Annotated in this window: 169 protein-coding genes, 1 tRNA gene and 1 pseudogene (1 of these 171 cut by a window edge); 97 read left to right on the top strand and 74 right to left on the bottom strand. The window is 40.5% G+C overall.

What is annotated here, in order from left to right; genetic code table 11:
• The 25 genes from B4A24_RS00850 to B4A24_RS00730 all read left to right on the top strand — a co-directional run.
• On the top strand, positions 1-386 hold the end of the coding sequence (locus B4A24_RS00850; protein ID WP_293941408.1) for a fasciclin domain-containing protein. 1,405 nt of this gene lie to the left of the window's left edge; the window shows 386 of its 1,791 coding nt (coding positions 1,406-1,791); its start codon lies beyond the left edge, outside the window; the stop codon is at positions 384-386.
• Between the two features lie 6 nt (positions 387-392).
• Positions 393-1,856 (top strand): fasciclin domain-containing protein, encoded by a 1,464-nt coding sequence (locus B4A24_RS00845; protein ID WP_293941405.1) that lies wholly within the window; start codon positions 393-395, stop codon positions 1,854-1,856.
• Positions 1,857-1,872: 16 nt separating this feature from the next.
• On the top strand, positions 1,873-5,055 hold the full coding sequence (locus B4A24_RS00840) for a SusC/RagA family TonB-linked outer membrane protein (RefSeq protein WP_293941402.1): 3,183 nt from the start codon (positions 1,873-1,875) through the stop codon (positions 5,053-5,055).
• Positions 5,056-5,066: 11 nt separating this feature from the next.
• Positions 5,067-6,893: a RagB/SusD family nutrient uptake outer membrane protein gene (locus B4A24_RS00835; protein ID WP_293941400.1), complete on the top strand. Its 1,827-nt coding sequence runs from the start codon at positions 5,067-5,069 to the stop codon at positions 6,891-6,893.
• A gap of 2 nt (positions 6,894-6,895) precedes the next feature.
• Positions 6,896-7,633 carry a hypothetical protein gene (locus B4A24_RS00830; RefSeq protein ID WP_293941397.1) on the top strand — a complete coding sequence of 246 codons (738 nt, stop codon included), beginning with the start codon at positions 6,896-6,898 and terminating at the stop codon, positions 7,631-7,633.
• A complete protein-coding gene (locus tag B4A24_RS00825; protein ID WP_293941394.1) occupies positions 7,630-8,628 on the top strand; it encodes a polysaccharide deacetylase family protein in 999 nt (332 codons plus the stop codon). The genes B4A24_RS00830 and B4A24_RS00825 overlap by 4 nt, the downstream gene beginning before the upstream one ends.
• A gap of 194 nt (positions 8,629-8,822) precedes the next feature.
• Positions 8,823-11,996 carry a SusC/RagA family TonB-linked outer membrane protein gene (locus B4A24_RS00820; RefSeq protein WP_293941391.1) on the top strand — a complete coding sequence of 1,058 codons (3,174 nt, stop codon included), beginning with the start codon at positions 8,823-8,825 and terminating at the stop codon, positions 11,994-11,996.
• A 4-nt stretch (positions 11,997-12,000) separates the two neighbouring features.
• On the top strand, positions 12,001-13,506 hold the full coding sequence (locus B4A24_RS00815) for a RagB/SusD family nutrient uptake outer membrane protein (protein WP_293941388.1): 1,506 nt from the start codon (positions 12,001-12,003) through the stop codon (positions 13,504-13,506).
• 289 nt (positions 13,507-13,795) lie between these two features.
• Positions 13,796-16,927 carry a SusC/RagA family TonB-linked outer membrane protein gene (locus B4A24_RS00810; RefSeq protein WP_293941385.1) on the top strand — a complete coding sequence of 1,044 codons (3,132 nt, stop codon included), beginning with the start codon at positions 13,796-13,798 and terminating at the stop codon, positions 16,925-16,927.
• A 33-nt stretch (positions 16,928-16,960) separates the two neighbouring features.
• Positions 16,961-19,039, top strand: coding sequence for a RagB/SusD family nutrient uptake outer membrane protein (locus B4A24_RS00805; protein WP_293941381.1), 2,079 nt, complete (start codon positions 16,961-16,963; stop codon positions 19,037-19,039).
• Between the two features lie 219 nt (positions 19,040-19,258).
• A complete protein-coding gene (locus B4A24_RS00800; RefSeq protein WP_293941378.1) occupies positions 19,259-20,320 on the top strand; it encodes a glycoside hydrolase family protein in 1,062 nt (353 codons plus the stop codon).
• A gap of 131 nt (positions 20,321-20,451) precedes the next feature.
• Positions 20,452-21,852 (top strand): glycoside hydrolase family 28 protein, encoded by a 1,401-nt coding sequence (locus B4A24_RS00795; protein WP_293941375.1) that lies wholly within the window; start codon positions 20,452-20,454, stop codon positions 21,850-21,852.
• A gap of 158 nt (positions 21,853-22,010) precedes the next feature.
• Positions 22,011-25,598, top strand: coding sequence for a DUF4450 domain-containing protein (locus B4A24_RS00790; RefSeq protein WP_293941372.1), 3,588 nt, complete (start codon positions 22,011-22,013; stop codon positions 25,596-25,598).
• A 178-nt stretch (positions 25,599-25,776) separates the two neighbouring features.
• Positions 25,777-27,933, top strand: coding sequence for a hypothetical protein (locus B4A24_RS00785; RefSeq protein WP_293941369.1), 2,157 nt, complete (start codon positions 25,777-25,779; stop codon positions 27,931-27,933).
• A gap of 3 nt (positions 27,934-27,936) precedes the next feature.
• On the top strand, positions 27,937-29,067 hold the full coding sequence (locus tag B4A24_RS00780) for a glycoside hydrolase family 88 protein (protein ID WP_293941366.1): 1,131 nt from the start codon (positions 27,937-27,939) through the stop codon (positions 29,065-29,067).
• A gap of 385 nt (positions 29,068-29,452) precedes the next feature.
• Positions 29,453-32,689, top strand: coding sequence for a SusC/RagA family TonB-linked outer membrane protein (locus tag B4A24_RS00775; protein ID WP_293941363.1), 3,237 nt, complete (start codon positions 29,453-29,455; stop codon positions 32,687-32,689).
• A gap of 7 nt (positions 32,690-32,696) precedes the next feature.
• Positions 32,697-34,535, top strand: a complete 1,839-nt coding sequence (locus B4A24_RS00770) for a RagB/SusD family nutrient uptake outer membrane protein (protein WP_293941360.1) — start codon at positions 32,697-32,699, stop codon at positions 34,533-34,535.
• A gap of 47 nt (positions 34,536-34,582) precedes the next feature.
• The gene (locus tag B4A24_RS00765) at positions 34,583-36,217 is read left to right on the top strand and encodes a DUF4957 domain-containing protein (protein ID WP_293941357.1); all 1,635 of its coding nucleotides are present in this window, start codon (positions 34,583-34,585) and stop codon (positions 36,215-36,217) included.
• Positions 36,218-36,291: 74 nt separating this feature from the next.
• Positions 36,292-38,025 (top strand): fibronectin type III domain-containing protein, encoded by a 1,734-nt coding sequence (locus B4A24_RS00760; RefSeq protein WP_293941354.1) that lies wholly within the window; start codon positions 36,292-36,294, stop codon positions 38,023-38,025.
• A gap of 10 nt (positions 38,026-38,035) precedes the next feature.
• Positions 38,036-39,373 carry a pectinesterase family protein gene (locus tag B4A24_RS00755; RefSeq protein WP_293941351.1) on the top strand — a complete coding sequence of 446 codons (1,338 nt, stop codon included), beginning with the start codon at positions 38,036-38,038 and terminating at the stop codon, positions 39,371-39,373.
• Positions 39,374-39,527: 154 nt separating this feature from the next.
• On the top strand, positions 39,528-40,982 hold the full coding sequence (locus B4A24_RS00750; RefSeq protein WP_293941348.1) for a pectate lyase family protein: 1,455 nt from the start codon (positions 39,528-39,530) through the stop codon (positions 40,980-40,982).
• 141 nt (positions 40,983-41,123) lie between these two features.
• Complete coding sequence (locus tag B4A24_RS00745) at positions 41,124-44,384, top strand: SusC/RagA family TonB-linked outer membrane protein (RefSeq protein ID WP_293941346.1); 3,261 nt, start codon at positions 41,124-41,126, stop codon at positions 44,382-44,384.
• A 157-nt stretch (positions 44,385-44,541) separates the two neighbouring features.
• Positions 44,542-46,350 (top strand): RagB/SusD family nutrient uptake outer membrane protein, encoded by a 1,809-nt coding sequence (locus B4A24_RS00740; protein ID WP_293941343.1) that lies wholly within the window; start codon positions 44,542-44,544, stop codon positions 46,348-46,350.
• Positions 46,351-47,001: 651 nt separating this feature from the next.
• Positions 47,002-48,159, top strand: a complete 1,158-nt coding sequence (locus B4A24_RS00735; protein ID WP_293941340.1) for a glycoside hydrolase family 88/105 protein — start codon at positions 47,002-47,004, stop codon at positions 48,157-48,159.
• Positions 48,160-48,234: 75 nt separating this feature from the next.
• Positions 48,235-49,272 carry a GntR family transcriptional regulator gene (locus B4A24_RS00730; RefSeq protein ID WP_172396306.1) on the top strand — a complete coding sequence of 346 codons (1,038 nt, stop codon included), beginning with the start codon at positions 48,235-48,237 and terminating at the stop codon, positions 49,270-49,272.
• Between the two features lie 125 nt (positions 49,273-49,397).
• Here B4A24_RS00730 and B4A24_RS00725 read toward each other — a convergent pair whose 3' ends face one another.
• From B4A24_RS00725 to panC, 9 genes are all read right to left on the bottom strand, one after another.
• On the bottom strand, positions 49,398-49,970 hold the full coding sequence (locus tag B4A24_RS00725) for a DUF4136 domain-containing protein (RefSeq protein WP_104383843.1): 573 nt from the start codon (positions 49,968-49,970) through the stop codon (positions 49,398-49,400).
• A 260-nt stretch (positions 49,971-50,230) separates the two neighbouring features.
• Complete coding sequence (locus tag B4A24_RS00720) at positions 50,231-51,874, bottom strand: NAD+ synthase (RefSeq protein WP_293941332.1); 1,644 nt, start codon at positions 51,872-51,874, stop codon at positions 50,231-50,233.
• 725 nt (positions 51,875-52,599) lie between these two features.
• On the bottom strand, positions 52,600-53,199 hold the full coding sequence (locus tag B4A24_RS00715) for an FKBP-type peptidyl-prolyl cis-trans isomerase (protein ID WP_293941329.1): 600 nt from the start codon (positions 53,197-53,199) through the stop codon (positions 52,600-52,602).
• Between the two features lie 280 nt (positions 53,200-53,479).
• Complete coding sequence (locus B4A24_RS00710; RefSeq protein WP_293941326.1) at positions 53,480-54,169, bottom strand: FKBP-type peptidyl-prolyl cis-trans isomerase; 690 nt, start codon at positions 54,167-54,169, stop codon at positions 53,480-53,482.
• A gap of 75 nt (positions 54,170-54,244) precedes the next feature.
• Positions 54,245-54,712 (bottom strand): thioredoxin family protein, encoded by a 468-nt coding sequence (locus tag B4A24_RS00705; protein WP_293941323.1) that lies wholly within the window; start codon positions 54,710-54,712, stop codon positions 54,245-54,247.
• Positions 54,713-54,755: 43 nt separating this feature from the next.
• Positions 54,756-57,092 carry a TonB-dependent receptor gene (locus B4A24_RS00700; RefSeq protein WP_293941320.1) on the bottom strand — a complete coding sequence of 779 codons (2,337 nt, stop codon included), beginning with the start codon at positions 57,090-57,092 and terminating at the stop codon, positions 54,756-54,758.
• A 350-nt stretch (positions 57,093-57,442) separates the two neighbouring features.
• Positions 57,443-57,805, bottom strand: a complete 363-nt coding sequence (locus tag B4A24_RS00695; RefSeq protein ID WP_293941318.1) for a hypothetical protein — start codon at positions 57,803-57,805, stop codon at positions 57,443-57,445.
• A gap of 95 nt (positions 57,806-57,900) precedes the next feature.
• Positions 57,901-58,251, bottom strand: coding sequence for an aspartate 1-decarboxylase (gene panD, locus B4A24_RS00690; RefSeq protein WP_172396314.1), 351 nt, complete (start codon positions 58,249-58,251; stop codon positions 57,901-57,903).
• A 154-nt stretch (positions 58,252-58,405) separates the two neighbouring features.
• The gene (gene panC / locus B4A24_RS00685; RefSeq protein WP_293941313.1) at positions 58,406-59,254 is read right to left on the bottom strand and encodes a pantoate--beta-alanine ligase; all 849 of its coding nucleotides are present in this window, start codon (positions 59,252-59,254) and stop codon (positions 58,406-58,408) included.
• A 148-nt stretch (positions 59,255-59,402) separates the two neighbouring features.
• Here panC and B4A24_RS00680 point away from each other — a divergent pair, with 148 nt between their 5' ends.
• The 4 genes from B4A24_RS00680 (at position 59,403) to uvrC (ending at position 65,535) form a co-directional block, all read left to right on the top strand.
• The gene (locus tag B4A24_RS00680; protein ID WP_172396316.1) at positions 59,403-60,221 is read left to right on the top strand and encodes a glycogen/starch synthase; all 819 of its coding nucleotides are present in this window, start codon (positions 59,403-59,405) and stop codon (positions 60,219-60,221) included.
• A 323-nt stretch (positions 60,222-60,544) separates the two neighbouring features.
• Entirely contained in the window at positions 60,545-61,024 is a 480-nt protein-coding gene (gene ispF, locus B4A24_RS00675) for a 2-C-methyl-D-erythritol 2,4-cyclodiphosphate synthase (RefSeq protein ID WP_288808904.1), read from the top strand.
• Between the two features lie 275 nt (positions 61,025-61,299).
• Entirely contained in the window at positions 61,300-63,570 is a 2,271-nt protein-coding gene (locus B4A24_RS00670) for a transglycosylase domain-containing protein (protein ID WP_293941310.1), read from the top strand.
• 153 nt (positions 63,571-63,723) lie between these two features.
• A complete protein-coding gene (gene uvrC / locus B4A24_RS00665) occupies positions 63,724-65,535 on the top strand; it encodes an excinuclease ABC subunit UvrC (protein WP_293941307.1) in 1,812 nt (603 codons plus the stop codon).
• Positions 65,536-65,701: 166 nt separating this feature from the next.
• Here uvrC and era read toward each other — a convergent pair whose 3' ends face one another.
• Positions 65,702-66,580 carry a GTPase Era gene (era, locus tag B4A24_RS00660; RefSeq protein WP_288808897.1) on the bottom strand — a complete coding sequence of 293 codons (879 nt, stop codon included), beginning with the start codon at positions 66,578-66,580 and terminating at the stop codon, positions 65,702-65,704.
• Positions 66,581-66,694: 114 nt separating this feature from the next.
• On the opposite strand from era, the gene B4A24_RS00655 reads away from it, so the two are divergent.
• The 6 genes from B4A24_RS00655 (at position 66,695) to B4A24_RS00630 (ending at position 75,961) form a co-directional block, all read left to right on the top strand.
• Positions 66,695-66,767: transfer RNA gene (locus B4A24_RS00655), tRNA-Met, on the top strand.
• A 343-nt stretch (positions 66,768-67,110) separates the two neighbouring features.
• Positions 67,111-70,200 carry a SusC/RagA family TonB-linked outer membrane protein gene (locus tag B4A24_RS00650; RefSeq protein ID WP_293941302.1) on the top strand — a complete coding sequence of 1,030 codons (3,090 nt, stop codon included), beginning with the start codon at positions 67,111-67,113 and terminating at the stop codon, positions 70,198-70,200.
• Positions 70,201-70,223: 23 nt separating this feature from the next.
• On the top strand, positions 70,224-71,945 hold the full coding sequence (locus B4A24_RS00645) for a RagB/SusD family nutrient uptake outer membrane protein (protein WP_293941299.1): 1,722 nt from the start codon (positions 70,224-70,226) through the stop codon (positions 71,943-71,945).
• Positions 71,946-72,114: 169 nt separating this feature from the next.
• The gene (gene der / locus B4A24_RS00640) at positions 72,115-73,416 is read left to right on the top strand and encodes a ribosome biogenesis GTPase Der (protein ID WP_172396323.1); all 1,302 of its coding nucleotides are present in this window, start codon (positions 72,115-72,117) and stop codon (positions 73,414-73,416) included.
• Between the two features lie 21 nt (positions 73,417-73,437).
• Positions 73,438-74,904 carry a cysteine--tRNA ligase gene (cysS, locus tag B4A24_RS00635; protein ID WP_293941293.1) on the top strand — a complete coding sequence of 489 codons (1,467 nt, stop codon included), beginning with the start codon at positions 73,438-73,440 and terminating at the stop codon, positions 74,902-74,904.
• A gap of 172 nt (positions 74,905-75,076) precedes the next feature.
• Positions 75,077-75,961: a DUF4440 domain-containing protein gene (locus tag B4A24_RS00630; protein WP_293941290.1), complete on the top strand. Its 885-nt coding sequence runs from the start codon at positions 75,077-75,079 to the stop codon at positions 75,959-75,961.
• Positions 75,962-76,025: 64 nt separating this feature from the next.
• Here the strand turns inward: B4A24_RS00630 and B4A24_RS00625 are convergent, their stop codons facing one another.
• Positions 76,026-77,375 (bottom strand): peptidylprolyl isomerase, encoded by a 1,350-nt coding sequence (locus tag B4A24_RS00625; protein ID WP_172396326.1) that lies wholly within the window; start codon positions 77,373-77,375, stop codon positions 76,026-76,028.
• Between the two features lie 621 nt (positions 77,376-77,996).
• Between B4A24_RS00625 and B4A24_RS00620 the strand changes: the two genes are divergently transcribed.
• On the top strand, positions 77,997-79,088 hold the full coding sequence (locus B4A24_RS00620; RefSeq protein WP_293941284.1) for a lactonase family protein: 1,092 nt from the start codon (positions 77,997-77,999) through the stop codon (positions 79,086-79,088).
• Between the two features lie 133 nt (positions 79,089-79,221).
• Here B4A24_RS00620 and mnhG read toward each other — a convergent pair whose 3' ends face one another.
• From mnhG to B4A24_RS00585, 7 genes are all read right to left on the bottom strand, one after another.
• On the bottom strand, positions 79,222-79,575 hold the full coding sequence (gene mnhG, locus B4A24_RS00615) for a monovalent cation/H(+) antiporter subunit G (RefSeq protein ID WP_246250972.1): 354 nt from the start codon (positions 79,573-79,575) through the stop codon (positions 79,222-79,224).
• Complete coding sequence (locus tag B4A24_RS00610; protein ID WP_172396328.1) at positions 79,565-79,840, bottom strand: monovalent cation/H+ antiporter complex subunit F; 276 nt, start codon at positions 79,838-79,840, stop codon at positions 79,565-79,567. The genes mnhG and B4A24_RS00610 overlap by 11 nt, the downstream gene beginning before the upstream one ends.
• On the bottom strand, positions 79,837-80,313 hold the full coding sequence (locus tag B4A24_RS00605) for a Na+/H+ antiporter subunit E (protein ID WP_108634981.1): 477 nt from the start codon (positions 80,311-80,313) through the stop codon (positions 79,837-79,839). The genes B4A24_RS00610 and B4A24_RS00605 overlap by 4 nt, the downstream gene beginning before the upstream one ends.
• 1 nt (position 80,314) lies before the next feature.
• Positions 80,315-81,823 carry a proton-conducting transporter membrane subunit gene (locus B4A24_RS00600; RefSeq protein ID WP_293941275.1) on the bottom strand — a complete coding sequence of 503 codons (1,509 nt, stop codon included), beginning with the start codon at positions 81,821-81,823 and terminating at the stop codon, positions 80,315-80,317.
• Positions 81,820-82,176, bottom strand: coding sequence for a Na+/H+ antiporter subunit C (locus B4A24_RS00595; RefSeq protein WP_104383872.1), 357 nt, complete (start codon positions 82,174-82,176; stop codon positions 81,820-81,822). The genes B4A24_RS00600 and B4A24_RS00595 overlap by 4 nt, the downstream gene beginning before the upstream one ends.
• Complete coding sequence (locus B4A24_RS00590; RefSeq protein WP_172396330.1) at positions 82,176-82,595, bottom strand: Na+/H+ antiporter subunit B; 420 nt, start codon at positions 82,593-82,595, stop codon at positions 82,176-82,178. The genes B4A24_RS00595 and B4A24_RS00590 overlap by 1 nt, the downstream gene beginning before the upstream one ends.
• Positions 82,596-82,699: 104 nt before the next feature.
• Positions 82,700-85,009 carry a putative monovalent cation/H+ antiporter subunit A gene (locus tag B4A24_RS00585; RefSeq protein ID WP_293941268.1) on the bottom strand — a complete coding sequence of 770 codons (2,310 nt, stop codon included), beginning with the start codon at positions 85,007-85,009 and terminating at the stop codon, positions 82,700-82,702.
• 429 nt (positions 85,010-85,438) lie between these two features.
• Between B4A24_RS00585 and B4A24_RS00580 the strand changes: the two genes are divergently transcribed.
• The 13 genes from B4A24_RS00580 to B4A24_RS00520 all read left to right on the top strand — a co-directional run bounded on the left by B4A24_RS00580 (position 85,439) and on the right by B4A24_RS00520 (position 106,045).
• Complete coding sequence (locus B4A24_RS00580; protein ID WP_293941266.1) at positions 85,439-85,960, top strand: RNA polymerase sigma-70 factor; 522 nt, start codon at positions 85,439-85,441, stop codon at positions 85,958-85,960.
• 52 nt (positions 85,961-86,012) lie between these two features.
• Positions 86,013-87,164 carry a FecR family protein gene (locus B4A24_RS00575; protein WP_293941263.1) on the top strand — a complete coding sequence of 384 codons (1,152 nt, stop codon included), beginning with the start codon at positions 86,013-86,015 and terminating at the stop codon, positions 87,162-87,164.
• Positions 87,165-87,394: 230 nt separating this feature from the next.
• A complete protein-coding gene (locus B4A24_RS00570) occupies positions 87,395-90,946 on the top strand; it encodes a SusC/RagA family TonB-linked outer membrane protein (protein ID WP_293941260.1) in 3,552 nt (1,183 codons plus the stop codon).
• A gap of 11 nt (positions 90,947-90,957) precedes the next feature.
• Positions 90,958-92,574 (top strand): RagB/SusD family nutrient uptake outer membrane protein, encoded by a 1,617-nt coding sequence (locus B4A24_RS00565; protein ID WP_293941258.1) that lies wholly within the window; start codon positions 90,958-90,960, stop codon positions 92,572-92,574.
• 1 nt (position 92,575) lies between these two features.
• Positions 92,576-93,481 (top strand): zinc-binding metallopeptidase, encoded by a 906-nt coding sequence (locus tag B4A24_RS00560; RefSeq protein WP_293941255.1) that lies wholly within the window; start codon positions 92,576-92,578, stop codon positions 93,479-93,481.
• Between the two features lie 10 nt (positions 93,482-93,491).
• Positions 93,492-94,337 (top strand): DUF4302 domain-containing protein, encoded by an 846-nt coding sequence (locus tag B4A24_RS00555; RefSeq protein ID WP_293941252.1) that lies wholly within the window; start codon positions 93,492-93,494, stop codon positions 94,335-94,337.
• Positions 94,338-94,768: 431 nt separating this feature from the next.
• Positions 94,769-94,978 carry a hypothetical protein gene (locus tag B4A24_RS00550; protein WP_293941249.1) on the top strand — a complete coding sequence of 70 codons (210 nt, stop codon included), beginning with the start codon at positions 94,769-94,771 and terminating at the stop codon, positions 94,976-94,978.
• A gap of 1,163 nt (positions 94,979-96,141) precedes the next feature.
• On the top strand, positions 96,142-96,669 hold the full coding sequence (locus B4A24_RS00545) for an RNA polymerase sigma factor (RefSeq protein ID WP_293941246.1): 528 nt from the start codon (positions 96,142-96,144) through the stop codon (positions 96,667-96,669).
• Between the two features lie 46 nt (positions 96,670-96,715).
• Positions 96,716-97,873, top strand: a complete 1,158-nt coding sequence (locus tag B4A24_RS00540) for a FecR family protein (RefSeq protein ID WP_293941243.1) — start codon at positions 96,716-96,718, stop codon at positions 97,871-97,873.
• A 249-nt stretch (positions 97,874-98,122) separates the two neighbouring features.
• The gene (locus B4A24_RS00535) at positions 98,123-101,752 is read left to right on the top strand and encodes a SusC/RagA family TonB-linked outer membrane protein (protein ID WP_293941240.1); all 3,630 of its coding nucleotides are present in this window, start codon (positions 98,123-98,125) and stop codon (positions 101,750-101,752) included.
• Positions 101,753-101,764: 12 nt separating this feature from the next.
• Positions 101,765-103,264 carry a RagB/SusD family nutrient uptake outer membrane protein gene (locus B4A24_RS00530; protein WP_293941237.1) on the top strand — a complete coding sequence of 500 codons (1,500 nt, stop codon included), beginning with the start codon at positions 101,765-101,767 and terminating at the stop codon, positions 103,262-103,264.
• A gap of 11 nt (positions 103,265-103,275) precedes the next feature.
• Positions 103,276-104,706 carry a substrate import-associated zinc metallohydrolase lipoprotein gene (locus B4A24_RS00525; protein WP_293941234.1) on the top strand — a complete coding sequence of 477 codons (1,431 nt, stop codon included), beginning with the start codon at positions 103,276-103,278 and terminating at the stop codon, positions 104,704-104,706.
• Position 104,707: 1 nt separating this feature from the next.
• Entirely contained in the window at positions 104,708-106,045 is a 1,338-nt protein-coding gene (locus tag B4A24_RS00520) for a DUF4302 domain-containing protein (protein WP_293941231.1), read from the top strand.
• A 148-nt stretch (positions 106,046-106,193) separates the two neighbouring features.
• Here the strand turns inward: B4A24_RS00520 and B4A24_RS00515 are convergent, their stop codons facing one another.
• Complete coding sequence (locus B4A24_RS00515) at positions 106,194-107,426, bottom strand: IS256 family transposase (RefSeq protein ID WP_293941228.1); 1,233 nt, start codon at positions 107,424-107,426, stop codon at positions 106,194-106,196.
• A gap of 681 nt (positions 107,427-108,107) precedes the next feature.
• Between B4A24_RS00515 and B4A24_RS00510 the strand changes: the two genes are divergently transcribed.
• The 8 genes from B4A24_RS00510 (at position 108,108) to B4A24_RS00475 (ending at position 117,848) form a co-directional block, all read left to right on the top strand.
• On the top strand, positions 108,108-108,362 hold the full coding sequence (locus B4A24_RS00510; RefSeq protein ID WP_293941225.1) for a type II toxin-antitoxin system Phd/YefM family antitoxin: 255 nt from the start codon (positions 108,108-108,110) through the stop codon (positions 108,360-108,362).
• Positions 108,265-108,522 carry a Txe/YoeB family addiction module toxin gene (locus tag B4A24_RS23780; RefSeq protein WP_312400042.1) on the top strand — a complete coding sequence of 86 codons (258 nt, stop codon included), beginning with the start codon at positions 108,265-108,267 and terminating at the stop codon, positions 108,520-108,522. The genes B4A24_RS00510 and B4A24_RS23780 overlap by 98 nt, the downstream gene beginning before the upstream one ends.
• 695 nt (positions 108,523-109,217) lie before the next feature.
• Positions 109,218-109,952: a hypothetical protein gene (locus tag B4A24_RS00500; RefSeq protein ID WP_293941222.1), complete on the top strand. Its 735-nt coding sequence runs from the start codon at positions 109,218-109,220 to the stop codon at positions 109,950-109,952.
• A 347-nt stretch (positions 109,953-110,299) separates the two neighbouring features.
• Positions 110,300-110,731 carry a nuclear transport factor 2 family protein gene (locus B4A24_RS00495; protein ID WP_293941219.1) on the top strand — a complete coding sequence of 144 codons (432 nt, stop codon included), beginning with the start codon at positions 110,300-110,302 and terminating at the stop codon, positions 110,729-110,731.
• A gap of 455 nt (positions 110,732-111,186) precedes the next feature.
• The gene (locus tag B4A24_RS00490) at positions 111,187-114,708 is read left to right on the top strand and encodes a SusC/RagA family TonB-linked outer membrane protein (protein WP_293941216.1); all 3,522 of its coding nucleotides are present in this window, start codon (positions 111,187-111,189) and stop codon (positions 114,706-114,708) included.
• 12 nt (positions 114,709-114,720) lie between these two features.
• The gene (locus B4A24_RS00485) at positions 114,721-114,846 is read left to right on the top strand and encodes a hypothetical protein (RefSeq protein WP_293941213.1); all 126 of its coding nucleotides are present in this window, start codon (positions 114,721-114,723) and stop codon (positions 114,844-114,846) included.
• Between the two features lie 174 nt (positions 114,847-115,020).
• A complete protein-coding gene (locus tag B4A24_RS00480; RefSeq protein ID WP_293941210.1) occupies positions 115,021-116,394 on the top strand; it encodes a RagB/SusD family nutrient uptake outer membrane protein in 1,374 nt (457 codons plus the stop codon).
• Between the two features lie 455 nt (positions 116,395-116,849).
• The gene (locus B4A24_RS00475; protein ID WP_293941207.1) at positions 116,850-117,848 is read left to right on the top strand and encodes an energy transducer TonB; all 999 of its coding nucleotides are present in this window, start codon (positions 116,850-116,852) and stop codon (positions 117,846-117,848) included.
• Positions 117,849-117,913: 65 nt separating this feature from the next.
• Here B4A24_RS00475 and acs read toward each other — a convergent pair whose 3' ends face one another.
• Positions 117,914-119,830 (bottom strand): acetate--CoA ligase, encoded by a 1,917-nt coding sequence (gene acs, locus B4A24_RS00470; RefSeq protein WP_293941204.1) that lies wholly within the window; start codon positions 119,828-119,830, stop codon positions 117,914-117,916.
• A gap of 186 nt (positions 119,831-120,016) precedes the next feature.
• On the opposite strand from acs, the gene B4A24_RS00465 reads away from it, so the two are divergent.
• Positions 120,017-120,883, top strand: a complete 867-nt coding sequence (locus tag B4A24_RS00465) for a hypothetical protein (RefSeq protein ID WP_293941202.1) — start codon at positions 120,017-120,019, stop codon at positions 120,881-120,883.
• Between the two features lie 111 nt (positions 120,884-120,994).
• Here B4A24_RS00465 and B4A24_RS00460 read toward each other — a convergent pair whose 3' ends face one another.
• Genes B4A24_RS00460 through rsmA form a run of 3 tightly spaced genes read right to left on the bottom strand, consistent with a single transcriptional unit; the run spans position 120,995 to position 123,931 of the window.
• A complete protein-coding gene (locus B4A24_RS00460; protein WP_293941199.1) occupies positions 120,995-121,927 on the bottom strand; it encodes an NAD(P)-dependent oxidoreductase in 933 nt (310 codons plus the stop codon).
• 38 nt (positions 121,928-121,965) lie between these two features.
• A complete protein-coding gene (locus tag B4A24_RS00455; protein WP_293941196.1) occupies positions 121,966-123,150 on the bottom strand; it encodes an FAD-dependent monooxygenase in 1,185 nt (394 codons plus the stop codon).
• A gap of 1 nt (position 123,151) precedes the next feature.
• Positions 123,152-123,931 (bottom strand): 16S rRNA (adenine(1518)-N(6)/adenine(1519)-N(6))-dimethyltransferase RsmA, encoded by a 780-nt coding sequence (gene rsmA, locus B4A24_RS00450; RefSeq protein WP_293941193.1) that lies wholly within the window; start codon positions 123,929-123,931, stop codon positions 123,152-123,154.
• 175 nt (positions 123,932-124,106) lie between these two features.
• Between rsmA and pdxA the strand changes: the two genes are divergently transcribed.
• From pdxA to miaA, 4 genes are all read left to right on the top strand, one after another.
• Complete coding sequence (pdxA, locus tag B4A24_RS00445; RefSeq protein ID WP_172396359.1) at positions 124,107-125,162, top strand: 4-hydroxythreonine-4-phosphate dehydrogenase PdxA; 1,056 nt, start codon at positions 124,107-124,109, stop codon at positions 125,160-125,162.
• A gap of 188 nt (positions 125,163-125,350) precedes the next feature.
• The gene (locus B4A24_RS00440) at positions 125,351-126,784 is read left to right on the top strand and encodes a CCA tRNA nucleotidyltransferase (RefSeq protein WP_293941189.1); all 1,434 of its coding nucleotides are present in this window, start codon (positions 125,351-125,353) and stop codon (positions 126,782-126,784) included.
• A gap of 46 nt (positions 126,785-126,830) precedes the next feature.
• On the top strand, positions 126,831-127,421 hold the full coding sequence (locus tag B4A24_RS00435) for an IS1096 element passenger TnpR family protein (protein WP_293941186.1): 591 nt from the start codon (positions 126,831-126,833) through the stop codon (positions 127,419-127,421).
• A 46-nt stretch (positions 127,422-127,467) separates the two neighbouring features.
• Positions 127,468-128,394, top strand: coding sequence for a tRNA (adenosine(37)-N6)-dimethylallyltransferase MiaA (miaA, locus tag B4A24_RS00430; RefSeq protein WP_293941183.1), 927 nt, complete (start codon positions 127,468-127,470; stop codon positions 128,392-128,394).
• A gap of 205 nt (positions 128,395-128,599) precedes the next feature.
• Here the strand turns inward: miaA and B4A24_RS00425 are convergent, their stop codons facing one another.
• Entirely contained in the window at positions 128,600-129,670 is a 1,071-nt protein-coding gene (locus tag B4A24_RS00425) for a branched-chain amino acid aminotransferase (RefSeq protein WP_293941180.1), read from the bottom strand.
• A 321-nt stretch (positions 129,671-129,991) separates the two neighbouring features.
• On the opposite strand from B4A24_RS00425, the gene B4A24_RS00420 reads away from it, so the two are divergent.
• Positions 129,992-130,150, top strand: coding sequence for a hypothetical protein (locus tag B4A24_RS00420; protein WP_167457296.1), 159 nt, complete (start codon positions 129,992-129,994; stop codon positions 130,148-130,150).
• Positions 130,151-130,217: 67 nt separating this feature from the next.
• Here the strand turns inward: B4A24_RS00420 and B4A24_RS00415 are convergent, their stop codons facing one another.
• From B4A24_RS00415 to recJ, 3 genes are all read right to left on the bottom strand, one after another.
• Positions 130,218-131,732 (bottom strand): GH3 auxin-responsive promoter family protein, encoded by a 1,515-nt coding sequence (locus tag B4A24_RS00415; protein ID WP_293941174.1) that lies wholly within the window; start codon positions 131,730-131,732, stop codon positions 130,218-130,220.
• 18 nt (positions 131,733-131,750) lie between these two features.
• Positions 131,751-132,485, bottom strand: a complete 735-nt coding sequence (gene lptB / locus B4A24_RS00410) for an LPS export ABC transporter ATP-binding protein (RefSeq protein WP_172396366.1) — start codon at positions 132,483-132,485, stop codon at positions 131,751-131,753.
• Between the two features lie 281 nt (positions 132,486-132,766).
• Positions 132,767-134,467: a single-stranded-DNA-specific exonuclease RecJ gene (gene recJ / locus B4A24_RS00405; RefSeq protein WP_293941169.1), complete on the bottom strand. Its 1,701-nt coding sequence runs from the start codon at positions 134,465-134,467 to the stop codon at positions 132,767-132,769.
• 114 nt (positions 134,468-134,581) lie between these two features.
• Here recJ and B4A24_RS00400 point away from each other — a divergent pair, with 114 nt between their 5' ends.
• On the top strand, positions 134,582-135,361 hold the full coding sequence (locus B4A24_RS00400; protein ID WP_293941166.1) for an MBL fold metallo-hydrolase: 780 nt from the start codon (positions 134,582-134,584) through the stop codon (positions 135,359-135,361).
• 75 nt (positions 135,362-135,436) lie between these two features.
• Here the strand turns inward: B4A24_RS00400 and B4A24_RS00395 are convergent, their stop codons facing one another.
• Positions 135,437-137,059, bottom strand: coding sequence for a RagB/SusD family nutrient uptake outer membrane protein (locus tag B4A24_RS00395; protein WP_293941163.1), 1,623 nt, complete (start codon positions 137,057-137,059; stop codon positions 135,437-135,439).
• Positions 137,060-137,073: 14 nt separating this feature from the next.
• The gene (locus tag B4A24_RS00390; protein ID WP_293941159.1) at positions 137,074-140,103 is read right to left on the bottom strand and encodes a SusC/RagA family TonB-linked outer membrane protein; all 3,030 of its coding nucleotides are present in this window, start codon (positions 140,101-140,103) and stop codon (positions 137,074-137,076) included.
• Between the two features lie 357 nt (positions 140,104-140,460).
• On the opposite strand from B4A24_RS00390, the gene B4A24_RS00385 reads away from it, so the two are divergent.
• A complete protein-coding gene (locus tag B4A24_RS00385; protein WP_077438826.1) occupies positions 140,461-140,940 on the top strand; it encodes a cation:proton antiporter regulatory subunit in 480 nt (159 codons plus the stop codon).
• 3 nt (positions 140,941-140,943) lie between these two features.
• A complete protein-coding gene (locus B4A24_RS00380; protein WP_293941153.1) occupies positions 140,944-142,176 on the top strand; it encodes a cation:proton antiporter in 1,233 nt (410 codons plus the stop codon).
• Between the two features lie 78 nt (positions 142,177-142,254).
• Here the strand turns inward: B4A24_RS00380 and B4A24_RS00375 are convergent, their stop codons facing one another.
• Both B4A24_RS00375 and B4A24_RS00370 read right to left on the bottom strand, forming a co-directional pair.
• Positions 142,255-142,569, bottom strand: a complete 315-nt coding sequence (locus B4A24_RS00375) for an iron-sulfur cluster assembly protein (RefSeq protein ID WP_409456480.1) — start codon at positions 142,567-142,569, stop codon at positions 142,255-142,257.
• 11 nt (positions 142,570-142,580) lie between these two features.
• Positions 142,581-143,750, bottom strand: a complete 1,170-nt coding sequence (locus B4A24_RS00370; protein WP_293941148.1) for a glycosyltransferase family 4 protein — start codon at positions 143,748-143,750, stop codon at positions 142,581-142,583.
• 111 nt (positions 143,751-143,861) lie between these two features.
• On the opposite strand from B4A24_RS00370, the gene B4A24_RS00365 reads away from it, so the two are divergent.
• The 3 genes from B4A24_RS00365 (at position 143,862) to B4A24_RS00355 (ending at position 146,419) form a co-directional block, all read left to right on the top strand.
• Positions 143,862-144,830, top strand: coding sequence for a polyprenyl synthetase family protein (locus B4A24_RS00365; protein WP_172396374.1), 969 nt, complete (start codon positions 143,862-143,864; stop codon positions 144,828-144,830).
• Positions 144,831-144,913: 83 nt separating this feature from the next.
• A complete protein-coding gene (locus B4A24_RS00360) occupies positions 144,914-145,690 on the top strand; it encodes an amidohydrolase (protein WP_293941145.1) in 777 nt (258 codons plus the stop codon).
• Positions 145,691-145,975: 285 nt separating this feature from the next.
• The gene (locus B4A24_RS00355) at positions 145,976-146,419 is read left to right on the top strand and encodes a MarR family winged helix-turn-helix transcriptional regulator (protein WP_172396376.1); all 444 of its coding nucleotides are present in this window, start codon (positions 145,976-145,978) and stop codon (positions 146,417-146,419) included.
• Between the two features lie 144 nt (positions 146,420-146,563).
• Here the strand turns inward: B4A24_RS00355 and B4A24_RS00350 are convergent, their stop codons facing one another.
• The 4 genes from B4A24_RS00350 to B4A24_RS00335 all read right to left on the bottom strand — a co-directional run bounded on the left by B4A24_RS00350 (position 146,564) and on the right by B4A24_RS00335 (position 151,955).
• Positions 146,564-148,120, bottom strand: coding sequence for an FMN-binding glutamate synthase family protein (locus B4A24_RS00350; RefSeq protein ID WP_172396377.1), 1,557 nt, complete (start codon positions 148,118-148,120; stop codon positions 146,564-146,566).
• 186 nt (positions 148,121-148,306) lie between these two features.
• Positions 148,307-149,068: a Rossmann-like and DUF2520 domain-containing protein gene (locus B4A24_RS00345; protein ID WP_172396378.1), complete on the bottom strand. Its 762-nt coding sequence runs from the start codon at positions 149,066-149,068 to the stop codon at positions 148,307-148,309.
• Positions 149,068-151,527 carry a heme lyase CcmF/NrfE family subunit gene (locus tag B4A24_RS00340; RefSeq protein ID WP_293941140.1) on the bottom strand — a complete coding sequence of 820 codons (2,460 nt, stop codon included), beginning with the start codon at positions 151,525-151,527 and terminating at the stop codon, positions 149,068-149,070. The genes B4A24_RS00345 and B4A24_RS00340 overlap by 1 nt, the downstream gene beginning before the upstream one ends.
• 20 nt (positions 151,528-151,547) lie before the next feature.
• Positions 151,548-151,955: a cytochrome c maturation protein CcmE gene (locus B4A24_RS00335; protein WP_172396380.1), complete on the bottom strand. Its 408-nt coding sequence runs from the start codon at positions 151,953-151,955 to the stop codon at positions 151,548-151,550.
• A gap of 445 nt (positions 151,956-152,400) precedes the next feature.
• Here B4A24_RS00335 and B4A24_RS00330 point away from each other — a divergent pair, with 445 nt between their 5' ends.
• Complete coding sequence (locus B4A24_RS00330) at positions 152,401-153,360, top strand: lipid A deacylase LpxR family protein (protein WP_293941137.1); 960 nt, start codon at positions 152,401-152,403, stop codon at positions 153,358-153,360.
• On the opposite strand, the gene B4A24_RS00325 is transcribed toward B4A24_RS00330, so the two are convergent.
• Positions 153,357-154,616 carry a dicarboxylate/amino acid:cation symporter gene (locus tag B4A24_RS00325; protein WP_293941134.1) on the bottom strand — a complete coding sequence of 420 codons (1,260 nt, stop codon included), beginning with the start codon at positions 154,614-154,616 and terminating at the stop codon, positions 153,357-153,359. The genes B4A24_RS00330 and B4A24_RS00325 overlap by 4 nt on opposite strands.
• Positions 154,617-155,041: 425 nt before the next feature.
• On the opposite strand from B4A24_RS00325, the gene mnmD reads away from it, so the two are divergent.
• Complete coding sequence (gene mnmD, locus B4A24_RS00320; protein ID WP_293941131.1) at positions 155,042-155,707, top strand: tRNA (5-methylaminomethyl-2-thiouridine)(34)-methyltransferase MnmD; 666 nt, start codon at positions 155,042-155,044, stop codon at positions 155,705-155,707.
• Positions 155,708-156,101: 394 nt separating this feature from the next.
• Here the strand turns inward: mnmD and B4A24_RS00315 are convergent, their stop codons facing one another.
• The 6 genes from B4A24_RS00315 to B4A24_RS00290 all read right to left on the bottom strand — a co-directional run bounded on the left by B4A24_RS00315 (position 156,102) and on the right by B4A24_RS00290 (position 162,413).
• Positions 156,102-156,836, bottom strand: a complete 735-nt coding sequence (locus tag B4A24_RS00315; RefSeq protein ID WP_293941128.1) for a hypothetical protein — start codon at positions 156,834-156,836, stop codon at positions 156,102-156,104.
• Positions 156,837-157,375: 539 nt separating this feature from the next.
• Positions 157,376-158,065, bottom strand: coding sequence for an SMUG2 DNA glycosylase family protein (locus B4A24_RS00310; protein ID WP_293941125.1), 690 nt, complete (start codon positions 158,063-158,065; stop codon positions 157,376-157,378).
• 97 nt (positions 158,066-158,162) lie between these two features.
• Positions 158,163-158,660: an FKBP-type peptidyl-prolyl cis-trans isomerase gene (locus tag B4A24_RS00305; RefSeq protein WP_293941123.1), complete on the bottom strand. Its 498-nt coding sequence runs from the start codon at positions 158,658-158,660 to the stop codon at positions 158,163-158,165.
• Between the two features lie 37 nt (positions 158,661-158,697).
• Positions 158,698-160,698 carry a thioredoxin domain-containing protein gene (locus B4A24_RS00300; RefSeq protein WP_293941120.1) on the bottom strand — a complete coding sequence of 667 codons (2,001 nt, stop codon included), beginning with the start codon at positions 160,696-160,698 and terminating at the stop codon, positions 158,698-158,700.
• 50 nt (positions 160,699-160,748) lie between these two features.
• Positions 160,749-161,591, bottom strand: coding sequence for a hypothetical protein (locus tag B4A24_RS00295; RefSeq protein ID WP_293941118.1), 843 nt, complete (start codon positions 161,589-161,591; stop codon positions 160,749-160,751).
• Positions 161,592-161,921: 330 nt separating this feature from the next.
• Positions 161,922-162,413: a SixA phosphatase family protein gene (locus tag B4A24_RS00290; protein WP_288810193.1), complete on the bottom strand. Its 492-nt coding sequence runs from the start codon at positions 162,411-162,413 to the stop codon at positions 161,922-161,924.
• A 318-nt stretch (positions 162,414-162,731) separates the two neighbouring features.
• Here B4A24_RS00290 and B4A24_RS00285 point away from each other — a divergent pair, with 318 nt between their 5' ends.
• The gene (locus B4A24_RS00285) at positions 162,732-163,724 is read left to right on the top strand and encodes a hypothetical protein (RefSeq protein WP_293941112.1); all 993 of its coding nucleotides are present in this window, start codon (positions 162,732-162,734) and stop codon (positions 163,722-163,724) included.
• A 32-nt stretch (positions 163,725-163,756) separates the two neighbouring features.
• Here B4A24_RS00285 and B4A24_RS00280 read toward each other — a convergent pair whose 3' ends face one another.
• The 6 genes from B4A24_RS00280 to B4A24_RS00255 all read right to left on the bottom strand — a co-directional run bounded on the left by B4A24_RS00280 (position 163,757) and on the right by B4A24_RS00255 (position 169,849).
• Positions 163,757-164,770, bottom strand: coding sequence for a hypothetical protein (locus tag B4A24_RS00280; RefSeq protein WP_293941108.1), 1,014 nt, complete (start codon positions 164,768-164,770; stop codon positions 163,757-163,759).
• Between the two features lie 245 nt (positions 164,771-165,015).
• Positions 165,016-166,128 (bottom strand): hypothetical protein, encoded by a 1,113-nt coding sequence (locus tag B4A24_RS00275; RefSeq protein ID WP_293941106.1) that lies wholly within the window; start codon positions 166,126-166,128, stop codon positions 165,016-165,018.
• Positions 166,091-167,155: a glycosyltransferase gene (locus B4A24_RS00270; RefSeq protein WP_172396394.1), complete on the bottom strand. Its 1,065-nt coding sequence runs from the start codon at positions 167,153-167,155 to the stop codon at positions 166,091-166,093. The genes B4A24_RS00275 and B4A24_RS00270 overlap by 38 nt, the downstream gene beginning before the upstream one ends.
• Complete coding sequence (locus B4A24_RS00265) at positions 167,155-168,108, bottom strand: lipopolysaccharide core biosynthesis protein rfaS (RefSeq protein WP_172396395.1); 954 nt, start codon at positions 168,106-168,108, stop codon at positions 167,155-167,157. The genes B4A24_RS00270 and B4A24_RS00265 overlap by 1 nt, the downstream gene beginning before the upstream one ends.
• Positions 168,108-169,097, bottom strand: coding sequence for a hypothetical protein (locus B4A24_RS00260; protein WP_293941102.1), 990 nt, complete (start codon positions 169,095-169,097; stop codon positions 168,108-168,110). The genes B4A24_RS00265 and B4A24_RS00260 overlap by 1 nt, the downstream gene beginning before the upstream one ends.
• Positions 169,094-169,849, bottom strand: a complete 756-nt coding sequence (locus tag B4A24_RS00255) for a glycosyltransferase family 2 protein (RefSeq protein WP_293941099.1) — start codon at positions 169,847-169,849, stop codon at positions 169,094-169,096. The genes B4A24_RS00260 and B4A24_RS00255 overlap by 4 nt, the downstream gene beginning before the upstream one ends.
• Before the next feature lie 405 nt (positions 169,850-170,254).
• On the opposite strand from B4A24_RS00255, the gene B4A24_RS00250 reads away from it, so the two are divergent.
• On the top strand, positions 170,255-170,866 hold the full coding sequence (locus B4A24_RS00250) for a glycosyltransferase family 32 protein (protein ID WP_293941096.1): 612 nt from the start codon (positions 170,255-170,257) through the stop codon (positions 170,864-170,866).
• Here the strand turns inward: B4A24_RS00250 and B4A24_RS00245 are convergent.
• The 15 genes and pseudogenes from B4A24_RS00245 to B4A24_RS00180 all read right to left on the bottom strand — a co-directional run bounded on the left by B4A24_RS00245 (position 170,863) and on the right by B4A24_RS00180 (position 185,933).
• Positions 170,863-171,972 carry a glycosyltransferase family 4 protein gene (locus B4A24_RS00245; protein WP_293941093.1) on the bottom strand — a complete coding sequence of 370 codons (1,110 nt, stop codon included), beginning with the start codon at positions 171,970-171,972 and terminating at the stop codon, positions 170,863-170,865. The genes B4A24_RS00250 and B4A24_RS00245 overlap by 4 nt on opposite strands.
• Positions 171,969-172,994: a glycosyltransferase family 9 protein gene (locus B4A24_RS00240; RefSeq protein ID WP_293941090.1), complete on the bottom strand. Its 1,026-nt coding sequence runs from the start codon at positions 172,992-172,994 to the stop codon at positions 171,969-171,971. The genes B4A24_RS00245 and B4A24_RS00240 overlap by 4 nt, the downstream gene beginning before the upstream one ends.
• Positions 172,995-172,998: 4 nt before the next feature.
• The gene (locus tag B4A24_RS00235; protein ID WP_293941087.1) at positions 172,999-173,604 is read right to left on the bottom strand and encodes a DUF4254 domain-containing protein; all 606 of its coding nucleotides are present in this window, start codon (positions 173,602-173,604) and stop codon (positions 172,999-173,001) included.
• A 254-nt stretch (positions 173,605-173,858) separates the two neighbouring features.
• The gene (locus B4A24_RS00230) at positions 173,859-175,340 is read right to left on the bottom strand and encodes an NADH-quinone oxidoreductase subunit N (RefSeq protein WP_293941084.1); all 1,482 of its coding nucleotides are present in this window, start codon (positions 175,338-175,340) and stop codon (positions 173,859-173,861) included.
• A 6-nt stretch (positions 175,341-175,346) separates the two neighbouring features.
• Positions 175,347-176,948, bottom strand: coding sequence for a complex I subunit 4 family protein (locus B4A24_RS00225; protein WP_293941081.1), 1,602 nt, complete (start codon positions 176,946-176,948; stop codon positions 175,347-175,349).
• A gap of 3 nt (positions 176,949-176,951) precedes the next feature.
• Complete coding sequence (locus B4A24_RS00220; RefSeq protein WP_293941078.1) at positions 176,952-179,006, bottom strand: NADH-quinone oxidoreductase subunit L; 2,055 nt, start codon at positions 179,004-179,006, stop codon at positions 176,952-176,954.
• 3 nt (positions 179,007-179,009) lie between these two features.
• Positions 179,010-179,318 (bottom strand): NADH-quinone oxidoreductase subunit NuoK, encoded by a 309-nt coding sequence (gene nuoK / locus B4A24_RS00215; protein WP_293941076.1) that lies wholly within the window; start codon positions 179,316-179,318, stop codon positions 179,010-179,012.
• Positions 179,315-179,857, bottom strand: coding sequence for an NADH-quinone oxidoreductase subunit J (locus tag B4A24_RS00210; protein ID WP_293941075.1), 543 nt, complete (start codon positions 179,855-179,857; stop codon positions 179,315-179,317). The genes nuoK and B4A24_RS00210 overlap by 4 nt, the downstream gene beginning before the upstream one ends.
• 4 nt (positions 179,858-179,861) lie before the next feature.
• Positions 179,862-180,005 carry a hypothetical protein gene (locus B4A24_RS23775; RefSeq protein ID WP_422663673.1) on the bottom strand — a complete coding sequence of 48 codons (144 nt, stop codon included), beginning with the start codon at positions 180,003-180,005 and terminating at the stop codon, positions 179,862-179,864.
• A gap of 170 nt (positions 180,006-180,175) precedes the next feature.
• A pseudogene (locus B4A24_RS23960) lies at positions 180,176-180,247 on the bottom strand (4Fe-4S ferredoxin); the annotation flags it as partial.
• A gap of 174 nt (positions 180,248-180,421) precedes the next feature.
• Positions 180,422-181,495, bottom strand: coding sequence for an NADH-quinone oxidoreductase subunit NuoH (gene nuoH, locus B4A24_RS00200; RefSeq protein WP_293941072.1), 1,074 nt, complete (start codon positions 181,493-181,495; stop codon positions 180,422-180,424).
• A gap of 324 nt (positions 181,496-181,819) precedes the next feature.
• Complete coding sequence (locus tag B4A24_RS00195; protein WP_075994228.1) at positions 181,820-183,106, bottom strand: citrate synthase; 1,287 nt, start codon at positions 183,104-183,106, stop codon at positions 181,820-181,822.
• A 191-nt stretch (positions 183,107-183,297) separates the two neighbouring features.
• Positions 183,298-183,543 carry a hypothetical protein gene (locus tag B4A24_RS00190; protein ID WP_172396408.1) on the bottom strand — a complete coding sequence of 82 codons (246 nt, stop codon included), beginning with the start codon at positions 183,541-183,543 and terminating at the stop codon, positions 183,298-183,300.
• Positions 183,544-183,549: 6 nt separating this feature from the next.
• The gene (locus tag B4A24_RS00185; RefSeq protein WP_293941069.1) at positions 183,550-184,557 is read right to left on the bottom strand and encodes an SPFH domain-containing protein; all 1,008 of its coding nucleotides are present in this window, start codon (positions 184,555-184,557) and stop codon (positions 183,550-183,552) included.
• A gap of 5 nt (positions 184,558-184,562) precedes the next feature.
• A complete protein-coding gene (locus B4A24_RS00180; protein WP_293941066.1) occupies positions 184,563-185,933 on the bottom strand; it encodes a hypothetical protein in 1,371 nt (456 codons plus the stop codon).
• Between the two features lie 347 nt (positions 185,934-186,280).
• Here B4A24_RS00180 and B4A24_RS00175 point away from each other — a divergent pair, with 347 nt between their 5' ends.
• Positions 186,281-186,643, top strand: coding sequence for a BlaI/MecI/CopY family transcriptional regulator (locus tag B4A24_RS00175; protein ID WP_172396411.1), 363 nt, complete (start codon positions 186,281-186,283; stop codon positions 186,641-186,643).
• Positions 186,644-186,647: 4 nt separating this feature from the next.
• Positions 186,648-188,720 carry a M56 family metallopeptidase gene (locus B4A24_RS00170; RefSeq protein WP_293941064.1) on the top strand — a complete coding sequence of 691 codons (2,073 nt, stop codon included), beginning with the start codon at positions 186,648-186,650 and terminating at the stop codon, positions 188,718-188,720.
• A 48-nt stretch (positions 188,721-188,768) separates the two neighbouring features.
• Here B4A24_RS00170 and pth read toward each other — a convergent pair whose 3' ends face one another.
• The 3 genes from pth to B4A24_RS00155 all read right to left on the bottom strand — a co-directional run bounded on the left by pth (position 188,769) and on the right by B4A24_RS00155 (position 191,401).
• Entirely contained in the window at positions 188,769-189,332 is a 564-nt protein-coding gene (gene pth / locus B4A24_RS00165; RefSeq protein WP_104383967.1) for an aminoacyl-tRNA hydrolase, read from the bottom strand.
• Between the two features lie 168 nt (positions 189,333-189,500).
• Positions 189,501-190,097 (bottom strand): 50S ribosomal protein L25, encoded by a 597-nt coding sequence (locus tag B4A24_RS00160; RefSeq protein WP_121120480.1) that lies wholly within the window; start codon positions 190,095-190,097, stop codon positions 189,501-189,503.
• A 347-nt stretch (positions 190,098-190,444) separates the two neighbouring features.
• A complete protein-coding gene (locus B4A24_RS00155) occupies positions 190,445-191,401 on the bottom strand; it encodes a ribose-phosphate pyrophosphokinase (protein ID WP_108635065.1) in 957 nt (318 codons plus the stop codon).
• An 801-nt stretch (positions 191,402-192,202) separates the two neighbouring features.
• Here B4A24_RS00155 and B4A24_RS00150 point away from each other — a divergent pair.
• The 11 genes from B4A24_RS00150 (at position 192,203) to B4A24_RS00100 (ending at position 208,480) form a co-directional block, all read left to right on the top strand.
• A complete protein-coding gene (locus B4A24_RS00150; protein ID WP_293941052.1) occupies positions 192,203-195,217 on the top strand; it encodes a DUF2723 domain-containing protein in 3,015 nt (1,004 codons plus the stop codon).
• Between the two features lie 142 nt (positions 195,218-195,359).
• Positions 195,360-196,751, top strand: coding sequence for an APC family permease (locus B4A24_RS00145; protein WP_293941049.1), 1,392 nt, complete (start codon positions 195,360-195,362; stop codon positions 196,749-196,751).
• Between the two features lie 135 nt (positions 196,752-196,886).
• Positions 196,887-197,450, top strand: coding sequence for a bifunctional pyr operon transcriptional regulator/uracil phosphoribosyltransferase PyrR (pyrR, locus tag B4A24_RS00140; protein WP_293941046.1), 564 nt, complete (start codon positions 196,887-196,889; stop codon positions 197,448-197,450).
• A 100-nt stretch (positions 197,451-197,550) separates the two neighbouring features.
• The gene (locus B4A24_RS00135; protein WP_172396416.1) at positions 197,551-198,489 is read left to right on the top strand and encodes an aspartate carbamoyltransferase catalytic subunit; all 939 of its coding nucleotides are present in this window, start codon (positions 197,551-197,553) and stop codon (positions 198,487-198,489) included.
• Positions 198,490-198,870: 381 nt separating this feature from the next.
• Positions 198,871-201,909: a tetratricopeptide repeat protein gene (locus B4A24_RS00130; RefSeq protein WP_172396417.1), complete on the top strand. Its 3,039-nt coding sequence runs from the start codon at positions 198,871-198,873 to the stop codon at positions 201,907-201,909.
• Between the two features lie 6 nt (positions 201,910-201,915).
• The gene (locus B4A24_RS00125) at positions 201,916-203,667 is read left to right on the top strand and encodes a TonB-dependent receptor (RefSeq protein WP_293941039.1); all 1,752 of its coding nucleotides are present in this window, start codon (positions 201,916-201,918) and stop codon (positions 203,665-203,667) included.
• A gap of 40 nt (positions 203,668-203,707) precedes the next feature.
• A complete protein-coding gene (locus B4A24_RS00120; protein ID WP_293941037.1) occupies positions 203,708-205,132 on the top strand; it encodes an SPOR domain-containing protein in 1,425 nt (474 codons plus the stop codon).
• 25 nt (positions 205,133-205,157) lie between these two features.
• A complete protein-coding gene (locus B4A24_RS00115) occupies positions 205,158-205,865 on the top strand; it encodes a MotA/TolQ/ExbB proton channel family protein (protein WP_172396420.1) in 708 nt (235 codons plus the stop codon).
• On the top strand, positions 205,865-206,275 hold the full coding sequence (locus B4A24_RS00110; RefSeq protein ID WP_293941034.1) for an ExbD/TolR family protein: 411 nt from the start codon (positions 205,865-205,867) through the stop codon (positions 206,273-206,275). Before B4A24_RS00115 ends, B4A24_RS00110 begins: the two co-directional genes overlap by 1 nt.
• A 58-nt stretch (positions 206,276-206,333) precedes the next feature.
• Complete coding sequence (locus B4A24_RS00105; protein WP_172396422.1) at positions 206,334-207,161, top strand: energy transducer TonB; 828 nt, start codon at positions 206,334-206,336, stop codon at positions 207,159-207,161.
• 11 nt (positions 207,162-207,172) lie between these two features.
• Complete coding sequence (locus tag B4A24_RS00100; protein ID WP_293941030.1) at positions 207,173-208,480, top strand: bifunctional folylpolyglutamate synthase/dihydrofolate synthase; 1,308 nt, start codon at positions 207,173-207,175, stop codon at positions 208,478-208,480.
• A gap of 106 nt (positions 208,481-208,586) precedes the next feature.
• Here the strand turns inward: B4A24_RS00100 and B4A24_RS00095 are convergent, their stop codons facing one another.
• The 5 genes from B4A24_RS00095 to B4A24_RS00075 form a co-directional block, all read right to left on the bottom strand.
• The gene (locus tag B4A24_RS00095) at positions 208,587-209,606 is read right to left on the bottom strand and encodes an asparaginase (RefSeq protein WP_172396424.1); all 1,020 of its coding nucleotides are present in this window, start codon (positions 209,604-209,606) and stop codon (positions 208,587-208,589) included.
• Between the two features lie 13 nt (positions 209,607-209,619).
• Positions 209,620-210,387 carry a TatD family hydrolase gene (locus B4A24_RS00090; protein ID WP_293941025.1) on the bottom strand — a complete coding sequence of 256 codons (768 nt, stop codon included), beginning with the start codon at positions 210,385-210,387 and terminating at the stop codon, positions 209,620-209,622.
• A gap of 250 nt (positions 210,388-210,637) precedes the next feature.
• Positions 210,638-211,642 (bottom strand): FKBP-type peptidyl-prolyl cis-trans isomerase, encoded by a 1,005-nt coding sequence (locus B4A24_RS00085; RefSeq protein ID WP_172396426.1) that lies wholly within the window; start codon positions 211,640-211,642, stop codon positions 210,638-210,640.
• Between the two features lie 23 nt (positions 211,643-211,665).
• Positions 211,666-212,676 (bottom strand): DHH family phosphoesterase, encoded by a 1,011-nt coding sequence (locus B4A24_RS00080; protein WP_293942212.1) that lies wholly within the window; start codon positions 212,674-212,676, stop codon positions 211,666-211,668.
• Positions 212,677-212,793: 117 nt separating this feature from the next.
• The gene (locus B4A24_RS00075; protein ID WP_293941020.1) at positions 212,794-215,433 is read right to left on the bottom strand and encodes a hypothetical protein; all 2,640 of its coding nucleotides are present in this window, start codon (positions 215,431-215,433) and stop codon (positions 212,794-212,796) included.
• Positions 215,434-215,704: 271 nt separating this feature from the next.
• On the opposite strand from B4A24_RS00075, the gene B4A24_RS00070 reads away from it, so the two are divergent.
• The 5 genes from B4A24_RS00070 to B4A24_RS00050 all read left to right on the top strand — a co-directional run bounded on the left by B4A24_RS00070 (position 215,705) and on the right by B4A24_RS00050 (position 221,964).
• Positions 215,705-216,094, top strand: coding sequence for a DUF423 domain-containing protein (locus tag B4A24_RS00070; protein ID WP_293941017.1), 390 nt, complete (start codon positions 215,705-215,707; stop codon positions 216,092-216,094).
• A 149-nt stretch (positions 216,095-216,243) separates the two neighbouring features.
• Positions 216,244-218,727 (top strand): replication restart helicase PriA, encoded by a 2,484-nt coding sequence (priA, locus tag B4A24_RS00065; RefSeq protein WP_293941012.1) that lies wholly within the window; start codon positions 216,244-216,246, stop codon positions 218,725-218,727.
• A gap of 220 nt (positions 218,728-218,947) precedes the next feature.
• Positions 218,948-219,604: a protein-L-isoaspartate(D-aspartate) O-methyltransferase gene (locus B4A24_RS00060; RefSeq protein ID WP_293941010.1), complete on the top strand. Its 657-nt coding sequence runs from the start codon at positions 218,948-218,950 to the stop codon at positions 219,602-219,604.
• Between the two features lie 45 nt (positions 219,605-219,649).
• On the top strand, positions 219,650-221,494 hold the full coding sequence (locus B4A24_RS00055; protein ID WP_293941005.1) for a MutS-related protein: 1,845 nt from the start codon (positions 219,650-219,652) through the stop codon (positions 221,492-221,494).
• Positions 221,495-221,562: 68 nt separating this feature from the next.
• Positions 221,563-221,964 (top strand): acyl-CoA thioesterase, encoded by a 402-nt coding sequence (locus B4A24_RS00050; RefSeq protein ID WP_104383990.1) that lies wholly within the window; start codon positions 221,563-221,565, stop codon positions 221,962-221,964.
• 86 nt (positions 221,965-222,050) lie between these two features.
• On the opposite strand, the gene B4A24_RS00045 is transcribed toward B4A24_RS00050, so the two are convergent.
• Positions 222,051-222,425, bottom strand: a complete 375-nt coding sequence (locus B4A24_RS00045) for a DUF779 domain-containing protein (protein ID WP_293940998.1) — start codon at positions 222,423-222,425, stop codon at positions 222,051-222,053.
• A 2-nt stretch (positions 222,426-222,427) separates the two neighbouring features.
• Positions 222,428-223,930 (bottom strand): aldehyde dehydrogenase family protein, encoded by a 1,503-nt coding sequence (locus tag B4A24_RS00040; RefSeq protein WP_293940995.1) that lies wholly within the window; start codon positions 223,928-223,930, stop codon positions 222,428-222,430.
• A gap of 271 nt (positions 223,931-224,201) precedes the next feature.
• Here B4A24_RS00040 and B4A24_RS00035 point away from each other — a divergent pair, with 271 nt between their 5' ends.
• Positions 224,202-225,104 carry an AraC family transcriptional regulator gene (locus B4A24_RS00035; protein ID WP_293940993.1) on the top strand — a complete coding sequence of 301 codons (903 nt, stop codon included), beginning with the start codon at positions 224,202-224,204 and terminating at the stop codon, positions 225,102-225,104.
• A 5-nt stretch (positions 225,105-225,109) separates the two neighbouring features.
• Here the strand turns inward: B4A24_RS00035 and smpB are convergent, their stop codons facing one another.
• Entirely contained in the window at positions 225,110-225,565 is a 456-nt protein-coding gene (gene smpB, locus B4A24_RS00030; RefSeq protein WP_293940990.1) for an SsrA-binding protein SmpB, read from the bottom strand.
• Positions 225,566-225,976: 411 nt separating this feature from the next.
• On the opposite strand from smpB, the gene spt reads away from it, so the two are divergent.
• Genes spt through B4A24_RS00005 form a run of 5 tightly spaced genes read left to right on the top strand, consistent with a single transcriptional unit; the run spans position 225,977 to position 230,400 of the window.
• Complete coding sequence (spt, locus tag B4A24_RS00025; protein ID WP_172396436.1) at positions 225,977-227,176, top strand: serine palmitoyltransferase; 1,200 nt, start codon at positions 225,977-225,979, stop codon at positions 227,174-227,176.
• A 13-nt stretch (positions 227,177-227,189) separates the two neighbouring features.
• Positions 227,190-228,311, top strand: a complete 1,122-nt coding sequence (locus B4A24_RS00020; RefSeq protein WP_293940986.1) for a hypothetical protein — start codon at positions 227,190-227,192, stop codon at positions 228,309-228,311.
• Positions 228,308-229,300 (top strand): NAD-dependent epimerase/dehydratase family protein, encoded by a 993-nt coding sequence (locus B4A24_RS00015; protein WP_293940983.1) that lies wholly within the window; start codon positions 228,308-228,310, stop codon positions 229,298-229,300. The genes B4A24_RS00020 and B4A24_RS00015 overlap by 4 nt, the downstream gene beginning before the upstream one ends.
• Before the next feature lie 9 nt (positions 229,301-229,309).
• Positions 229,310-230,002, top strand: coding sequence for a CDP-alcohol phosphatidyltransferase family protein (locus tag B4A24_RS00010; protein ID WP_172396439.1), 693 nt, complete (start codon positions 229,310-229,312; stop codon positions 230,000-230,002).
• A 2-nt stretch (positions 230,003-230,004) separates the two neighbouring features.
• Positions 230,005-230,400: a GtrA family protein gene (locus tag B4A24_RS00005; protein WP_293940978.1), complete on the top strand. Its 396-nt coding sequence runs from the start codon at positions 230,005-230,007 to the stop codon at positions 230,398-230,400.
• Positions 230,401-230,686 lie beyond the last annotated feature (286 nt).

The following is a 230,686-nucleotide window of genomic DNA, read 5'->3' as shown; positions in this document are numbered from 1 at the left end:
CGAATATTATCGTATTGAATCAAACTTTGACAGCTTCCGGCGTCAGTGATTTGGGCAATCCGAATGCAGACAATCTCATGTTGGCCCAAGGCTACAAACGTTATATGGCCACTGTAGGTGATTATAATGCAAACAATGTTACCGGTGGATTGAAGGCGAAGACCGGTAGTGAGGCTTCGTTGAATGTAGGTCGGTTGGCTGGAATCATTAACGTGGAAACCACGGACCGTCATGTTATTCGATTTGAAGCAGTAAAGGATAAAAAATGTGGTAGCAATACGGTTTATCTGGATATGATCCAATTTATCCCAGCAGATGATCTGGAGCAAAACTATCCACGTTTCCACCAGTTAACAGGCGAACTGTTTTATAGACCACAACAATAACAGATTATGATGAAAGATACCTTAAAATATATGGGGGTGATGATGGTCTTGTTACTGTCACTCGCCTCCTGTACAAAAAAATGGGAAGATCATTTTGGGAATACCAGTACACAAAAAAACTTGTATGAGTTGATTTCCGAAAATCAGGATTTCTCGGCCTTTACGGAATTGTTGAATAAATCGGGCTATGCAGAATCATTGAAGGCCTCGAAAAACTATACATTGATTATTCCGACTAACGCGGCAATGGCAGCAGTTAAGGCGGACTATAACTTTACAGATACAGCGGTGGTCAAAAGTTTTGTTGGCTATCATATCATCAATTCGATCTACAATGTGAATACGGGTGTTGATACCGTAAAAGCCCTGAATATGCGCAACAAATATGTAGAGTTTACCCATGGTGAATTTGATGGCGTTGTACCGACAAAGAGCAATGTGATCGCCAGTAATGGGATCTATCATGTGGTAGGCCAACCGCTTAAACCTCTACAGAATATCTTTAACTTATTGCTATCAAAGTTTGCCGACACTAAACAGGTGGAAGCTATTGCTTCTTTTGATACCGTGTATCGTGAAGGTGAGACAATCACGTATCATACGAGTCCTGTTTGGATCAGTGAAGTGCGACGGAATATGACCACTGAAAACCGTAAGTATACTTATTTTGTAGTGGATGACGAGAGCTATGAGGTAGAGTATGCCAAGTTAAAGCCATATTACACGACTGCTTATGAAGAAGGAAATACGACTCGGCCAGATAGTACAACGACTTTCTTTACAAAGAAAGCCGTTTTACGAGATTTTATGGTAGAGGGAGATCTGAGCGCTGAAGCTCTTGCGGCTGGTGTAGTCTCCATTACAGGAACGGCCTTTCAACTTAATCCAGCTGATATTATCTCGCGGACGAAGACCAGTAACGGAGCGGTATATCGTGTCAAACACCTGACGTATAAACTAAGTGATCAAATCAAAGAAATCAAGGTTTTAGGTGTTGAGCCCCGCGGTTACAAGCAGAATGATAAACGAGGTAATATTTTCTTTAGGGATAAACGCGACATGAATGGGGCGTTATATCAAGATATTGAGATTTACAATCATGGTGTAACATCATTCTATGCCAAGTACCGCGCATTGAGCATGAATGTGGGCAAATATAAAGTCTATGGTCGTGCGATTATGGGATTGGCAGGGGATCCACAGACAGCTGCATTCACGCAATACATCCATTTTTTAGATCCCAGTATCGTCGCAATCAATGAGCCTGATCAGTATAAGCGACAAGTGCTTAACAGTGCGGGCAATGTAGACACAAGAATGGTCTTTGAAGTACAACCTTTAAACCCCAATGAGGTCTATTTAGGCGAAGTAACCCAAGATGTATATGGCAATATGCAACTATTGGTCATGTCCAATGGTACTGGGCCAATTATCTTGGAATACCTCAGATTTGTACCTATTATCCAATAACCAAATGACGACAAAGATGATTTTTAATAAAGTGAATAGTAAGTTAGGATTAATCTTGTTGCTCACGACTTTAGGGGGACAAGCCACATGGGCGCAAGAGAATGATTCTACTGTAAAAAAGGCGACAACGATCTCGCGACCACAATATAAGGTAACGGGTACGGTTTATGACAGTAAAACCAATAAGGTAATTGCTGGAGCACGGGTAACCTATGGGAAAAATGTGGCTAAATTGACTAATTCCAAAGGTGAATTTTCGATGGACATTCCAGTAAAGACTGCGGTTGTAGAAGTCTCTATGGATGGCTACATCCCAAAACAGGTTCCGATCCTGAAAGATGGAAAACTACGCGTGACGCTGTATCCCTCAGATTATCGATCGCTTTATAAGACAACAGCAACTGTTTTTGGCGATAATGATGTATTGTCTAGTGGCGGTGCTGTGGATAAATTGGAGTTCAATGCTTGGGAAGAAAATTCTGAAACAGTAGGCAGTTACTTGCAGGGGAAGATGGCAGGAGTCAATGTCGTACGCCGCTCAGGGACACCGGGTATCGGAGCCAACGTTAATATACGCGGATTATCATCGCTCTATACCAACAACCAACCCTTGTATATCGTAGATGGAGTAGTATACAATGCTGAGCATTTGTCTCCCTCCATTACGACAGGGCACCTGAACAATGCTTTGCAACATATCGATGTACGTGATATTGAGAATGTAACTGTGTTGAAAGATGCGGTAGTGGCGTCGATTTATGGTGCAAAGGCGGCCAACGGTATCGTGGTGATAAATACTAATCACGCAAGGGAGGTTGCTACGCAGATCGATTTGCAAGCCAATACGGGCTATAATTTCCGCCCGAAAAGCTTGCCGGTAATGGGAGCCTATGCCTATCGTAGTTACCTCAATGATGTACTGGCAACGAGTAAATATACCGGAACTGAAATTGCAGCCTTGCCCTTTAATAACGATAATCCAAAATTTGAAGATTATGCCGTGTACCACAATGAGACCAATTGGCAAGAAGAAGTGCTCAAAAGCAGTATTGATCAAAACTATTACCTGCGAGTAACGGGTGGGGATGATATTGCGAAATATGCGCTTTCGGTTGGGTATAATGACGAAAAAGGGATTATAGACCAAACATCGCAGACCCGCTATACGGCACGTTTCAATGGGGATATGGTATTGACAAAAAAATTTACGGCACAAAGTAATATTTCGATTGGTTATGGACAGCAAAATCTCAAAGATCAGGGATTTTCACCAAAGACAAATCCTTTGTTTTTATCAATGATCAAAGCACCGATCTTAAATACCAATGAAGTGTCTTCGGATGGAACTGTCTCGCCAAACTATGCCGATGCAGATTATTTTGGTTATTCCAATCCGATGCAGATTATTCATAATGGTATTAATAATAAAAAAGCGTACCGTCTACTAGGGTCTTTGGTTTTTAATTATGAGTTTAATGACAAGTTTAAATTAAGTAACCTAACCACCGTAACCTATGATAAAGCACAGGAGAATTTTTTTATTCCCAAGAAGGGCGTAGCAAAGGACACGATCAACAACATCGAAGTATTCAGTCGATTGGGGACGCAAGTAGCGCGGTATTATTCCATTTCCAATGATTTACGTTTGCAGTATAAGCAAGACTTTGGATATTCAGGTAAACTACAAGCCATTGGCGGGATCCGGTACCACAAACATGATTCGGAACAGGACTATGCATTGGGGTATAACTCAGCCACCGACCAGTTGGTAAGTATCGGTAACTCGACAGCAGTATCGCGTACTTATGGTGGTAATATCGGCAAATGGGCGAATATGACAGGATATGGATTGGCCAACTTTACATGGAAAGATCGTTATATTTTTAATGGATCTATCGCCATGGATGGCTCTTCCCGTTTTGGCGATCAGGTCAGTGCGGGTGTTCGGATTGCGGATAAAACCTATGGGTTATTTCCGGCAGTGGCTGGTGCCTGGGTATTATCCAATGAGGATTTCTTAAAGAATAGCAGCAAAGTTAATTTGGCGAAGTTGCGTTTGAGTTATGGTTTGGTAGGTAATGATGATATCGGTAACTATGATGCACGGCAAAACTATGTGTCACAGAACTTTTTGGGCGTGCAGGGATTAGTCCGCGATGGAGTCGCCAACCCCTATTTAAAATGGGAAAAAGTGGAGAAAATAAATGCAGGATTTGATTTGGCCTTGTTTCAGGAGCGCCTGAATCTAACGGTGGATATCTACCAAAACACCACACGGGATATGTTGGCCTATAATCCGGGCAATACGGTATCTGGGATCAGCTACTATTTATACAATAATGGTTCAATGCGAACCAAGGGGATTGACCTGAGTGTATTCGGTCGTATTATCAACGGTCCTGTTAAATGGGATGCGGGTATCAATTTGGGACATTATAAAAGCCGTATGCTGAGTATGCCGGAAACGAGTTTTAGCCAATATGCGGGTGCTACCTATATTACCGAAACCGGTGGTGCGCCGAATGCGTTTTATGGCTACCAGTTCGAAGGTGTGTACAGTACTGACGCAGAAGCTTCGACAGCAGGTTTGTCAGTTGTGGATGCCGCAGGCAATAAGGTTGCTTTTACAGCGGGAGATGCCAAGTTTGCGGATCGCAATGGCGACAAACTCATTGACGCTAAAGACCGCGTCGTGATTGGTGATCCCAATCCTGACTTGATTGGAGGGCTGAGCAATACCGTCACGTATAAAAATTGGAAATTTGGGGCTTTGTTTACTTTTAGCGTGGGCAATGATATTTATAATTATACCCGTGCACAACTTGAATCGGGCAGTACCTTTTACAATCAGACGGAGCTTTTGCAGAATAGGTGGCGGGTGGAAGGACAAGTGACGGATGTGCCTAAAGCGACATATAATGATCCAATGGGCAATAGTCGTTTTTCAAATCGTTGGATCGAGGATGGATCGTACCTGCGTCTACGTCAAATTTCGGTTGAATACGGTATTCCAGTCAATAAAAAGATCATCAAATATGTGCGTCTGTATGGAACGGCCAATAATTTGTTTACCATCAGTAAGTACTTGGGGTATGATCCCGAATTCGCACAATCTGCTGATGTCTATCATCAAGGTATTGATGTGACATTGGAACCATTGGTTAGATCTGTCCAATTAGGACTTCGTTTAGGTTTGTAATAAGCAGCAGCATGTTGAAAGTATATAAAAAACAATTAATATGGGCGACAATGGCCTGTATTGTATCAATCTCATCGTGTAAAAAGGCCTTGGACTTTTTACCTGAGGATAAATTAGACAGTTCGAAAACGTATAATACGCTGGCAGATGCCGATGCCGCGGTATTGGGCATCTATGGGCAAGTGGCGACTTTGGGTGATCGCTATGTCATTCTGAATGAATTACGGGCCGATTTGATCGATGTCACGGCGAATGCGAATCCCTATTTGCAGCAGATCTCCAACCATGAAGCCGGAACGGATAATCCCTATGCCGATCCGACAGCTTTCTACCAGATTATTTTCAATTGCAACGATGCATTGAAAAATTTCAAGATTATGGAGAGCAGCGGTAAATTGAGTAATGCGGATTTCAATCAGCGCTATTCGGACATCGCAGTTTTACGCGCTTGGTTGTATTTGCAATTGGGGATGCATTTTGGAAATGTACCCTATGTGAAAACAACGATTGATGATGTCAAGCAGATCAAAGCGTTGGAAAGTTATCCAAAAACCAATTTTGACAATTTGATCGACTCCTTGATTCAGGATACCAAAGACTTACCTTATATGGAAGCCTATGCTTATCCGACAGGATCGAGCTTGGTGTTTACAACAGATGGGGCCAATACCCAACGGGTATTTGTCAATAAGTCGCATGTATTGGGGGAACTCTACTTGTGGAAAGGTGACTATTATCAGGCCGCCTACTGGTATAAAAAGATTCTTTCGGCCGAAGATAACAATACGGATATTGAGTATTTGTACAATGGAAATCGGATTGGTCCCTACAATTTTACCGTAAATTTTGCTCGGGCGCAAGAGGGTTCGTCGCTTGTTAACTCGGTCTCAGAAGGCTGGCGCAGTATGTTTGCGCTACCCAATACCAACAAAATTTGGAATTCGGAGTGGAACTGGTCGATACCGTATAGTAATTCTTTCGCGCCGGGTAATCCTTTTATCGCGTTGTTTTCCAAAACGGGGAAATACGAGTTACGACCATCCCAAAAAATTATGGATGAATGGAATTCGCAGACGAATAGCAACGGTATTCCTTGGGATCCCAGGGGGAAGTTATCGTACGAAATTGCCGCTGATGGTGAGCCTGTAATCACAAAGTTTACCGATAATTCGACTGACGTCTTAAACCTGCTCAACAAAGGCGGCCGATGGAATATCAATCGTGCAGCAGGCGCACATCTAAGATTTGCCGAAGCTGCCAATCAAGATGGCCAGGGGCGATTGGCATTTGCATTAGCCAATAGGGGATTGATCAGAACCTTCTATTATGGTGCATTTACAAGTTTGGGTACCGTAGCGGCAAGTAGTTTCTTTGAGTTGGAATCGCAGATTACCCATCAAGGTTTTGGTTTGGATCGGGTGACCTACCCCAAATCTTCACCATATTATTTTGATGCACGTGATAATGCCAGTCTTGCCCGCGGTGTCTGGTACCGGAGTATTGGCGTCAGGGGAAGAGCAACAATGCCAGAATGGAAATTTCCCGGTGTCGTTTACACACCGGGGACGGTGAATGGTTATGGTCAAATGATGATGGAGTTTGATGTTCCGAAGCTGGATCTGGAGGATAAACTCATTGAAGAATCCTCGTACGAATTAGCATTCGAAGGCGAGCGTTGGTCTGACTTAACCCGTATTGCACGCCGCCGTAACGATCCAGCATTTTTAGCAGATAAAGTCTACGAAAAACTCTTGAAAGCCAATAACCCGAAGGCGGGAGCTGTGCGCAGCAAATTGATGGATCCCAAAAATTGGTATTTACCATTTAAAATTAAATAGAATTGTTTATCCGTTCTTTCATATCGCCAGCGGTCAAAAGATCAGTTTCGTTACTGCTATTGATCGCTGGCTTTTTTGTGTCGGGAAAGGCACAAGAGACTGGTGATTTTTTTAAGCGGGTACAACAGGCGCAGGGAGTACGTTTGCAGGAAAAACTGTACCTGCATTTGGATAAAAATAGCTATGTCGCCGGCGAGATGATCTGGTTTAAGATCTATTGTACCGTTGGTCTGGAAAACCTATTGTCCAACGGAAGTAAGGTCGCCTATGTCGAATTGATTGGCGCCGATCAGCGAAGAGCAAAACTGATTAAAATACCTTTGTATAATGGCTTAGGTGTGGGTGACATCGCATTACCGGATACCCTGACCGAGGGTAGTTACCGATTACGGGCATATACCAATTGGATGCGGAATGATGAAGCTATTTATTTCTTTGACCGGACTTTGGCAATCGGTAATGGCCGATCTGACCAGGTCTTTACGCAGACGACTTGGCAACCGAATGAACAAGGTGGCCGCTACCAGCTCGAACTGAGGGCCTTTGCGCAAGTGCCGATCGTCAATACGGATGTGAATGTGACATTTACGCAACCGAGTATCGTGGTCAATAAGTCAGGTAGGACAAGTTTTCAGTTCTTTACTTCCGATGAACCGGGAACCTATCGCATTATTGTTGAAGGTTTGGATATGTATGGTAATTTATTTCGGCAGCAAAAAGATATTACAGTAAAACGATGATCCTACATACAAATAGAAAAGAGATGAAGCAATTGGTTCGAAGTCTTGAATTATATATACCATTGGTAATCGCATTATGTTCGGTAAAGATAGGAAAAGCACAGGAGCTGAAATTTGAGATCGCTAAATACCAAGGGAATCGGCAATGTGCCATCAGTTATACCTTTGATGATGGATTACGGGAACATGCGACGATAGTGGTGCCACGCCTAAACCAGCTTGGGCTGACAGCCACCTTCTGGATCAATGGATCTAAAGTGAATACCGATCATGCAGATATAAAAGATACCACTCGGGTGACTTGGGCCGAATTGAAAGCTATGGGAGCGGTGGGGCATGAGATATCGAATCACGGTTGGGCGCATCGCAATATAGCTAAACTTTCGGTCTCCGAAGCAGAATACGAACTGTTGAAAAATGACAGTGCGATTTATGAAAATCTAGGCATATGGCCGAAAACATTTTGTTATCCGGGCAACTCCAAGAACGAGCAGGCGATTGTTTTAGCTTCAAAAAATCGAGTGGCAACGCGCTTATCACAATTTTCGGTTGGGAGCAAGAGTACCGATTTGAATTTGGATAAGCGGGTAGAAAATTTATTGACAACAGGAGAATGGGGGGTGACGATGACACATGGCATTACGTACGGTTATGATCATTTTCTGGATGCGGGGATCTTATGGCGACATTTGGAAAAGGTCGCTCAGATGAAGGATCGAATCTGGATAGCACCTTTTGTACAGGTTGCCGCCTATGTCAAGGAAAGGGATAGCACCACCTTGACTATTGAAAAATTGAAAAAAGGCTATCGTATCGTACCGCATCTGCCGTTAGACAGGAACTTATTTCAGGAAGATTTGACCATGGTGATTCAGGGTGAATCGGCGAAAAGGCCGATCGTCAAACAAGGTGACAAGCTGCTGTATGTGTGGACGGTCAATCGGACTTGGCTGGTCAATTTTTCGCCATGGCAAGAAGTTTATATTGAACTTTAACTGGATTGAAAAGAAAATGAACCTGTTACATTGAAAAAAAATAATGATTACGAAAAGCTCCATTATGGGGCTTTTTAGTTTCTGTAACAGACTGGATACATAGGAGCCTGTAAGTTCAGGATAGTTAGTTTAAAGGGATATCATAACTTCCAGTTACCGATATAAATCACAAATAACAATTTAAACTTCAACCCATGAAAAATATCTTACGATATGGTACCGTAGTAATGGCCCAGTTGGCTTTGACTCAGGTATTATATGCTCAAGAACTGCTGAAGGGAAAAGTTGTTGACGATAAAAGTCAACCTATCAGCGGAGTGACTATCCTTGTCAACGGCAAAGGTAGTGGAACAACGAATCAAAATGGTGAATTTGGTATCGTTGCCAAGCCAGGGGATAAAATTACCTTCACTTCGATAGAATACCTCACTAAAACCCTAAATGTAGCTAACCTCTCGTTTTTACAAGTGAACTTGACACCTAAACAAGAATCGCTTGATGAGGTCGTTGTCATTGGTTATGGTACGCAAAAACAGAAAAATCTGACGGCTCCGGTTTCTAAATTTAAAGCTGAAAATTTGGATGAACGTCCAATAGCCCGTGTTGACCAAGCCTTGATTGGACAAATTGCGGGGGTACGGGTCAAACAATCGACGGGTGTCCCTGGCAAAGGTCTCAGTGTGCAAGTCCGGGGTTCGGGGTCGATCTCCGCAGGTACAGAACCGCTATATGTGGTGGACGGTTTTCCTTTGCAAAATGCGAAAACAAATACATCTGGAGGTTATTCCTCCGGGAATCCATTGGATAATATGAATCCAAATGATATTGAATCGGTCGAAGTATTGAAAGATGCCGCGGCCGCGGCAATTTACGGATCGCGTGCAGGCAATGGTGTTGTGTTGATTACCACCAAACGTGGACGTACCGGCGAAGCAAAACTAAGTTTAAACTCTTACGTGGGTATTTCGTCGCCGTACCGCAAACTGGATATGCTCAATGGAGAAGAATGGATCGATCGCCAAATTGAAATGATCAATGCCCAATGGGTAGCGTCGGGTACAGGCAGATTGGCCAGCCAGAGTAATGAAGAGCGTCGCAAGATATTAGGACTGAAGGAGGGCACCTATAATACTTCATTTATGTATGATGATCGATGGCTGGAGCCGGGACATCCGGGACTTTATATGATTGATTGGCAAGACGAGGCCTATCGTAAGGGAATAACACAGAATTATCAAGTCACCGGTTCGGGTGGGACAGAATATGTCAATTATTATGTTTCGGGGAATTATATGAATCAGCAGGGGATTGTGCATGGCCTGAATTATAAAAATTATACAGCGCGTGCCAATGTGGAGGTGAAGGCCAATAAAAAGCTAAGTTTTGGCTTGAATTTAGCGCCTTCTTATTCCATTGGTAATGATCCAGGTGTCGAGGGAAAAGATAATATCATGCATCAGATTTACTCGATGTCGCCTGTGCAAGATAATCCTGCCGGGACGGTGAATGTACTTGACAATGATAAGTATCCTTGGAGTGTGTCAACTAACGATCCGATTGCTAAATTGAAAAACTATCTGGGCGAAAATAAAATCTCGCGTTTGCTGGGGACTATCTATGGGCAATATCATATCCTGGATCAGTTGACTTTTAAAACAACCGTCAATTTGGATCAAACCGATAGTCGGAGCAATAGGTTTGAACCGTATACGATTGGGGGATCCTTAGCAAATAGGCTTACAAATCCAAATCAGGCAACCTATGGTTCCAACAGTGTATACCGTAGACAGACCTTTGTCAACGAAAATACACTGAACTACACTATCAATGTCGGGAAACATGATATTACGGCTTTGGTAGGGCAGGCCTATAATTTCGACAAATTAGAAACCTCATCGATTACTTCGAAAGACGGGTATATCAATAGTTCCATTAAAACTTTGAATGGTGCTGTGGCTACTGTTGCTTCAACAGGGGCAACACAAAGTGTTTTATTGTCCTATTTCGGTCGTGTCCAATACGCCTTTGATGGAAAGTATCTATTTTCGGCAAGTCTTCGGCGAGACGGCTCTTCCCGCTTTGGTGCCAATACCAAGTGGGGTTTATTCCCTTCTCTTTCATTGGGTTGGCGTCTGTCGGACGAAAATTTTATGAAATCGTTGAGTTTTATCAACGATTTAAAACTGCGGGGTAGTTTTGGTACGGCTGGTAACAATAATATTGACGATTATAAAAGTATTCCCTTGCTGGGAATCTATAACTATGCTGGAAATGATAAGTCTGTTCCGGGGCAAGCACCTAAGAATATTGCGAATCCGGATCTAAAATGGGAAAAATCACGTACTTACGATGTTGGATTGGACTTCGGGCTTTTCGGTTCTCGAGTTGCCGGATCTTTTGATTGGTATACTCGGAAAAGTAGTGACCTTTTGCTGAATGTTCCCGCAATGTATGTAACCGGATTTGGATCTTACTTAAACAATGCGGGCGAACTAAAAAGCAATGGCTGGGATTTGGAAATTACATCGCATAACATGAAAAAAGCGGATTTCTCATGGTCGACATCGTTCAACATCAGTCATAGTGCCAATAAGATAACTAGATTGGATGGCGGTCAGACTGATTTATTGATTCCATCTTCTTTCGATATACAGCATAGTCTCTTACGCGTTGGTGAGCCGCTATATAGTATCTATGTAGTCCAACAGAATGGCGTATTGAGTCAGCAAGATATTGACAATGGAGCTGCATTATTTGGTAATGAGAAAGCCGGAGATCCACGTTATGTCGATGCCAATGGTGATGGTGTGATTGATGCCAATGACCGTGTTATTGTCGGGCACCCCAATCCAGATTATGTTTGGGGTATTACCAATAATTTTAAATACAAAAACTTTGATTTGAGCTTTATGTTCCAAGGGCAAAATGGTGGGCACATTTATTCTTTGTTGGGTAGAGCACTGGGACGTACGGGACAAGGAGCTTCGGACAATGCACTCGGATTCTATCGGGATCGTTGGCGCTCAGCAGAAGATCCGGGCGATGGACGAGTTGGGAAGGCCTATTCGACGTTCGGACGTATTAAAAATACCGATTGGTTGTATTCTTCGGACTATTGGAGACTGCGTAATATAACCTTAGGATATAATATCAAAGATATGAAGTTGGGCAGCCAATCTAAACTCAGTATGGTTCGCCTGTTTATGACTTTGGAGAACTTTTGGGGGAAAGACAAATATGATGGTGGTGTCAATCCTGAGTCGTCCAACACCAATCTGAGCGGAAGCGATACCTATCCAGAAGCTGGAGATTATGGCGGTTTAGCGATTCCGAAGACAATCACCTTTGGTTTAAACGTAAATTTTTAAAATCATGAAAAAACTAACTATATTTTTGTTGCTATTCGGATTGTTTGGGTCCTGTAAAATGGATCTGGATCAACAACCCATTTCAGATGCAACCTCTGAAACTTTTTTTCAGACAACAAATGATTTTGTGCAGGGCGTAAATGCCTTATACAATGGCCTCCAAAAGTACCCGGATCGCTTGATGAATCTTTCCGAAACCCGCTCGGACAATTTATATGCCATCTCGGATGGTGGAGTACGTGATTGGGAAGGGATCAATAGTTTTCATAAGACGATTGCGAGTAATCCCTATGTGCAAGAAGCTTGGTATACGAATTATAATGTGCTTTTTCGCGTAAATAATTTTTTGGAGCAGCTGCAATCCAAAGGTGGGTCTGTGATTACAGATGAGGGATTGCGCAATCGGATGGAGGGTGAAGCCAAGTTTTTGCGTGCTTTTCTATATTTTGATCTGCTGCGTTACTTCGGGAAGGTTCCTTTGATTGATCATGTCGTTTCGGCGCAGGAAGCCAAAACAATTCCGCGCAGTAAAGTCGAAGATATTTATGCGTTAATTATCAGCGATCTCAATAAAGCAGTGGAAACTTTACCGGTGCCAGGTGGGTATGCTGAGGCCGACCGAGGTCATGCCAATAAATATGCCGCAAAGATGTTGTTGGGATTGGTTTATATGACGCGATCAGGACCTACTTTAGGTGTAGAAGGAGCTGGATTGAACAGTAACGAGTGGGGAAAGGCAGTCGAACAATTCAATGACATTATTGCCAGTAACGAGTTTCTCCTATTGGACAAGTATACCGACATATTCGATTATAATAAAGAACGCAACAAGGAAGTTATATTTAATATTGAATATGCTAGTGGAGCGAATCCGATTGTTGGTTCTACTTTTCCTTGGGTATTAGTACCTGACAATTGGTTCAATTCGCTTGGATTGGGCACGCAAGGTGGGCTGACGATTCGACCAGTATCAAATGATTTTATGAGTACTTATGTCGCCGATGATATGCGGAGATCTTTTTGTATCCAAGAGGGATTTGTATACAATAAAGTTGCCGAAAATAGACCTTTCGTTAAAAAATTTGTTGATGTGACGAAAGTACCAGCGAGCCGAACCGATTGGCCCATCAATTACATTGTGTTTCGTTATACAGATCTATTGCTATTAAAAGCGGAATGTGTATTGAATGGTGCTTCTGGTTCTACAACGACGGATGTGGATGCGGTTGTTAATCAAATTCGAAAACGCGCTGGATTGACAACAGAGTTAGCGAATGTAACTAAATCTCAGCTGATGGACGAACGGAGACGGGAGTTTATTGGTGAGGGACTGCGTTGGTTTGATCTTATCCGTAATGGTACGGTAGAATCTGTCATGAAGGCTTGGATTACGAAAGAGGACGTGGCAAAGCAGATGTCAGATTTTCACGTAAATTATGTGTTATACCCCGTGCCACAGTCCGAACTCGACAATAGCCCGGGCTTGTATACACAGAATCCCGGATATTAATATTTGAATGAATTGCATCGCCCTTAGTATTTAAGGGCGATTTTTTTATTTTTGGCGCCAGCTAATTACAGGATTGAACAGGATGGTTATTATAAATCATCCTGTTATTTTTAGCCATCATTATAAACCTAAGAGGAATCCTGATTACCATTTTTTTAAGTCAGTCCGATTAAGGAATTAACGAAAAAAAACGTAAAGCTTTTTCGTTAATTCAGTACGATGAAAAAGGATTTTCACTACCGAAGATCAACAAGAGGAAAAAATAAAATAATACCTAAATAATACTTTAATGATAAACTATTTAACAATTGGGTTTGATCATCATGTAAAGAAGTACACTTTTTTGCTGTTAATGGCGATGCTGTGCACCTTGAATTTATTTGCTCAAACAACAAGGACTGGAAAGGTTAGCGATGAAAAAGGTTCACCTGTTCCAGGTGTGACCGTACAGGTGAAAGGAAAAGCCATGACGGCAAAGACCAATGCCGACGGTTCATTTACGATCAATGCAGCTTCATCTGATGCATTGACATTCAGAAGTCTTGGTTATGAAGCCAAAGAGGTTTCCGTTGGTGGTCAAAATGCCTTCAATGTGGTTCTAGTGCAAAGGGTTGATGTGATGGATGAAGTGGTTGTGGTTGGTTATGGCACCATGAAAAAGAAAGATGTGACGGGCTCGATTGCTAGTGTGGGGGAAAAAGAGCTCAAAGCAATGCCAGTAAAAGATGCGTTGCAGGCGATGCAAGGCAAGGTTGCGGGTGTGGATATTACATCGAATCAACGGCCAGGTACAACCGGTAATATAAGAATTAGGGGGGTACGGTCCATCAATGCAGATCAGGGACCACTCTATGTGGTTGATGGGATGGTATTGCAGGCCGGCGGAATTGACAATATCAATCCGAGCGACATAGAAACCATCGATGTTCTAAAAGATGCTTCTGCAACAGCCGTATACGGATCTAGAGGAGCCAATGGTGTGGTATTGGTTACGACCAAACAAGGGAAAAAAGGTCGTTTATTGTTAAATTATGCTGGTACAGCGACATTCGAAAAGATGTATGATGTAACGGAGTATATGGATGCCGCTGAGTGGTTAGATTATGCCCGTCTGGCAAATTTCGGTACTACAACACCTGACTACAAGAAAGATTATGATAAATGGTCTAAAGTCCCAGCCTCTTGGGTTAATATTGCTAAAGGTTGGACCAACAATAATACGGTTTGGGATCCGAGTCTTGTCGGGAATTACGATTGGGCTGATGCTGGACGTAAAAATGCCTTATCGACAGAACATACGTTAAGTGTCTCTGGTGGCGGAGAGAATTCGAAAGGCTATGGTTCATTTGGCTATCTCAAGCAGGATGCAACGCAACCAGGACAAAAATTTAATCGATATACCTCAAAAGTAAGTTTTGAAGCGACTCCGACGAAGTGGTTTACCATGGGCGCTTCACTAAATACCTTTTTCTCCGATCAAGACTATGGATATAATTTTTCTAAGTCCGTAACCGGTGCTGGTGATTATTATTCAGCCTTGCGTAGTATGTTGCCATGGTCGGTACCTTACGATGAAAACGGGAACTACCTTCGTAATCCCGCGGCAGGAGAAGTAAATATTATTAACCCGATTAATGAACTGACAAATAATACCAATCAACGTCAGACGTTCGGGGCCAATGGTAGCTTCTTTAGCCAATTGGATTTTGGCCAAATCTATGCGCCATTGAAAGGGTTGAGATATCGGATACAGTTCGGACCCGAGTTTAGATATTACCGTTTGGGTTTAGCCAATGCAGCCGAAGGAATTAATGGTGACGGCAATAATGCGGTGACCTACTCGACTAATCGGAATCTCTCTTGGACCTTGGATAATTTAATTTACTACGATCGTGACTTCGGAACAGATCATCATTTGGGCGTTACCTTATTACAGAGTTCGTCCAAGTATAATTCTGAATCAAGCAATATGAAAGCGACGGATGTTTACAGTGCAAGAGAATTATGGTATAATATTAACTCTGGTGGCTTGGTCGGCACTTGGGGGACTGGACTAGAGGAAAGACAGATGGAATCCTATATGGTCCGTGCTAATTATAGCTATAAAGACCGTTATATGTTAACTGCCTTTGTGCGTTGGGATGGATCTTCGGTATTGGCACCTGGTCACCAATGGAGCTCATTTCCATCTGTTGCTGCATCATGGCGAATTGACCAAGAAGATTTTATGCAAGATGCTCGATTTATTAATGCATTAAAATTACGGGTAGGCGCAGGGGTTGTTGGCAACGCTGCAATTGGTGCCTATGGTACAAAGGGCGGATTGACGCAAAATTTTTACAATTGGAGTGCAAACAATTCGAGTTCCGGTTATGTCGCATCAGATCCTTCTGCTGCGAACCCTCAAAAAATGGCAAATCCTGAATTGGGTTGGGAACGTACAACCCAATACAATATTGGGGTCGATTATGGATTTTTTAATAATCGTATCAATGGTGCATTGGATTTCTATAAAACGAAAACGAACGATTTATTGTTCGCAATGACTTTAAATCCTGTAACAGGCTATCCGAGTACTTGGGCCAATGTCGGGAAAACCTCCGGTTGGGGGATTGACTTTCAATTGAATACAGTCAATATTAAAAATGACAACTTTCAGTGGAATACGACCTTAACCTGGTCAATGGATAGAAATAAAATTTTGCAATTGAATAATGGACGGACAGAAGATGTTAATAATAAGTTGTTTGTTGGCCAGCAAATATCTGTTCCCTACGATCTGGTTTATGATGGTATTTGGAAGACTTCCGAAGCAGAAGAAGCTAAACAGTACGGTGCTAATCCAGGACAAATTCGTGTAAAGGATATTAGTGGCCCAGACGGTGTTCCTGATGGTAAAATAGATCCAACCTATGACCGACAAATTTTGGGATCTTATCGTCCAAAATGGTCCGGTGGTATTATGAATACATTTACGTACAAAAACTTTGATTTATCGTTCTTTATTTTTTCACGCTGGGGACAGACGATCAATGCCGGAGCAGAAACCTTAGGCGGACGCTTTATGATGCGTAAATTGGATTATTTTATCCCTGGAATCAACGAAGATGCAGAATATTATCAACCGGGATCGAATGGTATTGATGTTGCAGATCCTAAGAATTCTTCCATGAATTACCGTGATGGATCATTTATCAAGTTGCGGAACGTGAGTTTGGGTTATAATTTTCCAAAAGCAAAGTTAGAGCGATTGGGTATCAGTAATTTTAAAGTTTATGCACAGCTAATGAATCCTGCGATGTTGTATTCAAAAGTAGATTTCTTGGATCCGGATCTATCAAGCTACAATAATAATACGACACAAGCAGGCTCGTCTGTTACCATAAGAGGAGCAGTAATCGGAGTCAATATCAGTTTTTAGAGAACGTAAAGTTTAACGTATAAATTCATTTTAATGAAAAATTATAAAATATTAATTGCTTCCATCTTTGGTGCCGCTGGATTGCTGGTATTGAATGGATGTAGCAAAGACTTTTTAAAAGAGGATCAGATTACCATACCAGATACAGAATACTTTAAAACTCAAGCTGGATTGGATGATTTGGCAACAGGAGTTTACTCTAAACTGAAATTTAAGTATAATTATACCTGGGGCATGGCTTTGTTCAATTTGGGTGTGGACGAGTTTACAGACGCAAATAATCCCTCCCCCAGCTTTAATAGTTATAGTATGGACTTAAATCCGACCGAGTCAACCTATGGAGGCGGAAATATCCAACCCGTGTTTGATAATATGTATAGTGGGATCGAATCGGCTAATACCTTGATTCAAAATGTACCCTTATATTATGATAAATCAAATGCCAATTATAACACCCGTCTCGGCGAAGGTTATTTTATGAGGGGCTATTTCTACTTGCAATTGATTGTACAGTTTGGTGGAGTTCCACTCAAATTGACACCAACAACAAAAGTAGAATCCTATTTCACGCGGGCTTCGGAAGATGCCTGTTTTGCACAGGCTATTGCCGATCTTGAGCAGGCCTACACGCTGTTGCCTGCGTCGGCTACCGAATTTGGACGGGTCACCAAATCCGCTGCGGCACATTACATTGCCAAAGCAAGATTGACCCGTGCGAGTGAGTTATACGCGTCCTGGAATGCAAAGTACACTGCAGAAGATTTGGACGCGGTCATTAAATACGGAACTGAAGTTGTTGCAGCGCATCCTTTGGTTGATGATTATGTCAAATTATGGGATTACCAAAAAGCCAATAGTGCCAATGAAAAGGTGTCGGAGGTTGTTCTGTCGGCACAATTCTCGGACGACCAGGCGACCTGGGGACGTTACGGAAATCAGATCCACCTTTATTATCCTGCAGTTTATCAAGATTTAGGTGGAACAAGCCGCGATATCTCCGGTGATCGCGAATTCTCGTACGCGCGTACGACAAATTATACCTTGGATGTCTTTGATCGGGTCAACGACTCCCGTTTTTGGAAGTCCTTTATTACGATGTATGGAGCCAATAATACCGCTAATGCGCCAACATGGACAGCAACAAATGCACTGCTGGGCCCAGAAGGAACCGTTGTGGGGACAAAACGTTTTAAAGGTGGTGAACTAGGGATTAAGTATATTGTGAATAATGCTGGCGATACGCGTTATAAAGCAGTGGCCAGTGATGCGACTGGAGTGCTTAAAAATGGTGTGATGCAAAATACACATACTTTTGTGCGTTATTTCCAGGGAGAACAACAAGCTTGGGTGGGCCAGCATGGAAATAATGGCTACTATGGCGTACAATCACGTTATGTGGCGCTCTCAAAGTTCAGAGACGGTTATCGGGTGAGTATAGCATCTGCCAATGGTACGCGTGATGTTATTATGGCACGTTCGGCCGAAGATGTATTGATGGTGGCCGAAGCGTATATCCGTAAGGGGGAAGGTCAGTACGCCAATGCAATACAATGGATTAATAAATTACGTAATCGGGCCGGTTATAAAAATGGTGAAGACCGTGCGAAGCATGTCGACGGCGGACAAGCTTACAAGAATAATTCGTATGCCGTCGGCAAAGGAGGTGGCTTTTCGGCTGAGGGTGCAATTTATTGGGAAGGAAACTCCTACTATGAATCCAATAACGATATGGCCAAGACAACAGCTTCATCCGAATCACAAATGCTGATTAATTCGGTCGCTGATATTTATAATTCGAAAGTCGATGCTCCGATCTATGAGAAATTGGGTGCGGCAAGCAATGCGCAGAAAATGATGGCTTTCCTATTGAATGAACGTACACGGGAATTATGTGGTGAACTCTACCGATGGGAAGATTTGGCACGTACCAAAACATTGGAGGCCAGGTGGAAAGCGTTTAATGATGGTTATGTACGAGGAAATACAGCCTTCAGTCCGAATACACATTACTATCGACCGATTCCGCAGTCTTTCTTGGATGCAACGACCAGTGAAAGTGGTGCTGCATTGACACCAGCAGAAAAACAAGCTATGCAAAATCCAGGCTATTAATTTAGTGAATATAATAAACGTGAATCTACCTGTTCTGTACTAGAATGGGTAGTTTTTTTTTACATACCTATGTAACCTTTATAAATATTGGCTTGCAATCGGTTGCAGGATAGCGCAGGATAGGTGGCTTGACTCGTTTTATTATCTTACGGCTTGATTCGTGTAAACATTTCGGATCTATTTAAACCAAATTGTAAATCAACGGAAGGGAATGTTCAAATGGATAGAAGAGTCTTCTTAAAGTCAAATGCATTTTTGTGGATGACAACCTTGCTCCCCTTAGGTACATGGGGTCAAAAAGGTAGGATAGAGTCGCCCTATTTCAAATTGAAACCGATTGGTCGGTCATTACAATTAAAGGATTATTTTATTTGGTGTTCATCACCGATTTGGGGCGAGGATGGGAAAGTCCATCTTTTTTATTCGCGTTGGCGAAAGGAAAAAGGAATGGGGGGCTGGATCAAAGGTTCTGAAATAGCCCATGCTATTGCCGATTCTCCCTACGAAGCATTCAAACATAAGGATATTGTTCTACAACCTCGGGAGGGTTTTTGGGATAGTACGACTTGCCACAATCCGCTTATAAAGAAAATAGCGGATACCTATTATCTCTTTTATATGGGAAATTCCAATGGAAAGACAGATACGAAAAGGATAGGAGTGGCAACATCGAAAAGCTTGGATGGGCCTTGGAAACGGAGTGATCATCCGATCTTATTGCCCGGACCAGAAGGAGCGTGGGATGACCACTGCACCACAAATCCAGCATTCTTAAAAGGCGATGATGGTAAATTTTGGCTGTATTATAAATCTTGGAATACAGCTGAATACTTACGTGATAAAGGTCCTGTCAGGGGAAATCGAAAATATGGGTTGGCCAAAGCAGATCACCCTTTGGGACCATATCTAAAAGTATCGGAATCTCCAGTGATTGATTTTTCGGATCGGCCCAATAATGCCCAGCTTGAAGACGCGTTCGTCTGGAAACGAGACGGAAAGTATTGCTTAATCGCAAGGGATATGGGGTTTTATAATCATGAATATGGCCTAATCTTAACATCATCAGATGGGTTGAAATGGTCCGGACCGAAAGTAGCGTATTTAAATTTAGCTGAATATGTTCAGGAACCGCCACCACCGGCAAATTTGAAACGGTTTGGTCGACTGGAACGGCCCATGATTTTAATGGATAAAATAACAGATAAACCTCGTTTCCTATTTGGAGCAACCCAAGGTGGTGTAGCTGGGACCTCGACAACTTTTGTTTTTGAGATCGTGTGAGGAATATGCCATCGTCATGCTTAGTTTGAGAAACGAACTGCAAATTTGTGCTCTGTATGCTGAAGACGGATGCTTGTGCACTAAACCTGTAAGCTGATATAACAATGATAACAAGAAACAATTATATACCCATGAAAAAGATTTTTAGTATGCTGCTCGCACTTTTTGCATGCGTCGCAAGTCAAGCACAACAGAAAACCTGGACGAGTGCCCAGCAACCGTTAAAGGAAATTGAACAGCTCAAAAAGATCATTGTGGCTCCTAAATTCAAAAATAAAGATTATTCCATCGCTGATTTCGGTGCAATTGGAGATGGCAGGACAAAAAATACCATAGCCTTTAAAAAAGCGATTGAAGCTTGTAATAAGCAGGGGGGAGGACGGGTGGTTGTTCCTAAAGGAGTATACCTGACTGGTGCCATTTATTTGAAAAGTAATGTCAACCTTCATATCAGCGAGGGTGCAACGGTGCTCTTTAGTAGAGATAGTGCAGATTATCCGATGGTATTCACTCGTTGGGAAGGAATGGAGTGTATCAATTTTTCTCCCTTTATCTATGCGTATAAAGAAGAAAATATTGCGATTACGGGAAAAGGATTACTGGATGGAAATGCTGACAATGATCATTGGTGGTATTGGTGCGGTGCCCGTAAATATGGCTGGCACGAAGGCCGTCCTGGCGAACAAAAGCCGGCCCGGGCAATCTTACACCAACAGATGGCTCAGGAAATGGATCCGAATAAAAGAGTATTCGGGGACGGAAATTTCCTTCGGCCTAATTTTGTTCAACCTTATTTATGCAAGAATGTTTGGATTGCTGATGTCAAGCTGATTAATTCCCCCATGTGGAATCTGAATCCTGTCTTGTGTGAGAATGTATTGATCGAAGGTGTAAAGGTGGTTAGCCATGGACCTAATAATGATGGTTGTGACCCTGAGGCAAGTAAAAATGTATGGATCAGAAATTGTTATTTCGATACGGGCGACGACTGCATCGCCATTAAGTCGGGGCGAGATGAAGATGGGCGTAATATTGGCCGGCCCGCAGAAAATCACATCATCGAAAATTGTGAAATGAAGGATGGTCATGGCGGTGTCGTTATCGGTAGCGAAATTGCAGGCGGAGCCAGAAATATCTATGCACTTAACAATGTGATGGATAGTCCCAATCTGGATCGTGCCTTGAGGATAAAAACCAGTTCCAGTAGAGGTGGTATCATCGAAAACGTATTCTTTTATAACACGCAGGTGGGACAGTATAAGGAAGCGGCGGTACGTTTCAATATGTTTTATGAAAAACCCGGGAAACATATTCCGACAATCCGTAACATCTGGGTCGAAAATCTTCAAGTCAAAGGCGGAGGGAAATACGCTGTGTTATCAACGGCATATGAGACTTCGCCTGTGACTGATTTTACAATGGTCAATTGTAAAATTGACGGCGTAAAAGAAGCATTCAAAGTGGATTACCTAAAGAATGTTTCATTAAAGAATGTCATTGTCAATGGAAAAGAGCTAAAGTCTTTTGATTGATGTGGAATAATCTGTGTTTAGTATGGAGAATCGCGGATGATCACGCAGGAGCATGAGCGCCATTAAAACTGCAGAGGACCGCAATAAATGCCTGAAAGGGATAATAAACTCATGGATAAACAAATTGAGCCCAGCGAGCTCATGAAACAATTATTTATATGAAACGAAGGAGCTTGATTCTTTTCTGTTTTTTAGCAGGTATTGTACTACAGGAGACTGCTGCCCAATCTAAACATTGGCAACATAATGATCGTGTATTGCATTATACCGAAGATCAAGGTGACTTTTTGCTGGTGAATGGACGATATCGATTCAATCGGGCACTTTATGGTAATAATTTGGCATCAAGGGTCGAAGCCGGAGATTTACCGGAGTTTGCATTATATATGCCCGGGATGGGTGGAAATCTGCAATTTATCCTAGGCAATAAACAGGCGCGTAAGAAAATGATAGATGCCGACCATATCGAGACAAGATATCGGCCGGGGGCGATGTGCTATCGCATCAAAGATGCTTTATTGGGAAACGGGTTTTTAGATATCATTGTGATGGCGCAGGCCAATGCCGAAGGAATGATTGTAAAACTCCAGGGCACAGACATCGGACCCGAAGCACAGCTCTATGCTGTTTATGGTGGTGCCAGCGGAAAAACCTTTAGCAGAAATGGAGACATCGGAGCAGATCCAGAATCCGGATTTTACCTTCTTCCTGCCTATTGTGAAAATAACCGCTATACACTGGAGAAAAATCGTTTTGGATTGAGTTATCAAAATAAGAAAAATGAACCGCAGTTTATTCAGGGAAGTTTTTCAGGGCTATCCAAACTACACGTCTCGGATGCTTCAGCATTGGAGAACCTGTCGAACTTAACCAAAACGAAGCATCTGGACAAACCCATGCTTGTCGGGGAGTATAATTTGGACAGTAAGCCGTTCTATATCGAGATCTCAAAAGGTAAACTTTCTGCCGAAAAACCCGCTGTACATGCATTGGAAATAATTTACGAAGAGGCGGAGCAGGCCAGGCTTTCTTTGACGAGCCGGGTTAAATTAAACACGCCTGATCGTTACATCAATAATTTTGCGACAGCGCTAGCCATCGCTTCCGATGGTATTTGGGAATCGCCGACCTTTTTGCATGGTGCTGTGGCCTGGCGAATGCGCTTGAATGCCTGGCGAGGAGCTTATACCGCTGACGCGTTGGGATGGCATGACAGAGCGAAAGAACATTTTTCGAGTTATGCCAATTCGCAGGTGATTGAACCTAGTACGGGTCCAGTTGTGATGGATACGGCCCTGCATTTGGTACGGCATCTGGAAAAGATGGGAACATCGATGTTTTCCAGTGGCTATATTGCTAGAAATCCCAATAATAACAAAGTACCCCATCATTACGACATGAATCTGGTCTTTATCGACCAACTGCTGTCGCATTTTAATTATACAGGAGATATTGCCTATCTCAAACAAATGTGGCCCACACTGACCCGGCATCTCCATTGGGAAAAGCGCAATTTTGATCGGGACAATGATGGTTTATATGATGCTTATTGTGCGATCTGGGCCAGTGACGGACTACAATATTCTGGAGGAGGTGTCACGCATACGACTTCCTATATGTATAGGGCTAATCAAATGATGGCCAAGCTAGCGCAGGTAATAGGCGAAGACGCTACGCCTTATCAGCGGGAGGCAGATAAGATCAAAAAAGCCTTAAAAGATCGACTTTGGTTAAAAGAAAAAGGTTATTTTGCAGAGTTCCAAGATGCGTTGGGAAATAAACTGGTACACGAAAACGCCGGTCTCTGGACGATTTATCATGCCGCGGACGCTGCTATATTGGATGATTTTGAAAATTATCAAAATCTCCAATATGTAGATAATCACATACCTAAAATTCCTATTCAGGTAAAAGGACAGGAACAGGATAATCTTTACACACTGGCAACGACCTCCTGGCAACCCTATACCTGGTCTACCAATAATGTTGCTTTGGCAGAAAATCTACAGACGGCGCTCGCCTATTGGCAAGCGGGTCGGGCAGATGATGCGTATCAGCTATGGAAGAGTAATATTATGGAAAGCATGTACCATGGGATTAGTCCGGGCAATTTTCAGCAACTGTCACATTATGATGCCTTCCGTGGTGAATTATATCGGGATTTTGCAGACCCCATTGGGGTTGCATCACGTACATTAGTTGAAGGGTTATTTGGTGTACATCCACGTTTGTTGGATCAGCAATTATTCATTAAACCTGGATTTCCAGCGTCGTGGAATTTCGCGGAGATCGAATTGCCGGAATGGAGTTGCAAGTATAAAAAAGATGAAACAGCGATTACATTCCAGCTTAAGACAAATTATGCAATACCTTTAAAGCTCTCGTTGGAAATCCCCGTTGAGTTTGCACAGGTGAATGCTGTTGAAGTCAATGGGAAAAGGGTAAAGTGGTCATTGAAGTCTTCTGCCATTAACAAAGCATTTATTGTTATTGAGTCTGAGCCTGCCGAAAATTTTGACATCAGGATAACAGGAGCAGGAAAGCTCGAAAAAATAGATACGAAAAACGTAGAACGCGTATTTACCGACCAATGGTCATTTCCCCTAACTAAGAATATAAAGTTGTTGGATTGTTATGATCCACAGGGGATGATCCAAAATAGGATAGGTCATAAATTTTCGTTTGTTCAGCAGGAGCGTGTAGGAACTTTCTTTGTGAAGCTCCAGCAGGATGATATGGTTTGGTGGCAAGCTGTTGATATTCGTCTATTGCCGCCATTAAAATCGACTATTGTACACAAAGAGGCAAACTATTACCTCGCCATAGAAAATCGTTCGGATCAGCCGCAACAACTGGCGATTGCTCATAACGATTTTCAAGCGGCCTTAAATGTGCGCTCGGGAGAAACAGGAGAATTGATGCTTCCCGCCAGCATCTTTTCAAAAGGAACAAACAGTTTTTACGTGACTACGGGAGCTTATCGTCAAAAAGTAGATTATTGCGATTGGAGTATCCACGATAAACCAAATTTTTTGGAAGAAAATTTATCAAACTATTACAATGCACGTTTGACGGACATCTTTCAACAGAAATATCTTTCGCCGAGGCCAGAAGGTCCTACCCTGCAACTCCCTTGGCAAGGGATAGGCAACTGGTGCTATCCATTGACTACCGCGAATATCGATGATGTAGGAATCATGGAACGAAACAAGCAGGATAGTTTAAAATACTTAGGTATCCCGTTCAAGATAAACAGTGATACCAAAAACGTGGTCTTTGTCAGCCAATGGGACAACTATCCAACAAGTGTCACGATACCTTTGGAAGGTCATGCCCGAAAAATGTATCTCCTGATGTCTGGTTCCACAAATCCGATGCAATCACAATTTGTAAACGCGAAGATTAAGGTCAATTACAAAGATGGAACTTCCGATACGCTTGATTTGGTTAACCCCATCAATTGGTGGCCGATAGAACAAGACTATCTGGATGATAACTATGCCTTTGAAATCCCGGACGAGCGAGTTCCTTATCGAATCAGCTTGCAATCAGGAGCGCTTTATAAAGGCGGGACCTGGAAACATTATACGGAAATCAAGGGATATAGTAATCGTGCCATTGATGGCGGAGCTGCGACCTTATTGGACCTACCATTGAATAGAAAAAAAACGTTGCAATCGTTGGAGCTGATAGCCGTGGCAAATGATGCGGTCATTGGTCTGATAAGCCTCACTTTGATGCGGTAGATGAATTGTCATATTGAGAATAAAATATGTTTAAAAAATCGAATAGATGAAACCATTATGATTTGTTCAAGCCGAGTGCAGCAAACGAAGTGAGTTCACGAACTTTAAAATACTAATTTAATGCGTAAACAAGCTCATTTATACTGATGAGTCCAACACATATAAATAATTTATACGGATGAAAAAGAAATTTTGCGTTATTTTCATAGGCCTTGCAAGCGTATTTTTTCCGATGTTGATCAAAGCACAACAAGGAACAAAAATTAATCGTGAAAGCGTCGTCAAAAGACATAATGTATTTAACCAAACCATGGATACATTAGCCTCGCTTACTGTAGGTAATGGTACCTTCGCCTACACCGTTGATGCTACGGGTATGCAGACATTCCCTGTATACTATAAAAATGGGGTATCATTAGGAACACAATCTGAATGGGGCTGGGACTCATTTCCCAATACAGATAATTATACATTCGAAGAAACATTGAAGTCCTATGATTTTAACAATGAAGGACGAGATGCGAAGTATAGTATTCAGTTGAAAGAGCCCGAGCGCAACGTCCGGGCGGTAAATTATTTTAGAGAGAATAAGCATCGTTTGCAGCTGGGCAATGTTGGTTTGGAGCTTTATCTGAAAAATGGGCAACGCGTGACTGTAAATGATATTCAGCAAATCAAGCAGCAGTTAGATCTTTGGACGGGGATTATTACGAGTGAGTTTCGTGTTGAAGGTGAGCCAGTTGTTGTGAAAACAGCATCGCACCAAGGAAGTGATCGGATAGCTGTCCATGTCGTTTCCCCATTGATCGCAGCGCAAAGACTTAAGGTATTTGTACACTATCCTTATCCAAGTGGGAAATTTTTGGATGAAGGTACCCATTATGGTCAGGTAGATAGCCATAGCACGTCGATTGTAGCTGAATCGACCAGATCTGCGGTTATCAATCATCAGCTGCAGGGAACAGATTATTTTACGAAACTGGATTATTCCCAAGGAACGATAAAAAATACAGATCCGCACTATTTCGTGTACCAACCAGCAGCGGGACTCCAGGAATTTGATTTTTCATTTGCATTCGCTGCCACAGATAAATTTGATCATGATGGCCATAGCTATACGGATGCAGCACGTGAAAGTACAGCATCCTGGAAGCATTTTTGGGAAAGTGGGGCTGCCGTCGATTTTGCCGGAAGTAAAGATCCGAGAGCCAATGAATTAGAAAGGCGGGTAGTGCTTTCCCAATATCTGACAAAAGTCCAATGTGGTGGAAGTAACCCACCACAAGAGACAGGACTCACCTTTAATAGTTGGTATGGTAAGCCGCACACAGAAATGCATTGGTGGCATGCCGTCCATTTCGCACTCTGGGGGCGCCTTGAGATTATGGAAAAAACACTGGACTATTATTTTCGGACTTTTGAAAAAGCCAGAGAACTAGCGAAAAGGCAAGGATATCAAGGGGTCAGATGGATCAAAATGTCCGATAATGAAGGGAATGAAAGCCCTTCATCAGTTGCTGCATTTTTAGTTTGGCAGCAGCCACATATTATCTATATGACAGAATTGGCCTATCGGGATAAAAAGAGTTCGGCTGTCTTAAAGAAATACAAGGATCTGGTTTTCGCAACAGCAGATTTTATGGCTGATTTTGCACATTACGATAAGACCACTGGTCGATATAATGTCGGTAAAGGTGTCATCCCGGCTCAAGAAGTTTTTAAAGCTTCCGAAACAATGAATCCTACTTACGAGGTCGCTTATTGGGATTGGGCACTTCGCGTCGCCCAAGAATGGAAGGAACGTCTGGGGGAACCTAGGGTCGCCAAATGGGATGAAGTTATTGAAAAGCTGGCTCCACTACCAATAAAAGATAAGGTATACCTGGCGACTGAAACTACTCCTGACTCCTATACTTTTGATCGGTGGATGACTGACCATCCTGCGGTATTGGGTGCTTTGGGAATGGTACCTGAATCCCCTAAATTAAATAAAAGCGTGATGAAAAATACATTGGATATCGTTTTAAAGAAATGGCATTGGGAAAAAACCTGGGGTTGGGACTTTCCAATGACAGCAATGAATGCTGCGCGTCTGGATCTGCCTCATCAGGCCTTGGATGCCCTATTTATGAATGTTCAAACCAATACATATCTCAAGAACGGTCATAATTATCAAGATGGACGCTTACGGATCTATCTGCCGGGTAATGGTGGCGTTTTAACGACCGTAGCGATGATGCTTGAAGGGTGGGATGCTTCCACAGGTGATTTGCCAGGATTCCCAAAAGACGGCTCATGGGTTATAAAAAAAGAAGGATTTAAAAAAATGCCTTAAAATATGAAGAAATTTATATTAGTAGTGTTGTTGGCTTATACTACGCTGGAGGCCCTGGCTCAAAATATACCTGCGAAGTCGACGATTGTCGAACAGTTGCGATCCGCCAACGATTATTTTATGAAGAAATGGCCAGATCCGGTCAAAACCATCATTACAAATAAAGAAAGACCAGCCAATATTTGGACCCGCGGTGTGTATTATGAAGGACTTATGGCATTTTATAAAATCGATAATCAAAAACGCTATTATGATTATTCGGTAGAATGGGGTGAAAAGCATCATTGGAAACCTGTCCGCGGTGAAGTGTATACGCGACATGCAGATAATCAGAACTGTGGGATGACCTATATTGATTTATATCGTATTGATCCCAAACCTGAACGCCTGGCAGCGATTAAAGCAAATATAGATGCTGTCATTAACAGTGGACGATATAATGATTGGACCTGGATAGATGCCATCCAAATGGCGATGCCGATCTTTGTCAAACTGGGCGTAACGTTAAATGATACCAAATATTTTGACTATATGTATAAGATGTACAGTCATATTAAATATCAGGAAGGAGGACATGGTCTCTTTAATCCGAAAGATAACCTGTGGTGGCGCGATAAGGATTTTATACCGCCCTATGCCGAACCTAATGGTGAAGATTGTTATTGGGCGCGCGGAAATGGCTGGGTCCTCGCTGCCTTGGCTTTGGTGCTTCAGGAATTACCGAAGACAGATGCACATTACATGGAATATCTGGATGATTTCCAAAAATTAGCGAAAGCATTGCTCCCCTTGCAAAGAACTGATGGTTTTTGGAATGTAAGTTTGCATGATCCAAATCATTTTGGCGGAAAAGAAACTTCAGGTACGGCGTTATTTGTGTATGGAATGTCCTGGGGGATAAATAATGGGCATCTATCGAAAACGGACTTTTTGCCAGCAGTAGCAAAAGGTTGGAAGGCAATCTCAAAGGAATCATTACAACCAAATGGTTTCTTAGGATACGTGCAATCTACAGGAAAAGAGCCGAAGGATGGACAACCGGTCACTGCTGACAAAGTACCGGATTTTGAGGATTATGGGCTTGGTTGCTTCCTCTTGGCGGGAACTGAAATATATAAACTTGCGAAAAAATAAGCTGTCTTATTACGCCGAGTGCAGCAGATTTAGGGTAGTCTAATCGCAGGAGGCAACTTTCATTCCGCTTATTTGAGCTAAAAAGGCGCACTTCATTTTGAGGTGCGCCTTTTTTATGCAACCGGTTGTTACCATCAACTGTCCTGAACTGTCCTGCAAACGTTGCCGGCATCGTTTGCGTAATTTTAATCGTACAATTCTATGGTATCAAGCCTGTTTTCATTTAATATTGTTTAAACGAATTACAAGAATAACCAATTGAAATTTGCTGTAAATTTTATTAAAAGAATTACCAAGCGGTATTAAAACGAAGCGATAACAGCTAACACGGCTGTGAAGTAATTCACGAATAAAATAATAACCAATTTAATATAGTAACTTAATTATGAGAAAAATCAAAACCTTGTTGTTTCTGATTTCTGTGGCACAAGTCGCCTTGGCTCAGGAGAAGAAAATTGTGGGGACAGTCTATGGCCCTGATGCAAAACCGATGTCGGGGGTAACGGTCAGCATAAAAGGCAAAAGCAAGCAGGCAAGTACCAACAAAGATGGACAATACACTATTGCCGTTGGCTCTCTCCAGGATACCCTAGTTTTTTCTTCTGTAGGATTTATTCGAGCAGAAAAGCCAGCTGCCTCCGGAAATAATATTATTGTAACCCTACAGGAAGATGCGCGTGGACTTGATGAGGTTGTTGTCATTGGCTATGGTACTGTCTCGCGTAAGGATCTTGCGGGTGCAGTGAGTTCGATCAAAGGAAAGGAATTGGAGAAAGCGCCTGTGGTCAATGTTGCCGAAGCATTGACCGGTCGGCTGCCAGGGGTACAGGTCACCACTGTGGATGGTGCTCCGGGGGCGGAGATCGTTATTCGGGTACGCGGAGGTGGTTCAATTACGCAGGATAATGCCCCCCTTTACATAGTCGATGGGTTTATTGTCAATAACCTCAATGATATCTCTGCTTCGGATATCGAATCCATTGATGTACTAAAAGATGCCTCATCAACAGCAATTTATGGTTCCAAAGGAGCAAATGGTGTTGTTATTGTGACCACCAAGACACCTAAGGCCGGCAAGACTAGCATCAATTATAATAACTTTTTTCAAAGTAAGTATATGCCCAAGGAATTGGGGGTACTCTCGCCCTATGAATTTGCCCTCCTGCATTATGAATATGGAATGATTCGCGGAACAACGTCGAGCGAGTATACCAACTTTAAAAAATTCTTTGGCGAATACGATGACTTAGAATTATATAAATATCAGGCCGGTACCAATTGGCAAGATCAGCTTTTTGGGGGAGCCGTACGCTCAAGTCAGCACAATCTCTCCATATCTGGTGGTACCGAGAAAACAAAATGGGGGTTTAACAATACCTATAATAAGGACGAAGGATTGATGCTGAATTCCGGACAGAAACGCTATTACTTCAACTTTAAATTGAATCATGAGCTTTATAAAAACCTCAAATTGGATCTTTCCGCCCGGTATACCAATAATGTGATCGATGGTGCCGGAACATCGGGAACGTCAAGCGTCCGTATTTCAGATGGTATCCAGACCAGGCCGATCAATGGTTTGGTAGATCACATGGTTATCGATCCTACCACCATCGTCGATGGAGAAGACGATTACGATAACTTTCTTCGTAGCCTGATCAATCCTGTTGAACTCGCCAAACAAGATTACCGACAACGGAAAACCCGTGATTTTAGTTTCGGGGCGGCCGTTACCTATAACCCGTTGAAAAATCTGACCTTGCGTTCCGAGTCTGCAATCACCCTGCGTGGAGGTGACAGTAAACGCTACTGGGGCCCGCTGACAGGAGAATCCCGGAATGTGGGTTTGAATTTACCTTTAGGTCAAATTGATTTATCCAATGCGAGCATCTATCGTTTTGTTAATACCGCTAACTATACAACCATCAAGAATAAAAAACATAATTTAAATCTCCTGCTGGGACATGAATTGAGTTTTACCACTGGTAATACCAGCTTAAACCGAGCTAAATATTTCGATGAAAATGTAGCTCCAGAGGCTTTATTCGCGAATATGGCCTTGGGCACACCCGAACGAATGGAAACTTATGAGGTCCGTGGCGAAGATTTCGTGTCCTTTTTTGGCCGTGCAAATTATTCCTATTTAGATCGTTATATTCTCTATGCAACATTACGCGCCGACGGCAGTAGCAAATTTGCTCCGGGTAAGCGTTGGGGTTACTTCCCTTCAGCGTCTTTCGCCTGGAAGGTAAAAGAAGAAGATTTTTTGAAGGATGTGAATTTTATCAATGACCTAAAGCTACGCTTGAGCTATGGCCAGGCAGGAAATAACCGGATCGCCAACGATTCATGGAGAATGCTGTATGGACCTAGTCAAAATCGCCCGTATGGCGCCGGGGATATTAATCAGACATATTATAATATCTTAAACTCGTCTTTGCCTAATCCCAATTTAAAATGGGAAACAACAGTCTCGCGTAATTTAGGGTTAGATTTCAGTCTTTTTAACAATAAACTTTCGGCCATCATTGACATATACAAAAACACAACAAAAGATTTGATTATCGACAATGAAATTCCAGCTTATAATGGTTTTACAAAGCAATTGATCAATCTTGGAGAAACGAGTAACAAGGGTATTGAAATAGGACTGACAGCACCACTGATCGAAAAGCAGGACTATGGCCTGTCGCTATCCTTTAACATAGGTCGCAATATTCCGAAAATTGAAAAACTGGATGGTAACAACAAACGGATTCTCCAGTCCAACTGGGCGGGTACGGACCTCAAATCGCAAGATGATTACCTTTTTAATGTGGGTGAAACCATCGGGCAGATTTATGGGTATGTTGCCGATGGTTTCTATACATCGAATGATTTTGAATCTTACAATGGTGGTAGCTCCTATACCCTTAAGGATGGAATTGCTTCGTCTCAGGGTATACTTGGCGGTACCTTGGGCATCAGGCCCGGTACAATGAAGCTCAAGGACCTAGACGGTGACGGAAAGATCACGGCAGAAGGAGACCGACAGGTGATCGGAAACGCCCTCGCCAAACATTCAGGGGGAATAGGACTTAACGGAAGGTATAAGAATTTTGATTTAAGCACTTTCTTCAACTGGGTATATGGCAATGATATTTATAACACGGGACGCATACAATATAATATGCTCTACCGGACGACATTCGGTAATATATCGGATCGGATGAATTCCCATGACCGCTTTAAGTATATTAACGACGCTGGGGAGTTGGTAACAGGCTTGGATGAGCTTTCAGCACTGAATAAAGATGCCAAAGTATGGTCACCATTTTCGATGGGGACAGCGTCTCCGGTATTAACTTCCGATGCCATTGAGGATGGGTCATTCTTGCGGCTTTCCTACGTAACGTTAGGCTATACCTTGCCCAAGCAATTGACCTCACGCGTTGGAATAGCTTCTTTGCGTCTCTTTGCTACTGTTTACAATGCTTTTGTATGGACCAAGTATTCCGGATATGACCCTGAAGTATCAACGACCCGAAGCAGCGCATATGCAGCGCTTACACCAGGTGTGGATTATTCTGCCTATCCAAAAAGTAGAACCTTTACTTTCGGTTTGAATGTCAATTTTAAATAAGAACAACATGAGAAAATATTTTAGAAAATCAAGATATATTGCTTTGATTATTTCACTGGGACTGATCTCCTGTGAGAAGTTTTTAGATACGGATTCACCATCAAATTTTACACAAGAGACAATCTATGCAAATGTGAGTGATGCAACCAAAGGAGTGAGCAGCATCTATGCTTTATTTAATCAAGATGCTTTTACCTCCAGGCTTTCCAACGCGTTTATTCCAAATACAGACATTGAAGTTGGCGGGGTGGGAGCTGCGCCTGAAAACTCGAGAAGGGATATCTGGTCGATGGAAGCCACGGATGGTAACGGCGATCTCCGGACGGTTTGGAACAACGCATATAATGCGATTAACCGCGCTAATTTGGCTGTCGAAGGAATTGAACAGTCTCCTCTTGCCCATCATGCCGACATGAAGCAGCTACTAGGTGAAGCTAAGACACTCCGGGCGCTATGGTACTATTGGTTGGTAAATTACTGGGGGGATATTCCATTCAAATTAAAACCTACACAAGGGGGAGATAATTTATACCTGTCGCGAACTGGGCGTGATACGATATTAAGTACCCTGATACAAGATCTCATCAGTATTGAGCCGAGTATGAAACCGGCTTCACAGTTGACCTATGGTGTAGAGACCGTGAACCGTGAATTTACGCAAGGACTCATCGCACGGCTTGCACTATGTCGGGGTGGGTATTGGCTATATCCTGATATGACCATGAAACGTAAGGATGATTATTTGACGTATTATCAAATTGCAAAGGACTACAGTAAAAAAGTGATTGATGAATCAGGCCATACATTGGATCCAAACTTTGCAGATGTTTTTGATAATCAGAGTAAATGGATTGTTGAGAATAAAACCGACATCTTATATGAGGTTGCTTTTGCACCCGGATTTGGCGATGTTGGATGGAATATTGGTGTAGCTGTAGACGCGGGAGATCATCCTTATGGATCTGGTTCAAGTTATATGCCCTATAACCCTGCATATGTCTATAGTTTTGATACCTTGGATACCCGATTAGCTAAGACAGCAGCTTTCGTCAAATATAATTCGAAATTAGAACAGGCCACGATCAGTGCTACGGGGATAGGTATAGGGAAATGGAATAGAATGCTTATGCCGACACCATCGGGTTCAAATTCGGCTAAAGGAACAGGTATTAACTGGCCCATCATGCGCTTATCCGATGTCATCCTGATGTACGCAGAAAGTGAGAATGAGCTGAATGGCCCTACGTCCCAGGCCCAAGAGGCATTGAAAAAAGTACGGCAACGTGCCTTTTCAGCAGAGACATGGGCGAATAAGGTCGACCAATACCTGGCTCAGGTTTCAGGGAGTAAAGCGACCTTTTTCAATGCGATAGTTAATGAACGCGCTTGGGAGCTAGGCGGTGAATGCATTCGTCATTATGATTTAATCCGATGGAATCTATTTGGTAAAAAAATTGCCGAAAATCGCAAAAAACTAATGGAGATAGGAGAAAATACGTTTAATGGAGCAGGCCCATATGCGAGTTTACCGGGTAATCTTTACTATCGTTTGAAAGCAGACAAAACAATCGAATGGTATGGTGGGATATTCAAGCAGGTACTTGTGCCTCCTAAATTAAAAGACAGTCCTTCAAAGGGGGATAACCCGGACGGATATACTAGTCTGACTTGGCTTAAGGCGCTGTACAACGATAAAGAAAAGCGTGCCGCGGATTACATCTTGCGCTCATGGCGGGGATATAAAGACGATACAGGAATGGCCCCTGCGCCCTATATATTGCCCCTGCATAGTTCTACTGTGACCAGCAGTTTGGGGACATTAAAAAATGAAGGCTATAATTTTTAATCAGGTTATTTTCCATGGGATTGATGGAAAACAAAAACGTATTTAAGATGAAACGTATATCATATTTAATGCATTCGATTATGCTTTTAGGCATAGTGGCACTGCTCCTGTCGGGCTGTAAAAAAGAATGGACAGCGGAGTTGGACGGTGATGCTCCACGCTTGTTTAGACCTTCTATGAAGGGGCCACTCGTAGCCACCGGTAATTATATTGATGTTGCCTGGCAGGAAAGTGAGGGCGCTGGCGGTTATAAAGTTGAAGTTAGCGTAGATACTTTTAAAACAGTAGCAAAATCAATTGACGTCGTAGACACAACAGGGGGGACGGTGGACGACCTGCTTTGGGAGCAACTGTATCAAGTTCGTGTAACAACGCTACACCCCACGGATGCTGCTAAAAATTCGAGACCGGCGGATTTCGGTGAAATAAAGACTCCGCGGTTTCCTACGATCGTCATTAATCCGGTTTCATCGGATGTCGGGGTGAACCGCATTCTGTTTAAATGGAATAGTGAAGGTGACGCGGTGACCACGGTCAAGGTTTTTCAGGCAGCTGCCGAATCTACTCCCGAAACGCTCGTGCAGACAATTGCATTAACACCGCAAAATATCAGCGATACCTGGATCCTGATCGAAAATCTAAAAGCAGCAACGGCTTATCGTGTGGCGCTTTATAGCGGTGAGAAATTTAGGGGTGAAAATAATTACACGACAAAAGATCCTTTGAGCGGTGAAATCATCGATTTGAGCAAGGAAAACCCAGCGAGTGTTAATTTGGGGGATGTGATCTCAAGTGCCAATACTGGGGCGACCATCTTATTGAAAAAGGGAGCCACATATGAAATATCGTCCGCTGTTAATTTCAGTAAATCAGTGACAGTAATGTCTGAAGATAATCCATTAATCAAGCTCAAAGCACAATTGTCCATCAGCGGAGTATCTAATTTTGGTATTACAGCCAATAGTACGATTGCCAAGCTTGCCTTTGTTGACCTCGAAATATTTAGTAATGATGCAGCTGGTAAATATATCTTCAACCCAAATACAATGGCAACTATCGATCTGTTTTCTTTTGAAAACTGTATCATACACGATGTGCGCGGAGTGACCAGGTATAGAGGCGGCATCACTGTCGGGCAACAGACTTTTTCCAATTGTATCATTTATAATATTGGAGGCTATGCTGTATTAACAGTCGATGACAATAAATCGGCAGTCAATAATTTTACATTGGAAAATTCGACGGTCTATAATGCAGATGCATTCCTAACCAGTAAAAACAATGCTGGTGGAACCTACAAAGTGGAGAATGTAACATTTTATCGTGCTCCGCTTTCTGGTCGTAACTTTATAGATTTTGATGGAACAAAGAATACAATTACTGGAGGGCTTGAGATCAAAGGTGTGATATTCGGTGATCCAAAGACGACCGATGTAAATGCGACAAATAAGACCCTTGGGGGAATAAGAATCAACCCAAGCACACAGGTTACCGTTAGTGGAAATTATCGCACGGTCGATTTTACATGGAAGGAAGCCTCTGATTTAATTCCGCTGCCCACACTTGATTATTCCAAGAAAAGTACGGATTTGTTTACAGATCCCGATGCTGGCAACTTCAAGATCAAAGATAACGGCTTTGCCGGAAAGGACAGTGCCGGCGATCCACGCTGGAGACCATAAGAATAACCGATTCCTATATAGCTGAGTGATCGGCTATATAGGAATATCTATACCTCATTTAAACCTTACTTAACATGATGAAATTATCAACAGTACTACTGTTAACTACGGTTAGCATGTATGCCGCATGTTCGAAATCCATTGTACAGCAGCCTGACAACGGGGGAGTATTGGCGGATCCTTCGAATCTAAATGTGCAAATCGAAGGGACAAAGGTAAATTTTAGCTGGACGAAAGACCCATTAGCAGATGGCCATCTCCTGCAATTAGCGGAAGGAACCTCCTTCGGTAAGGTGCTTTACTCCAGCGATACCATTCAAAATGAACAATATGTCTTTGCTGATTTAAAACCCAAGACAGATTATACGTTGCGGATTCGGGCAATTGATCGTGACAATCCGGCATTTACATCGCGAAGCATATACAAGTCTTTTCAGACAGAAGCTGTTGCTACGGAGCAGGTATATGCTTTTCCCGGGGCTGAAGGCTTTGCACGTCAGATTACTGGTGGCCGAGGCGGGCATGTCATCAAAGTGACCAATTTGAATGATTCGGGAGCAGGGAGCCTGCGCGAAGCGCTAAACCAAACTGGGGCACGTATTATCGTCTTTGAAGTATCCGGCAATATCGTATTAAAGAGTAACCTGGATATTAAGAATGGCGACCTGACTATCGCCGGACAATCCGCTCCCGGAGACGGAATCTGCCTACAAGATTATCCTGTCACTGTCAAAGCCGATAACGTCGTCATCCGATTTATACGATTCCGGATGGGGGACCGACAGCAGGCTGAGGGGGATGCGGTAGGTGGTTTTGAACGCAAAAATATACTGGTTGACCATTGTTCGATGAGTTGGTCTACAGATGAATGTGCGTCATTTTATAATAACGATAACTTCACCATGCAATGGTGTATAATAGCCGAAAGTTTACGTTTGTCAGCACATTTAAAAGGAGCCCATGGTTACGGGGCTATTTGGGGTGGAAAGAAAGCAACATTTCATCACAATCTGGTAGCGCATCATGACAGCCGAAATCCACGTTTAGGGGAGCGCGAAGGATCGGAGTATGCATTGACGGATCTCGTTGATATCCGAAATAACGTTTTCTACAATTGGGCAAGCAATAGCGGTTATGGTGGTGAAGCGATGCATGTCAATATGGTTAATAATTATTATAAACCTGGTCCTGCTACGCGGTCTGGTGTTCGTGGTCGAATAGTATCCATCGATAAATATCTGAAAAACGAGGCTTCACCCATTTACAACAAATGGGGCGAATTTTATGTTCAGGGAAATAGCATTGAAGGAAATGATCTGGCTAATTCCGATAACTGGACAAATGCCGTTGCGAATCAATTCAATGCAAAATATGGCGTATTGGACGCGGCTACGCTAAGTGCCATCCGGTTGACAGCAGCTTTGCCGATTGAAGATAATGTGAAAACCGAATCAGCTGAACAAGCTTATCAAGCCGTTCTGGAGAAAGTGGGTGCCTCACTCGTACGGGATGATGCTGACATCCGGATTATAAATACAGTTAAGAATGGAAATTTTACGGCGAACGGATCTAGTGGCGATGAGCGGAGCCGGAATGGCATCATTGACTCACAAGACGATGTTGGTGGATGGCCTCAACTCAAACAAGGGACAGTACTAAAAGACAGCGATGGGGACGGCATGCCGGATGAATGGGAGATCGCCAATAAATTGGATCCGAGCAAAGCAAATGCAAATGATAGGGATTTGAGTGAGGGCTATGATAACGTTGAGGTATATTTAAATAGTTTGGTAAAACATTTATATTAACAGTAGTTCGATGAAAAATCAAATCTTACATTGGATCAATAGTGCAGTTTATTTCAATTGCATCCTATTTCTTCTTTCCTGCAAAAATGAAATGTTGTATAATCAACATGTGCTGTCTGAATTAGAAGGTCCCCAAGAGGTACATATTGAAAGCCAGCATAATCAAGCAGCCGTCAGCTGGAATCCCATTGCTGGTGCAGACGGATATTTTGCGGAACTTTCAAAAGGACCTTCTTTTGTCTCAACTTTGAGGCAGTCAGATACGATAAAGAATACCAAATATACCTTTGAGGGTTTGGACGCAAATACGGCTTATACAGTCAGATTGCGGAGCATAAGCCTTACATCGCCATCCCTTACCTCCAAAAAACAAATGAAGACGTTTACAACTGCAGCGATGCCCAAAGAGGATTTCGTACCGGATATTGTTGTGGCAAAAGATGGTACCGGAGATTATGTTTCTGTACAGGAAGCCATTCATGCAGCTCCCGTTAATGGAGCACAACCCTTTTATATCTATATCAAATCCGGAACCTATAAAGAAGTCGTTGAAATACCGCAAAATAAACCCCTTATTCACCTGATAGGTGAAGATAAAGAAACGACTATTTTGACATTTGACAATTACAGTGGTAAAACTAAGCCTGGCGGTGGTACATATGGAACCGCAGATTCCCGCTCTGTATATATAAAAGGAGATCAATTTGTTGGTGAAAGACTTACCTTCGCCAATTCTGCCGGCATGGATGCCGGACAAGCGGTCGCTTTATATATTGACGCGCCTAGGTCAGCCTTTAATGATTGTAAAATGTTGGGATATCAGGATACCTGGTACGGACACAATGGAACAAAGTCCCTGTTGGAAAATTGTTATATAGAAGGCTCTGTGGATTTTATGTTCGGCGGTTCCTCGACCTTGTTTTCCAAATGCCAGGTTCATAGCAACCGTACCGGTGGTTATATTACCGCTGCCTCTACTCCGGCTGAGCAGCAATATGGTTATGTCTTTGTCGACTGTAAACTAACCGCTGCAAGCAATGTCTCAGAGGTGTGGTTGGGTCGACCTTGGCGACCTTACGCAAAAGTTGTCTTTATGAATACTGAAATGGGAAAACATATTCGACCGCAGGGCTGGCATAATTGGGGAAATCCTGAGAATGAAAAGACGGCATATTATGCGGAATATAAGAGCAGTGGTGAAGGAGCTCATATAAACAGCCGAGTTAGCTGGTCACATCAGCTGACCGATGCCGAAGCGCAGCAATTTACAAAAGAGAAGGTGTTGGATGGCTGGGAACCGACTTTCTTACCGGAAAACGCGCGAATAGTAACAAAACACAAAAAATAAGAGAAAACAGGCTGCGATACCGTGGTGTCTTTTTGACATACAACAGTACAGTGCAGGATGATGAAACCGGTTGCATTGTGTAATATTGTGTAAACCAATATATAACAATTATAAACCCTAAAGCCAGCACTGTTGGCTTGAAAATCTCATCATTATGAAAAGACAGTGTCTATTTTCTTTTGGCGCTTTGGCTATGATTCTTCTTTCTTGTTCCAAAGATGCACTTGTTTCTAGATTGGAATGGATTGAATGGGCTGAAAGTAATGCTACAACTGACGGCGGAAGGTTACTTGCTTTTCCTGGAGCAGAAGGCTTTGGCCGTTTTGCTACCGGAGCCAGGGGAGCAACTACACCAAGTGTCTATTTTGTAACAAATCTGGATGACAGCGGTCCAGGCTCGTTTCGCGATGCGGTGAGCAAGCCTGGACGTTTTGTATTGTTTAATGTATCCGGTATTATTAAATTAAAATCTAATCTAGCCGTTGCCGCAAACACCACCATCGCCGGACATACGGCGCCAGGCGATGGTGTGGTCCTATATGGAAGGAAAGTTTCTTTTTCTGGCTCAAATGGGACGATTGCACGCTTCGTTAGGATCAGGCTCGGCGCAAATGCCGGGGCCGGGAAAAGTGATGATGCATCCGGTATTGCCAACGGAAAAAATATCATGCTCGACCATATGTCTTTTACCTGGGGACTGGATGAGGTGTTCTCCATAAACTGGGATAACAAAGGTAACGAGCCAGATAGTATTACCATCCAGAATTCAATCATTGGGCAGGGGCTACATCGTCATAATCACTCTGCCGGCGGCTTGATACAGACCGGAGGGAAGATATCTATCATCAAATCACTTTATCATAGCAATAAGACTAGAAATCCGAAAGTGAAAGGCATTAACGAATTTGTCAATAATGTTGTTTATAACTTTGGCAATGCCAATACAACCTATCCCGATCATGCCATATCTGCAGATGCTTACATTCTTGGTGGTGAATCCTCCGGAGAGTCTAATGTGACCATCTTAAATAATTATTTTGTGGGCGGTCCGTCAACCCCAAAGACAAAAGAAACCCCATTTTCTAGAGGAAACGGTAACTTTAATCTCTATCAGTCGGGGAATTATTTTGATAATAATCAGAACGGCAAGCTGGACGGAGAACTAATCGAAGCTACAGCCGCCTGGTATCCAGGGCTAGCTGCAGACAATTTTAAAACAGCCGACTTCTACGAGACCTACCCCACCTTGAGGCCCAAAATGAGCGCTAAAAAAACGTATGCCTACCTCATTGATCATGTCGGTGCCACCTTGCCCCAAAGAGATCAGGTTGATGCTTTTTTAATTCAGGAATTACAGAGCAAAGGCACACTCGGATTTTATACCTATCGCGAATCGGATCTTCCTTTGGACAATGGTGGGTTGGGACGACTGGAAAGCGCTAATCTTCTACTCGATTCAGATAATGATGGCATACCTGATATATGGGAAGAAAAATTGAAATTGAATAAGAACGATAATCTGGATGCCCTAAGGCCGAGTGAACATCCCTTGTTCAAGGGCTATTTAAATATTGAAGCTTATTTGATCTTGTTAGCGCAGCAGAAATAAGAGGGCGAAATAAAGAAATGGTTTCCTAGGAAAGGAAGCTGTCCCTTGCAAGTCGCCCATTTTTATGTGCTGCAAGCAAGTCCTATGTTGCATAAAATGCGATTTAATAACCCGATGAAAACGTCAATATACTAAATTATAATGCGAATATTAAAAAAATCACCCAAGGGTAAATCTGTGTTGTTTAATTCAAAGCTTAAGTTAGCGTTGGCGACCTTAGCCTTGCCGTTCCATCTCTGGGCACAGTCAAATAAAATTGCCGGAGTGGTGGTCGATGACGCAAATGTGCCTCTTACTGGAGTAAGTATCCGTATAAAAGGAACAGATCGAACGCTACAAACTGATTCCAAAGGATTATTCCAATATGTAGCGAAAGAAGGCGATATCTTGCAGTTATCAAGCGTCGGTTATGAAACGACAACGTTTGTTGTCAAAGAAAATGTACCAATTAGAGTGCAATTGAAAAAATCCAATCGTGATCTTGATGAAGTTGTTGTTATTGGATATGGTACAGCCAGAAAGCGAGATTTGACTGGCGCCGTGGGCTCGGTCAAAGGAAGTGAAATCAAGGATATACCGGTGACAACTGCAGCGCAAGCATTGACTGGAAAGATTGCCGGAGTCAACATTGTTACGCAAAGTGGTGCCCCGGGGTCGGCAGTCAATGTTACTGTTCGTGGTGGGACAAGTTTCTCAGGATCGAGCAATCCATTGGTCATTGTTGATGGTTTTGTTATGGATGGAGGATTGAGTAGTGTGGATGCTAGTGATATCGAAAGTATCGATGTATTGAAAGATGCTTCAGCTTCTGCTATTTACGGTTCTAGAGGTGCTAATGGTGTTATATTAGTCACCACAAAGTCTGCAAAATCTGGTCGGACCAATATAGATTACAATACCTATTTCAGTTTTGAAAAACTAAGCAAGAAATTGGATTTGTTGAGGGTAGAAGATTATGTGAAATATCAATATGAATACCAGACCTTAGGTGGCCGGCAGCAGCAATTCGCAAATATGTTTGGCGGGGATACCTCAGCTCCGGGTTTTGCGAGCAATGCATATGCACGGATACAGCAGGAGTATGGCAATCGTACTGCGATTGATTGGCAACAGGAAGTTTTTGGTGGTTCAGCCATTTTACAGAACCATAATGTCAATATAAACGGGGGAAATGAAAAGACGAAGTTAATGCTGAGTTACAATAATATGAGTCAAGATGGTATATTGGCTAAATCCGGCTACAATCGCAATAGCTTAAGGGCGAAAATCAATCACAACCTTTTTAAAGGCGTTGATTTGGATTTTAACACCTTACTGCAAGATGCGAATACACAAGGCGGAGGTTCATTAGGTGGGATGCTTAAGATGTCCATCTTGCAACCGGTTACCGGGGGAGTCCGATTCACCAACGATCAATTGCTGCATGCCGATATTGCTGAAGAGCTTCAGGCAGTAGATTCGCAATATGATATTTACAACCCTATTATCATGAACGATGCGATTACGAAGACCAGGGCCAGCCGTTTGGCTGTGGCCAATTTGAGTCTAAACGTCAAATTCCTTAATGATTTTACCTTTCGAACCGCGGGGTCCTACCAGTGGAAGCAAACGAGAAATGACATGTGGGATGATGGCCGTACAGTAAATGCCCGTAATAATGGTGGTCCATACGGATCAAGAGGTAATGCAGAAGGGTATCAATGGCAGCTCACCAATACACTGTCTTGGATGAAACAGCTTGAAAAGCACCATCTAAATCTAATGATGGGACATGAGATCCTGTATTCCAAAGATCAAAGCTTGGGACATACATATTATGGGTTTCCGCAGAGTAATTTTGGATTGAACGATGTGTCCTTGGCAACTCGAATAGATCGTGCTGATGTTGACGAAGGCCGGTATGGACTTGTCTCTGGATTTGCGCGAGCGATCTATAATTATGATGATCGTTATCTTTTTACGGCTACATTGCGTGCAGATGGCAACTCTAAATTCAAGGAAGGGCATCAATGGGGTTATTTCCCCTCAGCCTCAGCAGCCTGGAATATCCATAAGGAGCATTTTATGGTAGGCCAGAACTTTTTTGATCAGTTAAAAGTACGCGCTGGTTACGGATCTACCGGAAACGATAATATTGGAAACGTGACATATACTACCTTATATGGGTCGACAATCGCTGCAATCAATAATACAGAGGTAATAGGTTTGAAACCAAGTGATTTGCTGGGGAATCCTGAGTTGCAATGGGAGAAGACCCAAACGTCTAATATTGCGTTAGATATTGCTATTTTAAAGAATCGTATTAGCTTGACAACCGATTTTTATTCCAACAAATCGAGTAATCTTTTATTGAAACAGACAATTCCGACCTCAACAGGATATAGCTATCAAAATCAAAATGTGGCGGCCCTACGAAATCGGGGAGTAGAGTTTACGTTACGCACATTGAATATCAAAAAACAGAATTTTCAATGGCAGACTAATTTCAATATCACATTTAATAGGTCAAAAACGCTTGGCCTATACGGATCTAGTAGTGAAAATAGCGATTTTATGTTGAATAATCTCAGCTCAAGAATTGACTTCATAACAAGAGTTGGCGAGACTGTGGGGCAATTTTATGGTTACAAATACGACGGTGTATATACTACAGATGATTTTATTCAGAATGGGGATGGTAGCTACATGTTGAAAGATGGGGTAGCATCATTAAAAGGGAAAAACAGAACGAGTATTAAACCAGGCGATGTCAAATATTTACCAACAGCAGGCGAGACCGATAGCAATGGTAATCCCGTATGGTCAACCAATGATCGTACGGTAATAGGAAATCCTGAACCGAAGTTTTTTGGTGGAATTGGGAATAATTTTTCCTATAAAAATTTTGATTTAAATGTGTTTCTAAATTTCGCATACGGTAATAAGGCATTTAATATGAATACACAACGTTTTATGGGACCTTATTTACCGAATCAGAATTCATTGGAGAGAATGGCGGATCGATTTACGTTAATTGATCCTATTACTGGAGCAGAGACCAAAGATCTCAACCGTTTGGCCGAACTGAACCCTGATCAGCATCAGAAAGAGCAAGTATGGAGTCTAAATTCGACCAATAATATTGCGATAAGTGATGCATTGGACTATTATCTGGAAGACGCATCTTTTTTACGTATTAACAATATAACCTTGGGCTATACTATGCCTCAAGAATTGTCCAAACATGCTTATTTGCGAAAAATGCGGGTTTTCTTGACGCTCAACAACATTCATACATTTACCAAATTCTCGGGTTATGACCCTGAAGTAGCATCAACATCGTCTATTTTAACGAGAGGAGTGGATAACTCTGCCTATCCAAGAACAAAAAGTTTTGTTGTAGGCTTTAATTTGACGTTTTGAGTGATTGATTCGATTGAAATATAGCAGGACTACAAACAAAATAATTTAATGCGATTTAACGAATCGTTATGACAAAAAATAGTTTTTAATGAATCGAGGCGACAAGATTAGTAAAGAGATTGCTAAAGATTTATAAAGGCTAAAACACTTTATTCCAATGAAAAGAATTGTAACAATATTGAGCATAGCCTGTCTATTGGTAACAGGATCATGTAAGAAATTTTTGGAACTTCCTTCCCAAAGTGATTACGATAGCAGTAATATCTTTGAAAATGCCGATCGTGTAGAAATGGCTTTACTAGGTGCTTATACGAGTGTTTTTAATTCAGAACTGTATTACCAATTTGGTATGGGTACCGACGAATGCTTTTCCACCGAGGGGGAGACCAACTCAAAAAATCAAGTTTCTAACTATGTGTACACCCCAGCAACAAGCCCATCTTCGACCTACACAGCAATGTATTCTGGTGTTGAACAGGTTAATGTATTGATTAAGAATATTCCGCTAATGCAGCCTAAGACTGATTCAGAAAAGAAAAAACTTGATATGCTCCTTGGCGAGGCACTGGCTATACGAGCCAAAAATATGTTGAATGTAGTACGTTATTTTGGAGATGTTCCTTTTCCGCGTATTCCCGTAGTCGACGCGGGGAGCTTCTCTTCTTCCCGTGTGAGCCGTGATACGATCATGGATGCCTGTGTCGAAGATTTACAAAACGCTATTGCGTTACTCCCTTGGAAAGGAGAATCTGGTTTATCCGTAGAACGTATTTCAAAGAATGCAGCTTATGGACTATTGGCTAGGACGGCCTTATACGCGGCAGGATATTCGCTGCGTTGGGATCTAAACTCTTATTCGGCAAGTAGTGTGAAGTTGAGTAAACGTCCGGATCAGGCCAGGATTCAAGAGTTATATCAAATCGCTAGAGATGCTTGCAAAGCGGTTGTAGACCGGGGTGAAAATAGTTTGATTGATTACGAAATGATCTTCAGAAACGTGATCAATGGAAAATACGATAATGAGTCTATGTTGGAGTATGGGCAAAAGGGTGCAGATCGCAATGATGGAAGGATTGGTTATACAAATGGATTTTTTTCGCACACAAATTCCTTCTATGGCAAAGCACAGCCAGCAATGGCAGCCTTTCCAACCTATTATTTTGAATTTGAAGAGGGAGATAGCCGCCGTGATGTCACGATTGCATCTTATTCCATCACAGCAGATAGTAAGCACCAGATGAATACCTATGCAAGTAATACCATCGGTAAATTTAGAGTCAATTGGAAATCAGAAAAAGGCATTGCTGTCAATCAAAGGGATATTAATTGGATCGAATTACGGTATGCTGATATTCTGCTGATGTACGCTGAAGCTGAAAATGAAATCAATCAGGGACCAACTACAATCGCAAAAGATCTGTACGAGCAAGTGCGTCTACGTGCATTTAAAAATGATAAAGCTAAAATTGGGACAACAGCAACATCTTATCAAGGGTTTCGGGATGCCATTATCCAGGAACGTAAACTGGAACTGGGGTTTGAGGGATGGCGGCGGACCGATCTGATTCGTTGGGGAATATTGTTCGAAAAGCTGACCCAGACCAAGCAGGAGTTATTGGATCTGGCAGGACATACAGGAAAGTACGCAAACGTGGATTTATTCCGTGCGTACAAAATGACGCCGGCCAATATGTTTAATGATCCGCTTATTGCACAAGAATTTATATCATTTAAAGAGGCGCCGGATGTAACAAAAAAAGCCGAATTAACTGCGCAAGGATACACCTTATTGGATATGTATAGCAATCAATCGATTTTCTTTTCAAACGCCTTGACCCCTACAGCGACTTGGGTAAGTAATATTTATAGAGGTCTGGAAAAAAACAAAGTGGAGATAGTCCCGTTAAGTACGACGACCATTGATAATAATCCAGGACTGACCGGTCAGCAGCATCCACTCTATTAGGATGTATTGTGTCCCTCCGATCGATTTTGCGCTCTGTCTATGGGAAATTGCGCTGTATTTGCGCAATTTTTCCACTTGGCGAAATGAGTTCGACAGGTGAACGTTTCATTTCCCCTTAGGGCAAAATATCACTGACGCCTGTCGAAATGAAAAAGTCCCCCGACTTCTTTGTTTAGCTAAAGGACTTTTTCGTTTTGTCACTCGGCGAAATGAAAAAGTCGGGTGTCTGAACGATTTTTCCATAGGGGGAAATGAAAATTCCACGTGGGAAAACAAACGAAACACTGGTCGGAGTGACTTTTCTATGTGACGAAGTCAATATTTTGCTGCGCGAAATCGTTCAGACAGCATGCAAAATCAAGATAGCTCAGGACGGTTATTGTTTCTTTTTGTGATATTTTTAGCATTACTGGCTGATGTACATATTTATTACCTCCTCGTAAGGTAAGTTCATAATATAATTATATGCCGCTATGTAAAAGAAAAACGAATGACATTGACGACATAACTCCAGAAGTCTTAGCGATTTGGATACGATAATATTTATAAAGTACCTTAAAGTGAAATATCGACAATGAGTCATGGTTAACAATATTCTTGATAAGTAGTATAATAATGTAAAATATTTATTTTAATCATACAAGACAACATATGATCTTTAAAAAAATAATTCTTCTCCTATGCTTACTGGGCATAGTATCTACGCTGACAGCACAATCGATGTATCAACAGTTTGCAGATTCGGAAATGAAACGTTTCCCTGAAGCTTGGCAATTGGATCACGGCAAACGGCTTTATTTCGGTTATTCACAGGGCTTAGGCTGTCTTGCCATGTTAAAAGTTGCCGAAAAGACAGGAGAAGCAAAATACTTCAACTACGTAGAAAAGTGGGCGGATACACTCATCAATGAAAAGGGAGAAATTCATCTATATGAGCTTAGTTCGTATAATGTGGATTTTATCAATTCCGGAAAAATACTCTTTGAACTTTATGGAAAAACTAAGAAAGAAAAATATCGTCTCGCTATTGAAACATTGGTTCACCAACTAACATACCAACCTACAACACTCGAAGGTGGCTATTGGCACAAACTGATTTATCCCCATCAGATCTGGTTGGATGGCGTTTATATGACCGGACCTTTTCTCGCAAAATATGCTAAACTTAGTAAGGAAGACCAATACTATGACAAGGCTATCGATGAGATTTTAATTACTGCTAAACATACATTGGACCCTAGGACAGGATTGTATTATCACGCTTGGGACGAAAGTAAAAAGCAAGCTTGGGCAAATCCCCAAACGGGGCAGTCGCCCAATTTTTGGGGCAGAAGTATTGGCTGGTATTTTATGGCCGTCATCGATGTATTGGACGAGTTGCCTTTAGATTATCCCAGAAGAGACAAATTGATTCAATTGGCTCAATCGTTAGCTAAGACTCTTGCTAACTATCAAGATGATGAAGGCCTGTGGTGGCAAGTAATTGACCAGCCAAAAAGAAAAGGTAATTATCAGGAAGCTTCGGTCAATAGTATGTTTCTATATGCTTATTCAAAAGGGATCAATAAAAAATACCTTTCTGAAAGCTACATGGCCTTGGTACACAAGTTATATCAGGGGATCCAAAAGAGATTGCTAAAACGAGAAAATGAACTTTTGACATTGTTGCAATGTAATGCTGTTGCTGGTTTGGGTGGAAAGCCTTATCGAGACGGTAGTTATGACTATTATGTGAATGAACGTATTCGTGAAAATGATACGAAAGCCACTGGACCTTTTATTATGGGATGCATGGAGGCGGGTTTCTGAGGCAAATTGTTTTTGGGTGTTTTATTTAAATATTTATAAACAAATCGTTAATTTTATAATTATTAAAATCTAACAATGACCAGTTCCGTAAATCAGTTTTTAAAAACCTTAGAAATCAGTGATTTTTCTGCTACTCCCAAGTATTTGCAATTAGCAAATACCATTATCGATGCTGTGAAAAATGAAACATTGGTCAGAAACGATATGTTGCCGTCTATCAATGAATTAAGTGCATATCTGGAAATATCGCGTGATACTGTTGAAAAAGCATATCGTTATTTGAAGAAAAATGATATTATTGCGTCCAATCCAGGTAAGGGATATTATGTCAACAAGACCGATGTACAGTCGAAACTTAAGATTGCCCTTTTTCTCAATAAATTGAGTGCACATAAAAAAATTGTTTATGATTCTTTTGCTAGGGAACTCGGAGATTTCGCCAACCTCGACTTATTTGTTTATAATTCGGATTTATCTTACCTGAATAACCTACTGGGAAGCTTGACCAAAACATATGATTACTACGTCTTATTTCCCCATTTTAAAGAGGGGAGAGACAAAGCGCCCGACATCATCCGTAAGATCCCTACAGATAAACTGATGTTGTTGGGTAAGTTCATTGAGGACGTTCCTGGGGATTTTCCTGCGGTATACGAAAATTATGAACACGATATTTATTCCGCATTGGAAGAAGCCAATGAGGTGCTTAGTAAGTACAAAAATTTGAAACTGGTATTTCCGGACTATAGTGATTTTCCTAAAGCCATCATCAAGGGATTTTACAAATTTTGTCAGCAATATGCTTTTGAGCACGAATTAGTGTCCGATATTGATGAAGAGAACGTAGAGAAGGGAACATGCTACATCAATATTATTGAAGACGATCTCGTGAAATTGTTGAACAAGGTTATTCAGAATAAATTGGTCATAGGAAAAGATGTTGGAGTCATTTCCTATAATGAAACCCCATTGAAGAAATTTATCCTGAATGGTATTACGACAATATCCACTGATTTTGAAATGATGGGGCGGCTTGCTGCTGAACTGATTATGAACAAGTCGAAGGAACGCGTCGAGGTACCATTTTATTTAAAATTGCGGCCATCGGTTTAAGGATGACCCGCTCATTAAACAAAACGAGGTGATTGCTCGGAACAGATCAATACAAGATGCTTATAAATCAAAAGGCTGGTCTACTAGACCAGCCTTTTGATTTATGGGAGTTGTAAAAACTCCGTTTATTTCTTTAATGTTTTTACAGGAAACAAATCAATAACTCCGGTTGCGACTTTACTGATATTATTGATTGCTTTTTCTGGGTTATCGACATCACCTGACCCCCGTGCTTGCCAGATCACCGCATTTGTTTTACGGTCGATAGCTTCGATAATCAAGTGGCCATAACGATAGCGTTCTTTTGCAACGGGATAATATCCACCACCGTAATAGTAAGGTGAAAACCAGGGTCTGTACCAGCCCCAAGGACCGCCCCAGCCATAATATCCGCCGCCGCCATATACCAATCGGCTTTTGTTATTGACTATTGTAATATAACGGAATAATAGATCCGGATTATCTTTTGAATACTGGAGCCCCTTTGCTTCCAAGGCCGCATTTGCTGCATCCAAAATATTAGTTTTGGCAATATCATTATCAAAATAAGACTTTGAAAGCGAGTCTACCGGTGGTAACCAAGCATACGTCTTGAAAGGAGTAAAATCCATCTTCTCTACCCGAGTGGTATTGTATTGATAAGACGAACATGATGCGAGCGCGACGCAAAGCACCAAAAATAATAGAATCTTTTTCATCGTAGTAATTTATTTATTAACTGTGATGAATCTACCACGTGTATGATTTTGTTTTTTAAGCCTCATACCCGTGATGGTTTCATGGCCTATATGGAACTTTAATTTATTAAATCTGTTTTTAAATCCTCACTATCCGCTTTCATCGCTTTTACGCAGTATCAAGCGTTTATTTGCAATTTGTTGTTGTACTAAATAGTACAGGATTTTATTTTTAATGTTAGACAAAAAACTACAGATATGGTTTAATCCTAATTGTAAAATTAATAGGAATATTTTGCTACCAACGGAATCTGTCTTCCTGAACCAAAAGCTTTGGGGCTGATCCGTAAAATCGGTGGTGCCTGAAAACGTTTAAATTCAGCATTATTGACCAACTTATTGACTCTCTCTACTAACGCTTTTTCGAATCCCATCGCTACAATTTCGGAGCCGCTCTTTTCATTTTCGATCAATTCAAATAAGATCTTGTCCAGTAAATCATATTCAGGAAGGGAATCTGAATCTTTTTGATCGGGGCGTAATTCTGCGGAAGGAGCTTTTTCAATCGTGTTAACCGGGATAATCTCCCGCTCTCGATTGATATAACGCGCCAGGTCATAGGCTCTGGATTTATAAACATCGCCAATGACCGAGATGGAGCCCGCCATGTCCCCATATAAGGTGCCGTAACCTACAGCAGCCTCGCTTTTGTTAGACGTGTTCAATAGAATGTTGCCAAACTTGTTTGATATCGCCATTAGGATGACAGCCCGTGCACGCGCTTGAATATTTTCTTCGGTGGTATCTGGTTTCAAGCCTTCAAAAATAGGAGCAAGTGTATTTTCGTATGCTGACGCGATATCCTTTATCGGTACAATATGGTGTTTGCAGCCTGTGTTGTTCACCAGGTCCATAGCATCTTTAATCGAATGGTCTGAGGAATAGACTGAAGGCATCAGAATGGATAGTACATTGTCCGCTCCCAATGCTTCGCAGGCAAGGGCGGCTACCAATGCCGAATCCAATCCGCCAGAAAGGCCTAAAACTGCTCTTTTGAAACCTGATTTTTGAAAATAATCCCGTAGTCCCAAGATCAGAGCATCATGGATCAAGGCGATCTCTGTTGCGGGATCTTTTGTCGTTGCGGTGGTTGAGGTGATATTCCTTTGATGATAAGTAACATATTGTAAGTCTTCTTCAAACCGTTTTAATTCCGCGATTTTTGTTCCTTCATTATTAAGTGCAAGTGACCTTCCATCGAAGATAATATCCATATGAGCACCTACTTGATTCACATAGATCAGCGGGCGACTGTAGGTCTTGACCTGGCGGGAAAGTACCTTAACCCGTTCGTCAAAATGTGTGTATGAGAATGGTGACGCTGCGATATTGATCAACAGATCAGGATTTTCTTTCCTGAGTTCGGCCATTGGGTCACCGACATAGGAGTTTCCACCCTCGTCGTCATCCCATAGGTCCTCACATACAGTCAGGGCTATTTTTACACCATTTAATGTAATGCAATTGAAGCGTTTGTTGGGTTCGAAGTAACGGTATTCATCAAATACATCGTAGTCTGGCAGCAGGCCCTTTTTTACAATGTTTCGAACAGCACCCTTTTCGATAAACACAGCGCTATTGTAAAGTTCTTTGCCTTCGGGATCGCTGTTTCTGACAGGGGCACCGATAATACAAGCAATATCCTGACAATGGGTGGCGATTTGGTGAATAGCTTCATCACACTGTTTTTTAAATATGCTATTCCGTAAAAGGTCTTTGGCGGGATAGCCTCCGATAGCGAGCTCGGCAAAGATGATAAGGTCTGCCGACGCTTCTTTGGCTTGGTTGATGGTTTGAATTATTTTCTCTGTATTTGCTTCAAAATTACCGATATGGTAATTCAATTGGGCTAAAGCTATTTTCATCCTTTTAATTTTTCTTTGTTAAACCCGCTATGTGGTTAAAAACATGACGATTGACGATTTAAGTTTTGTATCAATAGTACACAGCCCTAAGACGCGGTACCTTCATTACAAATTTATTCCTTTTTATTGAAAGTGTTTCTTTATTGGCTACTGTTTTTTAAGATTCTACGAGTGACTAGCTTATTTACTTACCCACGAATTGATCGTAGCATTTTTTGTTTGGACTATTGACCGCATAGGCCATGAATTTAATCCTCGCCTAAAGCCCAAATCTGTTATTATTCATAGATTGGTTGAAAAATTATCGTCAAAATAGCGGTGTTCAATTGTTGTAATTTGCTAAATTGTTTTAACATAATTTTAACAACGTTAAATGCTGTTAAATTTCTTGACATGAAACGGAATCTATAGTACCTTTGATATATCAAAACAGAAAGATATATACAAAATAATATATAAAGAACTTTTCATAATTTAGGTTAATAATTGGTTAGGTAAAGCTCGGAGTTCCCCACTTCGAGCTTTTGTTGTTTTAACAGTCCATCTATTTAAGCTTAAGCTTTTAAGGGTTAGGTTTATTTTTTCTAGAAAGGCTTAACGATTGTTAGCGATACTTTTAGATTCTTACAGAAACGAATACGTTTGAATACTTACAAATAATAGGGGGTATAAATAAAAAACCTCCTAAAGCTTTTTTAGGAGGTTTTTTAACATAATCTTTGTTATTATTTTAAATCCACGACTTCGATAACAAAATCTAAAGGAGAATTGGCTGGTATGGTTCCCACAGCTTGATTTTGGTATCCATATAACGACGGAGCCATAATATGAATTTTTGTTCCTTTTTGTAGTCCATTTTCGGTCAAACCGCCCAATTTGACGTCACCTACTTTCTTAGGAGCGAATGCGAATGTCCAAGCTGGAATAATGGAGCTAACAAAAGGGTACTGATATCCTGTATTGGTCAATATTTCAAAAGTAGTTGTTTTATCGGTTTCAGTCTGGTCAAAAATACTTCCGCTCAATAACCTACCTGTGTACTTTACAGTTGGTTTAAATTTAAGGAACTTAGCATTTAAAGTATCCACTATTTTATATTGGTAATTGCCTTCGCCTTCGGTCAGAATTTCATACCAAATTCCAGTTTCTGAATCATATTGTGCATCTGGAAACTTGTTGTCAACATAATTTTTGAGCGTGACAGAATCAGTTTTGAATTGTGCAGCAGCATCATAAATAGGTGTGTCGTCACTTTTAGCACAACTAACGGTAAATAAAGCAATAGCTGCGATTCCCAAGAACAGTGGTGATAATATTTTTTTCATATTAAATGTGATGTTTTCAAAAGGGGCATTTAGACTTTAAAATGATCTCTAGCAAAAGTATATTATTTTTTATTGACATGTGCTGTTGCGTCAATAATTAACATTTTGATACAGTAATTAACACTTATTGGATGATTGAAGTGTATTGTGGAGGGGTGTTTCTAATATTTTTTAGTGTGATCAAGTATATTCTAATTGAGACAGCCATTGTCTAGTGTCATGGATGTATTTAGAAAAAGCCATTTTCGATAAGAAAATGGCTTTTTCAAATAGAATGTTTTTAGTTTGAAGTGGCTGCAGCAATTGCGGTAACTTCAATTTCATATGCAACAGGTGTATTTACAGGAACAGTTACTTTTTCACTTCCATCTTTAAATTCTTTTTGATCAAAACCCAAATAAGATGGTGCCACAAAACGAATTTTGGATCCTTTCACTAAGCCTGTGGCTGTTAGCCCGTTGAATTTTAACTCTCGACCATCTTGACTAATTACTTTAGGGATAAAGGCATAGTACCACGAACCGCCATACTTATTGATCGCAGGACTTAAGTTGCTATAATTAGTCGGCGTACCCTCTTTACTTTGATCGAATACAGTTCCGTTCAACAATTGTCCTTTGAAGTTGATTGTTAACGATGGTGACGTAATTACATAGCCTCCATTTCCAACCTGAGCTTTATAAGTATAGGACGTTTTGTCACCAGGGCTTAAAATCTGATAGACAATCTTAGTTGAGTCGTCTACAACATAGTTTGGCTCCCCAGCATCATTCTTGAAGTTCTGTTTAGCATATTCTAACAACAAAGGAGCTTGATCTTTATATAAAGAATCTTGTCTTGCTTTCTCTTTTTTCATAGCTTCTTCTTGTTGTCTGTAATATTCATCCCAGTCAAAGTTATCTTTATTACATGCTGTAAAAAGAACTCCCAGACACAAAAATGCCATTAAAAATTTCGTGATATTTTTCATAATTTCTTAAAGTGTGTATTAATTATAAAACTCAAAACGCACTTCCGTTTGGTTTCGCTACACAAATATGTTAAATTATTCTAAAAAAACACCTAACTCTTTTGAATTCAGGTATTTTTGCTGTATATTTTTTAAGCGAAACTCCCTGTCAAATCGAAGGATGCTAGGAAAAACCATTTGTTTCCCATTCAATAACGTTAGCGCCAAAGGATGGTACTGGCCAGTTCTTTTCTTATCCGATTTTGCTTTCCAAATGCTCTGGTCAAAGGTAATTTTCTGTACAGATTCCGCATCCAGTCGGACCGCATAATAACTTTTATCGATCACTGTAACAATATCCGGCTTTGTAAATATCTCCTGTTCCATCTTTCGACAATAGGTACACCAATCGGTATGGATAAAAATAATGGTCTCCCTTGGTTCTACTGCAAGTAAGGAATCGAGCTGATCAAAACTGACCCAATTTATCCGCTCCTGTCCAAAATGTAGGAGCGGATAAAGGAAAGCGATCAATAGTATGCTTATTCTCCGACAATATTTCATTGTTATATTTTTATTCGGTGTTAGCTATCCCAACACCAATCTTCTAATGAAAATGGCCAACGCGGAGTCCGAACGTATAGGTCCTCGGACGTGTTGGCCCATAAATATAATCTGAATCCCGTAACGCTCCTTTGTCAAAATCCTTTTGGAAGGCGTTGAACATATTCTGTACACCACCAAAGAACTCGATGCTAAAATCCTTATGTACAGGCAGTGTATACCCCAAGCGTAGGTTTAACTCAACAAAATCATTAGCATTCTTTAATGTCATGATATCTTGCTGGATATGTGGCACAATCATTTTACCTGTATATACTCCTGTCAGGTCAACTGCAAATCGTTTTGTCGCTTTCAGGTTGGTGTTCATATAGCCATAGATATTGGGTGTACGGACATATTTTTTTGTCCAGATATCATGGGCATCCTCTTTCCCTTCATAGATCAGCTGATCCTTCTTGTAACGAGAGCGTTGGATGGTTCCACCTGTCTGAAAGGATAGCCAGGATGAAGGTGCAATATTGATTTCGATGTTAAAGCCATACACGCGTGCGCCTTCTCCATTTTGCATCTCCTGAATAATCAACCCATCCTTTTCTGAGGCCATAATGTTGACAAACTGATTGTTGAGATCTGTATAGAAACCTTCGACAAGCAAGCTTGTCTGTACATTTCCAAAGTTTTTATTGTAACTGAATGATCCCGTATAGGCATTGGAATATTCGGTTTTTAAGTTTTCACCAATAAGGACAAAAACCTGGTTGCCGCCGATCGAGGTTACGTGCATGTCTTCATTAAATGCCTGCGGCGCCCTGAAACCACGTGCATATCCACCTCTGAACTGCAGGTCTTTCGTGATATCATAAAGAACAGTTAATCGTGGGCTGAAAGTACCAAAGCGTTGATCCGAATTCCGATTTATACCTGCAAGACTGTATTTACCATCTACAAACGTGTAATCGTAGCGGGCGCCAATCAGTGTTTTCAATGTTGAAAAGGGTTTCCATTCGTATTGTGCGTAAGTACCCAATCCCTTATTCTGCTGGTCAATCGTCCGCTTATAGCCGGGAATCTCATCCTGGGTGTCGTTATAGGAAAACTCTACACCTGCTGTAAATACATCTTTTTCAAAATTGTAGGTGTACTGACTTCCTAAAACAAGTGCAATATCATCTGTTTTTCCATACGAATTGGATGCAAGGGTACTATCTGCTAAGGTTGTTCCTCCTCCAAGTCCACCATAATAACTGTCGCGCACTGTTTTCTGGACCGAGCCATAGGCTGAGAGCTTATGTTTGTAATCTTCGGAATAATGGTCGTAGGTAATTCCACCGACAATGGAACTGGTTTGCAACTGTTCTGTGATCTGGGTCAAGTGAGGTGCTTTGTCAAGTTGATCTCCCCCCCGGCGGAATTCATTGACCGTACTAAAATCTACCGTGATTTTATCCAAGTCACTTGGTTTATAAAATAGTTTGGTGCCAAAAGTCGTATTACGAAGCTTGGTGATCTCTGAAAAGCCGTCACCGTTTGCGTCATAAGATTCTCTATTGCGATGCATCCCATAAAATGTTGCGCCAGTTTTTAAGTCCTCTGCGACAAGCGAAGTATTGAAGTCGACGGTGTTGTCCCAGCTTTTTCCACCGATCAGTGAATTGGTAGATTTTACCTGCCAGTCGTTCTCGACAGGATCTTTCGTAATGATATTGATTGTTCCGGCGATGGCATTGGCTCCGAACAATGCTGAGCCACCACTGCGCACGACTTCGATTCGGTCAATCATGCTGGTTGGGATCTGGTCCAATCCGTAGACACTATTTAATGCCGAAAAGACGGCCCTGCTATTAATTAATATCTGTGAGTATGGGCCTTCGAGGCCGTTGAGTCTGACCTGTGAAAAACCGCAATTTTGACAATTGTTTTCCACCCGGACTCCGGGCTGATAATTCAATGTTTCGGACATCGCTACAGATTGCGTCGCATTGAATAGCTTTGGTCCGATCACATTGACCACAACAGGCGCATCCTTGCGTTTTACGCCGTATCGGGTAGCCGAGACAACTACCTCATCCAGATTAAGATTATCTTCTTCAAGCTGGATCTGGAGCGGGGATGCTACCGTGTCCAGACTGATCACCCTGGTCATCGAACGATAGCCCACAGCCGAAATATTTAAGGTCACCTTGGGTGTAGCAAGGGCATTGAATTTAAAATGACCTTCGGCATCAGATGAGGTAGCTGATTTGCCATTCTTAATGGTCAATGTGCCCGAAGCAATAGCCTCACGGTTTTTGTTGAATAAATAACCCTCCAATGATGATTGCGCGTATATAGTGGATGTGCTGGCCAATAGTGTAGCCAGTAAAGTGTATTGTTTTAGCATTTTTATTGTATTGCGTATTGAGATGCCCGTACGTACTTATAGCTTTTATACAGCAAGCTTTTTCTTCTTGCAGAGGATACTAAATAAGGAACCTTACCTGAAGCTTGTGTGCATACTACATGCATAGTCTTTGGACGAACAATCGCTATGATGTAAACATAAGGGTATCATCTATCTACTTTGTAAAATTAAATATGGAGACATTGGTTTTGTCCCTAAGGAGTACCAAACCAAGGCTCTGATCATTATTTTTTCCATGGCGAAAAATAAATGTACTTACCAATGCCGATGGCATTATGATACAATGTTTTCACAGGATGTAGTCAGATTTGAAAAAATATGAACTGTATTTATACAAAGTAGGGAGGCCCCCGGAGGTAGTAGGGACTGTTTGTGATGGTGGTAACTTCTGGGCAGGCCGAACAATAAACGGTTAACTGAATTTCCTTTGGTATGGGAAGCTCGAGGACGGTAAACTCGGTCTGAACATAGGTGTTTTGATAGATGACATTCAGGTAATCGATCTGGTCATCGGTTTCTTGTGGTTTTTCTTTTTTTGTAAAATCGTAAGGGTGCGTGTGCATCACGATTTCCCCGGTCGATTTTACTTCTTTGTGCATGAAAACAACACCAGAAATAATAATCAACGACATCAGGACCAATTGGACTGATGCGATAAGCTGACGTAGATTTCTTGTTGTTTTTGATTGCATAAAAAAGCGCTACCCGATAAGGTAACGCTTCAAAAATACGATATAAAGTTAAGATTAAAAATTAAAACTAAAATCTCAATTCTAATATCTCAATACTATTTTATCAAGTGATTGTTGTCATCTGGGAAAACCAAAGAGGGTTGAAACTGTTTAGCTTCCTCAAAATCCATGGTTGCATATGAAATAATAATGATGATATCACCGACTTGGACCAAACGTGCCGCAGCTCCATTCAGACAGATGGTACCTGATCCACGTTGTCCTGGAATGACATAAGTTTCCAGGCGGGCTCCATTGTTATTATTTACGATTTGAACTTTTTCGTTAGCGATGATATTTGCAGCATCCATCAAATCTTCATCTATCGTGATACTACCCACGTAATTCAATTCCGCCTGTGTGACTTTCACGCGGTGAATCTTGGATTTCATTACTTCTATTACCATGGCGCAAAGGTAAAGCTTTTTTTAGTATTTAAATATTCGTAGCCTGATTTGAACCGCGGCTTATGACACGCTGTGGCATTATTGCTGTTTTTTTTACCTCATAACTACAAATCAGCAACGTCGATGCCCCCAATTATCCGATCATTCCTCTTGCTTAAGTTAGCACCATATTGTCAATAAGTCGGACACCTTCTACCCATGCTGTTACGAGCGCTACATGTGGCTTGCTGAAATCAATCTGTTCAACCTCTTTTAACGAAGTACTTTCGCAGATAGCGAAATATTCGACAGTCACCCCCTCTGTACCTGTTAATATTGCTAAGGCATTATTTTTAACCTCTTGTAATCCAGTGTTATCGGTAATGTGGTCTTTCAGATATTGCAACGAATGGGAGAGCGCCAGGGCCTTTGTTTTACCTTCTTCACTTAGGCGCATATTCCGGGAACTTAAAGCCAGACCATGTTCATCCCTGATTATTGGGCAGATCGCCAATTGAATTGGAAGATCTTTGATTTCGATCATACGTTTGATGACCATGACTTGCTGAAAGTCTTTTTGACCAAAACAGGCGATATCGGGTTGTACTAATGTAAATAATTTATAGACGACTTGTGTTACACCCTGAAAATGCCCGGGCCGTTTTTCACCCTCCCAAATTTGATCCAATTCGCCAAGGTCAATATGCCAATGCTCCTCTTTGTCCGGATACATTTCTTCTACACTTGGCATAAATAAAATATCACAATCCACGGATTCCAATAGCTTGATATCAGCTTCAATTGGACGCGGGTATTTTTCAAGATCTTTGGGGTCGTTGAACTGCGTAGGGTTGACAAAAATGCTGCAAACACGGATATCGCTGATGGGTTTGGCATAATCCAATAAGGATAAATGCCCTTCATGCAGTGCACCCATCGTCGGAATCAAGGCGATTTTTTTACCTGCGGAACGTGCTTTTTGGAGATGCGCTTGGAGAGCGGCTTTCGTTTTGAAAATTTCCACTTTACTGAATAATTTTTTGTTGGCAAAGTTGCATATTATTTTGGGAATATAAAACGATGATTGATAGTAAATTGCATGGTAAGTATTTTTTTTGTACCTTTGTAGACCGATTTTACTGTTCGAAAATAATAAATAAAAATAACTGGAGATGGCAAAAACGAAGATATTGTTTATTACTCACGAGATGTCGCCTTTCCTCGAATTAACCAAAATTTCTGAAATTACACGTCAACTGCCTCAAGCGATGCAAGAGAAGGGTTTTGAAATCCGTATCTTGATGCCTCGTTTTGGGAATATCAACGAGCGTAGAAATAGATTGCATGAGGTGATTCGTCTTTCAGGCTTGAACATTGTTGTGGATAATAATGATAATCCGCTAATTATTAAAGTAGCTTCACTGCCTGCAGCTCGGATGCAGGTGTATTTCTTGGATAACGAGGACTACTTTCAGCGTAAAAAAGTTTTTAGTGATGAGCATGGCGAATTCTTTGCAGACAATAATGAGCGTTCGGTGTTCTTCTGTAAAGGAGCGTTGGAAACTGTTAAGAAATTAGGCTGGTCGCCGGATGTAGTACACTGTCATGGATGGTTTTCTGCTTTGGTACCTGCTTATGTAAAAACAACGTATAAGGACGATCCTACATTTAAGGATGCAAAAGTGATGTACTCGCTGTTTAACGAGGAGTTTAAAGGTACATTAGGATCGAAATATGCCGAAATGGCTCCGGAAGGCGCTTTTAAAACCGCGGATGCGCAAGTGTACGGGGACGGTAGTTATGAAGCAATCTATAAAGGTGCTTTACATTTCACTGATATGGTTGTCGTAGCAGACGAAAATGTGAATACGGCAATTGTTGATTTCGCTAGATCCAAAGACATTCAGGTTTTTGAGCCTAATGGCGATCAGGACTACGATGCTTTTGGAGAAGTATACGATCAGTTTGCTCCTGAAGAAGTAGAGGTATAGCACGATGTCCTGAAGATTTGAGTAAAAAAAGCAGACAATAAATTAGTAAAAAGGGCTATTTCCAACGAAATAGCCCTTTTGTTTTTTACGGAATATACGTTTAGCGGAGGTAATTTGAAAACGATAGAAATCTAGGATAGCAAAGTCCTTTTCAGGATATCAGTGGTAAAATGTTATCTTCGTAGCAATGGAAGCCAGGTGATCAAAATAATGCTGGAAAAGTAAATAATGGTCAAGGGTAGATCATCCTATTACAGAACGAACTGCGTATAACGAGCTTATTTATGACGTTGCAAAACGTGAGCTCATAATATATTAATATAATGAAAATTAAGGTAGGATTTGGGTTTGATGTTCATCAAATAAAAGAAGGACACCCATTTATTGTAGGAGGTGTACAGCTGGAACATCACGCTGGAGCATTTGGGCATTCGGATGCGGATGTCTTGGTACATGCCATTTGTGACGCTATTTTAGGAGCTGCAAACTTAGAAGATATCGGTTATCACTTTCCCAATACAGATATGCGTTGGAAGGGGATTAGTAGCTTGTTGCTATTAAAAGAATGTATGGGATTGATTCAGGCAAAAGGATACCAACTTGGTAATATTGATGCGATGCTTTGTCTTGAAGCGCCCAAAATCAAACCTTATATTCCACAGATGAAGATTAAATTGGCAGAGGTGACAGGCCTGGATATAGATGATATTTCGATCAAGGCAACGACTAATGAGACAATGGGTTTCATCGGTAGGCAAGAAGGCGTTGTTGCCTATGCAGTCTGTTTAATTGAACGACTTTAGAGGCGGATGTGCAAACATTTTGATCCTTTAATGTTTACTTTTGGATGAATTAGTAATACCTTTGCCATGGCAACATTCTTTGGCACACTATCTGATAGAGTGGACATTAAAATCTATAAGAGCAAGTAACTGAATATCCATGTTTGAAAAATACGCATACGGATAAGAAGACAGGATATTCAATAGCTTTTAACAATAAAATGCTTTTGCATTCATGAATATTACTGCAAACAAGCACAAATGAATAATATTTACATCTGAAATTTCGTAAATAGATGAAGCGAGTATCAAAAAAAAATCAACTTACTGAAAGCGATATAAAGCGATATACATTCAATTTTTGGAAGATCGTCATCGGCATTGTCGCGCTGGGATTTTTATTTATATTGAGTATACGTATGGGGTTGTTCGGGAAGTTACCTTCGTTCAGCGATCTGGAAAATCCCAAAAGTAACTTGGCATCCGAGGTCATTACGGAGGACCGTAAAGTCTTGGGGACCTATTATGTGCAGAACCGTTCCAACGTCAAATACAGTGAATTGTCGCCCTATTTGGTCAAAGCATTGGTTTCCACTGAAGACAAACGCTTTTATGACCATTCTGGGATAGATTATTCCCGTACCTTTACTGTGATCTTTCATACCTTGACCGGCAATAAACAGGGGGGGAGTACCATTACGCAACAGCTGGCGCTTAACCTCTTTTCTGATGGCCGCCAAAAGAATTTTTTAAAACGGATTATCCAAAAATTTCAAGAATGGGTGACAGCTGTTCGTCTGGAAAGAAATTATACCAAGGATGAGATTATTACCATGTATTTCAATACCGTGGATTTTGGGGCGTACAATACATATGGGATTAAATCTGCTGCACGTACTTATTTCAATACTACGCCAGATAAATTAACTGCTGAGCAAGCGGCGCTCTTAGTGGGTATGTTGAAAGGTCCCGGAGCCTATTCACCCGTAAGATATCCTGAAAAGTCAAAAATTCGGCGTAACACTGTATTAAATAATATGGTGGCTGCCAATTTTATTTCAGCGGAAGAGGCAGCTAATGCAAAAGAGAAACCACTCGGACTAGAATTAAAGATCGCAAACTACGGTGAGGGCTTAGCTCCATATTTTAGAGCAGTATTAAAGGATCAGATTAAGAAAGAATTTGCTAATCTAAAGATCGTTAAAGCTGACGGTACACCTTATGATTTAGATCGTGATGGACTAAAGATCTACACGACCATTAATATGTCCATGCAGCAATATGCCGAAGATTCGCAGAAAGAATGGATGAAGCAGCTGCAATCGAAATTTTCTGCGCAGTGGAAAAATAGGGACCCATTCAAAGGCGAAAAAGCGAAGTTGTTGATCAGTGGAATGAAACGATCCGATCGGTATCGCATACTGCGCGAAGAGGGATTGAATGAAGATGAGATCAAAAAAGCTTTTAATGTAAAGGTTCCGATGAATATTTTTACATGGAAAGGCAGTAAAGATACCATGATGACACCAATGGATTCCATTAAGTACAATAAGTTAATGCTGCGAAATGCCATGATGTCCATGGAACCAAAAACAGGACATATTAAGGCATGGGTTGGCGGTATTGATTTTGGCCACTTTAAATATGATCAAGTAAAAATGGGGACACGGCAAGTGGGGTCTACGGCCAAGCCATTTACCTACGCTGTGGCCGTTGACAATGGCTATTCACCTTGTTATAGTATCCCAAATTATCAACAGACTTACAACGGTTGGACGCCAAGGGGAAATGCACAAGGCGGCAACCCGATTACTTTGGCCAAGGCTCTAGCGTATTCACAAAACTTTGCGACAGCTTATCTGGTGCATGAAGTGGGCGCAGCGGAAGTCGCTGCATTGACCAAGCGTATGGGCATAACGAGCGAGGTACCCAATTACCCTTCCATCTCCCTAGGAGCGTACGAAGCATCAGTCTTTGATATGGTTGGTGCTTATTCAGCCTTCGTTAATCAGGGTACTTGGATCGAACCGACAGCAATCTTACGGATAGAAGACAAAAATGGTACGCCTATCTATGATAAGGCACCGAAAGTCGTTAAAGCGCTGAATAGCGAATCCGCTTATATCATTGTGGATATGCTGAAAAAAGTTGTATCGCAGGGTACTGCACGACGTATTCAGTGGAAATATAACCTGACTAATCCGATTGGGGGTAAAACGGGTACAACCAATGATAACTCGGATGCCTGGTTTATCGGTATCACACCCGAACTGGTCACGGGTGTCTGGACGGGAGCCGAAGATCGGGGAATCAGTTTTGACCGGATGGAATATGGACAGGGGGCAGCGGCTGCAATGCCAGTTTTTGCTTTCTTTATGCAAAAGGTCTATAAAGATTCAAACTTAAAATATACAAAAGGTGATTTCGAACAACCTCAGGGTGGGCTCACCCGTGTCATTGACTGTAACCAGTACTGGGGCGGTGGTGGCTCTGATGTCGAAGACGGATCTACAGATTCAAGCAGCAAAGATGAACCCAAACTAAAAGATGACCGTTTAGGATTTTAGTGTTAAGTAGTTAGATAGGAGTATTGAGATTCTGGTTGCACAGGCCTGCGGCGTACAAAGTGTTTTTTCAAAGATTAAGGAATAAGGACTTTGGTTTGACAAGACTATGGCTTATAAGCTGTCTCCGTTTTTTACTTTTTAATTTTTAAAGTTTTGACATTTGACTATAGAGAAGAATTAAAGAAAATACCTCATCGACCAGGGGTCTATCAGTATTTTGATAAACATGATGAATTGATCTATATCGGCAAGGCGAAAGACCTTCGTAACCGGGTAGGTTCATATTTTGTCAATGAAAATCAATTGAATGGTAAGACACGCGTTTTGGTGCGTAAGATCAACCGAATTTCTTTTACTATCGTAGATACCGAAATTGATGCCTGGTTGCTTGAAAACTCTTTAATCAAGAAACATAAGCCAAAATACAATGTCATGCTCAAGGATGACAAGACCTATCCATGGATTGTTATCAAGAATGAACCTTTTCCCCGGGTGTTTTGGACCAGGCAATTTATTAAAGATGGCTCCCGCTATTATGGGCCATACCCTTCTGTGGGTATGATGCACATCGTACTTGATCTGATCCGCGAATTATTTCCGCTTCGTACCTGTAACCTGGCATTGACACAGGAGAATATCCGAAAGGGCAAGTTCAAGATTTGCCTCGAATATCAGATCGGAAACTGTAAGGGACCTTGTGAGGGATATCAATCTGAGGAAGATTATGATCAAAATCTGAGCGACATCAAGGATATTCTGAATGGTAAAATTGCCGTTGTCACCAATAGACTAAAAGAAAGCATCGCTTCAGCGGCCGCTTCGCTGGATTTTGAACGTGCGCAATTGATTAAAGCTAAACTTGATAAACTGGATAATTATCAAAGTAAATCGACTGTTGTCAATTCCTCGATTACCAATGTAGATGTTTTTAGTATTGCCTCGGATGATGGTTATGCGTTTGTAAATTACTTAAAAGTGATGAACGGCGTTATTATACAGACGCAGACCCTAGAAATGAAACGCCGTTTGGATGAAAGCGAGCAGGAATTACTGTCATTAGCCATCCCTGAAATACGCGAGCGGTTTAAAAGCCTTTCGCGGGAGATTATTGTACCCTTCGAACTGGATATTGAGGAAAACGAACGGATAAAATTCACAATTCCCAAACTGGGGGAAAAGAAGAAACTCCTGGAGCTTTCCCAAAAAAATGTAGCTTTTTTTAGGAAAGAACGCTTATTACAATACGAAAAACTTAATCCAGACATTCGTACCGAGCGTATTTTAAAACAGATGCAAAAGGATCTTCGGATGAATGTCTTGCCGCAGCATATCGAGTGTTTTGATAACTCTAATATCCAGGGAAATTATCCCGTATCGGCTATTGTAGTGTTCAAAGATGCAAAGCCTTCCAAAAAAGATTATAGGCATTTTAATGTGAAAACCGTGGAGGGACCCAACGATTTTGCGACCATGGAGGAGGCTGTTTTTAGGCGCTACAGAAGATTATTGGACGAGGATCAGCCCTTGCCGCAACTGATTATTATCGACGGAGGTAAAGGGCAATTAGGCGCGGCATTAAAAAGCTTGCGCTTATTGGGAATAGAACGCAAGGTAACGGTCATCGGCATCGCTAAGCGATTGGAAGAACTGTTCTATCCTGGGGATCAATACCCACTCTATCTGGATAAGAAATCGGAAACCTTAAGGATCATCCAGCATCTGCGCGACGAAGCACACCGTTTTGGTATCACCTTTCATCGAAATCAGCGTAGCCGGAAGACTTTTGTGTCTGAGTTGGAAAATATACCAGGGATTGGAAAGACAACGGTGGAGAAGGTGTTGACTGAATTTAAATCGGTAAAAAAGGTGAAGGAAGCTTCGGACGAAGACCTAAAAAAAGTGCTTAACCTGAAACAGATTAAAGCACTTCGTGAATATTTTAGTGGAACGAGCTTATCAAGCTAGAGCTAACTTTTCTGATATCGCTGTTTTGATACTTTCTCAATTCATTTGTTAGGTCTGAAAAATCAATAAAGAAAAACAGATGGCATGGTAAAAAAAACTAGCGTAAATAAAGCCAAGGGCTTGTACAATCAGGTCTTAATACGCAATACTATCCACTCAGTACTAATTAATCGTCGTAACCAAACCGTTTAAGGTAATTCTTCTTGCTTCTCCAATCAGGGATTACCTTGACGAAGAGCTCCAGAAAAACCTTTCCGTCAATAAATTCTTCAATATCCTGGCGGGCATAAGTGCCTACTTTTTTGATCATAGCACCTGCTTTACCAATAATAATGTTCTTTTGAGAGTCGCGTTCAACAATAATCTCAGCGGCAATACGCGTGATATTTGCTTCTTCTTTGTAGGAAGTGACAATTACTTCAGTGCTATAAGGAATTTCCTTGTCGTATAATTTGAAGACTTTTTCACGTATCATCTCAGAGACAAAGAAACGCATGGATTTATCCGTCAATTCATCTTTTTCGTAGTACGCTTCGTGGATAGGTAACTTATCTTTGATGTACTGCATGACAGCCTCCACATTGTGGTTTAATTTAGCTGAAATAGCGAAGATCGTATCCGGATTCAATTTTTCTTGCCAAAATTCAATTTTCGCTTTTACCTCTTCTTCAGATGACTTATCTATTTTGTTGATGAGGACGGCTACTGGAGAGTTTGTTTTACGCAATTTTTCCAATACGTCATTTTCATCATATTTTTCGTGGATATCGGTCACAAATAAAATAATGTCCGCATCGATAAGTGATCCTTGGACAAAGTTCATCATTGATTCCTGTAAGGAGTAGTTGGGTTTGATGACTCCCGGCGTGTCGGAAAACACAATTTGATGGTCCTCATCGTTTACAATACCGATAATGCGGTGTCTTGTCGTTTGCGCTTTGGGTGTGATGATAGACATCTTTTCACCTACTAAAGCGTTCATTAGGGTGGACTTACCAGCATTTGGCTTTCCGATGATACTTACGAATCCTGCTTTATGTGACATTTTTCTAAATTTTATTAGGATTACAAAGAAACAAAATATATCTTTGTACTCCAATTCGGAAGGATCATAATCTTGTTTTTTAAAAGAAAAAAGCAATTTTGTTCAAAAATATATTGCGGGGTGGAGCAGTTGGTAGCTCGTCGGGCTCATAACCCGAAGGTCACTAGTTCGAGTCTGGTCCCCGCTACTAAAAGAGAAAGCCGAGGTGAAAACCTTGGCTTTTTTTGTTTTTTACCCTTCCAACTGGAAAAGCTCTTTTCAGATAAAAAACGAAATAGGTAGAATAGCATTGTTCTTATCAACTCAAAATAAGAGATCGCCTCACTGCAATATAAATTTTTCAAAGCTGTCTTGAGATGAAAGATTTTTGTTGCAACTGTGTGTTTGTGCAATCGTTTGTTCAAATGGCGCAATCGATTTCGTTGTTCTCAAATTTTGATATACAAGCATCTTCTTCTAGTTTTAGCATCATGTACCTAAATTTTGATTAGTACGCTAATCAATTTTTAAACTCTAACTATCAAAATATTATGATTTCAAAGATTCTCGACAATCACAAGTTGAGTCTGTTATCATTAGCTTTACTCATAACAAGTACACATAGCCCAGCTAATGCTAATGGTCTTAAATTTCCAGACCGAAACGTTCTGTTGAAAAATGCTGCTTTTCAGCAAAAAGTAAGCGGAAAAGTACAGTCTACGGATGGCCCTTTAGCGGGGGCTACCATTAGTGTCCGCGGAACATCACGTTCGACATCTGCTGGAGCGGATGGAAGTTTTAGCATAGAAGCTAAAAATGGGGATGTTTTGGTAGTCAATAGTATTGGTTACAAAACAAAAGAAGTGACAGTCGCAGGCGCTGTAATCAATATCAGTCTCGAATCTAACAGCGAAGCTCTTGAGGAAGTCGTTATTGTCGGTTACGGGACGCAACAGAAAAAGGAGAGTCTGACCGGCGCACTTCAAGCAGTCAAAGGAAACAAATTGCGTGATGTGACGACACCTTCTGTAGAAAATATGCTGAACGGCAAAGCTGCCGGTGTGTATGTTGCTCCTGGGGCTGGTAAGCCTGGTTCTAATGGAGGCGTGGTTATTCGCGGACAGGCGACTTTGAGTGGCACGACAAGCCCGTTATGGGTAATCGATGGGGTTATTGTTGGTAATAGTCCTGGAGATATTAATCCCGATGATATCGAGTCATTGACTATTTTAAAAGATGCTGCATCAACCTCCATCTATGGTTCTCAGGGAGCTAATGGCGTCGTGGTAGTTACGACAAAAAATCCTACGGCATCCAAGACAAGCATTAGCTTTTCTACAAAGATGGGGGTCAATCAACTTTCTAATGGGAATATGGAGATGATGGATGGCGCGGAGTTATATGACTACTTTGCCTCATTCTCAAATCAAGATAAAATTAAATTTCCGCGTTGGAATTCCGAATTGCGCAACAGCAACTTTGACTGGTGGAAATTAGCCACTAAGACAGGATTTGTCCAAAATCATAACCTATCTATCCAAGGGGGTAATGATAAGCTACAATCGTACTTGTCCTTGGGCTATTATAACGAAGCTGGTGCTGTAAAGGGCTACGATTATGACCGTTATAATTTTAGATTACGTACCAATTACAAACCGTTTGAATGGTTGACCATTAAACCATCCATTGTTGGTTCCAAGCGTTCGGTAGATGATCGCCAATATGATGTCAATGCAATGTATGGTAATCTGCCATGGGATAGCCCGTATGATGCAAAAGGCGATTTAGTACCGCATCGTTATAGCGGTTGGGTGAACAATGCAAGTACGAATTACCTGTACGACTTGCAATGGAACCATAGTGCCAATACGAATTATGAATTTATGGGTAACTTAGATTTTGATATCAAGTTAACGGATTGGTTGACCTTCTCATCTGTTAATAACTATCGTTATAACAGCTATTCCGACAATGGGTACCAGGATCCGCGTTCAAATAGCGGAGAGAGTGTGATTGGCCGTGTTACAGATTATCGCATGGAGTTTGCACGACGTTACACTAACCAAATTTTGCGTTTTAATAAAACTTGGGATAAGCATAGTCTAAATGGCTTGGTGGCATACGAATTCAACGATTATTGGACCAAGACATTAGATGCTTACGGTACGGGTATTGTCAATGGCTTCGAAGTACTGGATGTTGTGGCAAAGCCAGAACGTACTAAAGGCGGAATCTCAGAATGGGCGGTTCAATCATTCTTATCCAACGCGAACTACGCTTACGATAATAGATATCTTGCGCAGGTATCGTTCCGTCGCGATGGAGCATCTAATTTTGGTACTAATGCAAAATATGGAAATTTCTTTTCAGTCAGTGGAGGATGGAATATCAATAAAGAAAATTGGTTCAATGCCGAATGGGTAGATAATTTGAAGTTAAGAGCAGCTTACGGTTCAGTTGGAAATAGACCAAGTTCATTATATCCACAATATAGTCTCTACTCTGTATCAGCATCGTCGAGCTACAACGGGATACCTGGAGCATTGATTAGCCAAATCGGTAATAAGGATCTGACTTGGGAAAAAACATACACAACAGGTTTTGGGGTGGATGCGGCATTGTTTAAGAATAGACTAAGATTTAACGTTGATTATTATGATAAGAAGACTGATAATGTACTTTACCAAGTACCGATCAGCGGTCTGACGGGTGTCACTTCTATTTGGAAAAATATTGGGAAGATGCAAAACCGGGGGGTTGAATTGACCATCGGTGGCGACATCGTTCGAAATGACAATTTGCATTGGAGTTTGGATGTTAATTTAAGTCACAACGTGAATAAATTGACCGAGCTTTTTGCGACAAAAGATGCCAATGGCAATCTTGTATCCAAGCCAATTATAGCTGGTGATGGTTCGGGAATCGCTGGATCGGCGCAGCGTTTGCTCCAGCCTGGTTATCCAGTTGATACCTACTATTTAAAAGAATGGGCTGGCGTTAATGCGGATAATGGGGCACCTATGTGGTATAAATATACGACAGATGCTGATGGTAATGAAACACGAACAACAACATCTAATTATTCAGATGCAACATTCCGTAACGTTGGAAAAGGAAATCCAGACCTTTTTGGCGGTTTTAGCACATCTTTGAGTTATAAACAATTTGATTTAAATGCGGTGTTTGGCTTCTCATTAGGAGGAAAGTTATATAATTATTCACGTCAAGAGTTTGATTCGGATGGTACATACACAGACCGGAATCAGATGAAATTACAAGATGGCTGGAGTCGTTGGGAAAAACCCGGCGATGTAGCTACTCACCCGATAGCGAAATATGATAATCAAGATAAAGGCAATTCGCCGTCAACACGCTTCTTGGAAAGTAACAATTTCTTAAAGATGAGGTCGTTGACTTTGGGTTACAACTTCGATCTGAAAAAGTATAACATCAAAAATCTACGTGTATTCTTAGCAGGAGAAAACTTGTTTACAATTACAAACTACTCAGGTGTGGATCCGGAACTTCCTTTGACTGAGCCAGATGGTAAAGGCGGTGGCGGTCAAATGATCAGATCTACAGGAGTTTCTGTATATCCTATGGTTCGTAAATACATGTTCGGCGCAAGTGTGACATTTTAATTTTAACGTTTAGAAAATCAACAATGAAAAAGATATTAATCGGACTTTTGGTGGCAGCAGCAGTGTCCTCCTGTGATATAGATCGGCTTCCTTATACTTCAATGGACGAAGAGAATATTGCAGGTAATCCTGACGCAATGGTAACAGGTACTTATGCGCAGTTAAAAGCTTGGTCTGACCCGATGCACCGTCTTGGTGAATATGCAGGTGATAATATGATGATCCGCGGTTCATCGACAGATGCATTTTATGAATTTATATCCTATGCAAGGACCCCTAATAATTATCGTTTACAGAATTTTTGGGACAGTGGCTACAAAGCGATCGCACAGTCTTCCAATGTAATCAAGATGTTTGCAGAAGGTCAAAGTGCCGAAATGGATAATAAATTAGGCGAATGTTATTACATCCGCGGTATGATGTATTTTTACCTTTGTCGCGCATTTGGAAAACCATATTATCAAAATGCTGAAACAAATTTAGGTGTACCTATTGTTAATGGTACTCCCGATGATGTTTTTAATGATTTGAACTTACCAGATCGCTCTTCAGTCAAAGATACTTATGCACAAGCAATAAGTGATCTGAAAAAAGCTGAAGCCCTAATGACGATCAATAAAGGTGCAAGCTATGCATCTAAAGAAGCTGCCCAAGCAATGCTTTCCCGCATTTATTTGTATATGAGTGGTACTTATAAAAATCCGAATGCCGAGTATGCACGCCTTTCAGTGGAATATGCTGACAAGGTTATCAACTCGGGGAAATATGTGCTGTTGGCCCGCGAACAATTCATGAAATATAATACATTTAGACCTGAGGATAACAAAGAGACTATCTTTGCTGTGAAACGTGTGGCTTCGGAGTTTTCAGGTGATGACCATTATTACGGGATTGGTGGTATGTACTCCAATATCGGTGGTATGGGCTGGGGTGAAATGTATTCGAGTGCCAAGTATATTGATCTCTTGAATGAAAACGGTCGAAATGATTGGAGACCGGATAGCTACAATATTGTGGATGCACGTGCAGCCTTTATTGAACCTACTTATTCAAAAGATGACGCTGGGAAATACACAACAGTGTTCCGCTTTATTAAACAGGATGTGCCTAAAAAAGCTGGTGACCCTGCTACATTAAGCTATGTCCAGGCACCAGCGACGATAAATGGTAATACCGTCACTTGTAAGGATGGAGATAACGAATATACGTTGAAAACGGTTAATGCTAGTCAGCAGACTTATTCCATTACCTACGAGGATGGTAAAACATATACGGGTATGATTGACTACTATATTTCCTTAAACCGCGCTTATCCACAGTTCTATATTGTGAAATGTTCACGTGAAGGAGAGGAGTCGCAATTGCACTCGCCAGTGATCAGTCGTTTGGGAGAAATTTATTTAAATCGTGCAGAGGCATATGCAAAATTAGGTAACTACGGCGCTGCTCTGAATGACTTAAATACGATAAGAAACCGCTCTATTATCAATGGTGGATATACATCACTTGATGCAAGTAATGCATTTAAGTTGATTGACAAAGAACGTCAATTGGAATTGGCATATCAGGCTGAACGTAGTTATGATGTATTCCGTAATGGCGAACCTTTAAACAGAACATATCCAGGCCCGCAGAAGCAGTTTGAAGATATCGCTCCAACTGATTTTAGGGTGACATATTTCATCCCTCAGGATGCCATCAACTCTTATCCAGGTAAATTGACCCAGAATCCAACGTCTAACTAGACGAATATTCATAATTTAGACCCTATAAATGGCTTTACTTCATGGTAAAGCCATTTTTGTTTTTGTGTCGCCATAATCCCTTTTGAATCCGTATCTTTGTACCCTTAACTATAATTTTAGCATAAAAGTGCCGCCTGCTGTGATAGTGGGGGGATCAAATAAAATAAATATGGCAAATATTGTTGCAATTGTTGGTCGTCCAAATGTTGGTAAATCTACCTTATTCAATCGTCTTACCGAAAGTAGAAAAGCGATTGTTGATGACTTTAGCGGGGTGACGCGCGACCGTCATTATGAAACGGCCGAGTGGATCGGAAAGAAATTTACGGTAATTGATACAGGAGGCTTTGTGCATGGCTCGGATGACGTCTTTGAAGAAGCAATCCGTGACCAAGTTTATATCGCTATAGAAGAAGCATCCGTTGTGATATTCATGGTGGATGTTACAACCGGAATAACTGATTTGGATGATGAAATTGCTGATATCCTCCGGAGAAGTTCAAAGCCAGTATATGTGGTGGCCAATAAAGTCGATCACGCAAAATTGCATCATGATTCGGCTGAGTTTTATGCCTTTGGTTTAGGCGAAGTGTTTAATATTTCTTCTGCTACGGGTTCTGGTACCGGAGAATTATTGGATGCTGTTGTATCCCATTTTGAAGAAGAGCAGGAAGAAGATGAAGCCCTGCCTAAATATACGATTGTTGGCCGCCCAAATGTGGGTAAATCCTCGCTTACAAATGCATTGATCGGTAAAGACCGTAATATTGTAACGCCTATGGCGGGTACGACACGGGATTCTATCCGTATTCATTATAATCAATATGGACATAATTTTCTTTTGATCGATACCGCCGGCCTTCGTCGTAAATCAAAAGTAAATGAAGATATTGAATTCTATTCTGTCATGCGGACCATTAAGGCTCTGGAAGATTCTGATGTAACGATATTGATGTTAGATGCCCAAGATGGGTTGGAAGCACAGGATGTGAATATCTTCAATCTGGCGGAGAAGAACCGTAAAGGTATTGTGATCGTGGTCAACAAATGGGATTTGATCGAAAAGGATAATAAAACCATGAAAGCCTTTGAAGATCGTATCAGGGAGAAAATTGCCCCATTCACGGATGTGCCGATTATCTTTACCTCTGTAACCGAAAAGCAGCGTGTCCTCAAAGTATTGGAAACGGCTGATAAGGTTTACGCCAACAGAACAAAAAAGATCCCGACGTCAAAGCTGAATGAAGTGATGTTGAATATTATCGAGAGTTATCCACCACCATCCTTAAAAGGAAAGTATATCAAAATTAAATATGTGACGCAATTACCGGGAAGAACACCAATGTTTGCCTTCTTCTGTAATTTGCCACAATACATCAAAGATCCTTATAAACGCTTTATTGAAAATAAACTGCGCGAGCACTTTGACTTTACAGGCGTGCCTATTCAAATATACTTCAGACAAAAATAGATTTCCAAGCAGAGAACAAACATGGACCATAATCTCTTTTTATACAATACGCTTTCGCGAACAAAGGAAAAATTCGACCCTATACATCCCAATCTTGTTGGGATGTATGTATGTGGGCCTACTGTCTACAGTGACGTACACTTGGGCAATTGCCGAACTTTCGTTTCTTTTGATTTGATTTTTAGATATCTACGCCATTTGGGGTATAAAGTACGTTACGTACGGAATATTACCGATGCCGGGCATTTGGAGGGCGACCGTGATGAAGGAGATGATAAATTTGCAAAAAAGGCTAAATTGGAACAATTGGAACCCATGGAAATTGTACAGAAATATACCATGGGTTTTCATGATGTGTTGCGTCTTTTCAATACCTTACCCCCGAGCATCGAACCTACGGCAACAGGTCATATTTGTGAACAGATCGAAATGATTGAACAGATCATCGCCAATGGTTATGCTTATGAAAAAAATGGTACTGTATATTTTGATGTTGAAAAATATGTGCAGCAGTATGATTACACTGTATTGACCAATCGTAAATTGGAAGATATGTTGAATAATACCCGTGAGTTGAGCGGTCAGGATGAGAAAAAAGGGCGTTTAGATTTTGCACTGTGGATCAAAGCCAAACCTGAAACAATTATGCGCTGGCCAGCACCTTGGAGTGTAGGGTTCCCAGGATGGCATATCGAATGTTCGGCAATGAGCAGAAAATATTTGGGCGATCAATTTGATATTCACGGCGGTGGGATGGATTTGGCGGCTACACACCATACCAACGAAATTGCGCAGTCCGAGGCATGTAACCATACCGCGCCGGCCAAATATTGGATGCATACCAATATGTTGACCGTAAATGGTGCTCGTATGTCAAAATCTGCTGGCAATGGCTTTTTGCCGGGCGAACTGTTCACAGGTAACCATCCCTTATTAAATAGGGGATATTCACCGATGGCTGTTCGTTTCTTTATGTTGCAGGCACATTATCGAAGCACATTGGATTTTTCCAATGAAGCCCTTGATGCTGCGGATAAAGGATATAAACGCTTGATGAGCGCTATTGGACTATTGGATAAACTAAAGGTTTCAAAGGCTGCTGATTCATTCAATCTGGCTGAAATTCGCAATAAATGTTATGCAGCAATGGATGATGATTTCAATAGCCCTGTACTTATTGCTGAACTGTTTGAGCTGGTTCGGATCATTAATTCCATCTATGACGGCAAAGCTAAGGTGTCTGAAGAAGGACTGGAAAATCTAAAAGTTTTCATGAAAGAGTTTGTCGAAGACATCCTTGGACTGCGAAATGATCAAGCTTCCGGAACAGATGATATTGACGATGTCATGAATTTAGTGATCAGATTACGTAACGAAGCTAAGGCAAATAAAGATTTTGTCACTTCGGATCGTATCCGTGATGAACTCAATGCAATTGGTATCCAACTGAAAGATAGTAAAGAAGGAACACTTTGGAATAAGATTTGATAGATAGAAAATCAAATTAAAAAAAGAGGAAATAAAATGGAGTATTCATCGTTTAAAAGTCTAAATACTGGTAAAATCAAAGAATATTTCCTATCGTCTTTAAAAGAAAGACCGAGTGTAACGAGTTCATTTGAAACGATAAAAATGAACTTTGATAAATAATCATTTGCATATGAATTTTTGGAACAGGTTATCCGTTGTTGCATTGATGAGTACAATGGGTACGACATTGTACGCACAGATACCCGAAAAAGTAGGAAGCTTACTACAGGCAGATAAAGACGCTGCTGCATTAGCGAAAGCTTCTACTCCGCATCAGGCGTTTTTATCTATTATCGACAAAGAATCCACATTTTATGTTCCTTCGCCGGTAAATGCATACAATTACCTCAATAATAGACCCAATATCCCAGATGTCCTAAATTGGCAGCCTACTTTTGCTCTTGTAGCCAAAAGCCTTGAGTTCGGTGTAACTTCTGGTTCTATGGACTTTCAGAAAGTCGGCGCCAGATTGCGTCACGGTGAATACCTGACCGTTTGGAAACGCAACAAGAAGGGGAAATGGCTGGTCGATATCCGTGCCGAAGTGGAAAACAACGGTAATGACGGTGTGTTTGATCTGGAATATATCGAGCCCACTGATTCCTGGTATCTGAAGCACCGCTCCAAGGTGCGGTTAAATCAGCGGGAAGACATTGTCTTTGAAACAGACAAACTGATGTCTACAGTCCTAAAGGCAGACAATCCTACGGCTTATAAGGAATTTTTGAGTGAAGACGTACGCTTTCTATTTCCCTGGACTAGTCCATTAGAAGGAAAGGACAAAATGATGGCCTATTTGAAGAAACAACGTATGACCATTGAAACTGTCCCAGAAGAAGTAAAACGTTCGTATAGCGGAGATTTTGCCTATACAAAGGGAACTGCAACCGTACGGCAAAAAGATAAAGTCGTTAAATATAATTATATCCGCGTATGGCAATTAAGCGAGTTGGCAAAAGATGATGTGAAGAAGGCCAATTGGAACATCCTAATAGAAATGATGTTTGAGAAATAGGTTGTAGCGTTTACCATAAACAAAAAAAGACNNGTCTTTTTTTGTTTATGGTAAGAAGAAGTTCTTATTGCTTTTTCCATTTCTGTAATTCTTCACAAGCACCAAAGTCATCGCTGATATCAATGAAGGTGTTCTTGGCTTTATCGTCAAACCATTTGCTTAGATTACGGCGTACTTTATCTTCTTTTGCTGCATCTTTGATCTTGGTGAAATCCTGATCCAGATTTGCTTTATGCGGCGGGATACGTGTTTTAAGGTAGTTAAAACGGTAACCTACGTCTCCAGTTTTATCTGTGAATTGTTCCGGTTTGGAATATTCTCCAGGCTTTAAAGGGTCAATGGCTGTAAATACCGCCTTTTCCAGTCCATCCATAGGGATTAACGTTGTACGGCTAGATCCTTGTGGATTTAAAACCATACCACCATTAAATTTAGTTTCTTCGGCATCCGAATTATTGGTCGCAGCATGGTAAAAATCTAATTTCTTCTCGACAACCAATTTGTAGATACTATCCAACTTGTTTTTGGTCCGCTCCAAAGCAGCAGCACCGGGATTCATTTTCATCAGAATATGGCGGGTATGTACCTCTTCACCTCTTCTTTCCAATACCTGAATAATGTGAAAACCAAATTTCGATTCAACAATAGGTGATATTTCTCCCGGCTTTAGTTTAAATGCCATTGCTGAGAACTCTTTAACATAATTGTCGCGCGTACCGAAGCCAAGGTCTCCACCATAAGGAGCCGAACCCGGATCCTGTGAATAGAGGCGGGCCATCGTTCCGAAATCTGAGCCATCAACAATCTGCTTGCGGATACCTTCGATCTTCTCGCGTTGTTCTTTTTTCTCTTCGTCTGTCAATTGAGGCAGCATAACAATTTCGCCGATCTCAACTTCAGTATTGAAATAAGGAAGGCTATCTTGATCCAATCCTTCAAAATAGCGTTTTACTTCAAGTGGCGTTACATCCACTTTTTGAACGATATTTTGTTGCATCTTATTTGCTTTCAACTGCTCGAAAACACTTGCCCGCATTTCCTCTTTATATTGTAACAAAGAACGGTTCAGGAATTTTTCCAGCCGTTCCTGGCCACCAGCCTGTTGGGACATATGGCGCAAGCGAGAATTTAAGTTGTCGTCCACTTCTGTTTCTGTCACATCGATGGAGTCAATTACTGCCTGTTGGGAAAGGAGTTTCTGAATGATCAGTTGCTCAAGTACACCGCATTTAAACTTCTCATTTGGTTTATTCCCTTGGGCAAGCCATTGTGAATATTGCATGTCCAGATCGGATTGTAGGATAATTCCCGAACCAACAGTAGCTACTACACGGTCAATAATTTGATTTTGTGCAAAGCTGGCTTGAATGGATACAAACAGCAACAAAAACAATATATATATGTTTTTTTTCATCTTTTTAAATTATTTATCAGTATCGATCTCATCGGTATAAATGAGCTCGTTTCACTCGGTTTGTTTTTTTATTTGTGATGAAGCTATCAGATTTATTCATTCCCTTATGTGATTGAATAAATCATGATGGTTTCATCTAAATAATATATTTCTAAATGCTGATGAAGCGATCATGAACAGCCTTAAATCATGTATTATGCATACTGACCAGTATCATGATGGATTCATCTAAATCACTAATTGTGAATGTGTATCGTCAGGATTGCACGTGACTTTACAGCACTCGGTTGTTTATTAAATTCTAAAATCGAAATAATCTTCCGATTCTGTCGTTCAATAGATACTATTTTTAACAACAGCACAAAATTATCAGATTATATGAATTATTCGTATTTTTATTTAACAATATTTTTATAATCCCAATATTTCAAATGGAGATTTTCGACTTGTTAAAATTGATTCGCTAAAAATACGGATTTGACTATTAGAAAGGGCGGTTTTAACCTAATTTAACAAGTTTATCATTGATCGTAATGACATCGGAAAGTATCTTGTTTTTTTGCATCAAATGGCGGTAAATGGGAGATCCGATCATTTTATTTTTTTATAAATTGTATACACATGAAAAAAATTTTTATTTATCTGATTACACTTCTGCCTATGGTAAGTTTTGCACAACAAATTCCGATGTTTGTGGGAACCTACACCAATAACACCGAGAGTAAAGGTATCTATATCTATAATTTCGACACAAAGACCGGTGAGGCCGCCTTGGTTAGCACCCAAGAAAGTAAGGATCCTTCCTTTCTGGCTCGGAGCAATAATTTTATCTATGCGGTCAATGAACTTCCAAATCAGGAGGGAACGGTGTCTGCCTATTCCTTTAAAGATGGGCAGTTGACCTTTTTGAATTCGCTCCCTACCGGTGGCGAGTCGCCTTGCTTTGTCGAAGTACATCCAAAAGGTAATTTGCTCGCTGTTGCAAATTATACTGGCGGATCGGCAGCGCTATTTGATCTTGAATCAAATGGTGTCTTAAGTAAAAGAAGCCAGTTAATCCAGCATGAAGGCAAAGGTGTTGATCCCGTTCGCCAAGAGAAACCGCACGTACATTCCACCTTTTTTTCAAGTAAAGGCGATCGATTATACGTGCAAGATCTAGGGATGGATCAAATTTCCGTATTTCCGGTTAATAAAAATGGGAACAGCTATAATCTCGCCGAAGAATCAGAAGATTTCTTCACACCAGCGGGTGGAGGACCCCGTCATATTGTTTTTGATAAAAAGGAAAAATTTCTGTATGCTGTATTGGAAATGACAGGACAAATTGCTGCCTATAAAAAAGAGGGAAATGACTGGATGTATCAAAGTACTTACGAAATCAATCCGGAGGGTTTTAATGGAAAAAATGGCGGGGCAGATATTAAGGTTTCTGCCGATGGAAAATTTCTATATGCGACCAATCGGGGTGACGCAAATACAATTGCAACTTTCTCCGTGGAAAAAGACGGCGTATTAAACAAACTGGCCAATACTTCGGTAAAGGGGAATGGACCACGGAATTTTAATCTTTCTCCCGACGGGAAATATCTCCTCGTCGCAAATCAATATACCAATAATATTGTTTTATTTAGTCGTGATCCAAAGACCGGTTTATTGACGGATACAGAGAAAGAAATCAAAGTACCAGCCCCGGTCTGTATTGTATTTTAGCCTTTGGACGTACAGCGGAGGATCATTCTTGAATAGGATTCATACAATTAAGGCATCAAAACTAAATTTTGATGCCTTAATCTTGAAAAACACTTGCGGATCCCGATGCACAGTCGCGTCTAGCTAACAACGACTAGAAATCTTCTTTTCTACAATCCAATTGTCCCTCTTTTTCCAGGTCGTTTAAGGTTGTTCCTTTCCAGGTTTTTACACGTTGTATATAAGCAGCCCGTCCGATCATATGTGCTGCGACCGGTGCGGTCAAAATTAGAAAAAAGCCAATTGCGATTGCTTTGGTCGTTACAGATACCTCGGGGAAAGTCATCGCAGCGCAGATCAATAAAAGACCCACCCCTAAGGTTGCTGCTTTTACAGTCACAGAAAGCCGTAAATAGAAATCGGGCATCCGTAAAATGCCGATTGAGGCGAATAATATGGCCAGCGCCCCGATAGTGCTTAGAATGGCTAAAGTAATATCAGTCATCATGGTTTTGTTTTTCTAGGTAAAATGAAAAAGCTATAGTTCCTAAAAAGGCGATTAGTGCCAAAATCATGGCAATATCTAAAAATACTTCCTGGGAAGTACGTATACTATAGACTGTAATAATTCCAATTCCAATTGTGATAATGAGATCCAGGGCGATGACCCGGTCAAAGATCTGTGGACCCTTGTACAAACGGATAAAAGCCAGTATGACCGATAAGGTTAATATCGGCAGGATAACATAATCGAAGTAGCTGTTTAAAGTCATCGTAAGAGTTCTAAAAGTCTTCGTTCAACATTGTTTTTAAGTGTGGAGACAAATTGCTCCTTGCTCTTCATGTACATCACATGGATAAAAAGCGTTTTCTTATCTTCGCTTACATCCAAAATAAGTGTGCCCGGTGTGAGTGATATAAACGTTGAAAGCAAATTGATCTCCAGATCAGTTTTGGCATCCATAGGATACTTGACGATGGCCGGTTTAATAAAAAACTTTGGTGTAATGACATCGTAAGCAACCTGAACGTTGGCGACGATCATCTCCCAGAGAAAAAAAAGAATAAAACTGACTGTTTTTGGAACACGATAGAAATAACGTTGATCCGCCTCATTCTTATTCATGATCCAAAGAATGGCAAAGCCAAGTAAAAAACCGAACAGGAAATTTGAATAATACATTGATCCTGTCAATGCCACCCAAATAAAGGAGAGCATGAGGTTCATTAAAAACTGCTTTATCATATTAATTCTGTCCTCCCAATACAGCATTTATATAAGGTGAAGTATCCAATAGTTGCGTAGCGATCCGATCTGCAACGTGTATAATAGCCTCTGCGTTAAATCCGATATAAAGCGATGCAGATGCCAATATAATAACAGGCAGGAGCAGCATTGTTTTTCGGTAGCCGACCATTCTGGCAAATTTGTCCTCGATGATCTCCGGCTGTGGGGCATCCTTCCAAAAGACCTGAGCCCACATTTTGGCAATTACATAGAGCGTAATAAAACTACCGATGATCAGTGCTCCAGCAAAAGCATATTTCTCCAATTGAAAGGCATCTTTAAAAAGATAGATTTTGGGCCAGAATCCGGATAAAGGTGGAATACCTACCAAGGAGAAGAGGACAATAGCGAAAAGTAAGGAAATCTTTGGGTATTGTGCATAAAGACCACCCAATTTATTCATATCCATGGTACCCCGGAGCTGTCGAATGACACCTGCCATTAAGAACAAGTTCGTTTTTACCATGATATCGTGAATAAGATAAAAAATAGCACCCAAAAGCGCCCATTTGCTGTATAAACCTAAACCGCCTATCATAAAACCAATATGGCAAACAATCAGGTAGGAGAATAATCTCCGGATATTAGTCTTGATCAAAGCACCAAAAGCGCCGGTTAAAATCGTGAGTACAGCCAATATGACCAACAATTCTTTGGTGAAATGGTTAGGGATAAACAATAAAGAAAATACCCTGAATAAGGCATAGATTCCCACTTTGGTCAATAATCCGCCGAAGGTCGCGGCGACAGCTGAAGGCGGTGTATGATAGGAAGAGGGAAGCCAAAAATAAAGCGGAAAAACAGCAGATTTGATACCAAAACCAATCAGAAAAAAAGTAGCTGTAATTTCGACGAGTGCCTGATTTTGTATCTTGGGTATACGCATGGCCAAGTCAGCCATATTGAGCGAGCCAGAGATCCCGTATAAGATACCGATACCTGTCAAGAAGAATGTAGAAGCCAATATATTCATGGCCATATATTTTACTGCACCTTCCAATTGTGATTTACGTCCACCTAGTGTCATCAGCACAAAGGAAGAGATGATAATAACCTCAAACCAGACGTAGAGATTAAAAATATCACCTGTTAAAAAGGCCCCATTTAACCCCATCATGAGGAAATGGAAAATAGGGAAATAGCCATATAAAATACGTTGCCTGCCGACGCCGACACAGGAAAAGATAGAGACGGCAAGACCTGCGATAGAAGTCAGGAGAACAAGTGTACTACTGAATAGATCCGCAACAAAGACGATTCCAAAAGGAGCCTTCCAATTGGCCGCATTCATAGTTAGGATTTCGCCGTCATAGACCTTAAAAAAAAGCTTAAACGCAAGAATAAGTGCTAAAATACTTCCACCTACGCTCAAAAAACGCTGCGCAGTCGATTTCCGCCAGAACATCAGTTGTACAATGGCAATAAAAAGGTGCACGATCACCGTGGCAATAATCTGGTTGTCTATCATATATCTTCTTCCTCAGGCGTGTTTAAATCATCCAAATCATCCGTGCCCAGCAATGCGTAAACACGTTTAAGCAGTACAATAGCAAACGAAGTCAAGCCAAAACTGATCACGATTGCAGTTAAAATAAGCGCTTGCGGAATAGGATCCGCATAGATGTCCGTAAATACTTTTAAATCAGGATCAATAATGGGCGGCTTACCCTTGATAATATTACCCAACAAAAAGATCAAAATATTGGTGCCATTGCCCAATAACATAATCCCCAACAGCAATTTCACCATGCTGCGTCGCAAAATGAGGTATATTCCGGCGGCATATAGAATACCGATCAATAAAACGAGAATCAGTTCCATTATTCCTCTTCCGTATTTAAAGCAATTGTAAATAAAATAGTTAATACTACACCGATGACCACAAAGTATACACCGAGATCAAAAAATAATGCGGTGCCGATCATACCGATGACGGGGATCTTTTCCTCCAGCCACAGTCCGGTCATGACAGGGTAACCAAAAAAAGTGGGTAAAAACATGCTCACCGCAGCGATTCCCAAACCGATGGGAATTAAGGACAAGGGCTTATATTGAATGAGCTTCATGGTGTTTTGAGGGCCAAAGGCAAAACTATGCAATACAAAAGCGATTGATGCCACCAAGCCGCCTACAAATCCTCCACCGGGATAATAATGCCCCCGGAGCAAGAGAAATACCGAAAATAATAAAAGTATCGGTAAGAGATATCGCGTTGCTGTCTGTAATATTGTGCTATTCATTTAGTATTGAGTAGTGAGATCCGAGTATTGAAATTTTGGTTGTACAAGCCTGCGGCTTGTCAACTGACTCTCTTTTTTATTTTCTAATTTTAACCTTTTTATTTTCACTCTTTATCAGATGATTTCAAACGTAATTTCAATAAGCTGTAGACTCCTAGTGCGGCAATGCTCAATACCACAATTTCAAACATGGTATCAAAGCCTCTAAAATCCACAAGCAGTACATTGACAACATTTTTTCCTTTAGCTAATACATAAGCATAGTCGCCATAGAAGTCACTGATATCGGTGGTGGTGGGTTCATGTAACACCCGTAAAGCTACCATAGAGAGCAGAATACCAAATATGATGGCGACAGCTGCATCCCGAATGATGGTACGCCGGTTTGCCAAATTTAGGAAAGACGGTAATTTGAAAAGGACCAGTACAAAAAGAACCACCGTTAGCGTATCGATCGTAAACTGGGTCATTGCTAAATCTGGTGCACTATAGAACACAAAGATTAGACAGATCGCATAGCCCACAACACTTGTTGCGACCACTGCGGTCAACCTTGATGCAGTTCTGATCGTCAGTACAATGGCGCCGACTAAGATACATACTGTGGTTACCTCATAAAAACTCACCGGAGACAAGGTGTCCCATTTGATATGTAATGGACCGCCTAGGTAGAGCTGATAGCCAATCAATAGCTCTGCAAATAGAATGATCTTTAATAAATAGGAGCGCAGGTAGCCGTTGTGCATCTTTGCGGTAAAAAAGGCCGAAAATAATTCAATTTCTCGGGCACATACATTGAGGATATATGCTGGAGAGATTTTTTCAAAAGTAGTAATCCAGGCAAGTTTCTTATGACTGGGCTTGTTGGCGATAAATAAGAGCGTTCCAACAAAAATGGTTATGGTGCTCAGTAAAAGTATCAGGTTAAAGCCATGCCATATTTTTAGGTGGAATACCTCTTGTTGCGCAAGGATACTGTTTGCGGTTGGACCAGCAATCCAGTTGCCCACGAAACCAGGAAAGCAACCGAAGATCACACCCAGTATTGCCAACAGCAACGGCGGGATCCACATAGATTTATAAGGTAAATGGATATGGTCAAACTGCTCAGGTAATTTGCCCATAAAGGGTTTGATTCCAGCCATAAATCCAGCCGATACCAGGAGTATGTTTGTCGCTACGGCGGCTATTGTCAAGTAGAGGAATAAACTAGGGGTAGCATGTAAAGTAGCCTCGTAGATCAGGTCCTTTCCAATAAATCCAAGGGTCAAGGGTACGCCTGCACTGGAGAGAGCCGCAAGGAAGCCTGCAATGGCAACAGGCATCAGGACTTTGCGCAAGCCCCGTAGGACCGTGAGATCCCTTGTTCCGGTTTCATGGTCTATAATACCCGTAATTAGGAACAGCGCAGCTTTGTATAAGGCGTGAACGAGAATAAAAGCACTTGCTGCGATGACTGCTTCCTTAGATCCAAGACCAAGTAAGAAAACCAAGATCCCCAGTGCGGATATCGTCGAATAGGCTAGTACGCCCTTAAGATCAGTTCTGAAAAGCGAGTGGAATGCCGCGTAGAGCATGGTAATTCCACCGATGATCATAAGCGAATACATCCAGATTGGGTTTCCGCCCAAGATTGGTGAAAAGCGGGCCAGCAAATATATCCCTGCTTTCACCATGGTAGCGGAGTGCAGGTATGCGGATACGGGTGTAGGCGCTTTCATTGCACCCGGCAACCAAAAATGGAAGGGAAACTGTGCAGATTTTGTGATGGCGCCAAGCGCTACCAATCCAAAAACCAGCGGAAAGAGTGGATGTTGTTGAATCAAAGCGACCTTGTCTACAAGTTCGGTTATATTGTAGGTGCCAGCGATATTGCCCATTAATACAAAGCCTGCCAGCAGGAAGAAACCACCCAGGCCCGTAATGGATAGTGCGGTCATCGCACTTTTGCGGGAATCAGCATTATCATTGTTGAATCCGATGAGGAAAAATGAGCTGATGGAAGTTAGTTCCCAAAAGATAAAAAGGAGCAGCATGTTGTCGGACAGTACCAGGCCCAACATGGCAGACATAAACAAACAGAGGTAGCCAAAAAATCGATCAATGTACCGATGTCCTTTAAGATAGGAATTCGCGTAAAAGAATATACACGCTCCGATCCCTGTAATCAACAGGGTGAAAAGTAGCGAAAGTCCATCCAATTTGAAATCCAGATTGATACCTAGCGATGGAACCCAAGCTGTGGATTGGACAAAATAAGATCCCTGGCCGATGGGTACAACAAATTTTGTAAAATACAAAAATAAGAGTACCGGTAAGAATGCGAGAATAAAACCCCATCTGGTTTTTAGGAATCGACCAAATGGAACAATAAGGCTCGATGTTATTAATCCTGACAGAACAGTAAATAGCATTTAGTCTTTGTTTTAATTTTTATTGGAGTATTTATTTTTCAATAAGAACCTTCGAAATTTTATTGCTGTTGATACTTATCTGGCTATGAAGGTTTTTTATGAAAGTCTACAATATAGTGAAAAAAGACGGAAATTTGGAATTTTTTGAATGTTTTGCTTCGTATAAAGACAATAAAAGAGGTTTTATTTTGCAGGATAGTAAGATTTCTTGAAGGACGGAATCTAAGTTATGTTAGAAAACAACAGCTGAATGTATTGTCTATAATTAGTTGATATAAGATAGGGCAAGTGATGTTGTTTTTGCAAAATATGTAATAAACATGTTAATAATTGTTAAAATAAGATTAAAATTCTATCTTTACAATAGACTAGTTTGTCGAACTCCATTAATCGCGACTGATCAATTGTTTGTTATACCCGTTTTATGTTATGGGACCTGAAGAAAAGTTATTTAGACAGCATTATAAAAGTTTGTGTCACTTTGCATGGAAATTCGTAGGGGAGCCTTCCGTTGCGGAAGATTTGGTACAGGAAGCTTTTATTGCTTTTTTTAAGGAAAAACAACGCATGGATGAATCTGAGAATTTTGTGCGCAACTACTTATATACGGCTGTTCGGTTTTCCTGTTTAAAATATATCCGGCACGAAAAGGTGAAGGAGAAATATTGGTCACAAGTCTGTTTTACCGAAGAAGATGAACATTCTGTCGAACTATCCATCATTCATACGGAGGTCATCAATGAAGTCTATCGGATTATTCAAGAAATGCCGGCTGCCTGTCAGCAAATTTTCAAATTGGGGTATCTCGAAGGTTTATCCAATTTAGAGATCACCGAAAGGCTCCAGATCAGTGTGAATACCGTTAAAACTCAAAAACAGCGCGGTATGAAGATGTTACTGGAAAAACTGCATCCTGAGTTTTTGCCCTTTGTTATTTTTTTGTTAAAATAATTTTAATTTCTTGTCACCCCGTATCGATCTATAGGGTTTCTAACCTATAGATATGAAAGCTAATACCAATTACATAGCCAAACTAATCCATAAGTTACTTCGTGGACAGGAAACTGTTGCTGAGCGTGATTCAATTGAGCATTGGCGCAAATCTGACAAAAGAAACGACAAACTGATTGACGAATTTCGGAGTGCAAAAAATATTGAGCAGGATCTGAATTTTTTTGCAGATCTGGACGAAGGAGAGGCTTGGCAAAAAGTGAATGCTGTTAGACATCCTAAAAAGATTAATTATTGGCCATTTTTCCGCATTGCAGCTGTTTTTATCCTGTTATTCGGTGCGGTAATATTTTACCTTCGTGAGAAAGAAGCAAATAGTTCTGGTACAAAGGTCGCTCAAAAGGTTCTTAAAAAAGATGTCTTGCCAGCACAATCTGGTGCCTTATTGCTACTGGCAGATGGATCTGTGGTGCCTTTGGAAAATTCGGTGAAGGCAATAGACCCGAAAATTGTTGTAGCGGCGACTAAAGGCGGAACTGCTGCTGTAGTAGCACCACTGACAGAATGGGCAATTGAATACAATACATTAGTCGTTCCTAAAGGGCATTTCTATAAATTAAATCTGGAGGATGGTACCCAAGTTTGGGTCAACGCAAATTCGCAACTTAAATTTCCTGAAAAATTCGATAAGAACGAACGCCGGGTAATTTTGGACGGTGAGGCCTATTTTGAGGTTTCACATGATGCAAAGCGACCATTTTATGTAGAGTCCAAGGGGAATGAAGTAAAAGTATTGGGAACACATTTCAATATCAATGCTTATAGTAATAATGTTCGTACCACATTATCTTCGGGTAGAGTACAAGTAAGTCATTCTGGAAATGTGATCGTCCTGGAACCCGGAGAATATGCGAATCTCATAGGAGAACAGCTCCGGAAAGGAAAAGCCGATTTAGAACACGACCTTTCTTGGCATCATAATCAATTTTATTTTAAGAAAGAAACCATTGTTGAGATAGCCTCTACACTGTCTAAATGGTACGATATCCAGGTGAAATTCAAGAAAGATGTGGCATTAGATAAAGTGTATACCGGCAATTTCAAGCGTGATGTTAAGCTGTCAGAGGTGTTAGAAATGCTTAGCTATGTTTGTGACCTGAGATTTGAACTTAATGGAAAAGAATTAACAATAGAAAATAAATAAAAAAGGAGTGCCTATGTGATCGATCAATACCTAACCGATAGCCTAAAAAAATAGAACAGGAATGTTGCAGCATCCCTGTCCAGAAATGATTAAAAAAGGCCTAAAAATTTAAAAAGCGAATTTAGTAAACCCAATTAACCACAAAGAGTAAATGTATGAATAACTTACCATTTGGCAAAACGTGGCGACTGATACCTCATGACCCGCGGTTTAGCAAACCTTTACGTATTATGAAAATTAGTACCTGCCTTCTTTTCGCCTTTGTGACCGGAGTTCAAGCCAATGGCATTGCGCAGAAAGTTACGTTGAAAATGAAAAATGCACGGATTGAAGAAGCGCTGAATGCGATTTCCAAACAATCCAATCTGCAGTTATTTTATGGGGAAAATATTGATTCCAAAGTGAGGATCAATGTCAATCTGAAAGATGCTTCCGTTGCAGCTGCATTAAATGCCGTTTTGAAAAGCAATAATATTGAGTATAAGATTATTGCCAATACGATTTCTGTCAATGGGAAAACTATCGACCATGGGGCATCTAATTCCTTACAACAGACAATTTCCGGAACGGTAAGAGATAAGGAGGGGAAAGGATTGGCCGGTGCTACAGTAACTGTAAAAGGGAGCTCTCTATCTACTCAAACGGACGCAAACGGTAGTTTCCAAATTTCCGCTTTATCTAGTGCTACTTTAATTGTCAGATTTGTAGGTTATTCTACTATTGAAGTACCTGTAAATGGTAGAAATGCGATAGCAATTGTATTAGCTACTGATGAAAGACAAATTGATGAAGTAGTAGTAACAGGTTTGGGGGGAAAAATAGATCGTCAGAACTTTACTGGGGCAACTGCCAAAGTCAATATGAAAGACGTTGAATTGGGCGGGTTACCTGATCCAAGTCGTTCTCTGGAAGGGAGAGTTGCTGGTGTTTCCGTGCAAAATACTTCTGGGACATTCGGTTCGGCTCCGAAGATCCGTGTCCGTGGGGCAACATCAATTTACGGTAGTTCGAAGCCGCTTTGGGTTGTTGATGGGATTATTATTGAGGATGTGGCAGATGTTTCTTCGGATGCTTTATCTTCTGGAGATGCACTGACGTTAATAAGTTCTGCCGTTGCTGGATTAAACGCAAATGATATTGAATCATTTCAAGTTTTAAAAGATGGTTCAGCGACTTCAATATATGGCGCCCGTGCCATGGGAGGTGTTATCGTGATCACCACAAAAAAAGGTGCTGTGGGACGGAATTCATTTAATTATGTAGGTGAATTTACGTCGAGAGATATTCCATCCTATAATAGTTTTAATATCATGAACTCCCAGGAGCAAATGTCCATGTATCAATTTATGAACCAACGTGGATGGCTTAATCTTTCTGACGTTTCGGTGGCTTCTGAGAGCGGCGTCTATGGTAAAATGTACCAGATGATTAATGCTGGTAAATTGGAAAATACAGAGACGGCACGAAATGCTTATTTGCGCCAGGCCGAATACAGGAACACAGATTGGTTTAAAGAATTGTTTAGTAGAAATGTGATGCAAAACCATTCAATAAGTTTGACTTCCGGTACTGAGAAAGCTCAATATTATACATCGTTAAGTGCCATCAATGACCCAGGATGGGCTAGGCAAAGCGGGGTGAAGCGTTACACGGCAATGTTTAATGCGGGATATAATTTGCTTGACAATTTAAAATTGAATTTGCTAGCGAATGGATCGTATCGCGATCAACGTGCTCCAGGGACTCTCGGCCAAACAATTGATGTTGTCAATATGGAAGTAAAACGTGATTTCGATATCAACCCATATTCGTATGCAATGAATACATCTCGGACCTTGGATGCGAAAGAGTCTTACATTAGAAATTATGCTCCTTTCAATATCCTGAATGAATTGCGAAACAATTACATGGATATTAATGTGGGTGATTATAAATTTCAAGGCGAGTTATCGTGGAAGGTTTTAAAACAATTGGAATTGACAGCAATGGGGGCATTGCGCTATCAACAATCTTCGCAGCAGCATTATGTGAAGGATTATTCTAATCAGGCGCTTGCTTATCGTGCGATGCCAAATACGATTATACGAGATAAGAACCCTTATTTATATAAAAATCCCGACGATCCATACGCTGTTCCAGTTTCCGTATTACCATATGGTGGAATATACAATCGCACAGATTACAAGATGGTCTCTCAGAACTTTAGGTTTAATTTCAATTATAACAATACGTTTAATGAAGTACATAAATTATATGCTTTTGGGGGAGCAACTGTCAACAATGATACACGGAATAATGACTGGTATCGAGGGTGGGGAATTCAATATGACCTAGGGGAAATTCCATTCACGGATTATCATGTATTTAAAAAGGGGCAGGAAGAGAACAGCGACTATTTTAAAGTCATTAATACAAGAAATAGGGAAGTGGCTTTCTTTGGTCAAGCAAACTATACCTACGACGAACGATATACTTTAAATGGTACATTGAGGTATGAAGGTACCAATAGATTGGGTAAATCTACTTCGGCAAGATGGTTGCCAACTTGGAACGTTGCTGGTTTATGGAATGTACATAATGAAAAATTCTTCAAGAATTGGAACTCTCCTATCAACACCTTGTCATTTAAAGCATCATATAGCTTGACAGCTGATAGGGGACCTTCTTTTGTGACAAATTCTAAAGCTATTTTAGAAAGTTATAATCCTTGGCGCCCTAATGCTGGAGATAAAGAAACAGGTTTGCAGATAAAAGACCTCGAAAATTCCTTACTTACTTATGAAAAGAAAAAGGAATTCAATATCGGAACCTCAATAGGTATGTTTAATAATCGCCTCGCAATTGATGTGGATTATTATACACGTAAACAACATGATCTAATCGGGGAAATTAATACGCAGGGGTTGGGCGGACAAATTTCGAAATATGGAAATATTGCCAAAATGAATTCACATGGTTTAGAATTGAGTGTAGCGGGAACAATTCTTAGAAATGAAGATTTTTCGTGGAACTCTAGTTTTATTTTCACCAAAGCCGTAAACAAAATTACGGAAATGGAAAATCATAAGCAAGTTGTTGATTTGATCTCAGGGAACGGATTTGGATTGCAAGGGTATCCAGTGAGATCCTTATTTTCAATTCCATTTGAAAAGCTGGATATTAATGGACTTCCAATCTTTACAGGACCAGACGGCCCTACAACCACCGGACTCAACTTTCAGGAGCGGGATAAAATTGGTTATTTAAAATACGAAGGCCCGACTGAACCAACAACCATGGGAAGTTTTGGAAATATCTTTGGATATAAAGGGTTCAAGTTGAACGTCTTTTTTACTTATTCGTTCGGCAATGTTGTTCGTCTGGATCCTGTTTATAAAACTCAATATACCGATCTAACAGCAACCACGCGAGAGTTCTGGGATTCGTGGACCGTACCTGGAGATGAACTGATCACAAATGTACCAGTAATGATCGATAAACGGATTGTAAGGAATGACAGAGATTATAAATATGCTTATAATGCTTACAATTATTCCTCGGTTAATATTGCAAAAGGTGACTTTATTCGTTTGAAGGATTTGTCCTTGAGTTATGATTTACCTAAAAATGTTGTTAATTCTTTTAAAGTTTCCTCTTTGGGCTTTCGATTGAATGTCACCAATCTATGGTTGCTGTACGCTGACAAGCGGTTAAATGGGCAAGACCCCGAATTTGTCAACTCTGGTGGGGTTGCTTTGCCAATACCAAGACAATATACGTTAACTGTACGATTAGGACTTTAAACTTTTTTGAAATGAAAACTAAATTCTTAAATATATTGCTACTCTCGGGATGTTTCATTGGGTTTACTTCATGTAATAAATATTTGGATGAACTTCCAGATAACCGTGCTGAATTAAATAATGCGGATAAGATAGGGAAAATCTTAACTTCTGCTTATCCCACAAGCTCTTATGTGATGACGGCAGAGTTGTCTTCTGATAATGTCGATGATTATGGATCAACAAATCCCTATTCTTCTAGATTATCTGGGCAAATGTTTAACTGGTCTGAAATTACGGAAAAAGACAACGACGATATCAACGAATTTTGGATGGCTTCCTATAAGGCAATATCTAGCGCCAATGCAGCTTTAGAAGCTATAGAAAAAGCGGGAAACCCGGAAAACCTCAAGCCTCAAAGAGGCGAAGCGTTGGTGGCCCGTGCATATAATCATTTTATGTTAGTTAACTTGTTTGGGAAACATTACAATCATAGTACTTCAAAATCTGATTTGGGTGTTACCTATATGACGAAGCCCGAAACCACTCTTTCTCCTAAATACCAACGGAATACAGTAGCAGAGGTGTATGATAATGTGGTTAAAGATCTAGAAGAAGGGATACCATTGATCGATGATGCGGCATATGCTAATAGTGCCACGGCAAAATACCATTTCAACAAAACTGCTGCTTATGCCTTTGCTGCACGCGTATATTTATTTATGGGCGAATGGCAGAAAGCTGCTGATTATGCTTCTAAAGCGCTTGGAGATCCTGCCGAGTCGTTAAGAAACTATGCGCAAGTCGCGGCATTTGCGGCAGATCAAAGCAATGCTGCGCGTGAGTATAACAGCAGTACACTGAAGGCTAATTTTCTCCTGTTTTCACCCTATTCAAGTTTAGGGCTTATGTTTGGAGCATATTATACGGAGTCGCGATATAATCATAATGCTGTCATCGCAAGAAAGGAAACTCTTTTTGCGATAGCTCCATACTTGGCACCTTCTAATTGGCCTGGTATTGAATCTGGAACTATTCAAATAGGTTCTACAAATTATCGGATCAGGGCTTATGTGTATGGCGGAACCAATATTGATAAGGCACTTTTGCCTCGTTTCCCATATCTATTTGAATTTACTGATCCAGTGGCACAAACGGGATTTGCCCGTACGACAATGACAGAACTGACTTCGGAGGAAGCGCTTCTCACAAGGGCAGAGGCTAATATTCACTTGAAAAATTACGAGGTAGCCATTCAGGATATGCAGCTTTGGGCAGGTAATACGGTGACTTTTGCTTCGAAAATGACGGTGGAAGGGATAAATAACTGGGGGAATCACTTTGCGTATTACACGCCAAAGGTTCCGACACCAAAGAAGAAATTGAATAACCCTGAATATACGATTGAGACTGGTACACAGGAGAATATGATTCATGCTGTACTCTTTATGCGTCGAATTCATACGCTTCATACAGGGCTTCGCTGGTTTGATATTAAACGATATGGTATAGAGGTTTATAGAAGAACATTGTCTGGGGGTACTGTGGGTTCTGTATCTTCAGATGTGTTGACGACAAATGACAATAGAAGGGCTATACAATTGCCACAAGATGTTATTAATGCAGGTTTAACTCCAAATCCAAGGTAAGATGAACATTTTTAAAAATTTAATATATGTAGGTCTAATGCTTTCCTTTCTCGCTTCATGTAGAAAGGAAGATAAGCTGGATCCAAATAGTGTTTTCATTGATTCGAAATTAACACAGAATGATTTAGATAAATATATTTATGAAAATATAACAAAACCTTACAACATAGATATCTTATATAAATATGTAGATAAGGAGTCGGATATGAATTATAACTTGGTACCCGCCACGTATGACGCATCGATTCGAATGACTCGATTAATCCAATATCTGGGGCTTGAACCTTATGACGATTTAACAGGAAGCAAACAGTTCATTCGGAGTTATTTCCCTAAACTATTGAATTATATCGGTTCGGTTTCGGTTAGGAATAACGGTACTGTAGTATTGGGAACCGCTGAAAACGGTACTAAGATGACGTTATATAATTTGTTAAATCTGGATGAAGAAAGTGGAAGTGACGTAGATTATTTAAATCATTATTATTTTAAAACGATACATCACGAGTTTCAACATATTTTGAATCAGACTAAACCATTCCCCTCAGATTTTAATAGCATAACAGGCACTACCTACGTAGGGGATGATTGGAGTCAGACCTATTCAGAAGACGAGATTGGTTTAGCCGTCGCTGATGGATTTATTTCACCATATGCTTCAAAGGAAGCTGTAGAGGACTACGCAGAACTCTATTCGTATTACGTGACCAGAAGTCAAAACGAGTTCAACTCAATATTGACGGCTCCGGGATCAACCGCCGTAGGTAGGGCGCTGGTACAGAAGAAGCTTAATATCGTAAAAACCTATATGAAGGATAAGTGGGGGATTGATATGGACCTACTTCGAAAAAATATCCTCGATAGGACAGCGAAATTAGATGGTTTTGATCAAACAAAAATCAAATAAATAAAAGATTATGAAATTTCATTCAATTTATATAGCCATGTTTGTATCGCTTTTGTTGGGAACAAGTTGTGATAAAAAACGCGATCGATTCTTTGAAGATAACCCAACAGAGCGGTTGAATGCAAGTGTAAACAATGCATACCAAATTTTAAAATCAAATCCGAACGGTTGGATTATGCAATATTATCCAAGTAGAGATTTGGAATTTGGCGGCTACAATCTATTTACAAAATTTACCTCTGATGAACGAGTCGAGTTTCAGGCTGATTATGTACCTAACCTAATACAACCTAATTATAGTATACAAGAAAGCACTTACAAGGTCTATCCTGGAGCAGGGCCTATTTTGACTTTTGATACTTTTAACGAAATTATCCACTTTTTTGCTCTTCCAGGGGCGTATACCGGTGAAGGAGCAGTAGACACCGGGACGAAAGGGGATTTCGAGTTTTTGGTGCTGAAAGCAACCGCGGATTCGGTCATCCTTCAGGGACGCAAGACTTATAATCGTGTTGTTATGCTTCCGATAAAATCGGATCCGGCAGCATTGATTAAGAAAATGCAGAAAAATGCACAATTATTTGATTCATTTTATGAGTATGCGGTGGAAGTTGGGGGCGCAAGCTATGAAGCGTATATCTATACAGCTATGAATAGAGCTTTCGTGTTTGATGATCCAGAAGACGAAAATATCTATTCCTATACGTATACGGAGACAGGATTAGAATTTTATAAGGAGTTTAGCATAAAAGGTGTGAAGGTTAAAAAGATGACCTATGTGAATCCAACATCAGCTTATCCTTATGGTTATTTTGAAAATTCGGAGAAAAGCGTAAAATATGTTCCTGTAGGGTAGAAATATAGTTTATGTTAATGGCTCTTCTATCGTTGTATGGAAGAGCTATATTTACTCTTAGTATATGAATGATTCAAACTTAAAAATAGTATTAATTGGGTCAATAAGTAGCTTGGTTTATGCATTGCTTTTAATAATTCATTTTTACTACATTGCTATAATACCTGAAAATATAGAAACTGCCTTAGGAGTTATTGTTGAATTGTTTACGATTCCTATATTAATTTTAATAACGATTTGTATTGGAATATCCATTTTTCAATTTTTTGTAAAACAGCAATATAAGCCTATCTTTCTAGTAACCTTATTTTGCAATTTTATTAGTGTGTTCTTGTTGTTTTTTAGTGAAAGTTTCTTTAAATGAATACAATGACTTTGCTTGCTCAAAAGATTGTGAGAACATCGTGTTTAAAATTAAAAAAGAATTAATTATGAAAAATCATTATAAGGTATTTTTAAGATACTGCCTAGCAATGATTATTATGGTAATTATGGGGGAGGTTATCAATTATTATTTTCAAAAAAAAGTTAATGAGCATACCCTATCTTGGTTTATTGCAGCATTTGTATGGGTAATCCTTGGCGGTTTGATCCTAACATTTGTTGACGGGCGAACTAGAAAGAAAAAGTCAATTAGATAGTTTGCACCTATAGAGATGACACATATCAGTGGTAACGAAAGCCACAGGCGCATCTGCTGATCGATTAGGAAGTTTCTATGCACAACTTGGTTGGGGAATTGGTCGATAATAAAAAGAAAAAAGGTATTTATTTCTCCATAAAATTGGATGGAGGTAAAAAAAGGGGTGTCTCAAAATTATTGCGAGACACCCCTTTTGCATAGATTATCCATAATTAATTTGCCGGGACGCAAACGCTTCCCCCTTGTTGCAAACCGGTAAGCAGCCAAAGCAAACACGTAGCCGATCAGGGTAAACGCTTGCGCTGGGATGTAAATCCTTCGATCGTGGAAAATTTCGACGGACAGGGCAAGTGAAAACAGAATAGCTTCAAGTAAACAGGTTCATAATCGACAAAGGCCGATCGGCACAAGGCACAGACTACATATTCCAGTAAGAAGACACAGTTAGTGGCGAATGGTTCGCTGCAGCGAACGAAGTAAACCTTATATACTGTGGAAGAAACACGGTATTGTTCCATCGTTTCGCATACTCGGCTAATGCCATTAGTTTCTTGACTTAAGCAATTGCTTCGAGGTACAAAGGCTTCACATGGATAGCCAAAGCGTCCCAACGGGCGGCATCAGGACACTGGTATATCTCTCGAGTAATAGGGAACAGTGGAAAAGAACCAATACATCGGTTAAGCAACAGAATGAGCAAGGCAAGTGAACACGTCGGCTCTGTAAGTAATTCTGTAGTCCAACCAAAGGATTACGGTCAGGAATGAAGCGATAATGAAAAGTGCGGAACCAAATGTGGCCTGAGATATAATCCTATTCCAGTTTTTTGTTTAAATAAAAATCCCGAGGAATTATTTCTCATAATTTTGTGACAATTCAATCTAAAAAGAATTGTTACTTTCATTAATACCTAGTTATCTGCTAATATTTTGTTTTTGATCTCCTCGGTATGGTTTATCTTTCGTTTTATAATAAATATTACGAGCGTGACCCTAAGAGAAAAAATGGAAAATGCCCATTTTGAAATATTTTTCTTGCAAATAATAAAAAATATTAGCCATTTTTATAGCACAATTATTAAACATCTTCATGAGATGTACATATATGTCCTAAAATACCCATCTATAAAACATAATAGCTGGAAAAGGAAGTGATCTAACTATGCAGAAGGAAGAAGTATTATTCAAAACACACTACAACGGGCTCTGTCATTTTGCGTGGAAGATATTAGGTGATCTGACGGTCGCAGAGGATCTGGTACAAGATGCTTTTATTGCCTATTTTAAAAATACAAATCAAGTTAGCGATAATGAGATTGCGATCAAAAACTATCTCTACAGTTCTGTGCGCTTCGCCTGCTACAATCACATACGCCATGAAAAGGTGCGTCAAAAATATTGGAATGTTGTTGGTTTTACAGAAGAAGACAATACTGCACTCGAATTGAATATGATCCACAGTGAACTCATTCAGGAGATCTATAAAATTATTGAACAAATGCCTGCCTCCTGCCAACAGGTCTTTCGATTGGGATACCTCGAAGGCCTGTCAAATCTTGAGATCACCAAAGAACTTCAGATTAGCATTAATACCGTGAAAACACAAAAGCAACGCGGTATGAAAATGCTGCTAAAACGCCTGAATCCCGAATTTCTCCCTGTTGTTATATTTTTGTTAAAAAATATTTAAATTCTTGTCACCCCTTTTTCCGTCTTGCGTTTCTTTAGTGTAATATATGAAAGAAAACACAGGACATATTGCAGAAATACTCCGGAAGTTCCTTAGCGGTAACTTGACTGGAGAAGAGCAAAGCCAGCTTGACGAGTGGTTAAAAGCTAGTCCGCAGAACAAACAATTTCTGGAATCTTTTCGCCAGGCAAAGAATATCGAAGAAGATTTATTCATTGTGCGAAAATTGGATGCAAATAAAGCCTGGGATAAGCTAAATAATAAACACCACAAAGGAATAAAATCAATTGGAAAATGGTCCTTAGGAATTGCCGCTTCCATTACATTTTTAATTGGATGCTTCGCACTATGGCGAACAGAATTTGCTGCTAATATTCCCAAAGAAAGACCTGTTGTTGCTGTACAAAAACAAGATATCGCACCAGCAACGAGTGGAGCAATTTTAGTGCTGGCAGACGGAACAAAGATCTCACTGAATAACGATTCTACGAAAACACTGACTAAAAACAATAATCTTGTTGGTAATAGCAATGAGTTGATCGTCAAAGGGACAGATCAGACTATTTCAATGCAATATAATTCATTAATTGTTCCGAAGGCAAGTTTTTATAAAATGACGTTGGTGGATGGTACAAAAGTTTGGGTCAATGCACTTTCTCAACTGAAATTTCCGGCTCAATTTTCAAAAACAGAACGCCGGGTCTTTCTCGACGGGGAGGCTTATTTTGAAGTGGCGCATAATCCGAATCAGCCTTTTGTTGTGGAGTCCAAGGGAAATGAGATCAAAGTGTTAGGGACACATTTTAATGTGAATTCCTATTCAGACCAAGTTCGTACAACCCTTGCGGAAGGCAAAGTTGAGGTTAGGAGAAATAACGAACGTGTTGAGTTATCACCCGGAGAATATGCATGGTCATCTCAGGATAATCTGATCAAAGGGGGGGCAGATTTGCAACGCGATCTGTCTTGGCACAACAATGAGTTTTATTTCAAAAAGGAAACGATCGTAGATATCGCACATCAATTATCGAGATGGTATGATCTGGATGTGAAATTCAGGGGAAACGTACAGCTGGACAAGGAGTATACCGGAAGTATCGAGCGTGATGTTAAACTATCTCAAGTGCTGGAAATGCTATCCTATGTAAGTAACCTCAAATTTGAAGTGGATGGAAGAAAATTGATTATTGAGACGAAAAGCTAAAATAATATTTAACTAAACCCAAACCCATTGCTTATGACAAATTAATACCTACCCAAAAGACCTTAAAAAAGAGAACAGGAATGTTGGCGCATCCCTGTTCAGAAAAATGTGATTATCAGGTCCTAAATTAAAAAGTGAACAATTAAACCCCAATTAACCACAAAGTGTAAATGTATGAATAACTTACCATTTAGCAAAAGGTGGTCCTTGATCCCTCAAGATCCACGTTTTTGTAAACCCTTGCGTATTATGAAAATTAGTACATGTCTTTTATTCGCATTTGTTACAGGTGTGCATGCCAAAGGTACTGCCCAGAAAGTCACCTTGAACATGCGAAATGCACGCATTGAAGAGGCATTATCTGCAATCTCCAAGCAGTCTCATCTGCGCGTACTATACAGTGAAAATCTGAATTCGAAAGCGAGAATTTCAGTCAATGTCAAGAACGCCACTGTTGAGGAAGCACTCAACGCTGTATTGAAAAATAATAATATTGAATATAAGATTATTGCCAATACAATTTCTGTCAACAGTAATTTAAAATCCATCAATTCAAATGCATTAACTGCATCGTTACAACAAACCCTTACAGGTACTGTTAAGGATAAAGACGGAAAAGGACTGAGCGGCGCTACAGTGACCGTAAAAGGAACTTCAGTTTCTACCCAAACCGATGAACAAGGAAGATTTAAGATAAATGCACCTAGTACAGCCACATTAGTTGTCAGATATGTCGGATTTTCCGAAATGGAAGTTGCTGTAAATGGTCGAGCAAATGTTCCCATCGTTTTAACGTCTTTAGACAACCAGCTAGATGTCGTTGATGTTGTCGCTACTGGTTACCAAAATATAGATCGTAAATTGTTTACCGGGGCATCCTCCAAAATAAATGCAAAGGATGCAGAACGGAGCGGTGTACCAGATATTACGAGAATGCTAGAGGGGCAGGCGGCCGGAGTTTCTGTCCAGAATGTTTCGGGAACCTTTGGGGCTGCACCTAAGGTTCGTGTCAGGGGAGCGACCTCGCTGTCTGGAGATAACAAGCCGTTGTGGGTTGTTGATGGAATTATCTTGGAAGATGTGGTCAATATTTCCAATGAAGCCCTCTCTTCGGGAGATGCAAATACTTTACTAGGGTCATCAGTTGCAGGTTTAAATCCGGATGATATTGCCTCCTTTACTATTCTGAAAGATGCAGCGGCAACTGCGATGTATGGTGCACGTGCCATGAATGGTGTCATTGTGGTCAATACCAAAAGAGGGGTGAATACAGAAGGTAAAGCGAAAGTAAATTATTCTGGAACATTTACGACTTATTTAAAGCCGAGCTACAGTCAGTTTGATATCATGAATTCGGCCGAACAGATGTCTGTTTTGCTGGAAATGGAAAATAAAGGCTATCTGGATCACGCTGCGGTTGCCAATGCTGCAAATGGTGGTGTTTTTACAAAAATGTATAATCAAATGTATGTTTATGATGAAAATACGGACTCTTTTGCATTGAAAAACACCCGTGGCGAAAGACTTAAATTTTTAGAAAGGTACACCAAAGCAAATACGGATTGGTTTGATGTGCTTTTTAGGAATTCGTTGTTACAAGAGCATTCATTGAGTATCACCTCGGGATCAAGCAAAGCACAGACCTATATTTCTACAAGTTATACAGGAGATAATGGACAGACTTTAGTGGACAATGTGAAACGTTTCACCGGGAATATACGCCAAAACGTTAAATTCTCAGACAAGTTCTCCGCGGAACTATTGATTAATGGATCAATTCGGGACCAGAAAGCGCCGGGTACATTAACACGTCAATCGGATCCTGTATACGGTTCTTATTCTAGGGATTTTGATATCAATCCTTATTCGTACGCATTAAATACCAGTAGGTTGATAACACCATACAATGAGGATGGTAGTTTGGAATATTTTACCCGAAACTATGCTCCTTTCAATATTATCAACGAGCTGAATACAAATTATATGCAACTACGGATGATTGATTTGAAGATACAAGGTGGTATCAAATATCGGATCATGCCATCTTTGGTTTACTCGATCGATGCGGCTTATCGTTATGCGCTTTCTGAAAGAAATCATTCTGTCCTGGAGAATTCCAATATGGCTTCGACATTTCGTGCAAATGCAAATACAATCGTCAATGATGGTAATAATTTCTTGTATAAAGATCCTGATTTTCCAAACGATCCAGCTGTTGTTATTCTCCCTAATGGAGGTTTCTTCAATACGACCAACAATGATATCAAAAATTATTACTTCCGACATAATTTAGAATTCGATAAGCAATTTAATCAAGACCATCGTCTTAATTTATTTGGTTCAATGGAGATCAGAATGGCTGATCGTCAGAATTCGGATTATGATGGGGTTGGATATCAATTTGCAAACGGCGGATTGGTAAATCCGAATTATAAGTATTTCAAAAAAATGATCGAAACCGGTGATGCTTATTTTGGAATGAACCATGGAAAAGACCGGAATGTCGCTTTTATGTTTCGGGGAGCCTACAGCTTTGCAGAAAAATATTCTATTAACGCAACTGTTCGATACGATGGATCCAATAAAATGGGATCAACAAGTAATGTGCGGTGGTTGCCTACCTGGAATATCTCAGGAGCATGGAACGTAGATCAGGAAGATTTCTTCAATAAAGGTGATGTGTTTAGTTCATTGCGTCTGAGAGGTACCTACGGTTTGGTTGCTAATATGGGCGACGCGTCCAATTCTACGACATTATATTATAACAGGATTACCTATCGCCCCTATGAGAATGAAAAGGAGACATCAATCAATATTTCCAGTTTAGCCAATAGCCAGCTTACATGGGAAAAATTGTATGAGTTCAATGTCGGTACTGATATCGGATTGTTCAATGACAAGGTAAATATCACTATGGATTACTACAAAAGAAATATCTTCGATCTTTTGGGGTACTTGAAAACTTCGGGAATCGGAGGTCAAAACACCAAATATGCCAATTATGGAAAAATGAAGTCTTCGGGTTTTGAATTTACCATTGCGGGAACTCCCGTGAGAGGAGAGTCATTTAAATGGCGGACCCAGTTTAATTTTGCTTATAATACGAACAAGATCACGGAGCTTGAGGTAAACCCGAACATCTGGAACCTGGTTCGTGCTGAGGGGGCGCCAATGAAAGGGTATGCACAACGCGGATTGTTTTCGCTCCAATTCGATGGATTAAATCCCCAATATGGTTACCCAACATACGTTGGTGTAAATGGAGAACGGAATGAGCCTTATATTTATTTGCAGAACACGACCGATGTTAAATACCTGAAATACCATGGCCCAGTAGATCCAACATTTACTGGTGGATTTTATAATAATTTCTCGTATAAGGCTTTCACTTTATCCACACTATTTACATTTGCGACAGGCAACTATGTGCGTTTACAGCCAACTTTCTCAGCAACCTATTCTGATATGAACTCCATGTCAAAGGATATGGTCAACCGCTGGCAAATGCCCGGAGATGAAAGAATGACCAATATCCCGGCGATATTGGATAAGTTCACGGCAGATAACAGGATTTATAGACCCAATGGATCCACAACAGATGCAATCTATCCATATAATGTATACAACTACTCGGATCAACGGGTTGCCAAGGGAGATTTTATTCGTTTAAAAAATGTAGCCATATCCTATGAATTGCCTAAAACTTTGGTGTCGAAGCTGCGATTCAGCACGGCGCAGATTTCGCTGGTAGGAAACAATATAGCCTTGCTATACTCGGATAAAAAGCTGAACGGTGCTGACCCCGAGTTTTTTAATAATGGTGGTGTAGCAATGCCTATCCCTAGACAGTACACATTGGCCGTGAAATTGGGATTCTAAAAAATGAACAAGATGAAAAGAAATTATAAACAAATTATACTCTTAACATTAGGTCTCTCGGTATTGAATACAAGCTGTAACAAATACCTCGAAGAAGAACCTGATATGCGTACGCAGATTAACACCGTGGAGAAGTTATCGCAACTTTTGGTGACAGCCTATCCGGATCGGAATTATTATACCTTTGCGGAAACTGCCTCAGATAACGCCGAAGATAAAAGTGCAGCTTTGGCTGGCCATAATAACGAACCTTTTATCAGTCTTTACAATTGGAATGTTGTACAAGAGACAGGCAATGGTTCGCCTGCAGAATATTGGAATGCCTGCTATCGTGCAGTAGCTGTTACCAATGAAGCTTTGGCTGCGATAGAAAAAGAAAAATTTGGTGCTGCTGCTGATCAATATAAAGGGGAGGCGTTAGTCGCCCGAGCATACTCCATTTTTATGTTATCGATTTTTTTTAGCAATCCTTATCAAATCGGCGGTGATAATTCAGGACTTGGTATTCCATATCCACTTCAACCAGAGACAACTACAAGGCCAGTTTATGAGCGTGGAACGGTTGCTTCTACCTATGCACAGATAGAAAAGGACTTGGAGGAAGGTCTAGCGTTGTTAAAAGGGGCGAAGTACGAAGTGCCACATTACCATTTTACTCAACAGGCAGCGTTCGCTTTTGCCGTCCGCTTCTACCTCTTCAAAGGCGATTGGGATAAGGCGATACAATATGCCTCTGCCGTTTATCCTGATGGTAATTTTAAAGGAAATATCCGTCAGTATGTAACGGATTTAAATCCGAGGTCCTATGCGGAATATCGGCAAGAGTATACAAAGGCAAGCAAGTCATGGAATCTGCTGTTAGCGAATACATATTCAGTTTTTCAGCGCAGTAGCGGGGCCGGAAATGCGCGCTATAGTTTTGGTGAAACGGTAAAAAATATCTATACCGGTAACACCGTGTATGGCGCCAAATTGATTAATAAATTTGGCGTATATACAGCACCAAACTATACGACGAACAAGTTTAATGAATTATTCTATTATACAAATTTTCAAGCTGGGACAGGATATCCTTACATTATGGCGCCGCTTTTAACTGCCGATGAGGTACTATTGAACCGTGCTGAGGCATATGTGCAAAAAGGAAGCTATGATCTGGCTTTAAAGGATCTCAATGACTTTGGTACAGCCAATATAGATGCGTATAACCCTACAGCTCACGCCTTGACTATTCCAAAAATTAAGGACTATTTCCAGACAAATGCTGGTGTAAGTAATTTATCGGACAAAGAAGCAGTGATCATGGCTATTCTTGAAATCAAACGTATTGCATTTATGCAGGAAGGAATTCGCTGGATGGATATTCTAAGACATGGTTTGACTGTAAAACACAATTTTATAGAAGCAAGTGGAAACGAAACATTCCAAACTTTGGATAAAAATGATCCGAGACGGGTATTTCAGATTCCTCAAGATGCTATTAATACCGGAATTCCTGCTAACCCTAGATAGATATTGCTGTTATGAAAAGATATTTCCAATATATTATTACAGGCTGTGTGCTTGTAATGATGACGATTACATCCTGTTCAAAAGATAGTGATAAGCTGGATGTTGATATGAATAGTTTTAACACTGATCCCGAGGGAAACAGTGAAGTGGATCAATGGTTGATGAGCGAATTGACGGATCCCTTTAATATAGAGGTTATTTACCGTTTTGATCGCAACTTGACCGATGTCTCCAAAGATATTGCGCCAGTTGCCATAGATAAGGTTAAACCAATGATGGTGGCTGTATTAAACCTTTATTTGAAACCCTATCAAAAGGTTGCGGGGAATAAATTTATCAAGACGCTTGCCCCGAAACAGTACCTATTATATGGCTCGGTTTCCTATAATACGAATGGATCAGTTACCTTGGGTACAGCTGACGGAGGACGGAAGGTGACGTTATATGGCGTTAATAGTTTCAATGCTGCAACGGTAGAAGGAGATAATGGTGTACGTCGCAAATTAAGAACAATACATCACGAATTCACCCATATACTAAATCAGAATGTGCCTATTCCATCTGATTTTGAGGCGGTGACTAAAGGCGATTACTATGCAGATTGGACCAATTCGTCTAATACTGATGCGGTGGCGAAATCTTTGGGTTTTGTAAGCCGTTATGCCCGTGGACAGTATACGGAGGATTTTGCGGAGATGACCGCTCACCTTCTGGTTGAAGGACAGGTCTGGTTTGACAATTATGTTGTGTCAGCTCCAATTTCTGCCCAGCAGAAATTGCGAAAAAAAGAAGAAATTGTGGTTCGTTATTTTAAAGATGCTTTTGATGTTGACTTTCGTGTATTACAAACTGAAGTTCAGAATGCTTTCAAAACATTATATAGTGCAAAAGATCCAGCGGACTTGACCCAGACCTTGGCGAATTGGATCAATACCAATAAAGTTGCTACGATTACATATACGCCTGGAGCAAATTATCTGACAACTTATGGATCTTCTTCAACTTTTAAAACGCTGATGGATAATGTGCAGGCAGCTTATGTAAAACAGAATCCTGGCTACAGTACCGGTAAAGTAACTTATTTCCAATTGAACTTTACAGATGCAACGAATGTGGCAGTGAGACTCGGGTTTACGATATCACCAACTAGTACAACTTATATCGCAGAGTACTATTTCCAGATGATCAATAATCCAGTAAATGGCGAAGTACAGTTTGTGAAGAGCACAAATAGTTCCGGAGCAATGGCGAATGGAAATGGTAGCATATTACTCCAAGGATTTGAAGGTTATGTATTACCATATTTGACGAATCGCATTTTCGTGGCGGGATGGCTTCCATCCGGAATCAGTTCAACTGATCCCCTATACCGCACCTACGGTGGATTTTATGAAAAAGGAGTTACAGCAAACTATTTTTATGGACCATTAACGCTTAAATAATATGAACAGAGTATTTTTTAATTTTTTGGCAGGCTGTCTTCTTTTTGCTGTAGCATGTAAGAAGGATGCTGTCGAGAATGTATTTGGACAAAAACCAGAAGAGCGTATTTCGGATACGCTCACATATATCAGAAATGAATTGGTCAATGCACCCAACGGTTGGAAAGGGGGATTTTCTACCGGAGCAAAAGGTGGATTTGGATTCTATTTTAATTTTAAAAATGATCAGACCGTGGATATGTTGAGTGATTACTCGACATCTTCCGGGAATGAATTGAAATCATCCACCTACCGTGTTTCGCCGTTGTTTACACCAACATTGATTTTTGATACCTACAATTATATTACGATTATGCAAGATCCGGCTCCAGATGCCGGCGGTGCAGCCGGATCAGGATTTAAAAGTGATATTGAGTTTCTTTATGAACGGCATAATGCGGATACACTATTCTTTACGGGTAAAAAATACCGTCAGCCTTTTACATTGATCAGGCTTTCAAAAGAAGAACAGGAAAGCTATTTAAATGGGGGATTGAACAAATTTAATACTGATTTTACAAATCTCTTGAACAATAATTACGGCTTTACTTACTTTGATAATGCTGGTGGTGGAAAGATTAGCCTTGAAATCGATTACATTGGTAAGATGGCGAATTTTGTCTACGTTAATTCTTCTGGCGGGATTGACAGCGTCTATCAGACTTCTTATTACACAACTTCCTCATCTTACAATTTGGTTAAACCCGTTAAGATTGTGGATAAACAAATCAGAAGCTTTGTGATAAAGGGAAGCGCGATTGAGGGTGAAAGTACGGACAATACCGCGACAACATTGAAAAGCCAGACCTCTCCAGCCCTTTATAGTGTTTCAGATGCCTTTGGAAATAGTAAACCGTTTAAAAAGATGGTTAGTAGAGGTAAAGTCAATGGAGTAGATGCAAACGTTGCTATTTTTGATCGTGTAACCGAATTGTTCAAGGCAAGTGGAAGGACGATTAACAATATGTACTTTACAATGACAAATAGCAGTTCAGCCATTTTCTATATTAATTATACATCTGGAACCTCAACATTTATTGCTTCGGCAACTTACACCTACCGACGGGAAGCAGATCGAATTTATCTGAAACGTACCGGTATTGATGGTGGAAATAATTGGAACACAAGAGCAACACAAGTGAAACCTGTTGATGATCTATTCGGAGATGGTTCAAAAGAACTGGAATTTAAATTTGATTGGGTCTTCAGTTCGGATACAAGTGTAAAGCTGCCTGTAGCAGCAATTCGATCTATTGCCAATCCGACAAATATGCTGTATGGTAAGTTACAGATTCAATAAGAAAGATTGTTTCTGCTAATTATGGATAAATTAGAATTATAATGGAGAAATCGCCAAGACTATATCAATTGTAGTCTTGGTGTTTTTTGTAACGGTATTTACCTCCTCAGGAGGGAGTGTAACACCAACTGTGTCATAGGATTAAAACTTAAAAACCTCTTTCGAGTTTGAGTCTATCCCCAAATCTAATATAAAGTTGGGATATGGTCAAGCCCCAGTTATGCATTGGCATCGTCCATTTTTTTGCGATATCCTTTATGATCAGATACATCAATTTCATTAGTGCCTGTTCGGAGCTGAAGGCTCCTTTAGACTTAATGATTTTTCGTATCTGACGGTGCATTCCCTCGATCGGATTTGTGGTGTATATAATCTTGCGAACCTGATCCTCGTACTCAAAGAAAGTAGAAAGATTGGTCCAATTATCCATCCAGGATTTGGCAGCGAGAGGGTATTTCTTGCCCCATTTTTCTTCGAAAGACAGTAGGTTCTCATAACCTATTTCTTCGTTCACGGCTTTATACACTGGCTTTAAATCCTCCATAACAAGCTTTTTATCTTTCTCAGTTACATAGCGCATACTTGTTCTGATTTGGTGAACAATACACAACTGGATCTTTGTTTTTGGAAAAATAGCTTCTATGGCCTCAGGAAACCCTTTTAGACCATCAATACAAGCAATAAGGATGTCTTCAACGCCACGTTGCTTTAGATCAGTAAGAACTGAAAGCCAGAACTTAGCTCCCTCATTTTCTGAACTATAAAGACCGATCAGATCTTTTCTACCATCCATACCAACTCCTAGTATGTTATAAATAGCTCTTGATTCAACAGTTCCATTCTGACGGACTTTAATGTGCATGCAGTCCAGGAATACAAAGGGATAAACAGCTTCAAGAGGTCTACTACGCCATTCATTTACAGCTGGAAGTACGCTTTCGGTAATACGCGATATTTCTGTGGCAGAGATCTCCATGGCATACATTTCGCGGATAAACTCACTTATTGCCCGTATGCTCATTCCTTTGGCATACATGCTCAATACGTGTCCCTCAAGCTGTTCAGTGATGATTAATTGTCTTTTAGGTACTACTTTCGGCTCAAACGTGCCAGATCTATCACGGCCTGTTTCCAGCTCAAATGTCCCAGTATTAAGGCCACGGACTGTCTTTTTTGTCTTGCCATTTCGCCGGTTGCTATTGCCCGAAGCTTTCTCTTCGTTCAAATGATTTTCCAGTTCTCCATCCATCATTGATTCCAACAGATGCTTCATTAACGGCGCTAGGACGCCATCATTTGGAGACAAACTTTTACCTTCGTAAAGACCTTGCATGGCTTCTGCCTTGAAGCGTTCAAAGTCGAATGGGTCTTTTTCTTTCATGACCGTGTCGTTTGAATAATTGAATATAAATAATCTTATTGAATTATTCCTCTGACACAGTTTACGTTACAGTCTCCCTCAGGAATTAATTAAATTATTGGAATTTTTTAAATATCAACATTATGAAAAATAAAATATTTTTGACAGTGTTTTTGTCTTTTTTTCAATACTTACTCATTACAGCGATCATATTCGCTGGTTTAAATTACTTTTTAAATGGTAGGATTCCTATCTTTATTATTGCTATCAGCTCTTCGTTAATTGGCATATTGGGAGCATGGCTTCATTATCTCTTAACATCAGGTAATGTCAAAAAGCACTTCAAACTAGTACTGTTCTTAATTGCCGTCGAAGCATTTGTGTGTGTAGCCTCCTTGTTCTGTTTCCTAGATAATAATTCCTCTATATATCGCATTGCTTTACAATCTGTTCTTGCTAGTGTGTTTATAGTTTACTGCGCATCTAGAGTGTTGCCTGAAAAATCAAGCTATTGATTAATAAAAAATAACTGTTGCCCTCAAACGAACTATTCTACACAGAAGCTTGATTATGCAAATGGTAGTTATATCCGCATGCAGTAGCAGGCTGAAAAATAGAACTGACGTTATTGTTTCCATCCATAGCCTGACTAAATTCTATTATTTATTAATTGTGCTTTTGCACAAATAAAGGTGCTTTGTTATGTTGATAGCTCGTGTATCAGATTTTAGAAAAGATATAAAACGTTATCTGGATAAGGTTTCTAAAAATTTTGAAACCTTGATTATTAATCGAGGTAAAGACTCTGGTATTGTTGTTATGTCTCTTGAAGAATATAACTCCTTGATGGCAACAGGCCATGAACTATCTTCCCGAAAAAATGAACAGCGTCTTGACGCAGCAATTGAAAAGCTCAAAGTGGGAAAATCATTTGAAAAGCAGTTGCCGGAGGAGTAATATCGCAAGGACCCCATTCGAAGGGTTGGGTAAGCCCGAACCCTTAAAACATAAGTATTCCGGATTCTGGTCACGTCGCATTGATGAAGAACGTAGGCTAATTTATAAGTATGAAGAAAACCAAATTCTAATTGCTAAATGTAGATTTTATTATGACTGATCTATTTTGACGGTGAGAAAAATGACTCGGAGCAAAATTCATTTTAAGTTTTCCACACGATGTTAATAACGATGTGGAAAACGTTGCTTGCTATTGTATGGGGAATGTAAGTTGTGACTGAAGGCCCATTAAACGTACAAAGTAAAGGGAACTTCCTTTTAAAATTTCAATACTTTTTTGTATATTGAACTATAGAAATATTAACCTTCACCCAATGAAGATCAAATTTATACTGGTTTTAGCATTGTCCTTTATCATCTGCTTTTCAATATCATCAGCTGTATACTATTTCTTGGATGACCAATCTTCCATTCGTGATTCCTTGTTTGTGGGTTTTATCTCAAGCACCATCGTGATCACTTTATTTTCTAAGTTCAACATAACCGCTCGACGCACGTAATCATACTTTCCTGATACTAACTCCATACCAACTTATGGCCAACTCCTGACTGTAACCGCTTTGCGTGTACAGTGAGTCCACGTTGAGTCCACCTTTAGCAGTACGGTTACCATGTTGACATGCTTTTAACAATTCACTTGCAGTCAGGAGTTGGTGTGAGTTTGGTCATAACTTATCTTTAAGAAAGTGCCTCCCAAATTGCCAAATTTATAATTGCTGTTCTATCCGAATTTTGAAATTCCTAAAAATCAAATAAATGATTGATACACAGTTATTATGCTAGTATATTTATAGTATGGGAATAAATGATAATGGATATATTCGGGGCCTAGTTGGGCCGCTGGTAAGTAGAAAGGTAGGAACAAAGAACTATATTCAAAGCAGACCGCATCGTGTAAAACAAAATACAGAAACGAAGAATGCGGGGAAAGACTTTGGACAGGCAAGCCGTGCCGCTGCGTCAATTAGGCAAGCGTTCAACTTGGTGCATCAAAAACTGCATGATGTTCAAATGGGCAATCGATTAAACCGACAGGTATATCGGGCCATGAAAACAAATATCAGCGACGATCGGGGGACACTGTGCCTAGACAATTGCGCCCTCGACAGATTGGTGAATTTCCAATTCAATGATAATTGTCACATGCAGGATGCGCTGAACATTGATCCTGCAGTTAAATTGACTGAAGATAACGAGATCGAAGTATCCTTTCCAATATTCGATATCAAGAGAGCATTGCTGCTGCCCAAAGGTTGTAATGCTATTGCCTTTAAGTTTCTTACCTTTTCTTTCGATTTCAAAGAACGGGAGTTCGAAGAAGTAAAAGACGAAGAATGGGAGATCGATATTGTCTACGACCAGGGACCAATTCCGGCCAAAACGATCAGCATTCCATGCAACGAATTTGTTGGTACACCCATCCTGGTTGGATTTGCGATCGTATACCTCCATAAAGATGGACGACGATGCACTGTGCTCAATGAGGTTGACTTTAGCCCTTCATCCATTTTAGCCGCTTTTCAGCTGTGAGTAATTCGGTTTCTCCATTTTTGACCAACTGATTGGGAGATAATTCTTTACTGTTGAGTTGCTCTATACGTTCAGTTATTTCCCATTTACCGCCCCAATCACCCCTTTCACCGACTTTTACCCTATGCTGATCTAAATGTAATAAAATCGCATGCTGCGTTGTCTTACTTTTGAATCAGAATCTTAAAGGAAATGATGCAACAAAATCAATATCCTTGCGACAATTAGAAAAGAGACAAAAAACTAACAATATAAAGTAAAAGAATTATGAAACCATCAAGATTTATAAATCCTAAAAAATTGAATAAATCTGATCGCTTCATCACAACTAAAAACAATTATAAACGATGAAAACTTTAGTAAAGACATTCGCAGCAGCAGCATTGATCGCAGTATCTACTTTTTCAATGGCAGCAACTGATCCCGGAAAAGCATTGAACCTATCCACAGCAGACTTGGCAATAGATAGCTATGTGTCTGTGATGACGGAAGGAGTATCTGGTGGAGTGGAGCAATTATTTACCTCCGACTTTAGCCAAAAGATCCAAGGCCAGAATGGACGTACCAATAAACGTTCGGAAGTGATTTCCTTTTTGAAAAAACAGAAGGGAGAGAAACTCAACTGTAACACAAATACGGAGATTTTAGAGGAATCCGAAAATTATATGGTGGCACGCATTACAATGAAATTCAACGATTTTACCAAAACGGACCTTGTTACCTTGGTAAATGAAGCCGGAAGCTGGAAGATCGCAAGTTCGGTAAACGCATACAAATAGAAACTGTTTAATTAAATTCATATGTTTATTTTAAGCCACGTCGGGATGATGTGGCTTTTTTGTTTGCTTATTAGCATTAGTGACTGGATAAGCTGATTTCTATTAGGTAGATCCTCAGGTAATTGCGGTTATGATCTGACAATGTCTGCGGATTTGCTGCACCATAAGAAAAAATATTTTATAACGAATTTGTATTCAACTTGCTGACATTTAGTTGTTTGTGGTTTATTTAATTGTAAATAGTGAATCTGATGTTGGTATTTTTTCAAAATAAATATCAGTAATGGATAACAAATTAGATTTGAGGACGTTTTATTATCTATAAGTATATGTAACAAAATTGATAGAAACAAAGGGGGACGAATGCTTAGATGTTTCAAATTTGTTAGATGTATTTCAATTTTTGCTTGGAACGTAATTATTTCAATTAGATTCTCATAATAAATATTTAACGTATGATGCACCACCTAAACCATTCTCTTCTCTTAGCCTGCGGTTTTACGCTATTCTGCCATTCTGGGCAAGCTCACTCAATCGAAACCAAGTATCGCACTAATAATGTAGCTGCGCGTACTAAACCGCTTTCTTTCCTTGCGGTTGACACGATCGGAATTAGCGGTAAAGTCACAGATTCATTGGGAACAGCACTTGCGGGAGTGGTTGTCACCGAAAAGAAAACGGGCAATAGCGGATTGTCAGATCAAACTGGAGCGTTCAGGCTTTCAGCAGATCCAAATGGGGTTTTAATCTTTATAAAAACTGGATATGCAATTAAAGAAGTTCCTGTAAACAATCAAAAACTTATCGAAGTCAGCCTGTCAACTGGTACCGCGGAGGTTCAAACGGATTCGACAGCCAATAGCAGAGATTCTTCGTCCACTGTCACCGCTGGTCGGGATAGCACGACAAAGGTTGCTGCCGGCCGGGATAGTAGTACAACTGTTGCTGCTAATCAGGATAGCACTAAAAACGTTACCGGTAATCAGGATAGTGCTGGAACAGTTTCCGTAGGGAAGGGGACAGTGAAAGGAACTGTAACTGGGCCTAAAGGGCCGCTACCAGGCGTTACTGTAGCTGTAGTCGGTGCAAATGTGTCCGCAAGTACGGATGAATCCGGTAAATTTCAAATTGCTGCTGGTCCGAAGAATGAACTAAGGTTCTCTTCCCTTGGTTTTGAACCGATCACGCAGCTTGTTGGAGATCGAAAGGATATCCAGGTTGTACTTAGTAGTGAAACGAAGGTACTGGATTCGGTACAAGTTGTTGCGGTAGGTTATGGTACCATGAATCGCGCTACACTACCCAGTGCGGTATCAAGTATTGGCGCTGCCGAAATCCAAGATGAGGTATTGCCAAGTATTACACAGGCGATACAAGGTAAGGCGGGTGGTGTTCAGGTCACTCAGAAGTCGGGTTCGCCGGGCGGTGGGATCAGTATTCGGGTAAGAGGTACGACATCGATCAATGCCAGCTCGGATCCATTATATGTTGTCGATGGAATTCCGGTCAACAGCACGACCAATTTCACAGGAGGATCTACCTTTGATTTCGGTGGCGGTACGCAAGGTATCAATGTGCTATCCTCGATCAACCCTTCGGATGTCCAATCGATCGAAATATTAAAAGATGCGGCATCCTCATCGATCTATGGCTCAAGAGCTGCAAATGGTGTCGTTTTAATCAGTACCAAAAAAGGTGCGGCTGGAAAAAGTGAGTTCAACTTTAATATGTACGAAGGATTCTCCCAGGTGCCGAAGGAGCGGTATTATGATTTTATGAATACTGAGCAGTATCAGGACTATATGAAAGATTATTACAAAATCCTACAGCAACAGGATCCCAAGGCAGTCATTCCCGAGCAGATATTCTCCAATCCGAATGTCAATACAAACTGGCAGGATGCGATTTTCCGAAATGCAGGGACGAGGAACTACGAGCTTTCATCAAGTGGCGGTGGCGAAAAGACCCAATATTATACCTCCATTGGGTATATGAAACAGGGTGGTGTACTGTTGGGATCCGACTTTAATCGGTTAAGCGGTCGTATAAATCTCAATCATCAACATAATGAGAAACTTAGATTTTCTACGGCGATCAACCTCACCAGAGCTGTTAACCAACGTGTACAGGAAGAAAACTCAAAAGAAGGAGCCACCAAGAGTGGTATATTCTCTCCACCTAATTTAGCGGTATACGATGCGGCTGGCAACTTTGTCTACGATCAGGTAAGAACGACACGTGAAAATCCTGTTGCTATGCTAACGCTCCCGACAAATGAAGCGGAGACTTTTCGTGTATTAGCGAATGCTAGCGCAGAATACAATATATTGCCAGAACTCCTACTAAAGACAAGCTTCGGTACAGATATCAGTTTTATTGATGAAACCTTCTTCATGCCGCCTGTCGGACTTCGCTCTTACGCTAGTCAGGGAGGTATTGGTGCTCGTCGTAATACCCGGGATCAGCTTTGGATCAACGAAACAACCTTAACCTATGACAAGAAATTTGGTGATCATAGCATCAATGTACTAGGGGGATTTTCGGTTCAAGAATCCAGACTTGAGTTTGTGCATGGACAACGTTCAAATTTTCCGAATAACGATATTCCTTATATCACTGCCGGAGGTGTTATTACCGGTGCAAATTCGTATCCAGAAGAATGGGCCATCGCTTCTGGATTTGCCCGGGCAACATACATTTATAAAGATAAATATATCCTCAATGCAAATGTGCGCTCGGATGGCTCATCACGTTTTGGCGCCGACAACCGTTGGGCCGTATTCCCATCATTTGCTGGAGCATGGCGGCTTACAGAGGAAGATTTCTTGAAAGATTCTAAGGTACTCGATGATTTAAAACTTCGCGCGAGCTGGGGGATTACTGGGAATCAGAACATCGGCAACTATGCCAGTCGTTCACTATATTCTAGTGGCTACAACTACATGGGACTCGCGGGGTTTGTGCCCAATGTGTTGGGCGATCGTAATTTAAAATGGGAGACCACCAATCAGTGGAATGTGGGTGTTGATGCTGGCTTTTTGGGGAATAGAATCTCATTGTTAGCTGATTACTACTACAAAAAAACGACAGACTTGTTAATCGGACTGCCTATCCTGACCAGTTCGGGCTATCTCAACCGATTTACAAACTCTGGTGATATAGAAAATAAAGGCTTTGAATTTGAACTAACGTCCAAGAATTTGGTAGGTGAATTCAAGTGGACAACTTCGCTGAACATGACTTTTAATAGAAATAAAGTAGTGGCTTTACCTGAGGGATTGACAGAAATGCGTGGCGGGGTAGGTGATCTGAACCGTGCCATAGTAGGACAGCCGCTTGGGGTATTCTATGGCTGGCAGGCGACAGGTGTCAATCCACAGACCGGGATGATCGATTACCTAGGTGCAGATGGCTCTGCCGTAACACCAACAGACTACAAAGATCAAAGGATGATCGGCGATCCTAATCCATCGTTCTTTGGCGGTATTACCAATAACTTTGCTTATAAGAATTTTGATTTAAGTATTCAGGGGCAATTCACGTATGGGAATGATATCTTCAATTATAACCTGGCATCGGGACTGGAAGGATTCAATCCAAGCTCCAATCAGTTCGTTGACTTTGTGGATAGATGGAGAGCACCTGGCGATATTACGGATGTTCCTAGACCAGCTCCTGGGGATCTTAACAATGGGGCAATATCATCGCGATTTGTCGAAGATGGTTCATTCTTTAGAATTAGAAATATCACGTTTGGCTATACATTGCCTTCCAGTATTGCGGAGAAGATAAAAATGAAAAAGCTCCGTTGGTATGCCACTGTGCAGAATGCATTTGTATTTACAAGCTATAGAGGTTATGACCCAGAGGTGAGTTCAAGCCATGGCGGTGCCAATACGGGGCTTATCTATGGGTATGATTACGGAAGTTATCCACAGCCGCGTATTTTCACGACGGGTGTTAACTTGACGTTCTAAACTGTTCAGGCCATGAAGATAAAGCTCAGCTGCTGCAAGGATTCACCACTGTCTAGGAGTCACCCCATAGCGGTAAGATACGCCTGGCAATATGCACAGGAGGAAAAACTAACCGAGCGTAGCGAGCGCGCTAATTAATTTATAACATATACTCGTAATAATTTGTACGGATGAAACCATCATGATTTATTCAACCGATAGGAAAGAATCCAATCAGAAATATTCGGATGAGCTCTTGAACACCAATTAGAATATAAAATTGGGTGAAAAATAAATTTGATAGCTTCATCACAACTTAAAAAAATTAAACGGATGAAAAAGAATAAAATAGTATTAATTTTTTTGGTGAGCATGATCGCGTCTTTTGCAATATCATGTTCTAAATTTTTAGATCGGGACCCGCTTGGGCAGATTACTCAAGATAAATTTTTCAATTCCGAAACCAATGCTAATGCTGCTGTTTTGGGAATGTACCGGACGATGATGAATTCATTTTCTTTTGGTCAGTCCATCATTGTTGTTCCAGAGTTTTCAGCAGCCCATGTTCGGCATGCTTCCAGTTTCCCTGAATATGAAAACTTTGCAGAGCACAAAATACAGGCGATCAATCCTTGGATAGCCAATATGTGGCAAGCTGTGTATACCACGATAAATGCGGCCAACCAAGTGATTGAGGAAGTCCCAAAAATGACTGAGACGATGATTACTGAAGACAAGAAAAAGATGTTTGTTGGCGAAGCTAAATTTATTCGGGCATTAAACTATTTTTTTCTGGTACGCGCCTTTAATAAAGCTCCGCTAAAACTTTCTTATACCAAGGAAGGGGATAATATTGATATCGCTGAATCTGACAAAACAGCACTTTACACGCAGATTGTTAAGGATCTGACGGATGCTATTGCCGCGCTTCCCAAAGAAAATCCAAACACCGGCGATGCCGCCAAGGGGCGGGCTTCTCATTGGGCAGCGAAGGCGCTGCTGGCAAAGGTGTATCTGTATCAGGCTTCCATTACCAATGACTATAAAAAAGCAGCGGATATGGCGAGCGAAGTGCTGACTGAGGGAGGCTTTAGCTTGGTCACTGAATACAGTACGATCTGGACAACGCAAAATACAAATGAAGCTATTTTCGAAATTCAATTTGACGATCAAGCAACCAATCCACTGGCAGCAGTTGCTAATGATAATCCTAGTGTGCTATTCTTTGCCAAAGATTCGGCAATTCTGGACTTATATGCGGAGCAAGACAAACGAAAGGATTTTACGGTTAAAAAAGGAAGTAATAATAACTATTTCATGGGTAAATTTCCGAATTTCTCGCCAGCGAGTCAAAACCTGACCGTTATCCGGCTTGCAGAGATTTACTTGATCCATGCGGAGGCTAAGGCGCGTGTTGATAATAATGTGAGCACAGCAGCGTACAACTCATTGAAAGCTGTTCAGACGCGCGCTGGTGTCGCCGTTCCGATCGATACATATGCTAATCTGGAGGCCTTCGTTACTGCCGTGCAAGAAGAAAAAGAAAAAGAGCTTATGTTTGAAGGCGAGACCTGGTTTGACTTTAGCCGTACGAAATTAGCCCTTAAAAAATATGAAAATCTGAAAGACGAGAAATTCCTGGTGTATCCTATTCCGTCTGCTCAGATAAGTTTAGGAACTGGCCTTACACAAAACCCGGGATATTGATACAAAGTGTACTCGGTACTCCCGATACTGTTTATTTTAAGCCACGTCGAGATGATGTGGCTTTTTGTTGTTTAACCATAAATAAAATATGGATATTTTTGATAAAAAAAATTTGAGATATTCCCAAACTGGAAACAATATCTTTTGTTGCAGGATGGACTGATTTCCATTTAAATAATGGTCTTCGCTTGGACATATTGACAGATATGAAGGGATTCGAAGCCGTAAATAGACTCAAAGATCGAATTGATATACAGGCATTGGAAGAAATTATCAGGCTTCGAGATGAGGAAAGACTGTAAGGTGTTGACTTATCAACAATGTTATTAACATAATGTGGAAAACCCGGTTTCATTCATTGTAGCGCTAGGGAATGGAATTAATGATTATTTAACCTGTCAATTTATAATTTTACTCAGGTAATTTGTTAAATTACGCCGATATTAATAACGATAATGAAGTATTATTTGCATTTTACGGCGAAATTTGTTTGTTTTCTACTGCTCAATTTTTGCTGCTCAAGCCTTTCGGCACAAGTTACCTTTACGTCCTATCATAAGAAAGATGGGGAAGAAACCAAGCAACAGGACTCAGCCTATTTTATCCGAACAGTTCATCTGGAAGCTCAAGGAAAAGAAAACATTTATCGAATAGAGGAGTATTATTTGCACAATGATTCGTTAAAGCTCAATAGTGTTAGTAAAAATGGACGTCAGCCGTTTAAGTTTCAAGGAAAAAAGTACGAATTTTTTGAAAATGGCACGCTAAAGAGTCTTGAGAATTTCAGTGATAATAGTAAACTGGTAGACTCGGCTTTTTATCTCTATCCGAATAATAAGTTGAAGATGATGGTGTTTTATCCTAGCGAAGTTAAGAAAAAGAAGTTGGTGATAAACAAGCCGGTCTATATCGTGTATTATGACTCTTTGAATAACAAAACGCTGGAAAACGGGACCGGCCACATTCATTTTAGTGTAGACGAAAAAGGAGGTTATGAGGAAGGTAGTATGGTCAACAATTTACGTGAAGGAGAATGGAAAGGAAGAATTGGCCGAGACTCTTTTGTAGAAAGTTATAAGGAGGGGAAATTGCTGTCGGGTACAAAAACAAAAGCAAACGGAACTACTATTCGATATGATTCTACTTCTTATAAAGTAGAACCTGAATATCCAGGAGGAAAGGATCAGCTGATGTTTTTTATCTCGAAAAATTTTGAATATCCAAAACAAGCTTTAATAAATGAAGTGAGCGGTATTTTGGAAATCAGTTTTTTTATTAATCAAGACGGTAAAGTAGAAGATGTTAAAGTGAAGGAGGATTTAGGATTTGGTACCGGTGAGGCTGGTATAAATGTGGTAAAAAAACTTAGGAAATGGAAGCCTGGGATGATACGCGGAGAACCTGTACGGGTGGCTTATACTTTGCCTATCAGGTTAAATACAGTGCGAAGATAATTACAACTTAATAAGATAAGAAAGCCTCCACATGGGAGGCTTTCTTTGTTAAAGATTGTTGCCAATTATTTTTTTAGGCCTTCGGCACCTTGTATGATTCCTTCGACCACAGTTGGATCCTGCAAAGTCGATGTATCTCCTAGATTGCTAATATCGCCTTCGGCAATCTTGCGTAGAATACGGCGCATAATTTTTCCTGAACGTGTCTTTGGTAGATCATTGACAAATTGGATGATATCTGGCTTGGCAATAGGGCCAATAATACGTGATACAGTCTCCATAATGTCTTTTTTAGTGGCTTCTGCATCTGTATGGTGATTGGCGATAACATAAGCGTAGATGCCCTGACCTTTGACCGGGTGTGGATAGCCGACAATAGCTGATTCCACAACGTCTGCATGCATATTGATGGCATTTTCTACCTCCGCAGTACCGATGCGGTGACCAGATACGTTCAATACGTCATCCACACGACCAGTGATTTTGTAATATCCTTCCGGACTACGGTAACAGCCGTCACCGGTAAAATACATGTCCTTATAAGTCGAGAAGTATGTTTGTCTACAGCGGTCATGGTCTCCCCAGGTCGTACGTAGCATACCTGGCCAAGGGAATTTAATACAGAGATTTCCCGTTACATCATTACCTTGGATTTCTTGCCCGTTTTCATCCATCAATGCTGGCTGTATACCTGGCATTGGAAACATGGCATAACTGGCTTTTTCTGGTGTCACACCAGCTAAGGATGTGATCAAATGGCCACCGTTCTCTGTCTGCCAATAGGTATCGACAACCGGACAGTTCTTCTTACCCACCCTCTCATTAAACCAATTCCAGGCTTCTTCATTGATAGGCTCACCCACCGAACCCAATACGCGTAGTGACGAAAGATCGTTTTTATCCACAAACTGATCTCCGAAAGCCATTAACGAACGTAGTGCCGTAGGGGAGGTGTAGATAATATTGACTTTATACTTGTCAACGATATCCCAATAACGGCTGGCATCCGGGAAAGTTGGAATACCTTCAAACATCAGTGAGGTAGCGCCTTGAGACAACGGTCCATAAACAATATAACTATGACCCGTGATCCATCCGATATCTGCCGTACAGAAAAATACATCGTTGGGCTGATATTGGAATGTATTCATAAACGTGTAGCCCGTGTAGACCATATATCCACCACAAGTATGTACCACACCTTTAGGCTTACCGGTGGATCCTGATGTATAGAGAATGAATAAGGTATCCTCTGCATCCATCTCTTCCGCAGGGCAGGCCGGATTTCCCTGAGTCTCGACTTTCTTGATCTCATCTTCCCACCATACATCACGTCCTTTGATCATAGATACTGGCGTGCGTGTCCGTGTTAATACAATGACTTTTTCAACAGTATCACACTGCATCAGCGCATCATCTACAATATTTTTAAGACCAATGGTTTTATTGCCGCGGTAACTGCCATCCGATGTCACGATCAATTTGCATTCGGCATCAACAATACGGTCTGCAATAGAACGAGCGGAGAATCCGCCAAAGACGACCGAGTGGATAGCACCGATACGCGCACAGGCCAATACAGCAATAACCAATTCCGGAACCATCGGCAAGTAAATACATACCCGGTCACCCTTTCTGATATTATTGTTCTTTAATACATTGGCAAATTGCTCTACTTTCTGTAGTAGTTGTTTATAGGAAAGGATGCGGTGTGCTTCATTCGGATCATTGGGCTCCCAGATAATGGCTGGTTTATCACCATTCGCATAGATATGACGATCAAGGCAGTTTTCTGTAATATTTAATTTTGCACCTTCAAACCATTTGATATTAGGTTCCTCAAAGTTCCAGTTCAGCACTTTGTTCCATTTTCTCTTCCAGAAAAAATGATCCGCTATGCTCGCCCAAAACTCCTCTGGTTGTTCTACACTTCGCTTATATTCACTTTGATATTCTTCAAATGATTTTATTTGTAGGCTCATCGTTATTAGGATTAGTATGAATTATTTTAATTTATATTGTTATCGTTGCGAAATCGTTTTTGATCGTTCAATTTCGGTGTACAATTTAGCGGTTTTTGCCCATTTTATCAACAATTAGATGTTTAATATAATGTTAAACTACTTTTCTCTATCAAGATTGTTATATTGCAATACGATTTAACCAAGATGTTGTTTCTAAGAAAGTTGTTCTATATCACGATCTACACAAATCTTTTGATCGCCATGGCGGCCATGGCACAATGTGCACTTACCTACATTATATTTGAACGGCCGATCAATTGGTATATTGTTCTTGTGGAAGGGACTGCTACCTTATTGCTGTATAATTTCAGTCTTTGGTGGTCAAAGCCTAAGAATCCAAAAGAGTCCAAATTCCCCCGTACACGTTGGATATTTAACCATGAATGGGTCATGTGGGTAAATAATAGCATTGCTTTGACCGTGCTTGCTTTTTGCTTATGGCATATTCATCTGTACTCCTTTTTGTTTTTGGGGTTTATAGGTTTGTTGAGCTTGCTATATGGAATGCCCTTATTTACTTTTCATGACCGAAAAGTAGGACTTAGACAGATCCCTGGTGCAAAAATCTTCCATATTGCCTTGGTTTGGGTTTGTAGTAGTGTGGTGCTTCCTTATATCGAGTTGATCAGTGCCGGTGACAAAATAACACAATGGGTATTTATCGCGCTCTGTGGTTTGAAGTTTGTATTTTTGATTATCTGCACGCTACCTTTTGATATTCGTGATATCCAGCAGGATTCTTATTACCACCTGCGTACCCTGCCCAATATGTTGGGCGAACAAAGGGCAAAGAACCTTACCTACACGTTGTTAGTACTGCATTGTCTCCTTGTTCTGATCGTACCCTATATGGTGTATATCAAGATTGGATTGATCTTGACTAATATCCTTATCTTTGCTTTACTAAAACTGGCCGTATTCAGGACAAAAGAGCATTATCATTACGCTTATCTTCTGGATGGTAGCTTGGTATTACAGTTTTTGATCGTTATTCTTGTCGGTATTTTTTAGTGCCGAGATGTTTGCTTATACAAATTGGCACCTCAATAGACCCGTCTGCATTTCACTTTAGTACTGATTACCGGATCCCCTGGCAAGAAGATAATAGATTCTTGTAGGAAATTAGGATGCTAAAAATGCAATGATCTTATCTGCGGCAACTTCCGACAACTTATAATAACTCTCAAATGTCCAGCCGGCCACATGGGGCGACAAAATCACATTGTCCCTGCTGATAAGGTCTGGATACCAAGTCTGTTCGGCAAGTTTGGGGAACTTTTCAACAGGAAGCACATCGAAGGCTGCACCGAGAATGGCCCCCTCGTCAAGCGCGTTTAATACAGCGGGTACCTGGACAATACCGCCGCGCGCGCCAAGTAGAAAGAAAATAGGCTTTACAAATTTGGACAGATAGTCTCGGTCGATCATACCACGTGTCTCGTCAGTCAAAGGAATATGGAAACTGATCACATCCGCTTCTTGGTAGATTTTTTCTATGCTGGCCTCTATGGCGTACTGGTCGGTATAATCCGTCCGATATTTGTCATAGGCAAGGACTTTTACATCAAAACCGGACAGCTTTTTGGCCATCGCCATACCATTATGACCATAGCCTACCAGACCAACTGTACGGCCTTTAAGTTCGTATCCACGGTTGGCCTCACGTAACCATTGGCCAGACCTCACTTGTTGATCGCTACGGTTAAGGTTATTCATCAGACTTAATAACATCCCGATCATATGTTCGCCTACTGCATCTCGGTTTCCCTCATTGGCAGGAATTAACGTAACTTTCCGCTGCAGTGCAATCGCGTCGTCAATATTATCCATTCCGGCCCCTGCCCGGGCAATAAAACGTAGGTTGGGTGCTAGATCGAAAAAAGCTTGATCAACCTGAAATTTGGAACGAATGACCAAACCCGAATACATGGATATAATTTTTTCGGTTTCCTCCCGGCTAATATGCGGTTGATAGTTATAAGCGATGCCTGCCTGATCAAATTTCTCAAGCATGACCTCGTGAATGTCGTCGACGATCAAAATGTTAGTTTTCATCCAATATTTTAGTTGTTGATGAGAACACGGGAAATGATTCAGATCCCGGGTTCATCGTTACGATTGATTTGCATAAAGTCCATGGACAATAATTTGTTTAACTGCTGCTGCTTGAGCCTGTCGGGCATTATTTTCATCAAAAAATTGCGTGTGCCTATCAGAAGGGAATTTTCCCATTGGGCAATCTTTCCGATTTTCCAGGAGGTATTGCAGATATAGTTTACCCGTTCCAATCGGCGTTTTTGGAATCCTTGGAAAGCTGACGTAATGGATGCTGCTGTTCGCAGTTCGTCAAGTAGCACAGCAACATCTTCGATTGCCTGACAGGCACCTTGTCCCAAATTGGGGGTTGTGGCGTGACCAGCATCTCCCAGCAAGAGGATCGGGCCAAAAGCAAGTTGTTGTAACGGCGCAATATCGATAATGTCATTCCAGATGAGCTCAGAATTTTTAGTTTCCGATAACATAGTTGGGATCGGGGCGTGGTAATCCTTGAAATTCTCCAATAATTCTGCCGTGGTCCAGTTTTTCAATGTTGGATTTTGTTGCCGACTATTGATACAGGCGTACCAATAGATACGGTTGCCGACAAGGGGAGTCATCCCAAACCTGCCTTTCGCCCCCCAAGTTTCGGTACTTTTTTTGAGCTGAATGCTACTGTTATCTATTGTCGCCCGCCAGCAGGTGTAGCCCGAATAACGGGGGCTTGATGTAGGGATCAGCTGCTGACGTAAAACGGAATGCACACCGTCGGCAACAAGTAATGCGTCACCTACAACTTGGCTTCCATCGGTAAAGTGCACACGGGTCTGTTCCCCCAGCCGTTCAAAGGAAGCCGCACGTTTGCCAAGATGAATTGTATGATCGGAAATTTTTGATAAAAGAAATCGATGCAGGTCCGCACGGTGGATAGCAAAATTATCCTGTTTATATTTCTGGCTGATTGATCGGGTATTCGGTTCCACCAAAATATTCCCTTTTTCATCCAGAACATTATAAGAGTCAAGATAGTGTCCTAGTGGTACGATTTCATCTTTTAACCCGAGCTGTTCTAAAGCCTGCATGGCGTTGGCCGCAAGTCCAAACCCAGCCCCAATGCCTTTGAGCTCCGCCGCGCTTTCATAGACATGTGCTTCAATGCCCAATTTTGCGAGTCCTATTGCAGCACATAATCCTGCGATGCCGCCGCCAATGATGATGAATGTACTGTCTGTGGCATGCATATTAGAGGCTGTTTACGATTTCGTTGGTCAGACTGACAAAATCATCTACGGTGAGCCGTTCAGCTCGTAGCTCATAAAGCGGATTGTCCGACATTTTATCTTTTGGGACAACACCCGAAAGGGAGTTGCGCAAGGTTTTTCGACGCTGATTGAAGCCCGCTTTCACGACCCGCCAAAACAGCTTCTCATCGCAAGCTAATTGTTCGCGGTCATTTCGGGTCATGCGAATGACACCCGACAACACTTTGGGCGGTGGATTAAATGCGCCTGCCTTTACCGTAAAGAGATATTCTACTTTATAGTAGGCTTGTAAAAATACACTCAGGATGCCATACTCTTTGCTGCCAGCTTTCGCTGTGCAACGTTCGGCCACCTCCTTTTGAAACATGCCCGTCATCTGAACGACACGCTGGCGTTCATCCAGGATCTTGAAAAGGATCTGAGAAGAAATATTATAGGGAAAATTGCCGATGACAGCCATCTTTTCACCGAAATACTGTGAAAAGTCCAGGTTTAGAAAATCGCCATGGATTAATCTTTTACCCAATTGTGGGTATTTGTCATCCAGGTAGGCAATGGATTCGTCATCAACATCGATCAAATAGGTCTCATATTCTTCTTTCTGCAAAAGAAAGTCCGAAAGGACCCCCATTCCCGGACCGACTTCGAGTACCTCGCTAAAACCCAATTTAGGATCTAATGCTTCTACAATACGTTGTGCGGCATTCTTATCGTTTAAGAAATGCTGTCCTAAATGTTTTTTTGCTCTAACTGTACTCATGATGCAAAATTAGAAATTTAAAAGCTTTATAAAGTAAAAAGTCAAAAGTAAAAATTCAAAAGTGCAGACAGTTTTTAAGCCAGGGGTTTGTTCAGCCAAAATCTCAATACGCATATCTAACTACTCAATACTAAAAAAAAATCCCTATTTTTGATTCAAAGCATTTAAAAATAGAATGAGTGATAAACTAAAAATCGGAATTACCGTAGGGGATATTAACGGCATTGGACTTGAAGTAATTATAAAGTCACTGGTAGATCAACGTATGTGCGATTTTTTCACGCCAATTGTTTATGGAAATACAAAAGTTGCCTCTTTTCACCGAAAAGCGGTAGGAATAAACGATTTTAGTTTTAATGTAATCAATGATGCTGAACAAGCCCATCCCAAGCGGGCGAATATGATTAACTGCTGGCAGGAAGACGTCAAGATCACGTTGGGTGAGGAAAATGAGGTTGGCGGTAAGTACGCTTTCTTGTCGCTGGAAAGAGCGATCGAGGATTTGAAGTCCGGCAAAATTGATGCATTGGTGACTGCACCGATCAACAAACACAATATTCAGCAGGAAGGATTTCAATTTCCGGGTCATACCGAATATTTGCAGGCCAAAGTTGAAGCTGACGATGTGTTGATGTTTATGGTCTGTGATGAGCTGCGCATCGGTGTGGTGACTGGTCATATTCCTTTGCATGATGTAGCTGCGAATATTACCGAAGAGGCAATTTTGAAAAAGCTCGTTCTGATGAATGAATCTTTGAAAAAGGATTTCTGGGTAGAGAAACCCAAAATAGCTGTTTTGGGACTTAATCCACATGCTGGAGATCATGGTATTATCGGGACTGAAGACGACCAGATTATTCGACCAACGGTTGAAAAAGCCAATGAACAGGGAATTTTCTGTTTTGGACCTTATCCGGCCGATGGTTTCTTCGCAAAAGGAGCTTACGAAAAATTTGATGCTGTATTGGCGATGTATCACGATCAAGGACTGATTCCATTTAAGCATATCGCAAAAGGGGCTGGTGTAAATTATACTGCGGGTTTGCCTATTGTTCGTACTTCACCAGATCACGGTACAGGTTACGATATCGCGGGCAAAAATCTAGCGTCGCCAGACTCATTTATGGAAGCAATTTTTACCGCAGTTCATATTGTAAAACGTCGCCGGGAACAGGCTGAATTACTAAAGAATCCATTGGCATTCCGCAAACTGTCCAAAGATCGGGATTAGACGAAGGGTGATTGATACATATTTTTTAAGTTCATGCTTTTATCGTGCGATTATATGATCCAGTGATCAGGGCTCTGAACTTTAAAAGGGGGAAATGATTATCAATCTCAATTCTCAATAGCTATACCCAATACTAAAAAAATTGCTACTTTTGCAAAATGTTTGGTTTTTTACCACACGTTCTAACTATGCACGATAATTTACAACATCCAATATTTTCTATCATCAAAGAGCTCGCCGAGCAGACAAATACCGAGTGTTATGTCATCGGAGGGTATGTACGCGACTATATGATGAAGCGTCCATTCAAGAATGACGTGGATATTGTTGTGGTGGGAAGTGGTATTGACTTTGCAACATTGCTGGGTGAAAAGCTGCATACGAAAGTTGCGGTCTATAAAAATTTTGGAACGGCAATGCTTGTTTTTGAAGGCTTGAATGTGGAGTTTGTAGGGGCAAGAAGGGAATCTTACCGGGCCAATTCCCGAAAGCCGATCGTAGAGGATGGCACGTTGGCCGATGATCAAAATCGCCGTGATTTCACGATCAATGCCATGGCTTTTTCATTAAATAAGGCTGATTATGGTACTTTGGTAGACCCATTTAATGGTGTGGAGGATCTTGAACACCGCATGATCCGGACCCCGCTCGATCCCATAGAAACTTTTTCGGATGACCCCTTGCGGATGATGCGTGCGATCCGTTTTGCGACTCAGCTAAATTTTAAGATAGATATTGAGGCCATTAAAGCGATCACGGAGACGAAAGAACGCATCAAGATCATTTCCAAGGAACGGATTATTGACGAAATCAATAAAATTATTCTCTCCTCCAAACCCTCTGTGGGCTTTAAATACCTTTTTGATACTGGTTTATTAGCGCTGATCTTTCCCGCAATGTACAACTTACATGGGGTTGATATTATTGACGGAAAGGGGCATAAAGATAATTTTTACCATACATTGGAGGTCTTGGATAATGTGTGCGAATTGTCGGAGGATCTCTGGTTGCGCTGGGCAGCTATTATGCACGATATTGCCAAACCGGCAACAAAGCGTTTCGATAAGAAATTGGGCTGGACCTTTCACGGACATGAAGACCGCGGTGCACGCATGGTACCCAAACTTTTTGCTGAACTGAAATTGCCGTTGAATGAAAAGATGAAGTTTGTACAGAAACTTGTACAATTGCATCTTCGCCCGATTGTCCTTGCGCAGGATATTGTGACAGATTCCGCTGTAAGGCGCTTATTGTTTGAGGCAGATGATGATATCGATGCCCTGATGATGTTGTGTCATGCAGACGTGACAACTAAGAATGAATTTAAAAAGAAAAAATACCGTCAGAATTTTGAACTTGTCAAGCAGAAGCTAAAGGATGTGGAAGAACGTGACAAGATTCGAAACTGGCAGCCGCCGATTAGCGGTGAAGATATTATGACGCTTTTTGGATTAACTCCCGGCCGCGTTGTTGGACAGTTGAAAAATCTGATCCGTGAGGCTATTTTGGAAGGCGAGATTCCCAATTCCCGAATCGAAGCGTATCAATATTTGATCAAAAAGGCCGGAGATATGGGCTTAGAGGTCAAACAAGAAATCCCGTTGGAAATTTCCAATTCTTAAAATATAGTATTAATTTTAAACTGCTAAAAAGAAGGATACATAAAAGATGGCAATTTATAGATTTAGAGTTACTTTTGAAGATTACGAAGATGTATATCGTGAAATTGATATGCCTTCCAAAAGTACATTTTTAGACATGCATGAGGAAATCCACAAAACAACAGGCTACGCGGCTGATGCTTCTTCCTCCTTTTACGTCAGCAATGACCAATGGAAAAAAGGGACAGAAATTGCATTTAAACCCACGCAGCGTAAAAAAGATGCTGAGGTCTTATTAATGGAGAATATTCGCCTGAGCAAGTTTATTGATGACCCGCACCAAAAGTTTTATTACGTCTATAATTTTGACCGTCCTTATGATTTTCAGGTAGAGCTGATCAAAATCTTGAAAGAAGAAGCCGGTAAAGATTACCCGGCTTTATTCAAGTCTGTTGGTCAGGTACCTAAAACCATGACTGCCGCTAATTTCCCTGTAGCTGATGCTGTTGAGGAAGATGAGTATGTTGAGGAAGATGAAACACAATATGGTGTGGATGACGAAGATGAATTGGATGGCTTTGACAGCGAAGATGAAGATGAAGAGGGAGAAGGCGAGGAGGAACGTGAAGAATCTACTGGCTACGAAGACGAATATTAATAGAAAATGCCTTTAGATGCTTATTTGAGCATCCGAAGCAAATATTATGGCAAATAAAAAAACACTGATAGCCATTGTAGGTCCGACTGCTGTTGGAAAAACTGCAATGGCTATTTCATTGGCCCAATACTTTAAGACTGAAATCATTTCTGCCGATTCCCGCCAATTCTATCGGGAGATGAGCATCGGTACGGCAAAGCCGGATGCAGAAGAATTGGCCGCTGCTCCACATCATTTTATAAATTCGCATTCCATTGCCCAAGATTATTCTGCCGGAGATTTTGAACGGGAGGCATTACGCTTGCTAGATAAGCTTTTCGAGCAACATGATGTGGTTGTGATGGTGGGGGGATCCGGACTATTTGTACGTGCACTCTGTGAAGGACTGGATGACCTTCCCAAAGCTGGGGAGGAGGTGCGTGAAAGACTCAACAACGAAATGGCGCAATTGGGTATTGAAAAGATGAAGGAACGGTTAAAAGCAATTGATCCTGCTTATTATCAAGTCGCCGATGTGGACAATCCACAACGTGTCGTGCGCGCCCTGGAAGTATTTGAGGCTACCGGCAACCCGATGTCGTTTTATCATAAAAAAGACGTGGATAAAAGACCATTTAATATCTTGACGATCGGATTGAATATGGAGCGTTCCCAATTGTACGAACGGATCAATCTTCGGGTAGATCGTATGATGGAAACGGGTTTGTTAGAAGAAGTTAATTCATTGCTTCAATTTCGGAGTAAACCGGCTCTGTTGACGGTAGGCTATGCCGAATTGTTCGACTACCTCGATGGTAATATCTCTTTGGAAGATGCTGTGGATAAAATCAAGCAAAATTCGAGGCGCTACGCAAAGAGACAGATAACTTGGTTCAAAAAATACGGTGACACCTCTTGGTTTCAACCTACCGAGACAGCGGCGATTATTGCGTTTATAAACAGTAAGCTACTTGATCATAACGGAATGAGCTAGTGCTATCTCAAGGCAATAAAATCTTTATGCTTTCATCAGTACCAATAGCCATGACAAGCTGCTGAAAATTTTTGCTGATCGATAAACCGGAATAGCGCGTTCATTCATAATACATTAATGAAAAAATGCTTATCCATAAAAAAATACACTTTCATAAAAAAAGGCAGCTAGTTATTCCCAGCTGCCTTTCTTATATTCTTACGATCTACTTTACCAAGTAATTCCATCCGAATGGATCAGCTACTTTGCCGTAGCGCAACTCATTCAAATAATGCAATACTTTGTTGGAGAACTCGCGGCCTTCAACTGGTGGCAAGTTGTAGTCTTGACCTTCAAAACCGATACGGCTAATATGGGTAATCGTTGCAGCTGTTCCTGCAGCGAATGCCTCAGTTACTGTACCTGCTTTGATACCCTCGATAAGCTCTTGTACAGATACCTTTCTCTGTTCGGTTTTAAAGCCCCATTTATCAGCTAATTCCATAATGGTACGACGGGTTACACCGTGCAAGATGGTATCACCATGTGGTGTAATAATTGTATCGCCAATACGGAAAATTAAGTTTGCGGTACCTGCCTCTTCAATGTATTTATGCTCCGCAGCGTCAGTCCACATAATTTGATCATAACCTTCATCGTTAGCCAATTGGGTAGGATAAAGTGACAATGCATAATTACCCGCATTTTTCGAAAATCCAACACCGCCTTCGGCAGCACGTGTATAGTATGTTTCAACTTTTAAGCTAATGGGTTTGCTATAGTAAGCGCCCACTGGCCCCGTGATAATGATAAATTTGTATGATTTGGATGGATGTACGCCCAGAGCAGCTTCTGTACCGAACATAAATGGACGGATATATAACGAAGAACCTTCTTTGGCAGGAACCCAATCACGGTCAATATCCAATAGTTTGCTCAGGCCATCCATGAAGATTCCTTCTGGGACCTCAGGCATCTGAAGACGGGCTGCAGACTTATTAAATCTTTCCCAGTTTCTGTCTGGACGAAAGATGTTCACTGTACCGTCTGCAAATTTATAGGCCTTAACACCTTCAAAGATCGCTTGACCATAATGTAAAGCTGACATTGAAGGGCTGATACTGATATCTCCATAAGGGACGATGCTGACATCTTTCCATTCACCATCATCATAGTCTGCGACCAGCATGTGGTCGGATAATATCTTTCCGAATTTTAGATTGTCGAAATCTACTTGCGAGAGTCTTGAATTTTGAGTTGGCTCTACGCGAATTGAATAGTTCTCTGTCGCGTTCATCTTATTTTTTATATTACTTAGGCTAAGTTATGAAAAATTGAAATATAAACCGCACTTTGTCCTGATAATTTACTATCCAGCGGAATGCCTTTTATTTCGGACAGTCATTCTCCAATTTACTACACTTGTTGTTTTGAAAATGAAGATTTTAGGCTAATATTTTTTAAAAACCGTGTATTATTAATTAATTGTGTTAATTTTTTATTAATTAATACTGCATTTGTATTTATGGCATAAAGTTTGGCAATAAAGAATGCGGCCATTGGTAGGCTTTTGGCTCGCTTTACGCTATAAAATCACTTATCATAAAATAAACTTAGTATGGAATTGACTCACCGTCTTAACAAAAGCAATGAAGTAACATCGGGTGAGACTCGCGAATTGTTACAGCGTGACGTTGAAATTCAAAAGAAAGGTATTTCTGTGAATTTTATCCTTGGTTTTTTTGTTTTTTTGTATAAAACTGCAATTAAACCCTAAACAAAAGAGATTAGCCAAAAATGTATTGGAAAAATTTTGGCTAATCTCCACAAGGAAAGACTTTCGGTCAATCTTGTAAAATCTTCAAAAGCGGATCGAGATACTCTCTATTATTGCTCAACCTTGGAACTTTATTCTGTCCACCTAATTTACCCCTAGACTTCATCCATTTATAAAAAGTGTCTGAAGGCGCATTATGGACAATTGGCGATTGAAGTGCCATATTCTTAAATCGTTTTGCATCGTAATCCGAATTTATTTCCCGCAACTTTGCATCCAATATTTCACAAAAACGTTTAAAATCGTTGGGCTGCTGTTCGAATTCGATCACCCATTCGTGCGCGCCAGCTTCTGCTTCCCTAAAATATACTGGTCCTGCGGTATAATCTTTAATGCGAGCATCTGTCAATTTGCTTGCTTCTGCCAGTGCTTGCTCAGCATTGTCCACGATTACTTCTTCACCAAATGTATTGATGTATTGTTTTGTGCGTCCTGATATCTGAAAGCGATAAGGCGACAGGGAAGTGAATTTGATCGTATCACCTATTTTATAGCGCCATAATCCAGCATTAGTGGATATGATCAACGCATAGTTCTTGCCAATCTCCACCTGGTCCAAGCGTAACGTAGCCGGATTTTCCTCATGTACCCGCTCCATTGGAAGGAATTCGTAATAAATCCCATAATCCAACATCAACAGAAGATCTTCGGAATCTGATTCATCCTGTAAACCAAAATACCCTTCTGAGGCATTGTAGTTTTCTAAATAGTACATTTTGTCGGAGGGGATCAGCTTGTGGAACTGCTCGCGGTAGGGTTTGAAGCTCACGCCCCCATGGCCATAAAATTCCAGGTTTGGCCATACCTCCAATAGGTGATCCTTGCCTGTGATTTCCAATATACGTTTGGCCATCACGATATTCCAGGTTGGTACACCGGCCAGACTGGTTACATTTTCCTTGATGGTGATTTGGGCGATCTGCTCTATTTTCTCTTCAAAATTGGGATTTAAAGTCACCTCCATGTTAGGGGTACGTTTAAATTCTGCCCAAAAAGGGAGATTACGGATTAGGATTGAAGATAGATCTCCATAGTAGGAATCCGGACTGAAATTGTTGATCTGGGATGAACCACCGATAACGACAGATTTTCCAGTAAAAACACGACTTTCGGGCTTATTGTGACAGTAGATGGTCAACATATCCTTTCCACCCTGAAAGTGACATTCTTCCAATGCTTCTTCACTGACCGGTATAAATTTACTACGGTCAGCGGTTGTTCCGGAAGATTTTGCAAACCATTTAATGTCCGAAGGCCAAAGAATATTCTGCTCGCCTTTGATCATCCGATCTACATAGCCTTTGATATCATCGTAATCCTGTATCGGCACACGTTCTTTGAATATTTCGGGCGTGAGTATACTCGTATAATCGTATTTCTTTCCCCATTCCGTTGCCTCAGCAGTAGAAATTAAACTCTGGAACCATTCTTCTTGTACATCGTGGGGATATTTCATGAAAAGCTCAATCTGGTGAATTCTTTTTTTCATGAACCAAGTAAAAATGGAGTTTAATAAGGCCATAGGGATATTCTTTATGCTTTAAAATTTTTTCCTTCTTAATTCAAAATGACGACCGAGATAGAATTTTCGTGCCAGCTCATTATCCGCAATTTCTTCGGGCGTACCGGCAAGCATAATTTTTCCTTCGGTCAAAAGATAGGCTCTATCGGTAATGGAAAGAGTTTCCTGTACATTGTGATCGGTGATTAAGATGCCAATATTACGCGTTTTGAGCTTGGCGACAATAGTCTGTATTTCCTCTACGGCAATGGGGTCAACCCCTGCAAAGGGTTCATCCAGAAGAATAAATGATGGATTTGCAGCCAATGCCCGTGCGATTTCAGTACGCCGGCGTTCACCCCCTGACAATAGATCACCCCTGTTTTTACGCACACGATGAAGGCTAAACTCGCTCAACAGTTCCTCCAGCTTGGCCATACGCTCTTCTTTGTTCGGATAGTGGATCTCTAGGACAGCAAGAATATTATTCTCCACGGACAACTTCCGGAACACAGAAGCTTCCTGTGCCAAATAGCCTATCCCACGTTGCGCACGCTGATACATGGCGTCTTGTGTTATCTCTTGATCATCTAAGAATACCTTCCCATCGTTAGGCTTGATCAAGCCAACAATCATATAAAAAGAAGTGGTCTTACCAGCGCCATTGGGGCCTAATAATCCGACGATCTCTCCTTGTTCAACATGAAAGGAAACATTATTGACAACTGTACGTTGCTTATATTTTTTTATGAGATGTTCTGCCTTTAAAATCATCTTCTTGATTTAGCTTTTTGTTGCATGTATTTTCTATCCTTACTCCGGCGAACTTCAGATCAGCTTAATCTGATCCCGAAATCCTTATAGGATTGTTTTCATGCAAATCTATTGTAAATATATTTAATATCTTCTTAGTATTAAGTATTTAGATAGTAGTATTTAGATCTGAGGAATGTGATTAGTTTTGCAGTCCTAGCCTAGTATCATTTAACGCAAAAATGCTGTAGGCTGTCCACAAGAATTAAATCTATGTACCCATCATCGACTATTGAAAAATGCTAATACCGAATACCCTTGATATTAAGTTGTAAGTTTCTCTTGTTGCGCCATACATTCTCCTCTATACTATAACAGATATCGAAACTCTGGCCCGAATTGATAAGACTGATATGGTCGGCTAGTCCGAAACCGATACAGTCAAAGGATGCGGAGTCTTCCTGCAGCACGGTCATTTTTAAATGGTTTGTACCTACAGGGAAAGCCGGACCCACCGCAGTTACTTTCTTACTCAGAAAAATCGGAGCCTCATTTTGTGGGCCAAATGGTTCAAACTGTTGGAGGATGCGGAAAAACTTTGCATCTATATCCTTCAGCTGAAGTTTGGCATCGATCAAGATTTCTTGCGTCAGCATTTCGGGGCTGATCCGTCGGGCGACAACTTCTTCAAAGCGATCTTGAAACAGGCTGACGTTGTCAAGAGACATCGTTAAACCAGCAGCGTATTTGTGACCACCAAATTGCTCGAGTAGGTCAGCACATTCGCTTAGGGCCTCATATAAATCGAATCCGACTACTGATCGGCATGAACCGGCAATATGGCCATTGGTCTCGGTCAATATAATTGTTGGGCGGTAATATTTCTCCGTCAATCGCGAAGCAACAATACCGATGACGCCTTTATGCCAGTCCGCTTTGTATAATACAGTTGATTTACGGCTTTTGAGTACGACATTTTCCTCAATGAGCGCCAGGGCTTCCTCGGTTATTTTTAGGTCGAAATCCTTACGGACGTTATTTTGATCATCAATACTCGAACTAAAATCTTTGGCTTCCTGTAAGGATTTTGAAATCAACAACTTAACTGCGTCCTTTGCATGATCTATCCTACCGGCAGCATTAATGCGCGGGCCGATCTGAAATACAATATCATTGACAGTAAAAGTTTTTGTTCTATTGTTGGAAAGGTCAATCAACGCCTTAAGTCCGACACAGGGGTTGGTGTTGAGTTTGATCAATCCAAAATGGGTCAAGATTCTATTCTCACCGGTGATCGGGACGATATCGGATGCGATACTTACCGCAACGAGATCCAAAAATTGGTAACAGGCATTGATATCCATACCATTGGTCAGGATAAATGCTTGAATGATCTTGAAACCGATACCACAACCTGAAAGCTCTTTGTAGGGATATGCGCAATCTGCACGTTTCGGATCTAGTACAGCGAATGCCTTCGGAAGTTCTTCGCCCGGCAGGTGGTGGTCACCGATGATAAAGTCTATCCCCTTGCTGTTGGCATAGTCAATTTTATCAATGGCCTTTATGCCGCAATCCAATGCAATAATTAAGGTAAAGCCGTTGGCAGCGGCATAATCTATACCTTGCGTCGATATCCCATAACCCTCAGCATATCGGTCCGGAATGTAAAACTCAAGTTGACTGTGAAATTCTCTAAAGAAACTGTAGACTACGGCCACCGCTGTGGTACCATCGACATCGTAATCACCATAGATTAGAATTTTTTCTTTATTGCCAATGGCTTGGATGATTCGGGATATGGCTTTTTCCATATCTTGCATCAAAAATGGATCGTGCAAATCAGACAATTGTGGTCTAAAAAACTGCTTTGCTTCGTCAAAACTCCCAATTCCCCTGCTGACGAGCAACTCTGTTAACACAGCGTTGATATTTAGTTCCTCGCGCAGTTTGTTGGTTATTTTGACATCAGTTTTAGATTTTAGTACCCACCTTTTTTGCATATCTTTGCACAATATTTTAAGTGTAAATATACGTTTTAAGGCTGGACTTACCTAATTCCTAAACCTGGTATTGACCCTCGGTTGCTTAACGTGCATATTCCCAATGTTTTAAATATGGTACAGGCTTATTCTTTATATGAAGGTTCTTTTTCCGTCGATAAGAGCAGAAAATTCGTTCCCTTTGATCCAGCTTTGGATGACCCAAAAGACCGTCCGGGATCGATGTTTATCCATGTTCATCCTTTTTTGATTAAAACAGAATCGGGTATTGTGATCTGTGATACCGGCCTAGGGCATACAGATGAACACGGTGTGTTGAAATTGTACAATAATATCCGAAAATTGGGTTATGAACCAGATGATGTGAAATATGTACTGATGTCGCATTTACATAAGGATCATGCTGGTGGAATGGTGAGTATGGAAAGTGGCTCGCCTCGCATTGCTTTTCCGGAGGCGGAATACATTGTGCAAAGGGGGGAATGGGAGGATGCCTATTCAGGTATCTCCAGTTCGTACCGTACAGAGATTTTTGATGTTGTCCAACGGAGTGGAAATATCGTGCTGGTAGAGGGTGAGGGGCGGATAAATAATGAAATTAGCTATGCTCATAGTGGTGGGCATACCGCAAATCATCAGGTATTTCACATCCAAACAGGGGGAGAGCATTATTTTTTCGGAGGTGATGTATTACCTGAACCAGAAGAAATTTTTCATAATTACGTGGCTAAATACGATTTTGATGGCCGCCGTTCAAAAGAACTTCGACAGGCTTATTGGGCAGAGGGCGCACCCCAGGGATGGGTCTTCCTGTTCTATCATTCCAAAACCATAACGGTGGGGTGTAGTCAGCTGCGTCCGGATGGAAGTTATAAACTGGTTGAAGCGAGGTAGAATAGAAAAACAAATGATATGTCAATCAAAAGCCTCGTAGAATTCCAATTCCACGAGGCTTTTTTGACGTCAGGTTTAATATCCAGCATTCTGCGGGAAAGCAGCCTCAGTATTGCTGTCGATGACTTCCTGTGGAATAGGCCAAAGAATAAATTCCTTCTTGACAACATCCTTTGACTGGGGATTAAGCGCCTGCACACGGCGTAGGAAAACATCGGCACCAAAGCGTGCTAATGTCATCCTGCGCATTTCTTCGCCCATAAGCTCTCTCGCACGTTCATCCAATATAAAATCTACGTTGATTGCCGAAGCATTGACCGGAGAGGCTTTGGCCCGGGCACGTACCGCATTGATGGCATCCTTCGCCAGCTCAGGTTTATTGGCGCGCATATATGCTTCCGCCAATAAAAGATAGGTCTCGGCCAACCGTATTTTGACACGATCTTTCATATTGCCTTCAAATGCAGGGTTTGCCGCTGTTTTTCCATAAAAAAACTTGGTGATTGTAGGAAATACATTCCCAGAAGCGATGATTGCATCGGTCAATACAACCTTCTTACCATAGAGTTCCGGAACAGAAGGATCATTATAATACCAATCCCGTTTGATATTGTAAGGGGAATTTCTGACGTCTTCTTTTTCATAGCTATCCAGCCACCACTGGTACGGACGCACGTGACCGAGGCCCCTTCCTCCGAGTGAGTCGGCAAGGACAAAGCCTTTTTGTTGGGAATAAAAAGGAACCCAGGCGCGTTTGCTCCAATCCGTATAATTGTCACCACCTCCCTGCGTATTGTATTCCAATTGAATGGCCCAGATAGTCTCTTGATTGCCTGACGAACGATTCTGATTGTTCTCGATAAACATGTCGTGGAAATAGTCGCCAGGTTTGTCTTTCTCGGCCCCAAATCGTTGATCGTTTAACTTAAAGTAACCACTTTGAGTGACTTTTTGAGCTGCTTCTGCAGCCAAATCTGGCTGACCTGCTTCAAGATAGGCTTCTGCAAGGTAATGAAGGGCCGCCCATTTGGTCAATTTGCCTTCCTGAATTGGGCCTGGGTCCGCAGGCAAGTTGTCACCAGCGTATTTAAGGTCCTCGATAATATGCGCCAGTACCTCAGCTTTAGGTGTACGGGTAAAGTCACGACGTGGGGTTGGCGATACCTTGTCCACCCACGGTACATCCCCGTAGAGGTTGATCAAGTAACGGTAGCTATAGGCGCGGAAGAAACGGGCTGTAGCTTCCACACGCTTTGGATCATTCTCTTTATCGGTCCATTGGATCGTATTTTTAGTTAATGCTTCCAGGATAATATTCGTATTTCCAATAAAACCATAAGCATACTTCCAGTAATTACGTACATAAGACGAAGCTGGGTTGAGGCTATAGTTGCTAAAAGGCGCTAAAGTTGCATCAGTTCCTGTGGTTTTGATTGCGACAATGTCTGTACCAACTTGTAAAGCTTCCTGCGGTGTTGCTCCCTGTGAAAATATACTGCCGTTCCAGGTCAGAAATTCCATCCGAGCGTACGCGTATAGACCGTTCAGGCCCGTTTCAAAACCTTTGGTATTAATGTAGGTATTGTCAGGCGATTGAAAGCCGCTGGTATCTTCATTTAGAAAATTTTTGCTACAGCCAGTAAAGAATAGGCTAAGACCAGCTAAAAGTGTATATAAAGTTGTATTTCTTTTTTTCATGATATTTAACTGTTTTAGAATTGAACATTTAGCCCTAATGAGAATGTTCTTGCTACCGGATAAGGGTAGGCAATATTTGTTGATGTGGGGTTTCCTGTCGTCGAACTGACACTTAATGCTTCTACATTGTACCCCTTTATTTTGGAGAACGTATAGATATTGCGTGCATTGATAAATGCCCTGACGGATGAAAGATTCAATCGTTCTAGAAAATCGCCTTCAAAGGTATAGCCCAAGCTGAGGTCGCGAATCCGCCAATACGCTGAATTGATGTAATACGTATGGTTATTGACGGGTGTGTAACCCGGTGACGGTATATCTGTGTTTGGGTTCTCCGGTGTCCAGTAAGGCATATCAGCTAGATAATTTGCGCCATTATTGGGTAGGAAACGCTCGATATTTTTAAAATCATCCACTTTTGTGCCGCCAAAAGCACCGTTCATAAAAATAGAAAGGGAGAAATTTTTGTAGGTAAAATCATTCCCAATACCGAGGGTATAAGGTGAAATTTTATTCCCCATGACGGTACGGTCGCTGGCATCGATTTTACCATCGTTATTTAAATCAGCTAATTTAGCATCGCCTGGTTTTGCTTTTGGTTGATAAGAGTTGGCGATATCCTCACCTTCTTGCCATACCCCGATCACTTTGTAATCATAAAATATACGGATGGGTTTGCCAATAAGCCAAGCGTTGGTCAAATCGTCCTTTCCATCGGAACGTAATTTGGTAATTTTATTGTTGTTGTATGCAAAATTGACCGTGCTGTTCCATTGAAAATTGTCATTTTTAATGTTCAATGCGTTTAGAGTTACCTCATACCCTTTATTGGAGGTTTCACCAATATTGTTCAAAATTGTGTTATAACCATTCATGACAGGGACTTGCTCGCTCAGCAAAAGATCTGTTGTTTTCGAAGTATAGTAATCAAACGTTCCCGAGAGACGATTTTTAAGAATGCCAAAATCCAAACCTGCGTTTAAGGAGGATGTCGTTTCCCAGGTCAGGTTGCTTCCTCGTCCATTGAAATTCATCACTAGTCCTTTTACGGGATCTAGGCCATAGATATAATCCACATTGGTCAATCGATCATAGGTTTGATATGGAGATACGGCTTGGTTCCCGTTTTTACCATAAGAAACACGTAGTTTTAACTGATCAAAGTAATCCTGGACGTTCCCTTCTTTGGAAATTACCCATGCTCCGGCAACTGAAGGAAAGAAGGCGTACCTGTTATCAACAGAAAAAGCGCTATAACCGTCCGAACGACCGGTTAATGTCAATAGATAACGATCTTTGAAGGAGTAGTTGATCCGTCCCATATAAGAGATCATCGCTGTATTCTCAAGCTTGGATTCCAATTTCAGATTTTTGGAAGCTGAAGCCATATTGTTGTACCCGGCATCGGAAACGAAATCATCGCCGGTCATTTTAGACGTTTTGAGGTTGGTCTTTTGTGAAGAATAGAGTCCGACTACATTAATTTTATGATTGCCAAAAGTCCGGTCATAAGTCAGTAAATTCTCCCAGGTCCAATCCCAAAAATGTTCATTATAAATCTCTCCCCGTCCATTTACACCGCGTCCTGTCAAAGTATTTGATCCATAATAGGAGTTTTCATTGATATTTCTGTAGTTCGTGCCGAATGTTGACTTGAAGCTTAACCCTTCAATTGGAAGCTTGACATCTAACCAGGAGTTTGCATAAACAGTCCGTCGTGTATTGTCCCATTGACCATTTTCATCGGCGAAAGGGTGGCCCCATAATGTTTGGGCATACATCGGATACGTCTCCGCTACACCGTTTTCATCCCGATTTTTGCTATAGGGGGATAGTTTTACCACGCTTTCCAGGTTGGGTTGTACACCATCACGATTGCCTTGTGATGCTTGCATGGTCATTCCCAATTTTAACCATGAATTTAGGCTTTGATTGAGATTTAAGTTGACATTGTAGCGTTCGTACGGTGTGTTTTTGACCACGCCATCTTGATTGAGATAGCTTACTGATGCGTAGTAATCAGATTTGTCAGTTCCGCCCGAAAAACTGAGCTGATGTTCGTGAATGGGAGCCGCATTGTTAAAGGCTTCATTTTGCCAATTGACTTCTTCGCCTTTTTTATACTGTTCCAGTACATTCGCAAAAAGGTAGTTTTCGGGATTAAGCGCATCACCAGTTTTACCTTTAGCGGCTTGATAGTCGCGCATAAATTGAATGTATTGTGGGCCATTCATCAATTTCAGACGACGTTCTACGCTCTGTAGCCCAAAATAACCATTGTAATTGATGCGCGCTTTTCCAGCGGCACCTTTTTTGGAGGTGATCAAAATGACCCCGTTTGCCGCACGTGATCCATAAATGGCCGTGGAAGAGGCGTCTTTTAAGACAGAAATACTCGCAATGGTATTGGAGGAAATATCACCCAATGAGCCGCTGAAAGGGATTCCATCTAAGATGATCAAAGGATTATTGGAAGCAGATATGGAGTTTTCGCCACGTATATTGATCGCTGCGGTTTCTCCTGGTTTAGCATTTCCAGAATTGATTGCTAGACCAGAAATCTTGCCCTGTAGTTTGTCCACGATGTTTGGCGAATTGATTCGCTCCAGGGATTTGGCTTCCACTGTAGCGACACTTCCTGTCAGGTCACTTTTTTTCTGTTTACCGTAACCAACAACGACAACCTCGTCCAACATGTCCTCGGATTTTGTCAGTGTAACTTGAGTTGTTTGGGATACTGGTAACTCCCGTGCAATAAATCCGATTGAATTAAAGACTAATGTGGCATTTTTTGATGTGACTGTCAGCGTAAATACTCCATCTTGACCAGTGGTGGTTGCTACTGTTGTTCCTTTTTGCTGTACGGTAACCCCGCTGACAGGCTTCCCGGTTTCATCCACCACCTTTCCAGAAACGGATTGTTGTTGGACGACTTGGACAATGGCTGTCTTCGCATTATTAGGGAGCGCTGCAACATAACAAGGTGCTGCTACTGAAAGAATTGTTAAGGGCGTCAGTAGAATGAAATGACTCTTTTTGACCATAGTGTGTAATTTAGATTCGCTAGTTTTAATGGCGACAAGTATAAAGAAATTAGGTGGAGTCATTTCTTTGCTGAGCTGAACAAACGATTGCACGAACTACGAAAACGTTATAGAAATTCAACTTTGTAATAACGCTTTCACCCAGAAATGGGGGACGCTGACTGATGTTTTTAAATGAATTAAGCTGCCTAAAACTCGTTTTTCTGATCTTTTTTTAGTATTTTGGGATAATCTGCTTGTTCATGTCCCCTGCCGTCGCGCGGTGAGGATTCGTTTAAGATTGAATTTTTGGTTAAATTTGTTTTTGGTAAAACGGCACTTTGCTGTTATTATGGGTATTTATTTAAATAGAAGATTATGTCTATTGTAAGAGAGTCCGATCTGATTGGAATTGGAAAGAAATTTCAAATCGAAACCGATGCGGGAGACAATATGGTTGTTGTGATCCACGATGATGGTCGGCGGGAACTGTATCGTTATGATGATGAGGAGCATGAATCACGCTGTGTAATGACACTTAATGATGATGAGTCCCGTCAGATAGCCGGTATTATAGGCGGCTTGTCCTATAAACCGAAGGCATTGGAAACAATTGAAGTAGCTTTGGACGACTTGCGTATCGAATGGTACAAGCTTGAGGGCAAATGGGAAGGGGCAGGAAAAACGATCGGTGAATTGGAGGTACGGCAACGTACAGGAGCTTCCATTATTGCTGGGATTAGGGATGATGAAACGGTGATCAACCCCGGACCATCTTACCTGATTACTCCGGGTACGACCCTCGTCATTGCCGGAAAGAAAAACAACATCAAACTTTTAAAGGAAATTTTACTGTAATCTATGCTATCACATACCTTAATATTGGAAATTGGAATCGCTGTCGGACTTGTAGCCATTGTTGGACTGATTGCCAACAAGCTTAAGTTTTCCGTTATTCCTTTTTTCATTATTATAGGCATGGTTTTGGGACAGCATGCACCTCAGATTGGGATGGTGGACCTGACATTTACCGAAAGCAAACCCTTTATAGATTTTATGGGCAGGCTAGGGGTGTTGTTTCTCTTATTCTATCTGGGACTGGAATTTTCAGTCAATAGACTGATTAAATCAGGTAAAGCCATCGTAACAGGAGGGACCATCTACGTACTGCTCAATTTTACGTCTGGACTGTTGATTGGTTGGCTGATGGATATGCCCTTCAAGGAGATGATGGTGCTTTGTGGTATCATGACGAGCTCTTCAACAGCTATTGTAGCTAAGGTGCTTACGGACCTGAAACGGACGGCAAATCCAGAGACCGAAGTGATTATGGGAATGATCATGTTTGACGACCTGTTTATCGCCATGCACATTTCCTTTCTTTCAGGATTGATATTAACGGGTAGTAGTTCGTTTTGGACGGTAGCAGGGACGTCCTTGTTGGCATTGGGCTTTATCTTGGCCTTTTTGGTGCTGGGCCGCAAATTGGTGCCGGCAATAGATCGTTTATTAAAAGAAAAAACTTCTGAACTATTTATATTGGTCATTTTTGCGCTGCTTTTTATCGTTGCCGGATTTTCGGAGACCATCCATGTTGCTGAGGCTATTGGTGCATTGATGGCGGGATTGGTACTCGCAGATTCGCAATACATTAAGAAAATTGAGGCAATGGTGCTGCCTTATAAAGATTTCTTCGGGGCGATGTTCTTCTTTAGCTTCGGACTATCGATTGATATCATGTCGCTGGGGGGAGCCGTATTGTGGGCTTCCATAGCAGCTGTGGTGACCGTCATGGGTAATCTTGCTTCAGGTTATTTTGCAGCCAAATTCTCGGGAATGAAGCCTAAAACTTCCTTTGACATCGGCTTCACCCTGTCTGCCCGCGGAGAGTTTTCGATTATCATGGCCAATATCGGCAAAGCAGGCGCTTTACTCCCTGTGATTCAATCTTTCGTCGTGGTGTATGTATTGATCCTTTCCATCGTGTCGCCACTTTTGACGAAAGAATCGCGTAATCTATGGAAGCTGCTCTTTGGAAGCGATGCCAATACCGCCAAGCCGCTCAAGAAACTAAGTGATCTGGAAAATAATTAATGGCCGATAAAGCTATTAATGCAGCTTCTCCAATAGATTTCGTAGCGAAAATACATCCTAATAAAATTGCCTCCTGAGTTACAAGAAACCCAATTCGAGTTTTGCTTCTTCGGACATCATATCTTTGGTCCAGGGTGGATCAAAAGTCAGTTCGACCAAAGCTTCTTTGACCCCTTCAATAGCAGCGACTTTCTCCTGCACTTCATTCATGATTTCGCCTGCAACCGGACAGCCGGGGGCAGTGAGTGTCATGACGATTTTTGCAATGCCATCTTCCTTGGTAATAATTTCATAGACAAGTCCCAGATCCACGATATTTGCTGGCTTTAGTTCAGGATCATAGATCGTTTCCAATGTCGCTTGGATTTGAGGTGCCAAACCCAGCTTATCCATTACAATAATGCTCATTTGTTCAATTTTTTATCTTCAATAGCGTCATTATAGATCGCTAATAATTTGCCTTCATTTAATTCAGGAGTAAAATTACTAAAATAATAGGCTACACAGGTCTTTCTTATCTCATCTTTTTCTTCCCTTGTCATGGCATTCCATTGGGTTAGGCAGGCAACGATCTCGTTTTTGTTGTGCGGATCAAATGTCTGCCCGGTTTTATTGGGGATAATCATTTCAGGCAAAGGCCCTAAGTTGGAGCAAAGTACTGCCGTTCCGGCGGAGTAAGCCTCAAGAATTGTAATGGGCATTCCTTCGAAACAAATGGAGGGAACGATGAGTGCCTGTGCCGAAGCAACCAATGGTAAAATCTCGCTCCGGGGTTTAAAGCCGAGGTAGCTGATATTGGAATGCCCGCTTATGCTTTTCACGACCTCCTCTTCCAGTGGTCCACCACCGATAATGCGGAGTTCCAACCCCGTTCCTTTTACGGACTCAATCAGCTGTAATATTCCCTTTTCGTCCGATAGCCTGCCTACATAGATAAAATAAGGACATAAAACTTCCGGCGCTAAAGTTGTAGGAAAAACAAAATTAGGTTTTACTGCAAACTTTTCGGCTGGTATCCTCAATGCTGAACTGACAAATATAGACTTTGCAAAACTGCTTAAATTAATGTAACGGTTGACTTTTTGCCAGGTGCCTATTTTGCGGTGAAACCAGTAGTTAAATGCGAGGAGAAATGTTTTAAGGAGCGAATCATTAAATGCTTTTTCTTTAACGGCCGTCCAGGGGAATTCTTCTTTTAGCGAATCCAGAAATAAATGATTGTGATGGTATAGCGTTGCCGATGGACAGAGTAGCCTAAAATTGTGCAGTGTCATTACTTGGGGAATACCCTGTTTGGCGATGGTACGTATCAGGATCGGACCAGCAGCATAATGTGTATTGTGTAGATGAATGACATCCGGTTTGAATTCACGAATGTTTTTTTTTAAGCTATTTGCGGCGAAAATATTCCAGATTGAACTTAGTGTCTGTAAGGCTCCCCGCCAGCCTTTTTTATTCTGAAAGGTCAGCGTGCGGACCTGATGATCTTGGGACAAGAGGGAATATTCCTGTTGAAATACAGTATCCTCCCCTCCGGGATTTTGGTAAAATGTATGGATAATCAGTATGCGCATAATAAAAGACTTACACAAATGTACAATTTTGCGTTGATATGCTTTAACGGTACAAAATTGCCATTTCTATATGATTATTGCTATATTCGCATGATTCGATCGTAAAGATATATGCAACACTTACAACAGCTCGTGATAGAGGCGATAGAGACAAGTCAATTTCCCGAAACTCCCACACATTTATATGATCCCATACGGTATATATTGACTTTGGGCGGCAAGAGGGTTAGACCAGTGCTAACATTGATGGCGGCCGAGTTATTTGGCATGCAGGAAATGGAAGAAATTATTCCAGCTGCAAAAGCAGTAGAATTTTTTCATAACTTTTCCCTGATACATGACGATCTGATGGATAAAGCACCTTTACGGAGGGGCAAGACCACCGTCCATGAAAAATGGGATGCCAATATCGCTATTCTTTCTGGCGATGGTTTGTTGGTCAAGGCCTATGAGGAAATTTCCAAATGTAATCCCGTCTATCTGCCGGCAACCTTGCGGATTTTGAGCAAAGTAGCCATGGAGGTCTGCGAAGGTCAACAATTGGATATGGATTATGAAAGCCGTGCATCCTTGCGTATGTCGGAATACCTGGAGATGATCCGCTTGAAGACATCCGTACTTTTGGGGGGTGCACTGCAATTGGGCGCTATTCTTTCGGGAGCGAACGAACAACAGCAAAAATTGATCTATGATTTTGGGGAAAATGTCGGCTTGGCTTTTCAATTGCAGGATGACATACTGGATGCCTATGGAGATCCGGATACTTTTGGTAAGATCGTTGGTGGTGATATTATAATCAATAAGAAAACCTTTCTACTCGTTAAACTGATGGAGGTTATTGAGGAGGAGGATCTTCCCCTCATGCAGCATTTATTAAATTCGACTGTTGATGTGGTCCCAACAAAAGTTGAAGACATGCTTAGATTATATGATAAGTATCAGGTCAGGAAATCGGCCGATGAATTAAAGGATAGCTATACACAACGTGCATTTAAAAAAATGGAAGCGCTGGATGTACCAAACGAACGTAAGGCAGCGTTAATACTGTTAGCAAATCACCTTTTGGTGAGACAGCAATAGAGAGAAAATTCTATTAAAATTCGTATTTTGCCAATAAATGGCTATTTTGTACTAAATAATTAAATAAATTTTAGATAACGTTCATGGATCCTTTAAAAATCACGGTATTTCAAGCATATTTATTCTGGGAAAATATTGAAAAAAATCTGAATAATCTGGCTTTGCGGCTTTCAGCATTGCGCGAGAAGACCGATCTGATTATCTTGCCGGAGATGTTTAATACAGGATTCACAAACAACGTTGAAAAATGTGCCGAGCCAGCAAATGGCCCTACCACAAAATGGTTATTTGAAATGGCAAGTTCACTGAATTGTGTTGTTGCTGGTTCATTGATCATCGAAGAAGGTGGGAAATACTATAATCGTTTTGTATGGATGTTTCCTGATGGCAAATATGTGAAATACGATAAGCGCCACCTTTTTGGTATGTCAAAAGAAAGCGAGTATTTCGAACCAGGCAACGAACGTATTTTAGTGGATATCAAGGGCTGGAAAATATGTCCTATGATCTGTTATGACCTGCGGTTCCCAGTTTGGTCCAAGAACCAGAATGCTGCCTATGATATCCTAGTTTATACAGCAAGCTGGCCAGACAAACGTTCGGCACATTGGCGGGCACTGATCCCCGCGCGTGCGATTGAAAATCAAGCTTACGTGGTTGGCGTAAACCGTGTGGGGCATGATGGTAATGATATCTATTACTCGGGTGGATCAATGTGCATATCACCTTTAGGTGATGTTGTTTACTATAAGCCAGAGGACGAAGATTTATATACCTTTACGTTAAATCCCAATGATTTGCTGGAGGCACGTGAAAAATTTCCGTTTTTAAAAGATTCAGATTCTTTTAGCATCGGATAACTCTTTTTGCAGCCTGGTCATCCTGCTTTTTATTAGGTATAAAGACAAGCAATTTATTTTGTTTGTGTCCTTTTTTATTCCTAAATTCAGTCTACTATAAATCGTTTATGATGATTTATTAACATCTATTTATTGTATGTTGATAAAATTTGTTTGATACAATTGTTGAAAAGCGTACTTTAGGCTAAGTATTAGCCAAAATAAGTTTAGTTTTTTTTTATTTTGATTTGAACATACTATTTATTAGCGACACAAGTTGCGTAAACAACCATAACCATTATTTATATGTTAGACCAAGATTTAGTATCGCAAGAGTATTTTTATAATTTTCTGACAGGGAAATATTCGATTGCGGTTATGCGGAGGTTGCAGCGCAATCTCAAGGAAGCGGGTTTAAGCATTACTTCGGAGCAATGGAGTATCATGTATAACCTGTGGGTAGAAGAGGGACTGACCCAACAGGAACTGGCGATTCGTACATTCCGGGACAAACCGAGTGTAACGCGCCTGATCAATAATCTAGAAAGACTCAACTTGGTTATCCGGGTCAACGACAAAAACGATAGACGGTCGAATTTGATCTATTTGACCAAAATTGGGCGAAAGATGAAAGAGGAAGGCATGAAGCAAGCCAATAATACGATCGAACAGGCGTTAGGGGGGTTGACCGATGATCAAATTGCGCTGTCGCATACCACCTTGCATCGCGTGCTGTTCAATTTAAAATAGCAACACGATGTCATTGGGGGATCACACGTATTCTTATTAAGAAATTATCTGAGCCGAAAGGCCAATAGGGGAAAAGAAAAAACAGAAAGCCCTCAGCGTTAGCAACGACTGAGGGCTTCTTGTATAGAGCAGCTATTTGGAAGATTAATCTTCGAAAAGCTTGCTTTCGAAATCGGTGTGACTATTGACGAGTTTTCCTTCCGTACCAAAATAGATTTCTTGAAAACTTAACGTCCGTATTGCATCAACTTTGCGGTAGAATTTATCTGCCGATACATCGGATAAGGTTTTGAATCCGCAGGCTTCCATGATCTCCACAGTGGCGCGTAATGTATTGCGGTGGAATTGGGCCACACGTACGTACTTGTCATTTACATCTAATCCTTTGTATAAATGTGGTTGTTGCGTTGCAACACCAACAGGGCAAACGTCTTCATTACATTTTAAGGCCTGAATACAACCCAATGCAAACATCATTCCCCGTGCACTATAGCACGCATCGGCACCCAATGCAATCACTTTCAGTATATCGAAACCAGTTACGATACGGCTGGAGACAATCACCTTGATGTGTTTTTTCAAGCCAAATGAGATCAGGGTTTTGGTGACAAATGCCAAAGCATCATAAAGAGGCATCCCTAAATTGTCTGTAAATTCTAATGGCGCAGCACCTGTTCCACCTTCAGATCCATCGACCGAGATAAAATCTGGGAAGATCTGTGTATTTTGCATGGCATGACAGATGTCCATAAACTCATTTTTATCACCGATACATATTTTAAATCCGATTGGCTTTCCACCTGAAAGGTCACGCATTTGCTGTATGAAATGCATCATTTCCGTTGGTGAAGAGAATGCACTGTGCGCAGGTGGCGACATGACGTCTGTTCCTGGGATGACGTGACGTATTGCCGCAACTTCAGGCGTATTTTTGGCTGCTGGTAAGATACCACCATGACCGGGTTTCGCTCCCTGGGAGAGTTTCAGTTCGATCATTTTCACATTTTCACGATTGGATTTCTCGCGAAAAAGCTCTGCATCGAATTTACCTTCTGCATTACGGCAGCCAAAATAACCGGTACCTACCTGCCAGATCAAATCGCCACCATTGTTATGGTAATCACTGATCCCACCCTCGCCCGTGTTGTGCGCAAAATTTTGTAGGGCGGCACCTTTGTTTAGTGCAGTGATAGCCGTTTTACTCAAGGCACCATAACTCATTGCTGAGATATTAAATACACTTAAGCTATACGGTTTTTTACAGGCTTCATTACCAACTTTTGTACGTAAGTCATGATTCTCAATATGACAGGGAAATACGGAATGCGCAGCCCATTCATTACCAACTGCCTGTGGATCGGTTTGCATACCAAATGCAACGGTCTCCCGTTGATTTTTTGCCCGTTGATAAACGATGGAACGCTGTCTCCTATTGAAGGGGCGGCCGTCCATATCAGATTCCCAAAAGTATTGCCTCAATTCAGGACGGATGGATTCAAAGATATAACGGAAGTATCCAACCAAGGGATAGTTTCGTAAAATCGCATGTTTAGTTTGGAAACTATGGTATAGGGCAATCAATAATAATGGGAATGGAATGATTAATAACCAAAACCAGCTTGATGTAAATATAAAGCCAAATGATACTATGATTAAATTAATCACGATCATTGTTGAAATAATGAGTTTTCTAACTTCCATAGAAAATACGATTGTTTAGTTTTAATTCGCTATTTTAATGTTTAGTCCAATTGAATATTTTACTGTTCAATTAGCATTCCAAAATGCGCTTTCGGACAGAGCAAATGTACTAAAGTTCCCTAAGTAAATGGATATATTTACTATGCTGGAATAAGTTTTGATAAGTTTATAACTGTTTCTAACAAACTATTTTCTTTTAGTAATCTCATGCGACAAAAGTTGATAGATTTGCTGTAAATCTGGTTTATTACTAATAAATTTCAAATGTTTTTGCTGTGTCGTCAGGTCTTCCCGAATCGCCGGACCTGTCTGAACTGTAATTGGAACCTGCTTTTGTACTTTTTCTGCCGTTTCTAGAATGATTGGCCGGATCAGATCGAAGGAAAGATTATTCTCCTCCAAGAGTTCGTAAGCGAGCTGATAAAGGATATTTGAGAAATTGTTGACCATGACCGAAGACAGATGAATCGCCAATCGCTGTTGCGAATTGCACAGGATGCTCCGGGGAGAAAAGGTTCGTGTCAGATGAAGCAAGATCTCGGCATTATCTTCATTATTGCCTTCGACACAAAATGGAATACCCGAAAAGTCAACCGATTTATTTTTAGAGAGCGATTGTGGAGGATAGATCACACCATAGTTGTTAAACTGCTTCAGTACATCGATATCGGTTGCGCCTGAGCAGTGCACAACAATGCCTTTAATAGGCTTAGGCATCGTTTCTACAACTGTAGGAATAGCCTGATCGGACACGGCAATTAGATACAGATCAGCATCGATCTGCAGCTGGCTGAGTTGATCCGTAGCAGGACATTGAAGCGCAAAGGCCAATGCATTCGCATTGGCCTTTGTTTTACTATAGATTTGAACGATCTGATGTCCTAGTTGTTGAAACGCTTGTCCAAAATGCGTTGCGGCATTTCCGCTTCCTAAGATGACAATATTCATTATTTCGCTAATTTTCGTTTTTCCTCTTTATTCCGTCTGACAATAGACATGATAAAACCAATGGTCATGACAATTGTTCCACACCAAAAGAAGTTGATGTATGGGAATTTGATTGCCTTAAAGACCACCCATTTTTTCTCCGGTAGCGGTTTTTGGTAGACCATGATTTCTAGCTTATCCTTATCTGGTTTGATTCCTGTAAACCTAAATTTAAGGCCTTGATCAGTCACATCTTTGTTGAAATCATAGACTCCACCATCCTTGATCAAATAAACAGGTTGCACTTCATATTGTTTATTATCTGCTGCAAAGACCTTTATTTTCAGTCCAACCATTACATCGTTGGGGCCTTTCGGGATTTTTTCGAGCTGTGCTTCCTTGTTAAGACCTTCAATTACATAGTAACCATTGCGGTAACGTAAGGTATCGCCAATATTGACCTGATAGGTCGCAGGTTCTTCATAATCTTCAAACCCCGTTTTCTCTTCGGCAGATACTTTTGCGTGCTGTGCCTGACTTTCGGCAGCCGCAGCAGTAATTAAGGTATATACGTCATGTGTAATATAATGTTTAGTTGCCGGAGTACCGATCAAACCACCCATTTTGGCATTGTTTTGCGCGAAAGGTTGTAGAATAAATTCTTCTTTCACTTTACCCGATTCCTCATCGACACGTTCGTATTTGATTTTGTAATACGTATTTGGTGCAACAATACTATCGCCGATATACGTGATTTTATATTCACCCATCTGTACCGGCTCGCCTTCGGTTAAAAATAGGTTTTCACCAGGTTTTTCCACTTTGTCAAAGCCCGATACCGCGATGTACCCCGTATTGTTGACAGAGATAACTTCATTTGTAGCTGCGGCGATCATTGCTCCGATCAACAGGAGGCCAAAACCGATATGCGCTACCGAGGATCCCGCCAATTTCCATTTACCTTTGACCGCATCGCCCAGTACCCGGATATTCGCCAAGATACAGAAGATGCTGGCAAAAGTAATCAGGATATAGATCAGGTTGGTATAAGTTTTGGTAAAATAGGAAATAATTGCTGTCAGGATAATGGCTACAGCCAGCGATGCTACAGTGGATGCTAAAAACTTGCGGCTATCGGTACGTTTGTATTTTAAGAACTGTGTAAATCCGGTCATAATCATGACGATAACCGCGAAGCCGGATTGCCATTTATTATAATGTTGAATCGGCTCCAACGGTGGCGCTACCTTGGTGCCAAAAATCTTGTTGAATACTGGAATAGAAGTAGAGGCAATGATCTGTGCACAGGCAACAGTTAGTACCAAGGCACCGATAAATAACCAGAATTCTCTCGAATAGATATCTTCATCTTTTTCAGTAATAGGCATCTCTTTCTTTTTAACAACAAGAAAGACAACCATAATCGCTAAAAATGCAACGTTGAACAAGATCAACTGTCCGCTCATTCCCAAATCAGTAAACGAGTGAACGGAGGTTTCGCCAAGGACACCACTACGCGTCAGGTAAGATGCATAGATCACCAGCACAAAGCTGATCATCGCCAGAAATGTTGCTGTAAAATAAGAATGCCCTGAGTTTTTATAGGCAATCATGACGTGTACCGCCGCGATCAAGGTAAACCAAGGAATGATGGATGCATTTTCTACAGGATCCCAAGCCCAGAATCCGCCAAAGTTAAGCGCTTCGTAAGCCCAGAATGAGCCCATGATAATACCAGCTCCCAAAATCATTACCGCAAATAAGGCCCATGGCAAAGCTGCATTGATCCATTCTTTGTAACGCTTGGTCCATAGGGCACCTGTTGCATAAGCAAAAGGAACAATCATCGAAGCAAAACCAAGGAATAAGGTCGGTGGGTGGATCACCATCCAATAATTTTGGAGAAGTGGATTTAAGCCATTACCGTCCGTGATCAACGATAGGTAGTTGGCTTGTTTTAAAATCGGAATATCCATTGCGTCACGCAACAGGATAAATGGCGAGCTACCGATACGTAATCCGAAAAGTTCCACACCAACGATCATGGATGCCAAAAAAGCTTGACAAAGCATCACGAAAGTCATCACGGAGCTTTCCCAGCTCTTTGCTTTAAACAACAATATTGCACCCAATACTGTTTGCCAGAACATCCATAGCCAAAAACTGCCTTCTTGTCCTTCCCAAAAACTGGAAATAATATAATAAGTGGGCAATGTCTTGGACGAGTGTGCCCATGCATAATTGTACTCAAAAAGATGATTATAGATGATATAAAATAAGGTTGCACCGATTGCTACAACGGAGACTGCATTAATCCAGAATCCAATGCGCGCGATCTTTTTCCATGAAGTCTCTTCAGGGTTTTTAGTCGCAAAAAAATAGCCGATACAAGATAAAAGCGCGGCACCAAAGGAAAGAACAATAAAAAATTGTCCGATCTGCCCAGGTAGCAGGTGCTCACCAACGTAATTAACGTCCATTGAAAAATTGATTTTACAAATTAATTATTGAAAGCTGTGGCATTGATTTCCGTGACGACCGATTTATCGTTATATTTCGATGGACACTTCATCAATATTTTGCTTGCTCTAAACACATTTCCGTCCATTTTGCCAGTCAACACAATTTGTTCCGAACGCTCGATGTCCTGCGGTTTTGCACCTCTGAAGACAACCTCGCACTCTGTACCGTCATTATCGTACATGAAAAAGCTGAATTTGTTGGCATCAGTCTTCGGATCATAGTGAAGCGCCTTATCTTTGTTTAGTTGGCCGACCACATATAGTTCTGTTTTCTTTTCTTTTGCCTCGGTAAATGTCGAGTAGGTACTTGAATCCGTGTAGATGACAAGTATCATGGCAATAGCCACAGCAATAATAGCGATTAGAATGATGGAACTTTTTTTCATTACTTTATTATTTATTGTGCGTTCATTTGCTTTGGTATAAATGAACCCGTTTACTCATTAAATTAGTTCAGCAAAGAAACTATCATGGGCAATTGTTCGGATTATGATCCGAACAGGCTAAAACTATGACAGTTTCGTTGGGATTATTTGTTTATGCATTTGTACCGGCCTTCTGTAATTTTCATGTTTCCCCAAACATATTCACGTCAATGAGCACATACCTGCGATCATTTTGACAAAAGCTGACACTTAATCGAATGCAAAATTACAAATAGATTTGCGAAGAAAGGAATAATGCAACTTTTCGACATTATTTATATTTGTTCTAAATAGGTCGCTATGGCTGAAAAAATAAGGTATATTTGGATGCTTTTGAATAATTTAAGTTGAGATTTAATATTTTGTCGTAGTTTATATCGCATGAATTTTACAATTGCCTGTTAATATGAGTGTTGCTTTGCGGTCTTTACTGCTCTTGTATGGAATTATATTTCCATTTTTTTTGGTTTTTGGGCAGGTGGGTTTGCGCAACCAGGAACTTTCTCTTCAGAATGATAACGATGTCTATCTATTGATTGGCCAGGACCGATATTATACCAATGGTATCAATGTCAATTATCGTATAGCACTGCCACCGCGTAGCGGATCGGAAGTTTCAAATACAGTACTGGACTTTGAACTTGGCCAGCGCATCTACAATGGGATTAGCATAATAGATTATCGTCGGCAAAATAAGAAATACGACCGGCCTTTTGCGGGGTATCTTTACCTAAGTGCAGCTGGGACTCGTTTTTTGAAAAGCGATCAGGTGGTTGAGCTTAAGATAGAGCTGGGGCAGATCGGCTCCAGGTCGTATGGCGAGGAAGCACAGAAGTTTATCCATCACCTTTTTGGAATGTATGAAGCCACGGGCTGGGAGACGGAGCTGAGCAATGCCTTTGGTGTGGATTTGCAGGTGAAATATTTAAATGGAATTTATCGGAATCAGTCTCAATCTTTTGACCTCGGTGTCATGGGACGGGGTGCCCTGGGGATGAACAATACCAACGTGGAAGCTGGAATCCCAATTCGTGCGGGGCGACTCAAACCCTACCATGCATCGACGTTTACACATGGACATTTGACGCAGGCCAGAGGTAAGGACGAGCAAGAATGGTATTTTGTTTATCAACCTAGTTTGGCACGGGTATTTTATAATTCAACGATAACAGGCGGATTGGGAAAAGACGATCCTATCGGAGAATTATACCGTATTGAACCCTGGATGCTGAGTCACCGAGTGGGGTTCAGCTGGTCCAACCACAAGGTTAATTACGGTATCAATTATATTTTCAATTCCAAGGAACTCAAGTCTATCTTTCATCGGCATCAATACGGACAACTATTTTTTGCTTACCGCTTTTAACCATTGTTAACCATGCTTTCAGCCATTGGATCCGATAACTTCTGCCCGATAAGCCTGGTGGTCAACATGGCGGCAACCGTATCGCCGGTAGCGTTGAGCATCGTTGCCAGGGGATCTACCAATGTCGCAATAATCATAATGGAAGGAATGACTTCTGTCGGCATTTGATAGACCGATATAATGAGCATTTCGCCGATATACCCACCGTTTGGAATACCGCCAGCGACAATACTGACCAATAAAGTGATCCCAACGGCCATCATCAGATTGCCCGGTTCGAAAAATTCTTGGCCACTTAACAACAGCGCAATATAAATTTTAAAGATACAAGCGATGGCTGAACCATGTTTATGCAAGGTTGTTCCCAAAGGGATAACGACACTTGCGACGGTATCGGGGACACCGATTTCTTTTGCTGCCAGTAAATTGGCCGGCATGGTTGCGAGGCTGCTGCAGCTGCTGAGTGCAGTCAGTGAAGGTAAAATATTATTCTTCCAGTAGCGTTTGACACCTTTGATACCAAATGCTAGGAAAGCAAATAGACTAAATATTGTAAAGAAATAGATGAGACCGAAAAGGTAATAAAGGCCGATGGGTTTGGCATAGAATCCAAAGAGCTGTGGGCCAAGTGTACCGACTTGATAAGCAAAATAAGCACCCAAGCCGATCGGAGCCAGATGCATTACCATGACCAATAAATTTCCCATTACGGCATTTCCTGAGTTGATAAATTTTCGGAACATATCAGCTGAAGTACCAGATCTGCGTGTGGCGATACCCACCAAAAATGAGAATATAACAAAAGCCAGCATATTCTGTCGGGACAATAAACTGGAAAATTCACTAACGGTCAGGAAACGAACCATTTTTTCACCCCAGGAGTCCTGTAGAGTCGTGTCGATAATATCCTTTGTTTGTTCGATAGGAAGATCAGAACTCACGGGAAACAGGTAGAGAAAGACCACACTCGTCACACCGGCAACAACAATACCGATTACAAATACAAGTGACATCATGCCGATGATACGGCCCAATACGCTATCTCCTTCAATATTGGCTACGGATGAGGCTATTGCAAAAAAGACCAGCGGTATGACGCTGACAAAGAGCAGATTTAGAAAGATATCCCCAATGGGCTTCAGGTTATTCACAAAATGTGGAAAAAAGATCCCAATTAAACTCCCGATACTGATGCCAAGAAGCAATAATAGGATGCTGCCATAGTTCCGTATAAAAGTTTTTGCTGAATATTCCATTAGGTTCTGTGATTGTTTCGTGTTTACGATGCTAAAATAATCTTTTTATCCTATTATTTCATCGTTTAAATTATTTGTACATGCCGGTCTCATCGGTATAAATGAGTACGCTTACTGATTAAATAGTATTTTAAGATATGCGTGTGTTCCATTTCGTTCAATCCACCAGATTTGAATAAATCTTGATGGTTTATTTCAATTGCTTATTAAGCCCATATAAAGATTTACTGGAATTATTCCGGCCAGCTTTTTATCTTTGAAGGGATATACTTTAAGGAAGACTACTCCTGTTGGACCAGTGGGGAAATTTACGCAAATTTTGTGTCCTGCAAGTGCAATAGCTTTATGGGAATTTGCCCCCAAGGTATATTTGAATGGAAGTGTTGGAAAGAATAGTGAATTTATCAATAATGAGTATGACAAACATGGATTTTGTAATAACAGGAGATGGCTCGAAGACATTGTATAATGCAGAGATAGGCGAATGCTACCACTCGAAGCACGGTGCTGTTCAAGAAAGTCGGCATGTATTTATCAAAACCGGTTTGGATCACTATGTGCAACAGACAGGAGCTCTGGATGTCGCTATCTTAGAAGTAGGATTTGGGACAGGACTTAATTTTCTGCAAACAGCAGACTACATCCGGGACAAATCATTTCAGGTAGATTATGTGGGCATCGAAGGTTTTCCGTTGCCGCTGAATACCATTGCTGCAACAGGATATGATGAGACTGTGGATGCAGCAGTTTGGTCAGCCTATGTGAATAATTATGAAGGTGCATTGCAGCAGTCGGTTCGAATTCACGAGCGGTTACAGCTTCGCATTGCGCATACTTTATTGATGGATTTTGATTCCGAAAAACGGTTTGACGTCGTGTATTTTGATGCTTTTGCCGCCATACATCAGCCCGAAATGTGGAGCGATGCGGCATTGGCGCATGTCGCCCAGTTCGTTAAACCGGGCGGTGTCTTTGTTACTTATGCCATTACAGGCAACCTCAAACGCAGTATGAAATCTTTGGGATTTTCCATTGAGAAGACTCCGGGGGCACCGGGAAAAAGGGAAATGTTGCGTGCGACCAAACAATGAAAGTTGTATAAACTTCATGATATAAAGTGAAAGATCACAAACGAAGCTGTCCATATGAGGACCACCATCTTTTTCTTCAGTCTAGAGGAGACCTATAAAAAGATGAATTGGCTTAAAAGCGAACAATTTGTTAATTTGTAAACAGTATAAAACTATAGGATTGAAAATCCCGCTAGCGCTTATCGTATGAAAATCTCACAGATCTTAGCTATTCCAGGCTAGATTGCTAGATACTTATAAAATTGTTGGCCACGCAACCAACTATTTTTTGCTACTAATAATTTTTATTTAAGCCATTAGTAGCAACGTTTCACATCGCTTTAAAGCTATGTTTATGGATGATTAGACCATACGAATGATTTTCACCTGAACGATCAATATTTCGGTTCTATAATTAAATAATAAATGCACCGACAATTGCCGCGGGATGCAGATATTTATTATTTAGTAGGGAATAATCTTCGCGAAATCTTTCATAGTATTCGATATTCATTCCAATAAGTACGGTCTCAGCATCTTGATCGTTCACATCAAACCGTAATTCTTCCAATTCAACAGTTCTAGAATCTGCCTGTAAGCATAAAGAAATCTGGTGTTTGTGCCTACGGACATAGATCTGTTTTTCGAAATTGAATACCACAATCATCAAATTTATTTTCATGAGATTACAGTATTTTGGACGATGAATATCGTTTTGCATGTCAAATTTTGGGAATTGTATGGCAATTTGTTTTGTATCCAACAATTTTATTTCTGGGTCGAAATGCATGTAGTCGTGCATATGGCATTTGTCGTTGAATTGAAAGTTTACCAGCCGATCGATCTTTCCGCCACGAATTGTCTTTTCGCCCACGGGCGCTCTGTTTGGCCGGGTGACTCTTTTTAATTGGTTGATCAGGCGATTGTGCATATTGCTATCGTGTAATTTGAGGTGAACTTCACCCATTATATGTCGTATGCGGGATCCTGCGGTACTCGCGTTACCAAAATCTATAGCAGCTGCTTTTGTGGCCTTCGTTTGTTTTGTCTTACGCCCTGGGCCAGTCTGCACAATAGTTTTTTCATTTGATTTTCGAAAGACAAGGTTCCCAACCAAGCCTTTCAGATTACCGTTTTCTAAAATAGCCATAGGTTGAATTTAGGGAATTAAAATACTGAAAAACAAATAATTGTTTATTTTTAAGAGATTTGAAATAGGCTTTTACCAGCAATTATTAAATTCATAATAGCTAGTAAAAGCCAATTATGAAAATTGCATTGGATGTTTTTATAAGTGACGCAGGCAAGGATCTTTTTCGAATTTGGTATGGGGATAAAACCGCTGCTTCGATAGCGGTTCGATGCAGCTTCGTATCTACTTCGATACAGCTCCGTCCCCTAGTCGAGATGAGTCTGTGGTGAGAGCGACATGTGTCCGTGGTGAGTCCGAGTTAAAGTCGGAAACATGAGGGTAAGACTTCTTTCTCAAGCCGCTATTACTAGGGCGCAGTGTCGAAGAAGGGGCGAATGAGTGTCGAATGAAGGCCGAATGGGAGTCGAAGGATCCTCGAATAACGCATCTAACACGGACTCCGGATCGAAGTAATACTAATCCGTTCTATTGTTTGGGGTATTACTTATTAACAATATTTGTTCTGAATTACAGCTTATTAACATAGTTACTAACATTTATAAGCCACTCAATAAGCGAATATAACTGTCGATGTAAAGTTGTTTGTCCTTGGATTTATATTGTTGGATATAGCGTGGGTGATCCAGAATAATTATCTCTCCAAATAGTTTCTCTTCTTTGTTGATTTTTGCGAGGAAGGTCGCATTTTTCTTTCCCAGAACAAAGACTTCGTCAGTTTCCAGTCCCATAGAAATATGTTGTTTTAGGGATTCCACCATAAACGGCTTTACCATTTCAAAAAGCTGCTTATCGTCGTAATAGTTTGCATTAATCCAGTTGTTAGGCTTTTTATGCTGGACAATGGCCAGTGGAAAAGGGGAATTGATATAAAACTGTTGATAGAAGATATTAGGTCCGCCGTAGGCTTCAATCATATCGTACATAAATACTGAGGAGATTTCATGGGTATGGGCGGATTGCATTTTTATACCACAGGCACTGTATAATCGTTTGGTATCCGTAAAAGGTACGCCGGTGACGCCCGCCCCATGTCTACTTGGATTGATCCCGATGATAAATTTGCGTTGGAGGTTGTCGTGATAGTATTTGTTGTAGAATTGTCCCATCACAACCAGTGTCTCGGGATTGTCAAGGTAAGGGTTAATCACGTTGAAATCAGCAGGAAGATTTCCGTGATAGTGAAGTTGTTTGTTAAATGTAATTACTTTCTCGGCAAATGTAGGCATAATGGATGCTTTTAGAAGCAAGTTACGGATTTTGAATATAGGATAACAAAAAAGGACGCCAATTAGCGTCCTTTTTCGTGTATATCTTGGTCTCTTATTAGTGACCTTGTGTACCATCAGCACCGTGAGAATGTCCATGTGACAATTCTTCTTCAGTAGCAGGGCGTACATTTAAGATTTCGATATCGAAATTCAATGTTTTACCAGCCATTGGGTGGTTTAAGTCTGCAACAACAACTTCTGGAGTTACTTCAGCAACTACCGCGCGGAATTGGTTACCTTGGTTGTCTTGCAAAGGTAATACTTCGCCTACTGGAGGTAAACCTGTTTCTTTGAACATGTCTACTGGCAATTGTGCGAATGCTCTATCGTCTTTTTCACCGTAAGCATCTTCTGGTACCAATTCGAAAGAAGCTTTGTCACCTACATTTAAGTCAGCGATGTTTTCTTCAAATTTAGGCAACATCATACCTACACCATATAAGAAGTCTAAAGGTTGTTCTGCAGTTGTTTCTTCAACGAAAACTTTTTCACCGTTTTCTACTGTGTGAAGTCTGTACGTCAATGCTACGACGTCGTTTGCTTTTATAGCCATCTGATTTTGATTTTTGGAGCCCCAAGGCTACCGTTTATTAAATATAATTTATTAACGCTGTTATGGAATCTTGTGGAAGACTGCACGTCTTATTTTTACAAAGATATGCTTTTGTTTTCTTTCCGATTCTATTCTCTAGGAGAGGAAGACTTTCTTCCGTGCCGCCGAGTACAATTTTGTTTGGGATATAATGTTGATCCAGTTCCTTGCGAAAAGCTGCTGCTTCCTCACCGGTAAGAGCAATTTCATTGATCCCATATGTTTCTTCTAGCAATAATATTGCCCAATTTGAATAGGCAGATCCGTAAGTCTTGATTTGGGGAAATATATTGGCCAGTAATTGATCAGCGATGGCAGTATAATTCTCATCGTCAAAAAGTAAACCCAAGCGCTTCAGCTGACGTACAATAGTCGAGGAAGAGGAGGGAATTACATTGTCCATGACTTCACTTTTTCGTGCGATCAGTTCTTCTGCTTCTGTAGAGGTATAGTAAAATGTTTTTTGGTCGGCATCATAAAATAACGCAATGGTCTTATCCGCCAATTGTCGCGCGATAGTCAACCATTTTTGATCAAATGTGGCTTCGTATAAAGCTATAAAGGCTTCTATGGTGAAAGCATAATCATCCAGAAAACCCGATATCGCACGGTTATCATCCCGTGGCTGATGCAATATAGCGTTATTATCCTGAATCAGTTCCGTGCAAATAAACTGTGCATTGTTCAGGGCAAGATCCAAAAAATGATTATTTCCTAGACTGCGATAAGCGTCTATTAGTCCTTTTAATAAGAGGGCATTCCAGGTGGTCAACTGCTTGTGGTCGAGTCCCGGCCGGATGCGTTGTTCGCGATAATCAAATAGTTTCCGCTTGGAAATTTTTAGAAACTCTGCCCATTCGTCAGCTGACATATTGACCTTTGTCGCAAGCTGGTCTGCATTAATGGCGCAAATGGGTACATTGGTATGTTCTTCTTCCCAGTTGCCTGCCTCTGTAATATTAAAATATTGACCGAATAGCTCAGCGTCTTTGCCAAGAACTTTATCAAATTCAGCTTTCGAAAAGGAATAGTACTTTCCTTCGACTCCTTCGCTATCGGCGTCCAATGCGCTATAGAACCCATGATTAGGGGCAAGCATTTCACGCGCTGCCCAAGCAACCGTTTCTTCAATAATTCTTTTATAGAATGGATCTTTATTTTGTTGATACGCTTCCGCATAAAGTGAAAGTAGCTGACCATTATCATAAAGCATTTTCTCGAAATGTGGGATATGCCAGTAATGATCTACGGAATATCGGGCAAAGCCACCGCCAATCTGATCGTAGATTCCTCCGGAACCAATTTTTTTTAAGGTAAAATGGACATGATCCAACACCTGCTGGTCTCCCGATAGAATAGCATATTTTAAAAAGAAAGACCAATTGTTGGGCAGTGGAAATTTAGGCGCTCTTTTGTATCCACCTTCCTCTTTATCGAAGGTCTCAGTCCATGGCGCAATGATTTCTTCAAGATCTTTGCTGGTGTATTGTTCAGGAATGGGTAGGACAGGGAATTTCTCTGCTCGCTGGATACCATTCGTCAATTTATTGGCATAATCCAATGCGACTTCTGGCTTTTCTTCCCACATCTGTGCGATCTGTAACAAAATGTTTTGCCAATCCTGCGGTTTGAAATAGGTGCCGCCATAAATCGGACGACCATCGGGCAGACAGATGCAGTTCAGGGGCCATCCGCCGGCATTGGTCATCAGTTGGACAGCGAGCATATAAACTTGATCAACATCAGGACGTTCTTCGCGGTCAATTTTGATGGGCACGAAAAACGTGTTCATGGTCTGGGCAATGGCTGTATTTTCAAAGCTCTCCCGTTCCATGACGTGACACCAATGGCAGGCTGAATAGCCGATGCTCACAATGATAAGCTTATTTTCGTCCTTCGCCTTTTTTAAGGCCTCCGCACCCCAAGGCCTCCAATCCACGGGATTGTGCGCATGCTGCTTCAGGTAAGGGGAGTTTTCAAACTGCAGTTGATTCGCCATAAGACGAAGGTAGGAAAAAAGCCTCCAGAATGGAGGCTTTAATGTGTTTTTTAATATTTAGGTTCTGCAATGATGAAATAAGTTTCAATGGCATCTTTCGGAGAGCCTACTAAGGCGATTGAAGAAGCTCCGTTTTCCCAAATCGCTACTGGGGTATAATTCAACTTGTTTTTGAAAAGCATAGTATACTTGTCATCAAGTTCAGCTTGTTTATTTTGTGCAGAAACAAATTTAGGTGTGCCAAACGTTGCTTGTGCTACTTCCACTAAATACTCTTTTTCTTTTTCCAGAGTTTGCTTTGGAAATTGATCACTATAATAGAGACTCAAATAACTATATGGATATTGCCCTTTCACATAAGTTTGATTAATACGATATCCTTCTTTGTCGGAATAGGATTCCCCGACAAAGCTACTGGCAGGTGGATTTCCCCAATTGACATTAAAAAAGTCTTTCCCTGCAATGGCTCTGATGGTTAGTCCCGCTTGTTTGATCACTTTACCCTCTTTGTAAAGTAATAAGTCGAATTTATAATCCCCCGGTTTGTTGAATGTGACTCCAGTCATAGAACGAAAGGGATTTACTCCTGAACTGTAATGTAAAATGTCATCGATATGCCATACTATTGAATCGACAACCTCCTTATCCCATAAAAAAGCTGTAAAATGGTCTTTATGTTCCTCTTTATCGTATACACGGATTAGGCCTTGCTCAAATACATTTATCACCCAATTGTCGGTCCATACATCAATATTTTTGGTTAACCTAGTGGTAAGAGACTCTTCTTCTTTTTCTTCAGGTGTTATTACTTCAGGTGTATCAGGATAGTTATCCTTGGAACAAGAAATGAAAATAAATAAAATACAGCTTATAATAAGGTGTTTCTTTAGCATGACTTTTTAAATTTTCAGTAAAGGTAAGAAATGTTAATATAATTCATATAATATTATGACACTATTAATAAATTTATAATGTTATGGGGGGGAAGGACAGGAAGTTGACTATTAATCAGTCATCGGGGTGCTTACCTTTTATGCCGGGTCGTCGATCTTTCACTTATCATGTGACAATCGCCAAGGATAAAGTTCGGGTCACTTTTACGAAACAACAAACATGTTTTTTACTTCCGGTTAGCTTTCTCTGCATTAGAAATAGTTGTCGCTATGTAAAGATAGGAGTATCAGCATAATGACACTCCTTGTATTCAGTAGTTTGAACGAAATTTAATCCACTATTTGCACAAGATCTGCACAGTTGCCACTGAGCATTTGAAAGGTAAATCCTGTATCAAGCTTAATCTCTGCAAATGAAGAGGTGCGGAGGTAGGCAGATTTTCTGGTCAGGTATTCTACCAAGTCCGTCAATGTCGGGTTGTGTCCAAAAAGTAATACATGATCGATATGATCTGGGATCGTGTTGATGACTGAAAGCAAGTGTTTGTAGGTACACTCATAAATAGACTCTTCCATCTGAATATCAAATGAAGGAGCGCCCATAACTTCCAAAAAGACTCGGGCTGTTTGTAAAGCTCTATTAGCGGGAGAACTGATAACTATACTATTTTCATTGAGTGTTAGTTTGCCTGCGAGCTTTTGTGCAACTTGTTTCGCATGTTGTATTCCCTCGGAGGTCAATGCGCGATCAAAGTCATTTATTCCAGGAATGGTTTCGGCTTTGGCGTGGCGGATGATATAAAGTTTTTTACTGTTGTCCATAATTAAAATTTTTGATTCTACACTATTTAACGCCTATAAGCGGGCTTTCATTATAAAAATAAGAAGATTAGTTCTTTAAATATCGGTGAAGTCCCTGAGAGCGTATTGATTGTATAATAACATGTGGCGAATAAGTTTGTTTGTTATAGAGAGTTTATCCATTGCCTTGAATGTTAATTAAGAATGGTAATAAATAAGTTATTTCGATGAAAATACGGGGGCAATTTTCGGTTACTTAAAGAAAAATAAATCAAAATAAATTGTGAAAGATAAAAATTAATTTAATTTTGTAGATTGTAAATTATATTAATATTAATAATGAGGCCGATTTTATCTTTTATTTTAATTCCAGTTTTACTTTTCTCGTCTTGTTCGAAAGATGAAGCGATTGATAATCAATCTGATCCTGTTGAGTATCGTAAAAATAACGCAGCATTTTCTTCGGATTATTTTATGATGTCAAATACCACTGATGAGAATCTGTTTTTAGGAGGATTGTGGTTGATCGACAGCGCGAAAGAAGGGGGAGCGCTAGAGAGAATAAAGGTAGATATTAGTAATTTTAAGATGAAAGTTGTTCATAATTCAAATTTGAATACGATCAAATTTGGAAATTTTACTCCAAACTACCAAAATGTCTCAACTTATGCCAATTTGTTTAAAAATGACATATTTGATGCAAATATCAATTTTAGTTATGGCACTTTCTCCGACTACAATGTGATTAGGACTTTCTTACAAAATAGCTCTGATTCGGATGAAATTCTTTCACTCATTGCCAAGAATAAAGATGGGAATAAAATGGTGCAACGAAAGTATGGATATTATGAAGATATAGTTTTGTTAGACTTAGTTCTTGGAGCTCAATTTGATGAGTTTGCCGCTTTCTTTGATAAAAAATACGTAAAGTCTTTGTCTAAAGAAGGGAATGTACCCGCTTATGTAAGTTCTGCTGCATATGGTCAACATAGCCTGTTTTTATTCGAAAGTGATTATACGGTTGACAGGATCAAAGATGTATTGAAGAAGTTAAAAGCTGGTGAACAGCTGAATAACATAGATAAAGATCTCCTAGAGTCAAGTTCCATAGTTATTTATTTCCGTGGAGGTGATAAGCAAAGTTATATTGGAAAGGCTGAAGGGGCTAAAGCTGTAGAAAATGCATGGCAATTGTTTAAAGAAAAAAGCGACAAGAAAAATAAAAGCTATGAGTTCCCAATTTGGTATAAACTAAATAGTTTAGAAGACTTTGGGGTAATAAGATATAATATTAAGTTTGAATATTTTGAGAAAAATATTCGGTATAAATAAATTGATTATTCCGATCATTATTTGATGGTTAACTATCTGTTGAAATATTCGCTTTTTGTAAATGTATATAGTTTTTTATAGAAGTATGCGTGTTTTACCAGTCTAGTATTTTCAGTAAAGCGTTTCCATTTATTAAAGCGATTTCGCCAGTTTAACTGTTCTTCGATATTTAACAGCTGGTTAACCATTTTATAGGCGTTCAATTGTGTTAAAGCAATATTTCTTAATTTCCTTCCATCCTCGGGATTATATTTTTCAAGCTCCCGAATCAACTCTTTTTCCTGGTATTGACGATTCAGATAACGACCTGAACAATTCATTTGTACATATTTTGAAAAATTTTCCGGACGTAAGTAACCGTCGGCTTTATTTCCGTTGTACCCGCGATGATCATAGATTAAACTGGGGCGTCCACAGGCCATTGCATCGTAAATGGATCGACCAATCCCCACAACCAAGTCGAAAAGATTAATCTTTTGTTCGATACTGACAGTCGGATTTTCCTGTTTGTTATAGGCTTGAAAATGTAGACCTTTCGCTCGACAAATAGCTTTTAATTTCGCATTAGCTTTATCGCTTTGGCATAAAGACAATACGCTTTGGAGTGTATTATTTAATGGACGTACGGGTTTTTTTGCCTGTACATCTATCCCATTTAAAATAACATCATTTGCATACCCCATGCTTAGAAGATGATCGGATATTTCATCAGAAATGGCAACGTGATAATCTGCAAGTGGCGACGGTTGTTCTAATTCCGGAACAGTGCCATGACATATTTGAATGATGGGAGCTTTAGAAAAGAGTTCTTTAACAGAACTATTATGATTAGCAAAGATCAGATCATACCTCTTTTTATTCATAAATGGTGTATGCAACTCTTCTTCTATCTTGTCTGAAATTAATCCCTTATTAAAAGTAAAATACTCTACTTCAACATCGGGCCGTACATTAAGTGCTTTGATTAAATCATAAGTATAAAGTTCAGAACCTCCAATTTCGGCTAGATGATTGGTTGCAACTAAAATTTTTTTTGCTTTTCCCATCTCTTTAGATTTTCAGAAATAATTAGTGATATTATAATCTGGGTAACAAGCAACAATCATTATATCGTCTCCCAATATGTAAAATCACCCAATCATTTTGTTTTGAAATTCAGATAAAGCAAATAATAAGGTTTTATCTGAAATAGTTTAATTATAATAACTAACGAGTGTAAAAGCAGTTTAATTACATCTGCTGGCATAAAAACTTAAAAATATGAAGATTTATTGATTGATATCTTTATTATTTATGATTGAGCTGGCAAATTGATTGGAATATGCTCTTCTTGGTCAAAAACATACTTGATCCAGTTAGAGAAACTATATTTCCTTTTTATTAGAGGATCTATTTCTCGCATGGGTGTATTAAGGAATGTAATAACTTGATTGTAGTCAGTTGTTGGATCAATGATCAGTATATTGTCAGGTTGGTAGAAATCATATTTTTGAATAGATTTTTGGGTGGTGATCAACTTCTTGTTGAACCCTATTGCTTCTAAGGCACGAAAAGATAATCCATCATGTAAATAATTAGAAAAATCAGCCAAGGCTTTGGACTGTCTAACTAAATCTATATTTTCTAAATACGTAATACCATCATAAGTGGTTGTAATGATAGGACACCGTTCTTGTATCTCTTCTACCAATTCCTGGCTATGCGTATTGATGATAGCATTGATTTCTACCTCTTCTTTATTTTTGAATAAATTGAAAAACTGATAAATATCAGGAATCCTTTCTTTGATGTATGTTCCAATGAACAAAATATCGGTAGATTTACCGGTCAAGTTATTGTCTTCTTGTTTGGTTATTTGTTGATCTAGGTAAAAGTTGGTTAAAGGTAAGGTGCCGGGTAAGGCAAGGTCAACAGGATCAAATACAAAGAATCGGTCAAAAATTGCTATTCTTGAGAAAATATCAGGATAGCGATTTAATCCATCCCATTGATAACCGACGGTAAGTCTAGTAATATTTTTTACCTTCGCAATGATCGATTTTGGAAACAAGTCCGGCCGGATAAAAAGGGCATAGTCTGCTTGCTGTATATGCGCAAATTTCCCCTCGTATTGTTCATCCAGAAATCTTTTTCGCAATACATCTTTATACTGATAGTCTTTTAAAATAAGTTTCCGGTAAAGGTTTTTGAGCCGTAATACTGGACTTTTGTAATAAAAAGGCTTTTCTTCGATATTGATGTCTACAACTTCAAATCCCAATACTCCCAACTGGTCACTGATAACGGAATTTAGACCAAAATTTTTGGGAGCGCCAAGTATAACTATTTTTTTTTCGTTTTGTTGCAATAGCATTTTCAAATCCTGATTATCGAGCAAATATTTTCGGAGATTGCATAATTTCATGCCAGATGTTTAGAGTATCTTCTTTTTCCATTTGCAGTGTGTAATGGGAGGAAACAAATTCTGCAGCGAGTTGCCCCCTTTTCAACATCTCATTTTGGTTTTGCTCAAATTTTTCAATAATTGTTTTTACGGCCTCAACATAGTCAATAATATCGCCTTCGGCCACCGCTGTTGTGAATGATGGATCAAAATATTCTTTTCCGCCTTGTCCAATATAGCCTACTACATAACAGCCGCATGCCATCGCTTCAACGGGAGGTAAGCCAAAGCCTTCTCTAAAGTTGAAACTCAGAAAAATCATGCTTTCTTTCATGATTGTTGCAACTTCCGATTCTGTTTTGTTATCAATTGAAACTAATGACCAATCTTTTGGAAGTCCGGTCAAACGTAGAATATTGACAACCTGCGAAACATCCCCGCCAAGCTTTCTTGGCATGAAACATATCTGTTTTCTTTTGTTTGTTCCCAATGAAAAGACATCATGATTTATCCCTAATCTCATTTTCAAAGTTGTTATATGAGGAAAGGCATAACTAAAATAATTTTTTGCATCGTCTGAAGCAACGATGGTAGCTACGGTATCAGTAGAGTTATAAGGTGTATCTTTGTAATCTCCATCTAATGCGAAATGGTCAAACGTATAATAACAGTTCTGATTAAAAATAATACGTTTGTTAATAGGCATAATCTTATGAATTCTAGGACCATAGATTTCAGGAAATACAAGAATAGCGTCTTTTTCTATACGATGGCTGATTAATTTAAGGATTTTTAAGAATATTTTTTTACTGAATGTAATCTTTTTTTGTCTATAATCGTATTTTAGCCTTTTAAATAACCAAGGATTATATTTTATAGAGACTTTGGCGTTAAACCAACGCTCTACCTTTCCTAATTTTCGATGTAGGATTACGGCATTATATCCCGCCTCATTAAGGATTTGTACTTGACGATACATTTGTTTTACACCGCCGCTTGCGGATCTATTGGTAGGGCAAATAAAATATATGGTTGGCTTATTCGGCATTATGATATGATGGTTTGAATCCAGTTTTTTATAAAATACTTTTGTTTGATGTTGCTGTCAATTACTTTATACGCACTATTAAAAAAAGACTGCGGTATGTCTATCGTATTGATGTCCTCAATAATATGAATATTTTCTTCACTATAAAAATCAGCATTATAGATATTGGCTGTCGTTATTAACTTTTTCCCCAAGCCAATAGCTTCAAACGGTCTAAATGAAAGCCCACGTTGGTTAGGGTGGGCAAGATCTAATATTGCTTTGCTATCAAGATAGTATTCATAAGCTTTATTAAATGGAATAATCTTATGAATCACTTCAATATTGTTTGGAAGTTTTTCCTTAATTGGATGAGATGGATAAGTAAATATTCTAGCTTTAGCTTTTATTCCCTGTTTTTCAAAGTATTCAAACAATTTGAGTGCATCGTTTATTCTGTTATCGTACGTCATCAGTAATGCTACGTCGTATGCCGAAGCTTTTTTACTTTGCTCGGCAAAATAAAAGTTTGTAATCGGTTTGAAACCGAATTTTAGACAATCGGCGGGATCAAAGCTAAAAATAGTGCCAAAAGAATTGATGAAATTTTTCTGCGTGGGAATTTTATCAATACTATCCCAGAATAAGCAAACTGATCGGTTACAAGCCTGTTGTGCAATCAATAGATCTTCTGCTGTCAAAACATCGGGACGATTAATGATTAACAAATCAAACTGTCCATGCTGTGCAATAGTTTGTCGTATATATTGTCCCTTTTTTATTTCTTTCAGATTTTTACGCAGAAAAATTTTGAGAAAGAAGTTATAAATCCGTTCACCAAGATTTTTGTATTGATAAGGAAGTGTTGAATTGATATCAATGACTTTGTGATTACTGTATTTTTTTAGCCCTTCGCTTACAACTTCATTAAATCCGTAATAACCGGGAGCGATAAATAAAATTTTTTTCTTCATTAATAGAGAAGACTTTTAAGATTAAAAATTTTTTTTAGCCATGTGTCCAGCGTATAGCGCTCGTAAATATCGTCCGAGATCTTTTTGTAAGGACTGTTGAAGAAAGACAGATCTAAATTACTTAAATTTTTATCGATATATAAGATGTTCTGTGTCGCATATAAGTCATAATCGATAATGCTGGGGTTATCGGTTATAATCTTCTTTTCTAGCGCCATGGCCTCGAAAATTCGGAAACTTAGCCCCTCCTGTCCTTCACGCATCAAATCGATAATTACCTTGGACTTTTTATACTCATTTAATACGGCTTCATTACTAATAGGTTTCTTTCGGAATTCTATCAGCGTTGAACCCGTTGGCCTAAGGAAAAAATTTCTGAGTTTTTCTTTCCAAACCTGTTTGCCAACAACGATGATTCGGCTTTTTATATGGAAATCTGAGAGGTGAGCGACCAATTTCCTTAGTAATTTAATCCGGTATTTATCATATGAGGTGATGTAAAAGAGATCATGTTCAACAGTGTCGGACTGAACTGGCTGATCAGATATGTAGTTATAGTTTGTAATCTTCTCGAAGCCGTATTTATTAACGTCTTTGTCTTCAAATGAATAGATCTTGTCAAACAGATCCAAACGATCTTTAACTGGAAATCGTTCGAGATTATCGTATAGATAGGAAATCAGATATGGAGTATAAGATTTGATCTGCTTAATGGTCTCATAGTCCAAATTATGGGGATTGAGTACAAGGATCTTGTCCTGAGGGCCGAGCTTGGCCAGCGAATCAAGCACATATTCTTGGCGTTTGATGTGCTTGATGTTTTTGTTTAAGAAGATTTTGCTCAGGGCATTGCGGAATCGTTCACCAAAGTTTTTGTAACGATATGCTCCCATGTTAATATGAGAGGCATCGACCCCTTTTTCTTGTAATTTACTTACAATGTGGTGGTCATAATTCCAATAATCAAAGCTTATAATGCAAATCTTCATCTCTTTTCTTCTCTTTTCAAGGACATAAAAGTTTCATGTACACTCAGACTCTGCAAGTAACAAAGTTGATAGCCTCGTCGTCCATCAAGTATTCCTAGTTTCAAAAAGTATGCCTTAAAAAATTTAAAAGACACTTTTGCTAAGTGGCTCAATAGCGAATAACGTTTGTTCTTCGCATAGAGCTCCTTGCCTTTAAGCGCTCCATAATGAACCATTTTCTCTTTGTAAGATGTATAATCAGCAAAAGAATAATGCCATATCTTATTTTTTAAACTACCAATCGTTCCGTTGACTATCAATGTCTCGTGGACCTTCTTTTTGGTGTCGTATGTAGCCTTACTCTTTTTGAAGAGACGGAAATTCTTGTCGTTTTGTGTGCCAGAAAAATTAATCCGCTCACCACAAAAGAAAAATAAGCGATACATATAATATGCATCTTTCGCTTGTGGATCATTGATGGTCTCCACTATTTCAGTCTGGCATGCCTCAGTCAGGCGTTCATCCGCATCCAAAAATAGTACCCAGTCGTTACTGGCGTATGTCAATGCCAAATTCCGCTGTTTGGTAAAATCTTCGAATTTATTTTGATAGATCTTTACTTTAGGATGCAATCGTGCAAGTTCCAAGGTACGATCGGTACTGAACGAATCCACTAAAATGATTTCATCGGCAAATTCTAAACTTTTAAGAACTTCGCTAATATTATCCTCTTCGTTGTATGTAATAATTAAAGCGCTTATTTTTTGGCTCACGTATACGATTTAATTAAAAAGTTGGACCATACTATATCAATCATAACGTATTAGTTTCTCATTTCGTTACATTAGGCTGGAAAAAATGACAATTATTGTTTTGCAATTTAGTCCCTAAGCTCAAAAAGCTTTTTCATTGTGACAAATATATTACATATTTTTTGTAATAAAACAAAAAAACGGAAATGCTTTTTTACTTAGGATTGTCAAAGAAATGTATTTTCGATTATCAAACACAAAAACTTAAACCTTATTAATTATATATGATTATTTTTGCACGAAAAGTAATAGCAAATTATTTTTTATGACGCTATATTAGCGTTATTTACGTATTTAAATTCAATATAGTAAGTGGCTATTCCAAAAGTTATATACCAGACTTTCAAAACAAATAAAATTCCTTTATTGACCAAATTTTATATCTGGCGATTTTTAAGAAAAAATAAAGGTTACCGTAGAGAGTTTTTTGATGATGCTCAAGTGGATGCGTTTGTGAAGGAGTCTTTTGACGAACGCACTTATCGTGCTTATTCACGGCTTCAAATAGGTGCTGCAAAGGCTGACTTTTTTAGGTACGCGATCCTATACATTAGAGGCGGTATATATTTGGATCTTGATAGTGACATTACGGGTAAATTAGATCAGGTAATTCAAACAGACGATGTCGCTGTAGTGGCGCGCGAGAAAAAGTGGCAACAATATTTTGCACAATGGGCGCTTATTTTTGATAAGGGGCACCCCTTTCTGAAAGAAACCATCAAACTCATTGTTGAAAATATTGAAAACAATAGATTTCCGCATGATGTACATTCGATGACTGGTCCGACTGTTTATTCGCTGGCCATCAATAATGTTATTGCGCGTAATCCGGAGGTTTCGTACCGTATTTATACCGATGATTACAAAGGCATAATGAAGTTTAAGTATAAATTGGGAAAGATCCTTATCTATGGGGATCGCTCTAAACACTGGAAGAAACTGCAAAAAGTCATTCCTGTCGTAAAGGCTGAAAATTAAAGTGTAAGGTATTGCTCGGCCCACTGACTGGCCAAATGCTCATCATTAAACTTTTGGACATAATCCAGACCTTTGATACGCATGTCATGGCGGAGCATAGAATCCTCAATAACCGTTTTGACTGTATGTCCGATATTTTCAATGTCATGTGGTGATACATATTGCGAAAATGGACCTCCTGCTTCTGGAAAAACTCCTGAATCCGTAGTAATGACAGGCGTACCTGAATACAGGGCCTCAATGATGGGAATCCCAAATCCTTCATAAATAGAAGGGTAGATGAATGCGAGCGCTGAGGAATATAGAATAGAAAGCTCTTGCATATCCAAGCCGCTAAGAAAATAGACCCTATGCTCCATTTGATGCTTGCTGATAAACTCTTTAAGCTGAAGTTGGTATTTGGTGCTTTTTCCCACTATGACTAAAGGTATGTCAATATTTTCTATTGCCTTGACAATGGAAAGTGCATTTTTCCGCTCTTCTATCGTTCCTACATTCAACAGGAACTCATCGGGTAAGCCTAAGCGCCTTTTCAAGGCCTCCTTTTCAATGGCCGTCTTTTCTATTTTAAACGCCTCGTGACAGCCTTGATAGATGATAGCTATTTTTTCAGGTGGGATATCGAAAAATTCAATAATATCATTTTTAGTCTGTTTACTGATCGCGATAATTTTCTCTGCCTGATGGCAGGCATGGGCAAATTTCTTTTTATAGATCCATCGGTCAATCGGATGGTATAGCGAAGGGTAACGCATGAAAATTAAATCGTGCATACTTACTATCGATTTAATTCCAGCTGATGCCAAATCGACCGGAATTTCTCCGGAAAGACCGTGAAAAATAGCAATATGATCTTTTTTTAAATCCGCTACTATTTTTTTTGTTCGCCAGAGGTTTGGAAAATTTTGGCTGATATATCCCTGTGGTGTCCTAATTTGCTCAGGATTGACGAGATTAAAATAGCGTTCAATAGATGTTTTTGCGGTATAGAGCAAATAGTCATTTTGCGGGACAAACTTCGACAAAATACGTATCAGATCCCGGCTGTAATTGCCCAAGCCTGATGTGTTGTTAAAAAAACGCTTTGCATCGAATCCTATCCTCATCTTATCGCTGTTATCTTTTCGATCACCATTTCCGGTGTAATTAAATCAATTGCTTCTATACCGTCACAATCGCAGGGTATGTTGCCATATACTGAACTAGGACGGTTGGGATGCTCTACTTGGATACAGTCCGCTGCTTGCTGCCCATAGCCCGTAAATCCCGCGTAGGGGTGTGTTGCTCCCCAGAGTGATAAGCATCTTATACCCATCAATGAGGCCATGTGCAGTCCGGACGAATCCATGCTGATCATGAGATCTAGGTTGGATATGATATCCAGTTCTTCTCTCAACGTAAATTTCCCGATGGTATTGTAGGTGTTTGGAAAACGTTCAGTCCAGTTCTGCGCGATTTGAAATTCTTCTTCGCCGCCTCCAAAGAGCAATACATCATAGCCATTATGGGTAAGATGGTCTATAACCTGTGCCATCTTATGCTGTGAAAAGATCTTATAACGGTGTTGCGCAAAAGGGGAGATGCCGATTTTCCTGCGTTCAAAATTACCAAATAGGCTAAATGCTCCTTTTGGGACATCCTGCAGATTAGGCGTCAACTGATGACTCAGCTCAATGCTAAACCCTAGTGTACGGAATACATCCGCATAGCGCTCAACAGTCAGTCTCAGCTGTCGCTTAATCTTATGTTCCTTACGTGTCAGGGCTTTTTTTTCAGCACGGCCTTTGTCCAGTTGTTTGACATTCATGCCTGTAAGTGAAAATAAGACATCAAGCACGCGCGAGCGTAAATTGAAGTGCAGATCTGCTACAGCATCAGCACCATACTGTGCCAGTTCTTTTTTTAGCCTTACTAAGCCCCAAAAGCCTTTATGAACTGTCTTCGGTTCAAAGGGGTGGAACTTGACATTCTTTATGCTTTCAAAAAATGGGGCAAAAAACTGACGGCTTACCATGATAATCTCTACAGCCGGATACCGCTGACAAAATTCTTTTAATACAGAAGCTACCATGGCGACATCGCCCATGGCCGAAAACCGGGTTACTATGATTCGCTGCGGCAGTGGCATGTTCTTATTTTCCGGATGTATAAAGTACAGGGTTCAGTTCGGGATCGTTATACATTTTCATCTGTTTATAGACCTTCATGTATTTTTCACCCGATTCTATAGCAGTCAATAATTCGTCGATACTTTGTGAAAGATCTGTACGTTGCTCGAGCAAGATGTTCAATTTGCCCTGACAAGCAGTGATATGTGCTTCTGTGGCATCTGAACGAAGCGTTTCCTGCTCCATATGATAAATTTTTAAAGCCAGGATGGACAATCTATCAATAGCCCAAGCTGGGCTTTCGGTATTGATTTTTGCTGAAGGCAATGCTTGGATACCTTGATATTTTTGCAAAAAGTAACTGTCGATATATTCTACCGTATCCGTGCGGTATTGATTCGACTCATCAATGCGTCGTTTCCAATACAAGGCGTCCTTGGGATCTATCGAGGGATTACGTACAACATCTTCCATATGCCATTGTACAGTGTCAATCCAGCACTTTAAGTACAGGAGGTGTTCTAGGGATTGTTTGTCATACGGATTCTGGATTGGATGATCAATCTGATCGTATACGTGGTAATCCTGGATAGCACGTTGAAAAATTGGATTTGCTATTGCACTAATCATGGTACAAACTTAGATAAATTGCTTTTTATATGCAATTTAATTGCGCTCCATATAAAAACAATTATTCGTTCTTGTCGCTTCTTTTTAGTGCTCATGATTGCCACGCAATTTATCCTTCTCTCCTCGGTCATAGAAAGGCTTTTATCTGAGGAAATTAAAATATAGGATGGAGCTACCCTTAACTTCGGTTACTGCCTAAACACGGTTAAATTAGGGCAAATCCGGCTACCGAAGAGCTGATTTTAATGGCTTTTCTAAAAAACAGAAAGCAATACGTCCGGGAATAGTCCAAGCAAGACGACCAAAAGGGTACACAGCAAGCCAATACCGAGAAGCAAAGGATTGGATTTGCCTGTATATTGACCAACACTGTCTTTCAAGAAAGCGTTCAGTGGGATTTTAAAGTAATAAAATAGGGAGATCACTGAGGTGAGGGCGCCCACGATTAACAAAGCCAGTAACCCAAAAGATTGGAAGTTTTGATATTGTTCGAATACCTTTGAAAATATGAGGAGCTTTCCGACGAATCCAGCCGTCGGAGGCAAACCGATCAAAGCGATTAAGACTATGGAAAATGCGGTGAACAATACAGGTGATTGCTTGCCCAGTCCTCTATAGGATTCGATAGACGTGTTTCCCAGATTGGATTCCAGGCTGTCAATAAAAATAAAAACAGCGATATTCATCAATGCATAGATTGCTAAATAGAACAGCAAAACGTTTGACTCATTGTTTTGATAGACCAATACCGCCATCAAGAGTATTCCAGTGTGGCCAATGGAAGAATAGGCCATCATCCGCTTGGCATCCTGTTGCCTTAATGCCGCCAGATTACCGATCAGCATGGTTGTGATAGCAATGATGATAATCGCGTAAGCCAAGAAATCGCTGAAATAAAAAGATACAGCAAGCCAGGCTGCAAGCAATTTAGAAAGGAGTACCACAACGGCAATTTTCGGTACAGTCGCCAGGTAAGTGGTGATCACTGTCGGTGCTCCCTGATAAACATCGGGACTCCAAACGTGAAATGGAAAAAAACTCAATTTAAAACCAATGCCAGTCAGTAAAAATAGGAGGGCAATACTGATCATGAGTTTCGGCGCTTCCACTAGACCCGCGATATGGCTCTGCGCATCAAAATTCAGGTTTCCCGTGAAACCGTATAATAAGGAAAGACCATAGAGCATGACGGCTGCACAGATAGAACCGAACAGTACATATTTCATCGCCGCTTCGGACTGTACTTTATTGGATGAAAAATAACCGACCATAATATAAGAACTGATGGATACCGTTTCGACGGAAATGAAGATCATCAGCCAGTTGCTCGACATGGTCAATAGGTTCAACCCTAAGGTTGCGGCCAATAGTACGGCATACAAATCTCCCAGAGGTCGATCATGCTGATGACGCTGCTGAATAAAAATTGTAATGAGCAGGGTTGAAAGCAGGATAATCAGCCGTGCCGATGTGGCGAATGTATCAATGTGGATCATGTCGAAGAATCCCACCATTTCTACATGGCTTAACCCTTGCCCCAATAGGTAACAGCCGCTTAACAACAATCCAGCTATTGTAATCGTAAACGATGTTTTGTCCCAATATCTGTCACAGAAAAGGCTAGCGATAATAGCGCCTATAAATGTAATGATCAGCGTTAGTTCCGGTTTGAAATAGGGAATGCTACCAATAATTTGATCTATAAGTGAACTGATATATGGACTGAATGCGAGCATGCTGAATTAGATAAATTGTTGGATAAAGCTGACAAGATTCAATACACTTGCATTGAGGTTGTTGAATATCAAGGATGGCATAACACCTAGTAAAAGTGCGAGCGCCAAAGTAGGGAAAAGAATCAGCTGTTCACTGCTGTTGACATCGGTCAATTCTTTCGCCCAAGATTCGCCGCCTTTTAATCTGATCTGACCAAAAAACATCCGTTGAAGTGTCCATAAAAGATAGGCTGCACTCAAGAGGATACCAATTGAGCCGGCTAAGGCCATCCAGCGGGGAAGGCCGGTACCTACACTGGCTGCATTGAACGAACCGATGATAACAAATGCTTCGCCAATAAACGCTGAGAACCCGGGAAGACCCAATGAAGCGAAGAATGCAACAGCAACATAGCCTGTATACTTCGGCATTAGCTGGGCCAGACCTCTGAAGCTATAGATATTTCGATCGTGCACACGGTCATAAACTACACCGACAAGGAAAAAAAGTGCCGCCGATAGAAAACCATGGGAGATCATTTGGAACATGGCGCCTGAAATTCCTTCGGCTGTCAATGAGGCAATGCCGAGCAATACAAAGCCCATGTGGGATACCGATGAATAGGCAATCATCCGTTTTAAATCTTTTTGTGCTAAGGCATTTAATGCGCCATAGATAATGGAGATGACGCCGATCAGTCCAAGCCACCAATTGGACAGTGCGGCCATGTCGGGAAAAATGCTATAACATATACGGATAATCCCGTAACCACCGATTTTTAACAGGATTCCCGCTAAAATAATGGATACCGGGGTCGGCGCCTCAACGTGTGCATCTGGCAACCAGGTGTGCAGTGGTACGATAGGTACTTTGATTGCAAAAGCGAAAAAGAGTACGACAAAACCAACCAATCTGGCCGATATACCCAATATTTCCTGATAGCCGTCCCACCCGAAGATTGAATCTCCTAAATAATTTTGCGGATTCATCATGTAGATCATATTGAAGGTATGCGCCCCGGTTAGCGGATTGATAACCGAAAAATATAAACCTACGATGATCAACAGCATAAACACCGATCCAAAAAGTGTATAGAGAAAGAATTTTATGGCAGCATATTCACGTCGCGCCCCACCCCAGATACCGATTAAAAAGTATAGTGGTAGGAGCATGACCTCATAGAACAGATAAAATAAAAAGAAATCCAATGCACAGAAGATGCCCATTACAGCCATATTGAGTACCATAAGTAAGGCGAAATATCCTTTGGGGCTCTTTTGTATATTCCAGGAAGCTCCGATCGCCATCAGCATCACAAAAGCACTGAGCAGTAATAATGGCATGGAAATTCCATCTATCCCAACCAGATAATCGATCTCCAGTTTCCCTATAGAACCTAAGTCAAGGCGAATCCAGGGAAGCTGTTCGACGAATTGATACCCTCCTAAATCCTGGACGCCAGGTTGGCTGGCATCAAAATGGGCATAGCATATTCCGGCCAGTACAAATTGTACCGCCGTAAATGCTAGGGCAATATATTTGTAACTCGATTTGTATCGTGTCGGTAGGGCGAGGATAAACGCCGTCGCCAGAAGCGGTAAAAATATCAATAAGGATAAAATAGGCATTTCCTAAAAAAATATAAGATAAATTAAACCAAGTAAAACAAATAGAAAAACGGAATACAAGGCAGTCTGTAATTTGCCATTCTGTACCAGGCGAACCTGGTTGCCAGTCCAGTAGGCAACAGAAGCAATTGCATTGACAAAACCGTCTACAATATGTTTGTCTATCCACACGCTCAATCGGGAGAGGGATAGGACGATAAACTGAATAAAAGCGACAAGTGAATCGACTACATAGCGGTCAAACCAATAACAGAACTGCGCTAGTTTCAGTGTGCCATCAACAAAGATCCATTGATAGAGTTCATTGATATAAGCCTGGTTGAACGCTGCCCGCAGCGACAAGCTATTGGCGTTAAGCGGATATTTTTGTTGTACGTACCATTTCCAGCCAATTATCCAACTCACTACCGAACCGATCAATAAAAGCAATGGAATAATCACATGCGCGTTGTGGCTCGGTGCAAACGTGTATTCATCCAATAGAAGGCCATCCATCAACCAGGAATCGTGATAGGAAACTGGATTGAGCGAAAATACCGGGAATAAGCAGCAGAGCCCCAATAGAAACATTGGAATCAACATGGTTTTTGATGCCTCGTGCAGGGGGGCATCATGCAATTTGTCCCTGACTTGATCCATTATCCGGAAATCACCGAAAAAAGCCTTAAAGATCAAGCGACCAATATAAAATGCGGTCAGTATACTGACTATAACAAGAATGATTGGAATAAGGAGGTAAAAATCGCCTTTTGATAAAGCCCATTCATAAGCGGATATGACAATACTATCCTTGGAAAGATAACCTGATGTCAACGGGAAACCAGCGAGCGCTAGTGAGGCAATGCTCATCAGCATAAATGTTTTGGGCATATACTTTCTGAGGCCACCCATATTCCGAAGGTCCTGTGTATCAAAATCAAGCTGGCTATGTACTTTAAAATGTGCCATCTCATGGATGATCGCCCCTGCAGAGAGAAACAATAGACATTTAAAGAATGCGTGCGTGACTAAATGAAAGAGTGCTGCGTCCCAAGTCCCGATACCAATTCCAACCATCATAAAACCCAGTTGTGAGATGGTTGAAAAGGCTAGGATACGCTTAATATCGTATTGACCTAGCGCAAAATACGCTGCGGATGCCGCGGTGATTGTACCTATGATCGCGATAAATAACAATGCGCTTTCATTGAATAAGGGAAATACGGTGGCCAGCAAAAATACGCCTGCTGCGACCATAGTAGCGGCGTGGATCAACGATGACACCGATGTTGGTCCTTCCATGGCATCTGGTAGCCATACATGTAACGGGAATTGAGCTGATTTGGCCATCGCCGCAATGAAAAACGCTAGTCCTGCTATCGTAAGCCAAATCTGATCCATGCTGTTGACCGGAGAGACCCACTGTCCATTGGTAATAGCAGATTGATAGATCAATCCCGCTTCTCCAAAAAGATCGACCAGATTGAGGGTCTTGAACTGCGTAAATATAATGGCTAAACCAATCAGAAAACCGAGGTCTCCGATGCGGTTTACTAAAAATGCTTTTTTATTGGCCTGTACAGCTGTTTCGCGTGTGAACCAAAAGCCGATAAGGAGATAGGAGGCAAAACCGACCAGTTCCCAAAAGATATACATGAGCAACAGGCTGTCCATAATGACCAATCCCAGCATGGCAAAACAGAAGAGGCTAAGATACATCCAATAGCGATGAACACCAGGGTCGCCTTTCATATAGGCTCTTGAGTAGATATGTACCGGAAGGGCAACTGTTGGTACCAAAAGAAGCATAAGTACACTCAGGTTATTCAATAGGATGCCAACTTTAAAGGTAGACGCTCCGATGATGAACCAAGTGAGTTGGGCAGATACGACTGGATGATTCCAAATGGCCAGCCAAGTAAGTGCAGCAAAGATAAAACTACATACAATTCCAAGCAGGGAAATAATTCCGGACTGATCGCGCTTACCTACCAACGCTTGATATAAAAAAGCGACAAATGGTGCGGCTACTGTAAGCAGCGCTGTATATATGGGTGATATGTGAGCAAGTTGGTTCAATTCTTACTTATCTTTTAATTCATTGATTTCATCGGGATTGATGGTTTTATAATGTCTGTATACATTTAAAACCAGTGCTAATCCAACAGCAACAGCCGCAGCAGCAAGAACAATGGCAAATAAGGCAAAAATCTGCCCACCATAACTGACTTTATCGTATTTACCAAAAGCCACAAAGTTTAAGATCGAGGCATTGATCATAAGCTCAATACCCACTAAAATCATAATGGCATTTTTCTTGGAAAGTACGGTATAAAGACCAATACAGAATATGCAGGCACTGACAACCAAAAAATGTGTTAGTGTAATCATCTGTTGCGCTCCTTTCGCGATAAATGTGAGGCTCCAATAAGTGCCATCATCAAAAAGACCGATATGACTTCAAAAGGCAACACATAAAAAGTCATAAATCGTAATCCGATTTGTTGAATATTATTATCTGTTGGAATAATTTCGGTGTTATTTTGCCGGGCCTGTAGAATCCATGTTGGGATAGACTGCTGCCATTCGTTTATGCCAAGTATCATGAGGGTTAGAAAACCCAAGGTCAATACAATTGCTTGCCACTTAGGCATGCTTAGAAATGAACCACTACTGTCCTGAAGATCTTTCAATAGTTCTTTGTTGGAGAGCATAAAGGCAAATAACATCAGAATTAATACGCCGCCCACATAGACCATGATCTGTGTGATGGCTACAAAATCTGCTAAGGCAAAGAGGTAGAGACCCGCCATGGCGAAGAGCACGATAAAAAATAAAAAAAGTGCACGGGCTATATTTTTAAGATTGACCAGGAGCAGCGCGGATCCGATTGCCAGTACAGCAAAGGCATAAAATAAAATAATTTCCATATGCTTATTTTTGCTTTGCTGCCTCCTTTTCAGCTTGAAACTGCGTCCATTCAGCTTTGCGTTGGGCAACCTGTTCATCGGTCATATCTGAAAAGCCGTAGATCAGATCGGTCAATTTTTGCGAGCTGCGGTCATATTCATTGGTCATGACAATACATTCGGTAGGGCAGACAACAGTGCATAGGCCACAATACATACATTTGGCCATATCAATATTGAATTTGGCCGGATATAGCCGTTTGACGCTACCGTCCGAAGTCNNGCTTCTGGAGATTTGATTGCTTCAATTTCAATGCAATCTACCGGACATGCCTTTGCACAGAGATCGCATACGATACAATCGTCAATATCTACTTGCAATTGATATCGGGCAATTTCGGGGATAGGCATTTTTTCAGCGGGGTATTGTACGGTGACAATGCCCTCCTGATGGTCAAAATAATGATCGTTTTTGATATTTAATTCCTGACGCGAGCGTCGAGCGCCAAACAAGTGCTTCACAGTCAAAGTTAAACCTTTGATTGCTGTACGAAATGCGTGGGAAGCCGTTTTAAATATCATATCTTATGCTATAATTAAAATTCTCCAAATGGCGGAAATAGCCATGCAAATAAAAGCTAACGGTGTCAGCACCTTCCAACATAAGCTCATTAATTGATCTGCACGCAAGCGGGGTAAGGTCCACCGAATCCACATTTGTACCCCTACGATAAATAATGATTTGGCCAGGGTCCAAAAGATTCCCCAGGCCAGCCCCGTTGTCCAGTCGGCCAATCGTATTGCACCGATATTAGGGAGTGGTGTATTCCAGCCACCTAGAAATAGGACTACGCCTAACATCGCTACCAAAAACATCATAGCGTATTCGGCCAAAAAGATAAAGGCAAACTCGATGCCGCCATATTCCGTATGGAAACCACCAACCAATTCAGATTCCGCTTCAGGAATATCGAATGGTGCCCGGTTACATTCTGCCAGTGTCGCGATAAAGAATATGAGATAAGTGACAATTAAATGGGGCGCTTGGAAAATATTCCAGGCGAAAATGCCGCCAATCTCATTCACTTCCCAAAAACCTAAAAATTTGATACTTCCGTTGGTCAGAATACCCTGACCGATTGCGATTTCGTTGAGGTTTAGGGTCTGTGTTAACATGACCACTGTAATTAGGGAGAGCCCAACAGGTATTTCATAGGAAACCATTTGGGCTATTGCACGCATGGAGCCCAGTAGGGAATATTTATTGTTCGATCCCCAACCAGCCATCAAAATCCCTAAAGCGTCAATAGAGATGATGGCCATAATAAAGAATAATCCGGTATGTGTATTCGCCGGAATAAAATCTTTGGCCCAGGGAATGACCGCAAAACCTGTGAAAACTGCTACAAAAATAATAATAGGTGCAATCCTAAAGAGAATTTTGTCGGCTAATGTCGGTGTTATTAATTCCTTTTGAAGTAATTTGAGAATATCGGCTATGGTCTGAAGGCTACCATATTTTCCGGTTTCCATTGGTCCGAGACGATCTTGGACAAATCCCGCAATCTTACGCTCAGCATATACTGCAAATAAGGTAAATGCTGCTATAAAGGTGAAAATAGCAATCGGAACCAAGATATGTAGTATTGTCTCCAGCAAGTCTTATTTATAATGATTTTTAATAAGCGTCCAATGAATACGCAAACTTAACGAAAAACAAGGAATTTCGATAGGGAAAAATTAAAATATACTTAACAAGTAGATTATTGTGACATAATGAAGCTTTTAGCTAGATATTAGTGTTTGGATTTGAGCAGTTAGCATTGAACTTTTGGTTATATATGCCCGCGATTTGTCATACAGAGTGTGGATTTTTGTCTTCATAATGTATTTAAGAGACGTGGTGCTCTTAAAAGGAAACTCTACATAATATCCATAAAAAAAAGCATCCCGAAGGATGCTTTTTTATGGATGTAAATCGAATTAACGATTTGAGAACTCAACGTAATCACGTTCGGTATGCCCCACATACACTTGTCTTGGACGGCCAATAGGCTCTTTGTTTTCACGCATTTCTTTCCACTGTGCGATCCATCCTGGAAGACGGCCCAACGCAAATAAAACGGTAAACATATCTGCTTTGAAACCTAATGCACGATAAATAATACCTGAGTAGAAATCGACATTTGGATAAAGTTTTCTATCGATGAAGTATTGATCATTCAATGCTGCCTCTTCTAGTTTTTTGGCAATATCCAATACGGGATCTTGAACGCCCAATTTTTCTAAAATATCATCACATGCTTTTTTGATAATCTTAGCACGAGGGTCAAAGTTTTTGTATACACGGTGACCGAATCCCATTAAACGGAACGGATCATTTTTATCTTTGGCTTTTGCTAGGTATTTTTCTGCATCACCGCCATCATTTTTGATCGCTTCAAGCATTTCAATTACAGCTTGGTTGGCACCGCCATGCAACGGACCCCACAAAGCATTGATACCTGAGGCAACAGATGCATAAAGGTTGGCATTGGATGAGCCTACGATACGAACTGTTGATGTCGAACAGTTTTGCTCGTGATCAGCATGCAAAATAAGCAATTTGTGCATGGCATCAATCACAACAGGATCGAATGTTTTTTCGTCGTTCACCTCGCCGAATAACATATTCAAGAAGTTGTCAATATAGCCTAAGTTATTTTTAGGATAAACGACCGGATGACCTAATGATTTCTTTTGGATCCAAGAAACGATTGTTGGCATTTTAGCCAAAAGATTGATGATCGTTTGATCTTCTTCTTCGTCTGTTAAGTTTGGATTTAAAGATTCAGGGTAAAATGCAGATAAGGCGCCTACTAAACAAGAAAGTTGGCCCATTGGGTGGGATTTGGATGGAAATCCAGCGAAGAAATTTTTCATGTCTTCGTGAATCATCATTTGCTTTTTAATGTCAGCTCTGAATTTTTCCAATACCTCTTTTTTAGGAAGCTCTCCATAGATTAGTAAATAAGCAACCTCTAGGAAAGTCGATTTCTCTGCCAATTGCTCAATTGGATATCCTCTATATCTCAATATGCCTTTTTCACCGTCAAGGAAAGTAATCGCACTTTTTGTTGCACCCGTGTTTTTGTACCCTGGGTCTAACGTAATAAATCCACTTAGATCTCTTAATTTGGAAATATCAACTGCTTTTTCATTTTCAGTACCGACAATGACCGGAAGGTCATAAGAAGTGCCGTCTAAATTTATAGATGCTTTATCTGACATGTTTATATATTATCTTATATCTGATTTTGTATGCTAATCTCACAAATTTAACTATTTGATATTTAAAACTGAAAGTTCTTTTAGAATTTAAATGACATCATTGCGTCATTTTGGATAATATTGAATAACAATTTACTTAAATAAGCAAATAATTTATTCAAATTTAACACTATCTTATTATGCCCAGAATATTAATCAATTTTTCGTTGGGCGACTTTTCCTTTGTCTTCATATTTCCCGTTTTTGCCCGAACCAAAAAAAGGTAAGATCACGAAACATACCAAAACAATGGAAGTTAAGGTAAGAATACCTGTTGTCCATAAGATTTTGCTGAAATTTTCAGCATCTAAAAAATGGATACCCCAGAGTCCCAATAGAAAATAGGTGGCGACAAATAGGATAACCAGCGTGAATAATATACCAAAGATGTATTTCATAATGGCTTATATTTTATTGAGAATTTGTTTTTTGAGTGTGTCGAATTCATCTTGCGTAATGATGTTCTCGCGTAATAGCAATTGTAATTTTTGCAATTTTTCAACAAAATCACCTTCCTGTTGGATATGGTCTTTGATTTCTTCTTTCTGAAGATCAAACTGCTTGCCCAGTTCCATGCCGACACCGAGTTGTGCGCCAATTCCTGCCAGTCCACCTTCATTTTTTGCGGCATCCCGGAGGGCACGTAATTTTTCCAACTCCACATAGCTAAGGCCGGCTTGTTGCGCAGCTTGATTTTGTGTTGTCAAATCCGCAATTTCACCAATTCTACGTTGTGTGTTCGCATCAAACTGGGTTCCTAAGATCTTAAAATCTGTAATTTCTAAACCGAGATCTTTAAAATCCTGTTCGACAGCCGCTTTTATGTCAATAGACAAAACAGCTAGTTGGCTATCGATTTCATTATAACCCAATTTCTTCTGGGCAATCTGCGCGACAATCTGTTGCGGAATCCGATTGTTGATAACATCCTGAATCGCCGCTGTGCTGACTGTGTTTTGATTGGCAACGATGTTTTTATAGAAATGTACTGGTTCTTTAATGATGTAAGAGAAAGTACCATTCAAGCCTATTTCAACCGGGAGATTATATTGTGGGTCAATGTATTTTATTGGATTTCCTGTCCCCCAGGACTGATTGACAATAGCTGCAGTACGAAAGAAGTAAATATACAGCTTGTGTTCAGACTCAAAATTTTGTCTCAACCTTGCCAGGGTTGTAAAGAAAGGATGATTATCCGTTTTTAAATTATAGGTACCTGGCTCTGTGAGCAGGCTTTCACCTTTTCCTTCATAGACAAGGATACAGCCCTGCCCAGGAGCGAGGATAAGTTTGCTGGAATTCTTAATTTCATTCCTTTCGGAAGGAAATTTATACCATAATACACGAGGGTCTTGATTTTTCCACTCAATGACCTCGGATAATTGGTTGTTAAAAAGATTGAATAGTCCCATAATGTTTAATTTAATGTATCGAATTTGGGGTTATATCCCTCGAACTTGTTGATTTGTTTTCCGCTATTATCAAAATAGTAATAGTCGCTTGATCCTTTGACAATAAAACCATCTTTGAGTAGACAGCCATTCCCGTAAATGGATTTAAGGTCTGTGGTGATTGTTTTCTGTATCGTACCGTTCGATATATCCAATAGCTGGATCTGTAGCGGATCATCTTCCGCTGGTGTTGGTTTGTATGCAATCAGAAGCGTTTTGTCATGCTGAGCAACCACGATAGGCTGAAAATAGAGCCTACCTGGAGTAAAGTCTTTAAAACTAATCAGACGGGCTCCCTTAATTTGCCATGGATTGATCAGCACCTTTTTGTAGGGATCGCGGTCGGTAAAAATACCTGATCTGCCATAATCTTTATCCCAGGAAAAGCGCGGGCTATCTTTGGGGTAGCCATATTGATAGTAATAAGTGTATTGGATCAACTGAATTTTCTCCTCAGGGTAATAACTGGATTTACTTGAAAAAGTGAATTCCGTTTTTGTCGTTGGATTAGGGAGTTTTTTTCTCCGTTCATCATAGAGCTGTTTGTCAGGAATTGATTTGTTAATTAGCGGATAATAAGCTAAGTTTTGTCCTTCATTGTTGATAATTTGATAGGCAGAGCCATAATCTTCGTATTTGAATTCCACTTTAGCAATACCGGTGCTGAGTGACGGTGCATCTTTAACATAATTTTCAAGGACACTTTTGTAGGTTAGGCTATTTCTGTCCAATTGATAGATATACTTGGATTTGATAATGATGTAAAGGTTTTGGTCTTCAAATACCTGTAATTCAACATCACTACTTGATAACTCGACGGGAGTTTCCATCAGCTGCTTTACCCATTCCTTTTTGCCAGTTTTGGGGTCAAATAATCCGATATACACTTTATTGTCTTTTCCTTCGTCAAATCGCTTCCTGGGAGTTCCGACATTGCCCACGACGACGACGTGTGGAGAATTATCTTTGTCCAGAAATAAAATATTGCTTGCATAATTCCACTCCAGCGGTTCGGCTTCTTCTTTTTTGTCTGCAGTGTTGGGTGAACGATAAGTCGAATAATTCGGTTCTGGTTTTTTAGAGAATATAGAACTCACTACACCAATAATGAACATGAGTGCAATAAAGCCCACAACAGCAAATAGTACAATCCGTACAGCTTTATACTGCTCTGGGTTGTTGCGCGGATAATTGTAATTGTGATTGATGTTGATGTCATCACTATCTAAAAAAAACTCAGTCCCACAACTGTCACATTTATAGTAATCAGGTCGGATTGTACTGACTTTTATACTGCCGCAATGAGGACATTTGATCGCTTTGATGCTTTTAGCCATTTATTGTTGTTGTATTTGTTTTGAATTACTCCTATTTAATTTTGTTCATACCGTCCGCAGATCGCATGTTTTTAACCCGCCTATATCTTGATCTGGGCAATGATAGAAAATTATATTTTGCTGGAAAGTTAAAATAAAAAATAGGGTATAACAAATTTTCGGCCAGTCAACTCATATTCGTAGCAGATGATTTTAAAAGCGTCTAAAAATGCTGCATATTGTTATGTTACAGAAAATAGTGGTTTTATACGATGTGTAAGCTGATCTCATGATATATTGTAAAATAATTCTTGGTATTTACGAATTATTCGTAGATTAGTGAAAGATTAGTAAAGAAAGATTAATACATGGAAAAATTAACAGCGCAAGAAGAGCAGGCAATGCAATCTATCTGGAGCCTAAATGGAGGTTTTATTAAGGAAATTCTGGATAATATCAAAGGTGAAAAAATGCCTTATACAACCTTGGCATCAACGGTAAAGAATCTGGAGCGCAAGGACTTTGTGAAAGCTGTCCGTTACGCCAACGCGAAACGTTACGAACCTATGGTCAGTGAGCAGGATTATAAGGCGAAGTTTATGAATTCCTTTGTAGGTGATTATTTCAAAAATTCTTATAAAGAGATGGTTTCATTTTTCGTAAAGGAGGAGAAGCTTACCGAGGGCGAGCTAAAGGAGATCATGGAGATGATTAAAAATAACAAATCTTAATGCGATGGAAAACCTGCTGACCTATATCATACAAGTCAATCTGCTGTTGAGTATACTCTACTTGGGTTATGTCGGACTGTTGAGGGGACTAACGTTCTATTCACTGAATAGGGCCTATTTTTTAATAGGTGGCCTATTTGCTTTTATATACCCGTTTCTGGATTTAAAATCGCTGTTTGTAAAGCGAGGATTGGATATGGGTGCAGTCGGTGAACAGATTTCATTTTATATGGCGGAGCAGGATGTACAGGAGCGGCTAACAGTGGGCGGTTTGTTGGAGATGGTTTTTATTTTAGGGGCAGTAGTGTTATTGCTGAAATTTCTATTTCAACTCTTGAGTTTGTTGAGGATTCATCTGCATTCGACAGCGGATCGATGGAAAACGTATTTTTTTCGGAATGTGTTTATCCCTATTGTGCCATTTTCGTTTTTGGATAAAATTTATGTGAATAAGGAGCAGCATGTGGATGCTGAACTGAAAGATATTTTTAAGCATGAGGATATTCATGTGAAAGGCCTTCACAGCTTGGATATTTTATTGTTTGAAATCATATTGGTGTGCTGTTGGTACAATCCTTTCGTCTGGCTCATGCGCAGGGCCATTCGCCAAAATTTAGAGTTCCTGACTGATCAACGGGTGCTCAATAAAGGAATTGACAAACAGACGTATCAATATAGCCTATTGAATGTGTCCAAAAAGGGCGCTTCAATAGGGTTGAGTAATCAATTTAATTTTAAACTATTAAAACGTCGAATTATGATGATGAACAAGAAGAGGTCATCCAAGATAGAACTGAGTAAATATGCGTTCCTTTTGCCTGTATTTTTACTAACGGGAGCTGCATTTACCGTAAGCAAAGCGGAAGGGAATATAGATGGTCTCGTTGAAAAGGCAAATGAAACTACCCTTTTAAAATTGGATGTGGGTCAACAGCAAGATGTACTACTCCCCGTGAATATGGTCGGTGAAGCAGGAATAGTACTCAATGAAGCCTTCGGTACAGATACGGTTAAGATAGATACAAGCCGGCGATCAAATGGGACTACTGTATTGAGCGGTCAGATTGGTGCTTTGAAAATCAGAGGTGCTTCTGATCCGATTGATAATCCGCTGTTTGTATTGGATGGGGAAGTTATTGATAAAAAGGAACTAGATGCAATTGCTCCGGAGCAGATTGAATCAATATCAGTATTAAAAGATAAATCTGCTACAGCCGTATATGGTGATAAGGGTAAAAATGGTGTCGTGTTGGTCACTACCAAAATGGGAAATAATACGGGCAAACTTCAGGGAAAGGTGACAGGCCTCTTTGTCAGACAGGACTCCGTTGGTAAAGCAAAGACCGCAGTGGCCAAGTATCCTGCTAATATTCTGTATGTGGTGGATGGTAAGCGAATAAGTTCGGAGGATATGAAAAATATGGATCCGAACAATATTGAGAGTATTCACGTTATTAAGGATGGCCCTGCTCGGACAAAATATGGTGAAGAGGGGGAAAATGGTGTCATTGAGGTAATCACAAAAAAATGGGCAAGAGAAAACCCGGATAAAGCATCTCACAAACTCAAATCAGAAAATAACCCAGATGAGCGGGTTATTACGGTAGTGGGGTATAAAAAGGATGATAAGGGAAATGATCCTAAAACAATAACCTTTGAGGGAAAAGCGGCCCAAAACGATAGCCCAGGGAAAACTGCGAAATTTGTAGCACAAACGGCAACATACGCGAGGGTAGAGGGAGAACCGGGGAATATCAATGGCATCCGGATCCGTGGTTTATCGGGAAAAGAAAAACCATTGTTTGTTGTTGATGGTCAGGTGCAGTCTAAAGACCGCAATGATCTGAAATCCGAAGATATTGCATCCATCGAAGTTCTTAAAAATCAAAGTGCAACGACTCTTTATGGTACAGCGGGGGCGAATGGTGTTATTCTCATAACGACAAAGAAAAAAGCGGGGGAATTGAATGCCGGGAAGGGAGATGGGGAACCACTGGATGGAAAGATAAAGAAAATAATCAAGACCGAACTTGTTAATGAACGAAACCGTGCTGAAGCGATGAAGGGTAAAAGGTAATAACCAGAATATTTTGATGGAATAAAATAAAAGGGACTGCAGTCCCTTTTATTTTGTATTCAGATTGGTCATCGTCAGTTCGATTCCAATATTGACAAAACTTTGGATCATCTTAACGGAATGGTCTATCAATGCCGGAAGTTCTGCTTGTTCATCTTTGTCAAAAGGGCCAAGGACATAGTCAACCTGTCTGCCTTTGGGATAGTTGTCGCCAATACCGAAGCGTAGACGTGGGTATACCTGTCCGCCACAAAGCTGCTCGATGGATTTAAGTCCATTGTGGCCAGCACTGCTGCCTTTAGGCTTCATACGTAAAGAACCAAATGGGATCGCTAAGTCGTCCACGATCACTAAGACATTCTGAATCGGCACTTTACATTGCTGCATATAATAATTGACTGCTTTACCACTGAGGTTCATATACGTAGTCGGCTTGATGACGGTTACGTTATGCCCTCTTTGTTTAAATTCGCTATAATAGGCTAATTTTAACAGGGAGAAACTAGCGCCAGCTTGTTTAACGAGCTCGTCGGCAACCATAAAACCAATATTGTGCCGCGTATCGGCATATTCACTACCGATATTTCCCAATCCAACGATAAGATAATTCATGACGTAAAAATAAAAATTTAATAAACAAAAAAGCACCGAATTTCGGTGCTTTCTGTAGTATAGAACCATCATGAGCTCAAATAAGCTCAATGAATGGATGAATAGCTGCTCATGATAGCTTCATTGCTATTAAAGAGCAAATTAATTTAATGAATAACCTTGTTCAGATTATTTTTTACCACCTTTAGCTGCTTTAGCTGCTTCTTGTTCAGCTTGACGCAACGCACGGGACATGATAACGGATACGATTGTATCGTCAGCATTGTTTAATACTTTTGCGTTGTCTAATTGAACTTGAGCTACACGGTATGATTTACCAACTTCTAAAGATTCCATTGGTACTTCAATTTCTTGTGGCAAGTTAGCAGGTAATGCTTTTACGCGTAAATTGCGTAATTTTTGAACTAATTTACCGCCCATTTTAACACCTGGAGATGTTCCTGTTAATTTGATAGGAATATTCAATGACACTTCTTTGTCATCAAATAATTCTAAAAAGTCAACGTGAGTAACTAGGTCTGTCAATGGGTGGAATTGTGCGTCTTGAACGATAGCTCTTTTTGTTTGACCGTCAACGTTTAATTCTACGATAATAACGTCAGCAGTGTAAAGAACTGGTTTCAAATCAGCTGCGGATACAGAAAGAGCAGTTTGTTCTTTGCCTCCGTAAAGTACTGCAGGTACTAAACCTTGGTAACGCAATTCTTTTGCATCTCTTTTCCCTACGTTCTGTCTTACAGAACCGCTAATAGCAATTGATTTCATCTTTTAATTTTTATAAATTTTGAGGTGCAAAGATAATTTAAATTTTGGTATTATCAAAAAAAAACTACTGATATTGAGGGGCTAAGATGCGTTATGCTATTTTGTATGTTACTGACTTGAGGAGGGGTTGTTGAACTATAACCGAGGCCGTCCTGAAATGCCTGTTTTACGAAAGAACAAGCGGTGTAAGTATATATGAGAAGCTGTCTAGTCTCCGGCTTACCATACCAGAGTATAAGTACTCATATCTCAATACTTTATACTAAAAAAGACTCCAGTATTTCAGCCGAAGGCTTACTATACCAGAGTCTAAATACTAATATCTCAATACTCTATACTAAAAAAGACTATTCAACGTCAAATAAATCAGAAATGGAAGTATGTTGATTTACGCTTGTGATTGCTTTTGCAAACAAATCAGCTGTAGATAACACTTTGATTTTTGTCGATTGTTTTGCTTTTTCTGGATCCAATTGAATGGTATCTGTCACAATCATTTCTGACAATACTGAATTTTCAATTGTTTCATAAGCTTTGCCCGATAATACCGCGTGTGTGCACACCGCTCTTACGGATCTCGCGCCATTTTCCATGATCAAAGCCGCAGCTTTTGAAAGTGTGCCGGCTGTATCACAGATATCGTCTATTAATACAACATCCTGATCCGTTACATCACCAATGATAGACATTGATTCAATTTCATTTGCACGTTTGCGGCGTTTGTCACAGATGATAACTTCTGCATTGAAGAATTTAGCAAAAGTACGCGCTCTGTATGACCCACCCATATCAGGTGATGCAATTGTCAAGTTAGGGAGTTTTAGGGATTTGATGTAGGGAACAAAAATAATGGAGCCATCGAGGTGATCAACAGGAATATCGAAGAAACCTTGAATTTGTGCAGCATGTAAATCCATTGTCATGATGCGGTGAATTCCAGCTGCTGTCAACAGATTGGCAATCATTTTTGCGCCAATGGCAACTCTTGGTTTGTCTTTTCGATCTTGTCTTGCGAAACCGAAATAGGGGACAACCGCTGTAATGTAGTGCGCTGAGGCTCTCTTTGCAGCATCTGTCATCAACAATAATTCAAAAAGATTGTCGGTAGGTTGGTTGGTAGATTGGATGATAAATACATCGGCTCCACGTACAGATTCATTGTAGAATGGTTGAATCTCACCGTCGCTAAAACGCGATAATGTTTTGTCTCCTAGAGGTTTCCCGTAAGATTGTGCGATTTTTTCAGCCAGTTCTGTAGTGCCAGAACCTGCAAATAGTTTAACCGTGTTGAATTGCAAAGGCATGGTTTTGTATATTTATGTTGGGTTATTGTATTGTCGTTTATTCAATATTTTTATTCCCTAATATTTTTTAAAGTTAAACATTAAAAAAAATGGATTGTTTGCACAATCCATATACTCTTAACTTTAAAAGTTGTCCGACCTGGATTCGAACCAAGACAAACAGAACCAAAAACTGTCGTACTACCCTTATACTATCGGACAATGTCTCTAAAAAGCCAACGTTACCGTCTTTTTCTTTTTGACGACGCAAAGATAGAGATTTGTTTTAAAAATCAAAATTCAAATTAAAAAAAATCTAAACCCTTTTATAAATAAATAAGCCTTGCATATAACGCAGAAAAGGCTTGCGATTGCAAGCCTTTTCTATTGTTTGTTGTCCGACCTGGATTCGAACCAAGACAAACAGAACCAAAAACTGTCGTACTACCCTTATACTATCGGACAAACAAGTCAATTGTGTTCGTTATCGTGATGATGTCGTTCACATTTGATGATGCAAATATACGGACTATTCTTATTTCTGCAAATAAAAATGTACCGTAAAGTGCATTGAGCTTGATTTTCAAAGAAATAATTTTTGTTTTGCCCCAAAATTTAACGCACACTTGCTTCATTTTACTATGGGTATGGCACCAGATAGGTTCATTCTTACCTTTGTACTGCTTTCTTTAAAGCCAATATTGGATCAGGCAATGAAATTTTTTCAATTAATATGTGTTAAAAAATCAGAATAAAGTTCATTTCTTATTAACTTATCCTTATTTTCGAGCCGTATTATAATACTTTTACAGTTATCATTTTATGAACTATACTAAAATCAACAATCTTTTAGGATGGATGTGTGCGCTCATTGCAACAGTAGCATATGTCATGACTGCCGAACGATCGACGAGTTGGTGGGACTGTGGCGAGTTCATCGCCTCGGCCTTTAAACTTCAAATTGTGCACCAGCCAGGGGCACCTTTATTCTTAATGATTCAAAACATTTTCTCGAATCTTGCTGGAGGTGATGTGACACGAATCGCTTTCTGGATGAATGTGGGTTCTGCGGTATGTAGTGGTCTGACTATTTTATTTTTGTTCTGGACGATTACAGCCCTGGCTAAGAAAGTCGTTGCAAAAAGCGTCGGTGAGTCATACAATTCAACAGACTTGATCAAGATATTTGGATCAGGTATTGTCGGAGCATTGGCTTACGCTTTTACAGATACATTTTGGTTTTCTGCGGTTGAATCCGAAGTATATGCCATGTCTTCGCTTTGTACGGCTGTTGTATTTTGGGGGATCTTAAAATGGGAAAATCATGCTGACGAGGCTGGTGCTGACCGTTGGTTGATCTTTATCGCCTATGTGATGGGACTTTCCATTGGGGTGCACTTACTGAATCTTTTGGTGATTCCTGCTATAGCCTTGGTGATCTACTTTAAACGATCCAAAACAGTGACTTCTTCAGGAGCGACAAAAGCCTTTCTAATCGGTGTCGTTGTGCTGGCACTGATTTTATGGGGTATTATCCAATACACGGTTAAAGCTGCCGCTTATTTTGATTTATTCTTTGTGAATAGCTTGGGAATGGGTTTTGGTACTGGCTTCAATCTGTTTTTCATCTTGTTGATTGCTCTTTTTGTCTATGGTATCTGGTATTCCATCAAAAAAGCAAAACCGATTCTGAACCTGATTTTGATCAGCACAGCATTTATCATCTTTGGTTATAGCTCCTTTGCGATGATCATGGTACGCGCCAAAGCGAACCCGACCTTAAATAATAGTGATCCGGATAATGCCTTTTCTTTTGTAAGTTATTTGGGTCGTGAGCAGTATGCAAGTGAGCCGCTTCTGAACGGACCGACATTTGACGCGCAGGTCGTAGATGCTGAGCCTACTTATACTTATAGAAAAGATAAGGACAAATACACGAAAGTAGAAAATGGTATGGATTATAAATACGATAAGACGATGTTTTTCCCGCGTGTTTATAGTTCAAGAGATCAAGGTCATATCGATTATTATCGTGATTACTTAAAGATCCCAGAAGGACAATCGCCTACATTCGGTGATAACGTGAAATTCTTCTTTAGCTATCAGATCGGACATATGTACGGCCGTTATTTTCTTTGGAACTTTGCCGGCCGCCAGAATGATCAGCAAGGACAGGGGTCTTTTACGGAAGGGAACTGGATCTCCGGCGCTAAACCTGTTGATCAGATGCATGTGGGTGGACAAAATGCCATTCCAGACTCATTGAAAACTGATCCTTCAAATAATAAATATTATTTCTTGCCTTTGATCATTGGTTTGATCGGTGCATTTTGGCACTTTGGCAAAAGACAGCGTGATGCTGGAATCGTGGGGTTACTGTTCTTTTTTACAGGTCTAGCAATTGTCTTATACTTGAATCAAAGCCCATTGCAGCCACGTGAGCGTGATTATGCTTATGCGGGTTCATTCTACGCATTTGCAATATGGATCGGTTTGGGGGTATTTGCCATTGCGGATTATTTAAGTAAAAAAGTGGATGGTAAGATGGCCGCAGGTATCGCTACAGCAGCCTGCTTGTTGGGTGCTCCTGTATTACTAGGATTCCAGAACTGGGATGATCATGATCGTTCGGAGAAAACAACAGCGCGTGATTTAGCCAAAAACTACCTGGCATCCTGTGCACCGAATGCGATCTTGTTTACCTATGGTGATAACGATACTTATCCATTGTGGTATGTGCAGGAGGTTGAAAACTATCGTCCTGATGTACGGGTGGTAAACTTGAGTTTGTTGAGTTCTGACTGGTATATGCGTCAGATGAAACAAAAAGTTAATCAAGCGGATGGATTACCAATCAATATTGATGACGAAAAGTTCAAAAAAGGTGTCCGTGAGGTGCTTTATTATCAAGATATGAAAGTGGCCGGTCACGTAGATCTTGATTTGGTGATGCAGATCTTATTGTCTGATGACCAAAAAAATAAGCTGGAATTGCGTGGTGGTAAATTTGAGAACTTTTTACCGACCAAAAACTTTAGCCTTCCTGTAAACAAGGATGCTGTGCTGAAAAATAATGTCGTTCCAAAAGCATGGCAGGAATCAATTGTGGATACCATGAACTGGACGTATAATCGAAACTACGTGTCTAGGGCTGAGCTGTCGATCCTAAACGTCTTGTTGAACAATAACTGGAAGCGTCCGATTTATTTTGCTGCGACCGTTCCAAATGACAACTACCTTGGGCTGGATAAATATCTGGTACAGGAGGGTTTTGCTTTACGCTTAATGCCTATTGCTACTCCTGCAGGATCCGAAGGTACCTTGGTGGATACACAGTCGGCCTTTAAAGACATTACCACCAAATACAAATGGGGTAATATGGCAAATGCTTCGTATTTAGATCCTGAATCCTATCGCATGATCACCATGATTACCAATACGGTGATGGGCGGTACAGCTACGCAGTTAATGATGGAAGGTCATAAAGATGAAGCGCGTAAAGTGGCTGTTGAGACTTATGAGAAGATGCCAAAACGTGTGTATTTGATGCGTGATATTCTGGGTTATATTCCAATTATCAATGTATTATACGAAACGGGCGAAAACAAGCGTGCGAATGAAATCGTGAACCGCAACCTGAAATTTATGACGCAAAATATGCGTTGGTATCAGGATATCGCACAAACAAAAGCTGAGCTTGAATATTCGAATATTGGTACGGCTTTGAGAGCTTTGGGCGCATATAAGAGCATATTGGCTTCCACTTCGGAAAAACAATTGCTGCAACAGGTAACTGAACTGGAAAAATCGTATAAGCAACAATATGGTGTAGAATAGTCATTCACAACGTCATTTTAATGATAAGGAGCTGCCCTCGGCTGTACATATCCAACGAAAAAATAACTTTTGAATTGGATGTCGCTGAGGGCAGCTCTTTTTTAATTATTTTTTCTTAGCTTAACGGCATAAAACCAACCTTATGATGAAACGTCAACTGAAATTGTGGGATGCGATTATGCTTGTCATGGGCTCGATGATCGGAAGTGGAATCTTTATTGTGTCGAGCGATATGATGCGGCAACTGGGCTCAGGATACTGGTTGGCAATTGTATGGATACTGACTGCTGTAGCGACTGTTGCGGCAGCTATTTGTTACGGCGAGCTATCTTCGATGTATCCCAAAGCTGGTGGACAATATACTTATCTCACCGAAGTGTTCGGTAAACCAATTGGTTTTTTGTATGGCTGGAGCTTATTTACCGTGATCCAGACGGGTACGATAGCGGCTGTTGCGGTTGCCTTCGGTAAGTTTACCGCCTATTTGATCCCGCAATTGAACGATGCGGCACCAATTTTTCAACGGGGTGAGTTTAAGATTACCTGGATACAGATACTGGCGATGGGCGTGATTCTCTTGCTAACCTATATCAATACGCGCGGGATCAAGAGCGGTAAGTCTGTGCAGTCTTTTTTCACCTCTGCAAAAATTATTGCATTGGTTCTATTGATCGTTGGTGGACTGTTTTTAATCAAAGAAAATCATTTTTCGGAAAATATGGCTTACAGCTGGGATGCTTTTCAGAATCTGAAAGGTGAGGGCTGGATGGGAATTTCCGGCGGCGCTTTAATGGGGGCGCTGGCAGCGGCTATGGTAGGGTCCGTCTTTAGTAGTGTTGCCTGGGAAAACGTGACCTTTGTGTCAGGCGAGATTGTGAATCCACAGCGTAACGTGGTGCGGGCGCTCGTCATCGGAACCAGCCTCGTTATGCTTTTATACATCTGTTGCAACTACATCTATCTTGCTGCTTTGAGTAGGGAAGAGATCGCCTTTGCTACAAATGACCGGGTCGCAATTGCTGCTGCTGAAAAGATGTTGGGACATACCGGTACAATAGCGATGGCCATCTTGGTGATGATATCAACATTTGGCTGTGTCAATGGTCTTGCGCTGTCTGGAGCACGGGTTTTTCAGACTATGGCCAAAGATGGCTTGTTCTTAAAACAGGCTATCCCCAACAATAAATATGATGTGCCGGCCCGCTCATTATGGTTGCAGGGCATCTGGGCTTCCTTGCTCTGTTTAAGTGGTCAGTATGGCAATCTGTTGGATATGATCTCTTTTGTTATTGTCATCTTTTATATGATTACGGTACTAGGCGTTATTATCCAGCGTATCCGTAAACCTGAGTTGGCCCGTTCCTACAAAACGTTTTTATTCCCTTTTACACCGATTATCTATCTCCTCATTGGTAGTGTGTTTTGCGTATTGTTGATTATCTATAAACCACAGTATACCTGGCCGGGTTTTATACTGGTATTGCTAGGGCTGCCTGTGTATTTTTTTGCACGGGGCAATAAGAAGGATGATTAAGATAAATACGCTGTTGTTTTAAAAGTTATAGGTCTCAGAGTTAATGCTGGGAACGAATTGAAATATTGAAATTAATTGGGAAACGAGCGATAGTTTTTGTTAAAAAAAGTGTAGCTTTGCCCAAACATTCCCATAATGAAACAGTCGATTTTATTAGACGGACCAAAATTTCAAATCACCATTCAAAGGCTATGTCGTCAATTGATTGAGAATCATGGTGATTTTTCAAATGCTGCCGTCATAGGTATTCAACCAAGAGGAACTTTCTTAGCTAGACGTATCGTCAAAGAACTTGAACGCATGATCGGAAAACCGATCTTGGTCGGTGATCTGGATATTACATTTTATCGGGACGATTTCCGTACAAAAGGTAATGCAGGTCCGTTGTTAGCAAATAGTACAAATATCAATTTTATTGTAGAAGGTAAAGACGTTATTTTTATTGATGATGTCTTGTGGACAGGACGCACCATTCGGGCTGCCATGGATGCTGTACAGGCTTTTGGAAGAGCAAGAAGCATTGAATTGCTTGTTTTAGTCGATCGTCGATTCTCCAGACAGATTCCGATTCAACCCGATTATATTGGAATACAGGTTGATTCTATAGATTCACAAAAAGTCATTGTGAACTGGAAAGAATCTGACGATCAGGATAGCATTATCTTGGTCACTGAGAAAAAACCTTTGGGTAATGATTAGAAATCCGGTTCAGTAAAGAAATAAAGGAAGGTTCTATAAACCTTTGGGGACGAACACTTCAATTAAAAAATGATTAGTAAATACTTGAATATACTATAAAATGTCAGCTGCAGTAGAACAATTAAGTACTCGCCATTTGTTGGGAATCAAAGATCTAAATGAACAAGATATCCAATTGATTCTGGATACAGCGAGTAATTTCAAAGAGGTATTAAATCGACCGATCAAAAAGGTGCCTTCTTTAAGGGATATCACCATCGCCAATGTGTTTTTTGAAAATTCAACACGTACGCGGCTTTCTTTTGAACTTGCCGAGAAAAGACTATCTGCAGATATTGTCAATTTTGCGGCTTCTTCTTCTTCAGTGAGTAAGGGGGAGACTCTGATTGATACCGTCAACAATATCCTTGCAATGAAGGTGGATATGATTGTGATGCGACATCCCTACGCGGGAGCAGGCGTGTTCTTAAGTAAACATGTCGATGCGCAAATTGTAAATGCTGGCGACGGAGCACATGAGCATCCTACGCAAGCGCTGTTGGACTCTTTCTCTATCCGCGAGCGCTTTGGTGATGTAGCTGGACGCAAAGTGGCTATTATTGGTGATATAACACATTCTCGCGTTGCTTTATCCAATATTTTATGCCTTCAAAAACAAGGCGCAGAGGTGATGGTCTGTGGGCCTACAACATTAATTCCAAAGCATATTACTTCTTTGGGTGTGAAAGTCGAACATGATCTGAGAAAAGCGTTAAATTGGTGCGATGTAGCAAACATGTTGCGTATTCAATTGGAACGTCAGGATATTGCTTATTTTCCTTCTTTGAGAGAATACTCCATGTTATATGGGTTAAATAAACAAATCTTGGATTCCCTGGAAAAACCGATTACCATTATGCACCCTGGGCCGATCAACCGTGGGGTGGAAATCACTTCGGATGTAGCGGATAGCGAACACTCCATTATCCTGGATCAGGTTGAAAATGGAGTTGCTGTTCGTATGGCAGTATTGTATCTATTGGCTGGACAACGAAGCTAATCGAAATTTCAATTGGAGAACCAGTTTAGGCGCTGGAAACAAAGTTGAAAGATTCGTTAATCAACAATATTATGCCTGACTTTATTTTTGGTCGGGCATATTTTTTGTGCAAAATTTCCGTTATAATAGCGGGTTACTCACAGATGTTAATAACTTTTGTGTAAAATAGCTCAATTAAAGTATAATTTAGTAAAATGAATAAAACTATCTTCCAAAATCGGGGAGATTTGTATTGATTTTCAATAAATTTTGGCTTATCTTGAAGCGGCTAATCGCAGCGAAAGAGCCGTTAAATTTGAGTTTCAAGGCAAATTTTATCTCTGTTTGAAGGGAGATTCGATTACATTTGCAGATAAATAACATATTAAGGTTTCACATATTATGTATAAGAAGATTTACCAGGTGGGAGTTGCACTAACCGTTATGGCGACGCCAGCATTAGCGCAACAGACAGAATGGCAACAAATCAATAAGGCTTACAAAACCGGGATGGAATTGTATGAACGCGGAAAATTCAGCTCTGCATCCGCACAATTTGATCGTGTTGAAGCATTGCGGACCAAATCCAACCTACAATTGGATGAGACGGAGGAGCTATCTTTATTAAAGGAAAATGTACGGTATTATCAAGCTGTTTGCGCCTTGGAACTGGGCGAGTCCAATGCTGAAAATCGTTTCCTGAAATATATCAAAGATTTCCCTGTTAGCGCCAATTCCAAGGCAGCATACTTTCAGATTGGTAAATCGTATTATGCCAAAAAGGATTATGTTAAAGCGATTGAATGGTTTACAAAGATTGATAGTAAAAACCTCGCCGGTAAAGAAAATGTAGAATACCGTTTTAAATTGGGTTATGCCTCTTTTATGACGAAAGATTATAAAACAGCAAAACCATTATTTGAGGGATTGAAAGATCAAAAAACTGAATTTCAAGAAGCGTCAATCTACTACTATGCCTATTTATGTTATTTAGATGCGGAGTACAAGACAGCCTTAAATGAATTTGAGCGTTTGAATGGCTCAAAGCAGTTTGAAAACAGTTATCCTTACTATATTACAGCACTTTATTTTCTGGATAAACGTTACGATGATGTGTTGGACTATGCCTTACCTATCTTATCACGTACCAAACAGGAAAATGAAACCGAAATGTTTCGTATTATCGCCGCAACTTATTTTATTAAAGGCGATCTGAACACATCAAAAGAATATTACGACAAATTCCAGGCACAAGACCAAGGCAAGACACAAAATAATCAAGATAGCTATCAGATCGGTTATATCGCCTACAAGCTAAAGGATTACGATAAGGCGATCACGGAGTTGGAGAAAATGACGGAGCCTGACGCTTATTATCAATCGGCCATGATTACCTTGGGGGATAGTTTCTTGAAAAAAGGAAATAAACAATCTGCACGTAATGCATTCTTCAGAGCTTCGAAACTGGATTTCGATCCGGCTATGAAAGAAGAGGGGCTATTCAACTATGCAAAGCTTTCTTACGAATTGGAGTTCCATCAGGTGGCCTTGGCCTCTACACAGGAGTATTTAAAAACCTATCCAAAATCAAAACGCCAGGAAGAAGCAAAGACCTTATTGGCAGAAGTACTGTTGAGTACTAAAAACTACCGCGATGCGGTCGATATTTTGGAGTCTATTCCGAAAAGGGGAAAGGAAGCAAATGCAGCTTATCAGAAAGTAACTTACTACAGAGGCCTCGAGTATTATAACGAACGTGCTTTTGAAAATGCAATTTCTTTATTTATTCGTTCCGAACAGCACCGTTACGACGAGGAAATCTACGCTCTTTCTACTTATTGGAAAGCGGAGGCAATGTATGAGGTGCGTAAATATGGCGAAGCTGTTACGAATTTTAATAAATTTTTACGTCTGCCTGGTGCGAGCAAAACAGATGTGTATGGCTATGCAAATTATGCCTTGGCTTACGCAGCTTTTCGTAATGGAAACTATAATACAGCAGCAAATTACTTTGAACGTTTCTTGGCAACAGGTGGTTCAAAAGGCTTAGAGATCAATACCCGTAACGATGCAATCGCACGTTTGGGTGACTCGTATTTTTCTTCTAAAAACTATGGCAGAGCACTGACGGAATATAATAAGCTAATCTCTTCCAAAGCGCCGAGTCAAGATTATGCGTTATTCCAACGTGGTATTATTCAAGGATTACAAGGGGATAATAATGGTAAGATATCGACATTGAATGCTGTAATCGCTCAGTTCCCGAGTTCGAATTATGCGGATGATATTGCGTTTGAAATTCCATATACACGATTCTTGATGGGCGAAAGCGATCAAGCGATTTCTGGACTTCAATCCATGGTGGAGAAATATCCCCGAAGCAGTTATGTGCCACGTGCTTTAGTAACAATCGGGTTGGTTCAATATAACCAGGACAACAATGATGCAGCTTTGGCAACGTTCCAACGTGTCGTTGATCAATATGCTTCTACCGATGAAGCCAAACAAGCTATGCGTTCCATTGAGAATATTTACCTGGATAAAGGTGATGCAACCGGATATATCCGTTATGCTACAGGAACCAATTTAGGTGATCTTTCAAAATCGGAACAAGATTCACGTACATTCTCAACAGCAACAACCTTGTTCTCCCGTGGGAATTATCAAGGCGCTGTAGAAGCTGTAAATGCATATTTTGACAAATTCCCCAAACCAAATCAAGAGAAATATGCACGTTTTGTACGTGCGGAAAGTAATGCTGCTTTGGGTAATACAGAAGACGCATTACACGATTACAACATTATCTTGAATGACTGGACGTCACCTTATACGGAGCGTACATTGATTTCAGTATCAAATCTGTATTTGAAACAAAAGAAATATAATGAAGCAACCCAGTTGTTGAAAAAACTGGAGCTCACTTCTGAATATAAGTCTAATTACGGTTTTGCAATCAATAATCTAATGGTTTCTTATTATGAAATCGGCGATTATAAAGAAGCGTTAAACTATACGAACGCGGTGAAAAACTATGAGAAATCTTCTGAAGAAGAGATCGCGAATGCATTTTTATACGCTGGTAAGTGCTACGTGAAGCAGAACAAGAAAACGGAAGCGATGAAAGAGTTCAGCTTGGCTGCATTGAAGAGCCGTACTGTATTCGGTGCAGAAGCGAAATACAATGTTGCGGTCCTTCAATTAGAAAACAAACAATACGATGCCTGTATCAAAACGGCAATGGACCTGTCTGACAATTTCTCTTCTTACGAATATTGGGTAGCAAAGAGCTTCATCACGATGGCTGATGCCTATGCGGGTAAAGGAGATACATTCCAGGCGAAAGCGACACTGGAATCAATAGTGGACAACTACGATGCGAAAGATGATGTTTTGCCTGCTGCAAAAGAGCGTCTAAATAAATTGAACAACAAAAAGAAATAGGATACAATGAAGAAGTTGCAAAATAGAAATGTGAAGAAATATACCTTAGCAGCGCTTTTGATGGGCGTGGGATTGAATTCTTTTGCACAAGAAACAGGCAAGAAGAATGATCCTGAAAAACCGGTCACTATTGATTCTTTTGATGTTGTTCGTGATTACAAGCCAATTCTTGCAGATGCTGTTAAGATCCGTCGTAGTCCTGATATGACTAACAAACGGGAATATCAGCCCAAATTGAGCTATGGGAATATTATTGATAAAAAATTGGATATCAATACTGGTCTTAAACAATTGAATGTGCAGGAAATACCATTTGCGCAACCTTTTGAACAAAGCAGCAACTATGTTAAATTTGGTATAGGTAATTATAACTCAATCTTAGGGGAAGCGTACTTAGCGTCTGAACAGTTTGAAAATACACGTTTTGGTTTATTCGCAAAACATTTGAGCCAAAAAGGTAATATTGAAGGACAGAAATTCAGTACGCAGGACGTCGGTATTTTTGGACGCCGCGTGTTGGATGCCGTGACTGTAAAAGGTACAATCGGCTACAATAGATACGGTACAAACTTCTACGGTCAAACCTTTGATCAACCCGGCACTACTTTATTGAATACCGCACCGGACAAACAAACATTTACTGATATCTATCTAAACGGTGAGCTGGCAAGCAACGTTGACCCGAAGAATGAGCAAGCGTTGAGCTACTCTGCAAAAGTAGATGGTTACTTGTTTAAGGATGCCTACAAAGCAAAAGAAAACTCTTTCGCTTTGTCTGGATATTTGAACAAGCGCATGAGCGCTTTCAATGTGGGCGCTAACCTGAGCGTAACCATGAACGATGTCAAAAACGAAAATGATACGGCAAACGTAAAGAACAATATGTTTCTGATCAATCCGTATATCCGATTTAAAGGTGATAATTATAATGTCACGTTGGGTGCCAACCTGACTTCTGAATTTGGCGATGAGTCTCGTTTCAATGTTTTCCCGTCAGTGGAAGCTGATTTTTCTTTGGCTCCGGAATACATCTCATTATTTGCCGGTGTTAATGGTAATGTGAGACAAGCTTCATTCCGAAACTTTGCAAAAGAAAACCCTTATCTGGCACCAAATGTGAGGATCGCCAATTCCATCGAAAAATTGAATGTATATGGTGGTTTAAAAGGTAATGCAGGTGCGACATTTGGTTATAAAGTAAAGGTATTTTACAAACAGATCGAAGGACTTCCTTTGTTTAAAAATAGTGCATTTGGCAATGGTCAGGATGGGTATATTCCTTGGGCTTTTGATGTGGTATATGATGGTCAGATCAACAAAGCTAAGCATATGGGACTGGAAGGGGAGATCAACGTACGCTTATCACAATTGGTTAATCTAGGTGGTAAAGTATTTATTGATGACTATAATCTGAGCGATGAGGAAGAGGCCTGGGGTTTACCGAAATTTAGGTTGCAAGCCAACGCGCGTTTCAATATCTCAGATAAATTCTTTGTTGATGCGGAGCTTTCTAGCCAAGGAAATACCTATGCGTATGTTTACGATTATAATACCGATGGTAATCGCATAACAGATAGTGGTCATAAGGTTACCATTGCTTCTTTTGCAGATTTAAATGCTGGTGCTGAATACCGGATTAAAAAACAATTTGGTGTTTTTGTTAAAGCAAATAATATCTTTGGAAAGGAATATGAGCGTTACATGTATTATCCAAGATTGGGATTCAATGTAATTGGTGGTCTTAATTATTCTTTTTAACGAATTAAGATTATAAATTTGCATTTTAAATCATAGAACAATGAATCTAGGCAAAAACATCAATAGTTTATTAAGACGCTATGCGGAAGTATACGTGCCCGGGATAGGTGTGTTCAAAAGAATTCATTCTCCGGCTCAATTTGATAAACAGAATAATGTGTTTTTGCCGCCCATTTCATACGTCGAGTTAGACTATTCTGCGGAGCAGGGATTCAATATGGTGCATTATATCCAACAACAGGAAAACCTGAGTTTGGGGCAGGCACAACAAATTCTTGACGATACAGTCGAAATATTACGGAATGACTTAGGACAATTTGGGCAGGTGAAGCTGGATGACCTTGGTCTGTTGATTAGCTATGGCTCTAGTTTGGTATTTAAACCTTTGGATCTATCGGGTTTTAATTTTCAGCCTGTTGCCAATCTTGTTGGACCCGAAATTGAAACGGTTATCCCAGTACGGGAGGACGAACACGCACTTGCAGAGCCCGCCGAATCCTTGGCTCCGGAATCACCCGTTGAAGTGAACAATGAGGCAGAACCTTTTGTCGATGTTGAAACCTTTGCCGCTGCTGAAAAGGATGCTGAATCTGAAGTAGAAGCTGAATACGAAGAACATGAGCCTGTCGCTTTAGACAATGAAGATCCGCTTCCTGCCGTTGAACCTGCTCCTGAATCGATCGTGGAGTCTACGGCTCCCAAAACGGAGGAGGAGGTCAATTCCGCAGATGTCGGACTATCGGATGCTGTGGCAGTACCTATTGTAGATAATACGGTTGATAACCCAGTACCTGATGAACAACAATTTCCTTCACAAAAGGAAGTAGGTGCTATTGCAGCAGCAAACTCTACTTATGTTCCTGATATCGATGCGGAGGAAGCGCGTAATTCGAATGCAATCTGGTATTGGATAACAGCAGCCATTGTACTGGTCATGATAGCTGTAGGGGTATTATATACGAATCCAGGATTGAAAAATTCACTGTTTGGAGGGGTGCAGCCTGTCTTAAAACCTGCGGGCGACACAATCGTTCAGAAAAACAACCCACCGATCAGTGATACAGCGTCTAATGCACTTGCGGCGGATAGTTTAAAAAAGGTCGATTCGCTAGCAAAAACCACTACAGATTCGTTAAACGGCACAGCAGTAACCGCTGGCAAGAAGACAGTAACGGCTAAGAAAGCGCCCGTTTTGCAAGCGGATCCGGTCATCAAAGAATCCATACCCGTTGCACAGCCAAAATATCAGGTTGTTATCGGTTCGGCTCGGACGATGGCTCAGGCAGAGGAGGAAGCAAAACGCCTTCGTCAACTGGGTTATAAAACAGCACGTGCAGTGGAAGGAAAGTATAAAAGGAATAGAAAAAAAGTCATCTTGAATACCTACATGACAAAAGAGGAGGCGGATCTCGCTCAAAAATCTGTGGAAAAGAAAATTCAAGGTGCGTGGGTAGAAACATTATAGAAACTATATAAAACTATTAATAATTATGTCATTAGTGCAAGATACAGCAAGGGCTGCTGTGGATACGTTTAATCAAGCTGCGCAACAACCATTACCTGCTGCTGCTAGTACAGAAAACATGAGTTTGATCGATATGATGATCAAAGGAGGATGGATCATGATTCCAATCCTTTTACTGTTCTTTATCGGATTGGTTATCTTCTTTGAACGCTATCTGACTATCCGCAGGGCAGCGAAATACGATAATAGTTTGATGTCACAGGTGAAAGCAAATGTTTTATCGGGAAATTTGGACTCTGCATTGGCAGTTTGTCGCTCCAGTAACTCGGCTTTGGGACGAATGTTGCAAAAGGGATTATTACGCGTCGGCAGACCGATCAAAGATATTGAAGGTGCCATTGAAAATGTGGGTAAATTAGAAGTTGCCAAATTGGAGAAAAACATCAATGTGCTGGGAATTATCGCGGGTATCGCTCCAATGCTTGGTTTCGTTGGTACAATCTTTGGGGTAATCAAGATTTTCCATGATGTAGAATTGGCGGGTGGTATTGATATTGCATCCGTATCCGGTGGTCTATATGTGAAAATGGTGTCTTCAGCTTCAGGGCTTGCTGTTGGTATCTTGGCTTATTTAGGCTATCATATCTTAAATATGATGGTTGAACGATTGATTTTACGTATGGAAACCGATGCAGTAGAATTTATTGATTTATTGGATGAACCAGGAAGATAATGAACTTACGAAGTAGAAAAAATAAACCATCTGCCGAAGTACATACTTCAGCGTTAAACGACATTATGTTTTTCTTGATGTTGTTTTTCCTGCTGGCCTCGGCAGTTTCGAATCCGCAAGTGGTTAAGCTATTGCTGCCAAAATCAAGTGCAGGTGAGCAATCTGTCGCAAAAAAGACAATTACAGTATCTATTACAAAGGAGTTGGGCTATTTCATCGATAAAAATCCAGTTCCCATAGAAGGCTTGGAAGCAGCAATCCAATCGCAGATGGCCAGTGGCGAAGAGTTGACTATTATGCTTTATGTCGATAGTACAGTCCCTATTCAGAATGTAATTTCGGTCATGGATGTAGCTAATCGTCTCAAAGTGAAAGTGGTATTGGCGACAGAGCCCAAAAAAGATAAGTAGGAGTAGTTAAACTTTTTTGAAGTTTATTGCTCATATGTTAATATAGGAGATTTATACAATGCGATATCATCTTCAACATGAAGAAAATAATTTCCCTAAGGCTTTGGGAATATCTACATTGGTCATGGCATCACTGCTTTTGATTGGTTTCTTTGTAGTGTTTAAGGCGCAGGAACCGGATGAGTATGGTATGGGTGGTATGATTGTAAACTATGGAACTTCTCCAGAGGGGATGGGCGACGATTACATGAGCGTAGAAGAACCCTCTATTGATCCCAACGCGAATAATGAGCGGCCGGATCGGATAGATCCTGTGGAGACTCCAACACCTACACCAACGCAGCAAGTTGCCGAAAAAGCAGTTGCAACGCAAGATATGGAAGAGGCTCCAGCGGTCACAAAAACGGAAAAGAAAGTGGTGTCAAAGGCTCCCGAAACAACTAAGCAGACAAAAGAAGTGGCACCACAGGCAAATGCGAAAGCTCTTTTCAAAGGCAATAAAAACAACGGCAAGGGTGCTGGCGATGGTACTGGTACAACACCGGGAAACCAAGGTTCTAAGTTGGGCGATCCTTTGGCAAGCAATTACGGTGAGGGTGGATCTGGTAATGGTAACATGATGTTGTCTATTGAAAACCGTAGTTTTACCCAGCGCCCAAGCATTGACGATAATGGTCAACAAGCCGGAAAGGTTGCCGTGGAATTCAGAGTGAATAAACAAGGCGTGATTACCTATGCACGTGCGGGAGTAAAAGGTACTACAATCACGGATCCAACATTGTTGGAGAAATGTGAACGTGCTGTCCGAGGCGCACGGTTAAATCAGTTGCCTAATGCGCCAGATTCCCAAACAGGGCGGATTGTATTCAATTTTAGATTAAGATAAAAATCATTCAGATGAATGCTTATAAGGAGGCAATCGAGTATCTATATACTCGATTGCCTATGTTTACAAGGGATGGTGCCTCAGCCTTCAAAAAAGACCTTGACAATACCATCAGACTTTGCAATGCGCTGGACAACCCGCAGCAAAAGTTTAAAACATTACATATCGCCGGTACAAATGGTAAGGGATCTACTTCTCATATGCTCGCGGCAATATTGGCGGAAGCAGGCTATAAAACTGGCCTCTATACTTCACCACATCTACTGGATTTCAGAGAGCGTATTCGTGTGAATGGCGCCATGTGCGAAAAGCAATTTGTGACGGATTTTGTTCAAACGTATAAGGAATTGATTGAGGACGTACAACCTTCTTTTTTCGAAATAACAGTAGCGATGGCTTTTGATTATTTTGAAAGAAGCAAAGTTGATATTGCTGTGATTGAAGTTGGGCTTGGTGGACGATTGGACAGCACCAATATCATCCAGCCTGTCCTTTCTGTTATTACCAATATCGGTTTTGACCACATGAATCTCTTGGGAAATACCCTGGGAGAGATAGCTAGCGAAAAAGCTGGTATTATCAAAGAAAATATACCTGTTGTAATTTCTGAGTATGCTGTCGAAACGGCAGCTGTATTTTTGGATAAGGCTCATGCTGAAGCTGCCCCCATTCAGTTTGCGTCTCAGGTTTACCAAACAAAGGCATTGGGAGTTGATCAAGATTTCCTCAACATTGAAGCGATCGATGGCCATGGAACCGTAGATCATTATCAACTTGATCTAAAGGGTTCCTATCAAGTAAAGAATCTTGCTGGTGTTCTTTTGACGGTGGACGAATTGCGTAAGCAAGGATTTGAGATCAGCCCGCTTCATGTGCATGAAGCCTTGAAGAAGGTTCAATCTACCACAGGTATTCAGGGGCGGTGGCAACAGTTATCCAAAGACCCGTTTGTGATCTGCGACACTGGACATAATGAAGACGGCATTCATGAGGTCATAAAAAACCTGAATGCCACGAGCTATGACAAGCTGCACTTTGTCATTGGAGCGATGCGGGATAAGGATCTTTCACATATGTTACCTTATCTGCCGAAGGATGCAGTTTATTACTTTTCTGCACCAGATATGCCGAGAGCAATGCCTGCGGATCTACTGCGTCAGGAGGCAGTGACCTTTGATTTGTATGGTGAAGAATTTGCTTCGGTACAGAAAGCATTTGCAGCCGCAAAAGCAGCTTATAAGAAAGGAGATTTGATTTTTGTAGGTGGGAGTAATTTTGTTGTAGCTGAAGTCCTGACGGAAATAGATAAGAAGTTTTAGCATAAAGAACAAGGATCAAAGATGTCAGGTTTGTAAGCCTAAGCTTATTCTGCGCAGTCCATGATCCTTTTCCTTAATCTTTATGCCTATCTTTTAGTACTTTTTTCTAATCGTTAACGGTCAGTTCGCCACGAATATCTTTTTCTATCCAGTAAGCAACTTCGTTTTGATCTTCGAGTTCACCCTGAAGATACATGAGTTTGGTGACAGCAGCTTCAAAAGTAAGATCGTATCCGTTGAGTACGCCAATGGCTTTCAGACCTTGTGAAGTTTCGTATCTTCCCAATTCAACCGAACCGACCTTACATTGCGAAATATTGAGGATATTTTTACCCTGATCTATTGCACCTTTCAATAGGTCCAGAAACCAGCTATCTGTGGTCGTGTTTCCCGATCCAAATGTCTCCATTACAATGGATCGCACATCGGAATCAAGAACAGATTTAATAGTCTGTGCAGATATTCCTGGAAAGAGCTTTAATACGGCAACACGGTTATCTAGCTTGGTATGTAGGATAAATTCTTTGTCAATATTATTCAATAAGGCATCTGTATTGTATTTAAGATGGATACCGGCTTCAACCAATACGGGATAGTTAGGTGATCTAAATGCTTCAAACTTAGCTGAATTATACTTAAATGAACGATTTCCCCGGAATAGCTTATTGTCAAAGAGGATGCATACTTCCTGAATAATGGAAACACCATCCTGCTTTGCAGAAGCAATTTCTAGTGCTGTCATCATATTTTCGCGTGCATCAGTACGGATTTCTCCAATAGGCAATTGTGAGCCAGAAAGTATTACTGGCTTTTGGAGCCCTTCCAGCATAAAACTTAATACCGAAGCCGTAAATGCCATCGTATCCGAACCATGCAGAATGACAAATCCATCGTAGTTCGCATAATTATCTTTGATGATCTGGGCCATTTCAATCCAGATCTCTGGTTTCATGTTGGAAGAGTCGATGATTGGTTCGAAAGAGTGTACGGTCAGTTTATAATCCAGACGGCTTAAATCAGGAAGATTACGCTTGATCAGCTCGAAGTCGAAGGGGACAAAAGTACCCGTTTCGTCTTTGACCATTCCTATGGTTCCACCGGTGTAGATGATAAAGATATTGTGCATGGGATTCTATAGATTATATACCAAAAATACGTTTTGAATTTGCTGTTGTAATTTCTGCCACCTGCTCAATGGACATGGCATGTAAGTCGGCTACTTTTTGAGCAATATGGATCAAATAACTACTTTCATTTTCTTTGCCACGATAGGGGACAGGAGCGAGGTAAGGCGCATCGGTTTCCAACACAATATGTTTTAAATCGATTTCTTTGACAACGTTGTCCAATCCTGCTTTTTTAAAGGTGACAACGCCACCAATTCCCAATGCAAAGCCTAAGTCAATTGCCTGTTGAGCTTGCTCCAAGGTGCCTGTGAAACAATGGAGAACGCCAAATAGCTTATCATCCTTAAGCTCCTCCAATAATTCGAACAATTCTGTAAAGGCTTCGCGGCAATGAATATCTATGGGTAAATTAAGCTCCTTTGCCCATTTTACCTGTGTTCGAAAAGCATCTTTTTGGATGTTTAGCGTACTTTTATCCCAATAAAGATCCAATCCGATTTCACCTATGGCATAGACTTGGTTGTTCTCCAAGCTCTTTCGGATGGTATTTAATTCATCCACATAGTTTTCCTTAACATCACAGGGATGTAAACCTAGCATAGGAAAACAATGGGCTGGATAAGCTGCAACGGTATCAAATACAGGTTTGATGGAAGCACTATTCACGTTTGGCAAAAAAAGACGTTCGATATGATTGTCTAAACAGCGTTGTAAATGTTCTTGCAACTTATTGGAACCTGCATGGTAATAAATGTGTGTATGTGTATCAGTAAGCAACATAGTTTTCTGCGTGGAGGCAAAAGTGGGTTAGGGTAAAACTTCTTTTATTATTATCGAATAAAGAGGCTTGCTAAATTGCCAAAATTATAATTCGATCTGCAAAGATAACTTATTAATTAAGAAAATGAAAATTAAATAGGAGGTTCGTTATTGTTGCCTACATATATGGAGAAGCAGGAGAGGTATATAACAAAAAGAGAGCCGTTTCATAGTGCGAAACGGCTCTCTTTTTGTTGATATTTTTATCAATTTATTTTTTAGCTACCGGAGCTTTTGCAGCAGGGGCTGTTGCTGTTGGAGCAGCAGTGCCTGGAGCCGTAGCCGCTGGAGCTGGAACTTTACCTGGTTTGATATCCAATACCTCAACTTCAAACACCAATGGTGCATAAGGAGGAATTTTACCTGATGGACGGTCTCCATAAGCCAAAGAAGAAGGAATAACTAAAGTTGCTTTAGTACCTTTGTTGAACAACTGGAATGCTTCAGTCCATCCTGGGATAACACCGTCAACACCCAATTGGAATTTCAATGCTTCGTAAGGACGCTGTGGCATAAAGATTTTCTCTTTCTTAGCAACATCTGGAAGGTTGGTGTCAAATACAAGTCCTGTAGTCAATGAACCGACATAATTTACATGAAGGGAATCACCTACTTTAGCATTCGCTCCTGTTCCGGGTTTAGTGATTACATATTGAAGACCTGAAGCTGTTTTTGTTGTTTTCAGGTTTTTGTCCTTGATATATTTTTCAAGTTTAGCTGGTTCAGCTGCTTTATGCTTGTTCAATTCTCCTTCAAAGTATTTTTGAACTTGCTCACCCAATTGTTGATCTGTTAATTTTCCTTTTTTGAAGTGTTTTTTGACTTTGATCGAGAATACTAAGAATTTGTCAGCAAATTCAGGTTTTGGTTGATGTGTTTTTGCGGCCATGGAATCCAAATTGATTTTGAATACCAAGCTATCGCCTTCACCAACATATTTGAATAAGCCTGTTGGATCACCAGGATTTTTTGCGATGATACTATCTGGATATAATTGAACGATCTGAGGAATTCCCATTTCGTAAGTGCTGCTCATGACAGAATCTCTATCTGTTGATTGTACAATGTCGATTGCTAGTAAATCGCCTGATACTGCTTTCTCTTTTGCATTATCATCTACGATTTTATACTCAAGACCACCTTCAGCCTTTTTGAATTTTTGGCATGACGTCATCAAAAGACCGGCAGCCGCGAAAAATAGAATTGCTTTCTTCATTTTCTAATGTATGTTACGATATCTTATTTTGTTAATATTTCTTTATAATTTGGTAAAACCGATTTGAATTTTGCAATCACAACATTCAGACTATCTTTCGAATTTCCGCCTGAAGCATTGAGATGTCCCCCCCCATTGAAATACAATTTACAGATTTCATTACAGGGTACTTCTCCAATCGATCGCAAAGATAGTTTAATTTGTTCATTTCTGTCAATAATTAACGCAGCTAATCGAATTCCTTTAATGGAAAGTGCGTAATTGACCAAACCTTCTGTATCCCCAGTGATGATCTGGAATTGATTGAGGTCTTCTTTGGTGACATGAATGACAGCCGTATTGTACTCATGAATAACTTCAAGACGATTGAGTAGGCAAAAGCCCAGAAATTTTAGACGGCTCTCCGAAGAGCTATTGTATATTTCTTCATGGATTGCCCAGTTTTGTGCGCCACAATCAATCAGGGTCGCAATGATACGGTGTATTTCGGAGGTGGTGGAGCGAAAACGGAAGGAACCTGTATCGGTCATAATACCTGTATAAAGACAAGTTGCCATCTCGGCACTAATACTATCTTCATCATGCATCTCACTCACTAGAAAACGATAGATTAGTTGTGCAGTTGCTGCCGCAGATGGATCCCAAAATGCATAATCTTCAAATCCTTCTGGATCCAGATGATGATCAATCATGCATTTGATTCCTTTTGCCTGACGTATTGGATCTCCCATCTCGTGAATACGGGCCAGTCCATTGAAGTCCAAGCAGAATAGTAGCTCTGCTGTTTCAATCTGCTGGTTATGTAGGATGATATTCTGCGTATAAATTTGTACGTTTTCTAAGCCAGGCAGCCAGTCTAAAAACGCGGGAAAATCTGATGGTACAATTAGATTGACCTGATGTCCCTTTGCGATCAACCAAAAATATAATCCCAACGACGAACCCAATGCATCTCCATCTGGTTTGTAATGTGTGGTGATCACAATACGCTTTGGTTCAGCCAATAATTCTTTTAATTCTTCCGATTTTAGCATAGTCATATTAAGTCTGCAAACCTACTATAAAAAATTTAGATTAGACAAATTTTTTATAAAGATCTTTCGCATCTTATTTTGTTTTGTTTTGGATTTAAAAAATTGGTTTTCAGATTCTTAAAATTTGTATACATACACCTTAAAATCCTTTTTCATACAAATCAAATAATTCGCATTGTCGCCATAGTTAATCCGTCCATAATAGAACTTTGAAAAGCCTTCTATTGGGAATCCCTCTTGTACCAAACCATCCGATCCAAAGACATAAATCAAGCGATTGTCAGTACCGACGCCCAATACATCGGACTTTCCGATACGTTTAAAGAATAATGGTCTATTACTGGTTTCTTCAATGAATTTATATTCAAAATAAGAAGAGGAATCTCTAGCACTATAGGCATTCAATTTATTGTTGGCTAAAATGACAAAATCTCTATCTGCGCCACCACTAATATCTTCGAAATTAAAGAACGCGTCTTTGCCCCAACTTCCTAATTTTATTTTTTTTGCTTCACCTTCAAATGGAACTTTAAAAACACTGCCTTTATTATCGGCAACATAAACAAATGAATTTTTTTCATCCGAAGCGGCTACTAATCCAATGGGGTTCTTCACACTTTCGCCATCTGTATCCAGGGTTTGTTTGCGAATGATCTTACCGTTTTCATTGAAAAAATAAACAGAAGCGGTACTAGTACCCGCGATTAGATAATTGGTCTGCCCCAAAGTAGTTGTTTTGAGGTCAAAAAGAATACGGCTATCTACAGTATTATTCTCCATTCCCTCCACTTTCTTGCCATCTAAAGTGTAAGCCAAGATGCGATCCGTGGCTGGGATATAGATACGTTGTTCTTTATTGAAGTTGGTCACGGTGGCGCCATAGCTTGCACTATAAGGTAACTCGACCGAAAATCCATTCACATTTTTTCCGTCAGGCATAATCCGGTACAACCGGCTTTTGGTGATAATGATGATACTAAGATCTTGTAATTGAATTGGTTCACCCAAGATTTCGCCTTGGAATAGATTCTGCCAAAGCTCTTTTCCATCAGGCGAAAAAGCATGTACGGTATGGTCCTGTTCCTGGATCATGATGAATTTGTTTTTACCATCCTGATCCAAAACCCACGGTTTATTGATGATTCGATTTTCAAGTTGAACAGTCCACTCTGGCTTTCCGCCCAAGCGTGTATCACTTTTATAAAGCCCATATAAGCTGGAAGCAAATGTCCCCTGATTTCCGCTTAATTGGTAAGACCATGAATAAAAATTTTGAAAACCAAATTGCTCCTCATCTTTAAAATTCTTCGCATAATCGGATTTTAGGTTATCCAAAATATTGCTTTTACCAGCTTTGGGCTCCAAATAAAAGGTGACATTGCTACGGCTATTTTGCAAAGCTGCATGATTCTTGAAAATAGCAGTTCCCGATAAGAATTGCTTTTCCCGGAACGATTCACGATAATCCCGTAGAATTCCTGTCCTGCTAGCGACGACCATGATATTGTCAACGATGGTAAAATAAGGTTTTGTGAAGCCTTTGAACGGTTCTCCAAATGCGGCATACAATAAGTTAGCATATTTAAATTGGTAGATTGAGTCACCGACAGATGAACTGAATTTCTTGAAATTATTTGCAAATCGACTGGAATCCGATAGGCTGATCAAGCCAAGCACATCTTGATTGTCCAATTCAGCCAATGCAAATTCATCATTAAAAATAGGCGTGATAACACTGTCAAATGATACCTTAGTATCATCTTCAAAATTCTTAATGCTTTTGTTCACACGATCATATTCGTTTTGCTTGATCAATAGCTCTTTTAATCCTGAATGAAAACTAGATGCATCTGAAATGCTAAAATCAATATATGATGCAGCGTTTTTTGGTAAATAGTTTCCTAGCGCCTGCACCTGGGCGGTTTGATTGGCAAATAACTGAAGATAACTGTTCTTGCTTCCGGTAAGATCTGTTTCCCCTTTAAAGATCAGGGCATCCTGTTTGAAGTTCATATTCCAGGAGGTTTGTCCTTTCAGGGAGTCAATTAAACTGAGGTAAGTGCCAAATTTTGATTTCATCAATATCCGTGCAACTTGTGCTACTTGCTCATTGAAAAAATATAAACTGAGCGGTGTATTTTTATTGTTATGATTGACAAAGAATTCAATCTGTTTGGCGTTGATTTTTTTTATATTCTTATCGAAAATTTGTGCAAGGACCTGTTTTGAATAGCTGGCAAAAATAATCTCATGGGAATAGGTACAATAGAGTGTACTGTCTTTTACTCCTTTATGGAGGCCATAGAATCGTTGACCCAATGTATCAAAAGGCTGAACTTTGTAATTGTTTCCCATCTGCCCGATAAGGGTAGCCAGCGAGTTATTGTCCAGACTTTGGCCGACCTGTACACTATAAAGTGCTGTTATCTGATTTTTTTCCTGGTGAAAGGACAACAATATCTGCTGTCCCGCAACGAAAGGGTCGAGTTGTTCGCTCTGTAACAATTCGGCTTTTAATCGTTCGAGGTTGCTAAAATTTCCTTGTCCCAGAATGGCTTTGAATGGTTCATAGCCGTTAAATATCGTGTCTACGGTCTCGTCATTGGCAAAAGATGCGATGGCGAGCGTGTTTTCAGGTAAGTATTGTAAAGCCTTGGAATCCTGTTTGTTGTTTTTGTTAAAATCTCCGAAAAGATAAATCGTTGCCGCAATGACGGCTATGAATAGTAGAATAGTGATGACTATTGTTTTTTTCATCAGAATAAATATTTATGGGTGCTCATCTTTAAATGGTATAAATGAGCGCGTTTCTCTCGATTTGTATCTTGATGGTAATGGGTAATCATCTGTATTAAGCTGATGATGGTGCCCTATGTAAAAACAAACCTAATAAAAATATGCGGGAAGCGCTATAAATTCATCCTGATTATAGCGCTTTGTAATATAAATTTAACAAAATATTCCTTATTTTGCTCTGTTTTTAATACATTTATCCGAGAAACACGTTTTCAGCATTCACTTTAATCTAATGAATAAGAAAATCATTTTAGCCGCTTCGTTGTTGGGAGCATTAGCTGTAATATTAGGAGCCTTTGGTGCCCACGGTCTAGAAGGAAAGGTAAGTGCATATCATATCGAAACTTGGAAAACTGCAAATCAGTATCATTTCTATCATACTTTTGCGTTGTTATTTTTATCTACTTTTTCGCGGGCAAAAACCTATTCGATCAAAGTTTCTTTTATCGCTTTTATCGTTGGTATTTGCTTTTTTTCGGGATCATTATATGTGCTTAGTATCCGGGAGTTAACCGGTTTCGGAAATCCAGCTATTTTGGGGCCTATTACTCCTTTGGGAGGTTTGTCCTTGATTATTGGTTGGATCGCGTTATTTGTGGCCGCGCTGAAAAATAAGTCGTAGTCCTAGTATTCGAAATAAATAAAGCTCGCAAGCTTGATAAATAAAGAGCCTTCCCGGGACTGAAAGTCCGGGAGGGCTTTCTTTTAGATGGATGGCTGCGCTGTTCTTTCTGTCTCTTTTTTTGTATTTTTATCCCATAATAAGAAATTATGTCCAATCCACAATCTTCGATTTTTAGTGAAAGAGATACCTTGTTTATTGATGTGGTTCTACCGCTAGCCTTGGCACGAACATATACTTACCGGATTCCAGTCGATTGGAATGATCGGGTACAGGTGGGGGTGCGGGTCATTGTGCAATTTGGACGAAACAAAATTTATTCGGCTGTCGTGAAATCGATAAGCAAAGAAGCCCCGTTGAAGTATGAGGCGAAATATATCTTGGATATCATTGATGACAGACCTATCGTCAATTTAGCGCAATTTAAGTTGTGGGACTGGCTAGCTGACTATTATATGTGTAGTTTGGGGGAAGTCATGCAAGCCGCACTTCCAGCGGCATTAAAATTAGCAAGTGAAACGAAGGTGGTCTCTTCCATGACAACAGAATTCGATCGTTCGACACTCTCTGATAAAGAATATATGATAATTGAGGCGCTGGAAGTAGCGGGAGAGCTTAAAGTTAATGATATTGTGAAGTTACTGGGACAGAAAACGGTCTTTCCAATATTAAAACAATTGTTTGACAAAGGGATTGTCCTGATCTCAGAGGAAATAACAGAAAGATATAAACCTAAAACAAAGGCATTTCTACGTTTTGCACCGGACTTTAAACATGAAGATGCGAAGCGTGAACTACTTGATAGTCTTAATCGTGCACCAAAACAGCAAGATGCGGTGTTGGCATTTATGCAGCTTGTTAAGAAGACTGAAGAGATTACACGTCCTATGTTGGCGGAAGCTTCAGGCTGTGGCAATGGCGCCATTACAGCATTGATTGACAAAGGTGTATTTGAAATAAAAGAAAAAGTCGTATCGCGGTTTCAGGGAGAAGATATAGAATTGGACGCCAATTTTCAATTCAACGAAAACCAACAGAGAGTTTTTGATGAAATTAATGCATCTTTTGAAGAGAAGGAAGTAACACTTTTACATGGAGTGACTGCTTCAGGGAAAACTCAGATTTATATAAGACTTATAGAACAGGCTATAGCGGAGGGAAAATCAGCTTTATACCTTTTGCCGGAGATCGCACTGACAGCGCAGATTACGGCTCGATTAAAGCTGCATTTTGGCGATAAGCTGGGTGTTTATCACTCTAAGTTCAATGATAACGAACGTGCTGAAGTATGGCATAAAGTGATGAAAAATGAGTTTCATGTTGTTATCGGCGCCCGGTCCTCCATATTCCTTCCTTTTCAGGATCTGGGAATTATTATTGTTGATGAAGAGCACGAAAGTTCATACAAGCAATTTGATCCAGCGCCCCGGTACCATGCTCGCGATACTGCAATTTATCTAGGCTTTTTGCATCAGACAAAGGTATTATTGGGCTCCGCAACACCATCGTTGGAAAGTTATTATAACGCCAAAGCAAAAAAGTACGGGTTTGTACAGCTGTTGGAACGCTATGGTAATGCGCAATTGCCCAGTGTCGAACTCGTCAATATTCCAGAAGAAGGGCGAAAGGAAAATATGTTTTCATATTTTTCGGGAACGCTGTTAAAAGCCATTGAAGAAGCCGTTAAGAACAAGGAACAAGTTATCCTGTTTCAGAATAGGCGCGGACACACCACCATGATCCAATGTAATACCTGTGGTTTTGTTGCTAAATGCGTGAATTGCGACGTCAGCTTAACGTATCACAAAAGCTCTAATATGATGCATTGCCATTACTGTGGGCATGTTGAACCCCCAATTCGGGTGTGCCCGGCCTGTGGTATGCCTCACATCGAAAGTAAAGGCTTCGGGACAGAACGGGTGGAAGAGGAATTGGAACTGCTTATACCTGAGATTCGCATTGGTCGGTTAGACCTGGATTCCACAAAAGGGAAGTATGGATTTGATAAGATTATTACAGCTTTTGATGAACATGAGTTTGATGTACTGATTGGCACACAAATGGTGGCCAAAGGGCTGGATTTTGGACGAGTCAGCTTGATTGGTGTTGTCAATGCGGACACAATTATTAATTTCCCTGATTTTCGCGCTTATGAACGCTCTTTTTCCCTGTTTTCCCAAGTCGCAGGACGGGCTGGTCGCCGGGAAGCTGGCGGAAGAGTAATTATTCAAAGTTATACAACAAAGCACAGGGTTCTGGAACAGGTTGTTAACAATGATTATGAGGGGATGTTTATGACGGAAATCACAGAGCGCAAGAATTATCTTTACCCTCCTTTTTACCGCCTTATTCGTATTGATATTAAGCATACTGATTTTCAAAAATGTCACGATTCCGCCATTCGTTTTGCTTCGGCATTGCGCCAGCAATTAGGGGCAAGGGTATTGGGGCCTGAGCCACCATTGGTGTCCCGCGTACGGAATAATTTTATTCAGACCATTACACTCAAGATTGAACGGACAAATATCAGTATTGCGAAGGTAAAGGAATTGATCCGGTCGGTGTTATTGGATTTTGAGCTTGATAAAGCAAATAGCGGGGTTCGTGTTCAGGTAGACGTCGACCCTTATTAATTGTGCATTCATGTAAGTTTTGTCTGGTATCGTAAATTGGCGTCCCGCGCTGAGACTATGAAACGTTATGTTTTAACTTGTTAATTATTTTGTAGTTATGATTTTATTGGGAAAATGTTCAGTTATGTAATTGGTATGTCTTTCATGTATTGGCTTGAAGTTAAGTGATTTGTGAATAGTTCGGTCGAATATCCCTTTTTAAAAGTAAATTTGAAACATCATGGCGTATAAGTTTATTGATAATTATCGGGAAAGAGGTGCACGCAAGAAATTGGTCGAGCACCTAAAAGGAAGAGGCATTGAAGACCAAAAAGTACTGGAAGCCATTGCGAAGGTGCCACGTCATTTTTTCTTTGATGAAACCTTTTGGAATCAGGCTTACCGGGATATTGCTTTTCCAATCGGCGACGGACAGACGATCTCCCAACCCTATACGGTTGCTTATCAATCGGAATTGCTCCACGTGAAAAGGGGGGATAAGGTACTGGAAATAGGGACTGGATCCGGTTACCAAACATGTATTTTACTTGAACTTGGTGCTGAAGTATATACAATAGAACGCCAAGAAAACCTGTACCAACGGACAATTCAGGTATTACCTTATATGGGATATAAGGCTAATTTCTTTTTGGGAGATGGCTCCAAGGGGATTGCAGAACATGCACCTTACGATAAAATTATCGTCACTGCAGGAGCTCCATTTGTACCGGAAATCATGCTTAAACAGTTGAAAGTGGGGGGGATTTTTGTAATTCCGGTAGGGGACGAGAAGTCTCAGAAGATGGTAACAATAATTCGTGTGGGGGAAAATGATTTTGATCGAATTGAGTTAGATACATTTCGTTTTGTTCCTTTGGTAGGTGATCAGGCCTGGTAGCTGAAGGAACTTATTCAAAATAGAACATGAAAAACCTTCTGCTTGATGGAAAATAAATATTTAGGAATGAATTCAATCGCTACATTATATGCGCAAAAGCATCAAGAAATTGCGTCAACGCTCTTAAAATTAAATAAGCAGGTTAATGCTTTGAGTTTAAGTCGGCTACTCGTCATTCTTGGCGGTGGAGCGCTGTTGTTTTATACTTTTCAGTTGGAAAGTCTACCCTTGGTCTTCTTTTGTTTCTTTGCCTTGCTATTCTTTTTTGCTTATTTAGTGCGCCGGCAAAGTCAACTTGAACTTCAGAAAAATTATTTTGAAGCCTATTTAAAGGTACTTTCCAACGAACAGGCCATAGCGGAAGGGAAAATGAATATGTATGCCCATGGAGAGCAATTTGAAGATGGCAACCATCCTTATAGTTCGGACATGGACGTATTTGGCTCCCATTCTTTATTTGCTCAATTGAACCGCTCGACGACAAAACAGGGTATTGATCTGCTGGCATCTTGGTTAAGTGCTCCTCTGGACAAGGAACAGATCCGGCGCAATCAGGAAGCATCGAAAGAATTGGAAAATGAATCTGAATGGATATGGGATTTTCAGGCAAAACTGCTGGCAAACCTAAATCATAAATTGGATATTAAAGCGTTTTTGTCCAATTATTTTCAAGACCGGAATTTTAACTTTGGAAATGGTTTCATGCGCATGTATGTCAAGGTCGGTCCGGCTTTATTTGCGGTGGCGCTTGTTGGGAGCTTCTTTATTCCCCAATTTACTGCTGTCGCCACCATATTGGGGCTGTTCCATGTGCTTTGGGCTTTTGCCAAAGCAGGTAGTGTGAGTTTATTCTCCTCAAGAATAGACAAGATAGGTGGGATACTGGGATCCTATGCGGATGCCATACAGGCTATTGAAAGCCATGCGTGGAAATCGGCCTCTCTACAGGAAATGGCGAATGAATTAAAACAAGGGAATCATGCTGAACCTATTTCAAAAGCTTTTAAAAAACTCGCCGCACTGATCAATAATCTGGATGCACGTAATAATGTATTTGTTGGACTATTTCTAAACCTCTTTTTGCTGTGGGATTTTAGACAGGTACTGGCTATCGTTGATTGGAAGAACAAGTATCAACATGAGATCTTAAATTCTTTTGATACTTTGGCAAAGGTTGAAACTGTGAATAGCCTTGCTATTTGGAAAAGAAATCATCCAAATTACGTCTATCCTGTCATTTTGGACAATCCCAATGAAGACAAGATTGATGCAGAGGGCATTTATCATCCGCTTATTCCGAACGAACAAGTTGTCGCTAATGATTATACAAGTAGGGATCATCGGGTCGCATTGGTGACCGGATCCAATATGGCGGGAAAAAGTACGTTCTTGCGAACAATTGGAATTAACGCAATTCTAGCCTATGCAGGAGCAAGTGTTGCTGCTATTTCATTTCGGCTACCGGTCTATAAGCTAATATCTTACATGCGTATCAAAGATAATTTGAACGAAAGTACATCTACATTTAAGGCGGAGCTCAACCGGATGAAATTTATATTAGATACAGTTGCCTCCCATATAGATAGTTTTTTTCTGATTGATGAAATGTTACGTGGAACAAATTCGGTGGATAAGTATTTGGGATCTCGTGCAATTATCAAACAATTAGTCCGCTTGGATGGCAAAGGAATGGTAGCTACGCATGATTTGCAGCTGTCCAGCTTGGAACAGGAGTTTTCCGGAGCGATCAAAAATTATCATTTTGATATTCAGGTGAATGAAGGGCAGATGCTGTTTGATTACAAATTGAAGACTGGAGAGTGTAAGATCTTCAATGCTTCCTTGTTACTGAAGGGGATAGGCGTGGATATTGAAGAAAATATTGGATAAAAATGACTTTACAGTATTTGGATAGCCTTACATTTGTGGTCTCTTAAATTCACAAAAATAAACAATAAATGACTTTACAAGAACGTATTGATTTATCGGAAACGCATGTATGTACAACCGTATTCCCGTTTTTGACCAATCATCACGATACCTTATTCGGCGGTAAGGCGATGTCCATTATGGATGAAGTGTCTTTCATGGCGGCAACGAGATTCTGCCGGAAAACTTTAGTGACTGTATCCACTGACCGTATTGATTTTAACAAAGCAATTCCTTCTGGAAGTATTATTGAGGCTATTGCACGTGTCCAGAATGTCGGGCGTACCAGTCTCAAAGTGAAAGTTGAAATATTCTTGGAGCATATGTATAAAGAAGGACGTGAACTCGCTATAGAAGGTGTTTTTACCTTTGTTGCTTTGGATGAAAATAAACAGCCGATCCCTGTTTTAGAAGGTTTAGATATCGAATAGCCTGCCTAGTGTATAGCTGGGGCGACTTTTGTCCGCGATGGCAAAGGTTTAGAAAAACGGATGGAGCAAACCACCCGTTTTTGTATTTATTCACTACGTTTGATCGGACTAAGTTCTTTTAATTCTTCTTCGGTAAAGAGCCGATAGCGTACTTTAAAGGTTTTGCCTAATGGTGTTTCCAAAGAAAAACCACCTGGTCCAAATCCCTCCAATACATCAAGGGTGAAATGGGTATGTTTCCAATACTCAAACAAATCTCGGTCTACCCAAAACTCATATCCTTCAACCAATCCAATCATGGCGTCATTCATCCGGGGAAAATATCCCCCTTTTTCAAAACATTGAGGCTGGGTACCTTCACAGCAGCCCCCTGCCTGATAAAACATCAATGCACCGTGTTGTGCTTCAAGGGCATGAATGAGATCCTTAGCTTTGTCCGTACTATCTATTCTGTTGACCATCGTTAAAAGAATCCTAGTTTCTCCTTGCTGTATGAAATTAACATGTTTTTTGCCTGACGATAATGGGCAAGCATCATCTTGTGATTTTCTCTGCCAATTCCTGATTGTTTGTAGCCTCCAAATGGGGCGCCTGCTGGGTAAGAGTGATATTGATTGACCCATACGCGGCCGGCCTGAATGGCACGTGGAACCTGATAAAGCTGATGTGCATCTCTGGTCCATACACCGGCTCCGAGACCATACATCGTATCGTTGGCGATAGCAATAGCTTCCTGTTCATCTTTGAACGTTGTAACCGCCAAGACCGGTCCAAAAATCTCTTCCTGAAAGATACGCATTTTATTATTTCCTTTGAATAGCGTTGGTTTGATGTAATAACCTTCTTCAAAGCCTACGCCTACATTATTTTCGTCTCCGCCAGTTAACACTTCGGCTCCTTCTTGTTTGCCCAGTGTGATATAAGACATAATTTTGTCCTTTTGAATTTTGGAAGCCTGGGCTCCCATCATTGTTGTTGGATCCAATGGGTCACCCACTTTGATCTGATTGACCCGATCGATAACCCGGGCAATAAACTTATCGTAGATGTCCTCCTGCACTAATAACCGCGACGGGCAGGTACATATTTCACCTTGATTAAGGGCGAATAAAACAGCTCCTTCGATCGCTTTGTCTAGAAATGCATCGTCAGCATCCATGACAGAACTGAAGAATATGTTCGGGGATTTTCCGCCCAATTCAAGTGTTACGGGTATGATATTTTCTGTAGCGTATTGCATGACTAATCGACCCGTGGCGGTGGATCCTGTAAAGGCTGCCTTCGCGACTTTAGGGTTCGTTATCAAGGCTCTGCCTAGTTCGGAACCAAAACCGTTGACAATATTTACCACACCAGCGGGTATGAGGTCACCAATAATTTCCATCAGAATCAGGATGGATGTCGGTGTGCTTTCTGCAGGTTTTAAAACAACTGTATTACCAGCAGCCAGAGCTGGCGCTAGCTTCCAGACAGCCATTAGAATCGGGAAGTTCCAGGGAATGATCTGGGCGATAACGCCGATCGGTTCGTGTACAATCAAGGAAACAGTGTTGCTGTCCAGTTCAGTTATAGATCCCTCTTCCGCACGGATTACGCCTGCAAAGTATCTAAAATGATCAATAGCGAGAGGTATATCAGCATTTAATGTTTCGCGTACTGCTTTTCCGTTATCTATCGTTTCTACTGCGGCAATATATTCCAGATTAGCCTCGATGCGGTCGGCGATTTTGTTGAGCATAATACTCCGTTCGGTTGCCGATGTTTTTCCCCAGGTTTCAAAGGCTTTGGACGCCGTATCAACTGCCAGATCGAGATCTTCTTTCGTTGAATGCGCTACCTGGGTGTATACTTTACCATCCACCGGCGAGATGTTGTCGAAATATTTTCCTTGGATTGGGGCTACAAATTTACCACCAATGTAATTGTCATATCGCTCCTTGAACGATGGTCTTTTAATTGTGCTCATATGATTTATATTAGTTATTTTTACTCCCTACTTATCAAAGTTAGCCTGTAATTATTCAATACCGTAGCATTATCGAAGCAAAGCATAGCATCATTGTTGCAGTAAAGCATAGGATTATTACAGCAGGATATCCTAAACAATACTTGATTTTTTTTGTTATATTTCCTTAACAATAAAACTTGCAATGGCTGAGGAGAGGCCGATAAATTGCTTTTTACATGCAATTTATCTAAGTTTGATTGATATCCAATGGATAATTAGTTGATGTAATATGAGGGATAGGACACTGATTCATAGATTACCATTTTCTCAAGGACGGGAACTCAGTACATTGGTAGAAAACCGGCGTGCTTTTACGTTGGATAGCCTAGAATTGAATATATTCGAAACCTATCGTGTCTCTGAATATGTGCCTTTGCGTTTTGATGATTTAGTGATGATCAATATGATTCAGGGAAAGAAAGTTATGCATCTGGAACAAATAAAAGCATTCGACTATCTACCTGGACAGATGATCGTATTGCCGGCCATGGTCGGTATGCATATTGATTTTCCGGAAGCTACTTGGGAACAGCCTACGCAGTGTACAGCTTTAACCATCCGCAAGGACAAGATAGATGCTGTGTTGGACTATTTAAATGAATTTTATCCAAAGGGACAATTGGACCGCTGGCATATTGATCCCGAGCTTTTTCATCTTTACAATTCCAGCGAACTGGCCGAGCTGGTTAATAAATTATTTCAAATAATTATAAGTGAGAATGCATTTAAAGATGCTTTGGCAGATTTGACATTTAAGGAACTTACAATTCGATTGTTGCAGTCACAATCGCTTATGGCATTGAAGGTTGGGAAGTCGTCTAATAAAGTGCTTATACATCTACAAGAGTTTATTCGCAGAAATATCACCGAGAAAATATCCGTAGATTTACTTGAGAAGGCCGCTCACATGAGCAAAGCGAGTTTGACTCGGATGTTTAATCGTGAATTGGGGCTGAGCCCAATGGAATATGTGATACAACAGCGTATACATAAAGCAAAACAATTGTTACTCTTAACCCGCAATGTCAAGGAATCTTGCTTTGGCGCGGGGTTCAATGACGTCAATTATTTTGTTCGGTTGTTTAAAAATAGGGTAGGTGTTACGCCAGGAGCATTTGTCCTGGCGCAATAGCAAAGTTAAAATTTCATGACGCGGTCTAGTTCGCGTTTGACATCCCTTTCCTTTATATTTTCGCGCTTATCGAAATCTTTTTTACCCTGTGCCAAAGCGATTTCAACTTTTGCAAAACCACGTGTACTGATAAATATACGCAAAGGAACGATCGTAAACCCGCGCTCTTCACCCTTTTCTTTTAGTTTTTTCAATTCTCTCTTTGTCAGCAGAAGCTGGCGGTCGCGTTTTGCTTCATGGTTGTAAAATGAACCCATGGAATACTCCGCAATATGCATGTTACGAATGTAAAGTCCATCGTTAAAGAAACTGCAGAAACTATCATTAATATTTGCTTTTCCCTCGCGTATTGATTTTATTTCTGTCCCTAAAAGCCGGATTCCGGCGACGTATTTGTCTAGTAGATGATACTCAAACGAAGCTTTTTTATTTTTTATATTGATATCTGAAGATAAAGCCATATATTGTTGTATATTAGTAAGTCTATACCATTGCTATTGCAATGAACCTAAATGTAACTAATTATAGGATAATTTAAAGTTCGCAAATATAATTATTAAAATTGTCTTATTTTATAGTAGAATTGAGTGGGGAAGATGTTAGGGGAGTATTAAAATAAAATTAACTGTTTTGGGCGATGTGTTAAAAATATGACTAAATTTAAGTGAAAGTCAGATTATGTTTTCGTATGTTTGCAACGTTTTTTGGAATTATTGTGAATATATACAACGTAGAATTTCAACTTACATTGTGGATAGAGCAGATTTTTATTCGAAGACAGAGTTTTTTATATAAAAGTCCAATTCGAGAATTTTGTTTGTTACAATAACATCTAAAAGTTAGAAATAGTTTTAGAAATACCTTTTTATCGCATGAGTAAAGGAAAGTTAGGCGAAAAAATATCGCAATTTAAGATTGTAGAGGAGTTAAAAGCTAAAGGCTTATATGCCTATTTTAGACCGATTCAATCAAAGCAAGATACCGAGGTAAAAATCGATGGTAGACGTGTATTGATGTTTGGTTCTAACTCTTATTTAGGGTTAACGACTGATATACGTATTATAAAAGCAGCGCAAGATGCTTTGGAGAAGTATGGTACTGGATGTGCTGGATCGCGTTTCTTAAACGGTACGTTGGATATTCACGTAGAACTGGAAGAAAAATTGTCTGCTTATGTAGGTAAAGAGGCTGCGATTCTTTTTAGTACCGGATTTCAATCAAATCTTGGACCATTGTCCTGTCTGATGGGGCGTAATGATTATATTTTGCTGGATGAGCGTGATCATGCATCTATTATTGATGGAAGCCGTTTGTCGTTTGCAAAAGTCATCAAATACGCTCACAACAATATGGAAGATTTACGTGCCAAATTAGCTAGATTGCCAGAAGAAAGCGCGAAGCTAATTTGCACCGACGGTATCTTTAGTATGGAAGGTGATATTGTTAACTTACCGGAGCTTACGGCAATTGCTAATGAGTTTGATGCTGCTGTAATGGTGGATGATGCACATAGTTTGGGGGTTATTGGGCACAAGGGCGCTGGTACAGCATCACATTTTGGCCTTAATAGCGATGTGGATTTAATCATGGGTACGTTCAGTAAGTCATTAGCTTCTTTAGGTGGATTCGTAGCAGGTGATGCTGATGTTATTGATTTTCTGAAACACAATGCACGTTCAGTAATGTTTAGTGCTTCGATGACGCCAGCATCTGTGGCTTCTACATTGAAAGCATTGGAGATCATTCAGAATGAACCAGAGCATATTGAAAAACTGTGGAAAAATACGGATTATGCCAAAGCACAATTATTAGATCATGGCTTTGATTTGGGTGCTACGGAAAGTCCTATTTTGCCAATATTTATTCGTAGCAATGAAAAAACCTTCTGGGTAACTAAAATGCTGCAAGATGATGGCGTATTTGTTAATCCAGTTGTTTCTCCGGCAGTTCCTGCTGAGGAGTCTCTAATTCGTTTTTCATTGATGGCGACACATACTTATGACCAAATTGACGAGGCAATCGAAAAGATGGTTAAAGTATTCAAACAAGCTGAAGTTGAAACATTAATATAAAATCTAATCGTATATGATTCAGATTGTACCCGTTGAAACAAAGAAACAAAGACGGTTGTTTATAGATTTCCCTCATAGTCTCTATGCGGGAAATCCTAATTATGTACCAGCCTTATTTCTTGAACAAGAAGACCTGCTTTCTCCTAATAAGCATCCTTTCTATAAACATTCTCAAGCACAACCTTTTCTAGCTTATCGTGATGAAAAAATAGTTGGCCGAATCTGTGCGATTTGGAACAACAATCACAATGCATTTAATCATGTCAATGAAGGGCAATGGGGCTTTTTTGATTGTATTGACGATCAAGAGGTCGCAAATACATTGTTTGAAACTGCTGAGAAATGGGTAAAAGCAAAAGGTGGAAATACTATTGTTGGGCCGATCAACTTATCCACCAATGACACAGTGGGGCTTTTAGTCGATGGATTCGATAGGCCTCCTGTGGCGATGATGCCTTACAATTTTCCTTATTACATAGATTTGATTACCAATGCCGGTTATGGGCATAAGGTAGATCTTCGGGCATATTTGGTGATGGAGCAGACTGCTGATAAGCGATCTGTGATGCTATTAGATAGGTTGGAGGAACGCTTAAAGAGGTCTGGCATCACACTACGCCAATTTAATGTAAAGGATTTTAAAAACGAAGCTGCGAAGGTTCGGGATATCTATAATAGAGCCTGGGATAAAAACTCTGGATTTGTTCCAATGACGGAGGAAGAATTTAATTATACGGCTAAAGATCTAAAAATGATCCTTGATCCGCGTTTTGCCATTGTCGCAGAGAAAGATGGTGAACTTGTTGGTTTTGGCTTAGGTATTCCTGATATCAATCAAATTCTTATCAAAGTGAAGAAAGGTCGTTTACTTCCTACGGGTATTTTTAAGCTGTTGTTCGGAAAGAAAAAAATCAATTTGCTACGGGTGTTGATGTTGGGTGTATTGGAGGATTATCGCAAGCTTGGTATTGAGGCTTGTTTGTATGGCCGAATTATTAAAGAATCGAAAGGTTCCAATATAAAGGGGGCTGAATGTTCATGGATGTTGGATCATAATTATATGATGAATCATGCTATTGAACAAATGAATGGAGAATTGTACAAACGTTATCGTTTGTATCAAAAATCATTATGATAGAGAAAATATTGATCACTGGAGCGAGTGGTTTTGTAGGCTATCATTTGACAAGAGCAGCTAAGGAAGCAGGGATGGAAGTGCATGCTGCTGTAAGGAAGTCGAGTGATGTTTCGGAGATTCGTTCTGTTGTGGATAAATTTGTTTATCCTGATTTTACTAATGAAGCGTCTATCAAAGCGTTGCTGGAAGCTGAAAATTATACCTATGTCGTACATGCGGCGGCAATGACGCGTGCCAAGCGTGAGGAAGATTTAGAAAAGGTCAATGTTGACTATACTAAGAATTTGGCATCCGCTTGTTTTTCTCTGAAAAATCCAATCAGTAGATTTGTTTTTGTTAGTAGCTTGGCCGCCATAGGCCCTGTGTCTTATCATTCGGATTTAATTAAGGAATGTAATCCCTATTGTCCAGTGACAACCTATGGTCGAAGCAAAAGGAAGGCGGAACTCGCATTGCGTGCTTTTGATGATCAACCATTAACAATATTAAGGCCTACCGCAGTATATGGTCCAAGAGAAAAAGATATTTTTATTCTTTTCAAGACAATGAACGGGGGGATGGATGCTTATGTTGGTAGATCGCCCCAAAAGTTGAGTTTTATTTATGTAGCTGACCTAGTCCAAGCGATTTTGAATGCGTGCCGTTTTGATCAAGGCGGAAAAAACAGCTATAATCTAAGTGATGGGCACATATATGATCGTTATGAAATGGCCAAAATTTTCAGGGAGTTCACGCAGAAGAAAATGATCCGGATGCATATTCCTTTGGGAATTGTGAAAGCAGTGGCGGTAATCTTTGAACGTCTATATAAAAATTCAAAAACAATACCTGTACTATACCCAGAGCGATTGAATGAACTTACAGCAGAAAATTGGGGCTGTGATATTTCATTGGCGCAAAGCCAGATACAATACCAACCTAAATATAATTTGAGAGCGGGCTTAATGGAGGCATTGGCTTGGTATAAAGAAAATAAATGGTTATAATCGCAGATAATGAGTGAGTTTAAAATAAATAAAAAGCTTTTTCAAGATCGGAAAAGAACGAATATCCTAAGTGAACCCGAACAAAAGTTGATTACATACCTAGTGCCGCGGGTTCCGAATTGGATTACTTCTGATGGCCTTACAGCGATCGGTTTTTTTGGATCCCTGATGGTTTTAGGGAGCTTTCTACTAGCAGAATATGTCGATATCCATTATTTACTGTTGGGTATTCCTGGTTTTTTTGTACAATGGTTTGGTGATTCATTGGATGGACGTATTGCGTTTTATAGGAATAAATCACGCCGTTGGTATGGATTTGCACTAGATATTGTAATGGATTGGATTAGTACAGTATTTATCGGATTGGGATATGTCCTTTATACGACAGGTGATTTTAAATATCTCGGCTTTACGTTGGTCTCCTTATATGGATGGGCGATGATTATATCCCAGCTTCGGTATAGAATTACAGATAAATACACCATAGATGCTGGTATATTGGGTCCAACAGAAATTCGTGTGATTATTTCGCTGGTGATGTTATTGGAGGTATTTATGCCCGGTTCTATTAATTGGTGTGTATTTGTGATCTGCCTGTTGCTTTTTATTATTAATGCAAACGATACACGTCTGTTGTTAAAATTGGGGGATGCGAAGGATAAGGAAGATAAATTGAAAAAACAACAAGAGGAGGCGGGCTAAGTATGTCTTCAAAGATTGTTACTTTTCTAAAAGCACAACTGTCCGCCTTTCTGGGCGGATTGTTTGATTTTGGTGTATATTCTGCCTGTTATAAACTGTTACATATTAGCGCGCCTTTCTCCAATGCAATCAGCGGGAGCCTTGGCGCTGTTGTAAATTTTCTGATCAATCGGTATTGGTCTTTTGGTAGCACTCAAAATTCTGTTGGTAGCCAGTTATGGAAGTTTGTGATTGTTGTCAGTGGCAGTATTCTGCTTAAATCTACTGGTATACACTTTCTGGTGGATGTTTACCATTTTAATTTTTTGTTTTCGAAGCTACTTGTCGAGTTACTTGTCTCTTTAGGGTTTAACTATACGCTTCAACGCTTTTGGGTTTTTAGAACCGAAAAGAAATAATTTGCGATATATCAATTGAACGGCTCTGCTTTACCCAGTAAATTTTTTCTATTACTTTTTCAGAGCCACCATGCACTATTTTTATATTTTGGAATTTCAGGATCAAAAGCTGTAGCTAAATAGGGTTCTATCCCTGCTTGCCACAAATTATTTGGAAAACGTTTGCCCTACTTGTTACGATGCCAGTTTCCAAGAACCTCTTTTTAGAATTTCATCTATATATAAACGAATGTAAGGACTGTAATTTTTAACGAGCACTACAACGTTTAGACTATCGAGCCACCAT

The sequence above is a fragment of the Sphingobacterium sp. UBA7249 genome, from assembly GCF_002472835.1.
GTDB lineage: Bacteria > Bacteroidota > Bacteroidia > Sphingobacteriales > Sphingobacteriaceae > Sphingobacterium > Sphingobacterium prati.
Note: the sequence above shows the minus strand (reverse complement) of the source record. Positions and strands in the feature narration are given on the sequence as shown.

Coding starts and splice junctions, on each gene's coding strand:
- B4A24_RS00400 (WP_293941166.1), top strand. CDS start 134,582: ATGGTACAGGCTTATTCTTTATATGAAGGTTCTTTTTCCGTCGATAAG.
- B4A24_RS00225 (WP_293941081.1), bottom strand. CDS start 176,948: ATGCCTATTTTATCCTTATTGATATTTTTACCGCTTCTGGCGACGGCG.
- B4A24_RS00550 (WP_293941249.1), top strand. CDS start 94,769: ATGAAAAATCATTATAAGGTATTTTTAAGATACTGCCTAGCAATGATT.
- B4A24_RS00050 (WP_104383990.1), top strand. CDS start 221,563: ATGACTTTACAAGAACGTATTGATTTATCGGAAACGCATGTATGTACA.
- B4A24_RS00160 (WP_121120480.1), bottom strand. CDS start 190,097: ATGAAATCAATTGCTATTAGCGGTTCTGTAAGACAGAACGTAGGGAAA.
- B4A24_RS00285 (WP_293941112.1), top strand. CDS start 162,732: ATGAGGCCGATTTTATCTTTTATTTTAATTCCAGTTTTACTTTTCTCG.
- cysS (WP_293941293.1), top strand. CDS start 73,438: ATGGACCATAATCTCTTTTTATACAATACGCTTTCGCGAACAAAGGAA.
- B4A24_RS00770 (WP_293941360.1), top strand. CDS start 32,697: ATGAGAAAATATTTTAGAAAATCAAGATATATTGCTTTGATTATTTCA.
- B4A24_RS00580 (WP_293941266.1), top strand. CDS start 85,439: ATGGGACCTGAAGAAAAGTTATTTAGACAGCATTATAAAAGTTTGTGT.
- B4A24_RS00745 (WP_293941346.1), top strand. CDS start 41,124: ATGCGAATATTAAAAAAATCACCCAAGGGTAAATCTGTGTTGTTTAAT.
- B4A24_RS00460 (WP_293941199.1), bottom strand. CDS start 121,927: ATGAAAACTAACATTTTGATCGTCGACGACATTCACGAGGTCATGCTT.
- B4A24_RS00155 (WP_108635065.1), bottom strand. CDS start 191,401: ATGCCTTTGCAATTCAACACGGTTAAACTATTTGCAGGTTCTGGCACT.
- B4A24_RS00440 (WP_293941189.1), top strand. CDS start 125,351: ATGCACGATAATTTACAACATCCAATATTTTCTATCATCAAAGAGCTC.
- B4A24_RS00605 (WP_108634981.1), bottom strand. CDS start 80,313: ATGATAAAGCAGTTTTTAATGAACCTCATGCTCTCCTTTATTTGGGTG.
- B4A24_RS00750 (WP_293941348.1), top strand. CDS start 39,528: ATGAAAAGACAGTGTCTATTTTCTTTTGGCGCTTTGGCTATGATTCTT.
- B4A24_RS00840 (WP_293941402.1), top strand. CDS start 1,873: ATGATTTTTAATAAAGTGAATAGTAAGTTAGGATTAATCTTGTTGCTC.
- B4A24_RS00105 (WP_172396422.1), top strand. CDS start 206,334: ATGCGATATCATCTTCAACATGAAGAAAATAATTTCCCTAAGGCTTTG.
- B4A24_RS00315 (WP_293941128.1), bottom strand. CDS start 156,836: ATGGCTATTTTAGAAAACGGTAATCTGAAAGGCTTGGTTGGGAACCTT.
- B4A24_RS00115 (WP_172396420.1), top strand. CDS start 205,158: ATGTCATTAGTGCAAGATACAGCAAGGGCTGCTGTGGATACGTTTAAT.
- B4A24_RS00265 (WP_172396395.1), bottom strand. CDS start 168,108: ATGAAGAAAAAAATTTTATTTATCGCTCCCGGTTATTACGGATTTAAT.
- B4A24_RS00780 (WP_293941366.1), top strand. CDS start 27,937: ATGAAGAAATTTATATTAGTAGTGTTGTTGGCTTATACTACGCTGGAG.
- B4A24_RS00295 (WP_293941118.1), bottom strand. CDS start 161,591: ATGCTAAAGAAACACCTTATTATAAGCTGTATTTTATTTATTTTCATT.
- B4A24_RS00345 (WP_172396378.1), bottom strand. CDS start 149,068: ATGAATATTGTCATCTTAGGAAGCGGAAATGCCGCAACGCATTTTGGA.
- B4A24_RS00570 (WP_293941260.1), top strand. CDS start 87,395: ATGAAAATTAGTACCTGCCTTCTTTTCGCCTTTGTGACCGGAGTTCAA.
- der (WP_172396323.1), top strand. CDS start 72,115: ATGGCAAATATTGTTGCAATTGTTGGTCGTCCAAATGTTGGTAAATCT.
- B4A24_RS00810 (WP_293941385.1), top strand. CDS start 13,796: ATGATAAACTATTTAACAATTGGGTTTGATCATCATGTAAAGAAGTAC.
- B4A24_RS00015 (WP_293940983.1), top strand. CDS start 228,308: ATGATAGAGAAAATATTGATCACTGGAGCGAGTGGTTTTGTAGGCTAT.
- B4A24_RS00350 (WP_172396377.1), bottom strand. CDS start 148,120: ATGGAAGTTAGAAAACTCATTATTTCAACAATGATCGTGATTAATTTA.
- B4A24_RS00335 (WP_172396380.1), bottom strand. CDS start 151,955: ATGAAAAAAAGTTCCATCATTCTAATCGCTATTATTGCTGTGGCTATT.
- B4A24_RS00170 (WP_293941064.1), top strand. CDS start 186,648: ATGGAAAACCTGCTGACCTATATCATACAAGTCAATCTGCTGTTGAGT.
- B4A24_RS00060 (WP_293941010.1), top strand. CDS start 218,948: ATGGCGTATAAGTTTATTGATAATTATCGGGAAAGAGGTGCACGCAAG.
- B4A24_RS00500 (WP_293941222.1), top strand. CDS start 109,218: ATGGGAATAAATGATAATGGATATATTCGGGGCCTAGTTGGGCCGCTG.
- B4A24_RS00590 (WP_172396330.1), bottom strand. CDS start 82,595: ATGAATAGCACAATATTACAGACAGCAACGCGATATCTCTTACCGATA.
- B4A24_RS00515 (WP_293941228.1), bottom strand. CDS start 107,426: ATGAAAGAAAAAGACCCATTCGACTTTGAACGCTTCAAGGCAGAAGCC.
- nuoK (WP_293941076.1), bottom strand. CDS start 179,318: ATGATTACACTAACACATTTTTTGGTTGTCAGTGCCTGCATATTCTGT.
- B4A24_RS00800 (WP_293941378.1), top strand. CDS start 19,259: ATGGATAGAAGAGTCTTCTTAAAGTCAAATGCATTTTTGTGGATGACA.
- B4A24_RS00090 (WP_293941025.1), bottom strand. CDS start 210,387: ATGTTGCTTACTGATACACATACACACATTTATTACCATGCAGGTTCC.
- B4A24_RS00575 (WP_293941263.1), top strand. CDS start 86,013: ATGAAAGCTAATACCAATTACATAGCCAAACTAATCCATAAGTTACTT.
- smpB (WP_293940990.1), bottom strand. CDS start 225,565: ATGGCTTTATCTTCAGATATCAATATAAAAAATAAAAAAGCTTCGTTT.
- B4A24_RS00805 (WP_293941381.1), top strand. CDS start 16,961: ATGAAAAATTATAAAATATTAATTGCTTCCATCTTTGGTGCCGCTGGA.
- B4A24_RS00540 (WP_293941243.1), top strand. CDS start 96,716: ATGAAAGAAAACACAGGACATATTGCAGAAATACTCCGGAAGTTCCTT.
- miaA (WP_293941183.1), top strand. CDS start 127,468: ATGGCAAATAAAAAAACACTGATAGCCATTGTAGGTCCGACTGCTGTT.
- B4A24_RS00240 (WP_293941090.1), bottom strand. CDS start 172,994: ATGCCACTGCCGCAGCGAATCATAGTAACCCGGTTTTCGGCCATGGGC.
- B4A24_RS00150 (WP_293941052.1), top strand. CDS start 192,203: ATGAACTATACTAAAATCAACAATCTTTTAGGATGGATGTGTGCGCTC.
- B4A24_RS00775 (WP_293941363.1), top strand. CDS start 29,453: ATGAGAAAAATCAAAACCTTGTTGTTTCTGATTTCTGTGGCACAAGTC.
- ispF (WP_288808904.1), top strand. CDS start 60,545: ATGAAAATTAAGGTAGGATTTGGGTTTGATGTTCATCAAATAAAAGAA.
- B4A24_RS00235 (WP_293941087.1), bottom strand. CDS start 173,604: ATGATTAGTGCAATAGCAAATCCAATTTTTCAACGTGCTATCCAGGAT.
- B4A24_RS00545 (WP_293941246.1), top strand. CDS start 96,142: ATGCAGAAGGAAGAAGTATTATTCAAAACACACTACAACGGGCTCTGT.
- B4A24_RS00595 (WP_104383872.1), bottom strand. CDS start 82,176: ATGGAACTGATTCTCGTTTTATTGATCGGTATTCTATATGCCGCCGGA.
- B4A24_RS00555 (WP_293941252.1), top strand. CDS start 93,492: ATGAAATTTCATTCAATTTATATAGCCATGTTTGTATCGCTTTTGTTG.
- B4A24_RS00715 (WP_293941329.1), bottom strand. CDS start 53,199: ATGAAAAAAATATTATCACCACTGTTCTTGGGAATCGCAGCTATTGCT.
- B4A24_RS00395 (WP_293941163.1), bottom strand. CDS start 137,059: ATGAAAAAAAGAAATACAACTTTATATACACTTTTAGCTGGTCTTAGC.
- B4A24_RS00585 (WP_293941268.1), bottom strand. CDS start 85,009: ATGCTATTTACTGTTCTGTCAGGATTAATAACATCGAGCCTTATTGTT.
- B4A24_RS00100 (WP_293941030.1), top strand. CDS start 207,173: ATGAATGCTTATAAGGAGGCAATCGAGTATCTATATACTCGATTGCCT.
- B4A24_RS00465 (WP_293941202.1), top strand. CDS start 120,017: ATGTTGTTTCTAAGAAAGTTGTTCTATATCACGATCTACACAAATCTT.
- B4A24_RS00375 (WP_409456480.1), bottom strand. CDS start 142,569: ATGGATAAGCTGGGTTTGGCACCTCAAATCCAAGCGACATTGGAAACG.
- B4A24_RS00425 (WP_293941180.1), bottom strand. CDS start 129,670: ATGAACGCGACAGAGAACTATTCAATTCGCGTAGAGCCAACTCAAAAT.
- B4A24_RS00385 (WP_077438826.1), top strand. CDS start 140,461: ATGTCTATTGTAAGAGAGTCCGATCTGATTGGAATTGGAAAGAAATTT.
- B4A24_RS00475 (WP_293941207.1), top strand. CDS start 116,850: ATGAAGTATTATTTGCATTTTACGGCGAAATTTGTTTGTTTTCTACTG.
- pdxA (WP_172396359.1), top strand. CDS start 124,107: ATGAGTGATAAACTAAAAATCGGAATTACCGTAGGGGATATTAACGGC.
- B4A24_RS00495 (WP_293941219.1), top strand. CDS start 110,300: ATGAAAACTTTAGTAAAGACATTCGCAGCAGCAGCATTGATCGCAGTA.
- B4A24_RS00485 (WP_293941213.1), top strand. CDS start 114,721: ATGAAGATAAAGCTCAGCTGCTGCAAGGATTCACCACTGTCTAGGAGT.
- B4A24_RS00825 (WP_293941394.1), top strand. CDS start 7,630: ATGATCCTACATACAAATAGAAAAGAGATGAAGCAATTGGTTCGAAGT.
- mnmD (WP_293941131.1), top strand. CDS start 155,042: ATGGATTTTGTAATAACAGGAGATGGCTCGAAGACATTGTATAATGCA.
- B4A24_RS00355 (WP_172396376.1), top strand. CDS start 145,976: ATGTTAGACCAAGATTTAGTATCGCAAGAGTATTTTTATAATTTTCTG.
- B4A24_RS00435 (WP_293941186.1), top strand. CDS start 126,831: ATGGCAATTTATAGATTTAGAGTTACTTTTGAAGATTACGAAGATGTA.
- B4A24_RS23775 (WP_422663673.1), bottom strand. CDS start 180,005: ATGACCAATGAATATGACCGCAGCTCGCAAAAATTGACCGATCTGATC.
- B4A24_RS00760 (WP_293941354.1), top strand. CDS start 36,292: ATGATGAAATTATCAACAGTACTACTGTTAACTACGGTTAGCATGTAT.
- B4A24_RS00035 (WP_293940993.1), top strand. CDS start 224,202: ATGAGGGATAGGACACTGATTCATAGATTACCATTTTCTCAAGGACGG.
- B4A24_RS00005 (WP_293940978.1), top strand. CDS start 230,005: ATGTCTTCAAAGATTGTTACTTTTCTAAAAGCACAACTGTCCGCCTTT.
- B4A24_RS00630 (WP_293941290.1), top strand. CDS start 75,077: ATGAATTTTTGGAACAGGTTATCCGTTGTTGCATTGATGAGTACAATG.
- B4A24_RS00185 (WP_293941069.1), bottom strand. CDS start 184,557: ATGGGACTATTCAATCTTTTTAACAACCAATTATCCGAGGTCATTGAG.
- B4A24_RS00175 (WP_172396411.1), top strand. CDS start 186,281: ATGGAAAAATTAACAGCGCAAGAAGAGCAGGCAATGCAATCTATCTGG.
- mnhG (WP_246250972.1), bottom strand. CDS start 79,575: ATGATGACTGATATTACTTTAGCCATTCTAAGCACTATCGGGGCGCTG.
- B4A24_RS00010 (WP_172396439.1), top strand. CDS start 229,310: ATGAGTGAGTTTAAAATAAATAAAAAGCTTTTTCAAGATCGGAAAAGA.
- B4A24_RS00070 (WP_293941017.1), top strand. CDS start 215,705: ATGAATAAGAAAATCATTTTAGCCGCTTCGTTGTTGGGAGCATTAGCT.
- B4A24_RS00530 (WP_293941237.1), top strand. CDS start 101,765: ATGAAAAGAAATTATAAACAAATTATACTCTTAACATTAGGTCTCTCG.
- B4A24_RS00180 (WP_293941066.1), bottom strand. CDS start 185,933: ATGGCTAAAAGCATCAAAGCGATCAAATGTCCTCATTGCGGCAGTATA.
- B4A24_RS00380 (WP_293941153.1), top strand. CDS start 140,944: ATGCTATCACATACCTTAATATTGGAAATTGGAATCGCTGTCGGACTT.
- B4A24_RS00700 (WP_293941320.1), bottom strand. CDS start 57,092: ATGCTAAAACAATACACTTTACTGGCTACACTATTGGCCAGCACATCC.
- B4A24_RS00260 (WP_293941102.1), bottom strand. CDS start 169,097: ATGAAGATTTGCATTATAAGCTTTGATTATTGGAATTATGACCACCAC.
- B4A24_RS00815 (WP_293941388.1), top strand. CDS start 12,001: ATGAAAAAACTAACTATATTTTTGTTGCTATTCGGATTGTTTGGGTCC.
- B4A24_RS00620 (WP_293941284.1), top strand. CDS start 77,997: ATGAAAAAAATTTTTATTTATCTGATTACACTTCTGCCTATGGTAAGT.
- B4A24_RS00680 (WP_172396316.1), top strand. CDS start 59,403: ATGGCAAAAACGAAGATATTGTTTATTACTCACGAGATGTCGCCTTTC.
- B4A24_RS00085 (WP_172396426.1), bottom strand. CDS start 211,642: ATGAAGAAAGCAATTCTATTTTTCGCGGCTGCCGGTCTTTTGATGACG.
- B4A24_RS00490 (WP_293941216.1), top strand. CDS start 111,187: ATGATGCACCACCTAAACCATTCTCTTCTCTTAGCCTGCGGTTTTACG.
- B4A24_RS00610 (WP_172396328.1), bottom strand. CDS start 79,840: ATGACTTTAAACAGCTACTTCGATTATGTTATCCTGCCGATATTAACC.
- recJ (WP_293941169.1), bottom strand. CDS start 134,467: ATGCAAAAAAGGTGGGTACTAAAATCTAAAACTGATGTCAAAATAACC.
- B4A24_RS00120 (WP_293941037.1), top strand. CDS start 203,708: ATGAATCTAGGCAAAAACATCAATAGTTTATTAAGACGCTATGCGGAA.
- B4A24_RS00365 (WP_172396374.1), top strand. CDS start 143,862: ATGCAACACTTACAACAGCTCGTGATAGAGGCGATAGAGACAAGTCAA.
- B4A24_RS00525 (WP_293941234.1), top strand. CDS start 103,276: ATGAAAAGATATTTCCAATATATTATTACAGGCTGTGTGCTTGTAATG.
- B4A24_RS00565 (WP_293941258.1), top strand. CDS start 90,958: ATGAAAACTAAATTCTTAAATATATTGCTACTCTCGGGATGTTTCATT.
- B4A24_RS00695 (WP_293941318.1), bottom strand. CDS start 57,805: ATGCAATCAAAAACAACAAGAAATCTACGTCAGCTTATCGCATCAGTC.
- B4A24_RS00510 (WP_293941225.1), top strand. CDS start 108,108: ATGTTGATAGCTCGTGTATCAGATTTTAGAAAAGATATAAAACGTTAT.
- spt (WP_172396436.1), top strand. CDS start 225,977: ATGAGTAAAGGAAAGTTAGGCGAAAAAATATCGCAATTTAAGATTGTA.
- B4A24_RS00310 (WP_293941125.1), bottom strand. CDS start 158,065: ATGCCTACATTTGCCGAGAAAGTAATTACATTTAACAAACAACTTCAC.
- B4A24_RS00040 (WP_293940995.1), bottom strand. CDS start 223,930: ATGAGCACAATTAAAAGACCATCGTTCAAGGAGCGATATGACAATTAC.
- B4A24_RS00305 (WP_293941123.1), bottom strand. CDS start 158,660: ATGGCTATAAAAGCAAACGACGTCGTAGCATTGACGTACAGACTTCAC.
- pth (WP_104383967.1), bottom strand. CDS start 189,332: ATGAATTATCTTATCGTTGGATTGGGAAATATCGGTAGTGAATATGCC.
- B4A24_RS00645 (WP_293941299.1), top strand. CDS start 70,224: ATGAAAAAGATATTAATCGGACTTTTGGTGGCAGCAGCAGTGTCCTCC.
- B4A24_RS00795 (WP_293941375.1), top strand. CDS start 20,452: ATGAAAAAGATTTTTAGTATGCTGCTCGCACTTTTTGCATGCGTCGCA.
- lptB (WP_172396366.1), bottom strand. CDS start 132,485: ATGATTTTAAAGGCAGAACATCTCATAAAAAAATATAAGCAACGTACA.
- B4A24_RS00135 (WP_172396416.1), top strand. CDS start 197,551: ATGTCAGCTGCAGTAGAACAATTAAGTACTCGCCATTTGTTGGGAATC.
- B4A24_RS00455 (WP_293941196.1), bottom strand. CDS start 123,150: ATGCATGCCACAGACAGTACATTCATCATCATTGGCGGCGGCATCGCA.
- B4A24_RS00835 (WP_293941400.1), top strand. CDS start 5,067: ATGTTGAAAGTATATAAAAAACAATTAATATGGGCGACAATGGCCTGT.
- B4A24_RS00045 (WP_293940998.1), bottom strand. CDS start 222,425: ATGGTCAACAGAATAGATAGTACGGACAAAGCTAAGGATCTCATTCAT.
- B4A24_RS00020 (WP_293940986.1), top strand. CDS start 227,190: ATGATTCAGATTGTACCCGTTGAAACAAAGAAACAAAGACGGTTGTTT.
- B4A24_RS00370 (WP_293941148.1), bottom strand. CDS start 143,750: ATGCGCATACTGATTATCCATACATTTTACCAAAATCCCGGAGGGGAG.
- B4A24_RS00125 (WP_293941039.1), top strand. CDS start 201,916: ATGAAGAAGTTGCAAAATAGAAATGTGAAGAAATATACCTTAGCAGCG.
- B4A24_RS00480 (WP_293941210.1), top strand. CDS start 115,021: ATGAAAAAGAATAAAATAGTATTAATTTTTTTGGTGAGCATGATCGCG.
- B4A24_RS00130 (WP_172396417.1), top strand. CDS start 198,871: ATGTATAAGAAGATTTACCAGGTGGGAGTTGCACTAACCGTTATGGCG.
- B4A24_RS00145 (WP_293941049.1), top strand. CDS start 195,360: ATGATGAAACGTCAACTGAAATTGTGGGATGCGATTATGCTTGTCATG.
- B4A24_RS00075 (WP_293941020.1), bottom strand. CDS start 215,433: ATGAAAAAAACAATAGTCATCACTATTCTACTATTCATAGCCGTCATT.
- B4A24_RS00190 (WP_172396408.1), bottom strand. CDS start 183,543: ATGAAATACATCTTTGGTATATTATTCACGCTGGTTATCCTATTTGTC.
- panD (WP_172396314.1), bottom strand. CDS start 58,251: ATGGTAATAGAAGTAATGAAATCCAAGATTCACCGCGTGAAAGTCACA.
- B4A24_RS00420 (WP_167457296.1), top strand. CDS start 129,992: ATGGAATTGACTCACCGTCTTAACAAAAGCAATGAAGTAACATCGGGT.
- B4A24_RS00735 (WP_293941340.1), top strand. CDS start 47,002: ATGATCTTTAAAAAAATAATTCTTCTCCTATGCTTACTGGGCATAGTA.
- B4A24_RS00650 (WP_293941302.1), top strand. CDS start 67,111: ATGATTTCAAAGATTCTCGACAATCACAAGTTGAGTCTGTTATCATTA.
- B4A24_RS00730 (WP_172396306.1), top strand. CDS start 48,235: ATGACCAGTTCCGTAAATCAGTTTTTAAAAACCTTAGAAATCAGTGAT.
- B4A24_RS00390 (WP_293941159.1), bottom strand. CDS start 140,103: ATGGTCAAAAAGAGTCATTTCATTCTACTGACGCCCTTAACAATTCTT.
- B4A24_RS00340 (WP_293941140.1), bottom strand. CDS start 151,527: ATGGACGTTAATTACGTTGGTGAGCACCTGCTACCTGGGCAGATCGGA.
- B4A24_RS00705 (WP_293941323.1), bottom strand. CDS start 54,712: ATGAAATATTGTCGGAGAATAAGCATACTATTGATCGCTTTCCTTTAT.
- B4A24_RS00210 (WP_293941075.1), bottom strand. CDS start 179,857: ATGGAAATTATTTTATTTTATGCCTTTGCTGTACTGGCAATCGGATCC.
- B4A24_RS00360 (WP_293941145.1), top strand. CDS start 144,914: ATGGATCCTTTAAAAATCACGGTATTTCAAGCATATTTATTCTGGGAA.
- B4A24_RS00710 (WP_293941326.1), bottom strand. CDS start 54,169: ATGAAAAATATCACGAAATTTTTAATGGCATTTTTGTGTCTGGGAGTT.
- B4A24_RS00195 (WP_075994228.1), bottom strand. CDS start 183,106: ATGTCAGATAAAGCATCTATAAATTTAGACGGCACTTCTTATGACCTT.
- B4A24_RS00725 (WP_104383843.1), bottom strand. CDS start 49,970: ATGAAAAAGATTCTATTATTTTTGGTGCTTTGCGTCGCGCTCGCATCA.
- B4A24_RS00325 (WP_293941134.1), bottom strand. CDS start 154,616: ATGGAATATTCAGCAAAAACTTTTATACGGAACTATGGCAGCATCCTA.
- B4A24_RS00790 (WP_293941372.1), top strand. CDS start 22,011: ATGAAACGAAGGAGCTTGATTCTTTTCTGTTTTTTAGCAGGTATTGTA.
- pyrR (WP_293941046.1), top strand. CDS start 196,887: ATGAAACAGTCGATTTTATTAGACGGACCAAAATTTCAAATCACCATT.
- B4A24_RS00415 (WP_293941174.1), bottom strand. CDS start 131,732: ATGGCCTTATTAAACTCCATTTTTACTTGGTTCATGAAAAAAAGAATT.
- priA (WP_293941012.1), top strand. CDS start 216,244: ATGTCCAATCCACAATCTTCGATTTTTAGTGAAAGAGATACCTTGTTT.
- B4A24_RS00290 (WP_288810193.1), bottom strand. CDS start 162,413: ATGGACAACAGTAAAAAACTTTATATCATCCGCCACGCCAAAGCCGAA.
- B4A24_RS00785 (WP_293941369.1), top strand. CDS start 25,777: ATGAAAAAGAAATTTTGCGTTATTTTCATAGGCCTTGCAAGCGTATTT.
- B4A24_RS00600 (WP_293941275.1), bottom strand. CDS start 81,823: ATGATAGACAACCAGATTATTGCCACGGTGATCGTGCACCTTTTTATT.
- B4A24_RS23780 (WP_312400042.1), top strand. CDS start 108,265: ATGAACTATCTTCCCGAAAAAATGAACAGCGTCTTGACGCAGCAATTG.
- B4A24_RS00520 (WP_293941231.1), top strand. CDS start 104,708: ATGAACAGAGTATTTTTTAATTTTTTGGCAGGCTGTCTTCTTTTTGCT.
- B4A24_RS00720 (WP_293941332.1), bottom strand. CDS start 51,874: ATGAAAATAGCTTTAGCCCAATTGAATTACCATATCGGTAATTTTGAA.
- B4A24_RS00670 (WP_293941310.1), top strand. CDS start 61,300: ATGAAGCGAGTATCAAAAAAAAATCAACTTACTGAAAGCGATATAAAG.
- B4A24_RS00270 (WP_172396394.1), bottom strand. CDS start 167,155: ATGCCGAATAAGCCAACCATATATTTTATTTGCCCTACCAATAGATCC.
- B4A24_RS00300 (WP_293941120.1), bottom strand. CDS start 160,698: ATGGCGAATCAACTGCAGTTTGAAAACTCCCCTTACCTGAAGCAGCAT.
- B4A24_RS00080 (WP_293942212.1), bottom strand. CDS start 212,676: ATGCTAAAATCGGAAGAATTAAAAGAATTATTGGCTGAACCAAAGCGT.
- B4A24_RS00095 (WP_172396424.1), bottom strand. CDS start 209,606: ATGCACAATATCTTTATCATCTACACCGGTGGAACCATAGGAATGGTC.
- B4A24_RS00740 (WP_293941343.1), top strand. CDS start 44,542: ATGAAAAGAATTGTAACAATATTGAGCATAGCCTGTCTATTGGTAACA.
- B4A24_RS00755 (WP_293941351.1), top strand. CDS start 38,036: ATGAAAAATCAAATCTTACATTGGATCAATAGTGCAGTTTATTTCAAT.
- B4A24_RS00055 (WP_293941005.1), top strand. CDS start 219,650: ATGGAAAATAAATATTTAGGAATGAATTCAATCGCTACATTATATGCG.
- B4A24_RS00625 (WP_172396326.1), bottom strand. CDS start 77,375: ATGAAAAAAAACATATATATATTGTTTTTGTTGCTGTTTGTATCCATT.
- era (WP_288808897.1), bottom strand. CDS start 66,580: ATGTCACATAAAGCAGGATTCGTAAGTATCATCGGAAAGCCAAATGCT.
- B4A24_RS00765 (WP_293941357.1), top strand. CDS start 34,583: ATGAAACGTATATCATATTTAATGCATTCGATTATGCTTTTAGGCATA.
- B4A24_RS00245 (WP_293941093.1), bottom strand. CDS start 171,972: ATGAGGATAGGATTCGATGCAAAGCGTTTTTTTAACAACACATCAGGC.
- B4A24_RS00330 (WP_293941137.1), top strand. CDS start 152,401: ATGAGTGTTGCTTTGCGGTCTTTACTGCTCTTGTATGGAATTATATTT.
- B4A24_RS00845 (WP_293941405.1), top strand. CDS start 393: ATGATGAAAGATACCTTAAAATATATGGGGGTGATGATGGTCTTGTTA.
- B4A24_RS00280 (WP_293941108.1), bottom strand. CDS start 164,770: ATGGGAAAAGCAAAAAAAATTTTAGTTGCAACCAATCATCTAGCCGAA.
- B4A24_RS00275 (WP_293941106.1), bottom strand. CDS start 166,128: ATGAAATTATGCAATCTCCGAAAATATTTGCTCGATAATCAGGATTTG.
- B4A24_RS00820 (WP_293941391.1), top strand. CDS start 8,823: ATGAAAAATATCTTACGATATGGTACCGTAGTAATGGCCCAGTTGGCT.
- rsmA (WP_293941193.1), bottom strand. CDS start 123,931: ATGAGTACAGTTAGAGCAAAAAAACATTTAGGACAGCATTTCTTAAAC.
- B4A24_RS00110 (WP_293941034.1), top strand. CDS start 205,865: ATGAACTTACGAAGTAGAAAAAATAAACCATCTGCCGAAGTACATACT.
- B4A24_RS00230 (WP_293941084.1), bottom strand. CDS start 175,340: ATGCTCGCATTCAGTCCATATATCAGTTCACTTATAGATCAAATTATT.
- B4A24_RS00560 (WP_293941255.1), top strand. CDS start 92,576: ATGAACATTTTTAAAAATTTAATATATGTAGGTCTAATGCTTTCCTTT.
- acs (WP_293941204.1), bottom strand. CDS start 119,830: ATGAGCCTACAAATAAAATCATTTGAAGAATATCAAAGTGAATATAAG.
- B4A24_RS00535 (WP_293941240.1), top strand. CDS start 98,123: ATGAAAATTAGTACATGTCTTTTATTCGCATTTGTTACAGGTGTGCAT.